The organism is Mammaliicoccus sciuri (genome assembly GCF_025561425.1).
GTDB lineage: Bacteria > Bacillota > Bacilli > Staphylococcales > Staphylococcaceae > Mammaliicoccus > Mammaliicoccus sciuri_A.
Window position 1 is genome coordinate 2,418,218 of sequence record NZ_CP094824.1, and the last position, 230,686, is coordinate 2,648,903.

248 protein-coding genes, 6 tRNA genes, 3 rRNA genes and 7 pseudogenes (2 of these 264 cut by a window edge) are annotated in these 230,686 nt (G+C 32.5%); 72 read left to right on the plus strand and 192 right to left on the minus strand.

Going from position 1 to position 230,686, the window contains the following annotated elements:
- Positions 1-259, minus strand: the 5' portion of a protein-coding gene (locus tag MUA60_RS12665; protein ID WP_262648482.1) for a hypothetical protein. 257 nt of this gene lie to the left of the window's left edge; only the first 259 of its 516 coding nucleotides appear in the window; it begins with the start codon at positions 257-259; the stop codon falls past the left edge of the window.
- A gap of 80 nt (positions 260-339) precedes the next feature.
- Between MUA60_RS12665 and MUA60_RS12670 the strand changes: the two genes are divergently transcribed.
- The gene (locus MUA60_RS12670) at positions 340-990 is read left to right on the plus strand and encodes a YigZ family protein (RefSeq protein WP_262648483.1); all 651 of its coding nucleotides are present in this window, start codon (positions 340-342) and stop codon (positions 988-990) included.
- 6 nt (positions 991-996) lie between these two features.
- Here MUA60_RS12670 and MUA60_RS12675 read toward each other — a convergent pair whose 3' ends face one another.
- Positions 997-2,052: a glycosyltransferase family 4 protein gene (locus MUA60_RS12675; RefSeq protein WP_243559679.1), complete on the minus strand. Its 1,056-nt coding sequence runs from the start codon at positions 2,050-2,052 to the stop codon at positions 997-999.
- 256 nt (positions 2,053-2,308) lie between these two features.
- Between MUA60_RS12675 and gdpS the strand changes: the two genes are divergently transcribed.
- From gdpS to pepT, 4 genes are all read left to right on the plus strand, one after another.
- Positions 2,309-3,379 (plus strand): GGDEF domain-containing protein GdpS, encoded by a 1,071-nt coding sequence (gene gdpS, locus MUA60_RS12680; RefSeq protein WP_262648484.1) that lies wholly within the window; start codon positions 2,309-2,311, stop codon positions 3,377-3,379.
- Positions 3,380-3,477: 98 nt separating this feature from the next.
- Complete coding sequence (locus MUA60_RS12685; protein ID WP_037588735.1) at positions 3,478-4,245, plus strand: threonine/serine exporter family protein; 768 nt, start codon at positions 3,478-3,480, stop codon at positions 4,243-4,245.
- A gap of 13 nt (positions 4,246-4,258) precedes the next feature.
- Positions 4,259-4,723 carry a threonine/serine exporter family protein gene (locus MUA60_RS12690; RefSeq protein WP_025905428.1) on the plus strand — a complete coding sequence of 155 codons (465 nt, stop codon included), beginning with the start codon at positions 4,259-4,261 and terminating at the stop codon, positions 4,721-4,723.
- A gap of 36 nt (positions 4,724-4,759) precedes the next feature.
- Positions 4,760-5,986, plus strand: coding sequence for a peptidase T (gene pepT, locus MUA60_RS12695; protein WP_262648485.1), 1,227 nt, complete (start codon positions 4,760-4,762; stop codon positions 5,984-5,986).
- A gap of 49 nt (positions 5,987-6,035) precedes the next feature.
- Here the strand turns inward: pepT and MUA60_RS12700 are convergent, their stop codons facing one another.
- Both MUA60_RS12700 and ytxJ read right to left on the minus strand, forming a co-directional pair.
- The gene (locus tag MUA60_RS12700; RefSeq protein WP_262648486.1) at positions 6,036-7,157 is read right to left on the minus strand and encodes a glycerate kinase; all 1,122 of its coding nucleotides are present in this window, start codon (positions 7,155-7,157) and stop codon (positions 6,036-6,038) included.
- 100 nt (positions 7,158-7,257) lie between these two features.
- Entirely contained in the window at positions 7,258-7,578 is a 321-nt protein-coding gene (gene ytxJ / locus MUA60_RS12705) for a bacillithiol system redox-active protein YtxJ (protein ID WP_025905425.1), read from the minus strand.
- A gap of 176 nt (positions 7,579-7,754) precedes the next feature.
- Between ytxJ and MUA60_RS12710 the strand changes: the two genes are divergently transcribed.
- Positions 7,755-7,988: a hypothetical protein gene (locus MUA60_RS12710; RefSeq protein ID WP_262648488.1), complete on the plus strand. Its 234-nt coding sequence runs from the start codon at positions 7,755-7,757 to the stop codon at positions 7,986-7,988.
- 43 nt (positions 7,989-8,031) lie between these two features.
- On the opposite strand, the gene MUA60_RS12715 is transcribed toward MUA60_RS12710, so the two are convergent.
- On the minus strand, positions 8,032-8,919 hold the full coding sequence (locus MUA60_RS12715) for an EMYY motif lipoprotein (RefSeq protein ID WP_262648490.1): 888 nt from the start codon (positions 8,917-8,919) through the stop codon (positions 8,032-8,034).
- Between the two features lie 192 nt (positions 8,920-9,111).
- Positions 9,112-9,483: an IS30 family transposase gene (locus MUA60_RS12720; protein WP_262648491.1), complete on the minus strand. Its 372-nt coding sequence runs from the start codon at positions 9,481-9,483 to the stop codon at positions 9,112-9,114.
- An 88-nt stretch (positions 9,484-9,571) separates the two neighbouring features.
- Here MUA60_RS12720 and MUA60_RS12725 point away from each other — a divergent pair.
- Positions 9,572-10,324, plus strand: a pseudogene (locus MUA60_RS12725) (IS30 family transposase); the annotation flags it as partial.
- Between the two features lie 131 nt (positions 10,325-10,455).
- Here the strand turns inward: MUA60_RS12725 and MUA60_RS12730 are convergent.
- From MUA60_RS12730 to MUA60_RS12740, 3 genes are all read right to left on the minus strand, one after another.
- Positions 10,456-11,550 carry an IS30 family transposase gene (locus tag MUA60_RS12730; RefSeq protein WP_262647968.1) on the minus strand — a complete coding sequence of 365 codons (1,095 nt, stop codon included), beginning with the start codon at positions 11,548-11,550 and terminating at the stop codon, positions 10,456-10,458.
- 73 nt (positions 11,551-11,623) lie between these two features.
- A complete protein-coding gene (locus tag MUA60_RS12735; protein ID WP_262648494.1) occupies positions 11,624-12,625 on the minus strand; it encodes a helix-turn-helix domain-containing protein in 1,002 nt (333 codons plus the stop codon).
- Between the two features lie 104 nt (positions 12,626-12,729).
- Positions 12,730-12,933: a hypothetical protein gene (locus tag MUA60_RS12740; protein WP_262648495.1), complete on the minus strand. Its 204-nt coding sequence runs from the start codon at positions 12,931-12,933 to the stop codon at positions 12,730-12,732.
- Positions 12,934-13,420: 487 nt separating this feature from the next.
- Here MUA60_RS12740 and MUA60_RS12745 point away from each other — a divergent pair, with 487 nt between their 5' ends.
- A complete protein-coding gene (locus MUA60_RS12745; RefSeq protein WP_262648496.1) occupies positions 13,421-14,200 on the plus strand; it encodes a CHAP domain-containing protein in 780 nt (259 codons plus the stop codon).
- Positions 14,201-14,246: 46 nt separating this feature from the next.
- Here MUA60_RS12745 and nhaC read toward each other — a convergent pair whose 3' ends face one another.
- Entirely contained in the window at positions 14,247-15,647 is a 1,401-nt protein-coding gene (gene nhaC / locus MUA60_RS12750; RefSeq protein WP_262648497.1) for a Na+/H+ antiporter NhaC, read from the minus strand.
- 380 nt (positions 15,648-16,027) lie between these two features.
- Between nhaC and MUA60_RS12755 the strand changes: the two genes are divergently transcribed.
- From MUA60_RS12755 to MUA60_RS12765, 3 genes are all read left to right on the plus strand, one after another.
- Complete coding sequence (locus MUA60_RS12755) at positions 16,028-16,588, plus strand: CHAP domain-containing protein (protein ID WP_262648499.1); 561 nt, start codon at positions 16,028-16,030, stop codon at positions 16,586-16,588.
- A 379-nt stretch (positions 16,589-16,967) separates the two neighbouring features.
- Entirely contained in the window at positions 16,968-17,252 is a 285-nt protein-coding gene (locus MUA60_RS12760) for a DUF4870 domain-containing protein (protein WP_262648500.1), read from the plus strand.
- Between the two features lie 231 nt (positions 17,253-17,483).
- Positions 17,484-18,776, plus strand: a complete 1,293-nt coding sequence (locus MUA60_RS12765) for a cation:dicarboxylate symporter family transporter (protein WP_262650627.1) — start codon at positions 17,484-17,486, stop codon at positions 18,774-18,776.
- Between the two features lie 42 nt (positions 18,777-18,818).
- Here the strand turns inward: MUA60_RS12765 and gmpC are convergent, their stop codons facing one another.
- From gmpC to MUA60_RS12780, 3 genes are read right to left on the minus strand one after another with little or no spacing between them, the layout of a single operon-like run.
- Entirely contained in the window at positions 18,819-19,661 is an 843-nt protein-coding gene (gmpC, locus tag MUA60_RS12770) for a dipeptide ABC transporter glycylmethionine-binding lipoprotein (RefSeq protein ID WP_262648502.1), read from the minus strand.
- Positions 19,662-19,688: 27 nt separating this feature from the next.
- Positions 19,689-20,348: a methionine ABC transporter permease gene (locus MUA60_RS12775; RefSeq protein ID WP_025906863.1), complete on the minus strand. Its 660-nt coding sequence runs from the start codon at positions 20,346-20,348 to the stop codon at positions 19,689-19,691.
- Positions 20,348-21,367, minus strand: coding sequence for a methionine ABC transporter ATP-binding protein (locus MUA60_RS12780; RefSeq protein ID WP_262648503.1), 1,020 nt, complete (start codon positions 21,365-21,367; stop codon positions 20,348-20,350). The genes MUA60_RS12775 and MUA60_RS12780 overlap by 1 nt, the downstream gene beginning before the upstream one ends.
- A 261-nt stretch (positions 21,368-21,628) precedes the next feature.
- Here MUA60_RS12780 and MUA60_RS12785 point away from each other — a divergent pair, with 261 nt between their 5' ends.
- Together MUA60_RS12785 and MUA60_RS12790 are read left to right on the plus strand one after the other, a co-directional pair.
- Positions 21,629-21,940: a DUF485 domain-containing protein gene (locus MUA60_RS12785; protein ID WP_243560166.1), complete on the plus strand. Its 312-nt coding sequence runs from the start codon at positions 21,629-21,631 to the stop codon at positions 21,938-21,940.
- A pseudogene (locus MUA60_RS12790) lies at positions 21,937-23,484 on the plus strand (solute symporter family protein). The gene MUA60_RS12785 and the pseudogene MUA60_RS12790 overlap by 4 nt, the downstream one beginning before the upstream one ends.
- Positions 23,485-23,690: 206 nt before the next feature.
- Here MUA60_RS12790 and MUA60_RS12795 read toward each other — a convergent pair.
- From MUA60_RS12795 to fdhF, 4 genes are all read right to left on the minus strand, one after another.
- On the minus strand, positions 23,691-24,818 hold the full coding sequence (locus MUA60_RS12795; RefSeq protein ID WP_262648504.1) for an FAD-dependent monooxygenase: 1,128 nt from the start codon (positions 24,816-24,818) through the stop codon (positions 23,691-23,693).
- Between the two features lie 105 nt (positions 24,819-24,923).
- Entirely contained in the window at positions 24,924-25,709 is a 786-nt protein-coding gene (locus MUA60_RS12800) for an N-acetylglucosaminidase (protein ID WP_394812725.1), read from the minus strand.
- 105 nt (positions 25,710-25,814) lie between these two features.
- Entirely contained in the window at positions 25,815-26,285 is a 471-nt protein-coding gene (locus MUA60_RS12805) for a helical membrane plugin domain-containing protein (RefSeq protein WP_037589089.1), read from the minus strand.
- Entirely contained in the window at positions 26,285-29,224 is a 2,940-nt protein-coding gene (gene fdhF / locus MUA60_RS12810; protein WP_262648506.1) for a formate dehydrogenase subunit alpha, read from the minus strand. The genes MUA60_RS12805 and fdhF overlap by 1 nt, the downstream gene beginning before the upstream one ends.
- Positions 29,225-29,444: 220 nt before the next feature.
- Between fdhF and MUA60_RS12815 the strand changes: the two genes are divergently transcribed.
- From MUA60_RS12815 to MUA60_RS12835, 5 genes are all read left to right on the plus strand, one after another.
- Positions 29,445-30,890: a carbon starvation CstA family protein gene (locus MUA60_RS12815; RefSeq protein WP_262648508.1), complete on the plus strand. Its 1,446-nt coding sequence runs from the start codon at positions 29,445-29,447 to the stop codon at positions 30,888-30,890.
- A 333-nt stretch (positions 30,891-31,223) separates the two neighbouring features.
- The gene (locus MUA60_RS12820; protein ID WP_262648510.1) at positions 31,224-32,522 is read left to right on the plus strand and encodes a D-serine ammonia-lyase; all 1,299 of its coding nucleotides are present in this window, start codon (positions 31,224-31,226) and stop codon (positions 32,520-32,522) included.
- Complete coding sequence (locus MUA60_RS12825; protein ID WP_262648511.1) at positions 32,519-33,451, plus strand: DMT family transporter; 933 nt, start codon at positions 32,519-32,521, stop codon at positions 33,449-33,451. Before MUA60_RS12820 ends, MUA60_RS12825 begins: the two co-directional genes overlap by 4 nt.
- A 24-nt stretch (positions 33,452-33,475) precedes the next feature.
- Positions 33,476-33,937 (plus strand): NUDIX domain-containing protein, encoded by a 462-nt coding sequence (locus MUA60_RS12830; RefSeq protein ID WP_262648512.1) that lies wholly within the window; start codon positions 33,476-33,478, stop codon positions 33,935-33,937.
- 326 nt (positions 33,938-34,263) lie between these two features.
- Positions 34,264-35,736 (plus strand): catalase, encoded by a 1,473-nt coding sequence (locus tag MUA60_RS12835; protein WP_262648514.1) that lies wholly within the window; start codon positions 34,264-34,266, stop codon positions 35,734-35,736.
- 201 nt (positions 35,737-35,937) lie between these two features.
- Here MUA60_RS12835 and MUA60_RS12840 read toward each other — a convergent pair whose 3' ends face one another.
- Both MUA60_RS12840 and MUA60_RS12845 read right to left on the minus strand, forming a co-directional pair.
- Positions 35,938-37,134, minus strand: a complete 1,197-nt coding sequence (locus MUA60_RS12840) for an MFS transporter (protein ID WP_262648516.1) — start codon at positions 37,132-37,134, stop codon at positions 35,938-35,940.
- Positions 37,134-37,565, minus strand: coding sequence for a MarR family winged helix-turn-helix transcriptional regulator (locus tag MUA60_RS12845; protein ID WP_262648517.1), 432 nt, complete (start codon positions 37,563-37,565; stop codon positions 37,134-37,136). The genes MUA60_RS12840 and MUA60_RS12845 overlap by 1 nt, the downstream gene beginning before the upstream one ends.
- A 163-nt stretch (positions 37,566-37,728) precedes the next feature.
- Here MUA60_RS12845 and MUA60_RS12850 point away from each other — a divergent pair, with 163 nt between their 5' ends.
- The gene (locus MUA60_RS12850; RefSeq protein ID WP_262648519.1) at positions 37,729-38,919 is read left to right on the plus strand and encodes a M20 family metallopeptidase; all 1,191 of its coding nucleotides are present in this window, start codon (positions 37,729-37,731) and stop codon (positions 38,917-38,919) included.
- 117 nt (positions 38,920-39,036) lie between these two features.
- Entirely contained in the window at positions 39,037-40,272 is a 1,236-nt protein-coding gene (locus MUA60_RS12855; protein WP_262648520.1) for an ammonium transporter, read from the plus strand.
- 90 nt (positions 40,273-40,362) lie between these two features.
- Here MUA60_RS12855 and MUA60_RS12860 read toward each other — a convergent pair whose 3' ends face one another.
- The gene (locus MUA60_RS12860) at positions 40,363-41,670 is read right to left on the minus strand and encodes a Na+/H+ antiporter NhaC family protein (RefSeq protein ID WP_262648523.1); all 1,308 of its coding nucleotides are present in this window, start codon (positions 41,668-41,670) and stop codon (positions 40,363-40,365) included.
- A 159-nt stretch (positions 41,671-41,829) separates the two neighbouring features.
- Here MUA60_RS12860 and MUA60_RS12865 point away from each other — a divergent pair, with 159 nt between their 5' ends.
- On the plus strand, positions 41,830-42,465 hold the full coding sequence (locus MUA60_RS12865) for a hypothetical protein (RefSeq protein WP_262648524.1): 636 nt from the start codon (positions 41,830-41,832) through the stop codon (positions 42,463-42,465).
- A 55-nt stretch (positions 42,466-42,520) separates the two neighbouring features.
- Here the strand turns inward: MUA60_RS12865 and MUA60_RS12870 are convergent, their stop codons facing one another.
- Genes MUA60_RS12870 through MUA60_RS12880 form a run of 3 tightly spaced genes read right to left on the minus strand, consistent with a single transcriptional unit; the run spans position 42,521 to position 45,123 of the window.
- Positions 42,521-43,360, minus strand: a complete 840-nt coding sequence (locus tag MUA60_RS12870; protein ID WP_025906882.1) for a helix-turn-helix domain-containing protein — start codon at positions 43,358-43,360, stop codon at positions 42,521-42,523.
- Positions 43,361-43,382: 22 nt separating this feature from the next.
- On the minus strand, positions 43,383-43,523 hold the full coding sequence (locus MUA60_RS12875) for a hypothetical protein (RefSeq protein WP_158011175.1): 141 nt from the start codon (positions 43,521-43,523) through the stop codon (positions 43,383-43,385).
- A 52-nt stretch (positions 43,524-43,575) separates the two neighbouring features.
- Positions 43,576-45,123, minus strand: coding sequence for a M4 family metallopeptidase (locus MUA60_RS12880; protein WP_394812726.1), 1,548 nt, complete (start codon positions 45,121-45,123; stop codon positions 43,576-43,578).
- Between the two features lie 206 nt (positions 45,124-45,329).
- On the opposite strand from MUA60_RS12880, the gene iadA reads away from it, so the two are divergent.
- A complete protein-coding gene (gene iadA, locus MUA60_RS12885) occupies positions 45,330-46,475 on the plus strand; it encodes a beta-aspartyl-peptidase (RefSeq protein ID WP_262648526.1) in 1,146 nt (381 codons plus the stop codon).
- A 93-nt stretch (positions 46,476-46,568) separates the two neighbouring features.
- Here iadA and MUA60_RS12890 read toward each other — a convergent pair whose 3' ends face one another.
- Positions 46,569-46,940, minus strand: a complete 372-nt coding sequence (locus tag MUA60_RS12890; RefSeq protein WP_025906885.1) for a winged helix-turn-helix transcriptional regulator — start codon at positions 46,938-46,940, stop codon at positions 46,569-46,571.
- A 119-nt stretch (positions 46,941-47,059) separates the two neighbouring features.
- On the opposite strand from MUA60_RS12890, the gene MUA60_RS12895 reads away from it, so the two are divergent.
- Positions 47,060-48,238: an MFS transporter gene (locus tag MUA60_RS12895; protein ID WP_262648528.1), complete on the plus strand. Its 1,179-nt coding sequence runs from the start codon at positions 47,060-47,062 to the stop codon at positions 48,236-48,238.
- A gap of 71 nt (positions 48,239-48,309) precedes the next feature.
- Here MUA60_RS12895 and MUA60_RS12900 read toward each other — a convergent pair whose 3' ends face one another.
- Complete coding sequence (locus tag MUA60_RS12900) at positions 48,310-49,026, minus strand: tyrosine-protein phosphatase (protein ID WP_262648530.1); 717 nt, start codon at positions 49,024-49,026, stop codon at positions 48,310-48,312.
- Positions 49,027-49,216: 190 nt separating this feature from the next.
- Here MUA60_RS12900 and MUA60_RS12905 point away from each other — a divergent pair, with 190 nt between their 5' ends.
- Positions 49,217-49,819, plus strand: a complete 603-nt coding sequence (locus MUA60_RS12905) for a nitroreductase family protein (RefSeq protein WP_262648531.1) — start codon at positions 49,217-49,219, stop codon at positions 49,817-49,819.
- A gap of 457 nt (positions 49,820-50,276) precedes the next feature.
- On the opposite strand, the gene MUA60_RS12910 is transcribed toward MUA60_RS12905, so the two are convergent.
- The 9 genes from MUA60_RS12910 to MUA60_RS12950 form a co-directional block, all read right to left on the minus strand.
- Complete coding sequence (locus MUA60_RS12910) at positions 50,277-50,843, minus strand: GNAT family N-acetyltransferase (protein WP_262648533.1); 567 nt, start codon at positions 50,841-50,843, stop codon at positions 50,277-50,279.
- 13 nt (positions 50,844-50,856) lie between these two features.
- On the minus strand, positions 50,857-51,726 hold the full coding sequence (scrK, locus tag MUA60_RS12915; RefSeq protein WP_262648535.1) for a fructokinase ScrK: 870 nt from the start codon (positions 51,724-51,726) through the stop codon (positions 50,857-50,859).
- A gap of 70 nt (positions 51,727-51,796) precedes the next feature.
- Positions 51,797-52,741 carry a magnesium/cobalt transporter CorA gene (gene corA, locus MUA60_RS12920; RefSeq protein ID WP_262648536.1) on the minus strand — a complete coding sequence of 315 codons (945 nt, stop codon included), beginning with the start codon at positions 52,739-52,741 and terminating at the stop codon, positions 51,797-51,799.
- 87 nt (positions 52,742-52,828) lie between these two features.
- Positions 52,829-53,671: a formyltetrahydrofolate deformylase gene (gene purU, locus MUA60_RS12925; RefSeq protein ID WP_262648537.1), complete on the minus strand. Its 843-nt coding sequence runs from the start codon at positions 53,669-53,671 to the stop codon at positions 52,829-52,831.
- A gap of 118 nt (positions 53,672-53,789) precedes the next feature.
- Positions 53,790-54,443: an SDR family NAD(P)-dependent oxidoreductase gene (locus tag MUA60_RS12930; RefSeq protein WP_262648539.1), complete on the minus strand. Its 654-nt coding sequence runs from the start codon at positions 54,441-54,443 to the stop codon at positions 53,790-53,792.
- Positions 54,388-54,657 (minus strand): Rossmann-fold NAD(P)-binding domain-containing protein, encoded by a 270-nt coding sequence (locus MUA60_RS12935; protein WP_262648541.1) that lies wholly within the window; start codon positions 54,655-54,657, stop codon positions 54,388-54,390. The genes MUA60_RS12930 and MUA60_RS12935 overlap by 56 nt, the downstream gene beginning before the upstream one ends.
- A gap of 20 nt (positions 54,658-54,677) precedes the next feature.
- Positions 54,678-54,992, minus strand: a complete 315-nt coding sequence (locus MUA60_RS12940; RefSeq protein ID WP_262648542.1) for a PTS sugar transporter subunit IIA — start codon at positions 54,990-54,992, stop codon at positions 54,678-54,680.
- Positions 54,993-55,001: 9 nt separating this feature from the next.
- Positions 55,002-55,304, minus strand: a complete 303-nt coding sequence (locus tag MUA60_RS12945; protein WP_025904328.1) for a PTS sugar transporter subunit IIB — start codon at positions 55,302-55,304, stop codon at positions 55,002-55,004.
- 1 nt (position 55,305) lies between these two features.
- Positions 55,306-56,403 (minus strand): DUF871 domain-containing protein, encoded by a 1,098-nt coding sequence (locus MUA60_RS12950; protein WP_262648543.1) that lies wholly within the window; start codon positions 56,401-56,403, stop codon positions 55,306-55,308.
- A 151-nt stretch (positions 56,404-56,554) separates the two neighbouring features.
- Here MUA60_RS12950 and MUA60_RS12955 point away from each other — a divergent pair, with 151 nt between their 5' ends.
- The 5 genes and pseudogenes from MUA60_RS12955 to MUA60_RS12975 all read left to right on the plus strand — a co-directional run bounded on the left by MUA60_RS12955 (position 56,555) and on the right by MUA60_RS12975 (position 60,421).
- Entirely contained in the window at positions 56,555-57,106 is a 552-nt protein-coding gene (locus MUA60_RS12955) for a helix-turn-helix domain-containing protein (protein ID WP_025907016.1), read from the plus strand.
- Positions 57,070-57,933, plus strand: coding sequence for an IS3 family transposase (locus MUA60_RS12960; RefSeq protein ID WP_103361549.1), 864 nt, complete (start codon positions 57,070-57,072; stop codon positions 57,931-57,933). The genes MUA60_RS12955 and MUA60_RS12960 overlap by 37 nt, the downstream gene beginning before the upstream one ends.
- A 51-nt stretch (positions 57,934-57,984) precedes the next feature.
- Positions 57,985-58,956, plus strand: a pseudogene (locus MUA60_RS12965) (PTS sugar transporter subunit IIC); the annotation flags it as partial.
- 56 nt (positions 58,957-59,012) lie between these two features.
- A complete protein-coding gene (locus MUA60_RS12970) occupies positions 59,013-59,549 on the plus strand; it encodes a transposase (RefSeq protein ID WP_262648361.1) in 537 nt (178 codons plus the stop codon).
- An 8-nt stretch (positions 59,550-59,557) separates the two neighbouring features.
- The gene (locus MUA60_RS12975) at positions 59,558-60,421 is read left to right on the plus strand and encodes an IS3 family transposase (RefSeq protein WP_262650532.1); all 864 of its coding nucleotides are present in this window, start codon (positions 59,558-59,560) and stop codon (positions 60,419-60,421) included.
- A 135-nt stretch (positions 60,422-60,556) separates the two neighbouring features.
- On the opposite strand, the gene MUA60_RS12980 is transcribed toward MUA60_RS12975, so the two are convergent.
- The 3 genes from MUA60_RS12980 to MUA60_RS12990 form a co-directional block, all read right to left on the minus strand.
- Complete coding sequence (locus MUA60_RS12980) at positions 60,557-61,054, minus strand: cysteine hydrolase family protein (protein ID WP_262648544.1); 498 nt, start codon at positions 61,052-61,054, stop codon at positions 60,557-60,559.
- Positions 61,055-61,298: 244 nt separating this feature from the next.
- Positions 61,299-61,781, minus strand: coding sequence for a DUF456 domain-containing protein (locus MUA60_RS12985; RefSeq protein ID WP_159315487.1), 483 nt, complete (start codon positions 61,779-61,781; stop codon positions 61,299-61,301).
- An 11-nt stretch (positions 61,782-61,792) separates the two neighbouring features.
- Positions 61,793-63,004 carry a sugar efflux transporter gene (locus tag MUA60_RS12990; protein ID WP_262648546.1) on the minus strand — a complete coding sequence of 404 codons (1,212 nt, stop codon included), beginning with the start codon at positions 63,002-63,004 and terminating at the stop codon, positions 61,793-61,795.
- 134 nt (positions 63,005-63,138) lie between these two features.
- Between MUA60_RS12990 and MUA60_RS12995 the strand changes: the two genes are divergently transcribed.
- The 4 genes from MUA60_RS12995 (at position 63,139) to MUA60_RS15630 (ending at position 65,297) form a co-directional block, all read left to right on the plus strand.
- On the plus strand, positions 63,139-63,786 hold the full coding sequence (locus MUA60_RS12995) for an MOSC domain-containing protein (protein WP_262648547.1): 648 nt from the start codon (positions 63,139-63,141) through the stop codon (positions 63,784-63,786).
- 267 nt (positions 63,787-64,053) lie between these two features.
- Positions 64,054-64,515, plus strand: coding sequence for an IS110 family transposase (locus MUA60_RS15620; protein ID WP_458256606.1), 462 nt, complete (start codon positions 64,054-64,056; stop codon positions 64,513-64,515).
- A gap of 18 nt (positions 64,516-64,533) precedes the next feature.
- The gene (locus MUA60_RS15625; protein WP_458256607.1) at positions 64,534-64,743 is read left to right on the plus strand and encodes a hypothetical protein; all 210 of its coding nucleotides are present in this window, start codon (positions 64,534-64,536) and stop codon (positions 64,741-64,743) included.
- 8 nt (positions 64,744-64,751) lie between these two features.
- Complete coding sequence (locus tag MUA60_RS15630; RefSeq protein ID WP_458256608.1) at positions 64,752-65,297, plus strand: transposase; 546 nt, start codon at positions 64,752-64,754, stop codon at positions 65,295-65,297.
- A gap of 278 nt (positions 65,298-65,575) precedes the next feature.
- Here the strand turns inward: MUA60_RS15630 and MUA60_RS13005 are convergent, their stop codons facing one another.
- Positions 65,576-66,451, minus strand: a complete 876-nt coding sequence (locus MUA60_RS13005) for a LysR family transcriptional regulator (RefSeq protein ID WP_025907355.1) — start codon at positions 66,449-66,451, stop codon at positions 65,576-65,578.
- 162 nt (positions 66,452-66,613) lie between these two features.
- Here MUA60_RS13005 and MUA60_RS13010 point away from each other — a divergent pair, with 162 nt between their 5' ends.
- Complete coding sequence (locus MUA60_RS13010) at positions 66,614-67,435, plus strand: undecaprenyl-diphosphate phosphatase (RefSeq protein WP_262648548.1); 822 nt, start codon at positions 66,614-66,616, stop codon at positions 67,433-67,435.
- A 76-nt stretch (positions 67,436-67,511) separates the two neighbouring features.
- Here the strand turns inward: MUA60_RS13010 and MUA60_RS13015 are convergent, their stop codons facing one another.
- From MUA60_RS13015 to MUA60_RS13025, 3 genes are all read right to left on the minus strand, one after another.
- Positions 67,512-68,051, minus strand: coding sequence for a ribonuclease FAU-1 family protein (locus tag MUA60_RS13015; RefSeq protein WP_262648550.1), 540 nt, complete (start codon positions 68,049-68,051; stop codon positions 67,512-67,514).
- A 203-nt stretch (positions 68,052-68,254) separates the two neighbouring features.
- The gene (locus MUA60_RS13020) at positions 68,255-70,147 is read right to left on the minus strand and encodes a DHA2 family efflux MFS transporter permease subunit (protein WP_262648551.1); all 1,893 of its coding nucleotides are present in this window, start codon (positions 70,145-70,147) and stop codon (positions 68,255-68,257) included.
- Between the two features lie 12 nt (positions 70,148-70,159).
- Positions 70,160-70,807: an HlyD family secretion protein gene (locus MUA60_RS13025; RefSeq protein ID WP_262648553.1), complete on the minus strand. Its 648-nt coding sequence runs from the start codon at positions 70,805-70,807 to the stop codon at positions 70,160-70,162.
- A gap of 209 nt (positions 70,808-71,016) precedes the next feature.
- Here MUA60_RS13025 and MUA60_RS13030 point away from each other — a divergent pair, with 209 nt between their 5' ends.
- Entirely contained in the window at positions 71,017-71,568 is a 552-nt protein-coding gene (locus MUA60_RS13030; protein WP_262648555.1) for a TetR/AcrR family transcriptional regulator, read from the plus strand.
- A 107-nt stretch (positions 71,569-71,675) separates the two neighbouring features.
- Here the strand turns inward: MUA60_RS13030 and MUA60_RS13035 are convergent.
- A protein-coding gene (locus MUA60_RS13035) for an IS3 family transposase (protein WP_262648557.1) occupies positions 71,676-73,228 on the minus strand; the annotation gives its coding sequence in 2 pieces (ribosomal slippage) (positions 71,676-72,551 and positions 72,554-73,228; 1,551 coding nt in all).
- A 147-nt stretch (positions 73,229-73,375) separates the two neighbouring features.
- Positions 73,376-74,890, minus strand: a complete 1,515-nt coding sequence (locus MUA60_RS13040; protein ID WP_262648559.1) for a phospholipase D-like domain-containing protein — start codon at positions 74,888-74,890, stop codon at positions 73,376-73,378.
- A 127-nt stretch (positions 74,891-75,017) separates the two neighbouring features.
- On the opposite strand from MUA60_RS13040, the gene MUA60_RS13045 reads away from it, so the two are divergent.
- Positions 75,018-76,127, plus strand: a complete 1,110-nt coding sequence (locus MUA60_RS13045) for a 5-methyltetrahydropteroyltriglutamate--homocysteine S-methyltransferase (RefSeq protein ID WP_262648560.1) — start codon at positions 75,018-75,020, stop codon at positions 76,125-76,127.
- 58 nt (positions 76,128-76,185) lie between these two features.
- Here MUA60_RS13045 and MUA60_RS13050 read toward each other — a convergent pair whose 3' ends face one another.
- From MUA60_RS13050 to MUA60_RS13060, 3 genes are all read right to left on the minus strand, one after another.
- Positions 76,186-76,665, minus strand: coding sequence for a cupin domain-containing protein (locus MUA60_RS13050; RefSeq protein WP_025907371.1), 480 nt, complete (start codon positions 76,663-76,665; stop codon positions 76,186-76,188).
- Between the two features lie 12 nt (positions 76,666-76,677).
- Positions 76,678-77,391, minus strand: coding sequence for a YebC/PmpR family DNA-binding transcriptional regulator (locus MUA60_RS13055; protein WP_262648562.1), 714 nt, complete (start codon positions 77,389-77,391; stop codon positions 76,678-76,680).
- Between the two features lie 122 nt (positions 77,392-77,513).
- Positions 77,514-78,161, minus strand: a complete 648-nt coding sequence (locus MUA60_RS13060; protein ID WP_262648563.1) for a Bax inhibitor-1/YccA family protein — start codon at positions 78,159-78,161, stop codon at positions 77,514-77,516.
- A gap of 316 nt (positions 78,162-78,477) precedes the next feature.
- Here MUA60_RS13060 and MUA60_RS13065 point away from each other — a divergent pair, with 316 nt between their 5' ends.
- Positions 78,478-79,287 (plus strand): LysM peptidoglycan-binding domain-containing protein, encoded by an 810-nt coding sequence (locus MUA60_RS13065; protein ID WP_262648565.1) that lies wholly within the window; start codon positions 78,478-78,480, stop codon positions 79,285-79,287.
- A gap of 344 nt (positions 79,288-79,631) precedes the next feature.
- Here MUA60_RS13065 and MUA60_RS13070 read toward each other — a convergent pair whose 3' ends face one another.
- The 7 genes and pseudogenes from MUA60_RS13070 to MUA60_RS13100 all read right to left on the minus strand — a co-directional run bounded on the left by MUA60_RS13070 (position 79,632) and on the right by MUA60_RS13100 (position 86,889).
- Entirely contained in the window at positions 79,632-80,630 is a 999-nt protein-coding gene (locus MUA60_RS13070) for an inorganic phosphate transporter (protein WP_262648567.1), read from the minus strand.
- Positions 80,631-80,643: 13 nt separating this feature from the next.
- Entirely contained in the window at positions 80,644-81,261 is a 618-nt protein-coding gene (locus tag MUA60_RS13075) for a DUF47 domain-containing protein (RefSeq protein WP_037590003.1), read from the minus strand.
- Between the two features lie 209 nt (positions 81,262-81,470).
- Complete coding sequence (locus MUA60_RS13080; RefSeq protein WP_262648568.1) at positions 81,471-83,405, minus strand: ABC transporter permease; 1,935 nt, start codon at positions 83,403-83,405, stop codon at positions 81,471-81,473.
- Positions 83,395-84,157: pseudogene (locus MUA60_RS13085) on the minus strand (ABC transporter ATP-binding protein). The gene MUA60_RS13080 and the pseudogene MUA60_RS13085 overlap by 11 nt, the downstream one beginning before the upstream one ends.
- 49 nt (positions 84,158-84,206) lie before the next feature.
- Positions 84,207-85,268 (minus strand): sensor histidine kinase, encoded by a 1,062-nt coding sequence (locus MUA60_RS13090; RefSeq protein ID WP_262648571.1) that lies wholly within the window; start codon positions 85,266-85,268, stop codon positions 84,207-84,209.
- A gap of 1 nt (position 85,269) precedes the next feature.
- Positions 85,270-85,953 carry a response regulator transcription factor gene (locus MUA60_RS13095; RefSeq protein ID WP_262648572.1) on the minus strand — a complete coding sequence of 228 codons (684 nt, stop codon included), beginning with the start codon at positions 85,951-85,953 and terminating at the stop codon, positions 85,270-85,272.
- Positions 85,954-85,962: 9 nt separating this feature from the next.
- Positions 85,963-86,889, minus strand: coding sequence for an NAD-dependent epimerase/dehydratase family protein (locus tag MUA60_RS13100; protein WP_262648574.1), 927 nt, complete (start codon positions 86,887-86,889; stop codon positions 85,963-85,965).
- A 118-nt stretch (positions 86,890-87,007) separates the two neighbouring features.
- Here MUA60_RS13100 and MUA60_RS13105 point away from each other — a divergent pair, with 118 nt between their 5' ends.
- Positions 87,008-87,511 (plus strand): GNAT family N-acetyltransferase, encoded by a 504-nt coding sequence (locus MUA60_RS13105; protein WP_262648575.1) that lies wholly within the window; start codon positions 87,008-87,010, stop codon positions 87,509-87,511.
- Between the two features lie 45 nt (positions 87,512-87,556).
- On the opposite strand, the gene MUA60_RS13110 is transcribed toward MUA60_RS13105, so the two are convergent.
- The 5 genes from MUA60_RS13110 to MUA60_RS13130 form a co-directional block, all read right to left on the minus strand.
- The gene (locus MUA60_RS13110) at positions 87,557-88,591 is read right to left on the minus strand and encodes an alpha/beta hydrolase (protein WP_262648576.1); all 1,035 of its coding nucleotides are present in this window, start codon (positions 88,589-88,591) and stop codon (positions 87,557-87,559) included.
- Positions 88,592-88,638: 47 nt separating this feature from the next.
- Positions 88,639-89,703 (minus strand): YkvI family membrane protein, encoded by a 1,065-nt coding sequence (locus MUA60_RS13115; RefSeq protein ID WP_262648577.1) that lies wholly within the window; start codon positions 89,701-89,703, stop codon positions 88,639-88,641.
- 111 nt (positions 89,704-89,814) lie between these two features.
- The gene (locus MUA60_RS13120; protein WP_262648578.1) at positions 89,815-91,245 is read right to left on the minus strand and encodes an MDR family MFS transporter; all 1,431 of its coding nucleotides are present in this window, start codon (positions 91,243-91,245) and stop codon (positions 89,815-89,817) included.
- A 73-nt stretch (positions 91,246-91,318) separates the two neighbouring features.
- Positions 91,319-91,816 (minus strand): hypothetical protein, encoded by a 498-nt coding sequence (locus tag MUA60_RS13125; RefSeq protein ID WP_262648580.1) that lies wholly within the window; start codon positions 91,814-91,816, stop codon positions 91,319-91,321.
- 117 nt (positions 91,817-91,933) lie between these two features.
- The gene (locus MUA60_RS13130; protein ID WP_262648581.1) at positions 91,934-92,248 is read right to left on the minus strand and encodes a CHY zinc finger protein; all 315 of its coding nucleotides are present in this window, start codon (positions 92,246-92,248) and stop codon (positions 91,934-91,936) included.
- Between the two features lie 139 nt (positions 92,249-92,387).
- On the opposite strand from MUA60_RS13130, the gene MUA60_RS13135 reads away from it, so the two are divergent.
- The 3 genes from MUA60_RS13135 (at position 92,388) to MUA60_RS13145 (ending at position 95,397) form a co-directional block, all read left to right on the plus strand.
- Positions 92,388-92,687: an ArsR/SmtB family transcription factor gene (locus tag MUA60_RS13135; RefSeq protein WP_262648583.1), complete on the plus strand. Its 300-nt coding sequence runs from the start codon at positions 92,388-92,390 to the stop codon at positions 92,685-92,687.
- 19 nt (positions 92,688-92,706) lie between these two features.
- Positions 92,707-93,651: a cation diffusion facilitator family transporter gene (locus tag MUA60_RS13140; RefSeq protein ID WP_262648584.1), complete on the plus strand. Its 945-nt coding sequence runs from the start codon at positions 92,707-92,709 to the stop codon at positions 93,649-93,651.
- A 193-nt stretch (positions 93,652-93,844) separates the two neighbouring features.
- Positions 93,845-95,397 (plus strand): IS3 family transposase gene (locus tag MUA60_RS13145; protein ID WP_262648586.1). Its coding sequence is split into 2 segments (ribosomal slippage): positions 93,845-94,519 and positions 94,522-95,397, totalling 1,551 coding nucleotides; the frame shifts between segments, so codons are not numbered across the junction.
- A gap of 112 nt (positions 95,398-95,509) precedes the next feature.
- On the opposite strand, the gene MUA60_RS13150 is transcribed toward MUA60_RS13145, so the two are convergent.
- From MUA60_RS13150 to MUA60_RS13415, 54 genes are all read right to left on the minus strand, one after another.
- Positions 95,510-96,391 carry a nuclease-related domain-containing protein gene (locus tag MUA60_RS13150; protein WP_262648588.1) on the minus strand — a complete coding sequence of 294 codons (882 nt, stop codon included), beginning with the start codon at positions 96,389-96,391 and terminating at the stop codon, positions 95,510-95,512.
- A gap of 92 nt (positions 96,392-96,483) precedes the next feature.
- Positions 96,484-97,218, minus strand: coding sequence for a metallophosphoesterase family protein (locus MUA60_RS13155; RefSeq protein ID WP_262648590.1), 735 nt, complete (start codon positions 97,216-97,218; stop codon positions 96,484-96,486).
- A gap of 18 nt (positions 97,219-97,236) precedes the next feature.
- Positions 97,237-97,884 carry an SDR family oxidoreductase gene (locus MUA60_RS13160; RefSeq protein WP_262648592.1) on the minus strand — a complete coding sequence of 216 codons (648 nt, stop codon included), beginning with the start codon at positions 97,882-97,884 and terminating at the stop codon, positions 97,237-97,239.
- A 14-nt stretch (positions 97,885-97,898) separates the two neighbouring features.
- On the minus strand, positions 97,899-98,186 hold the full coding sequence (locus MUA60_RS13165; protein WP_262648593.1) for a CHAP domain-containing protein: 288 nt from the start codon (positions 98,184-98,186) through the stop codon (positions 97,899-97,901).
- Between the two features lie 93 nt (positions 98,187-98,279).
- Positions 98,280-99,317 (minus strand): IS30 family transposase, encoded by a 1,038-nt coding sequence (locus tag MUA60_RS13170; RefSeq protein WP_262648595.1) that lies wholly within the window; start codon positions 99,315-99,317, stop codon positions 98,280-98,282.
- 92 nt (positions 99,318-99,409) lie between these two features.
- Positions 99,410-99,694 (minus strand): hypothetical protein, encoded by a 285-nt coding sequence (locus MUA60_RS13175; protein WP_262648596.1) that lies wholly within the window; start codon positions 99,692-99,694, stop codon positions 99,410-99,412.
- A gap of 452 nt (positions 99,695-100,146) precedes the next feature.
- Complete coding sequence (locus tag MUA60_RS13180) at positions 100,147-100,518, minus strand: hypothetical protein (protein ID WP_262648427.1); 372 nt, start codon at positions 100,516-100,518, stop codon at positions 100,147-100,149.
- Position 100,519: 1 nt separating this feature from the next.
- On the minus strand, positions 100,520-100,924 hold the full coding sequence (locus MUA60_RS13185) for a DUF6941 family protein (protein ID WP_107610885.1): 405 nt from the start codon (positions 100,922-100,924) through the stop codon (positions 100,520-100,522).
- A gap of 484 nt (positions 100,925-101,408) precedes the next feature.
- Positions 101,409-101,933, minus strand: coding sequence for a hypothetical protein (locus MUA60_RS13190; RefSeq protein WP_262641672.1), 525 nt, complete (start codon positions 101,931-101,933; stop codon positions 101,409-101,411).
- 314 nt (positions 101,934-102,247) lie between these two features.
- Positions 102,248-103,627, minus strand: coding sequence for an SH3 domain-containing protein (locus MUA60_RS13195; protein WP_262648598.1), 1,380 nt, complete (start codon positions 103,625-103,627; stop codon positions 102,248-102,250).
- Positions 103,628-103,682: 55 nt separating this feature from the next.
- Positions 103,683-103,931 carry a phage holin gene (locus tag MUA60_RS13200; protein ID WP_262648599.1) on the minus strand — a complete coding sequence of 83 codons (249 nt, stop codon included), beginning with the start codon at positions 103,929-103,931 and terminating at the stop codon, positions 103,683-103,685.
- A gap of 88 nt (positions 103,932-104,019) precedes the next feature.
- The gene (locus MUA60_RS13205; protein WP_204167081.1) at positions 104,020-104,319 is read right to left on the minus strand and encodes a DUF2951 family protein; all 300 of its coding nucleotides are present in this window, start codon (positions 104,317-104,319) and stop codon (positions 104,020-104,022) included.
- 49 nt (positions 104,320-104,368) lie between these two features.
- Positions 104,369-104,710 (minus strand): hypothetical protein, encoded by a 342-nt coding sequence (locus tag MUA60_RS13210; RefSeq protein ID WP_262641676.1) that lies wholly within the window; start codon positions 104,708-104,710, stop codon positions 104,369-104,371.
- A gap of 38 nt (positions 104,711-104,748) precedes the next feature.
- A complete protein-coding gene (locus MUA60_RS13215) occupies positions 104,749-104,922 on the minus strand; it encodes a hypothetical protein (protein WP_262641677.1) in 174 nt (57 codons plus the stop codon).
- Complete coding sequence (locus tag MUA60_RS13220) at positions 104,919-108,728, minus strand: phage tail spike protein (RefSeq protein WP_262648431.1); 3,810 nt, start codon at positions 108,726-108,728, stop codon at positions 104,919-104,921. The genes MUA60_RS13215 and MUA60_RS13220 overlap by 4 nt, the downstream gene beginning before the upstream one ends.
- Positions 108,729-108,746: 18 nt before the next feature.
- Positions 108,747-110,267 carry a phage distal tail protein gene (locus MUA60_RS13225; RefSeq protein ID WP_316964827.1) on the minus strand — a complete coding sequence of 507 codons (1,521 nt, stop codon included), beginning with the start codon at positions 110,265-110,267 and terminating at the stop codon, positions 108,747-108,749.
- 26 nt (positions 110,268-110,293) lie between these two features.
- A complete protein-coding gene (locus MUA60_RS13230; RefSeq protein WP_262648600.1) occupies positions 110,294-115,738 on the minus strand; it encodes a peptidoglycan DD-metalloendopeptidase family protein in 5,445 nt (1,814 codons plus the stop codon).
- 37 nt (positions 115,739-115,775) lie between these two features.
- Entirely contained in the window at positions 115,776-115,925 is a 150-nt protein-coding gene (locus tag MUA60_RS13235; RefSeq protein ID WP_204167086.1) for a hypothetical protein, read from the minus strand.
- 95 nt (positions 115,926-116,020) lie between these two features.
- Positions 116,021-116,338 carry a phage tail assembly chaperone G gene (gene gpG, locus MUA60_RS13240; RefSeq protein WP_262648603.1) on the minus strand — a complete coding sequence of 106 codons (318 nt, stop codon included), beginning with the start codon at positions 116,336-116,338 and terminating at the stop codon, positions 116,021-116,023.
- A 75-nt stretch (positions 116,339-116,413) separates the two neighbouring features.
- Positions 116,414-117,109, minus strand: a complete 696-nt coding sequence (locus MUA60_RS13245; RefSeq protein WP_262648604.1) for a major tail protein — start codon at positions 117,107-117,109, stop codon at positions 116,414-116,416.
- Positions 117,110-117,163: 54 nt separating this feature from the next.
- Complete coding sequence (locus MUA60_RS13250; protein WP_262648605.1) at positions 117,164-117,562, minus strand: hypothetical protein; 399 nt, start codon at positions 117,560-117,562, stop codon at positions 117,164-117,166.
- 5 nt (positions 117,563-117,567) lie between these two features.
- Positions 117,568-117,966 (minus strand): hypothetical protein, encoded by a 399-nt coding sequence (locus tag MUA60_RS13255; protein WP_262648607.1) that lies wholly within the window; start codon positions 117,964-117,966, stop codon positions 117,568-117,570.
- Complete coding sequence (locus tag MUA60_RS13260) at positions 117,963-118,316, minus strand: head-tail adaptor protein (RefSeq protein WP_262648608.1); 354 nt, start codon at positions 118,314-118,316, stop codon at positions 117,963-117,965. Before MUA60_RS13260 ends, MUA60_RS13255 begins: the two co-directional genes overlap by 4 nt.
- Positions 118,303-118,587 carry a hypothetical protein gene (locus MUA60_RS13265; protein WP_262648609.1) on the minus strand — a complete coding sequence of 95 codons (285 nt, stop codon included), beginning with the start codon at positions 118,585-118,587 and terminating at the stop codon, positions 118,303-118,305. Before MUA60_RS13265 ends, MUA60_RS13260 begins: the two co-directional genes overlap by 14 nt.
- A 5-nt stretch (positions 118,588-118,592) precedes the next feature.
- Entirely contained in the window at positions 118,593-118,757 is a 165-nt protein-coding gene (locus tag MUA60_RS13270) for a hypothetical protein (RefSeq protein ID WP_262648611.1), read from the minus strand.
- A gap of 20 nt (positions 118,758-118,777) precedes the next feature.
- Entirely contained in the window at positions 118,778-119,992 is a 1,215-nt protein-coding gene (locus MUA60_RS13275) for a phage major capsid protein (RefSeq protein WP_262648612.1), read from the minus strand.
- A gap of 4 nt (positions 119,993-119,996) precedes the next feature.
- Complete coding sequence (locus tag MUA60_RS13280) at positions 119,997-120,794, minus strand: head maturation protease, ClpP-related (RefSeq protein ID WP_262648613.1); 798 nt, start codon at positions 120,792-120,794, stop codon at positions 119,997-119,999.
- Positions 120,772-121,950, minus strand: coding sequence for a phage portal protein (locus MUA60_RS13285; RefSeq protein ID WP_262648614.1), 1,179 nt, complete (start codon positions 121,948-121,950; stop codon positions 120,772-120,774). The genes MUA60_RS13280 and MUA60_RS13285 overlap by 23 nt, the downstream gene beginning before the upstream one ends.
- A gap of 15 nt (positions 121,951-121,965) precedes the next feature.
- Positions 121,966-123,618 carry a terminase TerL endonuclease subunit gene (locus MUA60_RS13290; protein WP_262648616.1) on the minus strand — a complete coding sequence of 551 codons (1,653 nt, stop codon included), beginning with the start codon at positions 123,616-123,618 and terminating at the stop codon, positions 121,966-121,968.
- Positions 123,619-123,637: 19 nt separating this feature from the next.
- Positions 123,638-123,937: a P27 family phage terminase small subunit gene (locus tag MUA60_RS13295; protein WP_204167098.1), complete on the minus strand. Its 300-nt coding sequence runs from the start codon at positions 123,935-123,937 to the stop codon at positions 123,638-123,640.
- A gap of 142 nt (positions 123,938-124,079) precedes the next feature.
- Positions 124,080-124,370 carry an HNH endonuclease gene (locus MUA60_RS13300; RefSeq protein ID WP_262650629.1) on the minus strand — a complete coding sequence of 97 codons (291 nt, stop codon included), beginning with the start codon at positions 124,368-124,370 and terminating at the stop codon, positions 124,080-124,082.
- 667 nt (positions 124,371-125,037) lie between these two features.
- A complete protein-coding gene (locus MUA60_RS13305; RefSeq protein WP_262648618.1) occupies positions 125,038-125,451 on the minus strand; it encodes a DUF722 domain-containing protein in 414 nt (137 codons plus the stop codon).
- 93 nt (positions 125,452-125,544) lie between these two features.
- Entirely contained in the window at positions 125,545-125,946 is a 402-nt protein-coding gene (locus MUA60_RS13310) for a YopX family protein (RefSeq protein WP_262648619.1), read from the minus strand.
- A gap of 54 nt (positions 125,947-126,000) precedes the next feature.
- Positions 126,001-126,507: a dUTP diphosphatase gene (locus MUA60_RS13315; RefSeq protein ID WP_262648621.1), complete on the minus strand. Its 507-nt coding sequence runs from the start codon at positions 126,505-126,507 to the stop codon at positions 126,001-126,003.
- Complete coding sequence (locus tag MUA60_RS13320; protein ID WP_204236759.1) at positions 126,507-126,668, minus strand: hypothetical protein; 162 nt, start codon at positions 126,666-126,668, stop codon at positions 126,507-126,509. The genes MUA60_RS13315 and MUA60_RS13320 overlap by 1 nt, the downstream gene beginning before the upstream one ends.
- A gap of 229 nt (positions 126,669-126,897) precedes the next feature.
- Positions 126,898-127,254, minus strand: coding sequence for a hypothetical protein (locus MUA60_RS13325; RefSeq protein ID WP_262648436.1), 357 nt, complete (start codon positions 127,252-127,254; stop codon positions 126,898-126,900).
- Between the two features lie 120 nt (positions 127,255-127,374).
- A complete protein-coding gene (locus MUA60_RS13330; RefSeq protein WP_262648623.1) occupies positions 127,375-127,866 on the minus strand; it encodes a hypothetical protein in 492 nt (163 codons plus the stop codon).
- Positions 127,867-128,697, minus strand: a complete 831-nt coding sequence (locus MUA60_RS13335) for a hypothetical protein (protein ID WP_262648624.1) — start codon at positions 128,695-128,697, stop codon at positions 127,867-127,869.
- A gap of 14 nt (positions 128,698-128,711) precedes the next feature.
- Positions 128,712-128,897, minus strand: a complete 186-nt coding sequence (locus tag MUA60_RS13340; protein WP_262648625.1) for a hypothetical protein — start codon at positions 128,895-128,897, stop codon at positions 128,712-128,714.
- Between the two features lie 169 nt (positions 128,898-129,066).
- On the minus strand, positions 129,067-129,861 hold the full coding sequence (locus MUA60_RS13345) for an ATP-binding protein (RefSeq protein WP_262648626.1): 795 nt from the start codon (positions 129,859-129,861) through the stop codon (positions 129,067-129,069).
- Positions 129,862-129,870: 9 nt separating this feature from the next.
- Positions 129,871-130,620: a DnaD domain protein gene (locus MUA60_RS13350; RefSeq protein WP_262648627.1), complete on the minus strand. Its 750-nt coding sequence runs from the start codon at positions 130,618-130,620 to the stop codon at positions 129,871-129,873.
- Positions 130,607-131,284, minus strand: a complete 678-nt coding sequence (locus MUA60_RS13355) for a putative HNHc nuclease (protein WP_262648628.1) — start codon at positions 131,282-131,284, stop codon at positions 130,607-130,609. Before MUA60_RS13355 ends, MUA60_RS13350 begins: the two co-directional genes overlap by 14 nt.
- Positions 131,285-131,303: 19 nt before the next feature.
- On the minus strand, positions 131,304-131,816 hold the full coding sequence (gene ssb, locus MUA60_RS13360; protein WP_262648629.1) for a single-stranded DNA-binding protein: 513 nt from the start codon (positions 131,814-131,816) through the stop codon (positions 131,304-131,306).
- Positions 131,813-132,472, minus strand: a complete 660-nt coding sequence (locus tag MUA60_RS13365) for an ERF family protein (protein ID WP_262648631.1) — start codon at positions 132,470-132,472, stop codon at positions 131,813-131,815. The genes ssb and MUA60_RS13365 overlap by 4 nt, the downstream gene beginning before the upstream one ends.
- The gene (locus tag MUA60_RS13370; RefSeq protein WP_107602488.1) at positions 132,473-132,958 is read right to left on the minus strand and encodes a siphovirus Gp157 family protein; all 486 of its coding nucleotides are present in this window, start codon (positions 132,956-132,958) and stop codon (positions 132,473-132,475) included. It lies immediately after the preceding gene.
- Positions 132,951-133,220: a hypothetical protein gene (locus tag MUA60_RS13375; protein WP_262648633.1), complete on the minus strand. Its 270-nt coding sequence runs from the start codon at positions 133,218-133,220 to the stop codon at positions 132,951-132,953. The genes MUA60_RS13370 and MUA60_RS13375 overlap by 8 nt, the downstream gene beginning before the upstream one ends.
- 2 nt (positions 133,221-133,222) lie before the next feature.
- Complete coding sequence (locus MUA60_RS13380) at positions 133,223-133,483, minus strand: hypothetical protein (RefSeq protein ID WP_262648634.1); 261 nt, start codon at positions 133,481-133,483, stop codon at positions 133,223-133,225.
- Positions 133,484-133,575: 92 nt separating this feature from the next.
- Positions 133,576-133,773, minus strand: coding sequence for a hypothetical protein (locus tag MUA60_RS13385; protein WP_262648636.1), 198 nt, complete (start codon positions 133,771-133,773; stop codon positions 133,576-133,578).
- A complete protein-coding gene (locus MUA60_RS13390) occupies positions 133,770-134,063 on the minus strand; it encodes a hypothetical protein (protein ID WP_262648637.1) in 294 nt (97 codons plus the stop codon). The genes MUA60_RS13385 and MUA60_RS13390 overlap by 4 nt, the downstream gene beginning before the upstream one ends.
- Positions 134,064-134,303: a hypothetical protein gene (locus MUA60_RS13395; RefSeq protein ID WP_262648638.1), complete on the minus strand. Its 240-nt coding sequence runs from the start codon at positions 134,301-134,303 to the stop codon at positions 134,064-134,066.
- Complete coding sequence (locus MUA60_RS13400; protein ID WP_262648639.1) at positions 134,304-134,480, minus strand: hypothetical protein; 177 nt, start codon at positions 134,478-134,480, stop codon at positions 134,304-134,306.
- On the minus strand, positions 134,481-134,693 hold the full coding sequence (locus MUA60_RS13405) for a hypothetical protein (protein WP_262648640.1): 213 nt from the start codon (positions 134,691-134,693) through the stop codon (positions 134,481-134,483).
- A 122-nt stretch (positions 134,694-134,815) separates the two neighbouring features.
- Positions 134,816-134,998: a hypothetical protein gene (locus MUA60_RS13410; RefSeq protein ID WP_262648641.1), complete on the minus strand. Its 183-nt coding sequence runs from the start codon at positions 134,996-134,998 to the stop codon at positions 134,816-134,818.
- A gap of 135 nt (positions 134,999-135,133) precedes the next feature.
- On the minus strand, positions 135,134-135,328 hold the full coding sequence (locus MUA60_RS13415; protein WP_262648643.1) for a hypothetical protein: 195 nt from the start codon (positions 135,326-135,328) through the stop codon (positions 135,134-135,136).
- 59 nt (positions 135,329-135,387) lie between these two features.
- On the opposite strand from MUA60_RS13415, the gene MUA60_RS13420 reads away from it, so the two are divergent.
- Complete coding sequence (locus MUA60_RS13420; protein WP_181302147.1) at positions 135,388-135,558, plus strand: hypothetical protein; 171 nt, start codon at positions 135,388-135,390, stop codon at positions 135,556-135,558.
- Here the strand turns inward: MUA60_RS13420 and MUA60_RS13425 are convergent.
- Complete coding sequence (locus MUA60_RS13425; RefSeq protein WP_218697270.1) at positions 135,555-135,860, minus strand: hypothetical protein; 306 nt, start codon at positions 135,858-135,860, stop codon at positions 135,555-135,557. The genes MUA60_RS13420 and MUA60_RS13425 overlap by 4 nt on opposite strands.
- Positions 135,861-135,906: 46 nt before the next feature.
- On the opposite strand from MUA60_RS13425, the pseudogene MUA60_RS13430 reads away from it, so the two are divergent.
- Positions 135,907-136,288 (plus strand): annotated as a pseudogene (locus MUA60_RS13430) (DUF2513 domain-containing protein).
- Here the strand turns inward: MUA60_RS13430 and MUA60_RS13435 are convergent.
- From MUA60_RS13435 to MUA60_RS13445, 3 genes are read right to left on the minus strand one after another with little or no spacing between them, the layout of a single operon-like run.
- Complete coding sequence (locus MUA60_RS13435; protein ID WP_218697268.1) at positions 136,275-136,469, minus strand: hypothetical protein; 195 nt, start codon at positions 136,467-136,469, stop codon at positions 136,275-136,277. The pseudogene MUA60_RS13430 and the gene MUA60_RS13435 sit on opposite strands and share 14 nt — an antisense overlap.
- A 20-nt stretch (positions 136,470-136,489) precedes the next feature.
- On the minus strand, positions 136,490-137,233 hold the full coding sequence (locus MUA60_RS13440) for a phage antirepressor KilAC domain-containing protein (RefSeq protein ID WP_262648644.1): 744 nt from the start codon (positions 137,231-137,233) through the stop codon (positions 136,490-136,492).
- A 35-nt stretch (positions 137,234-137,268) separates the two neighbouring features.
- Positions 137,269-137,463: a helix-turn-helix domain-containing protein gene (locus tag MUA60_RS13445; protein ID WP_262642774.1), complete on the minus strand. Its 195-nt coding sequence runs from the start codon at positions 137,461-137,463 to the stop codon at positions 137,269-137,271.
- A 194-nt stretch (positions 137,464-137,657) separates the two neighbouring features.
- Here MUA60_RS13445 and MUA60_RS13450 point away from each other — a divergent pair, with 194 nt between their 5' ends.
- From MUA60_RS13450 to MUA60_RS13460, 3 genes are read left to right on the plus strand one after another with little or no spacing between them, the layout of a single operon-like run.
- Entirely contained in the window at positions 137,658-138,272 is a 615-nt protein-coding gene (locus MUA60_RS13450) for a LexA family protein (protein WP_262648645.1), read from the plus strand.
- A 12-nt stretch (positions 138,273-138,284) separates the two neighbouring features.
- On the plus strand, positions 138,285-139,325 hold the full coding sequence (locus MUA60_RS13455; RefSeq protein WP_262648646.1) for an exonuclease domain-containing protein: 1,041 nt from the start codon (positions 138,285-138,287) through the stop codon (positions 139,323-139,325).
- A 52-nt stretch (positions 139,326-139,377) separates the two neighbouring features.
- On the plus strand, positions 139,378-139,599 hold the full coding sequence (locus MUA60_RS13460; RefSeq protein ID WP_262648647.1) for a hypothetical protein: 222 nt from the start codon (positions 139,378-139,380) through the stop codon (positions 139,597-139,599).
- A 19-nt stretch (positions 139,600-139,618) separates the two neighbouring features.
- Here the strand turns inward: MUA60_RS13460 and MUA60_RS13465 are convergent, their stop codons facing one another.
- On the minus strand, positions 139,619-139,810 hold the full coding sequence (locus tag MUA60_RS13465; protein WP_262648648.1) for a hypothetical protein: 192 nt from the start codon (positions 139,808-139,810) through the stop codon (positions 139,619-139,621).
- A gap of 139 nt (positions 139,811-139,949) precedes the next feature.
- On the opposite strand from MUA60_RS13465, the gene MUA60_RS13470 reads away from it, so the two are divergent.
- Together MUA60_RS13470 and MUA60_RS13475 are read left to right on the plus strand one after the other, a co-directional pair.
- Positions 139,950-140,999, plus strand: a complete 1,050-nt coding sequence (locus MUA60_RS13470) for a tyrosine-type recombinase/integrase (protein WP_262648649.1) — start codon at positions 139,950-139,952, stop codon at positions 140,997-140,999.
- A gap of 162 nt (positions 141,000-141,161) precedes the next feature.
- A complete protein-coding gene (locus MUA60_RS13475) occupies positions 141,162-142,013 on the plus strand; it encodes a hypothetical protein (protein ID WP_262648650.1) in 852 nt (283 codons plus the stop codon).
- A gap of 59 nt (positions 142,014-142,072) precedes the next feature.
- Here MUA60_RS13475 and MUA60_RS13480 read toward each other — a convergent pair whose 3' ends face one another.
- From MUA60_RS13480 to MUA60_RS13595, 24 genes are all read right to left on the minus strand, one after another.
- The gene (locus tag MUA60_RS13480; RefSeq protein ID WP_262648651.1) at positions 142,073-142,729 is read right to left on the minus strand and encodes a haloacid dehalogenase type II; all 657 of its coding nucleotides are present in this window, start codon (positions 142,727-142,729) and stop codon (positions 142,073-142,075) included.
- A 141-nt stretch (positions 142,730-142,870) separates the two neighbouring features.
- Complete coding sequence (locus tag MUA60_RS13485; RefSeq protein ID WP_262648652.1) at positions 142,871-143,725, minus strand: HAD family hydrolase; 855 nt, start codon at positions 143,723-143,725, stop codon at positions 142,871-142,873.
- Positions 143,726-143,801: 76 nt separating this feature from the next.
- Positions 143,802-144,581: an ABC transporter ATP-binding protein gene (locus MUA60_RS13490; RefSeq protein ID WP_262648654.1), complete on the minus strand. Its 780-nt coding sequence runs from the start codon at positions 144,579-144,581 to the stop codon at positions 143,802-143,804.
- A 104-nt stretch (positions 144,582-144,685) separates the two neighbouring features.
- Positions 144,686-145,471, minus strand: a complete 786-nt coding sequence (locus MUA60_RS13495; RefSeq protein WP_262648656.1) for a VOC family protein — start codon at positions 145,469-145,471, stop codon at positions 144,686-144,688.
- A gap of 133 nt (positions 145,472-145,604) precedes the next feature.
- Positions 145,605-146,054, minus strand: a complete 450-nt coding sequence (locus MUA60_RS13500) for a GNAT family N-acetyltransferase (protein ID WP_262648658.1) — start codon at positions 146,052-146,054, stop codon at positions 145,605-145,607.
- Positions 146,055-146,076: 22 nt separating this feature from the next.
- A complete protein-coding gene (locus MUA60_RS13505; RefSeq protein ID WP_262648660.1) occupies positions 146,077-146,685 on the minus strand; it encodes a DedA family protein in 609 nt (202 codons plus the stop codon).
- A 377-nt stretch (positions 146,686-147,062) separates the two neighbouring features.
- Positions 147,063-149,447 (minus strand): heavy metal translocating P-type ATPase, encoded by a 2,385-nt coding sequence (locus MUA60_RS13510; protein WP_262648662.1) that lies wholly within the window; start codon positions 149,445-149,447, stop codon positions 147,063-147,065.
- A gap of 13 nt (positions 149,448-149,460) precedes the next feature.
- Positions 149,461-149,763, minus strand: a complete 303-nt coding sequence (locus MUA60_RS13515; RefSeq protein WP_262648663.1) for a metal-sensing transcriptional repressor — start codon at positions 149,761-149,763, stop codon at positions 149,461-149,463.
- 442 nt (positions 149,764-150,205) lie between these two features.
- Entirely contained in the window at positions 150,206-152,008 is a 1,803-nt protein-coding gene (glmS, locus tag MUA60_RS13520; protein WP_262648664.1) for a glutamine--fructose-6-phosphate transaminase (isomerizing), read from the minus strand.
- 469 nt (positions 152,009-152,477) lie between these two features.
- Positions 152,478-153,830 carry a phosphoglucosamine mutase gene (gene glmM / locus MUA60_RS13525; protein WP_262648666.1) on the minus strand — a complete coding sequence of 451 codons (1,353 nt, stop codon included), beginning with the start codon at positions 153,828-153,830 and terminating at the stop codon, positions 152,478-152,480.
- Positions 153,831-153,851: 21 nt separating this feature from the next.
- Complete coding sequence (locus tag MUA60_RS13530) at positions 153,852-154,787, minus strand: CdaR family protein (RefSeq protein ID WP_262648667.1); 936 nt, start codon at positions 154,785-154,787, stop codon at positions 153,852-153,854.
- Positions 154,788-155,594, minus strand: coding sequence for a diadenylate cyclase CdaA (gene cdaA / locus MUA60_RS13535; protein ID WP_262648669.1), 807 nt, complete (start codon positions 155,592-155,594; stop codon positions 154,788-154,790). It abuts the gene before it with no gap.
- 142 nt (positions 155,595-155,736) lie between these two features.
- On the minus strand, positions 155,737-156,642 hold the full coding sequence (rocF, locus tag MUA60_RS13540) for an arginase (RefSeq protein WP_262648670.1): 906 nt from the start codon (positions 156,640-156,642) through the stop codon (positions 155,737-155,739).
- Between the two features lie 185 nt (positions 156,643-156,827).
- Positions 156,828-156,900 (minus strand) — tRNA-Lys (locus MUA60_RS13545).
- Between the two features lie 4 nt (positions 156,901-156,904).
- Positions 156,905-156,979 (minus strand) — tRNA-Gln (locus MUA60_RS13550).
- Positions 156,980-156,983: 4 nt separating this feature from the next.
- Positions 156,984-157,067 (minus strand) — tRNA-Tyr (locus MUA60_RS13555).
- A 16-nt stretch (positions 157,068-157,083) separates the two neighbouring features.
- Positions 157,084-157,159: transfer RNA gene (locus MUA60_RS13560), tRNA-Val, on the minus strand.
- Between the two features lie 8 nt (positions 157,160-157,167).
- Positions 157,168-157,239: transfer RNA gene (locus MUA60_RS13565), tRNA-Glu, on the minus strand.
- Between the two features lies 1 nt (position 157,240).
- Positions 157,241-157,315 (minus strand) — tRNA-Asn (locus tag MUA60_RS13570).
- Positions 157,316-157,334: 19 nt separating this feature from the next.
- Positions 157,335-157,449, minus strand: a 5S ribosomal RNA gene (gene rrf / locus MUA60_RS13575).
- 198 nt (positions 157,450-157,647) lie between these two features.
- Positions 157,648-160,575 (minus strand): 23S ribosomal RNA (locus tag MUA60_RS13580).
- Between the two features lie 274 nt (positions 160,576-160,849).
- A 16S ribosomal RNA gene (locus tag MUA60_RS13585) occupies positions 160,850-162,402 on the minus strand.
- Together the 16S, 23S and 5S rRNA genes with 6 tRNA genes alongside form the textbook arrangement of a ribosomal RNA operon.
- A 415-nt stretch (positions 162,403-162,817) precedes the next feature.
- Positions 162,818-163,468 carry a KinB-signaling pathway activation protein gene (locus MUA60_RS13590; protein WP_262648672.1) on the minus strand — a complete coding sequence of 217 codons (651 nt, stop codon included), beginning with the start codon at positions 163,466-163,468 and terminating at the stop codon, positions 162,818-162,820.
- 15 nt (positions 163,469-163,483) lie between these two features.
- A complete protein-coding gene (locus MUA60_RS13595) occupies positions 163,484-164,545 on the minus strand; it encodes an Mrp/NBP35 family ATP-binding protein (protein WP_262648673.1) in 1,062 nt (353 codons plus the stop codon).
- A gap of 343 nt (positions 164,546-164,888) precedes the next feature.
- Between MUA60_RS13595 and MUA60_RS13600 the strand changes: the two genes are divergently transcribed.
- Complete coding sequence (locus MUA60_RS13600; RefSeq protein WP_262648674.1) at positions 164,889-166,133, plus strand: IS110 family RNA-guided transposase; 1,245 nt, start codon at positions 164,889-164,891, stop codon at positions 166,131-166,133.
- Between the two features lie 150 nt (positions 166,134-166,283).
- On the opposite strand, the gene MUA60_RS13605 is transcribed toward MUA60_RS13600, so the two are convergent.
- The 8 genes from MUA60_RS13605 to MUA60_RS13640 all read right to left on the minus strand — a co-directional run bounded on the left by MUA60_RS13605 (position 166,284) and on the right by MUA60_RS13640 (position 174,052).
- Positions 166,284-167,753: an MDR family MFS transporter gene (locus MUA60_RS13605; protein ID WP_262648677.1), complete on the minus strand. Its 1,470-nt coding sequence runs from the start codon at positions 167,751-167,753 to the stop codon at positions 166,284-166,286.
- Between the two features lie 70 nt (positions 167,754-167,823).
- Entirely contained in the window at positions 167,824-168,291 is a 468-nt protein-coding gene (locus tag MUA60_RS13610; RefSeq protein WP_262648678.1) for a SepA family multidrug efflux transporter, read from the minus strand.
- 32 nt (positions 168,292-168,323) lie between these two features.
- Positions 168,324-169,664 carry a multidrug efflux MFS transporter SdrM gene (sdrM, locus tag MUA60_RS13615; RefSeq protein WP_262648680.1) on the minus strand — a complete coding sequence of 447 codons (1,341 nt, stop codon included), beginning with the start codon at positions 169,662-169,664 and terminating at the stop codon, positions 168,324-168,326.
- 3 nt (positions 169,665-169,667) lie between these two features.
- Positions 169,668-171,257, minus strand: coding sequence for an amidohydrolase (locus MUA60_RS13620; RefSeq protein WP_262648682.1), 1,590 nt, complete (start codon positions 171,255-171,257; stop codon positions 169,668-169,670).
- 110 nt (positions 171,258-171,367) lie between these two features.
- Entirely contained in the window at positions 171,368-171,769 is a 402-nt protein-coding gene (locus MUA60_RS13625) for a TipAS antibiotic-recognition domain-containing protein (RefSeq protein ID WP_262648684.1), read from the minus strand.
- Positions 171,770-171,899: 130 nt separating this feature from the next.
- Positions 171,900-172,142 carry a hypothetical protein gene (locus MUA60_RS13630; protein ID WP_262642533.1) on the minus strand — a complete coding sequence of 81 codons (243 nt, stop codon included), beginning with the start codon at positions 172,140-172,142 and terminating at the stop codon, positions 171,900-171,902.
- A gap of 9 nt (positions 172,143-172,151) precedes the next feature.
- A complete protein-coding gene (gene trhA / locus MUA60_RS13635) occupies positions 172,152-172,850 on the minus strand; it encodes a PAQR family membrane homeostasis protein TrhA (protein WP_191835694.1) in 699 nt (232 codons plus the stop codon).
- Between the two features lie 14 nt (positions 172,851-172,864).
- Positions 172,865-174,052, minus strand: coding sequence for a UTP--glucose-1-phosphate uridylyltransferase (locus MUA60_RS13640; RefSeq protein ID WP_262648685.1), 1,188 nt, complete (start codon positions 174,050-174,052; stop codon positions 172,865-172,867).
- Between the two features lie 186 nt (positions 174,053-174,238).
- Between MUA60_RS13640 and MUA60_RS13645 the strand changes: the two genes are divergently transcribed.
- Complete coding sequence (locus tag MUA60_RS13645; protein ID WP_262648687.1) at positions 174,239-174,391, plus strand: hypothetical protein; 153 nt, start codon at positions 174,239-174,241, stop codon at positions 174,389-174,391.
- A gap of 51 nt (positions 174,392-174,442) precedes the next feature.
- On the opposite strand, the gene MUA60_RS13650 is transcribed toward MUA60_RS13645, so the two are convergent.
- Together MUA60_RS13650 and MUA60_RS13655 are read right to left on the minus strand one after the other, a co-directional pair.
- Complete coding sequence (locus MUA60_RS13650; RefSeq protein WP_103361310.1) at positions 174,443-174,934, minus strand: metal-dependent hydrolase; 492 nt, start codon at positions 174,932-174,934, stop codon at positions 174,443-174,445.
- Between the two features lie 763 nt (positions 174,935-175,697).
- A complete protein-coding gene (locus MUA60_RS13655) occupies positions 175,698-175,946 on the minus strand; it encodes a hypothetical protein (protein ID WP_262648689.1) in 249 nt (82 codons plus the stop codon).
- A gap of 157 nt (positions 175,947-176,103) precedes the next feature.
- Here MUA60_RS13655 and hutG point away from each other — a divergent pair, with 157 nt between their 5' ends.
- Positions 176,104-177,093 (plus strand): formimidoylglutamase, encoded by a 990-nt coding sequence (hutG, locus tag MUA60_RS13660; protein ID WP_025904962.1) that lies wholly within the window; start codon positions 176,104-176,106, stop codon positions 177,091-177,093.
- Positions 177,094-177,096: 3 nt separating this feature from the next.
- On the plus strand, positions 177,097-178,008 hold the full coding sequence (rarD, locus tag MUA60_RS13665; RefSeq protein WP_262648692.1) for an EamA family transporter RarD: 912 nt from the start codon (positions 177,097-177,099) through the stop codon (positions 178,006-178,008).
- A 50-nt stretch (positions 178,009-178,058) separates the two neighbouring features.
- Here the strand turns inward: rarD and argF are convergent, their stop codons facing one another.
- Positions 178,059-179,060, minus strand: a complete 1,002-nt coding sequence (gene argF, locus MUA60_RS13670; RefSeq protein WP_262648695.1) for an ornithine carbamoyltransferase — start codon at positions 179,058-179,060, stop codon at positions 178,059-178,061.
- A 226-nt stretch (positions 179,061-179,286) separates the two neighbouring features.
- On the opposite strand from argF, the gene MUA60_RS13675 reads away from it, so the two are divergent.
- From MUA60_RS13675 to MUA60_RS13685, 3 genes are all read left to right on the plus strand, one after another.
- Complete coding sequence (locus MUA60_RS13675; protein WP_025904965.1) at positions 179,287-179,553, plus strand: SunI/YnzG family protein; 267 nt, start codon at positions 179,287-179,289, stop codon at positions 179,551-179,553.
- A 145-nt stretch (positions 179,554-179,698) separates the two neighbouring features.
- Positions 179,699-180,421, plus strand: a complete 723-nt coding sequence (locus tag MUA60_RS13680) for an SDR family NAD(P)-dependent oxidoreductase (RefSeq protein ID WP_262648697.1) — start codon at positions 179,699-179,701, stop codon at positions 180,419-180,421.
- A gap of 11 nt (positions 180,422-180,432) precedes the next feature.
- On the plus strand, positions 180,433-180,759 hold the full coding sequence (locus MUA60_RS13685) for a heme oxygenase (RefSeq protein WP_262648699.1): 327 nt from the start codon (positions 180,433-180,435) through the stop codon (positions 180,757-180,759).
- A gap of 181 nt (positions 180,760-180,940) precedes the next feature.
- On the opposite strand, the gene MUA60_RS13690 is transcribed toward MUA60_RS13685, so the two are convergent.
- From MUA60_RS13690 to MUA60_RS13700, 3 genes are all read right to left on the minus strand, one after another.
- Positions 180,941-181,816: an IS3 family transposase gene (locus MUA60_RS13690; protein ID WP_316964813.1), complete on the minus strand. Its 876-nt coding sequence runs from the start codon at positions 181,814-181,816 to the stop codon at positions 180,941-180,943.
- Positions 181,813-182,349, minus strand: a complete 537-nt coding sequence (locus MUA60_RS13695; RefSeq protein WP_262648361.1) for a transposase — start codon at positions 182,347-182,349, stop codon at positions 181,813-181,815. The genes MUA60_RS13690 and MUA60_RS13695 overlap by 4 nt, the downstream gene beginning before the upstream one ends.
- Before the next feature lie 297 nt (positions 182,350-182,646).
- Positions 182,647-183,813 (minus strand): IS256 family transposase, encoded by a 1,167-nt coding sequence (locus MUA60_RS13700; RefSeq protein ID WP_107611145.1) that lies wholly within the window; start codon positions 183,811-183,813, stop codon positions 182,647-182,649.
- 200 nt (positions 183,814-184,013) lie between these two features.
- On the opposite strand from MUA60_RS13700, the gene MUA60_RS13705 reads away from it, so the two are divergent.
- Together MUA60_RS13705 and MUA60_RS13710 are read left to right on the plus strand one after the other, a co-directional pair.
- Positions 184,014-184,553 carry a transposase gene (locus MUA60_RS13705; protein ID WP_262648703.1) on the plus strand — a complete coding sequence of 180 codons (540 nt, stop codon included), beginning with the start codon at positions 184,014-184,016 and terminating at the stop codon, positions 184,551-184,553.
- A gap of 40 nt (positions 184,554-184,593) precedes the next feature.
- Positions 184,594-185,457: pseudogene (locus MUA60_RS13710) on the plus strand (IS3 family transposase).
- 185 nt (positions 185,458-185,642) lie between these two features.
- Here MUA60_RS13710 and MUA60_RS13715 read toward each other — a convergent pair.
- Entirely contained in the window at positions 185,643-187,001 is a 1,359-nt protein-coding gene (locus MUA60_RS13715) for a YjiH family protein (protein WP_262648706.1), read from the minus strand.
- A gap of 359 nt (positions 187,002-187,360) precedes the next feature.
- On the opposite strand from MUA60_RS13715, the gene MUA60_RS13720 reads away from it, so the two are divergent.
- Complete coding sequence (locus tag MUA60_RS13720; RefSeq protein WP_262648707.1) at positions 187,361-188,518, plus strand: MFS transporter; 1,158 nt, start codon at positions 187,361-187,363, stop codon at positions 188,516-188,518.
- Positions 188,519-188,564: 46 nt separating this feature from the next.
- Here MUA60_RS13720 and MUA60_RS13725 read toward each other — a convergent pair whose 3' ends face one another.
- From MUA60_RS13725 to MUA60_RS13755, 7 genes are all read right to left on the minus strand, one after another.
- Positions 188,565-189,077, minus strand: coding sequence for an Asp23/Gls24 family envelope stress response protein (locus MUA60_RS13725; protein ID WP_204173708.1), 513 nt, complete (start codon positions 189,075-189,077; stop codon positions 188,565-188,567).
- Between the two features lie 61 nt (positions 189,078-189,138).
- The gene (locus MUA60_RS13730) at positions 189,139-189,366 is read right to left on the minus strand and encodes a DUF2273 domain-containing protein (protein WP_369919472.1); all 228 of its coding nucleotides are present in this window, start codon (positions 189,364-189,366) and stop codon (positions 189,139-189,141) included.
- 21 nt (positions 189,367-189,387) lie between these two features.
- On the minus strand, positions 189,388-189,927 hold the full coding sequence (gene amaP, locus MUA60_RS13735) for an alkaline shock response membrane anchor protein AmaP (protein WP_025906320.1): 540 nt from the start codon (positions 189,925-189,927) through the stop codon (positions 189,388-189,390).
- Between the two features lie 317 nt (positions 189,928-190,244).
- Entirely contained in the window at positions 190,245-191,261 is a 1,017-nt protein-coding gene (locus tag MUA60_RS13740; RefSeq protein ID WP_262648710.1) for a FecCD family ABC transporter permease, read from the minus strand.
- Positions 191,258-192,262: a FecCD family ABC transporter permease gene (locus tag MUA60_RS13745; protein WP_037590409.1), complete on the minus strand. Its 1,005-nt coding sequence runs from the start codon at positions 192,260-192,262 to the stop codon at positions 191,258-191,260. Before MUA60_RS13745 ends, MUA60_RS13740 begins: the two co-directional genes overlap by 4 nt.
- A 15-nt stretch (positions 192,263-192,277) precedes the next feature.
- Entirely contained in the window at positions 192,278-193,081 is an 804-nt protein-coding gene (locus tag MUA60_RS13750; protein ID WP_262648712.1) for an ABC transporter ATP-binding protein, read from the minus strand.
- 208 nt (positions 193,082-193,289) lie between these two features.
- On the minus strand, positions 193,290-194,126 hold the full coding sequence (locus MUA60_RS13755) for a YitT family protein (RefSeq protein ID WP_025906313.1): 837 nt from the start codon (positions 194,124-194,126) through the stop codon (positions 193,290-193,292).
- A 301-nt stretch (positions 194,127-194,427) separates the two neighbouring features.
- On the opposite strand from MUA60_RS13755, the gene MUA60_RS13760 reads away from it, so the two are divergent.
- Both MUA60_RS13760 and MUA60_RS13765 read left to right on the plus strand, forming a co-directional pair.
- Positions 194,428-194,964, plus strand: a complete 537-nt coding sequence (locus MUA60_RS13760; protein WP_262648714.1) for a transposase — start codon at positions 194,428-194,430, stop codon at positions 194,962-194,964.
- Positions 194,965-194,972: 8 nt separating this feature from the next.
- Positions 194,973-195,836 (plus strand): IS3 family transposase, encoded by an 864-nt coding sequence (locus MUA60_RS13765; RefSeq protein WP_262650630.1) that lies wholly within the window; start codon positions 194,973-194,975, stop codon positions 195,834-195,836.
- 222 nt (positions 195,837-196,058) lie between these two features.
- Here MUA60_RS13765 and MUA60_RS13775 read toward each other — a convergent pair.
- The 4 genes and pseudogenes from MUA60_RS13775 to MUA60_RS13790 all read right to left on the minus strand — a co-directional run bounded on the left by MUA60_RS13775 (position 196,059) and on the right by MUA60_RS13790 (position 202,227).
- Positions 196,059-197,224, minus strand: a pseudogene (locus MUA60_RS13775) (IS256 family transposase).
- A gap of 413 nt (positions 197,225-197,637) precedes the next feature.
- Positions 197,638-198,591 (minus strand): L-lactate dehydrogenase, encoded by a 954-nt coding sequence (locus MUA60_RS13780; RefSeq protein ID WP_262648717.1) that lies wholly within the window; start codon positions 198,589-198,591, stop codon positions 197,638-197,640.
- Positions 198,592-198,614: 23 nt separating this feature from the next.
- Positions 198,615-200,213, minus strand: a complete 1,599-nt coding sequence (locus tag MUA60_RS13785; protein ID WP_262648719.1) for an L-lactate permease — start codon at positions 200,211-200,213, stop codon at positions 198,615-198,617.
- Between the two features lie 292 nt (positions 200,214-200,505).
- Positions 200,506-202,227, minus strand: a complete 1,722-nt coding sequence (locus tag MUA60_RS13790; RefSeq protein ID WP_262648721.1) for an ABC transporter ATP-binding protein — start codon at positions 202,225-202,227, stop codon at positions 200,506-200,508.
- A 185-nt stretch (positions 202,228-202,412) separates the two neighbouring features.
- Here MUA60_RS13790 and pbp4 point away from each other — a divergent pair, with 185 nt between their 5' ends.
- From pbp4 to MUA60_RS13805, 3 genes are all read left to right on the plus strand, one after another.
- Positions 202,413-203,780, plus strand: a complete 1,368-nt coding sequence (pbp4, locus tag MUA60_RS13795; RefSeq protein WP_262648722.1) for a penicillin-binding protein PBP4 — start codon at positions 202,413-202,415, stop codon at positions 203,778-203,780.
- Positions 203,781-203,868: 88 nt separating this feature from the next.
- Positions 203,869-204,618, plus strand: coding sequence for a M50 family metallopeptidase (locus MUA60_RS13800; RefSeq protein ID WP_262648724.1), 750 nt, complete (start codon positions 203,869-203,871; stop codon positions 204,616-204,618).
- Positions 204,619-204,802: 184 nt separating this feature from the next.
- Positions 204,803-206,355, plus strand: a protein-coding gene (locus tag MUA60_RS13805) for an IS3 family transposase (protein WP_262648726.1) whose coding sequence is annotated in 2 segments (ribosomal slippage) — positions 204,803-205,477 and positions 205,480-206,355 — 1,551 coding nt in all. Because the reading frame shifts where the segments join, the coding sequence is not laid out codon by codon here.
- 119 nt (positions 206,356-206,474) lie between these two features.
- On the opposite strand, the gene MUA60_RS13810 is transcribed toward MUA60_RS13805, so the two are convergent.
- Complete coding sequence (locus MUA60_RS13810) at positions 206,475-207,125, minus strand: metal-dependent transcriptional regulator (RefSeq protein ID WP_025905995.1); 651 nt, start codon at positions 207,123-207,125, stop codon at positions 206,475-206,477.
- A 144-nt stretch (positions 207,126-207,269) separates the two neighbouring features.
- Here MUA60_RS13810 and MUA60_RS13815 point away from each other — a divergent pair, with 144 nt between their 5' ends.
- The 4 genes from MUA60_RS13815 to MUA60_RS13830 all read left to right on the plus strand — a co-directional run bounded on the left by MUA60_RS13815 (position 207,270) and on the right by MUA60_RS13830 (position 211,235).
- Positions 207,270-207,983 (plus strand): metal ABC transporter ATP-binding protein, encoded by a 714-nt coding sequence (locus tag MUA60_RS13815; RefSeq protein WP_262648729.1) that lies wholly within the window; start codon positions 207,270-207,272, stop codon positions 207,981-207,983.
- A complete protein-coding gene (locus MUA60_RS13820) occupies positions 207,980-208,804 on the plus strand; it encodes a metal ABC transporter permease (RefSeq protein WP_037589829.1) in 825 nt (274 codons plus the stop codon). Before MUA60_RS13815 ends, MUA60_RS13820 begins: the two co-directional genes overlap by 4 nt.
- A gap of 10 nt (positions 208,805-208,814) precedes the next feature.
- Positions 208,815-209,732, plus strand: coding sequence for a manganese ABC transporter substrate-binding lipoprotein MntC (gene mntC, locus MUA60_RS13825; protein ID WP_262648730.1), 918 nt, complete (start codon positions 208,815-208,817; stop codon positions 209,730-209,732).
- Between the two features lie 258 nt (positions 209,733-209,990).
- Positions 209,991-211,235 carry an IS110 family RNA-guided transposase gene (locus MUA60_RS13830; RefSeq protein WP_262648674.1) on the plus strand — a complete coding sequence of 415 codons (1,245 nt, stop codon included), beginning with the start codon at positions 209,991-209,993 and terminating at the stop codon, positions 211,233-211,235.
- A gap of 383 nt (positions 211,236-211,618) precedes the next feature.
- Here the strand turns inward: MUA60_RS13830 and MUA60_RS13835 are convergent, their stop codons facing one another.
- Genes MUA60_RS13835 through MUA60_RS13870 form a run of 8 tightly spaced genes read right to left on the minus strand, consistent with a single transcriptional unit; the run spans position 211,619 to position 217,966 of the window.
- Positions 211,619-211,996, minus strand: a complete 378-nt coding sequence (locus tag MUA60_RS13835; RefSeq protein ID WP_262648732.1) for a Na+/H+ antiporter subunit G — start codon at positions 211,994-211,996, stop codon at positions 211,619-211,621.
- Positions 211,974-212,267 carry a monovalent cation/H+ antiporter complex subunit F gene (locus MUA60_RS13840; protein ID WP_262648734.1) on the minus strand — a complete coding sequence of 98 codons (294 nt, stop codon included), beginning with the start codon at positions 212,265-212,267 and terminating at the stop codon, positions 211,974-211,976. The genes MUA60_RS13835 and MUA60_RS13840 overlap by 23 nt, the downstream gene beginning before the upstream one ends.
- The gene (locus MUA60_RS13845; protein WP_262648736.1) at positions 212,267-212,749 is read right to left on the minus strand and encodes a Na+/H+ antiporter subunit E; all 483 of its coding nucleotides are present in this window, start codon (positions 212,747-212,749) and stop codon (positions 212,267-212,269) included. The genes MUA60_RS13840 and MUA60_RS13845 overlap by 1 nt, the downstream gene beginning before the upstream one ends.
- Before the next feature lie 2 nt (positions 212,750-212,751).
- Complete coding sequence (locus MUA60_RS13850) at positions 212,752-214,248, minus strand: Na+/H+ antiporter subunit D (protein WP_262648737.1); 1,497 nt, start codon at positions 214,246-214,248, stop codon at positions 212,752-212,754.
- A complete protein-coding gene (locus MUA60_RS13855) occupies positions 214,241-214,588 on the minus strand; it encodes a Na(+)/H(+) antiporter subunit C (RefSeq protein ID WP_025906012.1) in 348 nt (115 codons plus the stop codon). The genes MUA60_RS13850 and MUA60_RS13855 overlap by 8 nt, the downstream gene beginning before the upstream one ends.
- Entirely contained in the window at positions 214,585-215,010 is a 426-nt protein-coding gene (locus tag MUA60_RS13860; RefSeq protein ID WP_262648739.1) for a monovalent cation/H+ antiporter subunit B, read from the minus strand. Before MUA60_RS13860 ends, MUA60_RS13855 begins: the two co-directional genes overlap by 4 nt.
- Positions 214,997-217,396: a DUF4040 family protein gene (locus MUA60_RS13865; RefSeq protein WP_262648740.1), complete on the minus strand. Its 2,400-nt coding sequence runs from the start codon at positions 217,394-217,396 to the stop codon at positions 214,997-214,999. The genes MUA60_RS13860 and MUA60_RS13865 overlap by 14 nt, the downstream gene beginning before the upstream one ends.
- Before the next feature lie 18 nt (positions 217,397-217,414).
- Positions 217,415-217,966: a tyrosine-type recombinase/integrase gene (locus tag MUA60_RS13870; RefSeq protein WP_262648742.1), complete on the minus strand. Its 552-nt coding sequence runs from the start codon at positions 217,964-217,966 to the stop codon at positions 217,415-217,417.
- A gap of 136 nt (positions 217,967-218,102) precedes the next feature.
- Here MUA60_RS13870 and MUA60_RS13875 point away from each other — a divergent pair, with 136 nt between their 5' ends.
- Positions 218,103-218,312 (plus strand): DUF1659 domain-containing protein, encoded by a 210-nt coding sequence (locus MUA60_RS13875; protein ID WP_025906021.1) that lies wholly within the window; start codon positions 218,103-218,105, stop codon positions 218,310-218,312.
- 32 nt (positions 218,313-218,344) lie between these two features.
- Positions 218,345-218,560 (plus strand): DUF2922 domain-containing protein, encoded by a 216-nt coding sequence (locus tag MUA60_RS13880; RefSeq protein ID WP_262648743.1) that lies wholly within the window; start codon positions 218,345-218,347, stop codon positions 218,558-218,560.
- A 186-nt stretch (positions 218,561-218,746) separates the two neighbouring features.
- Here the strand turns inward: MUA60_RS13880 and MUA60_RS13885 are convergent, their stop codons facing one another.
- On the minus strand, positions 218,747-219,022 hold the full coding sequence (locus MUA60_RS13885; RefSeq protein ID WP_262648745.1) for a MarR family transcriptional regulator: 276 nt from the start codon (positions 219,020-219,022) through the stop codon (positions 218,747-218,749).
- A 276-nt stretch (positions 219,023-219,298) separates the two neighbouring features.
- On the opposite strand from MUA60_RS13885, the gene MUA60_RS13890 reads away from it, so the two are divergent.
- Positions 219,299-220,384: a helix-turn-helix domain-containing protein gene (locus tag MUA60_RS13890; protein WP_262648746.1), complete on the plus strand. Its 1,086-nt coding sequence runs from the start codon at positions 219,299-219,301 to the stop codon at positions 220,382-220,384.
- Between the two features lie 141 nt (positions 220,385-220,525).
- On the opposite strand, the gene MUA60_RS13895 is transcribed toward MUA60_RS13890, so the two are convergent.
- From MUA60_RS13895 to MUA60_RS13965, 15 genes are all read right to left on the minus strand, one after another.
- The gene (locus tag MUA60_RS13895; protein WP_262648747.1) at positions 220,526-221,500 is read right to left on the minus strand and encodes a type II toxin-antitoxin system antitoxin SocA domain-containing protein; all 975 of its coding nucleotides are present in this window, start codon (positions 221,498-221,500) and stop codon (positions 220,526-220,528) included.
- 20 nt (positions 221,501-221,520) lie between these two features.
- Complete coding sequence (locus MUA60_RS13900) at positions 221,521-221,871, minus strand: type II toxin-antitoxin system MqsR family toxin (RefSeq protein ID WP_262648748.1); 351 nt, start codon at positions 221,869-221,871, stop codon at positions 221,521-221,523.
- Positions 221,872-222,217: 346 nt separating this feature from the next.
- The gene (locus tag MUA60_RS13905) at positions 222,218-222,826 is read right to left on the minus strand and encodes a hypothetical protein (protein WP_262648749.1); all 609 of its coding nucleotides are present in this window, start codon (positions 222,824-222,826) and stop codon (positions 222,218-222,220) included.
- A gap of 444 nt (positions 222,827-223,270) precedes the next feature.
- Positions 223,271-223,600: a sigma factor-like helix-turn-helix DNA-binding protein gene (locus MUA60_RS13910; protein ID WP_262648750.1), complete on the minus strand. Its 330-nt coding sequence runs from the start codon at positions 223,598-223,600 to the stop codon at positions 223,271-223,273.
- Between the two features lie 78 nt (positions 223,601-223,678).
- Complete coding sequence (locus tag MUA60_RS13915; RefSeq protein WP_262648752.1) at positions 223,679-224,065, minus strand: pathogenicity island protein; 387 nt, start codon at positions 224,063-224,065, stop codon at positions 223,679-223,681.
- A gap of 18 nt (positions 224,066-224,083) precedes the next feature.
- On the minus strand, positions 224,084-224,554 hold the full coding sequence (locus MUA60_RS13920; protein ID WP_152291750.1) for a terminase small subunit: 471 nt from the start codon (positions 224,552-224,554) through the stop codon (positions 224,084-224,086).
- A 56-nt stretch (positions 224,555-224,610) separates the two neighbouring features.
- Positions 224,611-225,237 (minus strand): hypothetical protein, encoded by a 627-nt coding sequence (locus MUA60_RS13925; RefSeq protein ID WP_204177046.1) that lies wholly within the window; start codon positions 225,235-225,237, stop codon positions 224,611-224,613.
- Positions 225,237-225,602, minus strand: a complete 366-nt coding sequence (locus MUA60_RS13930; RefSeq protein ID WP_204169229.1) for a pathogenicity island protein — start codon at positions 225,600-225,602, stop codon at positions 225,237-225,239. Before MUA60_RS13930 ends, MUA60_RS13925 begins: the two co-directional genes overlap by 1 nt.
- 85 nt (positions 225,603-225,687) lie before the next feature.
- Complete coding sequence (locus MUA60_RS13935) at positions 225,688-226,011, minus strand: hypothetical protein (RefSeq protein ID WP_262648760.1); 324 nt, start codon at positions 226,009-226,011, stop codon at positions 225,688-225,690.
- A 336-nt stretch (positions 226,012-226,347) separates the two neighbouring features.
- On the minus strand, positions 226,348-228,006 hold the full coding sequence (locus tag MUA60_RS13940) for a DUF927 domain-containing protein (RefSeq protein WP_262650631.1): 1,659 nt from the start codon (positions 228,004-228,006) through the stop codon (positions 226,348-226,350).
- Between the two features lie 2 nt (positions 228,007-228,008).
- Positions 228,009-228,869 (minus strand): primase alpha helix C-terminal domain-containing protein, encoded by an 861-nt coding sequence (locus MUA60_RS13945; protein ID WP_262648762.1) that lies wholly within the window; start codon positions 228,867-228,869, stop codon positions 228,009-228,011.
- 54 nt (positions 228,870-228,923) lie between these two features.
- Positions 228,924-229,121 (minus strand): hypothetical protein, encoded by a 198-nt coding sequence (locus MUA60_RS13950; RefSeq protein WP_262648764.1) that lies wholly within the window; start codon positions 229,119-229,121, stop codon positions 228,924-228,926.
- Complete coding sequence (locus MUA60_RS13955; RefSeq protein ID WP_262648766.1) at positions 229,114-229,410, minus strand: type II toxin-antitoxin system toxin TscT; 297 nt, start codon at positions 229,408-229,410, stop codon at positions 229,114-229,116. Before MUA60_RS13955 ends, MUA60_RS13950 begins: the two co-directional genes overlap by 8 nt.
- A 16-nt stretch (positions 229,411-229,426) precedes the next feature.
- On the minus strand, positions 229,427-229,699 hold the full coding sequence (locus tag MUA60_RS13960) for a helix-turn-helix domain-containing protein (RefSeq protein ID WP_153654271.1): 273 nt from the start codon (positions 229,697-229,699) through the stop codon (positions 229,427-229,429).
- Positions 229,665-229,865, minus strand: a complete 201-nt coding sequence (locus MUA60_RS13965; protein WP_196968580.1) for a helix-turn-helix domain-containing protein — start codon at positions 229,863-229,865, stop codon at positions 229,665-229,667. Before MUA60_RS13965 ends, MUA60_RS13960 begins: the two co-directional genes overlap by 35 nt.
- A 152-nt stretch (positions 229,866-230,017) precedes the next feature.
- Between MUA60_RS13965 and MUA60_RS13970 the strand changes: the two genes are divergently transcribed.
- A complete protein-coding gene (locus MUA60_RS13970) occupies positions 230,018-230,638 on the plus strand; it encodes a helix-turn-helix domain-containing protein (protein ID WP_196968581.1) in 621 nt (206 codons plus the stop codon).
- Between the two features lie 5 nt (positions 230,639-230,643).
- A protein-coding gene (locus MUA60_RS13975) for a tyrosine-type recombinase/integrase (protein ID WP_262648769.1) crosses the window boundary here: on the plus strand, positions 230,644-230,686 show its start. Its footprint extends 1,181 nt past the window's final position; 43 of the gene's 1,224 nt are visible here — the first part of the coding sequence; it begins with the start codon at positions 230,644-230,646; the stop codon falls past the right edge of the window.

Below are 230,686 nucleotides of genomic sequence, written 5' to 3' on the forward strand. Positions count from 1 at the left end.
AATCTGTGTCGATTGTTTTAATGTAAGCTTCTACATCACCATCATTTAAAGACTTTCTATTTTTTTCAATAGCTTCTTTGACTGCTTTTTCAGTATCTTTATTTACTTGAATCGTATCTTTCGGATTTCCTTTTTCATCTAATAGAACACCTTGACTATCATCTGCTTTGTCAGTCGTTTGCTTTTCTTCTTCTTTTGACCCACAAGCAGCTAACACGATAGACAACACTAAGCACAACATCAATAATTTATTCTTCAATTCATACAATCCTTTCCCGACTATTATCAATAGTATATAATAATCGTAACAGATTACGATGTAAAGGGAGAAGTATTAACATGGCAGAAGGACTAATTACAATCAAATCAGCACATGAAACTGAAATTGTCATTAATAAATCGAGATTTATCGCGAGTATTCATCCTGCAGAAACTGAAGATGAAGCGAAAGCATTCATACAACAAAAGAAAAAAGAACATCATGATGCAACACATAATTGCTCTAGCTATGTTATCGGTCCTACAATGCTTATTCAAAAAGCAAATGATGATGGTGAACCATCAGGAACAGCAGGCGTGCCTATGTTAGAAGTATTAAAAAAACAACAACTTCATAATGTTGTTGTTGTCGTTACAAGATATTTTGGTGGTATTAAATTAGGTGCAGGTGGATTAATACGTGCATATGGAAGTGCAGTCAGCCAAGTTATTAAAGAAGTTGGCAGAATTATTTTATTAGATGCAATACCGTTTGAAGTAACATTAGACTATGATCAAACAGGACGCTTCGAGCATGAGTTACAACAAACTGATTATCAACTAGTAGATACTGCATATACAGACAAAGTAACCTATACTATACATGTGATAGCATCAGAAGAAGAACCATTTATCGATTTCCTAAACGAAGTCAACCAAGGTAAGTACGAATTAAACAGACAAGATATCATCGCACTACCATTTCCATATAATAAAGAAGAAGAACGCTAATCGACATTAGCGTTCTTTTTTGTACTTTGTTCTTGTTAATAAGTTTAATATTGGTCTGTAATTTGCATTTACGAGTCCTGTAAATTCTACGATTAATTCTATTGTTATTAGTATCATTATAAACATCATTAATACGCCGTATGGTGGTGATAAATAAAGGATGACACTTGATATGCTGAATAATATGGCAATCATATAAATTAATATGACGGTTTGCCTATGTGTATAGCCTAAATCTAATAATCTATGGTGTAAATGCGATTTATCTGCTTGAACGATAGATTGACGATTATGTAGTCTACGTATTACTGCAAATAACATATCGATAAATGGTACTGCTAGTATAACCATTGGGAAGAATAGCGATATTAATGTAATGTTCTTAAATCCTAATAGTGATAACACACCGATTATATAACCTAATAGTAATGCCCCACTGTCACCTAAGAATATTTTAGCAGGATGTGAGTTAAATACTAAGAATCCTAATAATGATCCTATTAACACACTACATATCATCATGATAAATATGTTCTGCTGTAATATTGCGATAAATCCTATTGTTACTAAAGCGATACATGATATGCCTGAAGCTAAGCCATCTAAACCGTCTATTAAATTGATTGCATTCATTACTGCAACAACCCAGAATATTGTCATTGGAATACTAAAGATTCCAAATTCAATTACAACACCAAATGGTAATGTAATAAAATCTAATGTGACGTGGTTAAAAACGACGATTAAAGATACAGCAATTTGACCTGCTAATTTAACAAGTGGTTTCATATCATATAAATCATCCACTAAACCTATAAGATAGATGACAATCGCACCTAGTATAATAGGAATTGTTTCATGTTCTACTGGTTTCCCCCACCATAATCCGATGAGAAAAGATATTAAAATGACTGAGCCACCTAATACTGATACGGGTTTAGTATGAACTTTTCTAACGTTTGGCATATCAACAGCACCAATTTTAATAGAAAGAACGATAACTAAAGGTGTTAGTATTAAACTTACAATCATGGTTAGTAATATTAGTTGTAAAGTAAACATTGAGTCACCTTCATTTTGTAGTTGCACCGAATTTAATTAAAACATTACTTCTAGAATATCAAAATTTCATTCTACATGCTATAAAAACAATAGTATACCACATTTATGAAATCAAATATTTTTACGTATAAATTAGCTTTAATAGCAAACATGTGAAAAAAGAAACTTTTTTAACAAAATAACCTGTTATACCGTGACAAAAGCAATCTAATAGATTACAATATCATATGGCTTACTAAATGAAGGATGGTGTTAAATGATACAAGCAATTATATTCAATATATCTGTAACTATTGCAGCATTTTATCTATACCATCGAATACAATATAGCGAAACGAGAACTGTGACTTTTTCACAAAATTATATCACCCTCTTAATGACGGGTGTTTCAATATTATTAATATCTAATCCTATACAGTATCATGACTATGCATTCTCTTTAAGTTTTATACCTATTCTCTTCCTAGGAAGATTTACTAATTTATTTTATTCTGTTTTAAGTGCCGTAGTTATTGTACTATTTGACATATTTGTAATGGGTACACCTTTTTTAGAAGATATCCATTTACTAATTATTGCAATTGTTGTTGGGATGATAGGTCCTTTTCTTAAACAAAGTGATTTCGTGAGTATTCAATTATTGTATTTAATCAGCATTATGATTATTGCGATAACACTTATCTTTTTAAATCCTGATTCATGGCTCAATGAATGGTTGTTTCTTGTGCCAGTTTCCTTTATCCTAAGTATTATTAGTGCAAGTGTTTATAGAGACATTTGGATCTTGAAAAATTTAATTTCAAGATATGAAAATGAAGAATCCGTTGATTACTTAACAGGTTTAGGAAATGTTAAAGAGTTCGATCGTTATTTAAATAAGACGACTGAACAAATAACTGAACAAGACCAATCTATGGCATTATTATTGATTGATATTGATGGATTTAAAGACGTGAACGATGCGTATTCTCATAAGGCTGGAGACGCGGTCTTAAAACAAATGTCGCAATTGTTAATCAACTATTTACCTAAAGATGTTAAAGCTTTTCGTAACGGCGGAGAAGAATTTTCAATTATTCTTGTTGGCGAAACATTAGATAGTGCTATCAAATTAGCAGAAAGCATTAGAGATAGCGTTCAACAATCTACTTTCCACTTACCTAACAAAGAAACAATTAAACTATCTGTTTCAATTGGTGTAGGCTATTTAAGTGAGCAAGATAACAAATCTAAACGTCGCGTATTTAAAGATGCGGATGATATGTTACATGAAGCCAAATTACAAGGTCAGAACAAAGTAATGTTCAATCCAATTATTAAGTTATAAACTGAACATAGAATTGCCTCTAGCAATTCTATGTTTTTTGTTGAATTGTTTTTAATTTGATTATTTACATAAAATTCAATACGAAACTGGAGGTTACTATGGAAGAGATACAAGACTTCACGATTATAGATGAAAATAAAATCATTGATGTTGTCATGACTGCCGGTCGCATACTTTTAGAAAGTGGCGCAGAAACATATCGCGTTGAAGATACAATGGCAAGAATCGCTACAAGTTATGGTTTAGAAAATACACATAGCTTTGTAACATCTACTGCGATTATATTCTCGCTTAATGACAGAACAAATACACGTCTGATTAGAATAGATGAACGTACGACCGATTTAGAGAAAATTTCTTTAACGAATCAAATATCACGTAAGATAGCTAACAATGAACTCACGATTGATGAAGCTAAATCAGAGCTGATCCATTTACATCATGCTTCATTACAATTTCCATTTTGGTTAAAAGTATTAGCTGCAGCGATAGCATCAGCCTGTTTCTTACCTATGTTTGGTGGTAAACAAGCTGAAGTCATCCCTTCATTCATTGCGGGTGGTGTTGGATATTTAACGATGTCCCTCGTCCATAACACAATTAGAATTAAATTCTTCACAGAATTTATTAGTTCACTAATTATTGCTACAATCGCAACCATTAGTGTGAATTTCTTTATTGGCGTGAATTTAAGCTTAATTACAATCGCGTCTGTTATGCCACTTGTACCAGGTGTTTTGATTACAAATGCAATCAGAGACTTAATGGCAGGACAGTTGCTTGCAGGTATATCTAAAGGTGTAGAAGCGGCACTTACGGCATTTGCTATTGGTGCTGGTGTTGCAATCGTATTATTACTTAGTTAAGGAGGTGCTTTAAATGTTAGATTATATATATCAAATTTTGTTAAGTTTTACCGCAACGTTATTTTTCTCTGTCATTTTTAATGCACCTAAGAGACTATTAATAGCATGTGGTATTGTTGGTGCGATGGGCTGGATGATTTATACCATTTCGTTAGACTTTGGCATCGATAAAGTACAAGCATCATTCTATGGTAGCTTTGCCTTAGCGTTAATGAGTCATATTATGAGTCGTTATTACAAGCGTCCAATGATTATCTTTATAGTTGCCGGTATTATCCCTCTTGTTCCTGGAGGCTTAGCATATGATGCAACTAAAAACTTAGTTATCAACAATTATGATGTTGCCATTAATACAACACTACAAGCGACACTTATTTCTGGTGCGATCGCGTTTGGTATTTTATGTTCTGAAATCATTTTTCAAATCTATGTCAGAGCAAAGCATTCTTTTGCTTCTAAGAAACAAAAAAGCGTATAATAAATAACGTAAATAGATGTAAAGGGAGCGAGCAATTTGAAACAACGTCTAATTGATCGATTAACAAGATATGTAAAAGTAGATACACAAGCTGATGCAACAAGTGAAAGTACACCATCTACTGAAAAGCAATGGGATTTAATCCGTATGCTCGAAGCAGAAATTAAAGCATTAAATCTTGAAGTTGACGTAGACGATAAAGGGTATTTAATGGCCACTTTACCGTCAAATACAGAAAAGGATGTACCTACTATAGGGTTACTAGCGCATATTGATACGTCTCCAGATTACCATGCATCAAATGTTAATCCTGTTATTGTAGAGCAATATAACGGAGAAGATATTACACTTGGTAATACTGACAAAGTATTAAGCACGAAGACTTTCCCACAACTTGAAAAAGTGATTGGTCATACATTGATGACAACAGACGGTACAACTTTACTAGGCGCTGATGATAAAGCTGGTGTCGTTGAGATTATGGAAGCGATCATTTACTTATTAGAACATCCTGAAATTAAACACGGCAAGATTAGATTCAGCTTTACACCAGATGAAGAAATTGGTAGAGGTCCACATCATTTTGATGTTGAACGATTTAACGCTGATTTTGCTTATACTTTAGATGGTAGCTTAGAAGGCGAATTACAATACGAAAGCTTTAATGCCGCTTCTGCAGTCGTTGAAGTTAACGGTGTAAACGTACATCCAGGTTCTGCTAAAGATGTAATGGTTAACGCTAATACTTTAGCAATGGCATTTAATGATCAATTGCCAAGTGATGAAGTACCTGAACATACTGAAGGCTATGAGGGCTTCTATCACTTATCTGACATGTCAGGTACTGTCGAGAAAGCAACGCTACAATATATTATTCGCGATCATGATAAAGCACAGTTCGAACGTAGAAAAAATCATTTATTAGATATCGCAAAAGTATTAAATCATAAATATGATCAAGAATTGATTACTGTAACAATCAAAGATCAATATTACAATATGGGTGAAAAAATCAAGCCACAACCTGAACTTGTAAACATACCTGAGAAAGTTATTAAATCATTAGGTATGACACCTATTATTGAACCTATTAGAGGTGGTACAGACGGTTCACAACTCTCATTCATGGGATTACCAACACCTAATTTATTTACAGGTGGCGCAAACTTCCACGGTCCGTTTGAGTATGCTTCCATTGATGTTATGGAAAAAGCAGTCCATACGATAGTCGGTATCGTATCAGAATTTGAACAACAGTCTTAAAACAATATATAAGAGCCTGAGACAACTACAGTGTCTCAGGCTCTTATTTTTATATATTAGCTCTTAATAATCTTAGTGATTGTGTTGTTAAATGTCTTAAAGCTATACCTAATTCTAAATCACTCATTGAATATTGATCTTTATTAAATACTTTATACATTGCTGTTACATCTTGTTCTAAGTATTGATCAAACTTTTCATCTGTTGCGCATATCGCAATATTGACTTTTTGATATTTGTTACAAAGTTCAGCAATTCTAACAGACGTCGTCTCTAACAATTGTTGATTAGGTTTCAAACCTTCACCGAATACAATTAAGTCAGCTTGTTCAATCAGCTTATCTAAATAAGTAAGTTCATTCACAACATCTCCACCTGTAACAAGTTGTGCGTCCCATATACTATTAAACAAGGCAGCTAAGCCACTTCCTGCCCCACCGCGTTCTTCTTTACCTAATAAGATTTTATGTTGGCTCTTAAATAGTTCACTTATATACCATAAAGCATTATCGATTGAGACAGCATCTTCAATAGCAATTTGATTGATTGCTTGCTCTTTCATGATACGACTATTCTTACCATAATACTTCGATTCAAAGTCTGTTATCACTTTGATATTTTTATCTTTTAACCTTTTATCTAAATCATATAAATCAATTGTTCTTATATATTTAATCCACTTAGCACCTTTGCTAACATCTATAAAACTACCTTCAGGATCAAAGAATTTAGCACCTAATGCTTGTAACATACCAAGTCCACCGTCGTAGCTTGCAACATCACCGACTGAAATTAGCATCTCTTTGCTGTCTTCATTCAGCGCTTCTAAAATCACTTCTCCTAGTCCAAATGATGAAGTTTCAAGTGGTTTAATAATATCCTCACTTGACGTTAAGACTTTACCCGCTTCTATAACGATGATATCTTTCTCTGTTACAACATATGAAGACGACTTAGGTCTCATATATGCGTCATGATGATCCACTGAATATTTAGTGCCAGATTGCCATAATAATACTGAATCTATAACTTCTCTTTGACCATTAAATAATGGGACTTGTACTATATCTGCTTCATTAAATTGAGACTTTATTGCTTCTTCGACAAATCGATTTGCATGGTAACTAGATAAAATACTATCAAACTCATCCATCGCAACTAATACTCTCATAATTTTCACCTCATGCTTTTTATCTTAATTCATTATACTGTTTTTTACTTCAATTAACAAAAAACAAACAGTCCAATCAGACTGTTTGCATATGTTTCACTTACTCTTCTGCTTTCGATAAACTTGCGACTGTGATATTTTCATGATCTGCATCCCATTCAGCGTTACCATTAACAAAGTAAAATGCTTGTGGGGATTCATGTTTGATTCCAGTTTTATCAGCTATATAATCAGACAATTCTCTTTCTTCTTGAACAATTAAGTAATAACCATCCATATCTCTTTCATATAAGAATTTGTTAAATTGATCATATGCACTTGCTGAAATAGGACAAGTACTGCTATGTTTCATAACAAATACGTTTGGATTATCATTGAGTACTTTTTCAAATTGATCGATGGAAGTTAATTTCACGACCATTTTAATTCACCTCTATCATAATTTAACCAATACAATTGAACACTATATCATTTATCCATTTATATGGCAAATTCTATTTTTAATAATTATCTTTATTATCTTTACCCGTAATCTATAATATTAACCACAAGACAATTTTGGTATACTTGTTAATATATATTAAGGAGGTGCGAAATTTGTCCAAAAATACTTCACCCGTACTTATTAAAAGATGGGGTATGATTGATACGATCAATGCATGTTTACTTATTATTTCTGTCTTATTTTTATTTGATTTTAAAAACCAACCTGCATTATCGTATATTCTTGTAATAGCATTTTCTATATGGTTCATTTCACTTATAGGTAAAAATATATATTTATCAAAGCGCAACAAAGAAAAACCTAAAGATCCAATTGATAAGCAATAAAATAAAACACACCGATTACATAAAACAATGTATTTGGTGTGGTTTACTTATCTAATCTTTCTATCGCTTTGTTGTATTTTTCATCTTTACCTAAGTAACTAAATTGAGAACTTACGCCATTTTGGATTTGAACTTTTTGAAGTTTATCTTCAATAAGAATACCTTTTTTACGTTCTTTATAGTAATTAATTAAAGTATAGTACACTTCAATTTGAGCTTGTCTCATTTGATTAACACGTTTAGATGAAATATTCGTTTGATTTAGCGATTTAATGTTTTTAGAAAATAGTGGGATAATATCTTTCTCAATATAGTCCGCTCTATCTTGCACATTTTGAGTATCATTTAAATATTTAGCTTTCGTACTTAATTCTTCACTATTCTTATCAATAACAGAAACAAGTGCATCATAATCCTCTTTATCTTCAGGATTATTTTTAGCTAATTTAGCATTCTTCTCTGCATCTGATTTATTCTGTTCAAATACATCTGTATAATCTAATATTTTCTCATTAGATTGGATGGATTGTTTAAATAATGAAATGTACTCATTTAATTCTTCTAACGTTTTTTCTTTCTTTGCTATATTACTCATATAAATATTATGAGCATCTTGAACCTCATTTGTGCTTACATTTATATATTGAGCTTGTTTACTAAGATCTTTAACTTCAGGTATAATTTGCTTTTCGAGTTTATCTTGAAGTTCATTCAATTCTTTACGTTTTTCAACTGTTACTTCCGTACCAATAAGTTGATCTAACTGATTTAATCTTAATTTATCTATATCTTTAAGAATCGAATTCTCTTTTTTATAAATAGGTTTCATTTCCCTTTTATACTTTTGAAGATCTGAATGTAATTCGTTACCACAAGCTGCAATAATTAAAACAAGAACAAATATCATTAAATAAAACAATTTAATTTTCATCATTGCACCCCTGTTTCACTTGTATTATACATAATTTCATGGATAATGAAAATGTTATATAGCGAGGATTTCAAGTTTAAGTTAGCCACCTATAATGACTGAGGTGTACACAAGGGTTAACCGTATTCGAACCTGTTGAGGATTGATTGGTTTTAATCAATTAATACTCAACAGGTAACCAAAGCTAAGACTTTAGCTTTGGAAAGATTCATACAGATTGAGGTGCTTTAAACTTTCTGCCATATTATGATGAGCTGTGTTGTAATTTAAAGTCTTTCTAGGATAGTCATTCATATATTGTTGTATGGCTTTTATGAAGCGTTTTTGAACATTGGATAAATCATGTGCTTTTGGAATAAAACGACGAATCATTTTATGTTGGTTTTCACTTGTCCCACGTTCATATGATGAGAATGGATGTGTGAAGTATATTTCTATCATATGGCCAAATTCTTCATACAGCGATGCAAATTCTGAACCATTGTCAGATGTGATAGATTTGAAGATTTTTGGTGCTTTTTCGCCTAAGGAGTCAAATAAGTTTTTGGTGGATTTTATAATCAACTTAGCCACCTTTAGACAAAAAAACGCCACGTGAATTTCATGTTATTATTGAGGCTACCAGACCAAATCAATAAAGGAATGAATTCACATGACACATACTTATTCTAACATGACAAACCATAAAGGAACACACTTAAGTTATGAAGAACGTGTTCAAATAGAAACACTTAAAAATTTAGGTTTTTCAAATCGTGCAATCGCGCGTGAATTAGGACGTGCACCTCAAACAATCAATAACGAAATTCATCGAGGAACAACACGTCAAATTAAACGACAAAAACAGCAACATAAAGTCTATGAATATGAGACGCAAATTTATTTTTCTTCACTAGGTCAACAACGTTATCGACAAAACAGACAACAATGTGGTGCTCAGCCCTTATGGAAGAAGAACCCATTATTTATTCCATGGGCAGATCACCTCATGAAAAAGAAACGCTGGTCACCTGAAGCAGTCGTGGCATATGCTCACAAGGAACAATGTTTTGAAAGAGAAAAAATCCCTTCAACAACGACAGTATATGCTTGGATAGATCAACAAATCATGGAAACTAAGAATATTGATCTACTAGAAAAATTAAAAAGACGTCATTCTACTCAGAATAGCTACCATAATCATCCACACAGTCGAGTGCTCGGTCCAAGTATTGAGACACGTTCTAGTGAAATTGAATCACGTCAGTCTTTTGGTCACTGGGAAATAGATACCGTAATAGGAACTAAAGACAAGTCAAAGCCAGTTATCTTAACACTTGTTGAGAGACAAACGCGTTTTGAAATACTAGAAATAATAGAGAGTAAAAGTGCTGATGCAGTGTCTCACGCATTGAAAAACTTATTTGCGAGGATTTCAAGTTTAAGTTAGCCACCTATAATGACTGAGGTGTACACAAGGGTTAACCGTATTCGAACCTGTTGAGGATTGATTGGTTTTAATCAATTAATACTCAACAGGTAACCAAAGCTAAGACTTTAGCTTTGGAAAGATTCATACAGATTGAGGTGCTTTAAACTTTCTGCCATATTATGATGAGCTGTGTTGTAATTTAAAGTCTTTCTAGGATAGTCATTCATATATTGTTGTATGGCTTTTATGAAGCGTTTTTGAACATTGGATAAATCATGTGCTTTTGGAATAAAACGACGAATCATTTTATGTTGGTTTTCACTTGTCCCACGTTCATATGATGAGAATGGATGTGTGAAGTATATTTCTATCATATGGCCAAATTCTTCATACAGCGATGCAAATTCTGAACCATTGTCAGATGTGATAGATTTGAAGATTTTTGGTGCTTTTTCGCCTAAGGAGTCAAATAAGTTTTTCAATGCGTGAGACACTGCATCAGCACTTTTACTCTCTATTATTTCTAGTATTTCAAAACGCGTTTGTCTCTCAACAAGTGTTAAGATAACTGGCTTTGACTTGTCTTTAGTTCCTATTACGGTATCTATTTCCCAGTGACCAAAAGACTGACGTGATTCAATTTCACTAGAACGTGTCTCAATACTTGGACCGAGCACTCGACTGTGTGGATGATTATGGTAGCTATTCTGAGTAGAATGACGTCTTTTTAATTTTTCTAGTAGATCAATATTCTTAGTTTCCATGATTTGTTGATCTATCCAAGCATATACTGTCGTTGTTGAAGGGATTTTTTCTCTTTCAAAACATTGTTCCTTGTGAGCATATGCCACGACTGCTTCAGGTGACCAGCGTTTCTTTTTCATGAGGTGATCTGCCCATGGAATAAATAATGGGTTCTTCTTCCATAAGGGCTGAGCACCACATTGTTGTCTGTTTTGTCGATAACGTTGTTGACCTAGTGAAGAAAAATAAATTTGCGTCTCATATTCATAGACTTTATGTTGCTGTTTTTGTCGTTTAATTTGACGTGTTGTTCCTCGATGAATTTCGTTATTGATTGTTTGAGGTGCACGTCCTAATTCACGCGCGATTGCACGATTTGAAAAACCTAAATTTTTAAGTGTTTCTATTTGAACACGTTCTTCATAACTTAAGTGTGTTCCTTTATGGTTTGTCATGTTAGAATAAGTATGTGTCATGTGAATTCATTCCTTTATTGATTTGGTCTGGTAGCCTCAATAATAACATGAAATTCACGTGGCGTTTTTTTGTCTAAAGGTGGCTAAGTTGATTATAAAATCCACCAATATGATTATATTGATAATATGTCATATTTAAATAGAAATGAAACTGCCGTTGTCCATAATAGTATGTACAATCGATCAAATAATTTAATAGTCGCTTAAACTTATCTTCAAACACTTCTAAATTTTCATTTCTAGACAAATTTAATTCAAACGAAATCTCAAATTGATGCTCTAACGAGAAAGAAAACATTTGATGCATCAATCTATTACTTTCAAAATTCGAATCGTTTAAAAGTTCATTAATTAAGTGATGCGAAAACAATAAACCGTATTGCCCAATTTCTCTTCTCATCGTTAATAACTTTAATTGCTGAAAATTATTAGTTAGTGTTTCGATGTTTCTGATATATATTAATAAATTTGATGTTGGGAGCTTTGATGTTAATTGAGCATCTAAATGAATATCTAAACTAATATAATCTGCAACATTATTTGTTAAATCTTTAAGTCGATGAGCTATCTTATTTAAATTTCCAATAAGGTTCGTCCTTTTATTATTAAATGGGTAAAACTGATCATTTGTAAGTTGCTTTCGATATTTTGCAGGCGTTATATGATACTTATCTCTAAAACTCGCTATAAAATTTGATTCATACGCAAAACCATTATCCCCTGCAATTTGTGTAATAGATTTCTTTGAATAGATCAAGTCAAATATCGCATATGATAAACGAATACTTTTTCTAAGTTCTCTATATTTCATATCCGTTATTTCTTCTAGATTTTCTGAAAACCATCTCACTGATAAAATACAATTCGTCGCAACTTCAGCTATATATAATTTCTCTTTATAATGGTCATGCATATAATTGATTGCTTTATGTATATCGTTGTTTAAATAATAATCATGATCTTCATCTACAATTCTATATAATCGTAATGTCATCATTAATTGCTTGATTGTATTAAACACATTTGTATTCATGTCATTTTTATATTTAATGTAATTGGCGAGTACCTTATTCATATAATACTTAAGAACACTGGTATCAAGTTTATCTACATCAATATAGTACTTTTTCTCAAATTGAAAGAAATAATCAAGTTCACATCTAGATAAATACAAGCAGGCTATAACAGTATCTTCATTGGAATAAATACGATAATGTTCCAAATCATTAATGATAACAATATCATTTGTTTGATAAATTTCTTTTTTCCATTGATATAAATCTTACTACTTCCTTCTATTACAAATAGTAGTAATAACCCCATATTAAAATCAGATTGAATATTTAAAGGTTGATAAATTTTTAAATTACTATCATATAACATGTCAAACAGCTCAATTCCTTATGAAACATCTTTATTTACTTTTCATGATAATTATAATTCAACAAATATTACTAAAAATACTTTATTCTTGACTTTTTATTATGAAATTTTGTACTTATTTTAATCCTTCAGATGCAATATTCTTTTGTTTATTCGATATAATTTTTCGTATTATTATCCAAAGTCAATTATTTTATTATGTCTTAAATATTACAAACGTGTAACAAAGAATCGTGTTCAATACCTAAAAATGCTTAAAAACATTGATATTATAACGTTCTTTATTCAGTGTAAAATGTTCGGAATTATTACATGAAATCTTTAGATATTTAAATTAAATTACAAAGCTTTAACATTCAACACAAACTAAACTATTTCTGATAAAGTAGGTTTTGTTGATTAACAGCGAAGAAAAAACTTATTAGAAAAAAAACATAAAACATATACGAAAAATTATTTTTAAATTATCTAGGAGGATTTATTTATTATGAAGAAAATCGCAACAGCAGCAATCGCAACAGCAGGAATCGCAACATTTATGGCACATGACGCAGATGCAGCAGAAAATACACAAGGATATAATCCAAACGATCCATATTCTTATTCTTACAGTTACACAATTGACCAACAAGGTAACTACCACTACACTTGGGAAGGTAACTGGAATCCATCATCTCATTACGGTTACCAAGCTCAACAACAAGTAGCAACTAACACTGCTTCTTCAAATAACGAAGCAGCTTCAAATACAAATTATTCACAACCAGCATTCAATGCTGCACCAAATGGTGGTGGTTTAGGAGATTCTCATAACACATCTTCAAACCAAAACAATGTTCGTGTAACAACTACACAAGCACCATCAACTAGCAACCATACAGCAACTACATCAAACTCAAGTTCAAATGTAAGCACTACAACTACATCAACTTCTCGCCCATCAACTGGCGGAGGAGCTAACTTATACACTGTAGGACAATGTACTTACTATGCATTCAGCAAACGTCCTGACTTAGGTAGCACTTGGGGAAATGCTAATAACTGGGCTAACGCAGCAGCACAATCTGGTTACACAGTAAATAACAACCCATCTGCAGGTTCAATATTACAAACTACAGCTGGTGGATACGGTCACGTAGCTTACGTTGATAAAGTAAACTCTGACGGTTCTATCCAAGTTTCTGAAATGAACTACCAAGGTGTTGGTATTGTTTCAACTCGTACAATCTCAGCTTCAGCAGCTAGTTCTTACAACTACATTCACTAAGGTGAATATAAATAAAAAAGAGCAATCGCTATGATTGCTCTTTTTTTTATGCATTTGTTTTTACTTTTTTGATACCGATTCCTGTTATACCATAAAATGCTGCAAAGAACACACATAGATAACATGGAACAGCCCACCAGAAGAAATCTCCTAATGAAACATGTAATAAATCACGATAGTATATACCAGATGTTCCCCAAGGGATAAATGGTAACACCATTGTTCCACAATCTTCTAGCGTTCTTGATAAGTTTACACGATCTAAATTACGTTCATTATACATGTCCATTAACAATACACCTATCATAATAATCACGACAGATGCAACACCAGCAGCAAACACAAGAATTAAACTTCCCGCTATCGTAACTAATATCAGATGTGAATCTTTAGAAACTTTACTAGATATTGTCGTTAAAATAACTTTTAAACTGCCAGATGCTTCTACAATACCCGCAAATGCATAACCACAAAAAATCGTTACAACAATTTGAGTCATACTCATAATGCCACCACGCTGTAACAGTTCTACCATTGAACTTGACACATCACTTTCAGATAACCCTGTCATATTAATATTGAAACCTTGCATTGTTACATTAAATGCATCTACTATTTCAAATCCATTATTGAACACACCTACAAATATTGCGACTAAACTGGATAATAACATCATCGGCACAGTTGGTTTTCCTATACTAATACCTAAGACGATAACAATGACTGGTACCCATACCCAAAAGTTTAAATTAAAAGCTGTTTCAATATTACTTAGCAGTTCATTTATTCTTTTGCTTTCTACATCTTTAGCATCAAATTGTAAGCCTGCTATAAACCATACAATAAGCCCAATAATTGATGCAGGTATTGTCGTCCACATCATATGTTGAATATGTTTAAAGATATTTACTTTCGTTACTAATGCAGCTAAATTTGTCGTATCAGAAAGTGGTGACATTTTATCTCCAAACACACCACCTGCTATTACAACACCTGCAACCATACCTATTGGAATATTCATCTCCTTCGCAATCGCCATTAACGCTATACCAGCAGTTCCTACTGATCCCCACGCAGTACCTGTTGCGACAGATGTAACGGCTGTTATGAAAAATGCAGTCACTAAAAAGTATGTCGGATTGATCGTTTCTAAACCATAATAAATTAAAGCAGGTACAGTGCCTGAATACATCCATGTACCAATTAAAATTCCGACTGCAAATATTATGTATATAGCTGGCATTGCAGTTGCTATCCTCTTTGTAATACCATCTTGTAAGTCTTCCCAAGTTAAGCCTACTCTAATGGCTATAAAGCTCGCATAAACCGCTGCAATAATTAATAAAGGCTGAATTGGATAATGTAAAATCCCAAAACCAATCAATACGACTAGCCCCATAAATAAAATCGTAGAAATTGCTTCAAATAAAGTTGGTAATCTCTTCATATAATGCCCCCTTCAATATACTTAGATAACTAACCATATTATTTGATATATGAAAAAAGTAGTCGCAAATAATTTGCTAACTACTCTTTTTCAGTGTTTTAATCCTTAACATAAATATTACAAACAAATGACATTAATTTTCTAAAAATTCACCGTAAAACCTTATATTATAGGTATATTTTCTATATTACTGTTTGTCATAATTGGTCAAAAATATTACTAAAATATTGTATCTGATTATGATTAAGTAACAACTGTATGAAAACACACACACACATAAAAACTTCTGTTAAAGTATTATTTGTCGTCGGAAAACGACACAAACAAAACTAAAATTTAAATTTAAAAACATATACGAAATTTACGGAGGATTATTTATAATGAAAAAATTAACAGCATTCGCAGTATTATCTACGGGATTAGCAACAACAATAATTGGAAATGGTGAAGCTTCAGCAGACACTTTCAATAACGCTCAAGCTCCAGTTCAAAACCAAACTCAAACTCAAAACTTTAACTATACTAATAACTATAGCCAAAATTACAACACTTCAAACATGAGTCAATCATTTACATCATCAGTAACACAAACTGCAACTCAAACTACAAGTTCATCAGCTAACTTATACACTGCTGGACAATGTACTTATTATGTATTTGATAAAAGACAAGCAGCTGGAGAACCAATTAGCTCAACTTGGGGAAATGCTAACCAATGGGCAGCAAACGCAGCAGCAGATGGTTACACTGTAAATAACACACCTAAAAAAGGTTCAATCTTACAATCAACAGCTGGTGCTTACGGTCACGTAGCATACGTTGAAAATGTAAACTCTGACGGTAGCGTTGAAGTTTCTGAAATGAACTACCAAGGTGTAGGTGTCGTATCAACTCGTACTATCTCAGCTTCAGAAGCTGGTTCTTACAACTACATTCACTAAGATTAATTGAATATCATGTATAAGGGAGCGGGACAGAAATCTAATTTGTATAAAAAGATTTCGTAGTCCCGCCCCGGCAAGGATGACTAGAGTTGAAAAAAGCTTGGTACAAGCGTATTTCGGGTTCAGTCATCTACTGCCAAGATACTATAAGAGGCTAAGACATTACATTATGTCGCGGCCTCTTTTTATTTATAAAATAATTAATTTATATTATTGATTGGCGGCATCGGTAAAAAAATGTATACTTGAATTAAGTTAGGAGGGATTATACATGAGTGAAAACGAACAAAATCCATTTCAATAAACTTCAACACATTCAACATATGAAGACGTATCACAACACATTGATACAACTGATGATGATAGATTATTCGGTATGCTTATATACTTAACAAGTTTCTTTGCTTCATTCTTTGCGCCACTTATCATTTGGTTAATTAAAAGAGAGAACTCTCCATTCGTTGATAGAATCGGTAAAGATTATTTAAACTTCTTTATTTCATATACGATTTGGGGATTCGTTGCTACCCTATTATGTTTAATATTAGTAGGCTTTATTTTATTAGCTATTTTAGCTTTTGTCTTTACGGTTATTGGTGCTATCAAAGCATACAATGGAGAAACTTATTTACCACCATTATCAATACGTATGATCAAATAACACTTTCAATTTTTGGAAGTGTTATTATTCTTTTTTATAGTAAAACTGATTAAATACTAAAATTAAATTTCGTGATAGAATGACGTATACTCTTATAATCTTAAGAGTGACGTATTTTATAAATCCCCTTTTTAAACGTTATTTGTGCAGTTCCATTTTTATGGAAAGGCATAATTTTTTTGTACTTTATCACTACAGTGCTTTAAAGGAGGAGTTTTTTTGGATCAAAAAATAAAAAAACCGAGAAGAAGATATATAAGCTTACCGACACAAATATTAATCGCTTTAGTATTAGGTGTTTTGGTAGGATACTTTTTACATGGACAAGACCATTTAATTAAATTCATTCGACCTATTGGAGATATCTTTTTAAACCTTATTAAAATGATTGTTATTCCAATTGTATTCTGTTCATTAGCATTATCAATCTCAAACCTAGGTGATATGCATACTGTTGGTAGATATGGTTGGAAAACAATTTTATACTTTGAAATCATCACGACAATTGCAATTGGGTTGGGCATTATATTCGGAAACTTATTCAAACCTGGATTAGGTATAGACGCAAACAAATTACCTAAAGGTGATATTTCTAAATATGAACAAACTGCTGATGCTGCAGAAAAATCTACTTATGGTAACCATATGATAGATACTATAGTTAGCATTATACCTACAAATATATTTGAAGCTTTAACAGCTGGAGAATTATTACCTAATATATTCTTTGCAGTATTCTTCGGATTAGCAATCGCTGCTGTAGGTGAAAAAGGTCAGCCAGTTAAAGATGTATTAAGCGGAACATTAGAAGCAGTATTCTGGATGATACATAGAATATTACGATTAGCGCCATACGGTGTATTTGCTTTTATCTGTGTAACGATTATGACATTTGGATTATCTGCTTTAATTCCATTAGTTAAGTTATTAGCTGTAGTTGTAGGAGCAATGGTATTCTTTATTATTGTTGTATTAGGGATTGTCGCAAAAATTTGTGGTATCAGTGTATTCTCTATTATTCGCATATTAAAAGACGACTTATTGTTAGCGTTCTCAACTTCAAGTTCAGAAACGGTTCTACCATCAGTAATGGAAAAAATGGAAAAGTTCGGTGCACCAAAAGATGTTGTTTCATTTGTTGTACCAACAGGATATACATTTAATCTTGATGGATCAGCTTTATACCAATCAATCGCAGCATTATTTGTTGCTCAGATGTATGGTGTTCATTTAACACTCGTTGAACAGTTAATATTAATGTTTACATTAATGATTACATCTAAAGGTATGGCAGCTGTACCTGGTACTTCTATAGTTGTTCTTATTACAACATTAGGGTCTAAGGGATTAAATCCAGAAGGACTTGCATTAATTATCGGTATAGACAGACTATTAGATATGACTAGAACATGTGTCAATGTTGTAGGTAACGCACTATCAACAGTTGTTATCTCTAAATGGGAAAACAAATATGACCATGAAAAAGGTCAAGAATATTTAAAAACATTGAAAAAAGCATCATAAAAAAGATTCGGCTAAGGGGAGCCGAATCTTTTTTATTTTAATTTATTTGAGTGAATCCACAATTTCTTTAATTTCATCTTGTTTTAAATCAACAACAATTTCTCCATCTTTCGTATCTTCTTTTAAAGCATCTTTAGCTTCTTCTGAATGATATAATTCCGCAATTTTCTTGTATGTTTTATTATCTTTGTCTTTCGTATTTGCTGCAATAAAGTTGATATAAGGTTTAGCTGCATTAGCATCTGGATTTTCTAAGAAAATAGGGTCTTTTTTAGGGTTTAATCCTGCTTTTGAAGCTACACCATTATTAATAACAGCAATATCCACTTCATCTAATGCTCTCGCTGTTTGTTGAGCATCTACAGCTTTGATATTTAAATTCTTTTTATTTTCAACTATGTCTTTAGGTCCACCACTTATACCGAAGTTCTTATCTAATTTAATGTAACCTGCTTTTTCTAATAATTTTAACGCTCTTGCTTGGTTTGAAACATCATTTGGAATTACGACTTTAGCACCATTTTTTAAATCTTTAACATCTTTTAATTCTTTAGAATATATACCTAATGGCGCAAAAACTGTCGTTCTAATTGGAGTAATCTCTGTTCCTTTATTTGCTTTCTTAAATTGATCTAAAAATGCAAAATGTTGGAAGGCATTTAAATCAATATCTCCATCTGATAAAGCTTTATTTGGAACATTGTAGTCTGAAAACTGTTTGATTTCAACTTCAATACCATCTTTTTTAGCTAATTCTTTAACTTTGTCCCAAACTGCTGTGTCATTTGATGCGATACCAATTGTTACTTTCTTGTCGTCTTTCTTATCTCCACATGCTGCGAGTAATAATACTAATGCTACTAATAATGTTAAGACTTTCTTCATTTAAATTGCTCCTTTATATTAAAATATTTAACTTCTACGTACTAATCTAGATAAGACATTACCTAGAGATTGAATAACTTGTACCATAATAACAAGTATAATAACGGTGATAACGATGACGATTGTATCAAATCTTTGATAGCCGTATGCAAGTGCTAAGTCACCTATTCCGCCGCCACCAACTGCACCGGCCATTGCAGTAGCACCAATTAAACCAATAATTGAAGTCGTTAATGCTAAGATTAATGATCCTAGTGCTTCTGGTAATAAGAAATATCTAATAATTTGAATGGGTGAAGCACCCATTGAATGTGCAGCTTCAATAACACCAGAATTAACTTCTAATAATGAGTTCTCTACTAATCTTGCTATGTAAGGTGCAACATAAACAGTCAATGGTACAATTGCTGCAGATGTACCTATTGAAGTACCTACAATTAATTTCGTAAAAGGTACAATCGCAATTAATAATATAATGAAAGGTAAAGATCTGAATATATTAATAATTGGGTTAAGTAAATAATAAATGATGACATTTTCCCATATACCGTTTTTTCTAGTAATCACTAACAAAATGCCTAATGGAATACCAATTAATGCACCTAATACAAGTGACACAGTTACCATGTATAAAGTTTGATATATAGAATCTAACAATAGTGAAGAATCTAATGATGATCCGAACATTATGCACCAACCTCCTCAAATTCTATATTTAATGAATCTAAATGGGCAAAGCTTCTTCTAATTGCACTGTCGTCACCATTCAAACGTAACGTTAAGTATCCTACTGGTGTGCCTTGAATATCTGACATTGAAGCAAACAAGACATTTATTTGAACTTGATATTTTGTAATTAAGTCATTAATGATGGATTGTGTCACTTTCTCTCCATCTATGTATAATTTAATGTCTGTTGCATGATGATCAGTTGGTATTAACTTTCTTAAATTATCTGATATATCTGTTGTAATAACTGTAGATACAAAATTCTTGGCTGTAGCTGTTTTAGGGTGACTAAAGACATCTAATACCGGTCCAATTTCGATTACTCTACCATTTTCCATCACTGCGACTTTGTTACAAATCTTCTGTATCACACTCATTTCATGTGTAATCAGTAAAATTGTGACTCCAAATTCTTCATTGACATTTTTTAATAATTTCAATATAGAATCTGTCGTTGCCGGGTCAAGTGCACTTGTTGCTTCGTCACATAATAATATTTTAGGATCTGTCACGAGTGCTCGTGCAATAGCCACTCTTTGTTTTTGTCCTCCAGATAGTTCATTAGGATATTGCTTCCCTTTATCCTCTAGACCAACAAACTTTAATAGTTCATCTACTTTGGCTTTAATTTTTTCTTTACTTGTACCTTGCAAAATAAGCGGCATCGCAACATTATTAAATACAGTCTTAGAATTTAATAAATTGAAATGTTGGAATATCATACCGATATTCTTCTTAACACTTTGTAATTCTTTCTTTGAATATTGATTGATGTCATGGCCATTAACAATGACCTCTCCCGTTGTTTTCTCTTCCAAAGCATTAACAAGTCTTATTAACGTACTTTTTCCTGCACCACTATATCCAATTACGCCAAAAATATCTTGCTCTTCTACTTTAAAACTGACATCTTTTAAAGCTTGGATTTCAGAATTCTTTTGCTGGAAAATTTTATTTACATTTTTAAATTCAATCATCGTATTTATCCTTTCCGAATTCTTATTAATATGATAAGAATTATACGGGTGTTTCCATTTATCGTCAATACTTATAATCAAATTTTTCTAAATATTCATTTATCTGGATTGTATTTTTCCTCTTTAATGATTGATTAACATTTTCTTAATGTATTTTTATTAATGTAAGCGCTACCAATAAATTATTGACAACTTTGTGAACATCAAATAAAATGAAAATTAAGATGTATTTTTACATCTATAAATAAGGGGGTTATGAGTATGGCAGAGCATGATTTCAAGCGTTTAGCAGCAGATCCAAAGTTTAAAGAACTTCTGAAAAAAAGAAATAGTTTTATATTTCCTATCTCTATATTCTTTATTTTTGCAACGCTCCTATTTCCAGTACTGACTGGTTATACAAATATCTTGAATAATATTGCATTTTGGAATATCTCATGGGCATGGATTTACGCTTTATTATTATTCATTATGGTTTGGACACTTGTCACTTTGTACATGCGAAAAGCAAAATCTTTTGATAAAGATGCTGAGGAACTATTAAAAGCATATAGAGAGGAGCAGAACTTATGAATGTCATCGTTGTTGTTATGTTTTTAATATTTGTCGGGATCACATTGTTTATTACATATTTTGCATCTAAAAGAACGCAATCAGCAAATGACTTCTACACTGCTGGTGGTGGCTTAACAGGTTGGCAAAATGGTTTAGCAATTGCAGGTGATTATTTATCTGCCGCTTCATTTTTAGGTATAGCAGGTGCCATCGCATTATGGGGGTTTGATGGTTTCTTCTATAGTATTGGTTATTTAACAGCTTATCTTATTGTGTTATACATCGTAGCTGAGCCGTTAAGAAATCTTGGTAAATATACTTTAGCAGATATGATTGCAGCACGATTTGAATTAAAAAAAGTAAGAGCTATGGCTGCAGTTTCTTCTATTACAATAGTTATTTTCTATATGCTTGCTCAGCTTGTAGGAGCAGGTGCACTTATTCAATTACTATTTGATATACCTTATACACTCGCTGTTGTTCTAGTTGGTATTATGATGACCATCTACGTATTATTTGGTGGTATGACAGCAACAAGTTAGGTACAAATGGTTAAAGCGGTATTACTTATGATTGGTACTGTGATTATTTCATTTTTAGTGTTATTACATTTTGACTTCAATCTTTCTACGATGTTTGGTGAAATGCATAACGTTAAGTCATCTGAATTCAAAGGTGAATTTATTAATCCGGGTTCACAAGGTAAACCACCGTTAGACAACATCTCATTAATTATTGCGTTACTCTTTGGTACAGCTGGGTTACCACACATATTGATGCGATTCTTTACAGTTAAAGATGCTAAAACAGCAAGATCTTCTGTAATGTGGGCAACATGGATTATCGGTATTTTTTACATTTTAACGATATTCCTTGGATTTGGTGCAGCAGCATTATTAACACGTGAAGAAATTATTGCGGCTAACCCTGCAGGTAATATGGCAGCTCCATTATTAGCAGCAAAATTAGGTGGAGATTTCTTAATGTCGTTCGTTTCTGCCGTAGCATTTGCTACGATTTTAGCAGTAGTTGCAGGCTTAGTATTAACAGGCGCGTCTGCATTCGCACATGATATTTACGGGCAAGTTATTAAAAAAGGTAAAATAAGCGAACGCGAACAGATGAAAGCAGCAAAATTAGCTTCATTAACCGTTTCAGTTGTATCTATTATATTAGCCTTATTTGCTCAAAATTTAAACGTAGAATTCTTAGTATCATTAGCATTTTGTGTCGCAGCAAGTGCTAACTTACCTGTCATTGTATTTACGATATTCTGGAAGAGATTTAATACACACGGTGCCATCACAGGAATAGCTGTCGGTTTAATCGTGTCACTTGTACTCGTTATACTAAGTCCAAATGTCATGAATCCAGCAGGAACAGCATTTATTACAATGTCTCCTATATTCCCGTTATCAAACCCTGCAATCATATCAGTACCAGCAGGCTTTATTGGTGCATTTTTAGGAACATTCCTAGGTAAATCAGAATCACATGATAAATTCCAAGAAGTTCAAGTTAAATCAGCAACCGGTATATCAACTTCAGATATTACACATTAAAAATTCGATAGTATTGTAGTAGTATTTAGGGACAGAATTCTGAGTAATGTCCCTAAGGAGTGCTGTTAGGGACACAATTCTGAGTAATGTCCGTAATGACACAATCCTAACTACCATTTCTCGGAATTCTGGTAATTAGATCAACCAACTAACGCATTAAATGTCAAAAACCGCTTAGACATCCATCGTGTCTAAGCGGTTTTTTCTTATTTTAATTTTGCTTTTTGTAAGAACTTCACTTTTTTGCTAAGTGATTTTGAAGATTTTTGTTTAAGCATTTTATTTCTTATTTTAATTTTTAAAGTACTTGATGATTGTGCTGCTTTACCGATTTTTCTTGATTTTAAGATGACTTTTTTGGTATGTTTCGTTCTTAATTTATCATATCGTTTTAAATCTGATTCTATATCTCGATCGTTAATTAAATTAACTAATGTTACGGCGTCTTCTATTGCTTGGCCAGCGCCTTGTCCCATGTTCGGTGTTGTTGCATGTGCTGCATCACCTAATAGAACAACTCTGTTTGAAACGAAAGATTTCAATGGTACGAGGTCATACATATCATGATGTAATATGCCTGTTTCTTCTTGTGCATCTAATACAGTTCTTACTTCATTTGGAAATTGATTGAAGTATGCTTGAAGATGTGGTTTCTCAAATGACTTAAATTGCAAATCATTTTCTTTAGCATTCATTGTACAGAACCAGTATAATTCGTTGTCTTTTAAAGGTACAATGCCAAATCTTCCTTTATGTCCCCAATATTCTAAAGTAACATCTTGTTCGATATTTAACTTCTCGTTTACAACGCCTCTGAAACAAGTGTATCCAGCATACTTAGGTGCTGATTTCGGATACAGTTGTGTTCTTACTTTTGAATGTATTCCATCTGCTGCAATTACTAAATCAAATTGTTCTTCTAAACCATTTGTAAAATAAAGTCTCACATCGTCAGCTGTTTGCTTAAATGTTTTAACTTCGTGATTTAAATAAATATTATCTGTTGGTACATGTGTTTTTAAAATTTCATGTAACACTTTTCTATGAATCGTAATATTTTTATGTTCATCTTGATTCATCATTAATGAATTTAAAAATTCATCTAAATCAGATCTAATCTCTATTTTTCTTAATGGCTGGCCTTCTTGCTCAATTGCATAAGCCATTTTATATTGTTTCAATGCTTTAAGGACATTACTTCCAATACCTAAACCGGCACCATCTTGGTCTAAATTGCCACGTTGTTCATATACATAAACTTCATGTCCCGTTTGAGTTAGTAATCCAGCAGTCGTTAACCCACCGATGCCTGCCCCAATTACAGCAATTTTCATTTTGTTCACTACTTTCTTTGAAATAAAAATTTGATTATAAGGTTTATTTTAACATGAATCCTTACATATCTTTACCCCCAGTTCATATTGAACTAGGGGTATATTTTATTTGTAATAGTCTTTATGGACTTTTGATTTTTTCAAATTATGGTCATCATAATAGCCTTCCATAATTTTACCGATACTTGTTGCCCAATTCACATCTGTTGCATATAGGTGTTGTCCAGGATTATAAGGATTCCATCTCATTTTATATAATGTGTCTTGCCCATTGTTAAGATAATCCTTTTTAATAAATTCAGCGCCTCCATTTATAGCTTTTTCTGGAGAAGTCCAACCTTTTTTACGCGCATAACTACTACCCGTTTCCACAGCATCTTGATCAAATGCCCCGATTCCATAAAAATTATAGAATGTTTTACCATTAGACATTTTGACACCACTAGCCAATTCAGAATTACCATTGCCAGTTTCGATAAAAGCATGGCTCATCAAGTATATGACATTAATATCATATTTTTCTTGAGCATCTATAAAAGCTTTTTCTTTACCTTTTAATATGCCTTTATCTTTTAAAATTTCTTTAACTTGTTTTTCTGATACATCTACTTTTTTAGATATATCTATGAATTGAAAGTCTGTCTGACTTTTGTCGATATCCATAAATTTATCGATTTCTTTTTTATCAGCATACACAAATTTATTGTCCTTTTGTGTAACGGCTGGTGCATCACTTTGCGTTTGAATTTCAAGCGCTTCTTCATAAGTATGTGTTTGATGATTTTTAAAAAAAGGAGACTCAAAAATAAATAATAAAACAATAAATATAATAATAATTGTGAGCCCTAAAATTAAAGAAAACCTTTCTCTCAAAAAGTTAATAATATTCACACCTCTTCTATTTGTATAAGCATTGTTACTGTTTTAACTTATCTTATATTTTCTTAAATTTCAACGAAATGTTTTCAAAAAATAAGAGCGAGACAGAAATCTGTCTCACTCTTCTCTACTCATACCTTTTAAAAAGTTCAATAATAGCGTTACACTTTGATTAATTTCTGGATCTTTAAGTGCGCCTAATAAATCTGTTACGGAAGTCTTCTTATAAGGATTAGCCCTATTCGCTACTTTCATACCGTTATTAATTCTTCTCACGAAAGTCGATGTTTCTTCTATATCCAATTCTCCTAATAGAAATAGAACTTGTCCCAGATTTCCTAAAATACCTTCATATTGTTCTTTATTCAGTTCATTGACGATATTTTTCGTAATGATTTTACGTTGCACAATGGCTGCGTGAAATGCATCCAACGCTTCCGCTTCTTCCAGTGCATCGAGTATATCAATTCCTTTTTCAATGGCAATTTTTCGATCTGATAATCGTGATTTAATGTCATTCATATTTTCTTCAATTATATATTCTCTACTTTTATGAATTTTCTTAATCACTTTAACTCTTTCACCCATTATAAATCGCCACCTTTACTAGGGAATGTATAACTTGATTTCGCCCACTTATCTTGTACTCTCACACTAATCTGAGGCTGTCTATTACCAAAACGCGAATTATGTTTAGGTATAGGCGATTGCCCTTTTTTAGTGACAACTTCTAACTTCGCATAATTATCTTTATATGCTGGTGTATTTGTATCTTTATCAACATCACTATCTGTTACAAAGTTAGGTGCGCCTTCATTCTGATCATTTAATGGAATATAAATATTATTACCTGATACTCTATCTGTAACTTGTACATTCACTTCTACTGTACCTACTTTAGAAGTTATTTTAACTCTCGCACCATTTTCGATACCGTGTTCTTCAGCGAGTTCTTTAGAAATTTCACAGAAGTTTCTAGGTAATTTATATTTTAAACCAGGTACTTGATAAGTCATATTACCTTCATGGAAATGTTCTAACACTCGACCATTGTTAACGTGTAATGACATTTCTTTAGTCTTTTTAGATTCAACATTAAATGACAATGGATAAAGTCTAGCTTTGCCATCAGGGAAATTAAATCTTTCTGTATATAATAATGGTGTATCAGTGCCATCATCATTCATCGGCCATTGTAAACTATCAAATCCTTCTAGACGATCATACGTAATACCTTTAACTAAAGGCATGAGTGATTGTGCTTCATACCATATTTCACTAGGATGTTGATAATCCCAATCTGCGCCTAGTGACTGTGCAATTAATTGAATGATTTCCCAGTCTGGTTTAGAATCTCCAAGCGTGTCTAATGCTTTATTGATTCTTTGAACGCGTCTTTCAGTGTTTGTAAATGTACCATCTTTTTCTAATGAAGGAGATGCTGGTAAGACTACATCCGCAAATTCGGCTGTTTTTGATAAGAATAAATCTTGAACGACTAAGAAATCAATTTTCTCAAATGCTGATCTGACATAATTGATATTAGCGTCTACAACACCTGTATCTTCACCTTTAATATAAAGTGAGTGTAATGTCCCTTCATGTATACTATCTATCATTTGATGGTTGTCCAAACCTCTTTCTGAATCGAGCGAAACTTGCCAAGCTTGTTCAAATTTATGTCTCACTTCATCATCAGACACATCTTGATATCCTGGGAATGTGTTAGGCATACTGCCCATATCACTACATCCTTGAACATTGTTGTGACCTCTTAAAGGATAAGCACCTGTGCCAGGTCTCATATAGTTCCCTGTTATTAATAATAAGTTTGAAATAGCTGTACTTGTATCACCACCGATACGATGTTGCGTTACACCCATTGCCCAACAGATGGATAGAGATTCAGTTTCTGCAACTTGTTTAGCAATATGTTTGAGTTCTGTTTGACTAATGCCTGTTAAACTTTCTGCATACTCTAACGTAAATGTATTAAGACTTTCATAATAACTATCAAAATCATTAACCCATTTATTAATAAAAGCTTCATCGTGCCAATTTTGGTCGATAATATATTTTGTAACAGCTGATAGCCAAACTAAATCTGTACCAGGATTTGGTTGATAAAATTTATCTGCACGTTCCGCCATCTCATGTTTTCTAATATCAAATACATATAATTTTTGTCCCAATAATTTATGTGATCGTTTAATTCTACTCGCGATAACTGGATGTGCTTCAGCTGTGTTTGTACCGATAGTAATGACCATTTTAGCTTTTTCTAAATCTTCAATTGAACCGGAATCACCACCATAACCCACTGTTCTAAACAATCCTTGAGTAGCGGGTGATTGACAATATCTAGAACAATTATCGACATTATGCGTTCCGATAACTTGTCTCGCTAATTTCTGCATTAAATATGATTCTTCATTTGTACATTTAGAAGATGAAATAAACGCTAATGCGTCTTTACCATATTGATTTTTAATTTGAGAAAATCTAGTACTAATCACTCTTAAAGCTTCATCCCATTCAACTTCTTGGAAATAGTCTTCTTTTCTAACTAAAGGTTTCGTTAATCTATCTTCAGAATTCACATAGTCCCAGGCGAATTTCCCTTTAACACACGTAGAAATATGATTCGCTGGAGAATCTTCATGTGGTAACACTCTTAATATTTCTCTATCTTTTGTCCAAACATCAAATGAGCAACCTACACCACAGTATGTACATACTGTCTTCGTCTTCTTAATGACATCTTCTCGCATCGCCGCTTCTGAGTCAGAAATCGCAAATAGTGGTCCATATCCAGTTTCAGCTTTTTTAGTGAGTTCAATCATCGAACGTAATAAGCCAGGTTCTTGATCAGTCATATAGCCTGCATTACCCAGCATGTTATTTTCCATCAAAGCATTACAAGGACATACTGTTACACATTGTCCACAGTTCACACAACTTGATTCATCAATCGCGCGATCATTGTCCCAAATAACTCTAGGTTGTTTTCTTTCCCAATCAATCGTCAATGTTTCATTCACTTGTACATCTTGACATACTTCTACACATCTACCACATAGAATACATTGATCTGGATCATATCTATAAAATGCCCCAAAATCTTTTTCATAACCTTTAGATTGAAATGGATTAGATTGATGTTCTAAACCAAATTCACCCATAGTATTATGAATTTCGCAATTTCCATTATTATAATCACAAACTGTACAATATAATTCATGATGTTCAAGCACTCTGTCCAATGCTTGTTTCTGAGCTGATTTCACGGATTCAAGTTGCGTATTCACAACCATGCCATTCTCAATCATCGTACTACATGCACGTTGAAGTTGCCCATTAACTTCGACGACACATGAGTCACACGTTTCAATCGGTCCTAAAGATTCGTTGTAGCATATAGACGGAACAAAGGATAACTTTTCAGCTTTAATAAAGTCTAATAGCCTCATGCCCTCTTCTACAAGAAAATCTTTACCATCAATTGTTATAACCTGATGTTCTTGCATATTGACTACCCCCTCTATGAAATAATGCCCAAAAAAGCCAAATATATTCATGATTAAATGAAACGGCTTACTTTTGATTATAATTTTGTAATTTTACAATTGCAAATAATTGTTACACTTACTATATTAATAAATTTTCAGAAATTTCAAAAATATTATTGATACACTGTAAAATTTTTGCTAATCTATGAATATTCTTAGTTTGAAAGAAGGTTTTACAATGGTTACATTTATTTCTAGTATTATTATTTTAATTTTGGGATATATCTTTTACGGTAAATACGTTGAACGCGTATTTGAAATACATCCAGATAAACAAACACCAGCGTATAGTAAACAAGATAATATGGATTTTGTACCTATGCCTGCTTGGAAAGGATGGATGATTCAGCTGCTTAACATAGCTGGATTGGGTCCGATATTTGGTGCAGTAGCTGGTGCTTTATATGGACCAGTAGCATTTATCTGGATTGTTGTAGGGTGTATCGTTGCTGGAGGTGTACATGATTACTTCTCAGGCATGCTAAGTTTGAGACATGGTGGTGCACAGTTCCCTATGCTTGTACAACATTATTTAGGTAAGATTATTAGAGTGTTCACAGACGTTGTGTCTGTCGTCTTGATGGTGCTTGTTGCAGCTGCATTTGTTGCTGGGCCAGCTCAATTATTATCGAGCAAGACACCTATTTCATTCTTCGTAGCCTTAGTTATCATTTTTACATACTTTATACTAGCAGCTATTCTTCCTATCAATAAAATAATTGGACGTATTTATCCAATATTCGGTGTTATCTTAATCGTTATGGCCGTTAGTGTAGCCGTTGCTTTAATATTCAGTGGTAAACATATTCCTGAAATTACAATTCATAATATGCATCCTAAAGAACTACCTGTTTGGCCATTACTTATGGTGACAATATCTTGTGGTGCCATTTCAGGTTTCCATTGTACGCAAAGTCCGATCATTTCAAGAACAGTTAAAAATGAATCAGAAGGTAGAAAAGTCTTTTATGGCGCAATGATTTCAGAAGGTATTATTGCATTAATTTGGGCAGCAGCTGGTATGACTTTCTTCGGTGGTACTGAAGGATTAGCAGCAAAATTACAATCAATCGGTCCAGCTGGTGTCGTTGACCAAATCTCAATGGAACTATTAGGACCATTCGGTAGTATCCTTGCACTACTTGGTGTCATCATCCTACCTATTACAACAGGTGATACTGCACTTAGAAGTTCAAGAATGATTATAGAAGATTTCATAAGAGATAAAGTAAAAATTAAACCAAAAGTATTAATGATCGCAGCAAGCTTTGCGGTAGGATTACCAGCTTTCTTACTATCAACAATTGATTATTCATTCTTATGGAGATATGTTGGATTCTCAAATCAAATCGTCGCAACCGTTATGTTGTGGGTAAGTGTAAGTTACTTATTAAGATATGGCAAGAAACATCTAGTAGCCGGAATACCAGCGTTATTCATGACAGGAGCAATTAGTGTATATGTGTTATACGCACCTGAAGGATTATCATTACCATATCAAACATCAGTAATTGGCGGTTCAATCGTATTTCTAATTGTCGCTTTATTATATGTACGTGCAATTATTAAACATGCAGATACAAGTAGAATCCCAACACCTACAAGAGATTTATATACATCTTAAAATGTAGAATATGGAGACTTCCGATAATACGTCGGAAGTCTTTTTTATGAGTATGTTGTGTGTGATGTGAAGATAGCGAGATTATTAGTTCCAATTCTGTAGGATTTTGTAATTATAGACGTCTGTAGTTACAATTCGACCGACTTTTGTAATTAACAGACCTAATACATACACCTCAATATCGAAATACTCAATACTTCTATACCTTCTAAACCTTCTATTATTGTTAAAGCTTACAAATATTCGTATATTTTTTATTCTCACAATCTATCTATAATATCCAAACAGTTGTACTATTGTATTAGATCATATTTTAAAAAGGAGAGATTATTCATGTCTATAGACATAAAATCATTAGAAGATAAGTATCCTATTATTTCTAATATTAAAAATGGAGAAGAAATATTCTGGAAAAATCCTGACTATTTAGCGACTACTGATTTACCATTTTCAATGGATGATGTATTAGATGCTGAACAACGATTAGCTCGTTTTGCACCGTATATTGAAGAAGTCTTTCCTGAAACGAAACAAAACAATGGAAAAATTGAATCTCAAATTTTTTCATTAAATCATTTAAAAAAAGCACGATTCAGTCATTTAAAGGGACATTTATTACTTAAAGGTGACCATGCTTTACCTATTTCAGGTTCTATTAAAGCACGTGGTGGCATTTATGAAGTGCTAAAGTTTGCTGAAGAAACGGCAATGAAAGAAACTGATTTTACGATTAATAGTGATTACCGCCTACTCGCTACTGAACAATATCAATCTATTTTCTCTAAATATAGAATTGCTGTTGGTTCTACTGGTAATTTAGGATTAAGCATCGGTATTATGAGTGCCAAATTAGGATTCAAAGTAACGGTTCATATGTCTCAAGATGCTAAAGCATGGAAAAAGGACCTTCTCCGTTCTAAAGGAGTCGAAGTCGTAGAACATGTCCAAGATTACGGTTATGCTGTAAAAGAAGGTCGTAAAGCTGCAGCAGATGATCCTTATTGTCACTTTGTTGATGATGAAGCATCTAAAGATTTATTTTTAGGATATGCAGTTAGCGCGCTAAGACTTAAACATCAATTGAAAGATTTAAATATTCATGTAGATAAAGCACATCCGTTATACGTCTATTTACCATGTGGCGTCGGTGGTGGTCCTGGTGGTGTCGCATTTGGATTAAAACTCATTTATGGCGATCATGTACATCCTATCTTTATCGAACCTACTGAAGCACCTTGTATGACTTTAGGCATGATTACACAGTTACATGATCAAATTTCAGTTCAAGATATAGGTTTATCCGGAAAAACAATTGCAGATGGTTTAGCAGTCAGTCGTCCATCGAAATTAGTCGGAAACATTATGACTTCATTATTATTTGGTTCGTGTACAGTAAATGACCATCAACTTTATCTTTATTTAAAATCATTAAAAGATCATGAAAATATCTTTATCGAACCTTCAGCTACTTCAGGTTTCCAAGGTTTGAAATATATTCATGACTTAAATTATGGTTCTGAAAATGCCACGCACCTCGTTTGGTCAACAGGCGGTAACATGGTGCCAGAAAATGAACAAAAGATTTATTATCAAGAAGCTGTAGATATAGAAAAAAGGGGGTATGAAGATTGATTTTATTAATTATTCTAGGCATTTTAGCAGGGTTATGTGTACCATTACAAACTTCTATTAACACGAAACTTGGTAGTTACACGAAATCACCGATACTTGCATCATTTTATTCATTCTTAATTGGAACAATTGTGTTAATCATTGTGAATACTATTATGAATCCACAAAAATTAACACCTTCATTTATCATGAATCAAGACTTTTCATACGTTTGGTTTACTGGTGGTCTATTAGGCGTCGTCTTTTTAACAGGAAATTTATTATTACTTCCAAGAATTGGTGCCGCATTAACAGTCGTGATGACTGTTTCCGGTCAAATTATAATGGGACTGATCATCGACCAATTCGGATTATTTGATGCTGACATTCATACAATCAATATCGGAAGAATTTCTGGCGTAATTTTGATGTTACTGGGTATATTATTAATGAATTATAAAAAGAAATCATCACGTGTCATTACAACACAATCTAACCATACAAACTATTGGATGATTCTCGGTATTATGACAGGTTGTCTTCCCCCTATTCAAACAGCTATTAATAGTGCTCTTAGATATGAAGTAGATTCATTTTATTTTTCAGCACTTATATCATTCGCTGTTGGGACAATCGCTTTATTTATGCTTTCACTTATTCTTGTTCGTAGAATTCGTTTTAGCTTCCATCAATCCGAACAAGGTACGATTAAACCGATTTACTTTATTGGTGGTGCATTAGGTGTTGTATTTGTTACGACAAACATACTACTTATGCCTGAACTCGGTGCAGCACTTACATTAATGGTCGTTATATTTGGACAAATGTTAATGGGGCTTTTAATTGATCACTTCGGTTTATTTAATACACCAAAATTTAAAATTACAACGAGACGATTAATTGATGCGATATTAGTCTTTGTCGGCATTGTCATTCTTAAATTATTCTAATTTAATAATAAGGAGGTCGTTGTGATGGATCTTTCACTTAAATCTGGCGATGGTATGTTGAACATTAGAGTTGGCGCAATCATCAAAGATAAGCATGGTTATTGTTTTCATTATGATAAAAAACATGATTTTTATGCATTAATTGGTGGCAGAGTTAAATATTTCGAAAGCTCAGACTCAGCTATTAAACGTGAAATCAAAGAAGAACTTAATATTGAATGTGATGATATTTACTTTTTAACAACAGTTCAAAATTTTTTTGAATATGAAAGTACGTCTTATCATGAAATCTTATTTATTTATCATGCTACAATTCATAAATCTATAGAAGACTTGACCATTCCCTTCAATCAAAAAATTAAATATGTATCTTTAAGAGTCTCAGAAATTCCTGAAATTAAACTACTACCTCAAAAAGCAAAAGAAATCATTTTGAAAAGAGTAGATGTCGAGCCACTATTTATAGACAGAGATTTACCTAAATAATATTTATTTCTATTAAGAACGCGAAAAAACGCGTTCTTTTTTTATTATTTATAGTTCTTATAATCAATTAATCTGTCCGATTCTCATTTTAAATAAAATGTTTTCTATTAACAATTTGTGTACAAACCGTAAAATTTAGTCAAAAAGCCCTATATAATGTTTAGTTTTTACACTTTTAGGTTATTATATCTAAATATATAACAAAGTAGCTCCGTAATTCTTTCTGTATTATTTATTCTTTTACTTGTCACTTTGCTTACTTTAAATTATAATTAGTATGAAATTAGAATTATTATAATTAAGAATTCTTGAGGAGGATGTATGATATGAGTAATAAATCAAAACTTACAGGACTTTTTGGTGCGCCAGTATCAGATCGTGAAAATTCATTAACTGCTGGTAAACGCGGACCACTTGCTATGCAAGATATTTATTTCTTAGAACAAATGGCACATTTCGACAGAGAAGTGATTCCAGAGCGTCGTATGCATGCTAAAGGTTCTGGTGCGTTCGGTACTTTTACTGTTACACATGATATAACACAATATACAAATGCTAAAATATTCTCTGAAATTGGTAAACAAACTGAAATGTTTGCACGTTTCTCTACAGTTGCTGGTGAACGTGGTGCTGCAGAAGCTGAACGTGACATTCGTGGTTTCGCACTTAAATTCTATACTGAAGAAGGTAACTGGGACTTAGTTGGTAACAACACACCTGTATTCTTCTTCCGTGATCCTAAATTATTTGCAAGTTTAAACCATGTTGTTAAACGTGACCCTAAAACAAACATGCATAACCCACAATCAAACTGGGACTTCTGGACATTATTACCTGAAGCTTTACACCAAGTTACAATTTTAATGACAGACAGAGGTATTCCAAAAGGATTCCGTAACATGCACGGTTTCGGTTCACACACATACTCAATGTACAACGATGCTGGTGAACGTGTATGGGTTAAATTCCACTTCAGAACACAACAAGGTATCGAAAATTACACAGCAGAAGAAGCTGAACAAGTAATTGCTAAAGACCGCGAATCAAGTCAAAGAGACTTATTCAACGCGATTGAAGAAGGCAATTTCCCTAAATGGAAAATGTACATTCAAGTTATGACTGAAGAACAAGCAAGAAATCATAAAGATAACCCATTCGACTTAACTAAAGTTTGGTTTAAAGACGAATACCCATTAATTCCAGTTGGTGAATTCGAATTAAACCGTAACCCAGAGAACTATTTCCAAGATGTTGAACAAGCTGCATTTGCACCAACAAACATCATCCCTGGTATAGACTTCTCTCCAGATAAAATGTTACAAGGTCGTTTATTCTCATACGGAGATGCACAACGTTACCGCTTAGGTGTTAACCACTGGCAAATCCCAGTAAACTCACCAAAAGCTGCAACAAACGTTTGCCCATTCTCAAGAGATGGACAAATGAGAGTAGATGGTAACCTTGGTAGCGGCATTAACTACTATCCAAATAGTTATGAAGCACATCAATCACAACCAGAATACAAAAAACCAGGTTTAGAACTTGAAGGTGAATTATACGAACACGACTTCCGTGAAGATGACGATAATTACTATGAACAACCAGGTAAATTATTCCGTCTACAATCACCAGAACAACAACAACGTATTTTCCAAAATACAGCAAACGAAATGCAAGGCACTACTGACGAAGTAAAACACCGTCACATCCGTAACTGTTACAAAGCAGATCCAGACTACGGTAAAGGTGTAGCAGACGCATTAGGCATTGATATCAACTCAGTTGATTTAGAAGGATAATATATAAATAGCGTATAGGACAACGAATGTCCTATATGCTTTTTTTATGCATGTCTGAGACATCTCAGTGTCTCAGACTACATTATTATGAAGTTTAGTAATTGAGTATCGCTAACTTCCATTATTTCGAATTGTGGTAATTAGAAAGTACTCATTTACGGACATTTCTCGGAATTCTGTCCCTAACGACACTCCCACTAATTATATTTGACTTACTTTTTTAGCTTTAATCATGTGTAAGAAATAGAATGCGACTAATCCTAATAAGGCTACGATAGACATTGCTAAATATAATCCTAAATATCCGATTGAATGTGTGAAGTTACCTAATACATATGGTCCAAATCCTAATCCGAAGTCTAAGCCGATGAAATATGTTGATGTTGCTAATCCCATTGCTTCTACTGGCGATACTTTAACAACTAATGCTTGGAATATAGATTGTAAGTTACCAAATCCTAATCCTATAAATGCACCTGCGATTAATAAAATCGCACCATTGCTTGCAATACTAATTAGGAATAAACCAAGAATTAAACATATAAATGCTGGTATTGTAACGATATTCTCACCGCGTTGGTCCATAATTCTTCCTGTAAATGGTCTTGTAATTAAGACTGCTACTGCATATACAACAAAGAAGAAACTTGCTGCATCTACTAAGTGATTTTCTTGTGCGAAGAATTGAATAAATGACAATACTGATGAGTATGCAATACTAACAATTACAACTACGATTGCAATTGGTAAGGCATGTACTGAGAAGAAATCAGTAAGTTTAAATCCTTTTTTCTCTTCTGTTTTAACGCTAGCTATAACAGGTGTTTCAACTTTCATGAATAGTGACATAACAAATGCTACAACAATAAGTATCGTACAAATTGTAAATAGTCCAGACATTGGAATGTGTTGATATAGTAATAAGCCTATAAATGGTCCGATTGCTGTACCGAGTACCATACTTAAACTATACATACTGATACCTTCACTACGACGTTGTGCTGGTGTGATAAATGCTGCAATTGTTCCTGTAGCTGTACTTGCTACCCCACTTGCAATACCATTTAGAATACGTGCGATTAATAACAATGCGAATGATGATGCAGTCACGAGATATAAACCGTTTGTGATAACTAGTAGAATCCCACCGATGACTAATACTTTCTTACTACCTAATAAATTGATATATTTACCTGTTAAAAATCTACCTACTAATGATCCAACTATGAATAAACCTGATGCTAGACCAGCCATACTGTCTGAAACACCGAACGTTTCTTTACTATAACCACCTACTGTTACTAATAGTAAATACATTGATAAAAATATAAAAAAGCTAATAACAAAATTAAATATAAAATCTTTTGTCCAAATCGGTTTCTTAATTTGGTCATTCATTACTCTGTTTCCTCCTCTATTAAATAACTTCTCAAATTCTCTAAAATCTCTTGTGACTTATTAAGTTCTGCTTCATCGACACCAATTGCTTGCAGACATTTTTCTTGAAATACACCAATTCTATGAAGAATTTCATCGAATTGATTTTGACCTTGCTCAGTTAATGTAAGGAATTTTTCTCTTTTATCTTCTTTACTATTAACTGCTTGAATCAATTCCCGTTCGATTAATTTTTTTATAATTTTACGAGCTGTAGGTTTCTCAATAAAAGAACGCTTAGAAACTTGAACAAGTGTAGTTGGTTGATTATATGCGATATCATGTAACACTTTGTACTGCGCAGCATATAAATCAAAAGGTTCCAATATTTCATTAATATGATGAATATATGGTCGGTACAAATTTGTATAGGAATATAAAAAGTTCTTCATTGTTTTCACCTTTTCTCATAAAATATAGTTAGCTTTGCTAACTAATACTCAATCATTCTACGCCCATCGTCATGTTATGTCAACACCTTATTACACTTCTAACAACAATTTTTCAAAAATTTCTATTATAATAATATTAAACAAATATAAGGAGGAACATGATATGTTAAATGATTTCTATGAAAGATTATCTAAGAAAGAAAATAAAATGATTGAAATCAGAAGATACTTACATGAGCATCCTGAGTTATCTTTTGAAGAAAAAGAGACAGCCCAGTATATTGCTGACTTTTATAAAGATAAGGATGTCACATTACAAACACATATCGGAGGAGAAGGCATTTACGGTATTAAAGTAACCATTGATTCTGGTAAACCAGGTAAGACGTTAGCGTTACGCGCTGATTTCGATGCATTACCAATAAAAGAAGATACTGGCCTACCTTTCAGTTCTAAAAATGAAGGTGTCATGCATGCTTGTGGTCATGACGCGCATACTGCATATATGATGGTGCTTGCTGAAACTTTAATTGAAGTGAAAGATCAACTTAAAGGTAAGATTGTCATCATTCACCAACCTGCAGAAGAAAAGCCACCTGGTGGTTCACAATACTTAATTAAAGATGGCATTCTTGATGGTGTTGATAATGTTATCGGTGTCCATGTTATGAGCGCACTTGAAAGTGATCACGTTTATTATAGAGAAGGCAATGCTCAATCAGGTCGAAATATATTTAAATTAAAAATAACAGGACGTGGTGGTCATGGTTCTTCACCACATTTAACAAATGACCCAATTGTTGCAGCAAGTAGCTTTGTTATGTCTGTACAAACAATCGTTTCAAGAAGATTGAATCCATTTGATATGGGCGTTATTTCTATCGGTTCATTTGATGGTAAAGGACAGTTTAATATCATTAAAAATGAAGTCACTCTTGAAGGTGATGTTAGAGGCATGAACGAAGAAACACTGCAACTAATTGAATCAGAAGTTAAACGACTTTCTAAAGGTTTAGAATCTATGTATGGTGTTCAATGTGAACTTGAATATACGAGAGATTATCCAGTTCTATATAATGATCCTGAATTAACGAAACAAGTTGCTAAAGCAATTGAAGCGGCTAATATTCCTGAAGTTAAAAGTGTTGAACGTTGCGAACCACAACCTCCATCAGAAGATTTCGCTTACTATGCAAAAGAATTACCTTGTACCTTCTTCTATGTAGGCGCAAGTCCTAAAGATAAAGAAACATTCCCTCATCATCATCCTAAATTTGATATTGATGAAGGTTCTCTACTTATTGCAGCTAAATCAGTCGCTGCTGTTACGTTCGATTATTTAGGTGTTCAATAATCCAATTACTTAACAGATGTTAAGTATTATCACACCAAGTGTAAATTTATCTGACTCATATTTCTTTTTTCTTATTTTATATTTTATACTTTTAAAAAAATAAGGAGTTGAGGGAAGATGAGTCAGACAGATACACTTTTATTATTCGGATGTACGTTGTTAGTTTGGTTAATGACACCTGGGTTAGCATTATTTTACGGAGGATTAGTTCAATCTAAAAATGTTTTAAATACTTCGATGCACAGTATTTCAGCAATTGTTGTTGTAACATTCACATGGGTATTAATAGGATTTTCTATTAGTTTTGGTGGTAACAATTTATGGATAGGTGATTTCTCACACGCATTATTAAACGGTGTTGGATTCACACCTAATGGTAATTTTAGTGAAACCATTCCATTCGCATTATTTATGCTTTTCCAATTAACATTTTGTACCATTGCTGTTTCAATTCTTACTGGTTCAGTAGCTGAAAGAATGAAATTCGGACCATTTTTAATCTTTATGAGTTTATGGGTCATTCTAGTTTATAGCCCAGTAGCACATTGGGTATGGGGTGGCGGCTGGATTCACAAACTTGGTGCAATTGATTTTGCTGGTGGTACAGTAGTCCATATTTCATCTGGTGTTTCTGGACTTGTACTTGCCCTACTACTCGGTTCTAGAAAACCTAGCAATAAGAAACCACCACATAATTTAGTCATTACTTTAATCGGTGGTATTCTCGTATGGTTTGGTTGGTTTGGCTTTAATACAGGATCAGCTCTTACTTTCGATTCAGTTGCCATGCTTGCATTTGTTAATACAATACTAGCATCATGTGCAGGTATTGCCGGTTGGTCTATCTTTGAATATATTCAAAAGAAAAAAGTTACGTTAATCGGAACATTATCAGGAATGTTAGCAGGACTTGTAACGATTACACCAGCAGCAGGTTTTGTCGGTTACGGAAGTGCAATGATTCTAGGAATATTAGGTGGATTCGTTTGTTACTATGTTATCACGCACCTTAAAGTATTACTTAACTATGACGATGCATTAGATGCATTCGGTTTACACGGATTTGGAGGCGTCGTTGGTGCAATAGGAACAGGTCTTTTCCAAAATTCTAGCGTTAACTCAACAATAGCAGACGGTGTATTCTTTGGTGGTGGCATCATGCCAATAGTCGTACAAATCGTTGCCGTTGTCGTAACAATCGCATTTAGTGGCATCATGACTTACATCATCGCTAAAATCATCAGTATCTTTACAATATTAAGAACAGACGAAAAAGCAGAACTAGAAGGCTTAGATGCCGTCTTCCACGGCGAAACTGCATATGGATACGAACTCAAACAAGAAAAATCATAAAAATATATAGCACTAAAAAACAAGCATATCACTTAACTGAACCATTCAGTCATAACGTGATATGCTTGTTTTTGTTTAATATATTAATATTTAAGCTTTCTCCGCTTCTTTCTTCTTACGTGGATAGCCTATTATAATAGACACGATACCGCATATGCCTAATAAATATGGATAAAATGAATATGGTAATAGTGATACTGTTGATATTCCTGCGACGCTTGTTGCTGCTAATACTTGTGCGCCATATGGAATAATCCCTTGTATTGTACTTGCAAATATATCTAATATACTTGCTGATTTTCTGCGATCAATTTGATAATCATCTGCTATTTCTTTTGCGAGTGGTCCTGCTGTAATGATTGAAATTGTGTTGTTAGCTGTTGCTAAATTTGTCACGCTTACTAAACTGGCAATTCCAAATTCAGCGCCGCGTTTAGATTTCAAGCGTTTCGTTACGGTATTCAGCAACCATTTTATTCCGCCATGGTATTCTATGAGACCAATTATACCGCCGATTAATAATGCAATCATAGAAATATCTTGCATGCCGATAAGTCCATCTGAGATTGCTTTTAAATTTTCTGCTAGTGTAAATGAGCCGTCTAATAATCCTATTAAGCTTGCTACGATGACACCAAGCACTAATACCATCAATACGTTCATTCCACATAACGCACTAATTAATACAAATACGTATGGAATGACTTTAATGATACTATAGCCACCTTGACTGGCATCTGTCATACCTGCATCTTTTGTAACAAACCATAGTATAAGCACTGTTAAAATAGCACCTGGTAATACAATTAAGAAATTCATCTTAAATTTATCGCTCATTTTTGTTTGTTGCGTTCTAACTGCCGCAATTGTTGTATCTGAAATCATTGATAAATTATCACCGAACATTGCACCACCTACGACAGTTGCTGTTGTTAAAGCAAGTGAGATATCTGTTGCTTCTGAAATACCTACGCCTACTGGTACTAATGCTGCTACTGTTCCCATTGATGTACCCATAGCTACTGAAATAAATGCACCAACTATGAATAATCCTGGTAATAAAAACTGTCCGGGAATTAAAGATAATCCTAAATTAACAGTTGAACTTACAGCCCCCATACTTTTAGCTGTTTGACTAAATGCACCTGCCATTAAAAAGACAAACACCATTAATAAAATGTTAGGATGAGCTGCGCCTTTCGTAAATATATCTAATTTTTTAGCTAAAGGCGTCTTTGGATACATAGCACATACAAAGACTGCTGCAATCAGAATCGCTATATTTAAAGGTAAGTAATTAAAATCTTTCATGATTAATCCAGTACCTATAAACAGCGTTACAAATACGATTAACGGTAATAAAGCGATAAATGATCCTTTATGATTAATTTGATTCATTATTTTCTCCTCTTATATATCTTGAATACTTTAAAAGGGTACAGGACATATTGTTTCTCGTCAAATATTAATTTTTAATTTTACCATTTGATGATTAAATCATCAAAATCAGGTAATATAACTATCATAAGATTAAAGCAAATGTTAAGGGGTTCAATTATGATTATTAGTAATACAATCAATGATTTTTTTAATAACTTTCATTTAAATGAACAATCGAGACTTTCCTATTTTACAAAGTATCATGCAGAGTTTCAGCATGCAGGTTATGATGAACATTTACTATGTCAAAGTATCCATCCAAATCTTCTAAAATTAGAACAAGACCTTCCCTTAATTTTAAAAATAAACACGAAATTGGTTCATATTATCTTTGAAGTAAGGCTGAAATTTCTAAAGCAATATCAAACATATTTAAGGCCAGATATTTATTTTCTTGTTGGGATATATAAAGAAGATGCTTCAATTCAATTAGAAGATAACGCACATTTATATTTATTTATAGAATCTATATGTCATAAATATGATTTATTATACGATGTGATAGCCTACTATTTTGCGAAGTTATACATATATGAAATCATTAAAGATTACTACCCTGAAAAGGTTACGACGACTATTTTGAACAATAAACATGTCGTATTAGAAGAAGCGATTGTCTTACATATATTAAAGACGCTCAATTATACATATCCTTATAAAGATAGACATGACTTTAAAGCCATTCAACAATCAGCCTCTAAACTTGAATCTGAATTAACGACAGAGACCATACTTCAAATTATTCAAAAATAAAAAATACTTTCATATCCTATTCATTTAAAAGAATTGGTTATGAAAGTATTTTTGTTTATAAAGTCTTCATTAAATCTCTAATCAATATTGTGATGTTGTGTTTTTTAGACTGTTCACTTAAGAAAAGTGCAATTTCTAATTGTTTCTTATCTGTATCATTTAGAATGCCCATCTCTAATCGTGATTGCACAATATTATAAACTAATTCGCTATATAACATATATCTATTCGATTTAATCGTAATATCTAATGCAGATTGAGCATAAGCTAAACATCTGTCATAAGCTTTTTCATTCGAGTAAATATTAGATAATGTATATAACAATTTGATTTGATAATTATCGTCTACATTATAACGTTTAGCAATTTCTAAACCTTGTTCTAGTGATGACTTTGCTTTTTCATTTTCATTCTGTCTATAGTAGTAAATTGCGCGCGTATTACAGATAGAAACTTGTAATTTCTCATACATATTATGATCCATTAAACGATACGCTTCTTCTATTAGTTGTAGAGATTGTTCAACATCATCATGCTTATAAAAAGTAATAATCGATCTTACCCACTTCGAAGCAGCAATTTCATCTGTTGAACTATTTGATAAATAATTGCCATCTATAATAGGTATGAGTGCATCATAATCACGCTCTTCTAACAATCTTTCTATTACTTTTAACTTCTGTTCTAATTGAGTATCTAACTCATCGCCAATATATAAATAGTCCATACTACAATTTAATCTTCTTGAAATGTTAAAAAGTAGTTGAGATCCCGGTTGTAATTCATTCTTTTCTATTTTTGAAATTTGACTTTGAGTCGCAATACCTTGCGCTAAATTCTGTTGAGAAAGCTTTAAATCTATTCTCCTTTGTTTGACACGTTCTCCTAATTTCATATATAACGCTCCCCGTATTCAGTTATCGAATTAACATGTTTGAATAACCCACGCTATGCATATCATCTGGTATCGGTGTTGCTGTGCATATTTGTCCCGTCAAATATACACGACCTCGATTCATAAGCATTTTACGATGTATCATATGTTTCGGATTCTGCATGTTAATCTCCTCCTCTTTATTTTAAGTCTCAATGTGTGAAAATACAATTATTTTATCCAGTTACGCCTACTGAATTCCAAGCATTGACCACTTGTTGAACTTCTGTTGAGTTTGCACCATATAAATCAGATGCTGCTTGTTTTAATGCATATTTAGCATCTAAGAATGAAGAGTTTGAACTTAAGTATTGTGTTAAAGCTCTATAATAGATATCTTCTGATTTTTCTTTTCCAATTTTAGTAATCGTTAAATAAGCAGCTTTATTTGGTATACCACTATTAATATGCACACCACCACAGTCACCTTGGTCAGTATTTGGCAAGTTCTGATAGTTATTCATATGTGCAGGTTGATTATATTGTTCTGGATTTGAAAGACTTCTTAATCCATCACCTGGTTTACCTGGCGTGTATACATCTTCTCCCATTAACCAGTCTTCTGGATCAACGAAGTAACCAAACACATCTGACATCGATTCATTTAAAGCACCTGGTTGATTCTCATATACAAGGTTTGCACTATGTTCTGTCACAGCATGTGTTAATTCATGTGCAACAACATCATCTGCAGCTGATAATGATGTAAATGTTGTACCATCTCCATCTCCATACACCATGTATTGACCATTCCAAAAGGCATTATTATAATTTCTATCAAAATGAACAATAGAATTAATTTCTGCACCGTTTCCATCATAACTATCTCTATTGTGTGTGTTTAAATAGTAGTCATATGTTTTAGCAGCATTATAATGCGCATCTACTCCTGCAGCTTGATTTTTACTATTAAAGTTTGTATCCGTATCTGTCATAAGTGAAAAGCTAGACGTACCATTCTTTGCATCATAAGTATGGATTGTTCCAGAATGTGTTTCATCTTGTAAACCATAACCATTGCTTATTTTTGTTAAATTGAGTGGATTTTTAGTGTCCCCATTAACACCTACACCACTTCCTGAAATATGTTCAATTTTATTTTTCTTACTTACAACTTCACCAGTTTCAGCATCAATTTTAATTTCCCAACGTGCTGGTTTAGGATCTAAATAAATAATTTCAACATTATAGACTAATTTTTTCTTTTCAGCATTGATCACTAGTTCATCTTTATTAACGACTTTTTGTCCTTTAATATTTTTCACTTCATTTTGGCTCACGCCAATACTTTCAAAAGCTTTATTAACCGCTTCATCTTTAGATAAGCTTTGTTTATTTGTATATGTAACTTTTTCTGTATTGACATCCCCATTGACGAGCTCTAATTCTTGATTATCATTGGTATGTATCTTGACTTCTTTATCTTCGACAACGTAGTTATCTACTTTAGGTTTTAAAGTATAATGCGTAAATCCTAAGTTATCTTTAAATTCATTTGCTACTTCAAATTGTTTGTAACTTTTCTTAATATTTGGATTGCCTGGTAATTGACTCAAAATCTCTTGCGCTTCAGCTTTTGTGTTTATTTCTTGTTTAGGAATTGATTTTAATTCCTTTTGATCTAAAGGACTACTTTCTTTCGCACTAGCCACATTTGATAATCCTAAAGTCAAAGCCATAACTGAAGTAAAACCTACTGATAAAATTTTTTTCGATCGATACATTTAATCCACCCCTATATATTTTTAGAATAAGTACAATTTAATTATATATAATTTGGAGTATAAAGTCACTATAAAAAGTGTAATTTTATATTACCTTTATATTACATATAGAATATCGACATATATTAATTTGATTTGCTACATTTTGATTTAACGACATACTTACTCTAAAATATATATAAAGAAAGCTTTAAAGGAGGATGCTGATGTTTACAATTATTAAAAATGGTGATGTATATTCACCGAACTATAAGGGTCAGCAATCGATACTTATTCAAGGGCGATCTATTATTAAAATCGGAGATATAGATAATGAATTAATAAAGCAACTGGATCCAAACTTAAAGATCATCGATGCTACAGGATATACGGTTATGCCGGGGATTATAGACCCACATATTCATTTGCTTGGAGGTGGCGGAGAAGCGAGTTATGTGACACGAACACCAGAAGTCCAATTAACGCATTTAATATCAAATGGTATTACAAGCGTAGTTGGCTTAATAGGTACAGATGGTATTTCTCGAACACTAACAAGTTTATATGCAAAGGCTCAAGCATTAGAAGCTGAAGGTGTTTCTACATATATGTACACAGGTAATTATCACTTACCCGTTACTACAATTACAAACTCCATCAAAGAAGATTTGTTTTTAATTGATAAAGTGATTGGCACTGGTGAGATAGCAATAAATGATTTCAGATCATCTATACCAACAACTGAAGAACTCGCAAGAATTGTGGCTGATACAACAGTTGGCGGTATGCTAAGTGGGAAAGCTGGTGTAACACATTTTCATATAGGTACAGGTAAACATAAACTGAAACAAATTCATGACCTAATCGATCATTATGATGTTAAACCGAACAAACTATATGTGACACATTTTGATAAAGGGATAGATTTGTTAGAAGAAGGGATTTCATTAAGTCATAAAGGTGTGTATGTTGACTTAACAGCAAGTTCAAATACTGTAGAATACGTCAATTATTACCGAGCACATGGAGGAGACATCTCAAAATTAACCGTTTCTTCAGACGGACATGGCAGTTTACCTAAATTCGATAAACATAATCAACTTGTAGGTTATGACGTTGCAAAATGCAGCACGCTAACAGACCAATTATTTAATTTATTGGTACAAGACTCGAACTGGGAAGAAGTAATTGCTTTATTTACCTCTAATGTCGCTAACGTATTAACACTACATCATAAAGGACATATCGAAGAACACTATGATGCAGATATATTAATAGTTGATCCAAAAAAGAAACAAATAAAAGATGTATTTGCAAAAGGACAACATATGCTTTCAGATTATCAAATGATTAGAAAAGGTATGTTTGAATAAGATACAAAACAAGCAGGGACATAAATTTGTCCCTGCTTGTTTACACTTCTTCCGACTTTTGTTACTATGGCCCTTCTTAGTTACATTTTCTACTTAAATTCCATCTATAAATTCTACGGAATCAAGCTCTATTTGCTCGCCGTCTTCTTTACGTTTTTTAATATGGAATTCTCCCCATTTACATAAGTGCTCTAGTAATTCATTTAATGTACTACCATATTCTGATATCTCGTATTCAACTTTTGGTGGTACTTGTTGATATACAATTCGATTAATAATACCATCTTTTTCTAATTCTCTTAATTGTTGCGTTAACATTTTTTGTGTAATATGCGGAATAGCTTTTTTAAGTTCAGATGTTCGCATTGTTCCATGCTTTAAATGACACAGTATCACTGGCTTCCATTTACCGCCAATGACATCTATTGTTGCTTCTACACCAATATTATATTCCGTAACTTCCATCATGATTCCTCCCTAAGGCACTTTTTAGTACCTATATGACTTTAAAGTGCGTACTTCCTATTTGTCTTATTACATTTTAAAATATCACATATCTTATAACAAAGGAAGGAATTTAAAAATTGAAAAACAAATTTTCGAATCAACTCGCACTTATATCACTTGCTATCTCAGCTTTTGCTATTGGTTCTACGGAATTTATTAGCGTAGGGTTACTCCCATTAATTAAAGATGCCTTTGATGTGACAATCCCATTAGCAGGACTTACTGTATCTTTATATGCTATTGGAGTTACAGTTGGCGCACCTATCTTAACGCCTTTAACAAACAATATGAAAAGAAAGACTGTTTTGATACTCATTATGGTTGTGTTTATTATTGCTAATGTATTTGCAGGACTTGCAACATCATTTAGTTTATTACTTGCTATGAGAGTGCTTAGTGCTTTCTCACATGGTGTATTCATGTCTATTGCAGCTGACTTAGTTCCTGCGCATAAACGTTCAAGTGCCATCGCCATGATGTTTACAGGTTTAACAGTTCCAACGATTACAGGTGTCCCATTTGGAACTTGGGTCGGTCAAAACTTCGGCTACGAAATGTCATTCTATACGATTGCTTTAATAGGACTCATTAGTTTAATCGCAAATATATCATTCGTTCCAAAAAATTTAACAGAAAATGAGCAAGCACCTATTATTAAACAACTTGCTGTCTTTAAAAACAAACCGCTTATATCTATTTATTTAATTACAGCACTTGGCTATGGTGGTACATTTGTTGTTTACACTTATATGACTGAAATTTTAACGAATATATTAGGTTATGACTCAAATAGTATTGTCATTATTTTAATATTGTATGGTGTGATGGTTGCGATTGGTAATACATTAGGTGGAAAATTAACGAACCATGCGCCAACGAAATCATTAACGATTATTTTTCTATTACAAGCATTAACGTTATTACTTGTTGGATTTACGATACATTTTCATGTCGTTGGTTTAATCAGTATTTTATTAATGGGACTATTCGCATTTATGAATGTTCCCGGGTTACAACTCATTGTCGTACTTTTTGCTGAACGTAATAGTAAAGAAACTGTCAATTTCGCTTCAAGTTTAAACATCTCTGCATTTAACATAGGTATTACACTTGGATCTGTTATCGGCGGATTTATATTAAATCATTTAACACTATCTAGTACACCTTATTTCGCATTTATCATGGTGCTAGTAGCAAGTATTTTAATGTTTGTCGTTAACAAGCATGAAACAGCTGAGCCTTTACAAACAACTTAATAATAATAAAAAAGCGAGAAATGTATGAGATATCAACTGGTACCTCATGCGTTTCTCGCTTTTTAAATACTTCATATTTCTTCATTTTTTAATATTTTTCGAGCATTTTCTTTAAATCGTGTGACAGTCTCAATACCTTTCGTCCGTTCTAAAAATTCATAAGCTTCTTTAATATGAAAGTTTCTATTTGATGTATTATGAGCATCACTTCCAACAATATGAATCGCATCTTGCTCTAATAAATAATCAGCTACTCTTTTAGCATCTTCACCATATTTATTCACTAAAGAGCCCGCTGTAACTTGACATAATGCGCCTCTATCAATTAAATCAAATAAAATTTGTGGATCATCTTGAATAGGAATGATACGTTCGGGATGTGCTAATATTGGTCGATATCCAGCATTAAATAACTTTTCAAATGTTTGTTCAGCAAATTCTGGTATCGAGAAAAATGGAAACTCAATTAACACATATCTTGACCCTTCAGTAATAGGTAACAATTCACCTGACTCTATACCTTCAAGTTCTTCGCCAAACATATGAATTTCTTGGCTAGGATAAACTTTAATATCAATATGATGATCATTTAATAGAGATTGTACTTCTTCAGTTCTACTTTTTACGATATCGGCATTATTTCTAAATCGATGTTTTATATAATGAGGTGTTGCAACTATATCTGTTATACCAATTTTCTCAGCTTCCCTTGCAAGTTCAAGCATACTTTCCTCATCTAATGGACCATCATCTAATCCATATAATAAATGATTATGAATATCTATCATGTGCACCTCTCCTTTTATCACGCAACTAAAATCATACAACTTTATTCCCTTATTACTTATATTGTAACAAATAACTGTTTATAACCAGTATTAAAATGACTGATTTTTGTAAATAAGCAGAAAAGTTGTTTTTAAGACTATTTTATATGAACATAAAAATATCGATATATATATAAGGAGTGGGAAAAACATGGAATTAGCAAAAGCATTAGAAAGAAGACGCTCTGTTAAATCTTATGAGCCATACGATTTAGATAGAGAAACAATTTATAATTTATTAGATCAAGCTGCATTATCGCCTTCAGCTTGGAACTTACAACAATGGAAAGTAATCGTTGTTGATACAGATGAAGCAAAAGAAAAATTATATAACGCAGCTAATAAACAAATTAAAATAAAAGAATCTAGCGCGACATTTATCATTTTAGGTGACTTAAATGCGCATGAAACAATTGGTGATATCGCAGATGACTGGATAGACCATAAACATATACCAGCTGATAAGAAATCAGGATTAATACAAAGTGTCCATCAATTCTTTGAAAGTGATACAAACAGAAGAGACGAAGCAATACGTGGTGCTTCATTATTTGCGATGAGTTTAATGTTAGTCAGTGAAGACGCAGGACTCGCAACTTGCCCAATGATAGGCTTTGACAAACAAGCAGTAATTGATGCATTTAATATTGAAGATAACTTAGTACCAGTAATGCTTATCTCAATTGGTAAAGGTGAAATGAATAATGATAGAGCTTCACGCATACCAGCATCAGCATTTGCGAAATTCGAATAACGAATGTTCTAAATTTGTAAAAAACTCACCTCATTGATGCATAAAAAAGTATTATAATGGAAGTAACAAAGTGAGGTGTTTAAGATGAACAAACGTTATCAAAAGGTTCTAGTACTTTACTTTATTTCAACGTTCGTGCCATATGCATTATTCAGTAGAAAAAATGATAGCACATTAACTAAAACTTGGTTACCAAGTTCATTAGTAGGATACGGTATCTTTGCATATGGACTCAAAGTTTTAACAAAAATGAAAAAAAGCAGCTTAACCATAAGCTGCTTTCCGATTATGGGCAATATGAGCAAACTGAACTCCTGTAAGTTCAGTTTGTTTTTTGTTTGGGGGTGGATGGTGGGAAAGTCTTGGCTTTATTCAGTACTTAAGCCAAGACTTTCACGATCTCTTGGCTTTATTCATCACTTAAGCCAAGACTCAATACTCAAACCTACACCACACCCTACTTCTCACTTTTTACCATTTCTGCATATTCTGTATCCGTTATGGCATAAATGACATCGTCTACTACTTTTTCTTTATGAATTCTATTTTTAGGCATAACACCTATTTTCTTCATGCCAAGTCTTTTCATCACTTCGCCTGATTTCGGATTAATTGTACTGTGCATTGCTTTTACTTGATTAAGTCCTAATGTTTCAAATGATAGGGATAGCAATGCTAATCCCGCTTCTGTCATATAGCCATTACCTGTATATTTTAAATTAAGGGCATAACCGAGTTCTCCTCGTTTATGTTCTTGTTCAACTCCTAAATCAATTGTACCTATTAATTTATCTTCGGATTTTAATTCGATACCGTACTTTCCTAATGGCGCTCTCATATAATATCCCGCAATTGTACTTTTAGTGTCTTCTTTAGACAAGTGTGTTGGAAATACATGTGTTGTATTTTCAACATCAGATGCATATTCGAATAATGATTCAACATCATTTAAATTAATAGGTCTTAATATAAGTCTTTCTGTTTCTAATATTTGATTTTCAGCTAATTCGACTAATACATCCATACTTAACACCTACTTATGATTGATATTCATTCAACGCTAATGCTAGACAACCGATTATACCTTGGTCATCATTTAAACTTGGTGTAACAATATATTCTTCAACTGGTGGAACTGCTATATAGTTGTTATTTAATCGTTCAAATTGCTCATGCACTTTTTTTAATAAATGTGTTTGATGCATCACACCACCGCCAAAAATGATTTTTTCAGGCGACAACATTAATGCTGTATTAAGTGCTGCTTGTGCAATATAATAAGCAACGATATCCCAGTCTTGAGCATTTTCATGAATTTTTTTGGCAGAAATACCTGCTCTTCTTTCGATTGCTGGTCCTGAAGCTAAACCTTCTAAGCAATTACCGTGGTACGGACAATTACCTTCAAAGTCTTGATCATCTTTATGAATTTTAATATACATGTGCCCCATTTCAGGATGACTTAACCCTTGTACAATTTTCCCATTAACGATTGCACCACCGCCGATACCAGTACCTACTGTATAGTAAACCGCTGAGTCTATATTTTTTGCTATTCCTTTTTTATACTCACCGTATAAAGAGGCATTTACATCTGTCGTAAATGCTACAGGTACATCGAAATGTTCTTGAACTGCTCCTATAAAATCAAAATTTTGCCACGCAATTTTTGGTGTCGAAGTGATATATCCATATGTATCAGAATCTTTATCGATATCTATCGGTCCAAATGACCCTATACCTATACTACTAATTTGATATTGTTTAAAAAATTCTATAACTTTAGGTAATGTTTCTGACGGCTCAGTTGTAGGTATTGAGATGCGTTCTATTACATTTAAATCTTCATCTCCAACTGCACACACAAATTTCGTTCCACCCGCTTCAATCGCTCCTAAAAGTTTCACTTATATCACACTCTTTCCCGTTTTATTTATTTTTCATTAGTCATATTCTGAATCATAACGCATACGTTCATTAGAACCATCTCTTCTTCTTGAAGACGATTAACATAATAATTGCTATAACGGCCATAATAACGAGAACAATATAATAACCATCATGCCATTCAAGTTCTGGCATATTTGTAAAGTTCATCCCATAAATACCTGCAATTAAAGTTAATGGCATAAACACAACAGAATAAATGGTTAATATTTTCATTATATTGTTCATCTTGAATGAGTTCAAAGAAATATAATTATCTCTTATATCACTCGTCATTTCTCGTGATGAATCTACCATTTCCATTTGTTTCATAAGATGGTCATTAATATGCGTAATAAACAGAAATTGTTGTTCATTAAGATGCAACACTTTACCCTCACGCATTCTATATACTAAATCCTTCATCGGTTGAACAGTTCTTTTAATAATCAGCAATTCTTCTCTTAAATCAAATGTATCATCGATTAAAGTCTTTGTTGTAATATCTAAATTATGACGATCTTCGAAATTAAACACCTTATCTTCAATGTCGTATATAAACGGAAAATAGTTATCTACTATATCATCTAGAATATGTAATAGTATATCTTTAGGTTCATTTATTTCGATCGTTTCATTAAATAACTTTCTTTTGATCGTATCGATTTCTTCATAACGTTCTCTATGGAATGTCACGATAAAATCATCACCAATAAAGATATCCACTTCTTCAGATTCTAAAGTCTTTAAATCCAGTGCATGGAATACAATAAATTGATAATCATCATATTGTTTAAACTTCGGTCTTTGTTGAACTTGCGTTGCGTCTTCTACTGATAAAGGATGAAAATCAAAATAATCAACTAATATTTCGGATTCTTCTTTAGTTGGTTCATTTAAATCCACCCATATCCATTTTTTCTCTTCTGAAATATCTTTAGGTGAATTAGTTTCTTTTATTTCATCTTTTAAATTGACATAATAAGTTTTAATCATCTTTTTCACACCATTTTTCGCTTTACTTTATTTCATATTATACAACTAAAAAAGCAGTGAGCAAATATACTCACTACTAAAAATAAATTATGAAAATACTACTGTCTTATTACCATTTACGATGACTTTATGTTCACAATACCATTGCACCGCTCTCGCTAATACTTGAGATTCAACATGCCTACCTGTATGTTTCATATCTTGTGCAGTATATCTATGATTTACTCTTACAACATCCTGCTCAATAATTGGTACTGCATCTAAATCTTCAGTCACATAATGACTCGTCGCCCCTATTAATTTAACACCTCTTGTATAAGCTTGTTTATAAGGGTTCGCACCAATAAATGACGGCAAGAATGAATGGTGAATGTTAATAATTTTCAAGTGATGTCTATCAACAAATGTCGGTGATAATATTTGCATGTATTTCGCAAGTACTAGTAAATCAACATTGTAGCTTTCACAAATGCTTGTAATTTCATCTTCACTTTCACGCTTTGTTTCTTTTGTCACGCTGACATGATGAAAAGGAATGCCCATATCCTCCACAAATTTGCGATTATTCTCGTGATTACTGATGACACAACTGATTTCAATCGGAAATTCTTGTCGATTCGCTCGTAACATAATTTCACTTAACGCATGGTCTTCTTTAGACACAAGTAATGCTGTTTTCACTTTTTCTTCAGCATCAAAGATTTGAAAATTAATCTTTCTATTTGTCAGTTCACTCTCTAAAAGCGATTTAACTTCATCGTTTTTATCAAATTCTATACGTAAATATAAATGATTTTCTTCTTCTTGAATGTCTGTATAGTGATCTAAATGAAATATATTTGAATTTGTATCTTTTATAATAGTGGATATTAATGATGTAATGCCAATTTCATCTTTACAATCAGCCAATAAAATATAATGCTTGCTCATGTGCCTCATCCTTTGATTAATTTTGGAAATATTCTTACAATATCAACTATTATAAAATTTAATTTAAAAGAAAACAATAAATTACATCATCAGTTTCAAATGTAAACGTATTCATTTATTATTTTTCCCAATACATAAATTGGTCTAGTTGTAATGATGCTAACGTTTCACGTATTAATCTTTTGCGGTCATAGTAATTAAGACCATGTGATTTGAGTTTTGTAATCTTTCCTTCTTGAACATATTTACCTTTATACAAATTATTATCTTTTGATACTTTAATGGTCGATTTAGCACCTTCTTTAGGAGAAATAAATAAAGGATCAAATATTTTATAAACTAAGTTACCAAATGTTTGATTATATTTTGTTTTTCCTAAATTAGTTGAAACAGCACCGGGATGTACTGCCGTAACATGTAAGCCATCTTTTGAAAATTTCTCATGTAATTCTTGCATAAAATATAAAGTCGCAAGCTTAGATTTTCCATAAGACTTAATCGGATTAAATCTTAAAGGATACTTAAAGTTTCGTCTTCCAAGATGTGCAAATAAATATGCACCAGATGATACGATAATAATTTGTTTGTCATGGCTATTCATAATTGAACCGAATAATATATGCGTTAACATAAAGTGTCCTAAATAGTTCGTACCAAACATTAATTCGTAACCATCTACAGTTTTTTGTCTTGTTAATGACATAACGCCTGCATTATTAATAAGACAGTCGACATAAGGATATCGTTCTAAAACAAGTGTCGCAGCTTTCATAACATTTGCTAAATCTTAAATCTGATAAATTACACTTAATCACGTCTACTGTTATATGTTGATGTTCCGCTTCTAAAAGCTTTTTTAAGTCATTGCCTTTTTCAACATTTCTACATAATAAAATAATAATGTCATAATCGTGTGCTAATTCAATAACTGTTGATTTCCCTATTCCTGAAGTTGGTCCAGTGATTGCTAGAATTCTATTCGACATTGTTTATCTCCTTATTTTTATTACTTTTTTACATAATTTTGATGTACATAAATCAGTTCTTTAGCCATTTCTTTAATGACTTCAGTAGAAATAAGTTGATCTTCAGCATGGGACAATAACAAATTTAAAGGAACCGGCTCACCTGAAGCTTCTGCTTGGATCAGATCCTTATGCACTTTATGTCCTTCAACTAAAAATTGATTGCCTTCAGAAACTAAGTTCTCAGCTGTTTCAAAATTACCTTCTTTTGCTTCTTGAATTGCTTGCATATAATTACTTTTTGCCATTCCTACATTTGTAATAATTTGAAAGGCAATCTGTTCATATTTTTCCATTTTCTCACCTTATTTCATTAAGCTTTCGGCATGTTTCAATACACCTTCTCCATCCATCATGCCATATTGTTGCATATCAATAACGTCTACTGGTACTTTTCCATTTGCTACTTTTTCTACTTGTGCTTTTTGAAATCTTACTTGTGGTCCTAGTAGAATAACATCTACTTCATCAACTTTTGTTTCAGCTTCTGATAAGGCTAACGCCTCAACTTCGTATTCTTTACCTTCTTTATTTGCTGTATCTTGCATTTTTTTAACTAACATACTTGTAGACATACCCGCTGAGCAAACTAATAATATTTTTTTCATGTTAATCTTTCTCCTTTATATTAAATTTAAAATGTGCCCAAGGTTTTAAATAGTTGAGCAGTGGTAAATCATGTGGCTCAATTCTGCCAATCACATTGACTTTTCCAGTATTGAGCATTGGCTTTAATGCAATTTGTAATTCACCTTTATATTGACCATATTCTTCATTGTCTATTAATATATCACCACGTTTAATGGCAACTGTATGATGTGCTGGAAATGATTCATTTTTATACTTCACACGACTTTGTGTTGAACGAATCATATACTCACTGACATCACCTCTATAAAAATGTGGCTCTTCGATTACAATTTTCTTCTCTAAATCAGAAATTTCATCAAATAATTTTGCATCAAATGTAATAGGTTCATTTATCAAATGACTCAAAATCTCTAATTCTGCTTCTGAAGGGTAACAATTGCTGATGATGACATCATCTATCAACCCAGTAGCCCATAAATGTTGTGCTTGAGTCGTAACCGGTAAACCTCTATGATCTTCTAAAGTTGGCAACCCTTCTGTAACTGGCCATGGTCCAAAGTCAGCTACTTTACTTGAAACAAATGCTGCCGTTCTTAAACCATATTTTTTGAATTTTTTACTACCTTCTAAAAAGAATGCTTCTGATATCCCTGCATATCGATGCGGATAAAAATTATGGCATCCTACTAAACAAGCGCGATTTGGCTCAAAATCCATCACATTATCAATATAGTGATTCATCACACTCATATTCAGTTCAATCTTTATGCCATAAGGATTGTAAGTCATATCACTCGTTTCTTTCGCACCTACCCCTTCATCAAGTCTAATACCGTCTACACCTAAATCATTGAAAAAAGATAAACCATTTGGTTCAATGCCTAGTACTTTAAATGTGCGAGGTGCCACATCTATAAAAATTTCAAAGTTTAAATTTTTAGCATAACGAATTGTTTTTTCAATGACTGGTAACAATGTCGCTTTATTTTCATCGGTAAGTTGCAATAAATTTGTAAATATTCTCGTAAAACCGTATTGATGTGCTTTTTCAATATATTGAATATCTTCATTTTCATTTGATTTTCCTGGATATAAAGAAATTCCTAACCGTTTCATCTAACTTCACTTCCATTCGCAATATATTTCTTTTTTTATAATTTTGAATATTTTATCTATTTAGTTTATACTATAACAAAATTGAAGCGCTTACAAGGTACTGCACCCCTAAAGTTAGAGTAAAAAAACTAACTTTAGGGGGTGTTTTAATATGACAAAATATAGTGATGAATTTAAGTTGAAAGTTGTAAGAGATTATCTAGATGGCCATTATGGTTATCGAAAATTAGCTAAAAAATATAATATACCTGATAAAATTATTATACGAACATGGGTAAAAGCCTTTCAATCATTCGGTGTAGATGGCATTAAAAAGAAACAGAAAAAGACAGTTTATTCTGTTACATTCAAAATAAATGTATTAAACTATATGAAAAGAACAGGCGATTCCTTCCAAGATACAGCGATTAAATTTGGCCTAAATACCCCATCTATTATTGTGCGATGGAAAAAGATATATGACAAAGAAGGTGTGGAAGGACTCGAAAAGCCGAAAGGACGACCTCCCATGAAAAAGAAGAAACAGAAGAAATCTAATCAAAACCTATCACGAGAAAAAGAGTTAGAGCTAGAAAATGAAAATCTTCGATTAGAGAATGCTTATTTAAAAAAGTTGAACGCTTTTCGAGAGAATCCGAGTGCCTTTCTAGAAAAGCACAAGCAGCAGTGGCATTCGAACTCAAAGAAGAAGGATTCAAATTAAAAGATATCTTAGTAAAGGTTGGTATACCAGAAGCAACCTATCATTACCATGCCAAACAATTACAAAAGGAAGATTTAGATAAAGGTTGGAAGAAAAAGATCATTGAACTTTTTCAAAAACACAACGGTAAATACGGCTATCGTCGTATATATTTAGCTTTGAGAAATCAAGGTTATCTCATTAACCATAAGAAAGTACAACGAATTATGCGAGAACTAGGATTAAAATGTCAAAAATTCACACGTAAATCACGCTATCAATCATACAAAGGTACAGTTGGTAAAGTGGCTGAAAATCGCTTGAATCGTAGATTCCATACATCTATTCGACTTCAAAAATTAGTGACAGATATCACTGAATTTAAATGTGCTGAAGAACAAAAATTATATCTCAGCCCTATTATGGATTTATACAATGGGGAAATCATTTCTTATGGTATATCCAGAAGACCAACATTAGACTTAGTACTTCAATCATTGGATAAAGCAGTTACAATCATTAAGCATGAAGCACCATATCGTACGACGATACATTCTGATCAAGGTTGGCATTATCAGCATAATGCATGGATTAGAAGATTATCGGAACAAAGGATTTATCAAAGTATGTCACGTAAAGCGACGTGTGCGGATAATGCTTCTATGGAGAATTTCTTTGGCATCATGAAGCAGGAAATGTATCATGGAGAAGAACTTGTTAACTATGAAACATTAAAAAGAAGAATTGAGGATTACATCTATTGGTATAACAATGAACGTTTGAAATTAAAATTGGCTGGACGAAGTCCAGTACAATACCGAACTCAATCCAGCCAATTAATAGCATAATGGAAACTCTAACTTTGGGGGGTCACTACCCAAACGAAGGGAGATTTTTTTATGAATAACTTTGCGACATGGATAGAAGGCAAACTTTCAGGTCCAATGACCAAGCTTTCTAACCAGCGTCATTTACTCGCCATTCGTGACGGGGTTATTTCAGCACTTCCATTTATTATATTCGGCTCATTCTTCCTAATATTTGCGACACCACCGTTACCAGAGTCGTGGGCAATTACTCAGTGGGCAACAGAACATGCTGAGCAAATTTTAATTCCATATAGAATGACGATGTTTATCATGAGTTTATATATAGTGTTTGGTATAGGTTACAATCTCGCCAAATCCTATGACTTAGATCCATTGTCAGCAGCACAACTTTCCACTGCTGCATTCTTATTAACAATCGCACCAACTATGGATAAAAAATTAGGTTTCGTATTACCAATGACCAATATAGGTGGTCATGGACTATTTGTTGCAATGTTTGTTGCGATATTCTCAGTAGAAATATATCGATTATGTAAAAATAAAAATATTACGATCAAGATGCCACCTCAAGTACCGCCATCAGTAAGTCGCTCATTTGAATCTTTAATCCCAGTAGTTTTTGTACTCGGTGCAATGAGTATCATTACAGTAGTATTCCAACTTGATTTACATACACTCGTTGATAAAATCGTAGGTCCACTTGTCTTTGCAGGTGATACATTACCTGGTGTACTAGTACCTGTATTCTTAACAATGTTCTTCTGGGCATTTGGTATTCATGGTATGTCGATTGTCGGTACAATCGAGCGTCCTCTATGGGAAGTATATTTAGCTAAAAATGCAGAAGCACATGCTGCCGGTGAACCTTTACCACATATAGCACCAGAAACATTTTTCCAATGGTTTGTTTGGATAGGTGGCGCAGGTGCTACATTAGGACTTGTCATTTGTATATTATTATTTGCAAAATCTCAGTTCTTAAAGAAATTCGGTAAAGCTGTATCAATACCATCATTATTTAATATTAATGAACCCGTAATATTGATGTGAACCCAAATATTTGAACTAAACAAATCAAAATATTGGGGTGCATTCTAATGAGGAAAAAATATGAATTTAAATTCAAACTAAAACTTGTAAAAGAATATTTAGAAGGACATCAAAGTTATAGAACAATTGCTTTAAAATATGGTATTTCAAGTTGGTCTGTCCTTCGGATTTGGGTCAATCAATATAAAGAGTTTGGAGAAGAAGGTTTAGAAATAAAAAGTAGAAATACTGTTTATACTAGCGAATTTAAATTATCTGTTTTAAAATTTAGACAAGAAAATATGTTGTCTTATCAAGATACTGCGAATCACTTTAGAATTATTAATCCTATTATCATTGCCAATTGGCAACATCAATTTGATGAAAAGTGTCGTCTTGATATAGATAATAAACAAAAGGGACGATCTCACACTATGACTAAAAAACGATCTAAATCAGATAATAAAAATTTACCTTTAAATGAAAATGAACGTGAAGAACTTGAAAGACTTAGAAATGAAAATGAGACGTTAAAGGCAGGTATAGCTTATCAAAAAAAGTTACAAGCCTTGACCGACATTTACGGAAGCAAAAATCAGAAATAGTAAAGGTCATTAAGGAACTAAATGAAACATATAATATACGATTAAGTATCTTATTTAAAGTCGCTCAAATAGCTAAATCTGTATACTATTATTGGATAAATAAATTTAGTAAAGCTGATAAAGATGAAACATTGATTCAAGTAATAAAAGAAATATGTGAAGAATCAAACCATACCTATGGTTATCGTCGTGTTACACAAGCACTAAGAAATAGAGGTCTTATCGTAAATCATAAAAAAGTACTAAGAATTATGAAAGAACATAATCTAACTTGTACAAAGTTCACACATAGAGGTCGTAAGTATCGTTCCTTTAAAGGTAAAGTTGGTAAAGTAGCTCAAAATATATTAAATCGTAGATTTAAAACAAGTCTCCCATTTCAAAAAGTCGTAACAGATATTACAGAGTTCAAATTAATGAATGGTCAGAAATTATATTTATCACCTTTTATGGACTTATATAGTTCAGAGATTATCAGCTTTAAAATCTCAAGTCGTCCTACATTAGATATAGTCATCAATCCATTAAAAGAAATGATAAAGCGTCGTCCAAACCTAGATCATCGTTTAACGATTCATTCAGATCAAGGCTGGCATTATCAACATTCACAATACACTAGATTATTAAAAGACCATAAAATATTTCAGAGTATGTCTAGAAAAGGTAATTGTCTAGATAATTCAGTTATGGAAAACTTTTTTGGGTTACTTAAACAAGAAATGTATTATGGCCAAGAATTTAAAGATTTTCAGGACCTTGAACAAGCTATTCATCGATATATCGATTTTTATAATAACGAAAGAATCAAATCAAAATTAAAAGGCTTATCTCCCAAAAATTACAGGAGACAAACCTTTGAAATAATATACTAATTAAGGTTTAGATTTTTGGGTTCAGTACAGACTTGGGACATTTCTTGGCTTTATTCAGTAGTTAAGCTATGACTTAGGCTATCTCTGTTAGCATTCCTAATATTCATTCAATACAATGTTATGTATTATACTAGTTTAAGAATTTTTATGATAAATCAAATATTCATCAAGATAAGGCACTTCAATAACTTTCGACCAATTTAATATGGAGCCAATAAAATCATTAATGTCTAATCCAGGCATATCATATGTATTTTCATCATTTACTGTGCCACATGCATCTTCAACTACATGAACTTTAAACCCAAATTCAAAAGCTGAAATTGCTGTAAAAAGGACACAATATTCAATATTAAATCCGACTATAACTAATTCAGTTACTTTATATTCATCTAATAAGACTTTTAAAGGAGTATTAAAAAATGCACTAGGTGTATCTTTTTTAATAAGAATATCACTTAAATTATTTATATCATTATCTAATTCTCCACAATCATCATGTTTTATTATGAAAATAGGTAAATTTTCATTTTTGAATAGTTCACCTAAAGCTAATATTTTATTTTTAGTATCACATCCATTCTCACCTTTTAAAAACTTTTTATGTACATCTATTATCAATAAGCCTTTCATATATTCCACCTCAACAGATTCAAAAATAATTTATTTTATCTATTTAGCTATTTTTAACTTATATTATCATTCGAGGAAAATAATTACAATTTAGTTCTGTACATCATTAAAGATGTGAGTTTACTACCTCTTTAACTCACATCTTTTCCCCCCCATTCTCAACAAACTTCCTCTCCCCATATTCCTCATTCCAATTAAAAAACCTGGTACAGCTTATGTTCTGTACCAGGCATTCCCTACCATATTAAATAATAATATCAATAAAGAACCATATGATCATGACTACCATAATCAATGCTTTTGCTATTGAGCTTGTTAAGAAACCAAGTAATGATCCTACGCTTGCATTTGTTGCAGCTGCGATATCACCTTTTTGAATGATTTCTGTTACAAATACTAATACAAATGGAACGATTATAATTCCAAATGGAGGAAATACGAAACAACCGATAATGACACCGACTGCAGCCATTGTCTCTCCTAATTTAGAACCTCCAAATTTCTTAACGAAATAACTATTCATAATGATATCTGACAAGATCATAAATATTGTAAATACAATCATTACTACCCAAAATACCCAAGACAATTTGCTTGAATCAATTGCAAAGTGATAAATGAAATACCCTATCCATATAAATAATACGGATGGAATAATAGGTTTCACTAATCCTATAAATGCAATTACAAACATTAAGATAATTAATATCCAACTTATTGCTGTCATTATTATATCTCCTATCTTACTTTAGTTTCGTTATGTGTCGTATGTTCTACTGTGAAAATAAGTAATACAAATGCTACTGCTATTGATAAACTTGAAACAAAGAATACATTGCCTAGTCCAACTATATCACTCATAATACCACCTAATAAATTTCCACCTAACTGACCGATTACCATTGCATTGGCAAACAATGTTGATGCGTAACCTGGAAATTCTGGTAAAATATCTTGGAAATAACTAATACCTAAACCGAGTAAAATAGCTAAGAAGAATGCTAATGCTAGTTGTCCTATCAACATTGCTACGAAACTATCAAACACCCCGATGCTAAAGTAATAACCGAATCCAAAAATAGAACCAACCATTAATAATGTTTTTGTTTTGAACTTACTTGCAATACTACCAAGTATAATCATAAACGGAACTTCTAATCCCGCACATAAACTTGCTAAATAGCCGACATGTGATTCATTGTCTTTAAGATATTCTGTTACATATAATGGCATATTCAGTGTGTACATCCACTGACCGACATGTAACAAAATGAATGCTAAGAACGGTATTAATAACGTCGGTTCTTTCATTAAGTTTGGTGCTTTCTTTTCAGTAAAATTACCGATAGCATTTTTAATAACTTTCTTCGGCTCTTTATAAAATATAATTAATAATACTAAAACTGTTAAAAATAGTGCTACCGTTCCACCAAACAATCCATCATATCCAAAGGCACTTAACAATACTGTCCCAATTAAAGGACCAAATAAAAATCCTAATGAAAATGTAGAACGTAGAACTGTATTAGCAAATATACTTCTATCCTTATAAGCTGATTCATTAATTGATTCACGTGCTGAGGCATACATTTGAGGCATTGCTGGTGCAGCTAAACCTTGGAACATTGCGTAAAGTGCGATAAACACCCAAATTGTATGTATGTAGAAATAAATGGAGAAACATAATGCACCCATAATAAGTGCGGTAATGATAAGATATTTACGATTAATTTTGCCACTATCTGAAAATCTAGCAACAATAGAGTTTACTGTAAATGATGCCCCTGCTGCAAGCGCCATTAACAAACCATATTGCCCTTTCGACATGCCTAAATGTTGCGTCGCATACAACACTAGAAATGGAACAGTAATCGCAATTGCCATACCGAGTAAACCCATATTTGCGGTAAAGAGTTTGTAATTTTTTATTTGAAATAATTTCAAAAACATGAATTCACAACTTCCTATCTTTTATTATATGCTTGTACTTTAAAGCTTATCCTCTGCTACGTCAATGCTTTATTGCTATAATTCACATTAACCGGTAAAATCATTATTAAATAGTGTAAAAAGGAGTCACTCTCGTGGATTACAAAGTAGATTATATATCAGTCGGAAAAATTGCTAATATCACATTTAGCGATCAAAAATCTAAAAAGACTGCCATTTTCAAAAAACCTTTTAAAGATAAGGTGTACTTAACACATACAGGCTTTGTTGAAGACGAACAGCAATACAAAGGACACGGTGGCCCTGAAAAAGCCCTCTGTTTTTACAGCAAAGATAATTATGCATATTGGGATGACATTATTGATTTGTTACCGAAGTATGCAATTTTCGGAGAGAATATAACCGTTTCAGGTTTAACAGAAGAAGATTTAAACATTGGTGACACTTACGAACTTGGTGAAGCGATCATTCAAGTTTCATGTCCAAGACAACCTTGCGCTACAATCGCACAACGATATGGCATTAAAGACTTAGTTAAACGCATGGCTGATAGTTATCGAACAGGCTGTTACTTCAGAGTATTAAAAGAAGGATACGTAGCACAGAATGACAATATGAGATTAATTGAGCAAACTGAGCCTAAACTATCGATTTATGCATTGAATGAAACACGATTTAAAGATAGTAAAAATCTACAACGTATCGACAATATTTTAAATCACGAAGCGATTAATGATGAAACCCGCGATATATTTACGAAGTTAAGAGAACGTCTGTCATAAGAATCAATATAACGAAACATACTAAGATTAGTAGCGAAGTAATCTACGACGGTAGATGAACTTCGCTACTTTTCTCATATTCTTTTTCATACCGTTGGTACTTATTTTAAGAATATGAAATAGTAGAAGAGAGAAGTACTCCGATCGGTCTCTAGGGTCATAGAACCCGTAGCAAAAACTGGAGAACTTCACTCTCCTTATGAATTCGATTTTAGTATGTTGGGTCCCTTGAGATCGTGTACAGGAAAATGAACTAAGTAAGGCTAAGTGAAGTTAAAGCTTCTTAAATTTAATAACTTAGGAGTGATTTTTATCGAATATTTTGGTATAGATGTTGGAAAAGGAAAGAGTTTTATTGCACATTATTCAAACAATGAATTTGTTAAAGAATTTGAAATTACCCACGATAATAATGGTTTTGAGTCACTAAACAAATATATAAAGGATTTCGCAGGAGTATATTTTTTATTTGAAGCTACTGGTATATATTCAAAAGTGTTAGAGAAATTCTGTACAGTTAACAACATTTCATTTTGTGTAATTAACCCTCTTGAGGCAAAATTACTAACTAATTCTTTAAGAAATTGGAAAACAGATAAATCTGATGCACATAAACTTGCCGTTTTAGCTAAAAATATAAATAAAAAACCTTCTAGAAATTTAATGGAAGAAAAATACGTAAAACTGAGAGAACTGACAAGATACTATGAAGAAATTAACAATCAATAAAATTACTAAAAAAACCAATTGATTCAGTTACTAGATATGACTTTTCCAGAATTACAAAACCTATTTAAGGATAGATATTCAAAATTGGCTTTACAAGTAGCTAGTAAGTTCCCACATCCTGACTTTGTTGATTCTAATGAAATTGAAGAACTAAAAAATACAATTAATAGTTGTACAGAAAAAATCTATCATAGAAAAAGAAAGCACAATATGCAAAAAAACTCGTAGAGTTCTCTATGGTCAGTTATCCTTCTGTTTCTAAAGATTCATTTTTAACAGATAAATTAATTTATGTGATTGAAGATTTATTAAATCTAATGAAACGGCATGCTTCTATAAAACAAAGGTTATTAGTGTTAGCTGAGGAATTCGAAGAATTTAAAATAATTAAATCTATTCCTGGCATTGGTGATTTAACAGCCATAATGATTATTGGCGAATTAGGTGACATCAAATCCTTTGATTCTCATAAACAATTGAATGCATATGTAGGCATTGATATAAAAAGATATCAGTCTGGTAAAACGCATTTTAAAGATAAAATTAACAAACGTGGAAACAAACATGCTAGATCATTATTTTACTTAATCATTAAAAATTTCCTGTTGGGTCAAAGGTTATTTAAAAATCATATTATCGACTATTATTACAAATTAAAAAAGCAGCCTAATGGCAAAGGCCACAAGACTGCTTCAATAGCTTGCGTTAACAAGCTACTTAAAACCATTCATTATCTAGTTATAAATAATAAAGAATATGATTATCACTTGTCTCCACACTGATAATCTATTCAAATAAATCATAACATATTGAAAAAATTATTAAATAATAAAGGCTTATTTAGTGATGCCAATTTTAAATACATTTTACTACGTAGTAGTTGACAAATCGTAGGAAAGAGACTGAGACATAATGTAATGTTTCAGTCTCTTTTTACAACTTGGCAGTAGATGTCTGAACCCGAAATGCGCTTGTACCAAGCTTTTTTCAACTCTAGTCATCCTTGCCGGGGCGGGACTACGAAATCTTTTTATATAAATTAGATTTCTGTCCCGCTCCCTTATTTTTTACCTATTTCAAGCTGATTAATATAGTTCTTTAAGACTTCTATGAATGATTTCACTTGTGGTAATTGTAATACGTTATGTTCATAACAAATATATGTAGATCTTGTCAGTGGTTTACGCATGACGTTTAATTTCTTGATTTCAAATTTATCTGTATCGATATCACCTATAACGAGTTCAGGTAAGACTGTTACACCTACACCATTTAATAATAATGCTTTACATGTAGCAATTTGATCGACTTTAATCAGTGCATGGTATTCTTGTTGTAAATAATCTGAATACCACTCTTCTATTTGTTTTAAGTAGATAGGTTCTGCTTGAAACTCGATCATTGGTAAAAGGTGTAGATCTTGTTTTCTATTTTTAGGATATATAAAGTAATGCTGTTCATTAAGTAGGAGATCATTTTGAACATTCATGACTTCATTTCCTCTTACGACCATGATGTGAAAGTCATTCTGATATTGTTTAATATGTTCACTTGAACCGATTTGTAATTGTATATCCACATTAGGATATAAGTGCGTGTATTCTCCTAATACTTGTGGGAGAATAGTCTGTCCGATTAATGAAGATACACCTATTGAAATGCTACCATTTACTTCACCTATTTTAGAACTGATTTTATCTAATAATAAACGTTCTTCTTTTAACATTTTTCGAGCGTGCTCAATTACAAGTGAACCTTCATTTGTTGTTATCAATTGCTTCTTTGTTCTTATAAAAATATCTATGCCGAAAAAGTTTTCAATTGTTTTTAACCTTTGACTCACTGCCGGCTGAGATATATAGAGAATGTCTGCTGCTTTCCTTAATGTCTTTACGTCTTCTAATGTTACGAGTAACTTATAATCGTCTACTTTCAATTGACACACACTCCTTACTTTCATTATATTATAACACGATTTATCTACACGACCACGCCTACAACTTTAGACCGAAATATAATTTTTTTTATTTCATAAATTGAAAGTTGATTCATAATTCGTTATAGTTGAGCATGTATATTAAATAGGAAGGATCATATCATGCTTATTATCGAAATTATTAAATATGTTTTTCTTGGGCTACTTCAAGGTATAACTGAACCGATTCCGGTTTCTTCAAGCGGACATCTCGTTATGGCACAAGAATTTTTAGGATTACATACGGACGGTTTAACATTTGAAATTGTTGTGAATACCGCTTCATTAATTGCCGTGCTTATCTTATTTAGAAAAGATATTATCACGCTTATTGTTGATGCACTTAAATATATTAAAGGTGACCGTACCGAATCTATTAAGAAAAATTTCCAACTTGTGATGTACTTAGTCATTGCAACGATTCCTGCAGGTGTTCTAGGTATTATCTTCAAAGATATTATTGGGGATACTAAAAGTGTGATTATGGTAGGTATCATGCTTATCGTCACTGGTATCGCATTGTGGTTTATTAAGAATAAACGTGGACAAAAGCTTGAAAAAGATTTGTCACTGAAAGACGCTATTATCGTAGGTCTATTTCAAGCAATTGCGTTAATACCTGGAATAAGTAGAAGTGGTGCAACGATTGTTGGTGCATTAGGTGTAGGTATGAACCAAAAAACAGCATTTAAATTCTCATTCTTACTATATATTCCAGTAAGTCTAGGTACAACTTTACTTGGTATTAAAGATATTGTTGAAACACCACCCGATACATCATTGATGATTTCATATGTATTTGCATTTATTGCATCTCTTGTAGCAAGTTATTTCTCTCTAAAATGGTTACAAGGCATTATGGAACGTGGACAATTAGGTATCTTTAGTAAATATTGTTTCATCGTAGGTCCATTAACAATCATACTTGCGCTAATCTTCCTATAATAAAAAAACGGGGAATTCCTACTTTAAAGGGATTCCTCGTTTTTATATAGAAATATGCCATAACATTGTGGTTCAATCACTTCGCATTCATAATTTCGTGAAAACAATATCTGATTTTCTTTTCAATTCCTTTGAAATCCGCCTCTAATTTAAACATAATTTCATGAGCTGTAACATATGCCTTATGGAATTGGGCTTTAGATATTTTCTTCTCTTTGAGCATTCTTTCTAAATCATCTTCATCAACAAGTTCATATTCACCCGACTTCGGTATCACTAATACATCAAGACATAAATCTAATGTTCTAGCATTGCCAAGTTGTGTGATATTCCTCAAATTCACATCAAAATAGTATTGTACTGGTTTATTTTGTTTATCGTACATTACAGTGATACTATATGGCTTCTTTTCAGGTAAGATTTGCATCCACTTATATCCATTATCCGCAACTGTAATTTCCCTGCCTACCACATTTACTTGTAAAGGCTCTTTTACTTGTACCATTGTTACTAATCCAACTAGCCCTTTAAAATGATTGGTGTCCAATACAACTTCTTTATATTCGCGATTAAGGAGACGTCGCCAATGACGTTTGTCAATATACTTAACTTTCATAAGTTACCAACTCCTTTTTTACATTATATAAAAAACCATGTCTAATTCAAAGCATTCAATATAGAATTTCATAAATTAAATTACTATTCTAAAAAAACACTACAAGAAACTTCACTGTTTCTTGTAGTGTTTAAACAATTAAACATTAATATATAATTTAAAAATACAAAATGAATTTATATTTTTATATCTAGGAGTTCTTACTATTCTTTTGATAAATAATGAGATTTACCTTTTAAGAATAAACTTAAAATTAAAGCAATCACACTGAATAATGTTGCAATCCAGAATGCATCGTTAATACCTTGTACTGTTGCAAGTTTATTGAAGTAAGTAAATAGTGCAGTTGTACCTGCTTCTTGACCGCCAACAGATTCTGATAAAGCTTTAATTTGTTCTTGGATCATAGGATTTGTTGAATCCATATTATCTGACATATTTGCTAAATGTGATGTCGTATTTTGAGTCATTACTGTAACAAGAATGGCAGTACCGATTGACCCTGCTAATTGTCTTACTGTATTACTAATTGCATTACCATGCGGAATTAATCGTTGTGGTAATGAATTCATACCTGCTGTCATAATTGGCATCATGATGAAACTCATACCAAATGAACGGACAATATAAATAACAAGTATTGTTGTATATGGTGTATCCATATTCAACTGAGTCAATTCCCAAGTAGCAAATGTCATAATTGTTAAACCAATTAAAGCGAGTGGTTTGATACCAAATGAGTCTAACATTTTACCAGCTATAGGACCCATGAAGCCCATTATAAGTGAACCTGGTAATAGTAATAACCCTGAATCTAGTGGTGTGAAACCACGTAAGTTCTGTAAGTAGATTGGTAATAAGATCATACCACCGAATAAACTCATTGTTACGATAACGTTAATGATCGTAGTCAATGTAAAGCCTGAATATTTTAATGCTGACATATCAAGCATTGGATTTTTCATTCTCACTTCACGAATAACGAATAATGCTGTGAAGATAACACCGATAATCAATGATAATGAAACTGTTAATGAAGTCCATCCATCGTTACCCGCTTCACTAAATCCGTAAAGTAATAAGCCGAATCCTAAAGTACTAAAGATAATACCTTGAACGTCTGGTTTTGGATTAGTAGTTTTTTGATAAATTCTAAACCAGAAGAAACTAATAAATATTGAGACTAAACCAATTGCAAACATACCATAGAACATGACATTCCAATGATAGTTTTGTACAATCCAACCTGATAATGTTGGTCCGATTGCTGGTGCTAAAATAAATGCAATACCTAAAGTACCCATTGCCGCACCACGTTTTTCTGGTGGGAATATTGTCATAAATACGTTTGAACCTAATGGCATTAACACACCTGCACCAACTGCTTGGATAACACGACCTGTCATCATCATTGGGAAGTTAAATGATAAAGCACATATAATTGATCCAACTGTAAACAACGTCATTGCAATAAGAAATAGTCTTCTGTATGAATATTTACTTATTAGAAATGCACTGATTGGTATTAAGATACCATTCACTAACATAAATCCTGTCATTAACCATTGTCCTGTAGACGCTGAAATACTGAACTCATTGTTAATAACCGGTAAAGCAACATTTAATAATGTTTGGTTTAAAATAGCTATAAACATACCAAACATCATCGCAACTAAAATTTTATTTCTTGAAATACCTTTGCCATATACGAAATTGACATGATTTTTCTTAATTTGTTCATTAATTGGTTCGTCTTCGTTTAATTCCATACCACGATCAGATAATTCAGTATGTTCATGTGATTCACCTGATTCTTTATCATGATCATCAGAAGACATGTTATTAGAAGTTGTTTCGTTCATCTCTGAGTTAGATGACTTATGTTCAGCTTCCATTTTTTCAATATTTGAACGTTCTGGTTGATGATTGATATTATCATCTTTTGATTTCAATTGTGTTTCTTTGTTTTCTGTTGTTTCATCAGTTACTTGCTTAGAAACTGATTTACTTTTTTTGCGTTTTAAAACAAATGCATTAATTCCAATCCATAATAGGATTGCTACAATTATATAAGCCACCGTAAAGGTTGATGTCATAATACACCCTCCTTAATTCTTGTGGATTCGAACTTCAACATTCATTCCTGGAACAACATTTGTTGATGGCTTAGAATCAAATGTGATTTTCACTGGAACAACTTGTGTCACCTTTGTATAGTTTCCATTACTATTTGATGAAGGCATCAATGAGAAACTTGATGCAGTTGCTAATCCAACTTGAGACACTTTACCTTTAACACTAGCTTCTTGTCCGTCGATATACACGTCAACAGTTTGTCCTTTTTCAATATCTTCTACATCTGTATCGTCAATGTTTGCTGTTACATATAAATCATCAAAGTTATATGCATATGCGATTGGTGATCCAGCTTGAACTAAACTGTTTTCTGTTGCAGAAGTTTTTACAATTGTACTTTTAGATGGTGCTTTAATGTCCATTTCTTGAGACTGTCCATCTTCACCTTTACCAGCTACTTCTCCGATTTTGTCGCCTTTGTCATAAGTTTTACCTTCTTTAGCGTCGAAGCTTGTTAAGTTACCTGATACTGGGCTAGCAATTTTGATTTGCTCACCGTCAACTTTTGCATTTTCTGTTTTTACATAATCTGTTGCTTCACTATAATAATGGAATCCTACTAAACCGATAGCCACTAAAATTACTATAGTGATAACATTTACAAGCACTATTTTTTTCATTACTTTATTTCCTCCAAATTTCAATGATTTATTCATTATAAGACTCTGAAATCATGATTTAAACCAACAAATTAAATAAGTTTGTCGGGTTAAGATGGCGGAAAAATCAGATAATTATTCATAATATCTACATATTTAAATGGTATATGAATGTATCTTTGAACGGCTTTTTGTTAAAATATTAGGTATGTATTTATTCGAGGTGACCTATGAAAAAACATGCGAGACAACTAATCATAAGTAATATGGTTTACTTATTAGAACATTATCATTTTGATGAAATCACAATAAAAATGTTATGTGCAGAATGTGGCATCAATCGTTCAACATTTTACGCACATTTTAAAGATAAATATGAAACGTATGAAGAAATCAAACAGTTTCATATGACGAACTATGAAACATTAATGGATAATATAGAACATTCTATTCTTGAAAACCCTGATAAAAGAAGAAAGTATGTTAAACAGTACTTTACAAATGTCTTTTATTACATAGCAAGACATCAGCGATTTTTCACAAGCGTCTTTGTCGTCCATCCAGAAAAAGAACTCATCATCAGCTTTATCAAACTCATTAAACTAAGATTTGAAAAATTGATTACACAAATAGGTACACTTCAAGACGTCAATTTCTTCCTAGACTATACAGTCGGTGGACAAATCGCTACCATTTATAGTTGGCTAAAAAATGGATGTGTAGAAAAACCAGAAAAAATGGCAGATATTATGTATCGGAATATTATTAAAATTAATAGATAAGGGCACGATATCTCTCAGTCTTCGTGCGTTACACCCTTATTTTGTACTCTAGCGCACGATATCTCTCAGTGAACATAACCCTGTCAAGTAGACACTAAAAAAAGTAATCAATATGTTGGCTGTGCTTTTATAAGCGCAGCCATTTTTAATGAAATTCTTTTAGAATTATAAAATTTTATATATTCATTTATTTGCTTTGTGGCGTGTTTTATATCATTGAATGTTTGAGATTTGTCTTTGAATACCTCTGATTTGAGTAACCCCCAAAAGCCTTCCATAGGACCATTATCAATACATCTACCTACACGAGACATGCTTTGCTTCATAGAAGCATTTTTAATCATCTCTCTAAATAGAACACTCGTATATTGGAATCCTCTGTCGCTATGAAATATAATGCCTTCGGTATTTCTTTTAATTATGGCTTTGTTAAAGGTATCGTATACAAGCTTATTATTGTTTTGAGATGAGACTACATGGCTGATGACTTTCTTAGCACCTAAATCATAAATAGCGCTTAAATACACTTTAAATCCATTTTTCAATTTAAATTCTGTCACATCTGTTAACCAGACCTTATTAACTTTACTTGTTGTAAATTTTCTGTTTAGGATATTTTGAGAAGTGATTTCTGGCTTACTAAGTTTATATTGCCTTCTCTTTTTTCTAATGACAGCTTTTAATCCATACTTCTTCATAATTCTATATACGCGTTTATGATTAACCTGGAATTTAGTATATAATCTCAGATAAATATAAATTCTTCGATATCCATATATGCCATCATGTTCATGATAAATCCTGAAAATCTCATCTTTTAATTCGTTATTGAATCTTTCAGATTCTGAAACCTCTCTGTTTTTCCATTTATAATAACTTGCTCTCGATATTTCAAGTGCGGCGCATATCCATTTGATTGGATACTTATCTTTTAATGCTTCGATTGTCTTGTATGCTGCTATTTGCTTGATTTTCGATTCATCAACTGCCTCTCTATTTCTTCCTGCTTTTTTAATACCTCATTCTCCATTTGGAGAAATTTATTTCTTTGTTCAAGTGCTTTTATTTTTAATTCAAGTTCTTCTTCTCTAGTTAAAGCTTCAACTGGTTTTCCTTTACCTCTACCATCTACTAAACCAATATCACCATGTTTTTCATACTTTTTTACCCAATTATAGACTTGTGAATAGTTAACTTGGTACTTTTCAGCTGTCTTATTAAAGTCTCTATTATTTTCAATACAATATTTAGCTATTTCAATTCTCTCTTCAAATGTTGTTTTTCTAGTATTCATAGTGTCTACCTCCAGATATGGAAAATAAGATTTATTTTCCTTTCCTTCAGTATACTTTTCCACCCAATTTTTTAAAGTAGCATGATGTGAAATATTGTAATAGGCTGCTAGATCTGAATACGTCTTATTAGTCTCTAGATATTCTTTAACAACTTTTTCTTTAAATTCGCGTGTATAGATTTTATTTCGTTTCTTATTTATAAGTGCTGTTATACCATGTTGCTTATACACTTTATATTTAAATCGAATCACACTATCACTAATATCTAAATTTAACTTATCAATTACATTTTGAAAGGAATAACCCTTTTCATGCAAATCGAAGATTTCCTGATACAGTTTAACAGGTAGTCTAGTTTTATACATAAAAATACCCCCTATAGAGTTTTAGTTTTTTTAATGTCTACTCTATAGGGAATAATACACTCCGTGTCTTCGTGCGTTATATCCTGCTCTTCCATCTTATCCAAAAAAGACATTCACCTTTACGATGAATGTCTTTTTTATATACTGTTAAAAGCTTGATAAACCTGTACTTTCTTGAATTCTATATAATACTTTTTTCCATAGTGCTTCGTCTTTGAATTCATCATATTGTGCAGTCATATCGTGTTCGCTATTATTCCAAGATTGTTTAAAGTTATTGGATAATTTTTTAAAGGCTGCATCATTTTGTTTACCTTTAATGATAATATCTGATTCTAAATTATAGTCTCCAATGTTTCTTCTTGTTAAATTCGATGAACCTAATATCATCGTGGCACGATTGTTTTCATTTTGCTCAAACAACATATATTTAGAATGATATTGTTCGGCATTTGAACGAGCCCATCTTACTTTAATGCTTCCTTTTGAGCGATTGATTAATTCACTCGCAACTGGTTTATTCGGTACGCCTGGCTTTTCTTTACCAAATGCTTCTTTATTAATATCAAGTATTAGTTTGATATCCACATTTCTTTTAGAAGCTTTAATCAATTCATCAATCACATCTCTGTCTGAAAGATAAAACATACCTATTGAAATATGGTCTTTGGATTGTGCTTTTTTAATATTTTGAATGACTTTATCTTTAATTTTACCTTCAGTCGCTAATTGCACACTATACTTGGCGTTATCATTCCAGCTATTGTTTTTAATTTTGAAATCACTTGGTGAGTATCGACCGCCACTCATATTCGCAACTGCAATTTCTGATTTAATAATTGCATTTTGGATTGGACCTGATACTCTAACACCCACATTTTGATGATAGCCACTTGGATCATGTGGATTACTAGATAAAATCATGCCATGTTTTTCTGTAACTAAAGTCTTTCTATGATTTGCTTTCATATTTAAAATATTTAAATAGCCTCTAACCGTAACGTCTGGTGCTTCAGGGCTTAATGGATTACTTAACTTACCATTTTCACTATTACCAAACCATTGGAAAAATGTTCGATAAATGCCTGAATAAATCGGATTAGAATCTCTTAATTCATTAAGATTTGTATAGTAAACATCTATATTATTGGCTTTTAGATCCTTAATGTTATCTGGCGTGTATGAACCGTAGAATGAATTAATTGGATCTGTAATCACAATAATTCTCATATCTGGGTTTTCTTTTTTCTTATCAATTAATGATTGTGTAAGACGTTGAGATATTTTTGGATAAGTCTTGTCTCCCGTTTGATAATGATTAAATAAGAACATATCCATAATAATAAAATCATCCGCTTCTTTAATCGTTTCATTTACTTTATCAAATATTTCTTGATTGTACTTCATCTTATTTCCGTTTTTATATGTGACATCAGTTAATAGTTCCACATGGTCTGTCATCGTTTCTGAACTCACTTTTGAAACGCCATGTGGTAAAGGTTTAAACACATGATAAATACTCATAGCTATCACAATTCCAATAATCAATAAAAGGAATCCATAAATATATTTCTTTTTATTTTTACGCTTTGATTTATCATTATTCTTTTTTCTTTTTACAGACTGACTTTTCTTTTTGATATTTTTCTTTTTATTAGCCAAGTGTTTAATCCCCTCCTTTTTATTTATTATATCAAAACTAAATTGACATCGATGTATTAGTTTGGTATTTTTAATTAATATTAAATTTTTCAGAATTTTTAGAGTATATAAACAGGAGTGAAGTAAATTGACAGAACAATTAAGACCTTTCCGTGCCGACCATGTAGGTAGCTTACTAAGAACTGAGCCTTTAAAGAAAGCTCGTCAACAATTTTCAGAAGGTACGATTACTCAAGAAGATTTAAAGAAAGTTGAAGATCAAGAAATCGATAAGATTATTGAAAAGCAATTAGAAGTCGGATTGAAGAGTATTACAGACGGTGAATTCAGACGTTCTTATTGGCACTTTGATTTCTTAGAAAACTTAACAGGCGTAGAAGATTATGAACCAGAAATTGGTTTAACATTTAACGGCGTAGAAACTAAAAAACATGACGTAAGAGTTGTAGGAAAAGTCCAATACAACCCAGACCATCCTCACTTCGCTCATTTTGATTATTTACATAAGCAAGTAAACGGAAGAGCTGTAAGTAAAGTATCTATTCCGAGTCCAAACCAGTTATTCCATCCAAACATATTAAACCATGAAATCTATCCAGATATTTATGAATATGCGAAAGATGTTTCAGAAGCTTATCGTCAATCTATTCTTAAATTCTATGAATTAGGTTGCCGCTATTTACAAATTGACGATGTATATTGGGCTGGATTAGCAGCAACAAAACAATTAATTAAAAATAGAGAGCGTTCTGAAGAAGAAAAAGCAGAAGCTATCAAACTAGCAGCAAAAGTTGTCAATGATGCATTAGCTGATTTACCAGAAGATTTATTGATTACAACTCATATTTGTCGTGGTAACTATCAATCATCATGGGCAATTACAGGTGGTTATGAACCAATTGCGAAAGAACTATTCACTGAAAAGCTACAAGGCTTCTTCTTAGAATATGATGACAATCGTTCAGGAGACTTTGAACCATTAAGACACTTTGATAGAAACGATGCATATATTGTATTAGGTTTATTTACATCAAAAACTGGTGAACTTGAAGACAAACAAAATATTCTTGAACGTTTAGACGAAGCAACAAAATACGTTTCGAAAGATCAATTATGCTTAAGCCCTCAATGTGGTTTCGCTTCAACAGAAGAAGGTAACATCTTATCTGAAGATGAGCAATGGCGTAAATTATCTTATGTCATCGAAACTGCTAAAGAAGTATACGGAGAACTATAATTCCGCAAAAAAATTCCCAATCCGACTCATTCGGATTGGGATTTCTTTATATTAAACTTTAAATTGTTTCGAAAGCATATTTTTCAATTACTTCTTGATGTTGTGGATACTGTTCAATTAATTGAGCCTGTGTAAACAGTTCAAATTTTTCAAACTGGAATCCTGGTGCACACATACATCCTACAAGTGCATAGTCATTGTCACCTTCAACAGTTGAAGCAAATATCACGCCTTTTGGTACAAGCGCTTGTAATACATCTCCCTCTTCAACATTTGGACCAACTTTAACTTTTTCATAATGACCATCCGGATAAATCATATGCACAGTCAATGTTTGTCCTGCATGATAATACCATACCTCATCAGATTCTATTCTATGAAAATGCGAAATATTATTTTTTTCTAATAGAAAATAAATACTTGTATATAACGCGTTGCCATCATTTAAAGCATGTTCTGATTTAATCGTTTCATGATAGAAACCACCTTCTGGATGCGGTATTAAATTGAGTGCGCTTATCCATTTCTCTTTATTCATCTAAACACTCCATTACAAGTCAACATTGTGGAATACTTGTTGCACGTCTTCTAAATCCTCAATTGCATCGACTAATTTTTCAAACGTTTGTAAATCTTCTTCTGATAATATTACTTCTGATTGAGCTAACATTGAAAGTTCAGCAACGTCAAAATCTTCTACGCCATTTGCTTTAAGCACATTTTGAACTTGTGCAAATTGATCTGGTTCTGCGTATACAATTGTTAAATCTTCTTCTTCGATAACATCTCTCACATCTAAATCTTCTTCTAATAATAGTTCGAAAACTTCATCAGCAGATTTACCTTTAAATGCGAATACAGCTGTATGGTTGAACATGTAAGCAACTGAGCCTGATACACCCATATTACCGCCATTTTTACCGAATGCTGCACGTACATCACTTGCTGTACGGTTTACGTTATTTGTTAATGCATCAACAATTAGCATTGAACCACTTGGACCGAATCCTTCATATCTTAATTCATCAAAGTTTTCTTCTGATCCGCCTTTAGCTTTTTCAATTGCTCTATCTATAATATGTTTAGGAACAGAATAAGTTTTAGCTTTTTCTAATACAAATTTAAGATTTTGGTTTGATTCTGGATCAGGTTCACCTGATTTAGCAGCTACATATATTTCTCTACCAAATTTAGCATAGATTCTACTTGTATTTTTGTCTTTTTGGGCTTTTTTATCCTTAATATTATTCCATTTACGTCCCATATTTCCATCTCTCTTTCAAGTGAGTTATTTAACATACTTATTATACAATAATGATTACATCTGGCAAAGTTTACAAATCAAAAAATGTCTGAGACACGATGATTGCCTCAGACTTGTAATGTTTAATCTTTTAAAATACTTGCCAGTCTTAAAATGTGCATAATGATGTTGAGTAAATTAATAAACAAATTAAAGCCCATCTCTCTAGGAGAGAAGTTCCCTAGTTTCATACGGTTAAAATCATACACAGTATACAATAGAAACAGTCCAATACCTATTACAGATAACACTGTATGGAAAATAGGATTATGGATGAATATACCTAATAAACTTGCGAAGATTAACGCGATTAATGTTACAAATAAATATTTTCCTAAACCTGAGGCATCATCAATCATAAAGTAGCCGAGTATACCAAAAGCAGCAAATGCACCAATTGCTAAGGCAATATTGCCATAAAACGCTTCTGTACCTAATGTGCCTAAATAATACATAAAGGCCGTATATGAAATCACACCGATAAAGAATGCATATATATTTGAAATTAAACCGCCAAATTTTCTAGACGATTTTACAAATAGCGAAATCATAATGAGTACAAATAATCCAATTGTAATTGGTAAATGTAATGCAGGTGGTACGAATTGACCTACATATGTCCCAACTCCAAAGATTACCCAATAATATAAGAAGTATAGCCATGTTTTTCTAATGGCTGAACCATGAGTATCTGTATGTTGATAAGATGCATATTGGTTATCATAATTCATCTTTAATCATTCCTTTTTATAACGTAATACCAACATTTTACATGCTATTTCTCTATATATCAAACGTCATGTCTTCGATAATTTGTAACATTCATCATACATAAATAAATTACCATATTCCATATAGATACGCTCATAACGGTTTTAGTGCACTTCAATCAATGTAAAAAAGTAAAAAGTAATTATTGTGTTTTTATTACAAAGTGATTACATCAGGTACATACAATATTATTTTTGTTACCATTACGTGTATAGAAGAAAGTTCATTTTAGTATTCTGTTTTTATATATTATATATACCTAAGGAGGATAAGCCTTTGAAAAAATTTGCATTCGCAGTAACAGCTGTTTCTGGTGTTGCAGCTATAGCAGCTCATAACGACGCCGAAGCTTCAACTCAACATACTGTAAAAAATGGTGAATCTTTATGGATGATTGCAGACCAATATGGTGTATCTGTTAATCAACTGAAATCAAGTAACAATATTTCAGGAAATATGATTTTCCCAGGGCAAGTCATTACTGTAAACGGAAGTAGTTCAACAGGAGGAAGCGGTTCTCAAGAAACAGCAACTTCAGGCTCTACATACACAGTTAAAAGCGGTGACTCATTATCAGTAATCGCACAACAAAACGGTGTTACAGTTGACCAACTAATGAAATCAAATAATTTACAAGGTTATATTATCTATCCTGGTCAAACTTTAAAAATTGCTGGTGGAAGCGGTAGTGATACTTCAACTGCTCCTTCAAATAACACACAACCTACTCAAACAGGTGGCAATCAATCATTCAATGACCAAAACTTATATGACTGGGGTCAATGTACATATTACGTATTTGATCGCAGAGCACAAGCTGGTAGTTCAATCAGCACATACTGGGGAGATGCTAAATATTGGGCAGGCGCAGCACAAGCTGACGGTTTCCGAGTAGACGGTACTCCTGAAGTAGGTTCAATTATGCAATCTACAGCTGGACAATATGGACACGTATCATATGTAGAATCTATTAACGCAGACGGAAGTTTATTAGTTTCAGAAATGAACTATAATACGCCTCCAGGTGTTAAAGATTACAGAACAGTCCCAGCATCTCAAGTATATAACTATTCATATATTCATTAATAAAAAAACCAGTTCAGAAGACGAACTGGTTTTTTCTATGCAGAAAATTAGAATATGGTAGTTTTAATTATCTAGGCGCTAACTTCCATTATTCCGAATTGTGGTAATTAGAATGCTGTAATTTCCATTATTCTGAATTCTGGTAATTAGGTAGGCGCTCGCTTAGAGACATTTCTCAGAATTCTGTCCCTAACACTACCTCTTACGGACATTTCTCGGAATTCTGTCCCTAACTCAGAACAACTCCACAAAAAAATCACTTATCAAAAAATCCCTCCTAATTTCTTCAATTTTTCCATACAAAAAACATCCAACCTTAAATGAGTTGGATGTTTTTATATCGATTATACGAATAATGCATAAATATGATAAACGATGAAAGAAAGGATAATTGATACTGGTAAAGTTATAATCCAAGTAATAATCATTCTTTGTGCTGTTGTCCATTTAACACCTTTAACACGTTGTGATGAACCTACACCTAAAATAGATGAAGATACTACGTGTGTTGTTGATACTGGTAAGTGAATGAATGTAGCTCCGAAAATAACGAATGCTGATGATAAGTCAGCTGCTACACCGTTAGCTGGACGGATTTTCATAATGTTTCCACCAACTGTTTTGATGATTTTCCATCCACCGACTGCAGTTCCAAGACCCATTGCAGTAGCACAACTTATTTTAACCCATAATTCAATATCTGTTGTAGATTGCATATTAGCTGAAATAAGTGCCATTGTAATGATACCCATTGCTTTTTGAGCATCATTTGTACCATGTGAGAATGCTTGTAAAGCTGCTGTACCAATTTGGATAAATCTAAAGTTTCTATTTGTTCTTGTTAAATTATTATTTTTAAATACGACTTTGAAAATAGAATATACAATAAAACCAACGATAAACGCTAAAATCGGAGATGCAATTAAAGCTAATATAATTTTTGAAAATCCTTGGTAATGTAATATTCCAAATCCTGCAGAAGCAATAGCTGCACCTGCAATTGACCCTATTAATGCATGTGAAGATGAACTTGGAATCCCGAAATACCAAGTAATAAGGTTCCACGCTATAGCAGAAATCAATGCTGCTAAAATAACAACTGAACCATTTTCTAATTTAAACGGATCGACAATATCTTTAGCAATTGTTTGTGCTACACCTGTTGCCATTAATGCCCCAACAAAGTTCATAACCGCTGCTAAAATAATTGCATGTCGTGGTTTAAGTGCTTTTGTAGATACTGCTGTAGCGATTGCATTGGCTGTATCATGGAAACCATTAATAAAGTCAAAAAGTAACGCACACATCACAATAGCTACGGTAATAATGAGTAAACTATCCATTTTTTAAAACTCCTTAGCTATTTTTCATAATAATTTGTTCTAATTTGTTTGCTACTAATTGACATTTATCTGCTACATCTTCAAGAGATTCATAAATATCTTTAATTTTTATTAATGTTACTGGATCTGTTTCACTGTTGAAAATATATTTAATTGATTGTCTTAAAATACCATCACAATTCGTTTCATATTCTTTAATGTTGATAGAATGTACACGAATGTGTGAGAATTTCTTCTCAGCTACTAACGTTACAGCGATTTCAATTTCTTTAATTGCTGCTTGTATATTTTTCACGAATTCTGCCATGTATTCATCTGAATAACTGATAGAGTACATTTCAAACATTGCTGAAGTTTCTTCCATTTCATCTAATACATCATCTAATGCATCACATAATTCTAAAATGTCTTCTCTTTCAATTGGTGTAATGAAAGTTTGGTTTAAATCAGTAATCATTTGGTGCATAAGATCATCACCATTAGACTCATAGGCTTTAATTTTATCTGAATAAGCTTTTAAGTCGAAATCTGAATCAAAATCCATTTCTCCAAATTCAACTGATGCGCGACTTAAATTCTCAGCTATAGCTTCTAACTGAATACCAAACTTATCCTTCTTCTTATTAAACATTAGTAATCCTCCCAAAATTTACATCATAATTTATGTAATTACTCTTTCATTGTACTCTTTCAAAATGAATTCGACCACAGTTTATTAATTTATTTTTAAAAATTTAACTTGTCTGTAAACTTTAAGTAAACACAAAGTTCACATTGGTATTTTATAACACAAAAAAAGGCTAATGACAAGCACTAGCCTTTATTTTAAATATTTAATTTTTAAAGTACTCTTTGAATCACACGTTTAGAGTGGATGTATGCTAAGAAAGCAAACAGAATATAGATTAATGAATAAAGTGACATCACGATCAACACTGGAGTATAGAATGATTGTTCCATAAAGAACCACGCTGATTTAGCCGCGAAATATCCGTGACATAATCCAATGATTAATGGTAACGCAAAGTTAAACCCAATTTTTAGAGCGATACCTTTAGACATATCTTTAGATGTATAACCTAACTTTCTTAAGATGATGTAGTTTGATGTTTCATCTTCAGTTTCATCAATTTGTTTAATGTAAATAATACATCCTGTAGATAGTAAGAATGCGATACCTAAGAATCCAAGAATAAATAGCATAACACCGAGGCTACTTTTAGAGTCATTATAAATTTCATGATAAGACATAGATGACTCTGTTTTACTCTGTAACTTACTAAAGATTTGTTCTGCTTTCTTAACATCTTTATCATTTGTTAAGTTCACACCATATTGCTGATTCAAGTCCTCATTTTTAGCTTCATGCTTTTTCATTTGGTCGAATGTGTGATCTGACACAACATAAATAGGTGCATTATAAGAAACAAGTGAAGATAAATATGATTCTTTACTAATAGATTTCACTTTAAGATGATGAGTTTGATTTCCCATTTTGTAAGACATTTTTTCTTCATCATTTACAGTAATGACTTTATCAAGAAGGTCATTGAATCCTACAATTGCTACTTCATCGTCTTTCAATTTTATGTCTTTAAATTCAGATGCTTTGGCAACTGTTGATGGTAAATTGGGTTCTGCTCCCCTAGTTTCAGTAGAACCTTCAAGCACTTTTCTATCATCAATAATATAACGTGTCACGTCGTAATTACGTTCTTTATATTGAATATGCTCAGCATCTAATGCTTTTTTAAATTGTTGATTTGCATCTTTATTTACAAAAATGTAATCATCTGGTGACGTGCTTCTTGCTGTTTCTTCAGCGTTGTAATATTGAACGTAACTCAATGCTAATAGACCGACTGACATAGCTGACACTATTGCGATAATTGTCAGTGATAAAGCATTAGTTTTCATTTTGTGCATAATAGACGAAGTTGAAACAACGTCTGTTACGCTCAGCATGCCTTTTTTATATTTACGAATGGTATTAAAAATCAATGAGATTGAACATCTAAAGAGCAAGTATGCACCCACTATTGTTAAGAATAAAATGGTAATCATTCTTATATATAATGTTGTCATTCCAGCATTACTAAGATTTTCGAACATGACACTTGATAAATAATATCCACTTATAATCATGACGATGCCAATTGCACCAAAAATCAATTCATATAGTTTAATTTTCTTAATTTTAGTATCTGTCGCATTGTATTCATGCATAAGCGCTAAAATTGTCTTTCTTTTTACAAATATTGCATTTTGAAAAGCGATAATGATATAAATCGCAATCATAAGTACAATCGTTTGAACGAAAGCTTCAATGCTAAAATTCAAATGTGCTTCTTGTTGGACGCCGATAATTTTATATAAAATCATCAATAATATTTTAGAAGAGAAAAATCCTAAAATAGATCCAATCACAGCTGTTAATGTGAATAATACAAAGTTTTCTAAAGCAAATATTTTAAAGACTTCACGCTTTGTCACACCAATTAATTGGTATAATCCCATTTCTCTCGATCTTCTTTTAATAAAGAGTTTGTTAGCATAAAGTAGAAATATAACGATGATAATCGTCAATATTGTTACGCCTACTTTAATAGCTGCGCCAACCCTAATACCTGATTGAACACTATTTAAATCTTCAGAGAACCTTAACGTGACAAATCCGAAAAAGAGCATGACACTCATCGTTATTGAAAAGACATACATACTATAATGTCGAATGTTTCGTCTTAAATTCTTAATAACAATTTGATTAAAGCTCATTTACAACACCACCTAACACACTTTGTGTTTTGATGATTTCTTTGTAAAATGTCTCTCTATCATCGTCTCCTTTATAAAGTTCAGAGTAAATCTTTCCATCTTTTCAAGAAGATGACTCTGTTTGAATAACTTGCTGCTGATGAATCGTGTGTAACCATAACAATTGTTGATTGTGTCATTTGATTCATTTGATTTAATTTATTCAGTAAATCTGAAGCAGATTTAGAATCTAATGCACCTGTTGGCTCATCAGCAAATATAATGGATGGTTGTGCTATAAATGCTCTTGCAGCTGATGTTCTTTGCTTTTGACCACCAGAGATTTCACTAGGATATTTATTTTGTATATCTAAAATACCTAACGCCTTACTAATTTCTTCAAATCTTACTTGCGCTTCTTTTTTAGAAATTTTTTGAATGGTTAAAGGTAACATGATATTTTCTTGTACGGTAAGCGTATTAAGCAAATTATACTCTTGGAATATAAAGCCTAGCTCTTTTTTTCTGAAATTAGACATTTGTCTATTGTTCATGTTCTGTAGTTGATGCCCATTGATTTCAATTTGCCCTGTTGTCGCATAATCAATGGAACTTAATACATTTAACAGTGTCGTCTTTCCTGACCCAGATGGCCCCATAATACTAATGAATTCACCTTTTTCAACAGTCATATCTATTTGTTTCAACACTTCTTGTTGATTTTTTTTAGAACCATAAACTTTAACGAGTTGTTCAGTTTTTAATATACTCATATTCAAAACTCCTTTGTAATTTGTTTATGATTCCATCTTATAGCCTTTTTTACGATTCTTCCTTTGATTCATCGTACATTTTTAAGTTTGAAGTGACATTTTTGTCACTTGATTGTTGTACCGTTGTTAAATCATTAGGTTGTGGAAAAACAAGCAATACTGTCGTTCCTTCACCATAAGTAGATTTAACGGTGACTTTAATACTTAATCCTTCAGTAATCTCTTTAACTAAATAAAGCCCCATTCCTGTGGCTGTTGACTCACGTCTATTTGTCGTTGAAGTAAAGCCTCTTTCAAAAATACGTGGTAAGTCTCGCGCTTTAATTCCTCGCCCAAAATCTTGAATTTTCAAGTATGTTTGATCATGCTCTTCATAAGTTGAAATGATAATATCTTTATTCTCCGTATATTTCAGAGCATTACTTATAAGTTGTCTAATGACAGTTCGACACCATTTTTCATCTGTATAAACTTTTTCATCTTCAATTTGAATATTATACCCTATGCCTTTTGCCATGCTTATATTACGTGCATGTTGAATTTCTTTTATAACCATCTCTTTTAACGCATAATGTCCAAAATAAAAATCATTACTTTTAGAACTTAAACGTCTAATATAAAGTTGCTGATCCAGTAAGTAGTCGATTCTGCTCCACTCATATAATAAATTCTTTTTTAAATCTTGTTCTTCGATTTGGTCTAATAATAACTTCATTGCTGTGATGGGTGTTTTGACTTCATGTATCCAATCTAACAAATCATTTTTAGTCGCTTGTATTTCTTTATTTTGGTTATGAATGGTACGTCTCGTACGCTCATCATAAAGTTGAATATAATCAAAAACGATCTTTTCATATGTTGATTGATTCAATTCTTTATGTTCAATTTCTTTAATCGGCATATCATTTTTTAATGCGCTATAAAATCTTGTTTCTCGCGTGTAAATCAACCATATAAACACGATAAAAATAATCAAATTTATACCGACTAAGTACAAAGCGCTTTTAAAAGAAAAGGCTACATCTAACCAGCTCGTCAGCAGAATAGTAGCTTGCATGACTATAAATAGTAATATCCAAATCCATCTTTCTTTCAGAAACGACTTGATCATTTTATCCCTCCGGCTCGTGTGCAATATAGCCTTTACCTACTTTCGTTTCAATTAAATCATTGAAGCCAATTTCAGTAAGTTTCTTTCTTAAGCGATTGACGTTAACGGTTAATGTATTGTCACTTACAAATTGTTCATCATCCCATAAAGCAGTGATAATCGTATCTCTACTCACGATTTCATTTTTATGATTCAGTAAAATCTCTAAAATAAACATTTCATTTTTAGTTAATGAAATTTCAATATCATTCTTTTCAATAATATGTTTACCATAATCCACTCGTGCTTTATGCCATAATTTAATTCTCGGCTCATCTTTATTATATTGATAAACCCTTCTATAAATTGCTTGAAGTTTGGCAACTAGAACTTCTGTGTGAAATGGTTTCTGTATAAAGTCATCCGCACCTAGTTCCATACTCATGACTTGGTCCATTGGGTGGTCCCTTGAAGATAAGAATACAATCGGTATATTAGACTGTTTTCTAATCGCACGACACCAATAGAGTCCATCATATTGAGGTAACTGTATATCTATAATAACCATATCTGGTTGCAATGCTTTATATTCTTCAAACACCGCTCCAAAATCATTTATACCATGTACTGACCAATCCCATTTCTCTAGTTGTTGCTTCATAGCATTAAATAAAGTTTCATCGTCTTCAATTATTAGTAATTCCATACTATCCCTCTACTTTGTATATTTTTTAACTTCTCCTGCTATACTGCGTAGTTGAAAATCTTTAATTCTACAATCAACTTCGAACCCCTTCATCGTTACATTATGAATAGGTGCTTGTGATAAATAATATATACTCCAAGGTAATCTCGGTACGTAATTAAATAAATGAACCATAAATTCATTTGTTAATCTTAACTTTCTAAATTCTAACATGCCATTATCTTCATATAAATCTACAGCAAGTGAGCCACCAATAACTTTGAACTGTATAATATCTTCGTCAATATTCGGATGCACTCTTTTTAATTTTAATAATGGTTTACTGCGATGTTGAAAATAAACATAATAAATATCTCCAATTAATTCCGTTCTTACTAACGTACCACTTGTTTCTTGTAACCATTGGAAATAGTATTTCACAACACCTTCTAAATCCCATTTATAAGGAATGGGCATTCTATCAACACTTCTAACGTCATCTATTTTAGACTTCTGTAATTCTATCGATACAGCTGGTCGCTTAATAGCTTGTTCTGTCACTTGAACTTCAATTCCCGTTGAACTTAATATTTCCATCGTTTCTATATCAAAAGGAGAACCTTTAATGTATATAATTTTTTTAACATTATTGACTTTACATGCTATTGCCATATTATGACTCGCAATAATATTTAAATTACGTGCAGTACTTTGAGTTAACTTCGCAGATTTCTTGTTTGGATCTAAATAATAAATTGCAATATCTATATCTTTTAATGCTTCAATCATATCTTTAAGTACATAAATATCGCATTTTCTCCATGTAACTTCATTATCTAGCATCATATCTGATTCATACTTTGTAATCGTATATAGATTGCCGACATCTTTTAACGTACTGATTAAATGCTTGCCTATATACCCCGATCCACCTGAGATGAGTACATTCGCTTTCATTTTAAGCACTCCTTTATATTCGGACTTCACATATGTGTTATACTATTTATAACTTATTGTTTAATTACCATAAATATACCACTGATTATAATTTATAAATAGAAATAGGAGACATTTTATGAAAGAAATCATACGCGAAATTCGAATAAATGATGTTGAAAACTTTAATAAATTGTTAGATAGTGTGATTAATCAATCCGAATATTTACTCTTTAATCCTGGAGAACATCAAATATCTATACAAAACCAAACTTTATTTCTAGAAGAAATGATCACGACAAGTAACTCTACAATCATAGTTGCAGAATTAAATGATATATTAATTGGATATGTAACGATCCAAGGTGGCAAAACAAATCGAAATCGTCATGCCGCTAAAATTGCTATGGGTCTACTTCCGACATTTAGAAATAAAGGAATTGGATTTAAACTACTTCAAGAAACTGAAGCTTGGGCAGTGAGAAGACAACTGCATAGACTAGAGTTAACAGTCGTTACGGAGAATGAACCGGCATACCGATTATACGAGAAATTTGGTTTTAAAGTAGAAGGAAAGAAAGAACAAACATTGTATTTTAATGATAAATATTACGATGAATTTATGATGGCAAAATTATTATAAAAAAAGGCAAACTCATCACGTATTTCGCGTAGTTTGCCTTTTTTATTATTTATCTTTTTTAATCACTGATTCAGAATCTTGATTCGCATTGTTTTCATAAGGTGACTGTTTCGTATTAGCCCCTAGAAACATCATGACGTTATTGTAATTCTTCTTAGATTCTTTCAAGTTCATATGGAACTGGTATTGATGACGCAAACCGTGCGTACCATCAAAGAATGTTGTAGTCGTTTGAACACCTTGCTTTTTAAGGACTTCATCAAACTCTCTATTTTGTGGATCAAATGGGTCAGCATCTCCCACTGTTAAAAATGTAGGTGGATACTCTTTTGTCACTTGATCAACAGTAGATAGTTGATTAATTCTTGCAAAGTTCTTTTCCCATTCTTTAGTACCCGTATAACTTGTCATAAATAAATCGATTCTAGGAAATTCTGTAGATCTCACCGTTTGCATATTATATAATCCACCAAAAAGAATGGCAGCTTTTAAATAATCTTTTTTAATACTTGGCTTCATACGCATTTGCTGTTGCAATTTATCATTTGTTTGTAAAGCCACATATTGACTGGCAATTTGTGCACCTGCAGAGTCTCCGCCATATATAATTTGTTTATAGTCGATATTAAATTTATTTCTATGTTTTAATGTATATTTAGTTACTTGATCTAATTGCTGTATTGGTGTCGGGTATTGGTAATCAGGTGCTAAAGCATAATTTACATTTACGATGATATATCCTTTTTCAGCAATTTGTGCTAAGTATGGATTCTTATGTCTCTTGTCTCCCGCTATAAAACCACCACCATGCGTCCAAAATATGACTGGCAGTTTCTCACCTTTTTTCATTCTTGAAGGCATAATAATATCCATTTGACTATTTGGTGCACTATGACCGTAAGATACATCACGTATCAATTTTACTTTCTTGTTGTTTAGTAATAATTGATTGGCTCTTTGAGCTTGTAATTGCGCTTCCCTTTCTTTATGTTCCTGATATTTGTTATAACCGTAAAACCCACTTACAACAACGATGATCGCTACAATCAATATAAACAATCGTCGTTTTTTTCTTTTCATATGTTCACTTCCTCATGTAAGAAGATAGTTTAACATATTCAATTATTTTATGCGATATGTTTTTTGTTATCTCTTTTACGACTAATATATTTAACAACAATTGCAGCACAAATCACTAAACCTATAACACCCATAGCTGGATATAATTTATCAATAAGTGATGAGAAACCTACAAAGCTTAAGCCATAAGCGATTAACATTGATATCGTCAATAACACAACGTATTTTTTAGAAAACGGTACAGTAAACCTTGCTGTAAATGAGTACATAAGTCCTAAAATCGTGTTGTACATAACCACAAGCATAATTACTGATAATGCAAATCCAATAATAGGTGAAATTGTTCTAGCAAGTGCTAACGTTGGTATCTCGATATCTTTAATATTAGGATATTCAACTAATAATCCAGCATTGATAAGTGCTAATAAAATTAAATAAATCACACCACCAATAATGCCACCTAATCCTGAAATACGTCGTTTATCAGCATCGCCACCAATGGCAATTAATGTACTAAATCCTACTGAGAACGCTAAACCACCATAAATGAACCCTTGAGCAATTCCCCAGAAAAGACTTGGTGATTCAACTGTATCATTAATTTCAGAAATACCTACTTGACCATTCACAAAAAAGTAACCTGCAATTATTAAAATCACAATGATTAAAAACGGTGTGACGACACCTAGTGCTTTTACTATTTTATCGAAGTCTAATAAAAGCGTGATATAAATAAAAATACACATAATTAAAGCGCCTAACCAAGTTGGCACCCCAAAACTTTCATTAAATGCTGATCCAGCGCCAGCTATCATCGTTACTGATATACCAAATAAGAAAAATATTAATACATAATCTATCACGATACCTGCTTTACCGAATAAATAATTAATCGTTGAGCTATGGTCATCAGCATCGAGTGCTGTACCAATCTTAGCTACTTGTCTACCAAAAAACGCCAACATTATACCAGATATAATAACCCCTATATACCCGTATAAACCATAGTGGGTAAAGAATTTCATTACCTCTTGCCCTGTCGAGAACCCTGCACCTACAACGACCCCGACATAAGCAAATCCTATTTTTGTTGCTTCTTTCAAATTTGACACAAACTTTCCTCCTCATAATTTTGTTCAACATAATAATGTATACCCACTATTCACGAAAATATTCTAAAAAAAGAGCAAGACTATAAAAGCCCTGCTCTTTTTCATATATATTTATGAATTATCTTTAATTGATTGACTATAATTCGCTCTTGTAACTGTCAATCCGACAATGATTACTAAAGCGAGTAACACAATACCAAACCAGTATGACTGATGAATACCTTGCGTCATAGCATGATTGATTTGATCAACTGTAGGGTTTTTAATACCTTCTAATGCTGCTCTTTGTCCACCGTTCATGATACTTACAAAAATCGCAATACCTAATGCGCCACCTATTGGCTGTAACATATTGGATACAGCTGTACCGTGTGGATACATTTCTTTTGGTAAAGCGTTCAATGCATTTGTATTTGCCGGCATCAATACTGCAGAAATACTAATCATTAAAATAATATATACAATAACAAATATCCAAACTGAAATACCTGGATGAATCGTTGAATAAAATATTGAGACACATAACAACACAATTAATCCTGGTACAACTAGCTTTCTTGGACCAACTTTATCAAATATGGCACCCATAAATGGTGATAAGAAACCATTTAATAAAGCACCTGGTAATAAGATCAATCCAGCAACTCTAGCACTGAATCCCATTGGACCTTGCAAGTACATAGGCATCACAATTTCAGAAGCAAACATTGTCATAATCACAACAACGAAAATAATAACGCCCTTTGTATAGTTACGATATTTAAACACTTTCAAATCTAATAATGGTTCTTCTAATTTAAGTTGTCTAAAGACAAATAGTATCATCGCAATAATACCAATAATGAGTGGGATGTAAATTGAAGGACTTGAAAAGCCACCTTCAGTAGTACTCACCGATGAAACACTATATATAATTGTCGCAATACCAATCGTTGATAAAATGATTGAGAAGACATCGATTTTCGGTCTCGTAATTTCACCAACATTTTGTAAATATCTATATGCGAATATAAACGTAAATAGCATGAATGGGATAACGATTAAAAATAACCATCTCCATCCTAAATAATCAACAATAACACCTGATAACGTTGGACCTAATGCAGGTGCAAACATAATGACTAATCCGAATTGCCCCATAATTTTCCCGCGTTCATTCTCATTGTATAGCATGAGCATTGCATTCATGACAGTTGGAATCATAAGCCCCGTTCCAGCTGCTTGAATCATTCTACCTACTAATAGAATTGGAAAGTTAACGGCTAACCCGGCTGTTAAAGTCCCGATAGAAAATATTGTTACTAACCCTAAAAATAACCGTCTCGTTGTAAACCATTGATTTACGACTGCAGACAATGGCGTTAGTACACCCATTACTAACATGAAACCAGTTGCCATCCATTGGACAGTTGGTGCATCTACATCAAATACTGACATTAATTCTTTTAATGCAATATTTAAGAGCGTTTCATTTAAAATCATGAAAAATGTACCAACTAAAAAGACAATCATAATTATTTTTCTTTTAAACTGATTCTCCATTTTTTTCTCCTAAATTTTATTTTGTAACTTGTCTATAATCCCATAAAAAATAAACCTAGTCAAAAGACTAGGTCTATGCATTTTGAGATTTGGATAGTTGTGAAAAATCTACCACTACTTGGTCCATTCTCTTCGCTGTTTCTTTCATTATATTTCTAGCAACTTTATTTTCTGGATCTATCTTAAGTATTTGCTTACTTATATCAAAAGCTTGTTTGTCAGAAAGTAAAGGTTCTGGTATAGCATGTAATAGAAGCATTTGTAATAAACTCTTAACTTCTTTATAATCTGTTAAAATCATCGATCTTTCAGCATGATAATAAGCTGAATGAAATGCGCCATCATGTTCACTATATGGATAAACGTGTAACAAGAACGCTAAGTCGTGAAGTTCACTTGTTTCTTCCTTCTTAATACAGTCTAATATAAATGTATAAAACATCGTACTTTCTTCTTCGTGAGCTGCTGAAATAAAGTGTTCTTCAAATTCTAAGAAATCCACTTCGGACATCAATCTATATGCAGTATCAAATTCGCCACTTAATATATGACCTTTAATCAAATCCTTCATTCAATGTCCTCCTTTTCTCTCTATGCAACATTCACATTCATTTCAATGTTAAATTTTTAAAGTCAAAAATATTATAACATGTTTTATAATAAATTACCTTTAAAATAGAAAACCAACTTAAATTTTAAAATATAAATGATGGTGATACTTACATCGGTGATTAAAGCGAGCATCACAATTTGGGCATACCTCTTTCAACATATAATCATTGATAGAAATCGTTTCTTTACAAACGCCACATAGTATCGCATGTTCATCAAATTCAGATTGTTCCCATCTCTTAATGTCATGCTTTTCACATTCATTATGGCACTTGTAACAAGGATAGAATTTATCACAACATTTAAATTTAATCGCGATGATATCAAGCGGCGTTTGATAATGTTCACATCTAGATTCATTATCTACAGTTAAGCCATGTATTTTCACCATAGTATCCTCCAAAAAAAATTTACTTTAAGTGAACATCTCACAATTATAGCTATTTTGTCAATTTATAATGATTTGACAGATACTATAAATTTTAATAAGATTAACATATGAACATATATCCATATGTTAGGAGAATAATATGACTACAAATACTATTTTAGATGATGAAACACTATTACTTGTATCACAAACTTTTAAAGCATTAAGCGATCCGACTCGCGTAAAGATATTACATTTATTATGTACAGGAAGATATTCTGTAGGTTGTATAGCTGAAACACTTTCACTCAGTCAATCTTCCGTGTCACACCAATTAAGATTTTTAAAGAATCTTAGGCTTGTTAAATTTGAACGTGAAGGTAAAAGTATTTATTACTCAATCGATGATGATCACGTTATCTTATTATTAAAACAAGCCATCGAGCATGCCAAACATTAACAATTTAGGAGGTGTTTTCATGGGACATGAACATCATGGACATGACCACAACCATGTTCATACAAACAATAAAAAGATACTGCTCATTTCATTTATAATCATTGCCGTATTTATGATAGTTGAAGTGATTGGTGGATATATTACAAATAGTTTAGCTTTACTATCAGATGCTGGACATATGCTAAGCGACGCCATTTCACTCTTTATTGCATTAATGGCCTTTAAATTCGGTGAACGTGTTGCCAATAAGAATAAGACATATGGCTACAAGAGATTTGAAATTTTAGCAGCATTAATCAATGGTGTCTTGTTAATTGGTATTAGTATATATATCTTTTATGAAGCCATTTCCAGATTTATTGATCCGCCAGAAGTCGCTTTAACTGGCATGTTAATCATAAGTACAATCGGTTTACTTGTAAATATTTTCATTGCTTGGTTAATGTTCAAAGGATCTGATACGAAAGACAACTTAAATATGCGTGGTGCATTCATCCATGTACTCGGAGATTTATTAGGTTCAGTTGGCGCAATTGTAGCAGCACTCATTATGATTGCATTCGGTTGGAAATTAGCAGACCCGATAGCAAGTGTTATTGTGGCACTATTAATTATTAGAAGCGGATATGGTGTTACGAAATCTGCATTAAATGTACTGATGGAAGGCACACCATCAAATATCGATGTTCATGAAATATCAGAAACGATTAAGTCGCACCCAGATATAATTGAAGTACATGATTTGCATATATGGTCCATTACAAGTGACTTAACAGCATTAAGTTGCCATGCAGTCGTAGATAAAGATAAGACTGTAGAGGAATGCGATAATATAATAGAAGAAATCAATCATAAACTTATTCATAAATCTATACATCACGCAACAATCCAATTAGAAACACCAGATCATCAGCATGACAGTTCCCTACTCTGTTGCATGGAACAAACAGAACATGTACATTAAAAAAACTAGAACATTTAGGTAGATATACCTAATTTGTTCTAGTTTTTTTACTTTATATAATTTGGTATAGGAATCTCTCTCAGTCTTCGTGCGATACACTCTGATTTTCTACCCTAGCGCACGATATCTCGCAGTGTATTATTCCCTATAGAGTAGACATTAAAAAAACTAAAACTCTATAGGGGGTATTTTTATGTATAAAACTAGACTACCTGTTAAACTGTATCAGGAAATCTTCGATTTGCATGAAAAGGGTTATTCCTTTCAAAATATAATTGATAAGTTAAATTTAGATATTAGTGATAGTGTGATTCGATTTAAATATAAAGTGTATAAGCAACATGGTATAACAGCACTTATAAATAAGAATCGAAATAAAATCTATACACGCGAATTTAAAGAAAAAGTTGTTAAAGAATATCTAGAGACTAATAAGACGTATTCAGATCTAGCAGCCTATTACAATATTTCACATCATGCTACTTTAAAAAATTGGGTGGTAAAGTATACTGAAGGAAAGGAAAATAAATCTTATTTTCCATATCTGGAGGTAGACACTATGAATACTAGAAAAACAACATTTGAAGAGAGAATTGAAATAGCTAAATATTGTATTGAAAATAATAGAGACTTTAATAAGACAGCTGAAAAGTACCAAGTTAACTATTCACAAGTCTATAATTGGGTAAAAAAGTATGAAAAACATGGTGATATTGGTTTAGTAGATGGTAGAGGTAAAGGAAAACCAGTTGAAGCTTTAACTAGAGAAGAAGAACTTGAATTAAAAATAAAAGCACTTGAACAAAGAAATAAATTTCTCCAAATGGAGAATGAGGTATTAAAAAAGCAGGAAGAAATAGAGAGGCAGTTGATGAATCGAAAATCAAGCAAATAGCAGCATACAAGACAATCGAAGCATTAAAAGATAAGTATCCAATCAAATGGATATGCGCCGCACTTGAAATATCGAGAGCAAGTTATTATAAATGGAAAAACAGAGAGGTTTCAGAATCTGAAAGATTCAATAACGAATTAAAAGATGAGATTTTCAGGATTTATCATGAACATGATGGCATATATGGATATCGAAGAATTTATATTTATCTGAGATTATATACTAAATTCCAGGTTAATCATAAACGCGTATATAGAATTATGAAGAAGTATGGATTAAAAGCTGTCATTAGAAAAAAGAGAAGGCAATATAAACTTAGTAAGCCAGAAATCACTTCTCAAAATATCCTAAACAGAAAATTTACAACAAGTAAAGTTAATAAGGTCTGGTTAACAGATGTGACAGAATTTAAATTGAAAAATGGATTTAAAGTGTATTTAAGCGCTATTTATGATTTAGGTGCTAAGAAAGTCATCAGCCATGTAGTCTCATCTCAAAACAATAATAAGCTTGTATACGATACCTTTAACAAAGCCATAATTAAAAGAAATACCGAAGGCATTATATTTCATAGCGACAGAGGATTCCAATATACGAGTGTTCTATTTAGAGAGATGATTAAAAATGCTTCTATGAAGCAAAGCATGTCTCGTGTAGGTAGATGTATTGATAATGGTCCTATGGAAGGCTTTTGGGGGTTACTCAAATCAGAGGTATTCAAAGACAAATCTCAAACATTCAATGATATAAAACACGCCACAAAGCAAATAAATGAATATATAAAATTTTATAATTCTAAAAGAATTTCATTAAAAATGGCTGCGCTTATAAAAGCACAGCCAACATATTGATTACTTTTTTTAGTGTCTACTTGACAGGGTTATGTTCACAGTCTTCGTGCGACATACCTTGATTCAGTCCCCCATCACACTATCCAACCTCAAATTTATGATATGCCTTAACTTACTTATAATATACTTTAGTATTTCCTTGGGTAATCATTTTAAAATGTCCTTTCATAATATATGAAAGTGTATTTCTATGTACACCATTACACCACTTCCTTGCTTCTTTCATACCGAATGGTGCTCCTTTCAAATACATTAATTCGTCTAAAGTATTTAAAATAAGTTCTTTTCTAGGTATCTCATTAAAACAGTTAGAACAAGTGATTATTTTCTTTTTATTTTTCAGTGGTGTATCTATAATATTGTTACATTGTGTACATCTTATACCAGGTTTTAATTTGTTAAATTCATAATTCGGATATTGATGATAATCATCTTCAAAAGGTGTATGGAGATTTTGTAATGTGGTTTTTATTATAGAATTATTTGGAGAGGTATTGTTTTTAAGGAGATGTCTTACTTTATTTAACTGGTTTGGTAAAATAATTGTTTCTTCATCTATTTTGCCTTTTATACTAAAATTTCCGTTAATAAATATTATATAGCTTTTTATTGTTCTTTCTATATTTAATTTATCAAGTACTTTATTTAGGATATAGTCATTTCTATCTAATTGAGCTAACGGATATTTAATTACAAAGCTGTTATCACAAATCATATTACCATTATTAAATTCATATTTACCAAAATAATTTTTGATTTCAAATTGATAGATAATCTTATCAGTGATAACTAAAAAATCAAATTGATAATTTTGAGTACTTTGTAGTTGTAAATCATATATAAACTCTAATTGATCAATAGATTTTAATATTTCTAAAAACTTCCTTTCACCTTCTTTTCCTTTTTTATATGTTTCATATTTTTGAATATCTTGAGGACTTATGTATGTTCTACCTATAAGAGATCCAATCACTGAATAATAGTTCTTTTTCAATGGTTCACCTTCTTTATAAGTTTATTCATTTCCATTTTAATCCATATCAGTAAAAAAATCAGCCACAACGTCAATGTTGTGGCTGTTTTCTTCTATATGAATGACTTAAATATTAATTGTTTGCCTGGTACTTTTTTATCATCGAATCCTTCTAAGAATGGTTGATTATCATAAGGTACTTTGACTCTTTCTATGTTTATGGCACCATCTTTAACTTCTACTATGCCATACACAGCGTATGCACCGTTATTTAACCCTACTGATCCTGGATTAAAATATATTGTTTCTATATCATCAAAGTGATGTAACACGTGATTATGTCCAAATGTAACAAAATCTGCATCTAATCCGTTAAATAATCCGTGTACATGTTCTAACGAAGGATCTACAATTGGTTCAAATGGATCTTCACTAATATGCTTATCCATATTTTCTTCGAGTATTCGATAATGTGTGAAATAAAATTTTAACCCGCCTATTTCTTTTGTAACTTCACGTTTAAGTTCATTTAAAAAGGTATAATATTTACTGTCTAAATGTTTTACTATCCATTGATGATGTTCATAGAACTTACTTTTCAAACTTTCTGGATATGGCTCGTTGTTAACGACTGACATAATCGCTTCGTCGTGATTACCTGCAATGTATGTCATATCTTTTCTGCTTGTAACTGCTTCAAGAACTTCGTTTGTACAATGACCAACACCAATATTATCACCTAAGTTATAAATGTGATCTATATCCGTTCGATTATCGATATCTGAAAGTACCGCGTTTAATGCATCGATATTTCCATGTATATCTGTCAAAATTGCGAATTTAACCATCATAAGACTCCTTTATGATTATTGATTAAATTGATCAACCGCTTCTTTAATTTCAACATTTCCTGAAACGACTTGGAATTCTTGACCAATTTTCTCATCATTGTTTAATACTTCAACCAAGACAGTCGCTACATCTTTACGAGGTATTTTACCACGTTCTACTTCTTCAGCTAATGTAACTGTTCCTATAGCGTCATCATTTGTTAATGCACCAGGGTGAACGATTGTATATGGTATATTAGCATTTCTTAAATGTTCATCTGCATAGTGCTTAGCTATTGTGTAAGGTTTTAAATCGCCTTCAAAAGCTGATCTTCTCGTATCAAATGAAGACACGAGTACAAAATGTTTCGTACCTGCTATTTTACTTGCTTCAATAGATTTAACTGCGCCGTCTAAGTCAATAATAATTGTTTGGTCTGCACCAGTATGTCCACCTGAACCTGCTGTAAACACAACTTTATCTGCATCTTTTATTTTTTCAGAAATGTCATTGATATCGTCATATTCAAGATCTAGTGGTGCTGTTGTTGCTCCTAATTCTTCAAAGAAACTTGCTTGACTGTTTTTTCTAATACCTGCAACAACTTCATTGCCTTCTTCTACTAAATCTTTAACTAAATGTCTTCCTATTTGTCCATTAGCACCTATTACGAAAATCTTCATTATAAAACACTCCTTTAAATTTTTTCATGTATAAAACGATAGTTGTGTAATCTATCTGGCGTGATTAACCTTGAAGTCACTTCATATGGCTTTTTATAGTTCATATCAGAAACAACAATTGAACCATCATTTTTTACTTCTTCAACTATTGCGACGTGTCCTAGTTCACCATAATCAGTTTGTAAGATTGAGCCTTCACTAGGTTGTCCGTTCACTTTATAGCCTTCTTCTTTTGCACGGTCATCCCAATGTTTAGCGTCACCCCATGATGAACTAATTTTTTTATCAATCGAGGATTTCAAGTTTAAGTTAGCCACCTATAATGACTGAGGTGTACACAAGGGTTAACCGTATTCGAACCTGTTGAGGATTGATTGGTTTTAATCAATTAATACTCAACAGGTAACCAAAGCTAAGACTTTAGCTTTGGAAAGATTCATATATTGTTGTATGGCTTTTATGAAGCGTTTTTGAACATTGGATAAATCATGTGCTTTTGGAATAAAACGACGAATCATTTTATGTTGGTTTTCACTTGTCCCACGTTCATATGATGAGAATGGATGTGTGAAGTATATTTCTATCATATGGCCAAATTCTTCATACAGCGATGCAAATTCTGAACCATTGTCAGATGTGATAGATTTGAAGATTTTTGGTGCTTTTTCGCCTAAGGAGTCAAATAAGTTTTTCAATGCGTGAGACACCGCATCAGCACTTTTACTCTCTATTATTTCTAGTATTTCAAAACGCGTTTGTCTCTCAACAAGTGTTAAGATAACTGGCTTTGACTTGTCTTTAGTTCCTATTACGGTATCTATTTCCCAGTGACCAAAAGACTGACGTGATTCAATTTCACTAGGACGTGTCTCAATACTTGGACCGAGCACTCGACTGTGTGGATGATTATGGTAGCTATTCTGAGTAGAGTGACGTCTTTTTAATTTTTCTAGTAGATCAATATTCTTAGTTTCCATGATTTGTTGATCTATCCAAGCATATACTGTCGTTGTTGAAGGGATTTTTTCTCTTTCAAAACATTGTTCCTTGTGAGCATATGCCACGACTGCTTCAGGTGACCAGCGTTTCTTTTTCATGAGGTGATCTGCCCATGGAATAAATAATGGGTTCTTCTTCCATAAGGGCTGAGCACCACATTGTTGTCTGTTTTGTCGATAACGTTGTTGACCTAGTGAAGAAAAATAAATTTGCGTCTCATATTCATAGACTTTATGTTGTTGTTTTTGTCGTTTAATTTGACGTGTTGTTCTTCGATGAATTTCGTTATTGATTGTTTGAGGTGCACGTCCTAATTCACGCGCGATTGCACGATTTGAAAAACCTAAATTTTTAAGTGTTTCTATTTGAACACGTTCTTCATAACTTAAGTGTGTTCCTTTATGGTTTGTCATGTTAGAATAAGTATGCGTCATGTGAATTCATTCCTTTATTGATTTGGTCTGGTAGCCTCAATAATAACATGAAATTCACGTGGCGTTTTTTTGTCTAAAGGTGGCTAAGTTGATTATAAAATCCACCTTTTTTTATCAATTTTCAATCTTTCTTCAAATACATAAAATGTACATTGACCTTCTTGATAGTAATTACCAAGTGAACGGTCATCTGTTTTATCATTCTTTTTAATTTGTTCCGTACGAATCGCTACTTCTTTTTCTTTCATCTGCTTCTTTACGTCTTCAACATAATGATTTAATAAATCGAATCCACCTTGGCTTTTAAAAAGCATAACCATGGTAATAATAACAACCCACGTTGCAAGGTAAACGATGAAGCGGAATAACTTTTTCATAGCTCACTCCTATAACTAATGTACCTCAAATATATGAGTTAAAACGTAGGATATCAAATAAAGTGCTTATAACTTTTTTGGAAAATTCACAAATGCAAGAAAGTTTTTGACAATTAAATGACATTTACATAGTTTTTTATGGTACCCTAATGATACAAAAAGACAAGAGGTGAATCATATGTTCAAGTTCCAATTGGATTACTTTAGAAATGGACAGGGATTCTGTTTATAGATTATGTAAATAGTAGTAAAACGTTGTAATTATAAGGTTTATAGACGTTTAACTTTATAACTATATATCATTATTTATAACTAAATTGACACGTATTTGACACTTGCACAAATAAAAAAGAGGCAACCGTCGCAACAGTTAACCTCATATCTATATAACCTCTTCCGCCTAATTAAATTATATCATAAAAAAAGCCCACCAATTAAGGTGGGTTTAGTTGTTAATATAAACCAAATACTTTGCCAGCCACGCCTAAAATAGCAATCAATGTTCCGATAAACCACTTCATTTGCGTATTCTTCATTTCAGAAATTTGGAATTTTATTTTGTCTTCTATTCTTTCAGGTAGTTCATCTAATTTATTGTTTAAATTATCAAATTTGTCATCAATTCTTTTTTCAAATTGTTCAAATTCTTTTCGACTAATAAATTCACTCACATCAATCACCTCGTTTGAACTTATATTACCTATACTATGTTTTTGGAAATCTAATCCACTAGCTTTTGGTAATTTATCCAAATTTTTTGTAATTCTTTCATCCCTATTTTCAAGTTTAAATTTTTCAGGTCTACTAACTTTTTCATTCGTCATACTAATGTTTCCCTTTCATGACATTAAAGTATGCTTTAGACGTGTTGTTTTCGATAGTTAACTTAATTGAATGAATTCCTTCTTTTTCAAACCTTAAATTATTGAAACGTGCATTAGTTTCGAAGACATTTAAAAATTCTTTATCTCCATTTTCTTCATCCATCTTAACTCTATCAATATTCACATTTGTATTGAACATTATTTTATCATCTGGATCAATTAATTCAAATTGTAAGGTGTATATTTTTAATTCTTCTATACCTATTATCCCAAAAGACACATCAAAAGAATAGTTATTTGGTAAAACTTCTAAATTTAAATATGACATAGGACTATCAATTACTAAATTACCATTTGGATTATTAAACACTTCTAAAGATGGAACTACCCATGCTACTTTTGCCATTTAAATACCCCTTTTTTAGTCTAATTAAATATATATTACACTAAAATTTAATTGGACTAAAGATAGAACATATAAGCGAACATAAAAACAACCCCATCACACAAAGTGACAGGGTAAGTTAATGGTTATTTATATATGAAAATCCAGCACAATGTAAGTGCTTGAATATGATAATATTACACTTTTAGGATTAAATCAAATAATAACACCCCACTTATTAGTGAGGTGCAAAAAGGTTTTACCAAATATGAGTTTAAAACTAAAACGGAGGTAATAGGTTTAAACTGTTTTTAGTATATCATTTTGTGGAACCAATTCAAAATAATAACCTACTCAATTATATGAGTAGGCTCGCCGTCATATTGTGTTTAATATGTCTGTTTAAATGGTACCATATATGTTGGCATAAGTAAAAAAAAACCTACCTAGTTTCCGCTAGATAGGGTTTAATTCTGAAATAACCCACCAATTAAGGTGGGTTTAGTTATTTGACTATAAAGTATCTAGAAGAAGCTATTTGTAATACTTCTTTATCATCATAATCTTCAATTAAATTACATTTACTAATAAATATCTTATTTTTATCATTTGAATATATATTATACCCCATCAAAACTAATAACAGATTATAGTGTAGCATATCACTTTTTGTATGAAATATACCTATGATAATAAAAATAAGGAAATTTATAAAAATACTGTAAATATTTGAAAAATCCAAAGACAACAATGGTATTAAGTAAGTAACAAAATAATTTAATATATCTGTATTAATAATTTTTAGTTCCCCCGGATTCTCATCTGAAGCTTGTGCATTTTTGATCCATTTACATATAAGAAATATAACGCTAACCAAACTAACTAAAAATAATATAATCCAATAGATTTTAAATTCAAAAATTACATAAGTAATACTTTTTTGATTATCCTCAGCTTTTCTAATTTCATTTAAAAAAATTAATAAAAATAAAGGTATATAGTTACAAATATAAATAAAGATATTCAGCATATCTCACACCTACCTATTCGGATCTTCTCCTATGTCATCTCCAATTATTGTTTTATAGTAAGAATCCTGCATTAAATTCACTAAAACATTTAGTCAGATTTAACATTAATTTACAAATTTAAACCCTAGCCTTTTTCCACAAGCTAGGGTGTAGTAATAGAACAATTTATTATGGGATATTTAGAATATCCACTTTTATTATATCCAATAAATGTAAAAAAGCAACCCTAGCTAGTTTCCGCTAGATAGGGTTTAATAATGTACGACGGTTCAGTCGTAACCAAGTAATAGCTAATTAAATTATATCATATTTACTACTTAAATGTACCCCAAGCACTACCAACTCGTTGTCCTTTACCGTTCGACTTACCAATTGGCATATAAACAGTTGCACCACTGTATACTTCCCAACTAATCCAGATATAACCTTCATAGTCTTGTATTTCATTGTAGTTAACAGATTGATTAAATTCTAATCCACCAGCAATTGGATTATGAATACTAGGACCTTTATATCTTGTAACTATTCCATCTTTAGCTTTACAAGTGAACGTACCTTTTTCTTTTTTCCACAAGATACCGTATTTATTTTTCTTCCAACCATTTCCTACATTTTTAGAAACAACTGTATTTGTTTTAGCTTGATTTGGTTTAACAGTTGATGGTTTTGTAGCTTTCACAACTGCATCAGTTGATGGACTACCTGCAGGTAATGATGGATCGTTGTAATACTTTGTAATTTCTTTAATGAAATAATCTTTTAACTGATTAACAATATTAGATGGTGCAGCACCTTTTGTAACTGGATTCCAACCTGTATGAATTGTCATACTTCTATGTGGACATGCAGTTGGTACAAATTCACAATGTAATCTAACTGTAGAACGATTAACAGGTAAACCATAATATAGTAAATCAGCAGCTGCTTTTTTAAATGTTGCTTGTTCGTTTGCTAAGAAATTTTTATCACTAGCATTTAATGACTCATTCACTTCATAGCCGATATAACTATTGTTACCATCTTGATTAGCAGTATGCCATGCAACACTGAACGTATCAATCGCACGCCAAACTGTATTTCTATCAATATAGTAATGAGCGATACCAGCTTCATAACGAGCAACAGATGTGCTTTGAAGATTATTATAATCTTGTTTAGCAGTAGCACTACCTGCTGTATTATGAATAACTACACCCTTTAAATTGCCTGCACGATTAGCCATTTTATAGTTTATCGTGTGGTTAATCGTTTCTATTTTAGTCGCTTTCTTAACTGCACCTTTTTCAGCATCTTCATATGGTGGTCGGATTACACCTAAGAAATTGGTATATTCATGATCTTCTACAAATGCTGCTGGACTACCTTTTGTTAAGCTTTCGTTATACCAGTTCTGGTCAATACTATTAAAATACTTAGCGTTTGCTTCAGTGACAATACCTGTATGACCATACTCTCCACCGAACACAAAAATATCTCCTGGTTGCGGTATTTGGTTTTTACCTTTAATAACTTGGAAACCTTTTGGCCATTTATAATTGATAAAGTCTTTTGCGTTACCTTTAGGATGTACATCCCAATATTTTTTAGTAAACTCAATTATAAAAGTTGCACATTGTGCGCCATATGGTTGACCATCTGTAAGCCTATTACCTATATTACTTACTGCCCATTTAACACCGTCACGTTTTTTCATTATTTATTACACTCCTTTTAATATATTAAAAAAGCCGACTGATTATTTGGCCGACTTATTTTGGTTCGTTATATTGTTGTGCTTGTTCACTATCTTTGATACCACGCGTTGTTGGGTCTTGCACCACACCTAGTAACACCAACACGCCTAACACACTGTTAACGATATTCGTTATTTGGTCTGTATACACTGTGATGTCATAATCGAATGCGCCCGACACTTGTTGCACAAATAAAAGGATAGCCGATAATATGGCTACCCAAAATGATTTTTGTTTAATACGTACTTTCCAATTAATTTTCATGTTATTTCCTCCTTATTATTTACATTTCCCAAACCAAAAGCACTCCCAAAAACTTACGCCCAATAATTTAAGCATCTGTTTCACCTCCTTATATACCAAATAACATTTTGATTGATGTAATGATGAGTGAGCCTGCTATTGTACCTACTAAGCCTAGAACCCACAATTTGATGTCTCTTATATTTTTATTATTTTCTTTTTTATTCTCTTTCTCTATTTCACGCTCTCTATTTAAGGCATCTAATGTGAAATCTAATTTTTGATTCACAAGTTCTTGCGCGTGTTGCCCCTTTTTGATTTCATCTAAAGAAGAAAATATTTTTTCATCATTGTCCTCGAGCCGTTTAATTCTTCTGTCATAATCAGCTCTTTGGAACTCATTACTCATGGGATCACTCACTTTCTGTTAATTTATCTGTAATAAAAAGGCATTGAACCTAATCAATACCTTGGTTTTGTGCACTTAATTCTGAATTACTTTCTTGAATATCTTCTTCTGTACTTGTGGATGGTTCAACATAGTCTGTTCCATCAGGATTATGTTTAGAACGCTCAATTTGTTCAGCTACATAATACGTTTTAATGTTAGTGCCAAATAACTCAGCTAACATATTTTGTGCTTTACATGCAGTTTTGGCATCTTCTTCTGACTTAAACTTATGCGCTGATTGAGGTGTAGCACCACGATTAAATCCACTACCATAATTTTTCACTAAACATGTTTCCTTACCTGTTTCATCTCTTTCTACTAAAAAATACTGTGTAATTGTCATTTCCATTTAAAACACTCCTTTAAATTTTTTATATAAAAAACACCTTACTCGTTTTGAGTAGGTGCTTTATTATCAGCTTGTTGTTGTTCATTTTGTTGTTCATTTTGTTCTTGCAATATTGCTTTTAAAATTGCATTCTCATGCGTAAGTCTTGAATTTTCCTGCACTAGATTGCTTATAACAATTTGTGGGTTTGCTTGTATGCTTTGTTCATTCATAATTTTGCCTCCAATTCCGTTTCTAATGCACGGACTTTTTTAGTTAATTCTTGTATAGCTTTAAGACACCATGCCGTCATTTCATAAGAATCGACACCGTCTCCGTTTTTCCATTCGTCTGGCGTTTCTCTTTCTAAGACAACACCATGCCTAACTCGTTGACTGTCTTCTTCCATTTCTGAATATAGCTTATAACTATATAATTGCACTCGATCAACCAAATGTTCTAATACATCTATATCCCAATTCTCAATATCATATTTATAACGTTCAGAGGACGTCCACGTTGCACTTGCTGCTCTAATAGGTATATATGAATTAGTGGAATTCCGCTTTGTAATACGGACTTCGTTATTCGCTCTTAAATATAAATTAGAGGCGTTTGTATTCGGATTGATTTCCAAGAAATTTGCATATAGTCCATTGGCAGCTAAGTCGCGCCAAATAATATCCCCACCATTATATAGAGAACGTCCAGTGATTCTAACGCCATTATCACTTCCGATATAAAAGCGAGCGTTTGAATCTCGATGAGATACTGATGCTAGCCAACCCGTACCACCTCTTATATCAACATAGCTATCTGTCGTACCTCTAACAGTAAACCTCACCTCTGAGCCTCTGTCAGGTCGAATATAAATATTTTGGCCCGCTGTGACATAGTTTGAATCTAAATAATTACCATAAAAACCTAATGCTCTAACATCTCTATAAATCGTATCTGTACCATTATATCCACCACGAGATGTCACACGTACTTCTGCATCACTGCCCAAGTAAAGATTAGTACCTCCATTAGTCATAACCTTATTACCTATAAAACTATCTGCTCTAATGGGTACATAGCGATAACTATCCCATGCACCGTCACTTGGTATTTGTGTAATGTCAACTGCTCGAACTTCAAAGCCTTGTTGAGCTGCTAAATACACATTGGAATTAGATGTTCCTAATGCTGCACTTGTAACCAATAATCTATCCATACTAAAACGTTTAGACCCATCGGGGTTTAACATCTCAATACCATTGATACCCATATCAAGTTTATGACCATCTGCTCTAGTCATAGTTATAGTGCCATTTTCAATATTTACTGACGCTTTATTGTCTTTCGCCTCAATACGTTTTGCGGTAATATCAACACTGTTTAAATAATTGATAGTCGCTTGTTTAGAGAATAGTTTATCTATATAAGCGTCCTTAATTGTTGTGACACCATCTTTAACAATGACATCTCCATCATTAATTTCAAATACATTGGCATTAATTTTAACGCCACCTGGTCCAACATTTAAATCATTCACATTCCCATTGTCATCATAAGATAATGTAACACCGGTAGTAGTATTGATTAATACTTCTGATAAAGTCTTTGATAAAGTTTGTTTAGTTTTATTAAATTCTTCTTCACTAGCTTTTAATTTAATGTCTATACCATTTTGTTCTATGCTCGTTTCCATTGTTTCAAGACGTTCTTCTTGTTCTTTTGGTGCCTGTGAATAATCGCCAATCTTATTCCCTTCAACTAGCATTGCGTCTGTAACTTTAATTTCAGTTGTGTCATTCTCTGGTGTTGAACTAACCGCTGAATAAATCAATAAAAGTGTACTTGGAACATTTGCTACAAAAGTAAGTTTATTATGGGTGCTATTATCAATTGTTATATATATTGATCCATTACTCGGTTCATATGGCAATACAGTTGTTTTCCCAAAATTATCTCCACTTGTAACTTCCATATCGAATGTTAATGTATACTCTTGCCCAACTTTTAAAGGCTCTGTTAAATGGTAAACAATTCTTCTATGCCTGGAACTTCCAAATAAATCCGAACGTTCTTTACTATTCAATAATAAGTTACGTGTACCTATTTTCATCTTGTTGTATTTGGTCAAAGTCACACGGTCTTTTATCAATTTATCTAATTGTTCTCTTGCGCTATCTGCACTATTTAAACGTTCAACAATACCTTTCTTATCTGTTTCATAATCAACACTTTTCACTACTTGTTTAAATTGTTCTTCGGTATCTTCTCGTAATGCTTGAATAGCACCGCTGATTAAAGAACCCTCTCCAACAAGAAAACCATCTTCTGTATATTCAAACCCAAATTTATCAGCTACATTTTGCATGGCTTCATTGAATTTTTCTTCTGTGTATTGTGATTGTAAGTATTTCAAACGTTCTTGAATAGCTTTCTCTGCTTCGATTAGCGCCACGATTAGATAATAAAAGTCATTTCTCAAGTCTACTAATGCGCTTTGCCATTCCATTAGTCTACCAATAGTGGCAGTTTCTTCAGTCATGCTATCCATGTAATTTTTAACGATTTGTAATTTCGCCAGCATATCACTTAAAGCTTTTTGCAATTTACCTTTAACATCTAAATCAACGAGATACTCTGAGCTTAATGCAACATTAGTTCTTTCCATCTGATTAGCTATTTCAGCACTCATTGAATGTGTAGCTTCTAATAATTGTCTATAAATAATGACTTCTCTGCTTAAACCACCGATTTGCTCCACATCATGTGCCGAAGCATGTTTCCATTCGCCATTTACAAACTCTCTTAAAACAGCTACATTTGGATTTGATGTGTCAAACCAAAAATCACCTTCTTCAGGATTATCAGGTGGTGTTGGCCCACGATGTAGTTTCCTTTGTAGACGTTCAACTTCTTCATCAATACGATCTGTAATGATTGAGCTAACATTGTTTATATCGTCATTAAATTTCTTCTCTATATCTTTTAGACGACTTCTAAAATATTTAAGTAAATCATCTTCTTCATACTCAACGATATTGCCAAACGTCCAAGTTAACTCCCCTGATATCAATTCATGTGTGAAGCCAATCACTTCACTTTCAGCATATAAACTAGGTGTGAAATCAGTATTCTTAATTCTGATAATATCTCCAAACCTTATAATTTCATGTGGATAGTCTTCTTCTAAATCAAACGCTTCTATTTCATAACTTAAAGCTGCACTGTTACGTTTATTTAGTTCTGTTTTTGTAAGTGTCGTCAATCTTTCAATTGTCATATCTTGGTCATCTGATTCAGGTTCATAGATACCCCATAAATAACGCTTTGGTAAATTGAATTGTTGTTGTGCTTCATCATCTACTACAACTGTACTGATACGTGTTCCGTCATCTTTTTCAGGCCCAAAAGCAAATAAGGCAGTTTTAACCTCTGTCATATCAACCGTACGTTTCATAGAAATTAAATCTTTACCATATACGATCTCCTTACCTTTAAATAATGGCTTTGGTTCAAGCATATTTACTTTTCTTTTAACAACTTCATTACCATCAATCTCTATTTCATAATCTGGCTCTAATTTATAAGTTGTGGTTAATTGGCTTATCATTTCATATGGTGTTCTTACTGACGTCCATGACATCGATTTAATTCCGCCATATTCACAAAGACCAACTTCCCAACCTGAATCTTTTAACGTTTCTGAAAGGGCCTCGTTTACAGTCATTTTCGTAAACTTACCAGCGGGTATTGGCTTAGCTTTTCCGATATCTTCTACATAAGAAGGGTCACATTCAACTTCTAATATATCGCCACTTTCTTCAATTCTGTTGATAATGAACTCTCGATACGCATTGGTTTTATCTTGTATGATGACACGATTACGCTTTTTAAAGTGTTCAGCTCTCTCACTTAAGATTTCTATATTTAAAAGTTCACTTTTGTCTTGTTTGTTTCTCGTGTATTCAGCTCTAGTCACAGCAATATCATCACTGCTAATAAAATCAATTATTTTACTATTAAAATCTAATACATGGATCAAGTGGCTTTACCTCCTTTCTTAGTAATAACTATCACGCCATATCGCTTTTGTATCAAAAGTACCTTCAGGTTCTATTACTAATTCCGACATCCCACTATCTAACATGAAGTAATTTGAGCCAAAATCTTTCATCTCAAGTGCATTCTCATCATTTAAAGTCACAATATTTTGCCCCGTATCTACAACAATAAAGTCACCTTTCCTTATTACGATAGGTGTGACATCAGATTGCTTCGGCAGCAACTCTTGTACAGAGAACCCTAATAAATTTACATACATTCTTTTTTCATATTTAGCTGATTTACCAACATACATTTGAGCAATCCTTGCTTTACGCTGATAAAAATTGCCGCTATCTTTAAAAATCTTAGAATCTTTATCAAGTGGTTTTCTTCTTCCTTTATCTTTACCATAATCATATTTACAAGTTTCAATGTATATCTCATTGCCTTTACGTTCTAATGTCATAAAGACATGCATGTTAGCTATTTTCAAATATTTAAATGGTGTTTCTCTTGTATAAATACGTTGTGCCTCGCCATGTTCATTGTAGGCATATGCGATAATTTGACCGAAGTTACGACTAGTTGATGTATTGACATAACCGATACTGAATAACGTTCTATTATTCTCATCAACTATATAGGTAAAACCTTTACCAGGACCTGTATCTGCATGATGTCTCACAAGTACTTTGAACTTCACTCTAAAATCACCTAAACTTTTACCTAATGATTTATAAATTGCTGCACCATGCCAATTGGTTGATACAGTAGTACCGTAATTATTAGGATAGATACTATCCTTTAATTCAGATACACCAAATCGACCCCCATTTGCATCTCCACCGTCTAATAAGTTACCAAACGTTGTGTTAGCCCCTACATACGCCCAGTTGCCAATTCCTGTGTGAAATTCATCATTGAATAAAAAAGGTTCTTCATCTTTATTAAATTTGTTAGCATCTTCTGATTTACCAATCATAAAATAGTCTTTAGCTACACCATCTTTACCTTTAGCAACCATGAAACTCGTTGCATCTTTCAGGGCTCTTGCTTCAATGATGACAGGTGTATCTGCAGTTCCATTGTTAACAACACCTATTTGGTCAGAAACAGCAGTATTAAATAGTTCATTTACTGAATACCTACGAGGGTCTAATATTGTTAATTTCAAATTAAATTTTGTTATTTGACCTTCAGTATTTAAAGGTATTTCGAAAGGACCATCTATGTGTACTTTCCAAAACCAATTTTGATTACTAAATCTAAAAGTAACAGGTTCATCATAATTCACAAACTTTACTAACTCATTAGTAATTTTATCATGATTTTTTGTACCCCCTTCTGATAGGTAATCGTTATGAACTATCATGGGAATTTCAATTTCATATCCATCAATTTGTCTTGCTCTCTTAACACTTCCAGGTCTACCCTTTATTTTTTCAACTTCAGTAACAAAATTAAAAGAGGGTATATTAAACCCTCTTTCAACAATTAGCCATGAAAGTCTTTCATTATTAATTATAATAGTCTCTATTTTGAATACCTCCTCTCATATGCTTATTAAAATTTACTTTTACGCTTTTTAGTTCTTTCATACTTATCTATTCCATTAAAAACTTGTCGCTCGTGTTCATATTTATCAATTACAGGCTTAAAGTCTTTAGCAGCAATTTGAGCTAAGAATTCAACAGAGTCTTTCAACGCATTGATTGTTTCATCTTGCTTTTCAATCATTTTAAGTAATAATGAAGTTTCTGAATTACCGTCATTTGAGTTCTTTGGCTTAGGTAATTGCTTAGGTCTTTTATTTTTACCTTTTTGTATATCTTGACCAGCTAAAGCTAATAATTTCATAGCATCTGTACGACGTTTAGGGTCTGTTGGTATTACCCATTCAGGAAAACCACCGTCTGCTAGATTATATAGACCGTTACTACCAATTAACCCACCTGTGGCAAATCGTCTACTACCTGTTGGACCCCAACCTGTTTGACCACGTGACATTCTAGCTTTCCAAGACGCTAAATCTCTACGCCAATTGCTATTATTAAAGAATGTTTTCAACTGATGATATCCATTTAAGATATTTCCAGCACCTTTTACTCTATAACCTCTCCATGTGCCAGGCGTATATTGTAACAATCCTCTTGCTTCATTGCCTCCAGTATTCACATCTGTATATCCACTCTGAGTAACACCAGCTCGTCCACCAGATTCAGTGTGAATAAGTGAAATGATATCTTTAATATTACCTGGTGATAAATTAACCTTCATAGAACTTGCAGCTCTTAGAATATCACCACGCCATTTTGATGCTGCTTTACTTGTTCCTCCTGCACCAGACAAGAACTTCTCAGGATCCATAGTATTTTTATTAGTTAGTGCAGCGCTTGCGGGACTCTCAACTTGATAGTGCAAGTGTGGTCCTGTTGTCCAAGCACCACTGTTTCCTGTTTTAGCAAACTTTTCACCTTGCTTAACCCGACCAGTTTTTAAAATGTCTGATAAGTGAAGGAAGTATTGTGCAACTTTACCACTCAACAATCTAGCAACTGTACCTCCACCATGGTTGGATTGTGCTTTTACCACACCACTTGTTGGCGCAGTTAAAACCGTTCCGCTTGGAGTACCATAGTCAATACCATAGTGTCGTCCGCCATTAAATGATGTTGGATATCCAGGGACAGGTTTATTAGGTGAGTATGGTGTAGTGATACCGAATTTTTGGAAGGAAGAACCATCTCCTCCGCCACCACCTACTGAATCAAACCAACTTTTAACGAGATCAACCATGCCAGATTTAAGTTCTTTAGCACCCCACTTCATAAAGCCACCCATCGCTGCAGGTATGCCAGAAAAGTCAATGCCCAATCCACCTAAAACTTTATTGATTAACTTACTTGGTTTACTAGCATAGTCCCAAACATCGCCTATGCCTTTCATAACAGATTTAATACCTTTACCTGTCACTGTTGCTACATCCTTACCGAAATCTTTAGTAGCATTCCAACCTTTACCTAAATTATCGCCAAGTTTTTCTCTCCAACCTTTTTTATCTGATTTTTTCTTCTTATCTTTTGATTTTTTAGTAGGAGATCCTTGACCGAATAATTTATCCATTACAGTTCCTGTTGAAAAGTGAGGTAATAGTGATTTAGACTGTGCGCCATTTATAACGCCCTCACCACGTTTTAGATGTACTTGTTTGTTTCTACCGATAGGTTTCTCAATTTTTCCATCTCTGCGATAAATTAATTCTTGATGACCATTTGGTCCACTTCCATTACCTGGTCCTTTATCATTAACTATAGCTTTAGTACTACGAGTTAATAATCCATTTTGATCAGTTTGAACTTGAGGATTAACTTCAGTTCCAGTAGATAAACGAGGTATCTTCTTTTTAATAAGTTTCTTACTCATTATTTTTTTAGAAAGACTATTAATACCTGATATCATACCGTTCAAACCATCAACAGCACTATTAGCAATCCCTTTTCCTACTTTACTAGCAATTTTCTTAAAGCCTCTTATAGAATCAGATAAGAAATTTTTTAATTTATTTATCCAGGACTTACCTTTGTCGTACATCGCTTTAAAGCCATTTACGACACCCTTTTTAGCACCAGTAACTAATTTAACAACAGTAGATTTTATTCGTCCCCATATATGCTTAGCAAAGTTAAATGTCTTAGTGAATATGTTTTTAACATTACTCCATAGTTTACTGAATGCGTTCTTAACTTGTCCTCCTAAACTTTTGGCTAGTGAGATAACCTTTGTTTTCAACGAATTCCAAGTTTTCTGTATCCAATTCTTCAAAGTTGTAAATATAGATTTAGTTGATTTCCATAAACCGCTAAATCTAGACTTAACACCACTCCATAATCTTTGTACCTGATTAACTACTGACTTTTTAATAGATGTCCATGTAGTAGAAAGCCATTTCTTTATAGAAGTGACAATTGCCTTTATGGATTTATAAAGACCTGAAAACTTCTGTTTAACCGAATTCCAAATAGATTGGGCAGTTTTACCTATGAAGTTTTTTATAAACTTCCAACCTTTTGTGAATACACCTTTTAATAAGGACATTCCAAGTTTGGCTACTTTAACAATTTTCCCAACAAACCAAAGTTGTACTAAATTCAAAATTAATTGAACTACACCTTTTAGAACTTGAACTAATCCATTCAAAGCGCCTTTCCAATTTCCAGTTAACAAACTGCTGAATATCTTGATTGTTCCTAGTATGATATTTAAAGCGCCTTGAATCACACCTTTTATGTTATTCCAAACACTAACAATTAATGCCTTTATACCTGGCCAAATAAATTTCATTAGGTTCCAAATCAAAGTCATTATCGGTTTAATCACAAAATTCCAAATTGTACTAAATACAGTCCCTATTACCTGTCCAATATTTTTAACAGCTTGTGTAATTTCAGTACCATTCTTAGCCCAAAAAGCACTAATCTGTGAACCTATCTGAATAGCAAAACCTTTTATTGCATTAAATACAATAAAGAATGTATTTTTAACAGTATTTGCAAAATTAGTTAATCCTACAACAACATTAGGAGGTAATATTTTTGATAATGTTATTACTCCATCTTGTCCATTTCCTTTAAACAGTTGGAAAAAGCCCTTAATAATATTTCCTACGTTAATAAACGTTTGCTTAACTCCGTTTATGGCGTTATTCACAATATTTCTAAATGTTTCAGATTTCTTATAGGCTATTACAAATCCTGTAACTAATGCTGCAATTAAAATCCCCCATGGACCCAATAGTAATTTAAAGGCACCTCGTAACACACCTAATGCCTTACTCATAAATCCTACTTTCTTTCCATTTGCTACAGCAGCACCTCCAAGTCCTCCAAAGGCTGTACGTGCTAAAGCTATAGGAGGTACTAAGGTCATTAACCCACCAACTAAAGCAGCTAAAATCCCAATAAACGCTCCTACTGCGGGACTTGAATTTACAATCTTAGAAATAAATCCAGTAATAGCAGTTGTTATTTTTAGCATGACAGCACCTACTGGAGCCATACCTCTTACCAATCCTACTAACGTAGACCCTATATTTTTAAGTAATTGCCATACAATGGGTCCATTTGTATTTAGATAGTCAATAAATGATTTAAACTTATCTGAACTTGATAAGCTTTGTCCCCAATCTTTAAATGTTTTGGTTACATTCTGCATACCTATTAAAACTGTATGTGAATGATCACCAAATGCTTTAAATAGACCTACAATACCACCGAAAATATTGCCAAATATTGCACCAACAATCGGAAGATTTGTTTTAGTGTATCTAATAAACTCAGCAGTACTAGAATCTGTACTGGCGCTATTTGCCCATTTATTAAATTTTGTAGCTAAGCTTTCTATTCCGTCTCCTGCCCATGTGAACAGTGGCGAGAATTGAATGAACATATGTGCTAAGGCATCAGTTACTTTCATTACAGCATTTACAAGATTTTGGAATATTGGTGGACCTGTTGAATTGATTACTTTGAATACTTGATTAGCATTTTTGCTATTCTTAACCCATTCAAACATTTTAAGTGAAGCTTTACTGATTATTCCTGAAATACTATCAATCGCAGGTGTTAGTTTTTGTAAAGCTAACAAAGCAATATTTATACCATTAGTCATTGTATTGAATATATTTGCTCGGTTTTTATCAGCAATACCATTCCAAGTGTTTTTTAAAGCAGCTAAAGCGCCTTGATATTTTGTTACTTCTCCAGTAACTTTAAGTGTTCCCTCTTCAAGCCTCTTTAATGAAGTTGCTGCCATACCAGCAAACACAGAAATTCCACCAAGCGCAGTTCCATATACGCCCATCATTCCTATTGCGCCACCACTTGCTGCAACTGCTGCACCACCTATACCTGCTACTGCACTTGTAGCAGCACCAGCAACTGGAATGATTGTTGAGATATTTTGTACAATCATACCTTTAACAACACCACTTGCTACATATCCAACATTTCGAAAACTATCACCAATCTTATTGATTTTTGCATTAACCTCTTGCCAACGCTTATCAAAACCTTTTATACCTACTGTCATTTTGCCTAATAACGTTTGATTTCTAAGCAGTTTACTGTATTCATCATTAACATCATCTATTTGACTTTCTAATGTGTTAAATGCCAATGATTGTTGGTAGACATCAACTGTTGCTTTGTCTATTTTAGCTGGTAATTTCCCAACTTCATTTTCTAATTTAGAATATGCTTTCTCTGCTTCTTGTGCATTTTTCTTTGCACTATTCATTGCTGTTTTCGAACTAGCCATTGCTTTTTTATTAGCATTACTAAATTTCTCTAACTCATCTTTAGCTTCAGATGTTGCAATTTTAGACTCGTTCCATTTACGCTTTGATTTATCCAGTTCATTAGATAACTGTTTATAATGATTTTCAGCTTTTTCTAGTTCAACACGTAACGCTGATAATTCTTTCTCAGAAGCATTACCGCTTTTTGAAAGTTCCTCAAACTCTTTAGACAACTGATCAACGGAAGCTTTTGCATTTTTGGTTGAAGCACTTAATTTATCAACTTGGTTTTTAGCACTTTTTTGAGATTGAGTTGCATCAGCTAACTGCTTTTGATATTTTTCTAACTTCGAATTCATATCATCAAATTCTTTGGCTAGTTTTTCATATTTCTCATTAGCCCTATCAGCTTCAAGTCCTGCTTTTTTTAGCGCTTTAGCTGATTCTTTTTCCGCTTCATTCAATTGCGCTAATTTCTTTTTTGATTTCTCTACAATACGACCTTGTTGTTCTAGCTTATTATTTAATCCACCTAATTCAGTTTCTAACTTATCTATAGATTTTTCAGCCTTATCAAATGTTGATAAATTAGCTTTCATCTGAGTATCAGCTACTTTAAGTTTACGTTGTAGATTAGCCATGCCTTTATCTATATCAACAGTATTTAAACCTAACGCAATAGTAAAACCTCTAATTCTTTCTTCTCCTGCCATACTGTCCCTCCTTTCTTTTTAAACATAAAAAAAGAGCCTAACCCGCTTTCCTGGGGTCAGTACCCGTAATAGCTCCGATTAGGCTCTCATTTGCTTTAACTGTCTTCACTTCTTTATCTTGAGTTGTAGAATCTAAATTCATAATTCGTAATAACTCATATATATCTGTTTCATCTATTTCAGGCATTTTCCACCCTGCATCTAATAAGTGTTTATAGATGAGATCAATATATTCCGCTTGCTTCTCATAAGTGAAATCTTCATCAGTTAATGAGTCGTCATTTATAAACCCTTTCCCGCATCTTCATCAGAACCTGTTAATTGAAGCATGAGGAACTCTAAATAGTTATTACCGTCAATACCATCTAAAAACTCGTCCATTGTAAATTGATTACCATATAAATCTTTAACAATAAATTCTTCAGCTTGATCTAAATAATCTTCAACTTTTTCAATATCTTCAGGTCTAGTACTTTGAGATAATGCTGAAATTCTTAAAGATAAACGCACACCTTTTTTAGCTTGACGACCTTTAATATTATTTCTGTGATAACGTTTTTGTTCTCCATTTTGATTAGTTAATGTAATTGATTTTGACATAATTTATTTACCTCTTTCGATTTATATTTTTTATTTATACGTATGAATAAAAAAGAGGGCAATAGCCCTCATTAATTAAGCCTCTAAAACTGACCCTTCTTCACCTTCATTTGCTTGTCCTGCCGAATCTTCTGATTTACCATCAGATGGTTGTTCCTTAGAAACATTCCCATCAATAAGCCCAGGATAAACTTGACCAAATATAGATTGGAATACTGTGTCACGACCGTCTGTTTCTCCTGCTTCGTCATAAGTCATGATTACAGATTCTTTTTCTTCAAATCCGTCAATAAAGCGTTCCATAAATTGACCTTCGATTTCATCTTGACCAAATTCAACGCTGCCTTCTTTTGTTTGACCCTCTTTGTTTGGCTTAGTAAATACACCTTTAGCAAAGCCAAACCATTCTTTTGAACCATCTTCCATAGTTCTTGCGAAAGCAACTGCAACATAAACAATTTTCTTAGTTCCTGTAGCACCAAACACTTTAGTATTTGTTTTATGTTTCGTAAGTCCTAAAATCTTTTCTTGTACTGACATAGGTAATTTGTGGAATGTTAAATTTAAAGTAGGTTCCCCTCCAGATTTAGCAACCTCTGCTGTTTTGTTAGAACCGTATCCTCTCGTTAACTCTTCGCCAATTTCAAATGACATTTCTTTTAAATAATCAATCATATCAATTGGACTTAATTTTACTTTAGCGTTTGATTCCTCTTCTAAAACTGCATACCATACTTCACTCAATCCGGTATTTGCATTATATTTTCCCATTTGGATTCCTCCTAATTTTTTGTATAAAAATAGCCTTACGTTTATCACGTAAAGCTAAAGTATTTTTTCTAAATGTTTTAAATCATCTGTGACATAAACAACACCTTCATATCGTCGCGCGTCTAAGAAGCGTTTAACTGTTTTGTCATATTGGTCAGAACCTCCAGGCGTTTGACCAAACCCTAATTTCTCCATCGTTATTCTTATTTCTTCGGATATTTGTTTCGCTATAGGCTCACTCTCAGAACGTACGTCGATTTGATAATGGTATTCCATAGCCATCGTTTTATTACTACCGTACTCTATTGGTACAGGTGGCATTAGAGGACTAATTAGAATATTTGGAACCCCTATATCAGATGATTCAGGGAGATCATATGCTCTAATACGATTTGTACAATAGTATGCGATTGTCTCATTTTTTAATAGATGAGACTTTATTATTTTTATCATATCCATCATCTTAAACCACCCTCTAAATCATTTTTTACTATCTGTCTATAAGGTTCTTTAGTAATTCTCATTGTCCTTGCAATAGCACCTTTACCTCGTGGATTAGGATTTATGACGCTTCCCCATTCATTTATATGGATAATATTACGTCTATGTTGTAGTCCTTCCCAATACACTTTAATCATTCGAATATTTCCATGAATAAAATATGGATCTGTGATAGAAACTTCTTCTATTGAAGCACCTGTATCTCTAAAGAGTTCGAATTCTAGTTTTAACACGCTCATAAAGTATTTAGCACCCTTTTTTAAAGCCTTATCTTGAAGACGGATTAATGTTTCGTCATCATAAGCTCTTTGTAATTTCTGTATAAGTGCTTTCATACCTTCAATTTCAACACTCATGACCTGTTCTCTCCAATAATTTTTATATTACGATGATACTCAGTGTCATCTTCAACAGAAATAACATTAAAAAACTTACCTTTATATCTTGGCAAGTTTATTTCAAAATACATATCATCTGTAATATCTTTCCCTATAGGGAGATAAGTTACCATTGTAATTTTGGCATTTCTGTTTGTCATGTCTAAATCTTTTTGTGAAGGTGGATAAACATTTGCGAAACACTGATAATATTTATCTGTTTTAGGAGATTCTCCAGGCATAAATCCATCATCAGGTTTTGCTTCATAGAAAGTAACAGGCGTCCTCATCTGTCCACCTGTTACAAAACTTCTTTTATTTTGTTTCATCTTCGACCACTTCCATATTCATCAGTTGAAATTGTATAATATTCGACAAAAAGTTATTGTGAAATGCTTCAAGCATATCATTTAGTACGTATCGTGTGCGTTCATAAACAAGTTCACGACCTATTGCACTATCCTTCATAGAAAACTCTCCGCATTTCGCTTTAATATCTTCATATGAATATTCTAAATCGCTTTTTATACGCTCATCTTCCATATCGTAAAATATACGATTACGTGCTTTAAATTCCTGAACATGTGCTTGATCTACCATTTATATCACTTCTTTTCTTGAATACGCTCTAAGAATGGCCCATCATGTTCTTTCAATTTAGCATTCACTTCTTCACTGCGTTTTACAGTCATTTCTACTTTTTCACCAGGATTAAGAACTTTGTTCAGTTCTTTATCTTTATACTTTTTTAAGACTTTAAATTTAGCCATGTTTTAAGCCCTCCTCATTTTTATCCTTCTGGTAATTCTGATTCGCTATCTTTCGGAGCCCCATGAGATGAAAAGTCTACATCATAAACAAATGATGTTTTATTATCATCTGGTTCAGCATATAAGAATTGTTTTGCAGTAAATAAATCCATATCTTCTAAAGCAAGTGTTTGATCAAACTCACGTACAATCACATCACTGCCTGCATAGAAATGATAACGAGATTTATCATATGCAACTGCTTTACCTTTTGGAACGAATTCACTTTGTGCAAACGTCACATTAAACGGAATTGGACTTACAAAAGCCCCATTGTGTACTTGCATAAAGGCAACACCTGTATAAATGTAATCAACTGGATTTAGGGCAATTACAACATTATTTAAAACATTGGCACCTTTTGTACGTTTAACATCACCATCTTTATCATAATATTCTTTAATTGATAAATTACTAATGATTTTGCCGATTTCTTTAATAGAAATATCAGGTGTTTCTAAAGTTAAAGTACCAGCGCTTTGCTTATCTGATACTGCACCATTTTTACGATTGATTTCCTTCAATAAGCCAACTGGTTGGTCTTTAGCTTTACCTTCACCTTGAATTGCAGTTTTTTCAATTGCTACTGCAAAAGCTTCTTTGATTTGTGCACGTACAAAGCGGTCTACCCATTGCACGCCCGCATCTTTTAAATCTTTAGGTACTACTACGAAAGCAGTCGCTTTACCTAGAGAAATGTCTTGTTCATAGAATGAAGCCTCTAATTGACCACGAATTTCTCCAAATATTTTACCCCAAACAACCTGTCCTTCAGTAATTGAACGAATAACACGTGTTTTTAAACCTGTACGTTCAATATTGATATGTTTTAATAACGGATGGTCTGTTTCAATATCTTCAAAAATACGGTCTACTACTGTCTCAGGTAATAACTCTCCATCTTTCCAATTCGTATCTGTATTAACATGACCCTCAGACACTAATGCGTTATAGAATTTCTTTTCCTCATTTGTTAAGCGATTTACTTTACGAGCGTTCAATACTGCATTATCTCCTGTTTCATTCTTAATATCTTTTCGAATAGCATTAGCTAATTCCTCGCTATATGCATTCATATATTCAGTATATTTTGCTTTAACTTCTTCGTCTGTTGCTTCTGGATTCATATTTGAAAATTCTTGTAATAGCTTTTGAGAATTCTCGAACCCTTGTTTATTTTCAAAATTAATTGGCATAATTTTATTCTCCTTTATTTGTATTCATATTAAATAGTCTTACGAAACTATTTTGAGGTGTTCCTGTTTTGTCAGGATCCTTGCTTTCCTTTGTACCTTGACCACTATTAACTTTTTTAACTTCTTGTAATATTTCTTCAAGTTTATCCATTACATCTTCTACAGTGATTTCTCCACCTTGTTCTTTAGGGTCTTTCGTCTGTTGTGTTGGGTCTTCATTCCGATACTTACTCATAAATTTGTCACCTCCTAACATTGCTGTTGTTGCAGCAGCTGCCACTTTGGTACTATTCGTAACATTGTCAACTAGACCTAAATTCTTTGCTTCTTTAGCTGTAAACCATGTTTCTTCATCCATATATTGTTTAAGAAGCGCATGATCTATATCTTGGTTTTTAGCAACATAACTATTGAAAACAACTGAGTTTATCTTTTCTAATGAGTTAGCTTGTTTTTTAAATTCGTTTGAATCTCCTGTTACATTTGTCCATGCGTTATGAATCATCAATACAGCATTGTTAGGCATATTTATAGTATCTCCAGCCATTGCAATCACTGATGCAATACTTGCAGCTATACCATCAATATTCACAGTAATATGTGCTTTGTGACGTTTGAGCATATTGTAAATCGCTACTCCACTGAACACATCTCCACCATTTGAATTTATATTTACAATGATTTCTTCTTCATTGCTCATTTCTTTCAATTGGTCATTAATTGTTTGAGGACTAATCGTCATACCTTCTACCGTCACATTGTCGATAAAACCGTAAATATCAATCTGATTGTTCTTGCTCATCCTTATCACCTCCTTTAATATCTGGCTCTTCTTCAACAGTTTGATAATTCTTAGTGATTACAAATTTCTGCATTTCTTCACTACCTATAGGCTCATAACCTGTAAGTTCACGAATCTCATCTCTATTAAAAGAACCACTAGCAATGAGTTTGTCTACAGCTTCACTCACTTCTAATGGTCCTTTTTGATCTATTGAAATTGCTTTGATTCGCTTACCTTCTTTATAACCTCGTTCGCTATATATTTTTGCATTTAACTCATCAGTGATTTTTTCGATAATAGGCTTAACACAGAATTTCATATAGTTATTTGTCATAGCTTCTATATCTGCAGTCTCACCGTTAATTAAGCCAACAGGTATCCCTAAATTACGTGCAACATAACTTAATAGCTGATTGGGTGCTTTAGCTAAATCATCTAACTGTGATGAACCTTTACTGTTATTGTTGCCAGATGTATGTTCTTCATATTTATAACCTTTTTGAACAGGCACAATCGCAATATCATTTGTTTCAAAAGCTTTATAGGCTTTATTTATAAATTTTTGCATTTCTTCATTTTTTGCCTCTTTTATTGGCACATTGGCATCCATACTAAGTGAGGCACGAATTTGGTTATTCATTAAATTAGATTTAATCATACGCCCAAATATATCTCCATAATCATTAAACAATCCAAATAGCATTTCTGTTATGGCTTCATTATTATATTCAAGGTAAATGACGTCACTCATTTTAAAATTACGTTCAAATTCAAATTCACCTTTAATAACGTGCGTAAATATATCATCGTACAGTGCATATTCTTCTCGTGTGAAATCATCAGCTATGATTAAATCTTTTGAATCCGTAACTATAATTAATACCTCATTATCATAAATCAATTTACGAATAACCTTTTGCCAAAATGTCGCAGCACTTTCATCAGTATTTGGTCGAACATTCAATTTATAATGTGTTGTTGAATTCAAATTTTTCCTTCCGTTTTCAATCACTTCAAATTTCGTTTGGCTTATTGTTCGAGCGATATGGTTAATACAGGTATCTAATGCCCAACGTTTAATATAAGCTTTATGTGAAGTTTCTCTTAATAACTCAAAGTCATAACTAAACTCAATTGCTTCATTCCTGCCAAGTATTTTGTCGAATATACTCAATTTTCCACCTCCTAACTAAAAGTCGATATCAGCCATAATAAAACTTTGATCATAATCTAATATTTCGTCTGCACGATATAAGGCATGCAGCATTGCATGAAATCCATCTGTCTTACGATACACTTGGTCTTTCTTAATATATTCTTTTGAACCATCAGGTTTCATAGTTACCGCTACATTATTTGTAAACCACCTCATTAAAGGGTTTTCACCAAATACAATTTGCTTTTTAGCAAACATCGTATCAATACGAGGTGCTAACAATCCGTGTATAGCTTTAGGATTCTTTAAGATTTCTAATTCTATACCAGCGTTTTCAAAAGCACGTCTCACAATATCTGTTCTGAAATTATCTGCAATAACTTTTGTAATATTGTATTTTTCACCCATTTCTAAGAACCAATTAACGATATATTCAATCTCTATTACTTCAGTATCAACTATCGTTAATAACCCATCTTCCGCCCATTGTTCAATCGGCGGGTCCAATTTGGTTTCATCGAGAAATCCCTTCCTAATGAAAGAGTGAGTTTTCCAAATATAGTCATCACCATCTCTAAATAAAAGTCCTACACTTGCAAAGTCTTTGACGTAAGCATAATCTAAACCACCTATACACGCTTTACCTTCTAAGTTAGGCATTTCTCTTGCAGTTGCTTGTACTTCTTCATAAGGTGCTACAATACTTGACGGGTCTTGTTCTGGCAAGTTCATACGTTTAGTAACAAATTCAGGACGATTAGATCTGTTGAATGGTAAGTCTAAATATTCTTCTCGAATCGTACTCAACAATATTTTTGCATAATCTGATAAAGGCTTATGTAACATGGGATTTGCTTTTTCCCACATTGTTTCATCATCTATTTCTTTAACATCATCCAACTTGCAATAAAAAGGAAACATACGGCTATTTTTGACTTCTCCAGCTAAGACACTTTTTATCTTATCCTTCATCGAGTCCATATAACCTTCTCTCAAATGTCCATCTGTACTGATATAGAATGTACGTCTGTTTGGTTTCTTTCCTAATCCCCCACGTTTTACATTCACCATTTCCGGTCCATAAAAATAATGGATCTCATCAAAAATAACACACCCCTCACGTCCACCATCTTTGGTTTTCGTATTGGATGTGTTAAATTTTAATTTTGCATATGTTTCTCTATTCATTATTTCAGTCTTACTAGTAAGAAAAGGCGCATTCGGTGTTTTACCTGTTTTATTTCGTTTACTTTGATTAATCGTTTTAAATACTTCATTGAAAGATGTTTGCGCTTGTTCTTCACTATTTGCAACGATTGAAATGTCATACTCTTTTACACCATGCAAAGGTGTTAATAGAAAATCACTTAAAGCACTTATGAGACCGTTTTTCCCTCCGCCTCGTCCCATAAATATGGCAATCTCAGTAAAGAACGCTTGATTAATCTCTTTATCCATTAAAAATACGAAAGCAATGATAAATCTCTGAAAAGGTTCTGTCGGAAAATACCACTTTTCAATATACTTAACACAACTTTCGATAGTCTCTTCATCAAAGTACACATCATCTCTCGTTAAAATATTATTTTCTAGGTAATGAATTAGATCAATACGTTCCTTATTCAATAAGATTTTGCCATTGCGCCATAAATCAATATATTCTGTTACATACTTTTGCTTAATCATTGTTCATCATCTGCATTCATCAATACGCGTCGGAGGGTTCATCTGAGTGAGCTTCAATTTTTCCAAATCCAAATGATTTTTCTATAGCAAGTAGTGAAGCATTAATTTTATTTTTTTCTGCTACTGCAGGATTAGGTTTCAGAAATGATTGTGATGCATTTTTAGTTTCAACCATAGTGCCATGCGTTTTTATATCCTTGTCAAGTTTATAGAATATGTTCAACAAATTCATGTATCGTTCAACTTTTTCTATTTGGACTGGATTATCTTGTTCAATTTTTTCTAGCAAATATTTTTTTATTTTAGTTTGGTTCCTCATTTATATCCCCCTAACATATAATTTTTATAAAAATCTTGCGATCTGTAAACCTCATCGCCGTTTACCTGGAGTGGACAAAATAACCGTTTTGTTTTTATGGGGGGTACATTATTTTTGATGTATTTTTCTTGTGTACATCTACTCAATCCCAACGTTCATCTCCCCATTTATCAGGTTTCCGTATATAGCCTTGGTATCTATTATGTTTCTTATTATGGCAAGAGATACAAAGTGTAACGAGATTGTCTAAATCATGTGCAAGTTCTGGATGTGTTTCAAGTTCTAATATATGGTCGACATCAAGTGATTTATGTTTTTCGGGATTAATAGTTGTTACCTTTCCTTGTTTCTTACATTCTTGGCATTCATAGTTATCACGTCGAAGAACAATCTCTCTTGTCTCACGCCATGCTCTCGACTTATAGAATCTCATAGCTTCTTTACTCACAACTCTATCACTTGCTGGACCTTTGTTATGTTTGATATACCATTCTCTTATAACTTGTTCGATGTGTTCTTTATCTTCTCTGTTTGATTCAGCTAATCGTTTCAAGCATGTACTTATATCTGTTCCAATCTTTACATGTTCTGCTTGTATCTCTAATAGCTTAACTCTATTCAATATAGTATTAGATAAGAACGTTGTAATGATATACATGGTGCCTTCATTATTCCACTTGGCATAATCCATCATACTGTTACGCATCGTTAATAGAAGATCATGTGCATTGTCGTTATACACTTGATAGTCGCTACAAGTAATAGCTGCAGTCAATGCATCATAGTCATACACAATATCGGATTGAGTTAATCGCTCATTCACATATGTTGTCTTACCACTCATTGGTGGTCCATATACAATTACTAACTTCATAAGCTACTCCTTTATATAAATTAAAAGGACCATACTCTATTGAGTACAGTCCACGGAACAACTACTAATGTATCTTCGCTACAAGTCGCTTACAGGTAATCGAATGATTATAGAAATGAAATTAGTTGTCTATCGTAAAGGATGTGATTAATTGTTATCTATAATCTTTCTACACTATCATAATAACACCTTGACACACCTCAAAAGTCTCATAATACTCTCATCCTTAATGTTCAATACCTAATTCATCTGCTAACTTAATGATGATACCTTTCTTGATTCTATAAAAATGACTACGACTTATGTACAATTTATCTACAATTCCATCTACTGTTAATAGTCTAGGTTTCTTAAAGTAATATAAGTTCATCAGTTGTTGTTCTAATTGGTTACCTTCATCAAACACTTTCTCTATTGCTATTGTCACACGTTCAAGGTGTTCGATACGTTTGTCATTAACCAATCTTGTAGCTGTTAGTTCTGTAGTACTTACATTGTTGTTACTTCTACCTCCACCGATGTTCTCATCTTGTGGTTGCCATGGTGTTCTTATCTCTTCTCTTAATTCTTTCATACGTTTACGTGTATGATCATAGTTGCATAACTCTTCTTCTAAGTATTTAATCGTACTATTTCTCATTAAACCATAACCCCTTCCATTTCAATCTCTTTCATTCGTGCATCTATTGCTTTAAGTAAAGCATCCTGTCCTTTTTCTTTACCTTGTAATACTTCATATACTCTTTGGTCTCCTGATTAACCCACGATGTTCGAATTTATTACCAACTACTTCTACTTCATGATTACCGTATGCTAATGCTTTACCACCTCTATAATTATCCATACGCCATTCTCCACTTCTAGCTTGAATAATTTCTAAGTAAGCATTACTTATAAATGGATTAGGTACAGGGACATGTTTGACTATATCCCCCTCAAATATTTCCTTACCGTTCTTGTCGAATAGTCCAGTTGATTGGAGTAGTTCGATGTCTGAAAAATAAATAAATCCTCCATCACTTTCATCATCAATCATTTCTTTAGTCCATACACCCTCTGCATCATAATTAATTCCATGAACATTTAACATTTCTTTATCAAATTTATCCCACTCTCTAAATCTTAGTCTATTCATCTTCCCAACACTTCCTTTACCTTATCTAAAATATCAGGCTGACTTTCGCCACCCTTAATATCCACTTGATCCAAAACCGTTTGTTCCTCTTTCGCTTTCACTTTCAAACTCCTCTACAACATTTACTTCTGGTGTTACGATTGGTACGATAACCAACTGCGCTATTTTGTCTCCTTTGTTGATAACGTATTTTGCATTAACAGGTTCACCAACATAACCACAATCAAGATTATTTTTAATATCAAAATAAGCATATTCTTTTATATCGAGTATCTGTTTGTCATTCTTAATATTCACTCTCACATGTCCGTTATATCCTGCGTCAATCTTACCTGTTTCAACAACTAAATGTGTCTTGCTACTTACACCACTTCTGCTAGTCAATAACCCTACATAACCCTCTGGAATGTTTACTGCAATATCTGTTGCAAGTAAAATCTTTTCTTGTGGTTCGATTTCAACTTCTTCTGCTGCGTATATATCAAGTCCAGCACTCACACCATATGCCCTAGTTGGAATTGTTGCGTTGTCTGATAGTAATTTGATGTTTAGGTTGTTCATTACTCTACCTCCGTTATTGATAAATCATATTCATCACATTCGCTTGGTACTTCCATTGTTGCTATATCCTGTGCTTCAAATTCTGCTTCTTCCATACTTTCAGCTGTGATAGTTTCGTTAATTACACCTTTATATATAATTTCAATATTGTATTGTTTCATGTTATTTGTCCTCCTTAATTTGTTTAACGTTTTCATACAGTCCGATAACTTCCCCAACTAATCTAATTGTCGTACCTAATAAAATAACTTTTTCGTGTAGTTTCATGTTAATTACCCTCCGAATCTCCTACTATCTCCCAACATTCATCTAATTTCCCTATATTACGTGTAGAAATATTCCAATCTCCATTGGCATAATTAACTAGTTCTTGTTGGTAATCTTCGGCATTTAATCAGCCTCCAAATCAAACAACTTTTGATTATTTTCTTCTAAACTTTTAAACAACATTTCCATATGCTCTTTTGGATAATTCCCATCATTTCTGAGACGCATTTTATATTCAGCTTTCATATTATTAATCGCTTGTTTCATATGCCACCTTGTTAGCTGTTTAACATCATTTGCAAATTCATCTGACATTGCCATAATATCTCCACTATCTTTTGTGTCGTATATAACAGGTCTAACTTCTAATGGTCTATTGAATGTCTTGTTGTAATCTGTAATTGCCCATTTGAGTTTTCTTTGTAAGTCGAAGAATGATAACTGTTGTATTTCTTCAATAGTTAGATTAAATAATGCCATGTCATTCACGCTCCTTTAACAAATTCTTGAGTAAGCGTATCTCTTTATTTTTTTGGTGTAATAACAAATTCGCGAAAAATACATGCAATAATAATAGTGTTGATAATATTGTTACAGTCATTACTTCTCACGCTCCATATCATTTATATATCCGACTAAACTTTTATATCTCCACTCGCTAGGGTTGTTTTCTTCTTTGAGTCTGATGAAATGCGTAAGTCTCTTATATTTCTCACTCAACTTTTCATACATTGGTTTGTATGTTTTAATCGCATCAAGATGCATTTCTATTGCTGCCTTTTCTTCCCTCAACTTCTCCACATCTTTAATAAGTGAGTCACGTTCACGCTTATACTTAATACTTTCTTCGACTGCTTCTTTTAATCCAGCTGTTAATTTGTCATGTGCCATTTTGTACTGATCGAGTTCGTTGTTAAGATTGGCATTTTCTTCTTTTAAATTATCGATGAGTTTATCACGAGTTTTTTGGTTCTTTTTTAATAGAGCTATATCTTCTCGTAACAAATTACCTTGGTGTTTTAACTGATCGAGTTCTTTTTTTACCTCTTCATACATCATCAGCAACTCTACTTGGTCCTTACTACCTTCCATCTACTCCACCAGCCCTTTCTCTTTAGTCCATATCAATTGATCTATCCTATCGTTTTTCATTAAATATATTTCTAGATATACAAATCGAGAATTATTAGGTTGTAGACTTAATACTTGGTTTATACTGACGTTACCTTTTCGACAAACATGAGTACTTTCTCTGTCATAAGGAGATATTTGTTTTCTTACAATCACTACCGCATCTAATACCGTATCCTCTGTGATTTCTTGTTCAATCTCTACTATGAAAGTATCTTCTTTGCTAAAGGCATATCCAATTACTGTTTTTCCGTCGAATGAAAAGTTAACTGAAAGTCCATTCTTAGAATTATAAACAGCGTTTTTTATATCATTTTTAAACCCCCACTCAATCAACTGTGGTAATGTCATTTCTTTCTTTGTTTTTATTGTTGGCATAGTGCATCCCTCTTTCATGTTTTTAGCAATGTTTAGATTATTACCTTTAGGTTTATCATTTTTATAAACTCTTTCTTTAAAATTAAGCGCCACTGTTTTTTTATAAGCAGTTCTTTCCATACCAACAAAGTGTTTGTTAGGTGGATGAGATAACGCAATTTCTCTTGGATAACCTCTACTAATTCTCAAATGAAACATCTTTTTGGTTACACCGTTCTTTTTCATAATGTTTAATTCTTCGGTTGTAAATAACTGACGTTTATGTGTTGGTGTATTGATTGCCTGTGATACAGACCAACCTCTATTTATTCTTCCTAAAAATGCACTGTATGATACGCCATTAGCTTTTGCCTCTGCTATATCTTCTTTCGTATATTTAGATATTCTTTCGATTTTTGGTGTGTATTTAACCATAACTATATCCCTCCTTAATCAACCCATAATATCTCTGTTTCAAGTTCTTTTATTTTTCCGTCTATTAAGTCAGGTGACTTTTGTTCTGCTAAATTTTTAATATAATCTACTGCCTCTTCTTTCGTTCTACCTGGTGCATATGTTTCGACTTTTAGTTCTGCAGTGACTTTCACTACAACTAATCTTTGTGGTTCTTCCATATGATCACTTCCTAACAGTTTTCAATAATTGCTGGTGTGTTTTTCAATTTGTATTCTTGAAAAGCTATTTCGTCATATATCTTTTCGTAATCATTGCCATACCATTTGAAAAACAATTTTGCTCTTTCTTCGCTACAATTTAACCTTCTCTGTATTTCTTTAATTGTTATCATGTTAATTGTCTAAATCCTTTCATTCGATAGTCATCGCCTTCTAGTGTTAACGCAGTTGTATTAGACATTAAGCGACTGAACAGTCTTTGTTGGTCTTTTGTAGCAGTAAGTTCTTTTATCGTTAAATTAGTTGTGATGATGTTATGTTTACCTTTTCTACTTTCAGCAATTTGAAATAGTTTTGACATGCCATAATCAGTAACGTTCATGCCATAATCATCAAACACCATTAAATCAACTTGACTTATTGCTCTTTCTAAATCTGATTCTGAATACTCACTATTTTTATCGAATGTAGACCTAAACTTTGATATCAATTCTGATAAGTTAATGAATAATACAGAATAGTTCTTGTCCTTTACTTCTTTTAAAATCGACATTGCTAAATGTGATTTGCCTAATCCAAAAGAACCTTGTAATAACAGTGATTGTTTATTTTCTAGAGTGAATGATTCTGCATATCGCTTGCATAGTGCCTTTGCTTTCTCTTGGCTTTCATTTTCAGGAATAAAACCTTCGAATGTTGCGCTCTTTGTTTCCTCGTTTTCACTTGAAAATTTAAGTATTCGATTAACTTCTTTTTGTTTTTGTTGGTATTTGAAGTTTCTTGACATTTCTTTACCATGTTCAATCATTTCGCAGTCACAACCTAACTTAAATGAATAACCACTTTTGAATTGATATTCTTCATATTCTCGACCACATTTTTCACATCTAGCTTTTTTAATTAATTTAGGCTGTGTTTTATGTTCTAATTTATTTGCTAATTTAGGATTAAATAAGTCGTTCATCTAATCACCTCAATTATTCATATATTTAAGATATGGATTATCTTCATCAGATATCTTTTCTTGCTTACTTCGTTTATTACTTCTTGCTGAAATATCGTCCAATGTTTTAATGCCATCGTTATGCCATGATTTAAGTATTGAGTTAACATAGTTCCAAGTTATTACGTTATTGTTTACTGCTTCTTTCATAGCTGCTATAACTATTTCATTTCCGTATTCTTTGAAGTCATCTATCCAAGCACTAATTTGATCTGTAATATATGGCTTAAGTACGCCAAAACCATTAGCTTGGTAAAAGTCAAACGGCGACTGCTTACTACTACTGTCATTCTTAGTATTGTTATTATTAGTTAAATCATTATTAGTACTATTATTATTAGTAGTGTTCGATTCTCCTACGTAGGTTTTTCCTACGTTGGATTTTCCTACGTTGGATTTTCCTACGTTGGATAATCGCATGTGGGTTGGATGTTCAAAAACTGAATACTCATATTCTTTTAAACGCCCCTTATCGTCACGTTTCCTCGTTCTTCGTATATAACCAATTTCTTCAAGCTCTTTAATGCCGCTTTTTAAACTACTCAGCCCATCACTAGTATGTTTTACTAATTCAGTTTCATATACTTGCCAGTCATCTGGACGGCTAAGTAAATACAATAATATTCCTTTGGCTTTCCAACTGATTGTATCGTCGTGTATAAATTCTTTATGAACAGTTACAAAATTACCTGACTCTTTATAAACTCTAAATGTCGCCATTATTTTCACCTCTTAACATTCTGTTTAATCTTTCATCTACTTGAACCCAACTATCCTCTAAATGGTATTTTTTATTGAAGCTATCCATACCTATCGTGTGCTGTTCAGTATGGTGTTCTCTACAAAGTGCTAACACTTTATTATCTGTATGATCAATCTTGTTTCTATTTCGTCCTCTACCTACTGCATTAAAATGTGCTAAATCGCTATTAGACTTGCCACAAATGGCACATGTCCGATTGATGGTACTTACATATAGAAAACTCTTATCGTCCTTTAACAGGTCGCTAGTGCGATAATTTAAAGGTATGTCATGTATGAAAACCCAATTGATAATAATATCTATTAATTCTTTTGCTATTTCCCTACTACAATTTGATAAGCTAAACGATTCATAACCATTCATGAACACAATGTAATCTTTAAACATCTGTCTCATATACTCTCTTGGTTGCCCTGTGTGTGCTTCTATGTCATTACATAAGGCGAATATCTTACGACGTTGTTTATCGGTTATCGTATCGATATCTAGTACATCTAACTTCACGTTGACAGGCACATTGTTATCAAGTAGTAACGTTGTTTTATTGTCTAGTTCAGCATCATCTATGACGATAGTATGGCTACCGTCATAGTTTTGCTGATACGCTATAATTTGAGTCATTTGTTCACTTCCTGTTCATTTAGAAAGGTAAATCATCATCCTTTATATCAATTGGTCCATTCGCATTGGCAAATGGATTGTGCTGTTGTTGTGCTTGGTATTGATTGTTTTGTGGTTGTTGGTAATTGTTAGGTTGTTGATAACTTTGTTGTTGGTATCCTTGTTGTTGATTATATTGAGGGGCTTGATTGTTACTCTGCTGTTGGTTATTACTTTTCGGTTCTAGGAATTGTACACTGTCACATACAACTTCTGTGACATATACACGCTTACCTTCATTATTTTCATAATTTCTAGTTTGAATTCTACCTTCAACACCTGCTAGACTACCTTTTTGTAAATAATTATTAACTGCTTCAGCAGTGTTCTTAAATGATACACAGTTGATAAAGTCTGCTTGTCTTTCACCATTCTGATTTGTAAATGACCTATTAATCGCTATAGTAAATGTTGTTACCGCAATACCATTTGGTGTAGTTCTATATTCTGGATTTTTAGTTAATCTCCCTACTAATACTGCTCTATTAATCATTTCTGTTGTCCTCCTTGATTTTGTTTAATAATATCTTGCTTCCAGGCGTTCAATATTTGAATAGCTTGCATAGTTTCAGCAATACTTAATTTTTCATAGTTAATAATTTTCAATTGCGCTTTGACTGATTCAGTATCTGCTTTTACTAATTGCGCAAATCCTTCTATATGTTTTTGCAATAGTTTGATATCACTATCATCAGCTTTTGTATATTTCTCTTTCTTTTGTTTTGCATCTGCATCATCTTCATCAGTTGGTATATTGAAGAACTTGAGTAAGAAATAACGTTCGGCATATGTTAAAGCTGTACCATATGCTTTACTGGCATCATCTTGATGACCTATCGCATAGAACGGTACTTCTAATCTTTCTTTAGGGTTGTCAGTGTTAATAAATGTATACGTCATATTCATTTCTACTAAGATATTTGGTTTCATATTGCCTTTCACTAAAACTTGAATGTCTTTGTAATCTGCTTGATGAACACTCGGATATAGCAATAAATGATTTTCTTCCATTGCTTTTCTTATTTTGTGTAATATTTGAGAACCTTCAACATAGTTGTATTTGTATCCCTCAGCATCCTTTGTAAAGCCTTCTATATTGGATTTAACATCTAAGATACGTTGGTATAAATTTGTTTCTTGTTCACACATTTACTTAACCCCCAATGATTGTGTTTGTTTAAGCTCTACGCCATCAAACTCACCATTAGCTTTAACATGAGCTAATAACCCGCGTTTATCGAGTTTCGGTGTTTGTTCTTTATAAAAATCTTTCGGTATTTTAGTTTCATCTTTAATGTCTAAAGAAGGTGCATTATTTCGTATTGAATAATTGTGTAGTTTAGTTTTAAATTTTGTTTTACCTGTATAGGTCATTGCTTCTAATAAAGTAGTTTTTAAACGCTCAATACCGTTATTATTCTTTTTCTTACGTTCTTGTAATCTTTTTACTTCACGATCAATCGCTTCATTCTCTGACTCTAACGTTTTAACAACTGCATAATAGCCATCTGCTTTATCTTCTAAGGCATCGTTAATAGAATCTAATGTGTCTTTTAATGCTTTGTCATCCTCACTGTCTTGAATGATTTCCAACACTTCTCTATATTGACTTGATAGTTCAAATATATTAGCCATGAATATACTCCTCCTTTATTGCTGCTAATCGTTGGTCCTCTTGTAAACATCTGTATACTTCTTTGCAGACATATTCCATTTCATGTGGATGAATTAAATCTAATGTTGTATGGTAACTGCCTGCATATTTAAAGTGAATAACTAATTCACAAATATGTTTGTCGTCTTGTTCTACTTTATACTTAAGTTTTCTCGGCTTTAAGTAACAGTTTTCTAATAATTGAAGCCTATATTGATTACGTTTTAAATGTGGTGTGTACATATTTACAACCCTTTCTTAATCAAAGCCTTTCCTCTCATAACTTCGACCATATGGTTTTTAAGTCTTTCAAACGATTCTGGATGGTTCTCATAAATAGCAATCCATTTGTTATTGCTGTCGTATGAGTCGTGCCAATGCGTAAAATTAATCGCTATTCCATGTTTGTTACGATCTATTTCTAACCAGCAACGCTGGTCACTTACTTTAAACTCTTCAAATAATCTAGCAAATAAGCTATATAGTTTCTTCTGATTGCTCGTCACCTTTGACGACCTCCTTGATTAGTTATATAATTTAATTTTATAATATTTCTAATTTCATTGACTCCTTCTGTCTGCAAACAGTTGGAGTCTTTTTATTTTTTCAGACTTTCTTTTAAAAACATAAGATCTTTCTTAACCTCTGTTAAAACTTCTATTCTTTCTTGCGATGAAATGAGTCGTTCTTCTGTTCTTTTTATTAACGATTTATGTTCTTCAATAATTTCATGATTATCCTTTATTCTCTTCTCGATTTCTCTTATTTGATGTTCGTAGTAATCTGATTTTTTCATTTTAAGTTCACTCCTGTGTTATTAATAAAGTTGTCTACTTTCTCTCTGAATCTATATTTTATTTCACTGTTAATCGCATCTGAAATATCTCCTGATAAAATGCTAAACCTAAGTTCTGACTTATTAAAACCATTAAAACTATTTGAAATTTGTGGCGATAACCTTTCAGGTTCAAAATTTCTTAACTCACCTAACGTCTCACATTCTCTTAAAGCTTTTTTGAATTGAAATTCGACTTCTCGATTAATCTCTATTTCTAATTGGTCTCTTAAATTAATAATATTTTCCATCTACTTGTCCTCCTTATCCATGATGATTTTTGTTTTAGGCTTAAAGCTGTTAATTTCCTTTACTTCGCTATCTAGTCTTGTAGTTAGACTTTGTAGTTTGTTTTTGTGTTCCTTATAAAAGTTCAATTCATTTTCAAGTTGATACATTAATGACTGTGCTTCAGATACAAGTTGTTTCATATCATCCATGTTTGTTATTTCTATTGTTACTCGTCCACTTTTCTTTTTACGTTTAAACATCTACTCTTCAACTCCTTTATATATTTGATCAGCCATTTCAAATCCTGCTACCGTCACTATCCAAAATAGAAACGAATGCTCAATAGGTGTTGTACTAAATGACGATATAATAAAGAACTCAACAACAATTGCTAGTGTTAAAGCTGGGTACTTCATGATGTTCCATGCCACGGTCATTTAGTTTACCTCCGTTTCTTTTTTCATAAGGTTTTCAGCTATATAGTCAATAGCTGGTGCTACTTTGATGTAACGCTTGTTTCCATTTCCAAATCGATACATACATTTTTCTTGAAAGCCTTTGTTAGCGAAAACTTTTCTTTCTAGATCATTTTCTGATATTCCACTAATTCTTTTAAATTCTTTTACGTCTGCAAAGCCGATGAATTCCATGTTATTGCCTCCTTTCGTGCATAATTTAGTTATCAAATAATAAGGTGATGATAAAATATGAATAAATCTGATAAAGAATTAGCAGTTGAGCTAACTGTTGCTACTATCGATATGGTTACTAATCATAAAATTATTAAAGCTATTCCAATAATCAATAAAATTAATGATAATTCTATGAATACTAAGACTAAAAACAAATTCAATATTAGATTGAAAGTCCTGTTCATATCCCCTAACAAGCGATATAAATCTTTCCAAACTATCTTGAGTAAATCTTCTTGAGATAGTTTTTTGTTTTCGATCATTTCGTTTCCTCCTTTAAGTTGGTTGTTCGATTGTGGGATTTGTTCATAAATTTTCTGCTATACTCCTGTTAAGGAGGTGAGTTATTATGAATTTCTATTTATCTCTTTATGAGCTAAACAAAAAGTATTCTCAATCTATCGCTTACAATACCGCGATGCTGCTTCTACAAGACGACGAGCAGAATCATTAGCCGATTTTGAGCATTTAGGTATAACAAATTTTTCATTTGATAACTCTGAAAGATTCTTAGGTCGATTAAGCAATTGTTCTATCACTGTTGCAGCAGCGTATAGGATGATTGCTTTTTTAATTGTTTGTAATGCTTGCATTTGTTATTCATCCTTTCTGATATAATTTAGTTATCCCTATATGAAGGGAGGTGTTTTTTATGGCTAAGAACCCACCTAAAGACGGACGTCGCAAAGGTGCAGTTAAAAGTCGTTCTCAAGTTAAAAACCCTAAAACTAAACGTTACGTAAAACGTAATTCTGAAACTGGTAGATTTATGGATATGAAATCAGATTCAAAACCGTTTAAAGGTGTTCGCAAAGAACATTAACTTGATGGAAGCTGCTCTATTTGATTTAGAGTGGCTTTTATTTCGTTTTGAGATACAACTTGATTAATTACTACTGAAAGATTTTTAACCAATTCTTCATCATGGTCTTCATAACCTGCTTCGTACATTATTGCGTGAAATAACTCATGCACTAATACTTGCTTCTTACGTTCAGTTGATAAGCCTCGTTTAATTTGTATTAGGCTTTCTCTATATATACAAATACCTAAACAACTCGGATCATTATCAACTTCTTCAGCTTGCATTACGTAGTACTTCACTCCACAAACGTTGATATTCATTTACTCTTCTCCTTTCTGCTATACTCCTATTAAGGAGGTGATTAATATGAAACTAAATCAGGACTGCGTAAGACATTTATTATTAGAAGTTGAATCAAATAAAAAAACTTGGCGAGCCACTTACTGAATATAATTTCAAAGACAATATAATTTTTGGTAAATATGATTTTGAAACGGTAATGTACTCGCTTTTAAAATTAAAAGAAGCTGGATATATCGATGCTCAGTTTAGTTGGTCATCTGGAAAAATTATTGCTTGGATAATCAATGACATCACCTGGTCAGGTCATGAATTTTTAGACAATATTAGAGATGACAAGACATGGAAAGAAGTTAAAAAAGTTGCTAGTAAAACATCAAGTATGTCTTTAACATTGCTGAATAAATTAGCTTTCCAATACCTTTCTCAAAAATTCAATCTAACTTAAATTCAACTCCATCAACTAATGCATAAAAGTTGCTTTTTAGTTCAGGTCTTCTCGCTAATGTTCCGTCAATAAAATAATTTTGAGTCATTAAATCATAACCATCATTTATTTGAACATCTAATGGTCGTCTATTACCTTCTTCGTCATAGTAGTAATAGATGACCTTTTTTGATTCATTCACTGTGTTTCCTCCTTTATCTACTACGGCTGTTCACATAAGAACTTATTGATAAAATATTGTTGGCCTTTACCAGTTACTTTTGGTGTCTTACTAATCGATACATGACCATCTGAATGTGTAATGGACGTCTCTTTGATTTCAAATAGTTCTCTTTCCATTGAGTACTGTGTCGGCATGTTGTAATCAACGCCCTTACGTTTAATGAGGAATCCATTTTGACGTAACCATTCGAATAATCTACGTTGACCAATATCTACACCATTTTGTTTGATAATCTTCGCTAACTCACCAACCAGAATTGATGTCTTTGTTGTTGCTACTGCATCAGCAAATAATACTTTTGGCTTATCTTTTTCAATCTGTGTTTCTAATTGATAGATTGTGCTATTTGCTATCTTAAGTGCTCGTTGCATGATCATTTCTGGACTGTTCCATGCTTTTTCTACTTGGATGAAATATTCTCTAAAATCAAAACCTCTTTCTGTACCTGACATCATCGCTATATGCTTTGCTACATCAAGCGTTAAAGCGTAATCTTCTAGTTGTCTAACAGCACCATTATTAACAACCGTACTTGTAAGTACACTTGTAAAATCTTGATTTTCTTTAAAATGCTTTAAATTAATATCTGCCCATGCGCTAAAACGTTTTTTGACACCTAATGCTTTGTATAACTCTCTTGCGCTTATAGCGATTTCTCCATTTTCTTTTTCTTGGATATTGAACATTTCCGATATTTTCGGCTTAGTTTGTAAATCTTGCATTGGTTAGTCCTCCTTTAAGTTGTTACTTGTTCTTTTTATCGCGAAAACAAATATTCAATCTCATACTCTGGAAAGAAAGTATTTTTAATAAGTAACGCTTCTCCAAATTTGAAATCTGAAATACCATTAATCTTATCTGATACTGTTTGATATCGAACTTCTAATAAATCTGCGATATCCACCAAAGAGACTTTTTTCTGTTTTCTGACTTCCTCTAAATTAGTCAGCATAGTACCTCCTCCTTAATACGAATTTTCGTACTTTTTATTTTAAAAATAAGCACTCCGCTAGTGCTTACCTAAAATATATACGAATTTTCGTGCCTAGTCAATGCTAATCTTCATATTTTTCATAAATTTTTATATTGATATACGATTTTTCGTATGTTATTATATAAGTAGAAATTAAAAACGAGGTAAACAAAATGACTAAAGAAAAAGATTTAAAGCGTCTTATGGAACTAAAATCTGGTAGTGTGAAAGCTTTCTCAGAAGAAATTGGTTTAGCTTACACAACCGTTAGATCTATTTTAGAACGAGGAGTATTCAATGCTAAGGTAGAAAATGTCATCAAAATTTGTAAAGGATTAAATATAAAACCTGAGGATATAATGGAGATTGAACAACCAAAAATAGAAACCCTCCCAGTCAAAAAAATACCTGTCGTTTCAAAAATATCTGCTGGTCTGCCTATATACTCAGAAGAAAATTTAATCGACTACATTTATTTTGCTACAGATAAAACGAATTCTAATAAAGAAAAATTTGCTTTAAAAGTATCTGGTGATAGTATGGATAAAATTTTCCAAGATGGTGATATTGTTGTGGTCGAAAAAGATTCCGTTGTAGAGAATGGACAATTAGGTGTCGTAATGGTGAATGGATACAATGCGACTGTCAAAAGAATTAGATATGACGGCGATCAAGTCATGCTAATACCTGAATCTAATAATCCTATCCATTTTCCACAAGTATATAATTTTAACGACGAAATAAAAGTTGTAGGTAAAGTAGTAGCAAGTCAAAGAATTTTTAAATAAAAGGTGATAAAAATGAAAGCGAAAAGAAAGGACAAAATGTTATTTCAAGAAAAGTTTCCAAATTCTGATATCTTACTGGAAACAGATGCATCAACAGATGTTGAAAATGTATATTCAACAGGATCAATTTTTGTAACGATTAATGAATTTATATTTATTTACTCTAAAAAGAATTTTATTTATAAAATCCCTTGGAAAGATGTACTATCTTTAGATAAAAAAATTGGCTTCATATCTAATAAATGCATTTTAATGTATGAAAAAGATAAAAAAATAACTCTATCTTTTACATCAAGTGATGCTGTATACTCAATCGATATTTTATATAAATCAATATGTTTAAATGTCCAGAACAAAAAAGAATTGATTGAAAATATAATAAGTTTGAGGGAAGAAAATGAGAAGTTGCTACGTGAAAATACAGAATTAAGAAAAATTAATAACAAGTACAAATCGTTATATAAGACGCCTTTAAAAGAATTATACGAATCTTCAAAAGATGAAAAACATACTTTAGATTTAACATATACAAAAGCAAGAAAACTAACTGATACATTTGTCGTTATTGATTTTGAAACTACAGGCTTAAAATACAACGAACATGAAATTATACAATACGGGATTATTGAATACAAAAACGGTAAAATTATCAATGAATATAGTGAATACTTCAAACCCAATAAACAAGTTAGTAAAAGAATTGAACAAAAAACTGGAATTACTAATGAATTTCTCCAAGATAAGCCTGCATTAGGTAAACGACACTTAGAAGAATTACATAGTCTAATAAAAGGAAAAACTTTAGTTGCACATAATGCGCCTTTTGATATGAAATTTTTACTAAACCAATTTTACTTACATGATATACAACATGAGAAGTTTAGAGTTATTGATACCCTTACTTATTCACGAAGGTTAATTAAAGAAACTCCAAACCATAAATTACAAACTTTAAAAGAATATTTCAATTTAGATGATGGTTCTTCTCATAATGCAATCAATGATTGTAGAGCAACTGGAAATTTACTTTTACTTTTATTAACTAGAGAATAACCAAAACACCCTTATGAAGTTTCTATTTAAAACATTTTAAGGAGGAAATAAGATGGATTACAAAACATTTAAAGAACACATGGATGATAACCTCGAATCCCTTGACTCTTTTTATAATAAAGTTACAGAATTCCAATTAGATAAGAATAAAAGCCGTGCTAAAAAATCAAGATGGAATGATGCTAAAGTACAGCGTGCTATAGATAATCAGTTTCCCATTCCAATCCAGGAGAGGTTTCGAAGGCAGATTGTCAAATTATATTATCCTGTATAAAAGTTCTAATAGACGAACACTACTCAAAATAAAGTATACCTTTTCTTTCTTTTACAGAAGATTCATTTACCTTATCGAATGCGCTTATAAACGCATTAGTGTACTTCTCTTTAGACAAATCATTATAAGGATTAGAGTATACATCTGTTGTACATTCCAAATGGTAAAGCGCGTCGTATATAATTGCTATTTCATCTTGTGAAAAATTCACTATAATCACCTACTTTCTATAATTATAACATATGTTATATAGTTATTGTTTGATTAATTTTCAATAAATAAACCCTATAGTTCTAGGGTACCTCCCACGTACCCTTATTATTTTTTACTTTTTTTAAGGAGGAATACGCATGGCATCATTTACAGTTACGAAACGAAAGAATAAAACATCAGTTTCTTGGCAATATGATGTGAAAGACAAATCTTTTAAATCGGGTAAAAAGCGCAAATCTGGTTTTAAAACTAAAGCAGAGGCGACATACGCAGCTCAACAATTAATTAGAGACTTAGAAGACGGCAATAAGATTGAAGATAATAAAACATTTGAAAATTATTATACTGACTGGCTTGTGATTAAAAATAAAAAGAAAGTTGCCCCAAAACAGTATTATTGGTATGAGCGATCAATTGAATTGTTCATTGAGTATTTTGGAAAGCATATGCTAATTAAAAATGTCACACGTTCAGAATATCAGAAGTTCTTGAATGAATATGGTGACGGTCGGACATCGGAAACAGTTAGAAAAGTGAATGGCTGTCTTGCCCCCTGTTTTAGAGATGCCATATATGATGGATATTTAAAAAAGGACCCTACCTATAAGGTTGTTATTAAAGGGACCAAGAAAGCCAAAAGTGAAGAAACAAAGTTTATGACTATAAGTGAATACGAATCAATGTTGAAGTACTTTAAAACACAAGATGAGCAAATCTATATATTTTTATATCTCCTTGCTATAACTGGTGCTAGGTATAGTGATGTCATTAATATGACTTACGATGACCTAAATAAAGAACCAGGCATAATACATCTACCAGGCACTAAGACATCTAACTCGAAGCGTGATGTAGAAGTTAATCAAAAAGATGTGATACTTATCAATAGTAAATTATCTAACCTGCCAAGACGAATTGACGGTAAAATATTTAAATTATCACATGCAGCTGTTAGAAAAGCGTTTGACCATACTAAAAAAGAATTAGGTATCAAAGATGTTAAAATAACGCCTTACGCTTTACGTCATACACACACATCATATTTATTAAGTAAAGGTATCCCAGTTGAATATATAAGCAAACGTTTAGGACATTCCAACATATCTATTACATTAGATATTTATTCACACCTTTTAGATGAACATAAAAAAGAGCAAGGTCAGAAAGTGAGAGAATTATTCTCTTGACACTTTTTTGACACTTTCTCACCTAAATTAACTCACCAATTCCAATGAAATCCCTTTATATCAATACTTAGAATAATTGGTCATTAAGGTTAAAATGGACAGGGATTCCATTTAAAAACTATTCTATTTTCTATTTTAACATCAATCGTTATGGTTCTCATAATGTTAATACCGGGTGTATTATTCTTAATCGGTGGTATCTCACTCGCTTCATCACAAGACTTTTCAGGTGAACCTTCTGGCGGAGGACTAGCGATATTCTTTGTCACTATGGTACTCGGCTTTTTATTAACACTTGGTTTATATATCTTTGTTTTAATTCCTTTAGCTTATGGCATGATTAAATACTATAAAGATACAGACTTAGGTATTGGGCCAAACTTTAGTGATTTATTTATGTTCTTACGAAAAGGAAACTACGTTAAAACATTAAAACTTACAGTTATTATAGGTGTGATCAGTGTTGCAATGTATATAGCAATTTATATTGTCGTATTAGTTGTTGAACTAATCTTCTTTGCAATATTTGGAACATCTATGGCTATTATGCAACCAAGCGGTTCAAGTGAAGCTTTCGGCGCAATGTCTATATCATTTGTAATTATCATGTTATTTATGATATTAGTTCTATTCGCAGTGTTTATTCCATTATATTATGTAGTGATATTTATTATGAACACAGTACTTGTTCATATTGATCAAAGATCGTTACCAACTTTCACTAAATTCTCAATTGGTTGGAATATTACAAGTAAAGGTCCTAATAATGCTTGGAAATTATTATTCAGCAACTTACTTTATGTTGTTGTTGCATATATTGTTTTAGCTATTATTGGTATCGTAATTGCAGTTGTTGTTTCATTTATGCCAGCAGTATTACAAGTTATATTCGCGGTAATTGGATATATTGTGTACTTTATCTTTATGTTTATTGTTTCATACTTCATTTACGGAAGTGTAATGAACTTCTATCATAAAAATAAAAATGCACTTTACCCTCCAAATAACCAGTAATCCTATTTGATAACATATAAAGCGCTCAATCTAGATTCAATAGATTGAGCGCTTTATTTTTATAATAAATCTTTAATACTATATAAGGATTGTAATTCAAAGTCGGGTTTAACCTCTATATATTCAAAATCACTAAAGTTACGATTAACCCATGCCGTTTGAAATCCAAACTTTTGTGCACCAACAATATCCCATTTGTTTGACGATACAAATAGTACTTCATCTTTATTATATGGAATATTTTCTTCTAGCAAAGCATATCCATTAGAATCTGGTTTATACACCCCAAACTCTTCAAGAGACAAGATAAACTTAAAGTAACTCTTGATATTTGAATAATCTAATACTCGTTCTATCATGTCTTTATTACCATTACTAAATATGATTTGGCCAACTTCTGATAATTCTTTTAATGTGTGTGTGACTTCTGGAAATGGTGTTAATTGATTATATGCTGCCAGACATTCGTTAATTTCTTTCAATGAATAATCAAAATCATTTCTGCTGAGTATGTACTCTAGTGAATCACGAATCACTTTACTAAATGGTTTATATTCATCCACTAATTGTCTCACATGTGTATACTCAATTAGTTTATATCGCCATGCTTTAGCAATTCTATCCCCATTTCCCGGGAATAACTTTTCACATTTTTCTCTCACACTATCTATATCAAAAAGCGTGCCATATAAGTCATATACTACTGTTTTAATCATTTCATCACCCCTAAAAACATCATTCATTATATTATATCCAAATGTATATAAACCAATCGCACAAAATATATTGCTAACAACCTTATTGTTCATAAAATAAAACCATGTCACCGTATATCGGACATGGTTTCATATATTGATTTAATTAATTAAAAACTTTTGGCTTAAAAAGTCAGCGACACCATTTTCTACATTTGTACGTCTCGTAACTTCACTACCTAACGCTTTAATATGATCGGGTGCATTTTTCATAACAATTGGATTGTCTACAATTTCGAGCATTTGTCTATCGTTATCACTATCACCAATCGCAAATGTTTCAGTATCATCCGCAATTCCTAAATAGTCTAAAGTCGCTTGAATAGCTGTTGCTTTGTTAACACCTGTTGGCATTGTTTCTAAATTACACGCTGTTGAATGAGAGATTGAAATATCTAATTCTTCTTTCATAGGTACGATAAGTTCTTCCCATTTTTTAATTTCTGACTCGTATTTTTTGAAGAAATAAAATTTAGAATAAGCATCTTCAGGTATTTCATCAACCCAATTGATTTTTTCACTTAAAGCTTCTTGTCGAGATTTCCATTCGTTACGTTCTACATCTCCCAATTCATCTGATTGGATTTCAGAAAGTAATAACGTTTTATCACGTTTTAATGCGATACGATTTTTATAATATGGAAATAACTCGTAATAAATTTGATGTTGTTCTGCTAAATCTACAAGTTTACGCACTGTTTCCATAGGCAGTTGGTGTTTAAATATTTCTTCTCCATTAATATATCCTACTGCACCATTTGAAGATAAAATACCATCAACTTGAAAATTCTCAGGTACTAAATATGGAATTTCATCATATGCTCTTCCTGTCGCAATAAATACTTTAATGCCTTTTTGTCTAACTTCTTGTATAACATCATTTGTATGATTCGTTACTCTGTTGTCTTCATTTAAAATTGTCCCGTCCATATCTAAAAAAACTGCTTGAGTCGTCATGTTGAATCCTCCATATCATTTATCAATATCTATTATTTCATGCTCACAACATAAAGGCAATTTTTTAAAATGCATATTACTTTTTAGATAAAATTGGTCTATTATTTTTAAATGTAACATCCACATCAATTCCAAATAATTTACTCATATTATCACTGTTTAATAGCGAATGAATATCACCTGATTGGAATACTTCTCCATTTTTCAATAAAAGTATGTTTTTAAAGATTGGTAAGACTTCTTCTAAATGATGTGTCACATAAATAATCGTTGGTCCTTCACTATCTTGACCGATATACTCAATTCTTTCTAACAGATCTTCTCGCGCTACAAAGTCTAATCCATTAGTTGGTTCATCAAGAATAAGCAACCTCGGTTCTGACATTAACGCTCTACCTATCAATACGCGCGTTTGTTCTCCTTGAGATAGTGTTTCAAATCTTCTATTTATATAATGTGTAATACCTAGCGTTTCACAAATATGTTTCGCTTTTTCTTTAATTTCTTCAGTAGGTTCTTCATAAACACCAATTGACGCATAAGCACCACTAATAACAGTTGTATAGGCATTGTCCTGTTGTCTCATTTTCTTAAATAAAGATGATGAAACATAACCAATTTGCCTTCTAATAGCATCAGCAGAATAACCTGGTCTTCCTTGTTTCATGTCTAGTATTTCAAATTCACCAGATGATGGAGCTGTATATGCGTTAATAATATCAAGAATGGTAGATTTACCAGCACCATTTAATCCATACAAGACCCAATGTTCCCCATCTACTATTTCCCAAGAAATATCTTTTAATATGTATTTGCCCTCTCTAATCCAATTAATATGTTTCAAATCAAGAAGCATAGTTACATCCCCTTTAATATAAGAATTTAGAATATTCACTTATTGTACATGAAACAACTTTTATATTAAAGATGATAGGATAGGAAGGCTTAATTTTATGATGATTATTCTGGATTAATATCGAATCTTAATCCATCTGGTGAAATCAATACTTCAGATGCTCTGTTCGGTATTTGCATATCGATATTAGCAAGTCCGTAACTATGATCTAAATCTTCACGTTTTTTATTAGATTGCCAAGTATTAATCGCAATATGATGATGATAATCTTTCGTTGACATGAATAATGCATTAGGGAAATTACCTACAACAATTTTTAATCCTAATGTATCAATATAAAAATCTTTGCTTTCATTGATGTTGCTTGTTTTTAAATGTAAATGACCAATCTTAGCACCTTCAGGCATACCGTTCCAACCTTCAGTTGATGCATGTTGGACTAAAGCTTCTGCGTCTACTTCAAGCGTATCCATATTGACATTGCCATCATTCCATACCCAAGTTTCTGGATCTCTATCTCTATAAATTTCTAGACCATTTCCTTCTGGATCATTTAAATACAATGCTTCTGACACGATATGATCCCCAGCACCTAATCTTACATTTAATCTTGAAGCATGTATTAAAAAGTCAGCTAAATCAGCAGTAGTTGGTAATAATATCGCTAGATGGAATAATCCAGCTTCTCTCATACTTGGTTCTCTACCATCTACTAATAAATTTAATGTAATAGTATGACCTGAGTTACCAATCTCAAATACTGTTTGTTTGTCATCTTTACTTTTTATATTTAATCCTAGAATACTATCATAAAATACTGTCATTTTTTCTAAATCTTTAACATTTAATGTAATGCCTTTAACTAAATTTGCATCTTTACCATGAAACATAACTTGCACCTCTTCTTATTTATTAATTAACTATAGTATACTTTACATACTATAAAAAGTATACTACCTTGTTTCAAAAAGTAAAAAAACCTATACGATACAATTTAAAATTGAATCCGTATAGGCCATTTTATTACAATTCCATCTCTAATCTCACCATATCTTTGCATTGTATACCATTCTCAAAGATAGGTTCTTCGTAATACTTTACAAAATAATCAATATCTATTGATTTCATTCTAAATCCAGCTTGTTGATAAAGTTTCAATTGCCCAATACCTGAGTTACCTGTTCCTACAGTTATTGTATGACAATGTAATTTTCTCGCTTCATTAATCATATGGTCAATCAATAATTTCCCTATACCTAGATTTTGAAATTGCGGATCAACCGCTAAATTAACTAGCTCATATGTATTGGGTCTCGTTAATAACCCAACTGCAATTCCGATATCTTGATGATCTTGTTGATAAACATATACTTGACCTCTAGAAGCATAATCACTAACTGCATGTTGATTGTCATCTACTAAAGCTAATAATTCAAAGTGTCTATCATTTAACTGCTCACATAAAGTTATCATTGTATCACCTTCATTGTTTAAGTTATGAAACTTTCTTCTTCCTAATAAACCAAATGACAAATACAATTATACCAATTGCAATAACTGCGTACATAAAGTGAGAATAAACATCCATATAATTGACGATTTGATGCCAATTATCTCCTACTTTAGCACCTACCAGTACTAATACTAAATTCCATATCAATGTACCGATTGTCGTTAACACTAAAAATAACCATTGATTCATACCGCTCATACCGGCTGGAACGGATATTAAACTTCGAATAAGTGGAATAAATCTACAGAAGAATACCGTCCATGGTCCATATTTATCGAACCAAGCATCCGCTTTTCTTACATCTTCTTTCGTTAACCTAAGATATTTACCCCATTTCTCGATAATTCTTTCGATTCTTTCAACATTTAGAATACGACCAATCCAATATAATATGACAGCACCACCTACAGAACCTATTGTAGATGCAGCGACTACACCTAAGACTGTTAGATCTGACTTCGTTGTCATGAAACCTCCAAATGTTAAGATAACCTCTGATGGTATGGGTGGGAAAACATTTTCCAATAATATCAATAAGGCAATACCAAAGTAGCCAAATTGTTCCATTACACTTGTAATCCAACTCTCCATTAATTTACTCCTTTTAGTTGATATCTTTCTCATTTTATTGATTTGTAAATGTAAACTTCTAATAATAAATAAAACATAATGATGAAACTCAATTATATAATATATATCGCTGTATAAGTGTAAGACTTAAGTATGAACATGACAATTTTTATTTATATGAATTGTCATTACTTTTTATTTTACAATAAAATGATTCATAAAAAAATCAGGCTGGGACATAAAGTAATGTCTCAGCCTGTTTTAGTATATTGGCAGTAGATGACTGAATTGAAATGCGCTTGTAGCAAGCTTTTTTCAACTCTAGTCATCCTTGCCGGGGCGGGACTACGAAATCTTTTTATACAAATTAGATTTCTGTCCCGCTCCCAATGAAGTATTTATAATTTAACTTTTTTTAATCTTAAAGCATTTGTTACGACACTTACAGAGCTTAATGCCATTGCAGCACCTGCAACCCAAGGCGCTAAGATACCTATTGCAGCAATTGGTATGCCTGCCGTATTATAGCCGAATGCCCAGAATAAGTTTTGTTTAATATTTTTAATTGTTGCATGACTTATTTTAATTGCTTTAGGGATAAGTAATAATTCTCCACCAAGAATGGTTACATCTGCCGCTTCAATCGCAACTTCAGTACCAGTGCCAATTGCGATACCAATATCTGATATTGCCAATGCTGGTGCATCATTAACTCCATCACCGACCATCGCAACCTTTTTACCAGTACTTTGAATTTCTTTAATTTTATCAGCTTTTTCATTTGGTAATACTTCAGAAATGACTTTTTGAATACCTACTTGATTTGCGATAGCTTGAGCTGTTCGTTCATTGTCACCTGTAAGCATCACGACTTCTAATCCTTCATCTTGAAGCAGTTTAATCGCTTCTGGTGCACTTTCTTTAATCGTATCCGCAACTGCGACAATACCTTTAAATGAGCGATCAACAGCAACTAACATAGCTGTTTTACCTTCTTGTTCTAAATTAGACATGTCTTGTTCAAATGATGTCGTTTCGATACCATGTCTTGCCATTAATTTTCGATTACCCACTAATATTTCTTTATTCTGTATCGTAGCTTGAATACCATATCCAGGTATTGCATCAAAATCGTCTACATCATTTAGTACGACTTCTTGTTCTGTAGCGTATGCAACAATCGCTTCAGCTAGTGGGTGTTCTGAACCTTTTTCTGCACTTGCTAATAGACTGAGTGTTTCTAAGTCGCCAGTGTAATCCGTAACTTCAGGTTTACCTTTTGTAATTGTACCAGTCTTGTCTAGCACGATGGTATCTAATTGGTGTGTACGTTCTAAATGTTCACTACCTTTAAATAATATGCCATTCTCGGCAGCTTTACCCGTACCAACCATAATGGATGTTGGTGTAGCTAATCCAAGTGCACATGGACAAGCAATGACAATCACAGCAATTGCTGCTACTAATGCACGTTCAAACTGACCTGGATTTACTAATGTTAGCCATACTATAAATGTTAAGATTGATAACCCAACAACAATCGGAACGAAATAACCAGAAATAACATCAGCCAATCTTTGTATAGGTGCTTTAGATCCTTGCGCTTCTTCTACAGTTTTAACAATAGAAGCCAGTGCCGTATCTTTACCTACTTTTGTTGCTTTTACATGTATTAAACCATTCTTATTAATCGTTGAACCAATGACTTCTTCATTTATTGTTTTTTCAACAGGAATAGATTCACCAGTAATCATAGATTCATCTATTGATGTACGTCCTTTTTCAATAATACCATCCACCGGTATCTTTTCACCTGGTTTGATGTTCAATATATCACCGACAACGACATCATCAATAGGTATCATGATCTCTTTATTATCACGAATAACTCTCGCTTCTTTAGCTTGTAAATTTAATAAAGATGATAAAGAATTCGTTGTTTGACTTTTAGCACGTTTTTCTAAATATTTACCAAACAAGATTAACGTAATTAACGCTGCACTTGTTTCAAAATATAAATGCGGCATATACGATGGATTACCAATTGTTTTGATAGCTTCATATAAACTATAAAAATATGCTGCACTTGTTCCTAATGCCACTAATACATCCATATTCGCGCCACCATTTTTCAAGTTCTTATAAGCACCAACATAGAACTGCCAGCCAATGATAAATTGAACAGGTGTTGCTAGTATAAATTGAAACCAAGGATTCATTAATATATGTGGCATAGGCATATTAAATAAATGCACAAACATTGTTAATAAAAGTGGTAACGATAAAATAGCAGAAATAATAAGTTTAGTTTTCATTTTCTGTACTTCTTGTTTTTTATGCGTTGTTTGATTTTGAACATCACTTTTAGTAGCAGCGTCATAGCCTAAATTTTTAATTTTATTAATAATACTTTTAACATCTATAATTTCAGGATTGTATTCGACATTAGCTTGTTCAGTCGTTAAATTAACTGTTGCTTGTGTAATGCCTTCTTGTCGATTGAGTACTTTCTCTATACGATTAGAACATGCTGCACATGTCATACCATAGACATCTAATTCAGCCTTTTCTGTTAAGACACCGTATCCGAGATTTTCAATTTTATTTGTAACATCTGATAAATTTGTAGTGTCATTATTGAAAGTGATGGATGCTTTTTCAGTCGATAAATTCACTTGAGCATCAACGCCATCCATTCTGTTTAACACTTTTTCAATACGATTGGAACATGCTGCACATGTCATACCTGTTACACCAACAGTAACATGTTTAGATTCACTCATTTGGTTTACCTCCTTACTTAGAAAATTGTTTAAGTACACTCATTAATTCATCAATCGTTTCTTCACCTTCACCATTTTGAATATCGTCCGTCACACAATGCTTAATATGTCTTTCCGTTACCGCAAGTCCAACATTTTTTAAAGCAGACTGTATCGCACTAATTTGAACTAATATATCCACACAATATCTATCTTCCTCAACCATACTTTGAATACCACGCACTTGACCATCAATACGTTTAAGTCTATTGATTACTTTATCTTTTTCCTCTTTCGTTCTAGGTGTTACAGTATGTTCATGTAAATATTCACTCATACAATCACGTCCTCTCTTCAATTAATACTATACCCCCCTATAGTATATTCTTCAATATAAAAGCTCAGAAAAAATTATAATGAGTTGTTGAATAGAGAAAGTTTGTTACTATGGGGTGCGTTAGTTACAATTCTCCGGACTTTTGTTACTATAGACCCCCTTAGTTACAATTCTTCGGACTTTTGTTACTATGGAACGCCTTAGTTACAATTCTTCGGACTTTTGTTACTATAGACCTCCTTAGTTACAATTCCCCGGACTTTTGTTACTATGGGCTGCCTTAATTACAATTCCTTGGACTTTTGTTACTATGGAGCGCCTTAGTTACAATTCTTCGGACTTTTGTTACTACAGCCATCATTCATACTTATCCATTTATAATATATTCAAAATTCACATAAAAAAAACACCTGAGCGAGTAGCTCAGGTGTTCAATATCATTCTATTCAACTGTAACTGATTTAGCTAAGTTACGTGGTTTATCTACGTCACAACCTCTGTGTAATGCAGCGTAGTAAGAGATTAATTGTAATGTGATTACTGATACAAGTGGTGATAACATTTCATGAACGTGTGGTATTACATACGTATCATGATCGTGTTCTAAACCTTCCATAGAAATAATACATGGATTAGCACCACGTGCTACAACTTCTTTAACGTTACCACGAATTGATAAGTTAACTTTTTCTTGTGTAGCTAATGCAATGATTGGTGTACCTTCTTCAATTAATGCAATTGTACCGTGTTTTAATTCTCCTCCAGCAAATCCTTCTGCTTGGATATATGAAATTTCTTTAAGTTTCAATGCACCTTCAAGTCCTACGTAGTAATCCATTGTACGTCCAATAAAGAATGCATTACGTGTTGTTTCTAAGAAATCTTTAGCGATTTGTTCCATTTTAGGCGCATCGTCAACAATTGCAGTGATTGCAGTTGTTACTTTCGCTAATTCAGGAATAATATCTACGCCAGTATTTTTGTTATGTGCATTCGCAACTACTTGAGAAAGAATTGCTAATACTGCGATTTGTGCTGTGTATGCTTTAGTTGATGCAACAGCGATTTCAGGTCCAGCGTGTAAAATTAATGTATGATCCGCTTCACGAGATAAAGTTGATCCTGGTACATTTGTAATTGTTAATGCTTTGTGACCTAAACGTTTAGCTTCTACTAATACTGCACGGCTATCTGCTGTTTCACCTGATTGTGAAATAAAGATGAATAATGGTTTTTCAGATAATAAAGGCATGTTGTAAACGAACTCTGAAGCTACATGTACTTCAGTAGGAACGCCTGCCCATTTTTCAATATATTCTTTACCTACTAAACCAGCATGGTAACTTGTACCACATGCAACGATATAAATTCTATCTGCTTGTGCAACATCTTCAATAATTTCTTTATCGATTTTAAGGTTACCCTCTTCATCTTGGTAGTTTTGAATAATGTTACGCATAACACCTGGTTGTTCGTGAATTTCTTTTAACATGTAGTGATCGTAAGTACCTTTTTCAACGTCTGAAGCATCGATTTCAGCTTTATAGCTATCTCTTTCGATTACGTTTCCTTCTTGGTCTTTGATGATTACTTCATCGCGTTTTACGATAACAATTTCATTGTCGACTAATTCTTTATAAGTATCTGTTACAGCTAACATAGCAATTGCATCTGAAGCAATTACGTTAAATCCATCACCGATACCCACTAATAATGGTGATTTGTTTTTAGCTACATAAATTGTGTCAGCATCTTGTTCATCTAATAAACCTAATGCATATGAACCGTGTAATAATGATAATACTTTATTGAAAGCATCTTCTGTAGTTAAACCTTCGTTTGAGAAGTGTTCAATTAATTCAACAATAACTTCAGTATCAGTATCTGATTTAAAAGTGATACCTGATAAAAATTCATTTTTAAGTTGTTCATAGTTTTCAATAACACCGTTGTGTACTAATGTGAAACGACCTGATGTTGATTGATGAGGGTGAGAGTTCTCATAGTTTGGCACACCGTGAGTTGCCCAACGTGTATGTCCGATACCAATATTCCCATCAAAGTCATCAGAAGCTGCTTTACGTAATTCAGAAATTCTTCCTTTTTCTTTAAATACTTTAATTTCTTCTTCATTTCTTACAGCAATACCAGCAGAATCATAACCTCTATATTCTAATTTTTCTAATCCTCTAAGTAATAATTCTTTCGCATTTGCTGTACCTATATATCCTACTATTCCACACATAATCAAAATTCCTCCAATTTTAAATAAGCGGTCAGACTTTTAAAATTTGAGTCTAGTCGCTTTCAATACTCTGTTCAATTTATGGCTATTTCAATGTCTTTGGACATACAGTCACCTATATGCTTTAAACATTGAACTTCGAATGGGCCACATCCGGGATAGCATCCGCCGATAATTCGATAACTATCCTCCTCGTCAACAAAGGTCATAACACTCATTCAGCATGTATCTGATTATACGTGCCTCTTCAATCGTGTATGTTCTTTGTTCAGGCGCTATAAGTTTCCTTATTTCGATAAACCTCACAATCCTCCTTAAGCAAGCTCTCTTCATTCTACAATGAAATTGTATGTTGTGCAATTATAATACTATATTTAGTGCAATTTTCTCATAAACATATAATAATAACAGTTGTAATAAATAAAAAATCTGAGACACACTTAGTAGTTGTCTCAGATTTATAATATATTTATTCAATTCCCATTTCTTGTTCTACTACTTCTGCAATGCTGTTAACAAATCTTTCAGCATCTTCTTCTGTTTTAGCTTCAACCATTACACGAACAAGTGGTTCAGTACCTGATGGTCTTACTAATATACGACCTTCGCCATTCATTTCAACTTCAACTTTAGTCATAATTTCAGAAACTTTAGCATTTTCTTCAACACCATATTTGTCAGAAACTCTTACGTTTACTAATTTTTGTGGATATTTTTTCATATTGCTTGTTAAATCACTTAAACTTTTACCTGATCTTTTAACGATACTTGCAAGATGCGCACCAGTCAGTAAACCATCACCAGTCGTATTATAATCCATCATAACGATATGACCTGATTGTTCTCCACCAAGACTGTAAGAACCACGACGCATTTCTTCTACAACATATCTATCTCCAACTTTAGTTTTGTTAGATTTAATACCTTTTTCTTCTAGTGCTTTATAGAAACCTAAATTACTCATTACTGTTGAAACGACCATATTATCTTTTAATTCGCCATTTTGTGCCATATCTTCAGCTAACACATACATGATTTGGTCACCGTCAACGATTTGTCCTTTATCATCTACAGCAATGATTCTATCCCCATCACCATCAAAAGCTAAACCAAGATCTGCACCATGTTCAATAACAGCTTTTGCTAATTCTTCTGGGTGTGTAGACCCAACATTTAAGTTAATATTATAACCATCTGGCTTACAACCGATTGTTTCGCTCGTTGCTTCTAAATCACCGAATAAATATGGCGCAAGAGAATAAGTAGCACCATGTGCACCATCTAGGACAATTTTCAATCCATCTAAATCTCCGTCAACAGTTGATTTAATATAGCTTATATATTTTTGAGCACCTTCAAAGTAATCCGAAATATGATTTAATTGGTTACCTGTTGGTCTTGGTAAATTGTCTTCTGTAGAATCTAATAACTTTTCAATTTCTAATTCTTCATCATCCGTTAATTTGAAACCATCTGGACCAAAGAATTTAATACCATTATCTGCTACTGGATTGTGTGACGCACTAATCATAACACCTAAATCTGCATCCACTTTTCTCGTTAAATAAGCTACACCTGGTGTTGAAATAACACCTAATCTCATGACTTCTGCACCAATTGATGAAAGACCTGCGATTAGAGCTGCTTCTAACATTTCCCCAGAAACACGCGTATCTCTACCTACTAATACTTTAGGGTTTTCACTACCATGTTTCTTCGATAATACATAGCCGCCAAATCTACCTAATCTAAATGCGATTTCTGGTGTTAATTCAGAATTTGCTACACCTCTAACACCATCTGTACCAAAATATTTGCCCATTATAATTCTCCTTTAATTCCGTTAGTTTTTAGAAGTTTCTATTTTTGCTTCAACATCTTTGAATTCTGCTTCGTCCACACCATCAGGCAAGCTAATACTTACTTTTTTAGTTGTATCACCGTCAATATTTGAAATATCGACAGGTACATCTATTGATTCTATACCATCAAGAACGTTTCTCGAACCATATATTTTAACTTCGGCTTTATCTAAAGTAATATCATCAATATTTATACTTTTAGATGCACTACCTTTTGTAACAGGATTTAATGTCACAGTTTTACTAGATCTTGCAACTTTAATATTTACGTTAACAGTATCTGGTCTAATCTGTACGTCAAGTTTATTTAAATTACTATCAAGTACACTAATACCCGCTTTTTCAGTCGTATCATCAGTTAATTGCTTTGTTTCATCTAAAGTAGCTTTAACATAAGCAATTTTATTAAGTTCTTCTTGTCCACCTGTAATCGTTACTTGTGATGGATTAACAGTTTCTCCTACTAGCTCATATCCAGAAGCAATTCTGTTTTGGTTTATCTCAGCTTCAATTGGATATTTTTTAGAAACTTTGTCTTGTAACGTTACATTTGCGCTTTTAGGCACAACTGTCGCTTTAAGTTCATCACTAAGTCCTTTAATTTTAAAGTTTTCTTTATATTGTCCTACTGATTTGTTTTTCAAATCCAATTCTACTTTAAAATTCAATAATTTTTCAGCTTGTAATATTGTAGATTGTGGACCAGAAACTTTTACATCTACTGTTTTAGGTGCTCCTGATAAATATAATTCTTTCGTATTATAGATTGTATCTACTGGAACATCTTCTATTACATGATCTGAATTTTTTAAAGCATTTTCTGAAAACAAACTACCGAACACATTATTCACAGATAAGAACATGAGTAGCGCTAAAATTAAAGCTACAAATCGTAAACCCCATTTAGATTCTAGCATCTACTTCACATCCTTTCTGTTTTGAACAGAACCAAACCAAAGCTCAACTAGTAACTCTCTAAAGGTTTCACTAGAAATTTCTTTTCTTAATCGACCATCAATTGTTACAGATATTGAACCTGTTTCTTCTGATACTACAACTGTAAATGCATCTGATACTTCTGAAATCCCCACAGCTGCTCTATGACGCGTTCCTAAACTTTTAGAAATTTTTTGACTGTCAGATAACGGCAAATAACTTGCTGCTGTAGCAATTTTTTGTTCACGTATGATCATCGCACCATCATGTAATGGTGTATTTGGAATAAAAATATTTGTGAGTAATTCTTGAGAAATATCAGCATTAATAGGTATACCTGTTTCTATGTAGTCTTGAAGTCCTGTTTCTTTCTCGAATACTATTAATGCACCGATTCTTCTTTTAGCCATATACTGAACAGCTTTATCAACACTATCAGTTAACCTTTCTTGTTCTGCTGATGTCGCCACATTTACTCGTTTAAATAGACTTCCTCGCCCTAATTGTTCCAACGCTCTTCTAAACTCTGGTTGGAATATTACAATGATTGCTAAAAATCCCCATTGCAATACAAAATCAAATAAAAGCGTAGTAGTCGTCAAATTCAAAAAATTACTTACTGTTCTACCAATTATGATGAAAAATATACCTTTTAATAGTTGTATCGCTTTTGTACCTTTAACGACCGTTATGATTAAGTACAATACATACCATACAATAATTAAATCAAGTATACCTGTTATAACTTTTAAGGCACTTAATTCACCAAAAATGTCAGGTAACTGCATAGTATCTCCTCCGTATTTCATTTACCTAGTGCTTATTATAACAATTTTTGAGATATATTGTTAATTTAATTATATATAAAACAAAAAAAGCCTCTATAAAAGAGACTTCTTTATTAAAGTATATTTTATCCATGATTGTCAATTATAATAATTTCTCTCCAAAGAATGAGCCCATTAACCCAATTGCTTGGTGAGCCGTTTTATTATATTCATCGATTAGAGGATTTACTTCGACTAAATCAGCAGATACGATTAAATTTGACTCATGGAGTAACTCCATAGCTAAATGGCTTTCTCTATATGTTGCGCCTCCTGGTACAGTTGTACCCGTACCAGGTGTTTCGACTGGATCTAATGCATCAACATCCAATGAAAGATGTACACCGTCTGTTTTATCCTTTAAGTAATCTATCGTTTCAGATATAACTTGATTCATGCCAAGTTTATCTATATCTGCCATTGTATATGTACGTATACCTGACTTTTTAATATATTCCTTTTCACCATCATCTAAATCTCTCATTCCAATTAGAACGATATTTTCAGGTTTTACTTTATTCTTATATCCACCGATATTCATTAATTCTTCATTACCTTCACCTAATAAAACTCTTAATGGCATTCCATGAATATTCCCACTTGGTGAAGAATCTAATGTATTTAAATCTCCATGTGCATCATACCAAATAACACCGAGATTATTATAATGTTTACTGATACCAGCGATTGATCCAATTGATAATGAATGATCTCCACCTAAAATTAAAGGAAAGTTACCATTATTCATCGTTTCATTTACGGATTCATATAGGTTATTTGAAAATGAAATCACTTCATCTAAATTTCTTAAACCTTCTTGTTCGCTTTTATATTTTTTCATATCTATCTTAGGTGATTCTACATTACCCTTATCTATGACATGATGACCTATATTTTCTATTCTCTCAATCAAACCAGCATATCTCAAAGCATCTGGTCCGAAATTAACGCCTAATTTTCTTTGACCAAAAGCAGTTGGTGCACCGATTATTCCAATGCTCTTTTTCATAATTTCAAATCCCCCTTAATTTGCATTACTATTATATTCTAGTATATGTAAGCACTTACATCAAGCTATATAAGGGTTTGTGGATAATATTAATATATTCCAAATATTTATACGTATATACATCAATTTATGCATATTTTCATCAACAAAAAAGAGACATTAGATTAACTAATGTCTCTTACTTATGAGCCATAGAGGATTCGAACCTCTGACCCTCTGATTAAAAGTCAGATGCTCTACCAACTGAGCTAATGGCTCTTAATGGCTGGGCTAGCTGGATTCGAACCAGCGAGTGACGGAGTCAAAGTCCGTTGCCTTACCGCTTGGCTATAGCCCAAAAATGGTGGAGGGGGGCAGATTCGAACTGCCGAACCCGAAGGAGCGGATTTACAGTCCGCCGCGTTTAGCCACTTCGCTACCCCTCCAGCTTATTAAATTAAATGGTGGAGAATGACGGGTTCGAACCGCCGACCCTCTGCTTGTAAGGCAGATGCTCTCCCAGCTGAGCTAATTCTCCATAAATAATGACCCCTACGGGATTCGAACCCGTGTTACCGCCGTGAAAGGGCGGTGTCTTAACCGCTTGACCAAGGGGCCATGGCTCCACAGGTAGGACTCGAACCTACGACCGATCGGTTAACAGCCGATAGCTCTACCACTGAGCTACTGTGGAATAATAAAATTAAACATTTGCCCGGCAACGTCCTACTCTCGCGGAACGTAAGCCCAACTACCATCGGCGCTAAAGAGCTTAACTTCTGTGTTCGGCATGGGAACAGGTGTGACCTCTTTGCTATCGTCACCAGACAAATTATTGCTTGAGTCAATCGTTTACATACTTCCTCATCACCGCTGTCTTCCTCATTCATTTACGAAAGTAAACTCATTTGTCAGCCATTGTGATTCGTTGTCTATAAGCGTTTTCTCTACGCAATACAAATTGAAATGTATTACACATTCAAAACTAGATAGTAAGTAGATTTTACGGCTAAAACCGATTTAAATTTGATTAAGTCTTCGATCGATTAGTATTCGTCAGCTACACACATTACTGCGCTTACACCCCGAACCTATTAACCTCATCATCTTTGAGGGATCTTATAACCGAAGTTGGGAAATCTCATCTTGAGGGGGGCTTCATGCTTAGATGCTTTCAGCACTTATCCCGTCCATACATAGCTACCCAGCTATGCCGCTGGCGCGACAACTGGTACACCAGAGGTATGTCCATCCCGGTCCTCTCGTACTAAGGACAGCTCCTCTCAAATTTCCTATGCCCACGACGGATAGGGACCGAACTGTCTCACGACGTTCTGAACCCAGCTCGCGTACCGCTTTAATGGGCGAACAGCCCAACCCTTGGGACCGACTACAGCCCCAGGATGCGATGAGCCGACATCGAGGTGCCAAACCTCCCCGTCGATGTGAACTCTTGGGGGAGATAAGCCTGTTATCCCCGGGGTAGCTTTTATCCGTTGAGCGATGGCCCTTCCATGCGGAACCACCGGATCACTAAGTCCGTCTTTCGACCCTGCTCGACTTGTAGGTCTCGCAGTCAAGCTCCCTTGTGCCTTTACACTCTGCGAATGATTTCCAACCATTCTGAGGGAACCTTTGAGCGCCTCCGTTACTCTTTAGGAGGCGACCGCCCCAGTCAAACTGCCCGCCTGACACTGTCTCCCACCATGATCAAATGGTGCGGGTTAGAAAGTCAACACAGCCAGGGTAGTATCCCACCAGCGCCTCCACGTAAGCTAGCGCTCACGTTTCAAAGGCTCCTACCTATCCTGTACAAGCTGTGCCAAATTTCAATATCAGGCTACAGTAAAGCTCCACGGGGTCTTTCCGTCCTGTCGCGGGTAACCTGCATCTTCACAGGTACTATGATTTCACCGAGTCTCTCGTTGAGACAGTGCCCAAATCGTTACGCCTTTCGTGCGGGTCGGAACTTACCCGACAAGGAATTTCGCTACCTTAGGACCGTTATAGTTACGGCCGCCGTTTACTGGGGCTTCGATTCGTAGCTTCGCAGAAGCTAACCACTCCTCTTAACCTTCCAGCACCGGGCAGGCGTCAGCCCCTATACATCACCTTACGGTTTAGCAGAGACCTGTGTTTTTGATAAACAGTCGCTTGGGCCTATTCACTGCGGCTCTTCAAGGCTTGCACCCTAAAAAGCACCCCTTCTCCCGAAGTTACGGGGTCATTTTGCCGAGTTCCTTAACGAGAGTTCGCTCGCTCACCTTAGAATTCTCATCTTGACTACCTGTGTCGGTTTGCGGTACGGGCACCTATTTTCTAACTAGAGGCTTTTCTTGGCAGTGTGAAATCAACGACTCGTCGGATACATGATCCAACTCCCCATCACAACTCAACCTTACGAGTGCCGGATTTGCCTAACACTCAGTCTTATTGCTTGGACGTGCACTCCAACAGCACGCTTCGCCTATCCTACTGCGTCCCCCCCATCGTTCAAACAATCATAGGTGGTACAGGAATATCTACCTGTTATCCATCGCCTACGCCTATCGGCCTCGGCTTAGGTCCCGACTAACCCAGAGCGGACGAGCCTTCCTCTGGAAACCTTAGTCAATCGGTGGATGGGATTCTCACCCATCTTTCGCTACTCACACCGGCATTCTCACTTCTAAACATTCCACATGTCCTTACAATCATGCTTCGACACGTTTAGAACGCTCTCCTACCATTATCCTTACGGATAATCCACAGCTTCGGTAATATGTTTAGCCCCGGTATATTTTCGGCGCAGTGTCACTCGACTAGTGAGCTATTACGCACTCTTTAAATGATGGCTGCTTCTAAGCCAACATCCTAGTTGTCTGGGCAACGCCACATCCTTTTCCACTTAACATATATTTTGGGACCTTAGCTGGTGGTCTGGGCTGTTTCCCTTTCGACTACGGACCTTATCACCCATAGTCTGACTCCCAAGTTAAATTATTTGGCATTCGGAGTTTGTCTGAATTCGGTAACCCGAGAGGGGCCCCTCGTCCAAACAGTGCTCTACCTCCAATAATCATCACTTGAGGCTAGCCCTAAAGCTATTTCGGAGAGAACCAGCTATCTCCAAGTTCGATTGGAATTTCTCCGCTACCCACACCTCATCCGCTCACTTTTCAACGTAAGTCGGTTCGGTCCTCCATTCAGTGTTACCTGAACTTCAACCTGGACATGGGTAGATCACTTGGTTTCGGGTCTACGACCAGATACTCATTCGCCCTATTCAGACTCGCTTTCGCTACGGCTTCACATTTACTGCTTAACCTTGCATCAAATCGTAACTCGCCGGTTCATTCTACAAAAGGCACGCCATCACCCATTAACGGGCTCTGACTATTTGTAAGCACACGGTTTCAGGTTCTATTTCACTCCCCTTCCGGGGTGCTTTTCACCTTTCCCTCACGGTACTGGTTCACTATCGGTCACTAGAGAGTATTTAGCCTTGGGAGATGGTCCTCCCAGATTCCGACGGAATTTCACGTGTTCCGCCGTACTCAGGATCCACTCAGGAGAGAAATGACTTTCGACTACAGGACCTTTACCTTCTATGGTTGGCTTTTCCAAAACCATTCGTCTAATCATTTCCTTTGTAACTCCGTATTGAGTGTCCTACAACCCCAATAGGCAAGCCTATTGGTTTGGGCTCTTCCCGTTTCGCTCGCCGCTACTCAGGGAATCGAGTTTTCTTTCTCTTCCTCCGGGTACTAAGATGTTTCAGTTCTCCGGGTGTACCTTCTCACATACTATGTATTCATATGCGGATAACATGACATAACTCATGCTGGGTTTCCCCATTCGGAAATCTCTGGATCAAAGCGTACTTACAGCTCCCCAAAGCATATCGTCGTTAGTAACGTCCTTCTTCGGCTTCTAGTGCCAAGGCATTCACCGTGCGCCCTTAATAACTTAATCGTGTAAAAGCTTGGTCAAACGAATGTATCAATAATGATACTTGTTTACCAGTTTTACGAGTTATTAATCTGTGATGTCGTCTATAAAGACGACGCGCGATTATTAAGCTTGTTGAATTTCGTTAAAAATTCACTCGTTTTTTTGCTTGGTAAAATCTATTTTACTTACTTATCTAGTTTTCAATGTGCAATGTTGAATGTTATAAACATTCAAAACTGAATACAATATGTCTTCATTATTCCATGACCTAATGGTCATTCCGTAATATCCTTAGAAAGGAGGTGATCCAGCCACACCTTCCGATACGGCTACCTTGTTACGACTTCACCCCAATCATTTGTCCCACCTTCGACGGCTAGCTCCTAAAAGGTTACTCCACCGGCTTCGGGTGTTACAAACTCTCGTGGTGTGACGGGCGGTGTGTACAAGACCCGGGAACGTATTCACCGTAGCATGCTGATCTACGATTACTAGCGATTCCAGCTTCATGTAGTCGAGTTGCAGACTACAATCCGAACTGAGAATAATTTTATGGGATTTGCTTGGCCTCGCGGATTCGCTGCCCTTTGTATTATCCATTGTAGCACGTGTGTAGCCCAAATCATAAGGGGCATGATGATTTGACGTCATCCCCACCTTCCTCCGGTTTGTCACCGGCAGTCAACCTAGAGTGCCCAACTTAATGATGGCAACTAAGCTTAAGGGTTGCGCTCGTTGCGGGACTTAACCCAACATCTCACGACACGAGCTGACGACAACCATGCACCACCTGTCACTTTGTCCCCCGAAGGGGAAGACTCTATCTCTAGAGCGGTCAAAGGATGTCAAGATTTGGTAAGGTTCTTCGCGTTGCTTCGAATTAAACCACATGCTCCACCGCTTGTGCGGGTCCCCGTCAATTCCTTTGAGTTTCAACCTTGCGGTCGTACTCCCCAGGCGGAGTGCTTAATGCGTTAGCTGCAGCACTAAGGGGCGGAAACCCCCTAACACTTAGCACTCATCGTTTACGGCGTGGACTACCAGGGTATCTAATCCTGTTTGATCCCCACGCTTTCGCACATCAGCGTCAGTTACAGACCAGAGAGCCGCCTTCGCCACTGGTGTTCCTCCATATCTCTGCGCATTTCACCGCTACACATGGAATTCCACTCTCCTCTTCTGCACTCAAGTTTCCCAGTTTCCAATGACCCTCCACGGTTGAGCCGTGGGCTTTCACATCAGACTTAAGAAACCGCCTACGCGCGCTTTACGCCCAATAATTCCGGATAACGCTTGCCACCTACGTATTACCGCGGCTGCTGGCACGTAGTTAGCCGTGGCTTTCTGGTTAGGTACCGTCAAGACTTGTTCAGTTACTAACAAATTTGTTCTTCCCTAACAACAGAGTTTTACGATCCGAAGACCTTCATCACTCACGCGGCGTTGCTCCGTCAGGCTTTCGCCCATTGCGGAAGATTCCCTACTGCTGCCTCCCGTAGGAGTCTGGACCGTGTCTCAGTTCCAGTGTGGCCGATCACCCTCTCAGGTCGGCTACGTATCGTCGCCTTGGTAAGCCGTTACCTTACCAACTAGCTAATACGGCGCGGGTCCATCTATAAGTGACAGCCGAAACCGTCTTTCACTATTGAACCATGCGGTTCAAAATATTATCCGGTATTAGCCCCGGTTTCCCGGAGTTATCCCAGTCTTATAGGTAGGTTACCCACGTGTTACTCACCCGTCCGCCGCTAACATCAGAGAAGCAAGCTTCTCATCTGTTCGCTCGACTTGCATGTATTAGGCACGCCGCCAGCGTTCATCCTGAGCCAGGATCAAACTCTCCATAAAAGAAGTAAGCTTGATAAGCTCATTTTTGATTGGTTAAGCCAATCACTCTGAAGTACTTTTAGTACTCAATTATTGGAATTAACGTTGACATATTGTCATTCAGTTTTCAATGTTCATCTAATTTGCGCCTAAACAATATTGTACTAAAAACAATGTTTGTTTTCAACTAATTTCGTTAACTTATTTTTAACACGTTTATAAATATATAACATTTATTTCATATTAACAAGAGTCAATTTTACACTTTCAAGAAAAAGTTTTGATAACATTTTTCGTTGTTGTGCTGTCGTTTTCAGCGACTTTTATATAATATCAAGTGAGGTTTTAAAAGTCAACACTATTTATCATCTTTTTTAACAAAAAATTAAAAAGCACAAGATTAAGGTGTAAATAGAATTTAATCTTGTGCTTTGTATCATTTCTTCAATGATTTACTGTCTTTATTCAACTTTGATTTCTTGGCTTTTCTCTCTTCAAGAGACAACGCATTATATTTAGGTAATGTAATTAATTGATAAGCATTACATAATAATAATCCAAAGATTGTTAGATAAATCCAACTCGTATCTTCCACTTTTAAAAATGGTATAAGTTCTACTGTCGTCATTACAACCATGAAAAACATAGATGGAATCCATAAATTCTTTTTAGATTGTTTGTTTTTTATATTACTTGTAATGATCGCAAAAATAACGACAACTATCGGTAACCAAATAAATGATAAGATTTGATCTGTTCCACCAAATCTTAAAAATCTAAAATACACTAAATCAAATATAGCAAATACTGTTACAATGATTTGTACATGTGGCCATATCTTACCAAAGATACCTATGCCTAATTGATTAATGAATAAATAGATGAAATATGCAAGCTGACTAATGGTTGCTACAAGTAGTCCTACAACTAAGAACCATATTGAAGCTGCTACAAACTCACCTATTTCTCCAGCAAATAAATATTTCGTTACTTTATCATATCCAAAGATAAGTGACGCAATGTATGTCACAACTACACCTATCAACAGTGTATTTCTGTAAAATTGAATTAAATATTTTAAAGTCACTTGCTTACCTCCGCACTAATCTTCATCTGTTATATTAATGATATTCTTAGCAATTTGACTATAAACTTTACCTAAATCTTCATGTTCTTTATAGATAGAAGGTGAAAAGTTATTTTCATCCCACTCAGGTTGACTTAATGGAAGCTCACCTAATAACGTCGTTTGAAGTTCCTGTGCTAATTTAGCACCGCCGCCTTTACCGAATACATATTCTTTATTTCCTGTTTCTTTACTTTGGAAATAAGACATATTTTCGATTACACCTAAAATAGAATGTTCAGTATGTTTAGCCATTGCACCCGCTCTTGCTGCAACAAATGCTGCAGTAGGATGAGGTGTCGTTACAATAATTTCTTTACTTGAAGGTAACATAGTATGTACATCTAAAGCTACATCACCAGTACCTGGTGGTAAATCAAGTATTAAGTAATCTAATTCCCCCCATTTAACTTCAGTAAAGAAACTTGTGATCATTTTTCCTAACATTGGACCTCTCCAAATGACAGGTGCATTTTCTTCAACGAAAAATGCCATAGAAATAACTTTAACGCCTTCACGCTCAACAGGAATAATTTGTTCGCCTTCAACTTGTGGCTTCTCTTGTATGCCCATCATATCCGGAGCACTAAATCCATAAATATCAGCATCAACAAGTCCAACTTTCTTACCTTCTCTAGCAAGAGATACTGCTAAGTTAACCGCTACTGTTGATTTACCAACACCGCCTTTACCTGAGGCAACCGCAATAAATTCAACTGGATTATCTTTAGATAATAGTCCTTCTATCGTTTGTTCTTCCATAACACCTTTGAATTTTTCTAATGCTTCATCTGATAATTCATCAAATCTTATCCCTACAGTTTTCGCACCATTTTCTTTTAATAGATCTACAATTTCCATTTGTAAATCAAGTTGTGGTTGTCCGCCAAGCTTAGCTATCGCAACTTTGACACTCACATGTTCTTTTTCTTCTTTGATGCTAACTTCAACTATGCCGCCTGTTTCTTTAAGTGGTACATCTACAATCGGATCATGTAACGCTCCCACAAGTTCTTTAACCTGTTCTACTGATAACAAAATCTACGACTCCCCTTCTAAAATAATTATCTACTTATCATTATATTCAGTGTAACAAAAAATTTAAACATACAGGTAGTTTATTGTTCAAAAACATACTAAGATTAGTAGCGAAGTAATCTACGACGGTAGATGAGCTTCGCTACTTTTTTATATTCTTTATCTTACCGTTGATAGTTATTTTAAGAATATGAAATAGTAGAAGAGAGAAGTACTCCGAATAGATTTTAGGGTCAAAGAATCCGTAATAAAAACTGGAGAACTTCACTCTCCTTATGAATTCGATTTTAGTATGTTGGGTCCCTTGAGATCGTGTACAGGAAAATGAACTAAGTAAGGCTAAGTGAAGTTAAAGCTTCTTAAATTTAATAACTTAGGAGTGATTTTTATCGAATATTTTGGTATAGATGTTGGAAAAGGAAAGAGTTTTATTGCACATTATTCAAACAATGAATTTGTTAAAGAATTTGAAATTACCCACGATAATAATGGTTTTGAGTCACTAAACAAATATATAAAGGATTTCGCAGGAGTATATTTTTTATTTGAAGCTACTGGTATATATTCAAAAGTGTTAGAGAAATTCTGTACAGTTAACAACATTTCATTTTGTGTAATTAATCCTCTTGAGGCAAAATTACTAACTAATTCTTTAAGAAATTGGAAAACAGATAAATCTGATGCACATAAACTTGCCGTTTTAGCTAAAAATATAAATAAAAAACCTTCTAGAAATTTAATGGAAGAAAAATACGTAAAACTGAGAGAACTGACAAGATACTATGAAGAAATTAACAATCAACAAAATTACTTAAAAAACCAATTGATTCAGTTACTAGATATGACTTTTCCAGAATTACAAAACCTATTTAAGGATAGATATTCAAAATTGGCTTTACAAGTAGCTAGTAAGTTCCCACATCCTGACTTTGTTGATTCTAATGAAATTGAAGAACTAAAAAATACAATTAATAGTTGTACAGAAAAAAATCTATCAGAGAAAAAGAAAGCACAATATGCAAAAAAACTCGTAGAGTTCTCTATGGTCAGTTATCCTTCTGTTTCTAAAGATTCATTTTTAACAGATAAATTAATTTATGTGATTGAAGATTTATTAAATCTAATGAAACGGCATGCTTCTATAAAACAAAGGTTATTAGTGTTAGCTGAGGAATTCGAAGAATTTAAAATAATTAAATCTATTCCTGGCATTGGTGATTTAACAGCCATAATGATTATTGGCGAATTAGGTGACATCAAATCCTTTGATTCTCATAAACAATTGAATGCATATGTAGGCATTGATATAAAAAGATATCAGTCTGGTAAAACGCATTTTAAAGATAAAATTAACAAACGTGGAAACAAACATGCTAGATCATTATTTTACTTAATCATTAAAAATTTCCTGTTGGGTCAAAGGTTATTTAAAAATCATATTATCGACTATTATTACAAATTAAAAAAGCAGCCTAATGGCAAAGGCCACAAGACTGCTTCAATAGCTTGCGTTAACAAGCTACTTAAAACCATTCATTATCTAGTTATAAATAATAAAGAATATGATTATCACTTGTCTCCACACTGATAATCTATTCAAATAAATCATAACATATTGAAAAAATTATTAAATAATAAAGGCTTATTTAGTGATGCCAATTTTAAATACATTTTACTACGTAGTAGTTGACAAATCGTAGGAAAAGGCTGAGATCATTATCTCAGCCTTTAAATCTTCTTATTTTGAATGATTAGGTATTCTTGTGTTGCGGTGTTTATTTTCAGTTTTAATAAATATCGATAATACAACTCCAAAAAATACAATAACAGTTAATACTAAGAAAGCAATATTAATACCGTGAATCATTGCTTCAGATTGTAATATCTTCGCAGTATTACCTGCATTGGCATGTTCTAATTGTGTCTTTGAAGGTTCAAAGTTCTTAGCACCAATCGACATAATTGTTACTAATATACCAGTACCAATTGAACCAGCAATTGTTCTTAATGTATTCATCATCGCTGTACCATGAGATAATACTTCGTTTGGAATCGCATTTAATCCTGCTGTATTAACAGGCATCATAATCATAGAGACACCAAACATTCTAATGGAATAAACAACAATTAAATACAATAGTGATGTACTATCATTTAAGAATGCAAGCATGAATGTTGTGATTGTAATGATTGTAAATCCGATGATTGCCAACCATTTTGCACCATATTTGTCGAACAAACGACCTGTTACAAGTGACATAACACCTGTAATGATTGCACCTGGTAATAATAGTAAACCAGAGATTAATGCTGAATATCCTCTTGCATCTTGCATATACATTGGCATTAATAAAGATGGACCGATTAAAGATACCATTGAGAAAATACCTATGATTGTTGTTAAAGTAAATGTTTTATATTTGAATACTCTAATATTCAATAATGGGGTTTCTAATTTTAACTGTCTTAATACGAAGATTACTAACGTTACGATACCTACAATTAATGCAACGATAACAATTGGTGATGTGAATCCTAGTGATCCTGCACTACTGAATCCATATAATAAAGATCCAAAGCCTACTGTAGATAGAATAATAGATGGTACATCTAAGTGAACATCTTTTGGTTTAGAAATATTCGTTAAGTATTTCGCACCAAAAGCTAATGCTACAACCGCGAATGGAATGATTGTGTAGAATGGACTTCTCCAACTAAAGTTATCAACGAGATAACCAGATAATGTTGGACCTAATGCTGGGGCGAATGAGATAACGAGACCCGCCATACCCATTGCAAAACCACGTTTTTCTTTAGGGAATAAATTAAAGAGTACAAATTGCATAAGGGGCATCATAACACCTGCCCCCATTGCTTGAAGTACTCTTGCTACCATTAATATTCCGAAGTTTGGCGATAAAGCGGCAACTAACGTACCGATTGTAAATGATAACATCGCCATTAAATAAAGTGGTCTTGTATTAAATTTATCCATTAAAAATGCTGTAGCCGGTATCATAACACCGTTGACTAACATAAATCCTGTCATTAACCATTGACCTTGGTTGGCATCGATTTTTAAATGTACCATGATTTCAGGTATTGCTGTATTTAATAAAGTTTGGTTTAAAATCGCCACAAAGGCACTTACTAACATTACAGCTACTACTAAATTTCTTTGACCTTTTGAAATGTCCTGAACATTCATGGTTTCAACTCCTTCCAAATATACCTTTGCTATTATGCACTATTTTATTTCGGAAATCAAAATAAATGTTTCATCGGTTTAAATTTTTGCCATCTGGATAGAAAATTTCTGTACATATATATAGAACAGTGATAATTACTAATATGACCCAAAAGTCAATTTTGATTTGTGAATAATATATATGTACTGTGAAATAAAACATAATCGTGCTAACAGTTATCGTTAATAAATGAAAAGTCATACCCTTGAAATACGGATTATCATTCAGTCTATTTTTAAATCTATCTAATAAAAATTCTATAGCGACAAGTGTAAAGTAGCCAAACAATATATAACTACCATAATAGAACAAGTTATCTATCATACTTTTATTGTAATTGAATTCTGCTAAGCCATAATAAATTAAAATTCTGCTTAATCCAAACATACCAAAAGAAAGTAGTACAATAAAAATTGCACCAGACAATGTGAAAATACTTATAATAATCAATATGGACAATAAATGAAAAATATCAAAACGCTTATTTTTTCTTTTCATACATTGTGACTCCCTCTAAATATGTTTTACATTTAAAAACTTATTCTACTCTTTTCTTTAAATACAATAGACCATACAATCGTCAAAGTAACAACTACTAACATAATATACAACATAATATTTTGAACGCCGTAACTTAAAAACGAAATGTTTAATACATATATTGAAGAAACAATTAACGATCCAGTTGTACTACCTATCGTCTTAAATAATGTATAAATCGACATCATGGAACCTAATTGGTGATGAGGCGCTTCTTCTTGAACAACGACAACATCTTTCGTATATACCGTACCAAATGATACGCCCATTACAAAAACAGCAAATGGAATGATTACAATCCATTCGACGCCTGTTAATATAGCAAAGCTACCAACAAACATTGCCAAGAAAGCTAACATATAAATGAATTTCAATTTAAGTTGATCTAATCTACCAAGTACAAACGTGATAAACAACCAACCTACCGACATTGGAAAAATGATTAAACCACTTTGTAACGGTGTAAAGCCTTGTTCATTTTGTAAATAGATTGGCATAAAAATAGTGTAGCCCATCAACATTGTTGAATAAATCATATCTGTAAATAACACGAGGATGATCTTTCTATTAAATGCTTCAACGGGTACAAATGGATTTCGCATACGTGTCTCAACTCTATAGAGTAATACGACAAATCCAACTAATAATATGAAGCAAATTATACGTACAATAAATGGTATATGTTCTGCAACAATTAGTAAAAAGCTTGCGACTACGCCATAAAATATGAATAGGCCTTTATAATCTAATTTAGTTTTTTCTATTTTTTCTTGTTCAAAATTAAAATACTTAATAACCAACCACATAGATACTAAAGCTATAGGTACATTGATATAAAATAGAAAGCTCCAGTTTAAAGATTCTAATATTGCGCCACCTAACAGTGGTCCTACAATACTAGATATACCCCAAACACTACCAACAATACCCATCACTTTATATCTTCTTGGAATTGGAAAAGCAAGTTTAGGTACAACTTGACCTAATGTCATCATGACACCTGCACCTAAACCTTGAACGAATCTAGAAATAACAAGCAATGGGAAACTATGTGTCATTTCACTTAACCCACAAAATACACTACCTATAATAAATACAGATATACCAAATAACACCACTAACTTAATATTAATTCTCTTTACAAGTTCACCAACGATTGGTGTCATAAACACAACCGCTATTAAATATACTGTAAAGATTAATGCAACTTCCGTATCAATATTAAAGTCTTTTTGCATTGTTGGTGTTGCTAAAGAAACGATTGATGTTTCAATAGCACTCATAAACATAATAAGTACTAAAGCCAACACAATTCCTTTGTTCTTAGTCATAATTCACGCTCTTTCGTATACAATATTTCCGTTAACAATTGTTAATTTAGCTTGAATTTGTGCTAAATCTTGACGGTTAACCTTAAATGGATCTTGATCTAACACAGTGAAATCCGCTTCATATCCTACTTTAATTCTTCCAGTACGGTCAGTCGTTTGACCAATCTCACTCGCAAGTGTTGTATATAAACGTAACGCATCAAATACAGATAGTGCTTCTTCAAAGAAATACGCACCTTCTTCACCATACGTTTGTCTATTAACTGCCGCATGAATACCTAGCATAGGATTCGGTGTTTCAATCGGTGCATCTGAACCGCCACCTATTATAATACCTAAGTCTAACATTGACTTGAATGGATATAAATATCTTGCTCTTTCTTTCCCTACTTTATCTTGAACCCACGGAAAATCACTTGTAATAAATTGAGGTTGAACGTCACAAATCACAGGTAAATTTGCAACACGTTGTAACAGTTCTTCATTTAATGTACTAATGTGAATCAATCTATCTCTTAGTCCATTTGGTACAGGATATTTTTCAATTGCATCTAATACCATTTCACAAGCTTTGTCACCAATCATATGAACAGCTATCGCACCATTATATTTTCTGGCGATTTTCACCTTTTCTTCGAGTTCTTCTTGTGTATATATCGCAAGTCCATAATTCGTTCCAGTAGGATCATTAGAATAAGGTTCTTTCAACAATGCCGTACTACCACCAAAAGCACCATCTGCATAAAATTTCATAGCATCAGGCTCTATCCATTTATCAACAAAAGTCGCCTGTTCTTCCATCATTTGTTCATAAACACTAAAATGACGTAACAATCGTACTCTAAATGGCTTTTGATCTTCGCCTGGCCCTACAACTGTTTTATAAGCATTTAAGACATCTTTATAATCTTCGTAGTAACCTAAATCTTCTGTATGCGATCCCGTTATACCATACTGATATAAATATGTAATCGCGTTATTTAAGTGTTTAGTAAGGGACTGTTCATCTTCATTTGAAGCTAATTCTTCAAATGGTTCCATAGCTGTATCATAAAGCCAACCAGTCAGTTCACCTTCTTGTTTTTCATATGAACCACCGTCAGGATTTTCGACATCATTTGTCATACCTAAAATCTCTAACGCTTTCGAATTGACGATTGCTGCATGTCTACATACTCTTTTAACAATAACCGGATTATCTTTGCATAATTCATCTAAATCAAATTTATTAAGTCTAATGCCATTTAATAAATTTTCGTCATACCCTTCAGCAACTAACCATTCACCTGGTTGTAAGGTTTGGGCTTTTTGGCTAATTTTTTGTTTTACATTTTCAATATTTGTTTCACCATTTAAAATAACTGATGATAACCAAACGCCAGTCCCCATAACATGAATATGTGTTTCAACAAATCCTGGAAACATCGTCCCACCTTTTAAATCGATTGTTTCAAAATCCGTTGTTTGAAGTTGCTTTAAATCTTCTTGTGATAAAACAGCTTCTATCATACCATTGTCTACAATTACCCCTGCATATGTATCATCTGGTCTTACCATCGTATATATAGTTCCATTCTGATATAATTTCTTCATCCGATTCAGCTCCCTTATACATTCAAGTTTATTCTAATTCTACATATTTAATAGTAAAAAAGACACCGATAAAATCGATGTCTCCCATTTTAATTTTATAAACTTCATTTTTATTGTATGACATGCTTAATGGCAGTAATTAATGCTTCGGTTCTTTCTTCACCAAAATAAGCTTTATATCTATCATCCGCTTCATACATATTAATGATTTCTAAATGTTTATCTTCTGTATAATTTGGCCAACTGAATGTTAACCATTCTCTGTGCAACTTAGTCACTTCTTCTTGTCTTTCGAATGTTGCCCCTTGTTCTACAATATTATCCAGTTTTTCTACGAGTTTCTTTTCAATTTGATTTTTACCTTTAACTTCATCTTTGGTCATATCAAGAAACTGATCATCAGACTGGTCAATCTTATGTCCGCTTCTATCTTCTACTGTTTCTCCCTGAATCTCTTCATTAACATTTAGTTTGTCACGATCGAATGTTTCAAAATCTCTTTTTTCTGACATTATGATTCCCCCCTATTCATATCGTATAACATTTAATATTATCTATTTACCCGTTTTGCAAAAAAATAACAAAATGAGCGGGATAGAAACCTCAATATTCTAAAGAGATTACATATCCCGCTCACTATCTTTATTTCAATCGTCTTTGTTCACCTTTTTTAAGATGTTCATTAAACGTTTGTTTATTATTTCTGCGTTGGTGTTTAACTAACAATATTAATGCATAAACTAATATTAGACCGAATATAAGTGAAACAATACCCATAAACTGCAAACCATTTTGTTTGCCGTCACTAAATACAAAGTAATAAAAGAAATAGCCTTGAATTAAAATAATAATTGTAAGAACCGTATAATACAAACGATAGTTCATCTTATCCTCCTACATAAAGTACATAATTGCTAGAAAATGAAAAATTGAAGCAATCAAAATGAAAAAGTGCCAAATCATATGGAAGTACTTTTTATCTTTTTGAGCATAGAACCATGCCCCTACTGTATAACTAAGACCTCCAAATAAAATAAACAACATAAATATTAACGATGTCTTATTGATAACTGTTGGTAACATGAGAACACCCATCCAACCCATGATTAAATACATCGCTAAACTTAATTTATGGTTAACGTTCTTAGCAGTTGATTTATATATAATGCCCCAAATTGTAATACCCCATTGGACTGCCATAATTAGCCAACCTAACCAGCCGCCCACTAACGATAATGCAATCGGCGTATATGTTCCACAGATTGCGATATAAATCATACTATGATCAATAATTCTCATAATGTATTTCTGAGGTGATGAAGATGACATTGAGTGATAAATAGCAGATGATAAAAACATCAGCATAATACTTATAATATAAATAGAGACACTTGTCGATTTAAGAGCGCCATCACTAATATAACTTTCTACTGCTGCGTATGGTAAGAAGAATAATAGAAAGAAAGCAGGGACACCATGTGATACTGCATTTCCAACTTCCTCACCGAAGGAAAGTGGCATAATATCTTTAAATGCTTCTTTAACTTTCCCATTTTTTCTATGATGAGACTTTGTATGATTGATTTGTTCCATTCATATACCTCTTTTTATAATAGTTGATTGTTCTCCAAATCTCTTTGAGCTGTTTCAATACTGTCTTGTCCTTCTTTATTCTTTAAAGGACTAAATTCTTTCGTTCTATCCACTTGTAGTGTAGCAAATGATTTTGCATATTGGAAAATATCAAAATAAAACAATTCGAATTTCAATGACTCTTCTTCTACAACACTGAAGTCTTCATCTAATTGTTTTAACTTCTTAACTGCTAAATGATACGGCAATGGTTTAGAAGCCGCTTCTATAAGGAAATCTAATTTAAATACATGAATACCAATGTTAGCATTCTCTAGTTTATCAACATCATCTTCAGATAGCTCAGAATACTCTAATACACGTTTTTTACCATCAATTGATACAAGACGACCAACTTTTTCTCCACTATGCGCTTTAATAGATTTAGTTGTCACATCACTATTATGTTCTACTGTAAATCCAACAAATTCAGGATCCAGAACTTTTACGAGCGCATTATCAATGTTGTTTAAGAATAAGTATTCCACGTCATTTTCTTTCATTTCAGCAAGTAACTTTGTCTTCTCTAGAGATTTGAATACGTCACCATTACCATTAGGTGTACGCATCACTCTTCTATTTGTATCTAAAATTAATTGACCGTCTGTCGTTAAAGATACAATGTGATCTTGCTTGAAGAAATGAATATAATTTTCATCGTAATCAAAGTATTTATTTTCTAAGAAAAATGACAGAGTATCTTTATGATTCACATCACTTGTCATGATATACCAATGAATTGGCGTACCCACTTCTTCTGTTAATTGCTTTAATTGCTCTGCTTGTCTTTCGAATAAACTTTTGTTATTGAATGAGAATGTACCCTTTGGTCCTTTATGACCTAATCTTGTACCTTGTCCACCAGCCATTAATAATACCGCGAATTTACCATCTTTTATCGCTTGTACACCAAGTGAACGGTAAGGTTTCAGTTGTTCTTCTGAAAGCTGATCTTTAACTTCAAATTCAACTTGTTCTATATTATCTGCAACATCTATTGTCTTTCTATTTACGTATACATCTTGATATAGTTTATCTATTTCATCTAAATCTAATTGATTAATATCAGATTCTAATTGTTCTTTCTCGCTTTGGCTCATCACTTTAATATATTCTAAAATGTGATTTTGACCATGTTCTTTCAGGTTTGTTTCATCTAACATTATAATACCTCCGAAAATTTGACTCATTCTTATTATACGACTTTAGAACGATTTGTCTAAAAATATCATAAAAAAATTATAATTAAAATGATTATTTTAAAATTAAATGGGTATATATATATATATTAGTGTGTTGCTTTAAACACAAAATATTCCTATATATAATAGGCCAAGGAGGATTTTATTATGAGTTTAGGAGATAAGTTTAACGATGCAAAAGACAAAGCAGTAGAAAAAGGTAAGGATCATTTAGAAGAGAATAAAGACGAATATACTGAAAAAGGTAAAGACTTTGCTAAAGAAAAAGGCGAAGAATTAAAAGGTAAATTCGGAAAATAGCATAATGTTTAATGGAAGCTAAGACACTACCTTTTGTCTTAGCTTCTTTTTTTATATAAACAATCGATAAATATCTTTCCACCATAAAATGACTGTGATAATGGTAAATGCAGATGATAAGCTTAAATCCATAACACCGCCCGTTCTAAATACAATAGGTAATTTAACTGAGACATTTAAAGGATAAAATAGTTTGACCCCTCTTGGTGTTAACATATCTAAAATGATATGCGATAACATGCCCAATATAATCGAAACTAAATATGGTTCTGGTGCGGATATTGTTCTCAAACCCCAAAATATTAAAAATAGAAATAATAATGAATGGGTAAACGTTCGGTGTCCAAAAATTAACCTAATAATAAAACTGATAGGAAATATTTTCTTACCTAGATTACTTTTGAAATGACAAATATCTGGGACCAAACTCGCTACGCCACATAAACTTACAATCGTAAATGAAGTAAAAATATCTTCTCCATAATAAATACTTAATGATGACCCGATGAATATACCGCATGAGAGATGTGTTTTTCCTGTCATATTAATGTTTCCTCTTTTCAATTACTTTATTTTATTTTACCACAAAATACCGAACAAGTATACGAACACTTTGTGACTTTATAGTGATATACATCACATAATTGCAATTCAAATGACAAAATTGTGAAAAGAATCACATATGTATTGATTTGTTATTAATCCCTGTTAAACTATAGTTGTAAGTCATATTAAACATAACCCTATACCATTGTTGAAATAACCCCCTTATTTCACAATTAAAAAACGTTCATCTAATTCGATGAACGTTTTTTTATTTAGCTTGCTTTATTTAATTGCGTTTCTTGTTGATGATCACTTTGAGTAGATTCATTGTTGCTTGATTGTTGAGATCGATTTTGACTTTGCCCTTCTCTATTTGTATTCTCATCTTGTTGATTCGTGTTTCGAGATGGATCAGCTTGATTATCATCCTCTTCGTACGGTTCATTACTTTGTTCATTTGATCCTTGGTTTGAATCTTGGTTAGAATCTTCATTTGTATTTGAGTGATGTTAATCTTGATGACTTTGATTATTCTCATCATTTTCTTTAGGTAATGTACAGCCATTATCATTACACAAATAGCCATCACGAGATAAATTTTGCCAAGCTCTCGTAAATTCGATTGTATTTTCTGCTTTATCACATTCTGCTTGAGAGTTACCTTGATTTAATAAACAATTTCTTGCTACTGTATAAGCTTCTGTATCAAAGTTTTCAGTTTCATTCTGATTGTTCGGTTTAACACCATTTACATTTTCTTCTACTGGAATTTCATCTGTAGATTGTTGATTGTTATTGTCATTTTGATCATTCTCATTATTGTTATTTGGTTTTGATTTTTCTTCTTTAGTTTTAACATCTTCACCTGTCGATTCTGAAGTTGTTTTTTCTCAGTAGTCGTTTCAGATGATTTTTCATTATCATTATGTTCATTATTCTTAGAAGTTTGGTTGTCACATGCTACTAGAAATAATAAGCAAACTGTTAAGAGACCATAAATCCATTTCATAGAATCACTCCTCGGCCTTTTTGCTTTTTCTTTCTTATTATTCATTAAAGACACTTCTTTCTTATAAAATAATTAAGCATTTAATAAAACATAAGAATATCATACATGATAAACTAACAATAGTAAAAACTATTGTAACATGTAGGAGGTATTAAATATGTATAGAAATGTTAAAAAGGATGAGTGGACAGGTAGAACAGATAGCACAACATTGCGTTCTGCTTTTAGATTTCATCAAATCGTTGACTCAATTCATATTGAGAAAGAAGACATTACACCAAAGAAAGAATTCGAACATCAAGTTAATATGGCACTTATAGGTTTTGAATGCGATGAAGGTGTTTCTAGAAATAATGGTCGACCAGGTGCTGTAGATGGTCCTAAACATTTTAGAAAAGCTTTAAGTCCTTTACCAATACATAATGAGTATTTACATTTAACTGACTACGGAGATGTCATTTGCCACAAAAATAAAATGGAAGAAGCGCAATCAGAACTTGGAGATAAAATCTCTAACATATTATTACATAATGACTTCACAGTTATTATCGGTGGTGGTCATGAAGTATTATATGGCCATTATTTAGGCGTAAGAAAAGCCAACAAAGACAAAAAAATTGGCATCATCAATATAGACGCACATTTTGATATGAGAGACTACGACGAGAAACCATCTTCTGGCACAATGTTTAAACAGATTTTAGATCAAGATGATCAAGTTGGTTATTTCGTTCTAGGTATTCAGAAAAATGGTAATACAAAAGCACTCTTCGAAAGAGCTGATGAATATGGTGTCCAATACATTCGTGAAGATGAACTTCGTAGCCATTTATCGATAGAGACGATTACTTCTATTAATTCATTTATTGAAGGATATGATGAAATCCTCATTACATTATGTACAGATTCTATAGATGTAAGTTATGCACCTGCAGTAAGTGCACCTTGTATTATGGGATTACAACCTCAAATCGTTCAAACAATTTTACAATTAGTTACAAACTCAAACAAAAGTTCAAGCATTAGTATTGCTGAGCTATCACCAAGATTCGATATAGATAATCGAACTGCAAGATTACTTGCGAATATCGCATCGAATATTTATCACGATCAAGCAGAAGTCATTCAATCACAGTGGGAGTCCTAAAACATGTCAGAATTTAAAAAAGGTATTATATATGCAATATTGGCATATGTTATTTGGGGTGTCCTACCAATTTATTGGAACCTCGTAAGTGAAATTGGACCATTCGAAATTTTAGCACATCGTATTATATGGTCAGCAGTATTCATGTTATTACTGCTATTATTTACAAAACAATTTCCAATGTTCAAAGCAGCAACAATTAAGTTATTTAAACAAAAGAAAATGCTATTCGCTATTATCATCGCTGGTTATATAATTACAGTGAACTGGGGTACATTTATTTGGGCGGTTAATAACCACCATGTACTACAAGCAAGTCTTGGTTATTACATCAATCCTTTAATGAGTATATTCCTAGCCTTTATTTTCTTAGGCGAACGATTCTCAAAAGCTCAATGGGTAGCTATTCTATTAGCATTTGTTGGCGTTATTTATATGACTTTTCAAGTCGGAGTATTTCCGTTCGTATCAATATTACTTGCAACATCATTTGCGCTTTATGGGTTGATCAAGAAAGTTGTAGATATCGATGCATTTAGTAGTATTACGATAGAATGTATCGTGACATTACCAGCAGCACTTATTTATATATTCTACTTATCACAACATAATGCTGTCACTTTTGGTATGAACAGTTCAAGCGGATGGTTATTACTTTCTGGTGCTGTTACAGCTGTTCCACTTATTTTATTTAGTGCTGGCGCAAGAAGAATACCACTATCATTAACAGGCTTTATTCAATATATTGGTCCAACTATCATGTTCTTTATCGGTATATTCTTATTGAACGAACATTTCGATGTTGATCAATTTATTACATTCATATTTATCTGGGCAGGTATTATCATTTATAGTTACAGTAAATATGTAGAACTTAATCGCAATAGAAAAAAATTAACAAAAGAAGCTCGTTAACAATAAGCAATAAAGGCTGAGACATTCATGGATGTCTCAGCCTTTAATTATTAATATATATCGCCACAAGTTGTAGCTAATAATGCTTTAATTGTATGCATTCTATTTTCTGCTTGTTGGAACACTTTTGAATAATCTGATCTAAATACGTCATCTGTCACTTCCATACATGTTACGCCAAACTTTTCGAAGCATAGCGCACCCATTTCAGTATTCAAATCATGAATAGCTGGTAAGCAATGTAAAAATAAAGTGTCATTTTTACCAGTTAAATTAATTAAGTTTTGATTTACTTGGTAATCTTTGAGTAATTCAAAGCGTTCTTCTAATTGTTGTTCCTCCCCCATTGAACACCAAACATCTGTATATATGATATCACTGCCGTAAATACCTTCTTGGATATTATCTGTAATTAATATCTCACTTCCAGATTCTTTACTAAATGACAATGCCATATTTTGAACTTCTTCATTTGGTTGAAGTGATGATGGTGCAACAATATGAATATTCACACCTAAAATTGCACTCGTAACGAGCAATGAGTTCGCAACATTATTGCGTCCATCTCCTATAAATGTCAAAGTCTTTCCTTCGTATGTACCAAAGTATTCTTTAATTGTCATAAAGTCCGCTAACATTTGTGTAGGATGCAACTCATTTGTTAAGCCATTCCATACGGGTACGTTGGAATATTGAGCTAAGTCTTCTACTGTCTTTTGTTCAAATCCTCTAAAAGCAATACCATCAAACATGGATCCAAGTACGACTGCTGTATCTTCTACAGATTCTTTCTTACCTAGTTGTAAATCTTCTTTACCTAAATAAGACACACTTGCACCCATTTTAGTTGCAGCTACTGTGAAAGCTGAACGTGTTCTTGTTGATTGCTTTTCAAATAATAAAGCGATATGTTTCCCGTTTAAATAACGATGTGGGATCTGATGCTTTTCTTTGAATTTTAATTCCATTGCCAAATCAATAAGTGATTCTAATTCTGCTTTAGAAAAATCTACTTCTTTTAAAAAACTTGTCTTGTTTAATTCTTTTAACATAGATAACTTCGTCCCAATGAAACCAGCTCCTTATTAATTTATAAAGATAATATTACAACATACGATTCTATTTGTAAATAGTTATTCAATATATTGCATAAAAATACTTTCATTAATTAGTATGACATAATAAATAAAAAATATAACACAATTTCATGTTTTTCTATTGAAAACGGATACATAATACGTTATGATGTAGTCATCAAACAAAAGGATGTGTTTAGATATGGCAATGAGAGTATCAAAGGACAATAATCAAGTTCATATTCAATGGAGAGTAGCGGACATTACAATTCCAAATAATGAAATTAAGAACATTAAAGAGGATCAAGATATTCACGCTTTGTCTAATGAAGCCCAAGATCATATCGTAAGAATCGGCTCAACTTTTGGCAAAACAAATCGTGTGATTATCGAAACAAATGATAAAGAATACATTATTTATACACATGCTGATAAAAAGGTTTACAACGAGCTCACTAAAGAAGCTTAAGTTCAACCTTTCAAGCATTTAAAATAAACACCGCGAAGTCATATAACCCTGACTTCGTGGTGTTATTTATATGGCATTTTCAAATTGAATTATTATGATACATTTTTAAAGCATGCTAACATAAAAGAAAGGAGTGATGTTCAATATGTTAAGAGACTTAAAAGGGCTTAATGCAGTCATTACAGGTGGCTCTAAAGGTATCGGTAAATCAATCGCGATTGCATTATCTCAAGAAGGCGTTAATGTCGCTATTGCAAGTAGAAATATTGATACTTTAAAAACAACAGCCGATGAACTTAAACAATATGACGTCAAAGTATTTTATAAAGAAACCAATATTGCGCACCAAAAAGATGTGCAACGTTTCATAGAAGATTCATATCATGCATTAGGTTCTATAGATATCGTGATTAATAATGCAGGTATTATGAAGAATAATTCATTTTTAGAAGTAAGTGAATCTGAATTCGATCAATTATTTGAAACAAATGTTAAAGGTATATACTACGTCTTACAAGAAGCATTACCACATCTCGTAAGACAAAAAAGCGGAGATGTTATCAATATCGCCTCAATGTCTGGATTAAAAGCCAGTGCAACAAGCAGTATCTATTCTGCTACTAAATATGCAGTAATTGGTATGACTGAAGGTATTATGCAAGAAATGAGAAAACATAACATTCGAGTGTCATATTTAACCCCTTCTACCGTATTAACTGATTTAATAGGAGAAACACAATTACAAGAAGATACGATGACGCATCCAGAAGATATAGCAGATGTAGTCGTATCACAACTGAAACTACAACCAAGAACATTTATGAAGACAGCACAAATCTGGGCTACTAACCCAACACCAAAAGAATAGGAGAGATCACTATGTATGTTGTAACAAATAGAATTAAAATGAAAAAAGGTTATGCAGAAAAATTAGCACCGATGTTTACTAAAGGTGGCGCATTACAAGAAATGAAAGGTTTCATTAAAGTTGAAACTTGGAACATGCAAGATATTGAAGACAATGACGAATTACATGTGAATATGTGGTGGGAAGAACTAGAAGACTTCGAAGCATGGAAAACGAGCGATGCATTTAAACAAGCACATAGTCGCGGCGGAGACAGTAATAAAGATAAAGGCGAATCCCCAATGTTAGGATCTGAAATCGCAATCGCTAAAGTCGAAACAACAATCGATTCAAAATAATCGAAATATGGACAAACTGAACTTATCTAGTTCAGTTTGTTTTTTTGTTATGGGGGGGAATGAGGAAGATTTGAGTTTATTTGGTGCTTAAGCTATGACTTGGACGATCTCTTGGCTTTATTCTGGACTTAAGCCATGACTTGGACGATCTCTGTACTGAACCCAAAAATCTAAACCTTAATTAGTATATTATTTCAAAGGTTTGTCTCCTGTAATTTTTGGGAGATAAGCCTTTTAATTTTGATTTGATTCTTTCGTTATTATAAAAATCGATATATCGATGAATAGCTTGTTCAAGGTCCTGAAAATCTTTAAATTCTTGGCCATAATACATTTCTTGTTTAAGTAACCCAAAAAAGTTTTCCATAACTGAATTATCTAGACAATTACCTTTTCTAGACATACTCTGAAATATTTTATGGTCTTTTAATAATCTAGTGTATTGTGAATGTTGATAATGCCAGCCTTGATCTGAATGAATCGTTAAACGATGATCTAGGTTTGGACGACGCTTTATCATTTCTTTTAATGGATTGATGACTATATCTAATGTAGGACGACTTGAGATTTTAAAGCTGATAATCTCTGAACTATATAAGTCCATAAAAGGTGATAAATATAATTTCTGACCATTCATTAATTTGAACTCTGTAATATCTGTTACGACTTTTTGAAATGGGAGACTTGTTTTAAATCTACGATTTAATATATTTTGAGCTACTTTACCAACTTTACCTTTAAAGGAACGATACTTACGACCTCTATGTGTGAACTTTGTACAAGTTAGATTATGTTCTTTCATAATTCTTAGTACTTTTTTATGATTTACGATAAGACCTCTATTTCTTAGTGCTTGTGTAACACGACGATAACCATAGGTATGGTTTGATTCTTCACATATTTCTTTTATTACTTGAATCAATGTTTCATCTTTATCAGCTTTACTAAATTTATTTATCCAATAATAGTATACAGATTTAGCTATTTGAGCGACTTTAAATAAGATACTTAATCGTATATTATATGTTTCATTTAGTTCCTTAATGACCTTTACTATTTCTGATTTTTGCTTCCGTAAATGTCGGTCAAGGCTTGTAACTTTTTTTGATAAGCTATACCTGCCTTTAACGTCTCATTTTCATTTCTAAGTCTTTCAAGTTCTTCACGTTCATTTTCATTTAAAGGTAAATTTTTATTATCTGATTTAGATCGTTTTTTAGTCATAGTGTGAGATCGTCCCTTTTGTTTATTATCTATATCAAGACGACACTTTTCATCAAATTGATGTTGCCAATTGGCAATGATAATAGGATTAATAATTCTAAAGTGATTCGCAGTATCTTGATAAGACAACATATTTTCTTGTCTAAATTTTAAAACAGATAATTTAAATTCGCTAGTATAAACAGTATTTCTACTTTTTATTTCTAAACCTTCTTCTCCAAACTCTTTATATTGATTGACCCAAATCCGAAGGACAGACCAACTTGAAATACCATATTTTAAAGCAATTGTTCTATAACTTTGATGTCCTTCTAAATATTCTTTTACAAGTTTTAGTTTGAATTTAAATTCATATTTTTTCCTCATTAGAATGCACCCCAATATTTTGATTTGTTTAGTTCAAATATTTGGGTTCACATCACTCTTGGCTTTATTTAGCACTTAAGCCACGACTTGAGCTATCTCTTGGCTTTACTCGGACATTAAGCCATGACTTGAACGATCTCTTGGCTTTGTTCAGTCAAGTCCATATGTTTGTGTAATATCTTTAGAATGTAATCAACCTTTGGTTTTTTAATGAATCGAACAACTATATTTGTTTTGAAGTTTAAACAGATATAGTTGTTTGATCACTACTTATTTTTTAAAAAATAAGTAGCTTAATTAAGCGATAAATGGTCTGTTAGACTTATCAAATCTTTCTTGAATATCCATAAGTACTGCGCCAATTAATCTAAAAGCTGAATCTAGATTAGGGAATGTTTTAACTATTTTTTCTCGTTTTCTGAGTTGCATATTAATATTTTCAACTGAATTAGTAGTTCTTAGATTTTTATGATGTTGAGCAGGAAATCTATAGAATTGTGAGGCATCTTCGAAGCCTTCATCCAATATTTTAATAGCTTCCACATACTTAGGATTACTTTCATATTGTGCAATGAATTCATCTTTGAGCTGAACAGCGTGACGATATGTTGGTGCTTGGAATATTGATTTAAGTAACATTCTAGCTTCTTTAGAGTTCTTTTTAGGAAATCTCTCTACAATATTTTTAAGAAAATGGAATGTACAACGTTGCCAAGATGAATCAATAAACTGTGACTTAATAGATTTAATAAGTCCAGAATGCGCATCAGAGATAATAAGTTCAGGTGTTGTTAAACCACGCATTCTTAAGTCTTCAAAAAACTCTGACCAAGCTAATTCTGACTCTTGATTAGAAATTTTAAAGCCAATAATGTCGCGTTTTCTATTTTCGTTGATACCCATAGCGATATAAACACCTTTAGAAACAATTTTATTATTCTCTCTTACCTTAATGTGCATAGCATCAACAAATACATACTTATACTGATGACTAACAATAGGTCTACCAGCCCATTCTTTAATTTCAGGATCTAGGTTTTTTATTACGCCTGAAACAGTTGATTTAGACACAGATTTTCCCGTTAGGGATTCCACAATTTTATTAACATTTCTAGTTGAAACACCATTAATGTATGCTTCTGTCATCGCTAAAATAAGCGATTGGTCAGAACGCGAATATTGATTAAATACTTCAGTTGTAAATTCACCGTCACGTGTTCTTGGAACTTTTAATGTCAGATTGCCAATAGGCATCAGGAAATCACGCTCATAATAGCCATTACGTTGTGCGTTTCTTCCTGAATTCTTTTGTTTATATCCAGCATTAACATACTTGTCTCTTTCCATTTCCATGTATGCATTTATGACAGTCATAGCTATTGTTTTCATAGACGCATTCATATCACTTCCAAAAATAGCACTTGCCAATTCTTCATAATCTAAGTTAACATTTAATTGAGTCATATATAGTCACCTCTACAATTTTTTCTTAGTCGATTACATTGTACCAAAGTGAGCTATATGTGGCTCTTTTTTTATTACACAATTATATGGACATATTCTATCTCTTGGCTTTACTCGTTACTTAAGCCATGACTTCAGCTATCTCTGATGTGAACCCAAATATTTGAACTAAACAAATCAAAATATTGGGGTGCATTCTAATGAGGAAAAAATATGAATTTAAATTCAAACTAAAACTTGTAAAAGAATATTTAGAAGGACATCAAAGTTATAGAACAATTGCTTTAAAATATGGTATTTCAAGTTGGTCTGTCCTTCGGATTTGGGTCAATCAATATAAAGAGTTTGGAGAAGAAGGTTTAGAAATAAAAAGTAGAAATACTGTTTATACTAGCGAATTTAAATTATCTGTTTTAAAATTTAGACAAGAAAATATGTTGTCTTATCAAGATACTGCGAATCACTTTAGAATTATTAATCCTATTATCATTGCCAATTGGCAACATCAATTTGATGAAAAGTGTCGTCTTGATATAGATAATAAACAAAAGGGACGATCTCACACTATGACTAAAAAACGATCTAAATCAGATAATAAAAATTTACCTTTAAATGAAAATGAACGTGAAGAACTTGAAAGACTTAGAAATGAAAATGAACGTGAAGAACTTGAAAGACTTAGAAATGAAAATGAGACGTTAAAGGCAGGTATAGCTTATCAAAAAAGTTACAAGCCTTGACCGACATTTACGGAAGCAAAAATCAGAAATAGTAAAGGTCATTAAGGAACTAAATGAAACATATAATATACGATTAAGTATCTTATTTAAAGTCGCTCAAATAGCTAAATCTGTATACTATTATTGGATAAATAAATTTAGTAAAGCTGATAAAGATGAAACATTGATTCAAGTAATAAAAGAAATATGTGAAGAATCAAACCATACCTATGGTTATCGTCGTGTTACACAAGCACTAAGAAATAGAGGTCTTATCGTAAATCATAAAAAAGTACTAAGAATTATGAAAGAACATAATCTAACTTGTACAAAGTTCACACATAGAGGTCGTAAGTATCGTTCCTTTAAAGGTAAAGTTGGTAAAGTAGCTCAAAATATATTAAATCGTAGATTTAAAACAAGTCTCCCATTTCAAAAAGTCGTAACAGATATTACAGAGTTCAAATTAATGAATGGTCAGAAATTATATTTATCACCTTTTATGGACTTATATAGTTCAGAGATTATCAGCTTTAAAATCTCAAGTCGTCCTACATTAGATATAGTCATCAATCCATTAAAAGAAATGATAAAGCGTCGTCCAAACCTAGATCATCGTTTAACGATTCATTCAGATCAAGGCTGGCATTATCAACATTCACAATACACTAGATTATTAAAAGACCATAAAATATTTCAGAGTATGTCTAGAAAAGGTAATTGTCTAGATAATTCAGTTATGGAAAACTTTTTTAGGTTACTTAAACAAGAAATGTATTATGGCCAAGAATTTAAAGATTTTCAGGACCTTTAACAAGCTATTCATCGATATATCGATTTTTATAATAACGAAAGAATCAAATCAAAATTAAAAGGCTTATCTCCCAAAAATTACAGGAGACAAACCTTTGAAATAATATACTAATTAAGGTTTAGATTTTTGGGTTCAGTAAACTCTTGGCTTTATTCAGCACTTAAGCTAAGACTTGAACGATCTCTTGGCTTTATTCAGCACTTAAGCTAAGACTCAAAACCGCCTCATCCCCCACAACCATTCCCAAACATACAAAAACGACAGGGGCACATCATGCCTCTGTCGCTTTTTTTAGTTTAGAAGAATATATGAGCTAATATAACAATTATTGGTAGCGCTATGATTGTACGTATAATATAAATCATAAATAGTTTCCCTAGGCTAACTGGTATTTTCGAACCGAGTATAACGCCCCCTACTTCTGATAAATATATTAATTGTGAAATACTTAAAGCACCTACGATAAATCTTGTCATATCACTTGGTACATTACTAATCAGTAATGATGGTAAGAACATATCTGCAAAACCGATTAATAATGTTTCAGACATTTCTTTTGCATATGGTATTTGCATTAATTCTAATAATGGTACAAATGGTGCGCCTAATATACTAAATGTTGGTGTATATTCTGCAACAATAGTTGCTAATGTCCCGATTGTCATAACAACTGGTAATACTGCTAACCACATATCCAATACGGTCTTCACACCGTTAATAAAGAATTGTTTAAGGTCAGGTGATTTTACAGCTTTTTGAGTTGCTTGTTCAAATCCCCATGATATTGGATTATGTGTTTTAGGAATTGTTTCATTTAATTGCTCAGTGCTTCCGTTTGAATACTTATCTGGAATTTGTTTAAGTGGCCAAATTCTAGGCATGATAAACGCTGCTACAACACACGCTAAAATAACTGATAAATAAAATTTAAAGAAATAATCCATTAAACCGATTGTTTGAGCAATGACAATTGCAAATGTGATAGATACAACAGAGAATGTTGTTGCAATGACAGTTGCCTCTCGACGTGTATAAAATCCTTGTTCATATTGTTGACTTGTAATCATAACGCCTACAGTTCCATCACCAATAAATGATGCTAGATTATCAACAGTTGATCTACCAGGTAATTTAAATGCTGGTCTCATAATTGGTGCAAACATTGGTCCTAAAAATTCTAATAAACCAAAGTCCATTAATAATGGTAAAAATAAACCTGCAAAGAAAAATACGGCAAGTAATGTTGGTAATAAATCATTGTAAACCATTAATCCGGTATTTTTATTTACAACTACACCTGGTCCGAAATCGAAATATATAAATATTGCAAATATCGCACCTATTATTCTAATTACGACCCAAATCCAATTGACGTTAAATAATTCGTTCGTTATAGATCTCTTATTAGAAGAACTGAATATCGTAGAATAGATTAATGTCATTACTGCAGAAAAACTAATTAAAAGCATAATAATTAGTCCTACATAGTCACCTAACCAATCTAAAGCTGTATTTGCAAGGTATGCAACAGGTAAACTTGTTTCCTTTTCCCCTTTATCGTCAGTTACCGTTACAGGCACTAAAAATAAATATATTCCTAACAATGATAATATAATAAACTTTAACCTTCCTACTAAAACGCTCGTCTCTTTCATATTTTCTCTCCTTTTCGCAAGACTAACTATACACAATAATTAATAAATATTCAATACTATTCATCTCTAATTTTATTATATATTTTTATGTAAGCGCTGTCATTATTTTTAGTAAAAATAAAAGAATTATTAATCATAATATACTAATGTATTTATTATATTTTTCCTTTGAATATTTTTAATTTTCAAATAACTATTTATTATCCGTATAATATATAGATCAATTCCATTTAATTCTTTCAATTTATACCTTAAAAACACCTTATATTTCTGATTGTTCGGGTATTAAATTTTATCTGTATTTTTACAAATCACACTGTTATAATCATGATTATATGTCAAAGAGAAGGAGTTATATGATGTCGAAACCTCGATTAATTACATTTATGTTAAGCGTATTTGTTGTGGGAATGGTTGAATTAATGATTGCAGGTATACTTACTTTAATGAGTAAAGATTTGAATGTATCAGAAGCAATTGTAGGACAACTTGTAACAGTTTATGCATTAACATTCGCAATTAGCGGACCCATACTTGTTAAACTGACTAAGAATGTCTCACCAAAGACTGTATTATTAGTAAGTATGATTATATTTATTTTAGGAAACGGGATTATTGCGATTTCACCTAACTTTACAATACTTGTAATAGGACGAATATTATCTTCAGCCGCTGCAGCAATTATTGTCGTGAAGATCTTATCTTTAACTGTTGTGTATTCAAAACCAAGCGAACGCGGGAAAATGATTGGTCTTGTTTATACTGGTTTCAGTGCAGCGAACGTGCTTGGTGTTCCTCTAGGTACAAAAATAGGAGACTTAGTAGGTTGGAGAATGTCGTTTGTATTTATATCTACAGTTGGTATTATTGCGCTTATACTTATCATTTTTAATGTCGCAAGCAATAAAATTGATACGCTAGAATCTTCTAGTCAAAGTCAAGATTACAAAGTCGTTCATCCTTTAGAAATTGTAAAATATTTAAGCATTACTTTCCTTATATTAGCGGCAAATTATGTTGTCGTAACGTATATTAGTCCATTATTATCTGTGTATGGATATGATTTAAATATTGTATCACTCGTACTACTTGTTGCTGGTATCGGTGCAATTATCGGTACGTCATTAGGTGGATATATTACAGATGCATTAGGTAGTAAAAAGTGGCTATTAATTTCATTAAGTACTTATACAGTACTCATGCTTGTATTTGAACAATTCTTACCGATACTTGTTATTACATTAATTGGTGTATTTGCTTGGAATATTGTCCAATGGGGATCAAATCCACCTATCCAAATCGGTATTATCTATCAAATTGAAGGAGATACAAGTGCAGCGATGAGTTGGAACATGTCTAGTTTAAATGCAGGAATAGGTGCTGGTTCATTATTAGGTGGGATATTCGTATCATACTTTAATGTCGTATCTAGTTTATATGTAGCAGGTGCATTAAGCTTTATTGCATTCTTGATTTGTTTAACAATTAAAAAACAACCAAAGGCGGAGAAAGCATAAAAAAAAGCGAGTGAGATTAAATAATCTCACTCGTCTTTTTTATAGATTATTGTAATTCTTTATTACCTTTTGATTGGCCTTCATCATCTGATGATGAATTTTTTTGTTCGTATTCTTTTCTGCTCATTACATCATCAACGTGCATATTTACTTCAACAACTTCAAGTCCAGTCATATGTTTAACTTGTTCTTTAACTAAGTCTGCAACTTTTTTGAAGATTTTAGGAGCTGATTCGCCATATTCTAAAATTACTTTTAAATCTACAGCTGCTTGTTTTTCTCCTACTTCAACAGAAACCCCTTGTGTTACGTTATTTCCAGATGTGAAACGGTCAGTTAAGCTAGAAGCAAAGCCGCCTTTCATATCTAAAATACCTCTAACTTCTCTTGCAGCAATACCAGCAATTTTTTCTACTACTTCATCTGAAAATGATAATGTATTTGAAAATTGTTGCTCTTGAGCTTGAGCTTGTTGTTGTTGAGCTTCGCGCTCTTGTTCGTTTACCCCTGTTTGTTCATTGTAACTACTTTTTGCTTTGTTGTTGTCTACGTTTGCCATAATAGCTTCTCTCCCTTTAATTTATAATTTGTTTGTTTTCTTTATTTATATTGTAAGCAGTCTAACTTATTCTATTTAGGAAATTTAAGAACTGCTGTGTACAATCTTTAATATACCCCAATCCTACACCTATTAAACATAGGACTAGGATTAAAACTGTTTTCCAAAAACCAATAGTTAAAAATAGTACTGCTAATATTAACATTGCGATAAAACCAATAATTCTCCATTTATACTCTTTAATAAAATTAATGAATTGATTTGGATCTTGATTTTCATTTGGCATAATCGGAACCTCCTATCCTTAGTCTTATAAAACTCTTGTGTCACTCGATTTTTGATCTCTGACATTAATCTCAATATTTTTTACAGGTATTTCTGAGAAATGCTCAACATTTTGTTTGATATCAGATTTAATTCGATCTGTTAATGTTTGAATTTGACCTGTATCTGAAACAACAAAGAAATCAGCTTTGATTGTTGCATAAGATTTATTTTTCTTATTATACAGTTTCGCAATAACATTTGGTTGACGTACTTCATCGTATTTTTGTATTGTACGATAAATACATTTTTCAACTGAATTTCTCGTAATATAAATGTGACCATCCTCATAGTCACGATGTAAGCCTGGCTTTTTATGTGTTGGTTTAAATGTTGCAAAGAACATCAATATACCAAAGAATATTAATACGCCTGCACAAGCAATCAACGTTGGTTCAAACCAATTATATTTTAATAATTCTTGTTGATAGCTCTTAATTTGGCTAATATCCAAGTACATAAAAAGAAGCGTGCCTACAACTACTATTATGAATAAGCCTAGGAAAAAATTTTTTAATCTTCTCACTGGCAACTGCACCTCCTATGTAAAGTTCTATTACTACTCCTTGTTATACCCCTAAAATGATTTTTAAAACAAAATTTTATAATTTATGTATACTTTTTCGAAAAATTTTAATAAATCTTAGAATGTGTCGTGATTATAAGCACGAAAAGGGAGCGGGACAGAAATCTAATTTGTATAAAAAGATTTCGTAGTCCCGCCCCGGCAAGGATGACTAGAGTTGAAAAAAGCTTGCTACAAGCGCATTTCAATTCAGTCATCTACTGCCAATATACTAAAACAGGCTGAGACATTACTTTATGTCCCAGCCTGGGTTATGATTATATATGCGTTGATTTTTGCATTAAGTATAAGAAATACGGCGCACCAACTATTGCAACGATAATACCTGCTGGAAGTCCGTTAGGTTCTAATACAATTTTACCGATTGTATCTGCTACAACAAGTAAAATCGCACCATTTAACACTGCAATTGGTAAGTATAATTGATGTCTTGGACCAACAATACTTCTTGCGATATGTGGTCCCATTAAGCCAACGAAACCAATTCCGCCTGCTACTGAAACTGCAGCTGAAGATAATACTACAGCTAAGAATACGAGTAGAATTCTTTCTCTATTATTATTAATACCGAAAGAAACGGAAATTTGTTCATTCGTACTTAATACATTTAATACATTTGCTTTATAGAACAATAATGGCATAACAATTGCTAACCATGGGATAAATGCGAACACGAATGGCCATTCATCTCCCCATATGTTACCTGCGAACCATCTTGCGATAAATTCCATTTGATCTTGATCAAATGTAGACATAATTGTTATAGATGCTCCACTCAGAGCAGTAGATAAACCTACACCTATTAAGACCATTCTTACAGGGTTTATGCCTTCTCCACGTTTATGACTGAATATGAAAATAACCATTGCAGTTGCTAAACCACCGAGCATACTTACAAGTGGTAATACATATACAAAATCTCCTGCTTTTATCGTACCAACAACAAGAAATAGCGTAATCATAAATCCGCTTCCTGCATTAATACCAAGAATACCTGGTTCTGCTAAAGGATTTTTCGTAATACTTTGTAGAATTGCACCACTCAATGCTAAACTTGCGCCGGCAAGTATTGTAATAAGCATTCTAGGCATTCTAAATTCAAATAACACCATTGTATCTAACTCATTACCTTGTCCAAATATCGTCTTGAAAAATTGTGTAAAGGACATATTAAATTCACCAGTCGTCATGGCAAATCCCATTGAAGCAATAAGCGCAATCACTAATATAACAAATGTAATGCGTTGTTTTTTAATAACTTTAGGATGTATCATAGTATTTTACCGTCCCTTCTAACAAGATAAAGGAAGAACGGCACACCGATAATTGAGATTACAGCTCCAATAGGTGCTTCTCCTAACATTCTTGCAATCATATCTGCAAATAACAGAATAAAGCCTCCAAGTACTGCTGATAAAGGTATCACACGTTTATAATCTGTTCCAATCATAAATCGAACAATATGTGGCACCATTAAACCGACAAATGCGATTTGTCCAACGATTGAAACTGCAATACCTGCTAAGAACATTGTAGCAATTAAGCTTGTGTATCTTACAAATGTACTATTTTGGCCTAATCCTTTGGAAAGTGTATCACCTAAACTAAGTATAGTAAGTTGTCTACTCATAAAAATAAGAACAACTAAAATAACAATCACAACTGGTGTAGAAATCATAAGTTGTTTCCAAGTTGTACCACTTACACCACCAACACTCCAGAAAGTTAATGTTTGATTTAATCTAAATATTAAAGCAATTCCTTCACTTGCAGCTGTTAAAAGCGCAGATACTGCAGCACCCGCAAGTACTAACCTCATCGGGCTGAATCCACCTCTTTTAGATGAGCCTACACTCATAACGAGTATCCCACCTATAGCTGCACCTACAAATCCTGCAAGCATTAATGTGAAATAGCCTGCATTAGGTATAACGGCTAAAGTTAACGCAAGCATCATACTTGCACCAGCATTAAGACCTAATAAACCAGGGTCAGCTAAGCCATTACGTGTAACGCCTTGCATGACAGCACCGGATACAGCAAGTGCCATACCAACAATAACAGCACCTATTTCTCTCGGAATTCTGATTTCTCTTAATATATTATGTTCTTCTATTTTAGGATTATAATGAAAAATCGCATCATAAACCATTTGTATTGAAGTCGTCTTTGCACCAAATAAAAACGACAGAAGTAAAACAGCTACAAGCAAAATGATTGTAACTGTTAATATAATTGGATAGCGATTAGCTTTTAATGTTTTAGTCTGAGTCATTAGGTTGCCATCCTTTTATAACTTCGTATAGTGCTTACATAATAAATTATATGTTACAAGCATTGGTTTTCCAGTACGTGGATCTGTAGAAAGTTCTGCATCAATATTGAAGACTTCTTCTAATATTTCATTTGTAAGAACTTCTTCAGTTTGACCTTGTGCAACAATTTTACCAGACTTCATAGCAATTAAATGATCTGAGAAACGGATAGCTTGGTTAATATCATGTAAGACCATAATAATCGTACAACCTTGTTCTCTGTTTAATTCTTGTACAAGTTCTAAAATTTCTAATTGGTGTGAAATATCTAAATAAGTAGTTGGTTCGTCTAAGAAAATGATGTCTGTTTTTTGAGCGAGCGCCATCGCAATCCAAACACGTTGTCTTTGACCACCACTTAAATCGTTAATCGATCTATATTTAAATTCATGTGTACCTGTTACATTTAATGCCCATTCAATTTCCTCTTTATCTTGTTTAGATAATCTACCGAAACCTTTTTGATGAGGAAATCTACCATAAGATACGAGTTCTCCAACTGTTAATCCATCTGAAACATCAGGAGATTGAGGCAAAATAGCAATCTTTTTGGCTATTTCTTTAGTTGAAGTTGAATGCAAATTCTTACCGTCTAACAACACTTGACCTGTTTGTACATTTAAAATACGGCTTAAAGCTTTTAATAAAGTAGACTTACCGCAACCATTTGGTCCGATGATAGAAGTCACTTTGCCATCTGGTACTTCAAGATTCAATTCATTAACTATTAATTTGTCTCCATAACCTATTGAAATAGCTTCTCCCGTTAAACGATTCATAAAGAACCCTCTTTCCATTAAAATAAACTCTATTTATATGATAATTTCATTAATTGTATATTTTTGTAAATGATAATCATTATCATCATTCATATTCATGTATTATAGCATTTAATAGTAACTTTTTCTATCATTTTCTGTATATTTTCGTATTCCGTTCACAAAAAGAGGTTGGCACAATTAAAGTGTACCAACCTCTTTAACATTATTATTCATCTACTAAAAAGCCATTTCCAAGAACGTCTCTTACGTCATGGACAACGACAAATGCATTTTCATCGAATTTTCTAATCATGCGTTTTGTTCTAGAAAGTTGTGTCTTTGCAATAACAACATATAAGACATCTGTGTCTTTCTTAGAATAATAACCTCTACCATTTAGAATCGTACAACCACGACCAATTTGTTCATCAATCATTTTAGCGATTTGATCGGGATTTTGAGAAATAATTGTAACGGCTTTTTTAGGATTGAGACCTTCAATTACAAAGTCCATCACTTTTGTTCCTACATATAATGAAATCACAGTAAGTAACGCTTTTTCTAAAGGCATTACAGTAAGTGAAAACATCACGACGATAAGGTCAAAGAATAGTAGAGCATATGATGTATTTACGTCTAAATATTTATGCGCTATTCGGGCAAGAATCGTCGTACCAGCAGTCGTACCACCAGACAATACAATGAGTCCTATACCTAGACCAACCATGAAACCACCAAAGATTGTGTTAATTAAAATTTCATTCGTATGCACAACCCAAGATTCAGTCAGACCTAGAAATACAGAAATAGCAATAACAGCTATTATCGTATATACAGTACTTCTCTTGCTTAAAAATTTATAACCTAACGCAATTAAAATAGCATTTAAAATAAACGTAGACCATGCTGGTGAAATATCGAATGCATAAAGTAAGATTAAAGAAACCCCAGTTACGCCACCTTCACCTAAATTAGCAGAAATGATAAAGGCATTAACACCCGTAGCAAAAATAAAAGATCCTGCCAAAATTAATATCATATCTCGTAAAATTCTATTTTTCATGACCTTACCTCCTCTATATTTTTTAACAGACATATAGATACTACCACAATCCTCAAATCCCCTCAACATGCCGATTTTAAATAGAAGAATAATCATATAATGGATGTGGAATGGTGATGTGAAGAAAGTGGTTTGAATTGAAGGAAGTGATGGAGGTGCGAGAAATAGATGATGTCATGGCTTAATTAGGACATTAAGCCACGACTTGGATAATCTCTTGGCTTTATTCGGACATTAAGCCACGACTGATGTGAACCCAAATATTTGAACTAAACAAATCAAAATATTGGGGTGCATTCTAATGAGGAAAAAATATGAATTTAAATTCAAACTAAAACTTGTAAAAGAATATTTAGAAAGACATCAAAGTTATAGAACAATTGCTTTAAAATATGGTATTTCAAGTTGGTCTGTCCTTCGGATTTGGGTCAATCAATATAAAGAGTTTGGAGAAGAAGGTTTAGAAATAAAAAGTAGAAATACTGTTTATACTAGCGAATTTAAATTATCTGTTTTAAAATTTAGACAAGAAAATATGTTGTCTTATCAAGATACTGCGAATCACTTTAGAATTATTAATCCTATTATCATTGCCAATTGGCAACATCAATTTGATGAAAAGTGTCGTCTTGATATAGATAATAAACAAAAGGGACGATCTCACACTATGACTAAAAAACGATCTAAATCAGATAATAAAAATTTACCTTTAAATGAAAATGAACGTGAAGAACTTGAAAGACTTAGAAATGAAAATGAGACGTTAAAGGCAGGTATAGCTTATCAAAAAAAGTTACAAGCCTTGACCGACATTTACGGAAGCAAAAATCAGAAATAGTAAAGGTCATTAAGGAACTAAATGAAACATATAATATACGATTAAGTATCTTATTTAAAGTCGCTCAAATAGCTAAATCTGTATACTATTATTGGATAAATAAATTTAGTAAAGCTGATAAAGATGAAACATTGATTCAAGTAATAAAAGAAATATGTGAAGAATCAAACCATACCTATGGTTATCGTCGTATTACACAAGCACTAAGAAATAGAGGTCTTATCGTAAATCATAAAAAAGTACTAAGAATTATGAAAGAACATAATCTAACTTGTACAAAGTTCACACATAGAGGTCGTAAGTATCGTTCCTTTAAAGGTAAAGTTGGTAAAGTAGCTCAAAATATATTAAATCGTAGATTTAAAACAAGTCTCCCATTTCAAAAAGTCGTAACAGATATTACAGAGTTCAAATTAATGAATGGTCAGAAATTATATTTATCACCTTTTATGGACTTATATAGTTCAGAGATTATCAGCTTTAAAATCTCAAGTCGTCCTACATTAGATATAGTCATCAATCCATTAAAAGAAATGATAAAGCGTCGTCCAAACCTAGATCATCGTTTAACGATTCATTCAGATCAAGGCTGGCATTATCAACATTCACAATACACTAGATTATTAAAAGACCATAAAATATTTCAGAGTATGTCTAGAAAAGGTAATTGTCTAGATAATTCAGTTATGGAAAACTTTTTTGGGTTACTTAAACAAGAAATGTATTATGGCCAAGAATTTAAAGATTTTCAGGACCTTGAACAAGCTATTCATCGATATATCGATTTTTATAATAACGAAAGAATCAAATCAAAATTAAAAGGCTTATCTCCCAAAAATTACAGGAGACAAACCTTTGAAATAATATACTAATTAAGGTTTAGATTTTTGGGTTCAGTACAGACTTGGATAATCTCTTGGCTTTATTAGGTCGTTAAGCCACGACTTGGAGTCAAGTCCATATGTTTGTGTAATATCTTTAGAATGTAATCAACCTTTGGTTTTTTAATGAATCGAACAACTATATTTGTTTTGAAGTTTAAACAGATATAGTTGTTTGATCACTACTTATTTTTTAAAAAATAAGTAGCTTAATTAAGCGATAAATGGTCTGTTAGACTTATCAAATCTTTCTTGAATATCCATAAGTACTGCGCCAATTAATCTAAAAGCTGAATCTAGATTAGGGAATGTTTTAACTATTTTTTCTCGTTTTCTGAGTTGCATATTAATATTTTCAACTGAATTAGTAGTTCTTAGATTTTTATGATGTTGAGCAGTAAATCTATAGAATTGTGAGGCATCTTCGAAGCCTTCATCCAATATTTTAATAGCTTCCACATACTTAGGATTACTTTCATATTGTGCAATGAATTCATCTTTGAGCTGAACAGCGTGACGATATGTTGGTGCTTGGAATATTGATTTAAGTAACATTCTAGCTTCTTTAGAGTTCTTTTAGGAAATCTCTCTACAATATTTTTAAGAAAATGGAATGTACAACGTTGCCAAGATGAATCAATAAACTGTGACTTAATAGATTTAATAAGTCCAGAATGCGCATCAGAGATAATAAGTTCAGGTGTTGTTAAACCACGCATTCTTAAGTCTTCAAAAAACTCTGACCAAGCTAATTCTGACTCTTGATTAGAAATTTTAAAGCCAATAATGTCGCGTTTTCTATTTTCGTTGATACCCATAGCGATATAAACACCTTTAGAAACAATTTTATTATTCTCTCTTACCTTAATGTGCATAGCATCAACAAATACATACTTATACTGATGACTAACAATAGGTCTACCAGCCCATTCTTTAATTTCAGGATCTAGGTTTTTTATTACGCCTGAAACAGTTGATTTAGACACAGATTTTCCCGTTAGGGATTCCACAATTTTATTAACATTTCTAGTTGAAACACCATTAATGTATGCTTCTGTCATCGCTAAAATAAGCGATTGGTCAGAACGCGAATATTGATTAAATACTTCAGTTGTAAATTCACCGTCACGTGTTCTTGGAACTTTTAATGTCAGATTGCCAATAGGCATCAGGAAATCACGCGCATAATAGCCATTAAGTTGTGCGTTTCTTCCTGAATTCTTTTGTTTATATCCAGCATTAACATACTTGTCTCTTTCCATTTCCATGTATGCATTTATGACAGTCATAGCTATTGTTTTCATAGACGCATTCATATCACTTCCAAAAATAGCACTTGCCAATTCTTCATAATCTAAGTTAACATTTAATTGAGTCATATATAGTCACCTCTACAATTTTTTCTTAGTCGATTACATTGTACCAAAGTGAGCTATATGTGGCTCTTTTTTTATTACACAATTATATGGACATATTCCGACTTGGATAATCTCTTGGCTTTATTAGGTCGTTAAGCCACGACTTGGATAATCTCTTGGCTTTATTCGGGCATTAAGCACTTAAGCCAAGACTTGGCTCATCTCATGGCTTTATTCGGACTTTAAGCCATGACTTATGGGTTTACTCCGCCTTTAACTCACATCTTCCATCATCTTCCGCATCCAATCTCGCTCATCTTCACATTCCTCCTTTAACTCTATCCATCACCACAAAAAATACCGACAAAATCATTTCTAGACTTTGTCGGTACTACTAAAATCTTCATATATTAAATCTCTGATATATCTTACTATTAAAATTCTTCTTCAAATGGTGCTTGTATATCTTTCAACACTTTAACAGAGTTATCGAATAATGATTTTTCTTCTTCATCTAATGGCATTTCGATAACTTCTCTAATGCCTGATCTGTTTATAAGTGCTGGTACGCCTATATACACGCCTTCATGTCCATATTCGCCTTCTAAATATGCTGATACTGTTAGCACCACATCTTGGTTGTTCAAAATGGCTTTTGTAATACGCATTAACCCCATTGCTACTCCGTAATAAGTTGCGCCTTTTGCTTCTATAATTTCATAGGCTGCATCTCGAGTTTGTACAAATATTTCTTCTACTCTATGTTTACGTGTTTCATCTTTTTCAATAATACTTCTTAATGGTTTACCTGCAATATTCGCGTGAGACCATACTGGTAATTCTGAATCACCATGTTCACCAATAATGTTTGCATGTACACTTTGTGGTGCGACATCGAATTCTTCACTTAATAAATATCTAAATCTTGCTGTATCTAGTATAGTACCTGATCCGATTACACGTTCTTTTGGTAAACCTGAGAATTTCATAGTTGCATATGTTAATACATCTACTGGGTTAGTTGCAATTAAGAATATACCATCAAATCCTGAGTCCATAATTTCAGTAACGATTGATTTGAAAATTTTCATATTTTTTGCTACTAAATCTAGTCTTGTTTCACCTGGTTTTTGTGCTGCACCTGCGCAAATAACTACTACGTCTGCATCATGACAATCTTTATAGTCACCTGATTTAACTTTAATTGGTGATGGTCCATATACTGTACCATGATTTAAATCCATGACATCCCCGATTACTTTCTTTTTATCTAAGTCTATGATCACAAATTCATCACAAATACCTTGGTTTATCATTGAAAATGCATAACTTGAACCTACTGCACCATTACCAACTAATACGACTTTTTTACCTTTGAATTGTTTCATTATAATCGCTCCTCAATTTATATTTATAAAATTATAGTTAAAATAAATGTCCATACACAGATGAATATTAAGAATCCGACACTATATTTCAAAGTCATTTTAAGCAATTCAGACTCTTTACCAACTTCTCTAACAGCAGCTGTTGCAATTGCGATAGATTGTGGTGAAATTAATTTAGCTGCTACACCACCAGCAGTATTTGCTGCAACTAACAATGGTCCACTTGTACCTATTTGACTTGCTACTGATGCTTGAATTGGTGCAAACAATGTGTTGTTATTAACGACTGAACCAGTCATAAATACACCTATCCACCCTAATACTGGAGATAGTATTGGGAAGATGTTACCAGCTTTTGCAATACCTTGACCCATTGCAGCTGTTAGTCCGCCATAAGTTGTGATTTTAGCAATAGCTAAAATAAAGCAGATTGTCAAAATTGGTAACCACAATTCTTTAATTGTTACGCCTAGTAAATTGAACGCATCACTAAACTTAAAGTGTTTCGAAATTAATATTGTTATCACAACTGAGATTAATATTGCAGTACCAGTTGCACTAAAGATGTCGATTTTTAATGTAATCAGTTTATTAGTAATTTCATTAAATGTACCTGGAATGCTTATATTCCATACTAATGAAGAAAGTAATCCACCTTCAGCAAATAAAGCTTTGAAAAATGGTGCACTCCATATCATGACGAAAATTGTTAAAATATAGAATGGACTCCATGCATACATAATGGATTTAACAGTATGTTTCTTTGTTTCCAATACTTCTTGATCTGAAATTCTGAAAATATTTTTTGGTTGATAATATTTTGAGAAAATTGCTAATGCAACCATAGATAATAATGGTGGAATAATATCAGCCAATTCTGGACCTTGGAAATACGTAATCAATATTTGTAAGCCAGTATATGTTGTACTTACAACAAGAATTATCGGTAAAATTTCTTTCACACCTTTAAATCCATCCAATATCATGACAAGTAAAAACGGAATAAAGAAATTCAAGATTGGAAGTGTAAGAGTTGAAATCTGTGATACTTCAAGTGCTGAAATATTACCGTGAATACCTAAACTATCTATAATACCAACTGGAATACCAATCGCACCAAAAGCGCCCGCTGCTCCGTTAGCAATTAAACAAAGCATTGCTGCCTGTAAAGGTTTAAAACCAATTTGAATTAACAATACACTACATATTGCGATTGGAACACCAAACCCAGCTGCACCTTCTAAAAATGCATTAAAACTAAAACCTATTAATAATAATTGGATACGTTGGTCTTGAGAAATACCTGAGATACTATCTTGAATGATACTAAATTGTCCTGTACCAATTGAAACTTTGTATAGCCATACTGCCATTACGACGATATAGCCTATTGGAAGAATACCTTGAAAGAACCCTTCTGTTATAGCACCAATCGCTATAGTATGTGGCAATTCGAAGATAAATGACGCAATGACTAAAGTTACAATAAGTGTTGTAATAGAAGCATAAATACCTTTCATTTTAAAAACTGTTAAACATAATAGAAATAATATAATCGGTATACTAGCAACAATTGCTGATAGTGTAACGTTGTCTAATGGATTTATATTATTTAGTAGCACAATGAACAACTTCTTTCTTATTTTTATTTTTCAAGATGCGCATCTTTAACGTTTGTGATGTTTTTCACAATTTAAATATAGCACCTCAATTCCCTGAGGTCAATAGGTTTCAAGCATATTTTGCGAAAAAAATTCACGAATTATTTTTGACTCGTTTTTTGATATTTATTGAATCCTTTGCCCCATCTAAATGGTTGCGTTTTCATTATTTCTCATAATTTTTAAATTTTTTTACAATAAAAAACAAGATCCTGAAATATTTTTCTAGGATCTTGTTCAATTCACTTCTATATTATTCAGTTAAACTTTGTGTATTTACAAAATGTCTATACTTTTCATGAGATGCTAATAATTCTTGGTGAGTACCTACGCCTGTGATTTCACCTTTATCTAAAAATACAATTTGATTTGCTTTTTTAATCGTAGCAAGTCTATGAGCAATCACAATAGTTGTACGATCTTTCATTAATTCATTCAACGCTTGTTGAATGAAGAACTCACTTTCACTATCTAAATTAGCTGTCGCTTCATCTAGTAGTAGAATATCTGGATTCTTAATGAAACTTCGTGCGATATCTATACGTTGTCTTTGCCCACCAGATAATTTGGTACCTCTTTCACCAATTTCTGTATCAAACCCTTGTGGAAATGCCATTATAAAATCATAACAACGTGCCATCTTCGTATAATGTACGAGTGTTTCTTCATCTACTTCTGAATAAACACCATATGTTAAATTATCTCGAATCGTCCCTGACATCATCGCATTAGATTGCATAACATATCCAATTTTCTGTCGCCAATATTTTAAAGATATATCATCTATTGGTTGGTTTCCATATAATATTTGGCCATGATCGATTGGATAAAGTCTTTCTATTAAACTAAACAGTGTGCTTTTTCCTGAACCTGAAGGCCCAACAAATGCCGTCACTTCTCCAGAACGGATGGATAAAGATAAATCTTTAATGACCGGATTATCTTCGTATCCAAATGAAACATTTTCAAATGTAATATCTTGATGATTCGTAATCGGTTGATTATGATCATCGCCTCTTTTTTCCGCTTCTTCTTGATAAATCTCATAAATACGTTCACTTGCGCCGACTGCTTTCTTATAATCCGTTAAAAACATAGAAAAATTCAAAATTGGCGCAGATAATTGTACAACATAGAATATCATTGCAACTAATGTCCCTGCAGTAATCGCACCACTCGAAACTCTAATACCACCAAACCCAAGTATGACAGCTACTGTTAACGTCATAATAACGCCTGAAAGTGGAGAAATGATTGCTCTAATTTTAGCTTCCTTTAATCCAAGATCATATATACCTAATAAAGTACCTTTTGTTTTTTCGAGTTCTTTTTCTTCTGACGTTGTCACTTTTACTAATTTCATTTCAGTCAATACTCTTCCTAATATACCGCTGAACCTAGAAATCTCAGTTTGTGTGTCTTTTGAGATTTTACCCATTTTTCGTCCTAAAGGTACCATTATCCCGATAAATATAGGTAAGATAAGGAATGTCATGAGCGTCATTTGCCAATCTAAAATAAATAACATCACAATCGAACCAATAAGTGTTAACAATGATGGCAATACATTTGGTGCTTTTTCAGAGATAAATAAATTAATCACATTTGTATCATCTGTAATTCTACTCATCAATTGTCCACTTTCGTTTTTATCAAAGAAACTCATTTTTAAATTGATTAAATGCTTCCATAGTTTTTCTCTAATTGAATAAATTGTTTTTTCACCAATCTTGCTTAGTAAATATGTCCCGATACCGCTCAAGACCGCATTTACTAAAAATACACCTATAAATAGCCAAACCATTCTTAAATCTAAACTTTCTGCATTAAATGTATCTACTAACTTTCCAGTAAATAATGGTACGAGCAAACCACTAAGACTACCTAAAATTGAAAGTGTCATAGCCGTAAACACTAATTTTTTAGGCCAGTCTACCTTTTTTAGTAAATAAAGCAGAGGATTTTGTTTTGTCATTTTAATAACCTCTTCACTAAAATTAATGATATAGTTATATTTTACAGCATTGAGATTATACATACCAAATTTAAAATATGTTCACAAAAAATTAACGTTCATTTGTTATCTTATTGTAGGGTAATTAATTAATATATGTTAGAATGATATAGTTAATTTTAAAAATAAATAAAGAGGTCTTATTCATGAAAAAAAGTCTATTATTATTTTTTGCATTACTTTTATTGAGCATACCAGTAACTCAATGTGCTTATGCAGCGGATAATCCGAAATCACCAATACAAGTAGCCAATGAAGATGGACACTCACTCGGTGAAATCTATGAACCTGAAGGCGCTATTAACTATAGTTCTGATACTGGTCAAATTTTGTATGAATATAAAATAGATGCTAAATGGTATCCAGCTAGTATGTCTAAATTAATGACATTATATTTAACTGAAAAAGCAATCAATAGTGGCAAACTTGATAAAAATGCTAAAGTTAAAATGACAAACGAAGAATATCGTTTATCTACATTACCAGAATTAAGTAATACAAAATTGTATCCAGGAGATGTTTATACAATTTCTGAACTCATGCAAATTACCGTTTCTAATTCTTCAAATGCAGGTGCGATGATTTTAGGAAGAGAAACGATGAAAGCTGAGAACTTAGCTTCTGCTAAAAAGATAGATAAAAAAGATAAAGACTCCAATAAAAATACAGCATCTAAACAACAAAAAAAGGATTTAGATTCTGACTTTGTTGACTACATGAATGAAACAGCTAAGAAATTGGGTATGGAACATACGAAATTCTACAATTCTAATGGTGCATCTAATAATTTATTACTAGAATATAAAGCTAAACGTTACCAATCAGATGAAGATAACTATACAACAGCTAGAGATTTTGCCATTTTAACGCAACATCTTGTAAAACAGTATCCTGACATTTTGGAATACACTAAAAAAGTTGCCCCTACTGTTCACTACGTTACATATTATACGTATAATCATTCACTTGAAGGTGCTGATATGTCACTTAAAGGTACTGATGGTCTAAAAACAGGTTCTAGTGACACTGCCGACTATAACCACAGTCTTTCTACTAAAAGAGATGGATTAAGAATTAACCAAGTTCTTTTAGGTGCAGGAGATTACAACAGTGTTGGTGGAGAGAAAGAACGTAATATGATGGGTAATAGCTTGATGGAAAAATCATTCAAAGAATATGAATGGAAAAAAGTATTATCTAAAGGTACTCAAAAAATTAATGGCAAAAAATACTACGTTACAGAGGACTTATATGATGTCGTTCGTAAAGGCGTAGATTATAAAGTCGTACTTAAAGATGGACGTGCAAGCATTGATTATAACCGTTCTTATATCAATGATAGCTATGGTCCACCGTCTGTAAAAGTAGAAACGCCAAGTAAACATAAATTTAACGAAACAAAGAAAAAAGTAACAAGTACTGATAATAGACCTATTATTATGACAGCGTCAATCTTACTTATTGCTGGAATCATTCTTTTATTAACTTGGTTAATCAAACGTAAGAAAAAATAATAACGGATATTAAGTCTTAAGTCCGACAACAAAAACGTCACTTTAGTGTAGAATAGTCTTAAACTATTCAATACGAGGTGACGTTTTTTTGATTCAATTTTTACCGAATTTTCTATCAGAACCAATTAATTTATCCTTAACAATGATAACGATCATCGCGCTTATATATGTATTTGTTCATCATAGAAGACAACAACCTGTTTTAAGTTTAATAGATATCATTTTAGGATATTTTCCAATACTCATCCATGAGATGGGTCATGTTATAGCAAATAAACTATCAGGTGGTAAACCTAAAGACCTCGTAGTTGTTTGGCGTCGTAAAGAGCGCATGGAAACCGGTAGACAAGGTTACGCCGTTACTGGTTCCAAATCACGATTAAATCAATTTATAACGACTTTATTCGGTTATATCATGCCGCCGATTATGTTGATTTTAGGTGTATGGCTTAAACATCACACATTTGGACCAATTTTCTTAATCATTCTTCTGATCATGTTTTTATTCTATGTCATATTAACATCTAAGAAATTTATCCCAAGTATCATTCTCGTCATTATTGCAGTCGCTTTATATGAAGTACTATCTGCACCGAATATACATGACTTCGGACAAATTATTACGTATATTTATCACATCAGTTTAGGAACATTATTAGGTGAAGTCGCACAATCGAGTATTACAATATTCCTATTAACATTCTCACGTTCAAGACAAGAATGGGATGGTAGTCAGTTAAGACAACTCACTAAAATTCCAACTATTTTCTTTAGTGTTATATGGATAGCGATTAATGTATATGCCGTTATGTATACTTTTAATATTTTATGGCCATAGATATTGGTACTTTTAATATGGAGTCTTCGTATAGTATAATTCGACTTTATACTTTACTGCGCGATATCTCGCAGTCTTCGTACGTTATACCCTGATTTTGTACCTTAGTGCACGATATCTCATAGTGTATTATTCCCTATAGAATAGACATTAAAAAAACTAAAACTCTATAGGGGGTATTTTTATGTATAAAACTAGACTACCTGTTAAACTGTATCAGGAAATCTTCGATTTGCATGAAAAGGGTTATTCCTTTCAAAATATAATTGATAAGTTAAATTTAGATATTAGTGATAGTGTGATTCGATTTAAATATAAAGTGTATAAGCAACATGGTATAACAGCACTTATAAATAAGAATCGAAATAAAATCTATACACGCGAATTTAAAGAAAAAGTTGTTAAAGAATATCTAGAGACTAATAAGACGTATTCAGATCTAGCAGCCTATTACAATATTTCACATCATGCTACTTTAAAAAATTGGGTGGTAAAGTATACTGAAGGAAAGGAAAATAAATCTTATTTTCCATATCTGGAGGTAGACACTATGAATACTAGAAAAACAACATTTGAAGAGAGAATTGAAATAGCTAAATATTGTATTGAAAATAATAGAGACTTTAATAAGACAGCTGAAAAGTACCAAGTTAACTATTCACAAGTCTATAATTGGGTAAAAAAGTATGAAAAACATGGTGATATTGGTTTAGTAGATGGTAGAGGTAAAGGAAAACCAGTTGAAGCTTTAACTAGAGAAGAAGAACTTGAATTAAAAATAAAAGCACTTGAACAAAGAAATAAATTTCTCCAAATGGAGAATGAGGTATTAAAAAAGCAGGAAGAAATAGAGAGGCAGTTGATGAATCGAAAATCAAGCAAATAGCAGCATACAAGACAATCGAAGCATTAAAAGATAAGTATCCAATCAAATGGATATGCGCCGCACTTGAAATATCGAGAGCAAGTTATTATAAATGGAAAAACAGAGAGGTTTCAGAATCTGAAAGATTCAATAACGAATTAAAAGATGAGATTTTCAGGATTTATCATGAACATGATGGCATATATGGATATCGAAGAATTTATATTTATCTGAGATTATATACTAAATTCCAGGTTAATCATAAACGCGTATATAGAATTATGAAGAAGTATGGATTAAAAGCTGTCATTAGAAAAAAGAGAAGGCAATATAAACTTAGTAAGCCAGAAATCACTTCTCAAAATATCCTAAACAGAAAATTTACAACAAGTAAAGTTAATAAGGTCTGGTTAACAGATGTGACAGAATTTAAATTGAAAAATGGATCTAAAGTGTATTTAAGCGCTATTTATGATTTAGGTGCTAAGAAAGTCATCAGCCATGTAGTCTCATCTCAAAACAATAATAAGCTTGTATACGATACCTTTAACAAAGCCATAATTAAAAGAAATACCGAAGGCATTATATTTCATAGCGACAGAGGATTCCAATATACGAGTGTTCTATTTAGAGAGATGATTAAAAATGCTTCTATGAAGCAAAGCATGTCTCGTGTAGGTAGATGTATTGATAATGGTCCTATGGAAGGCTTTTGGGGGTTACTCAAATCAGAGGTATTCAAAGACAAATCTCAAACATTCAATGATATAAAACACGCCACAAAGCAAATAAATGAATATATAAAATTTTATAATTCTAAAAGAATTTCATTAAAAATGGCTGCGCTTATAAAAGCACAGCCAACATATTGATTACTTTTTTTAGTGTCTACTTGACAGGGTTATGTTCACAGTCTTCGTGCGTTATTTTAATCCATTAACAAAAAACCAGCAGAAATTCAAGCGAATGAATTTCTGCTGGTTTTTATTTATTAAGCTGTTTTTATACCAAACAAATATGATGCATTTGTTTCACTAATCATAATTGTTTTATCTTTTAGTTTAAGTTCTATGAGTTGGTTTAAGCTATCTTTATTGCTAATTGTTACTACATCGCCAATATGCAATTCTTGATTACTTAAATAATCTAGGAGATTCACATAATCCATGACACGTTTAATTTCAACGTCATCTCCAATTTCAAACTCATTTAATGATGTGTTATAAATTTCCTCTATTTGATTCTCTCTTGGAATAATACCACCATGCGGACAAGTTGTTGGGTATCCCATTAACTTATCTATCTTATCTATAAAACGGTCAGATACACGATGTTCTAGTATTTCTGCCTCTTCGTGAACTTCATCCCAAGTATATTCAAGTTCTTCTATTAAGAATCGCTCTATGAGTCTATGTCTTTTAATAATATTAGTTGTATGATCTAAACCCTTCTGAGTTAATTTCACACCTTTATACGGACGAATATCTACGTAGTCATCCTTTTTCAAACGTAACATCATTTCACTAACTGATGAAGGTTTAATATTTAAATCTTGCGCTAAATTCTTGTTGGATACGTAATCTGTTGTGCCATTTAATCCAAAAATCGCTTTTAAGTAGTCTTCTTGTTCTTCAGTCAACATCTACTCTGACCTCACTTTTATTATCATATATTTATTGTACCACGATTTATTTTTACAGGCTATCTCTTGACTTTAGTTAATTTTCTAATATAATCGAATTATAGTTTAGTTTAGCCTAAACTTATTTTTAGAAAAGGTGATAACATGTTGCAGGTAAAAAATTTAAATTTATATTTAGGACAACAGCAAATATTGCATGATATTAATTTAACCATTGAATCTACAGGTGAATTAATTGGCATTATGGGACCAAATGGTGCAGGAAAATCTTCATTTATTAAATCGATTTTGGGTGAATTTAAGGCATCAGGAGAAGTTTATTGGCATGATAAACCGATAAACCAACAGTTGAAACAATTAACGTATATTCCTCAAAGAAATCAATTAGATTTAGATTTCCCTATCACTGTTCAAGATAGTTTATTAACAGGCTATTATGCTACATCAGGTTGGTTTAGACCTTTAAAAAAAGAAGCTTATCAAAAAAGGGATCAATTAATGTCAGAGTTACAACTAACTGAATTAAAAGATAAGACATTAAATCAATTAAGTGGTGGTCAATTACAACGTGTTCTTTTAGCAAAATCTTTAATGAAAGACAGTGATTTATTATGTCTAGATGAACCATTTGTCGGTATTGATTTTAAGAGTGAAGAAATCATGATAAACATGCTTAGAAGATTAAAATCAGAAGGAAAACTCATCATAATTGTTCATCATGATATTCAAAAAGCCAAATTATATTTTGATAGGATCATCCTCCTCAATCGAACTATTAAATTTTTTGGCATGGCATCTGAAGCTTTAACAGAAGACAATATTAAAGAAGTATTTCTAAAGGAAGGCGTTACACCATGATTAATGAATTTATCTCATCCCTTATACAATATAATTTCTTAAGTCGAGCGCTGATTACAGCTATTGTAGTTGGTGTTGTCTGTGGCATTGTAGGTAGCCTCATCATATTAAGAGGTTTATCTTTAATGGGTGATGCTATGAGCCACGCTGTACTGCCTGGTGTTGCGATAAGTTATGTATTGAACATCCCGATGTTTATAGGTGCACTCATTACCGGTATGTTAACGAGCTTTCTGATTGGTTACATTGCCCAACACTCTAAAACTAAAAATGACGCAGCTATCGGTATTATCTTTACTGCATTCTTTTCCCTTGGAATTATTATCATAAGTCAAATTAACTCCTCTACTGATTTATATCATATTTTATTTGGGAATATACTAGCAGTAACTTCAAGTGCATTTTATACAACGAGTATAGTCAGTCTAATTGTTATCGCTTGTGTCATATTATTTTACAAACCCTTGCATTTATCAACGTTTGACCCTATTGCAGCTAGAATGAGCGGTTTAAATGTAAAAGTCATTCATTATTTTGTCATGATGCTATTAGCGCTCGTAACAGTTGCTAGTTTACAAACAGTGGGCATTATACTTGTCGTTGCACTACTTATTACACCGAGTTCAGCTGCATTTTTAATCACAAAATCATTAAAATCAATGATGATTGTCGCAAGTGTTATCAGTGCAATATGTGCGGCCTGTGGCATGTATATCAGTTACCTTTATAACTTACCAAGTGGCGCGTGTATCGTATTAGTCTGCTGCTTAGTGTACATGATTACATTCACCATACATAAAATGAAATTAAAATTTGCTTAGGAGGTTAAACATGAAGAAATTATTTATGCCATTACTCGCTATCATTATTTTATTAAGTGCTTGTAATGCATCATCTTCTAATGAAGACAAACATATAAAAATTGTAACAACAAATTCAATATTAGCGGATATGACTAATGAAGTGACAAAGTCTGACGCAAAAGTTACAAGCATCGTCCCTATTGGACAAGATCCTCACGAATATGAAATTAAACCTAAAGACATCAAAGCATTAACAGATGCAGATGTTATTATATATAATGGTTTTAACCTTGAAAGTGGAAATGGTTGGTTTGAAAAAGCATTAGAACAAGCAGGTAAAAAAATCACAGACAAAAATGTTATTCAAGCAACTGAAGACGTTACACCTATTTATTTAAAAGGTGGAGAAGGCGATAAAAATAAAATCGATCCACACGCTTGGTTAAGCATTGAAAATGGTATAAAATATGTCAATACAATTGAAAAGCACTTAAGTGATATAGATAAAGAACACAGTAAACAATTTAAAAATAATGCTAAAGAATACACGAATAAATTAGATAAACTACATCATAAAATGATAACAGCATTCAATGATATTCCCGAAGACAAACGTGCTTTTATAACAAGTGAAGGTGCATTTAAATACTTTGCGAAAAGCTATCATATAACACCAGGATATATTTGGGAGATTAATACAGAAAAACAAGGTACACCAGATCAAATGAAGCAAGCCATTAAATTTGTGAAAGACCATAAACTAAAGTCATTAGTTGTCGAAACAAGTGTTGATAAGAAAAGTATGCAAACATTAGCAGAAGAAACAAACCTTAACATTAAAGATGAAGTATTCACAGATTCAATCGGTAAAAAAGATTCTAAAGGCAACTCATATTACAATATGATGGAACACAATGCAGAAGCGATTCATAATAGTATGAAATAATGAAAAAACATACTAAGATTAGTAGCGAAGTAATCTACGACGGTAGATGAACTTCGCTACTTTTTTCATATTCTTTTTCATACCGTTGGTACTTATTTTAAGAATATGAAATAGTAGAAGAGAGAAGTACTCCGATCGGTCTCTAGGGTCATAGAACCCGTAGCAAAAACTGGAGAACTTCACTCTCCTTATGAATTCGATTTTAGTATGTTGGGTCCCTTGAGATCGTGTACAGGAAAATGAACTAAGTAAGGCTAAGTGAAGTTAAAGCTTCTTAAATTTAATAACTTAGGAGTGATTTTTATCGAATATTTTGGTATAGATGTTGGAAAAGGAAAGAGTTTTATTGCACATTATTCAAACAATGAATTTGTTAAAGAATTTGAAATTACCCACGATAATAATGGTTTTGAGTCACTAAACAAATATATAAAGGATTTCGCAGGAGTATATTTTTTATTTGAAGCTACTGGTATATATTCAAAAGTGTTAGAGAAATTCTGTACAGTTAACAACATTTCATTTTGTGTAATTAATCCTCTTGAGGCAAAATTACTAACTAATTCTTTAAGAAATTGGAAAACAGATAAATCTGATGCACATAAACTTGCCGTTTTAGCTAAAAATATAAATAAAAAACCTTCTAGAAATTTAATGGAAGAAAAATACGTAAAACTGAGAGAACTGACAAGATACTATGAAGAAATTAACAATCAACAAAATTACTTAAAAAACCAATTGATTCAGTTACTAGATATGACTTTTCCAGAATTACAAAACCTATTTAAGGATAGATATTCAAAATTGGCTTTACAAGTAGCTAGTAAGTTCCCACATCCTGACTTTGTTGATTCTAATGAAATTGAAGAACTAAAAAATACAATTAATAGTTGTACAGAAAAAAATCTATCAGAGAAAAAGAAAGCACAATATGCAAAAAAACTCGTAGAGTTCTCTATGGTCAGTTATCCTTCTGTTTCTAAAGATTCATTTTTAACAGATAAATTAATTTATGTGATTGAAGATTTATTAAATCTAATGAAACGGCATGCTTCTATAAAACAAAGGTTATTAGTGTTAGCTGAGGAATTCGAAGAATTTAAAATAATTAAATCTATTCCTGGCATTGGTGATTTAACAGCCATAATGATTATTGGCGAATTAGGTGACATCAAATCCTTTGATTCTCATAAACAATTGAATGCATATGTAGGCATTGATATAAAAAGATATCAGTCTGGTAAAACGCATTTTAAAGATAAAATTAACAAACGTGGAAACAAACATGCTAGATCATTATTTTACTTAATCATTAAAAATTTCCTGTTGGGTCAAAGGTTATTTAAAAATCATATTATCGACTATTATTACAAATTAAAAAAGCAGCCTAATGGCAAAGGCCACAAGACTGCTTCAATAGCTTGCGTTAACAAGCTACTTAAAACCATTCATTATCTAGTTATAAATAATAAAGAATATGATTATCACTTGTCTCCACACTGATAATCTATTCAAATAAATCATAACATATTGAAAAAATTATTAAATAATAAAGGCTTATTTAGTGATGCCAATTTTAAATACATTTTACTACGTAGTAGTTGACAAATCGTAGGAAAGAGGCCGAGATTTAATCATCTCGGGCCTCTTCTTTGTGTATATAACTTCCATTATTCCGAATTCTGGTAATTAGACGGGCGCTCGATTAGAGACATTTCTCAGAATTCTGTCCCTAACAACGCCTCTTACGGACACTTCTCAAATAATGTCTATTATTTTAATGTTGGATCATCTTTTTTCATGATTTGTTTATATTTACTAAATGTTTCTTTATCATTTTTAGAAAATGCTTCGTTCATCATTTGTCTTTTTTCGGCTCTTCTTCTTCAGTCTTTCTTTGTTTCTTTACGATCATACCTGAAGTTTAATGAAGTACCTTTTTTAGTAAATTCTTTCATATACATATATGATCCTGAATTATAAGCTGCTCTAATAATCATATGTCCTGCTACGGGAGATGTTAAATATAAGAACAGTATTGTTAATAATGTTCGGACACTAAAGTATTCTTGTGTCACTAAGAAATATATAAACACACCTGTCAAAGTAAGCAACACAGATAATGTAGAACTTTTAGTAGCGGCATGACTTCGAAGAAATGTATCTCTAAAGCGTACAATTCCTATCGCACTGATGAGCGCTGCTATTGAACCTAACAATATTGATAAAGCGGCAATTAAACTAACGATTTCGCTTAGATTCAAAGACACGACCCCCTTCTATGAAACGTGAAATACCTACTGTACTCAAGAAAGAAAGTATTGTGATAATCAAACTCGCTTCTAAATAACTGAATATATCATAAATAATGCTTAATACCCCTACTACGGAAACTAAAATCGCACCGATTGCATCAAAAGCAATGACTCTATCCGCAGTAGTTGGACCTATGATCGTTCTGAGAAGTACGACAACAATGGAAATACCATATATAACAAGCGCTGTTTTGATAATTGCTAAAATGATAAATGACATTATTTAAGCACCTCCCAGATTAGTTTTTCATATTTCTTAATTTGCTTCGTTAAAATTTCTTTTTCTTTATCTGAAATATCAATTGCATGTATAAAGAATCTTCTACCATCAGGTGAAAGTCTAAGCACGACGGAACCTGGTGTAAGCATAATAAGCAATGTTAACAATGTAATCGCCCAATCTTGTTTTAACGTTGTTTCATATGTTACAAGACCTGGATTAACTTTGTTTGTTTTAAATAAAATATAATTGATTGTTGTCATGCTTGAAGTCACAAGCTGATAGTTATAAACACATATAAACTTGAAGATTACCCAAACCTTTTTCAAGTAGAAGACATGTCCAAAGAATCTATGCATTAAATAAACAATAAAGATACCAATGAGATATCCACTTACAAAGGTTGATAAATGAAATTTATCTTCATCTTGGAATAGCGTCCATAAGAAGGCGATTAAAATATTTAATAACAACTGTGCCATTATTACTTCGCCTCCACTTCTACGTTTGGAATAATTTCTTTAATATATGACTGTTCATGTATGTTAAATTGTGCTGCTAATTCTGAAATGTTCAATATATATTGCGATGCTATACCTAATACGATAGTAGCTACTGTTAATATGATCATCGCGTATAACTTATGTTTAGAAAGTGGAACCCTTTCAACTTTAGGTATATCGTTTCTACCGAAGTACATCACTAAGAATATTCTTAGTAAACTGTACATGGCGATGACACTTGTAATCACCATCACGATGACACCAATTGTATAACCATTATCTAAAGCACCATTAATAATTAATAATTTCCCAGGAAATCCACTAAATGGTGGTACACCACCGATTGATAATATCGTGATAAAGAATATAATCCCTAGACTAGGATAATATTTAATTAATCCACCAAATTGATCATAATATCTCGTGCCTGATAATAATACGAAAGTACCTATGATTAAGAATAATAGTGTTTTGATAATCATATCGTGACTGACATAGAATATTGCCCCTGTAATACCATCACTATTATTCGCACTTAAACCGAGGACAGCAAATCCTATTGATAAAATAACTTGGTAAGCTGCAATCTTTTTAATATCTTTAAATCCTAATACACCGATACTACCGATGATCATTGTGATGATAGCCATTATATATAAGAGGAAATGTGTAACTTCCGGCTTTTCATCGAACATCAACACCATAACTCTTATCAATGCATAGACACCGACTTTAGTCATAAGGCTGGCAAACAAAGCTGCTAATTCAGTGTTTAAAGCTGCATATGCTTTCGGCAACCACATGAACATGACTAAGGCTGCTTTACCACCAAAGACGAAAATCATAATAACTGCTACTAAAGTAACGGTCGATGGTTGATTACTTTCAGTTATACGCATTGCAATGTGTCCAAAGTTCAAAGTGCCTAACGTTCCATATAAGTATGCTACGCCCATTAAGAAGAACCAAGAACTGACAACGTTAATAACAACATAGATAACACTCGCTCTTAGTTGTTCGATAGATTGTCCAAGTGTTAATAATACAAATGATGCTAATAACATAATTTCAAACATAACGTATAAATTAAAGATATCTGCTGTTAAGAAACTTCCGTTAACACCTGTTAATAAAAATAGTATAAAAGATGGTAAGAAATATCTATTTGCTACTCTTTCTCGTTTACCAAAACCAAAATATATAATAACTGTTACAACAAAACAAGAAACAGTCGTAAATAGAAGTGCTAATTCATCTCCGACAAACTGTATACCATATGGTGGTTGCCAATCACCAAAGTTAATAACAAGTACTTTATTTAAACTAACTTCTATAAGTAGCCATACCGAGATGATTGTTGTGATTGATAAACTCGTTACCGCGATACGTCTTGTTAAAGCTAAACGTTCTTTAAAGAAGAACAATATTAATCCAGTAATTAAAGGTACGAGTAATGGTACTAATATTAAATTATTCATCTACATCTTCATCCTCACCGCGTAACGCCTCTATTCTATTTACTTTCGTCAACTTAAATGTTCTATATATAAGTACGAGTAAAAATGCTGTAACAGCAAAACCAATTACGATAGCTGTTAAGATCAATGCTTGAGGTAAAGGATCGACATAATCTTTTCCTTCTCCATTAATAAGTGGAACATTCTTTCCACCAAACTCGCTCATGGATAAAATCATTAAGTTTGCTACGTGTGTATAAATTGCTGTACCAATAACAATTCGAATTAAGTTCTTAGACAAAATCATATATGTTCCTACAAATGTGAGTACGCCTATTATAATAACTAGTATTAAATTCAACTGTTATCACCACTTATCGCAAGCATAATTGTTACAACTGACCCTACTACAGTAAGTAGTATGCCGAGCTCAAAAAGTGTAACGCTTGATAAATGAATCTCACCTAACAAAGGCCACGTCATATAGCCATCTTCCTGTGTTAACATCGGATGTCCAAAGAACATTGGAATAATACCTGTCCCAATTGAAATGAGACATCCAATAATTGTAACTGCTCTAAAGTCTAATGGCATTGATTGAACGACTGTTTCTACATCAAAAGCTAAAAACATTAAGATAAAGGCTGAGCTAAAGACGAGTCCACCAATAAACCCACCACCTGGGTTATCGTGACCAGCAAGAAAAATATAAAATCCGAACGTCAAAATTATGAATATAGCAATTTTGGATATCGTTTCTAATACAACATCATTTTCTTTCATTTGGCTCATCCTTTCTTATCTTAAATTTAACTAATGTGAATATACCTAATCCTGCAATTAATATAACGATTCCTTCAAGCATTGTATCTAACGCTCTAAAGTCTCCGAGAATACCGTTAACGATATTTTTAACACCTGCTAATTCGTAAGCATTATCATAGTAGAATGAAATTTTGTCGAACAGGCTATCTTGTTGCATCATAATGACAAAGACCACAACAGATACTGCCATTAATAAAGCAATTGTTAATTTCACAATTTCACTGATAACGTTTGATGTATCTTTCTGAACGTTTGGTAAATGATAGAACACTAATAAGAATAATACTGTCGTAATCGTTTCTATAACAAGTTGCGTTAAAGCTAAGTCAGGTGCTTTCATAAATATGAATACGACCGCGATCGAATATCCGATGACACCATTTAAAATCGTCATTGTCATTCTCTCACGTATAAACATTAACGCTGTTGCGGTAATCACAATATTAATTAATATAATGATTTCAAATGTTGTCGCTTCAGTAATATGGTAATAAGCAATATCATATATACCGACTTGATAAATACCATATCCCATAATGACAAAGAAAATTACATAAATAATGTGTAAATATTGATTCAATTTATTGTTCATAATACCTTGAATTGAAAACGTACTGATACGATCTAATGTATCCATACCTTTTGTATATAGCGTATTGATTTCTAAGTTTTTAGAAAACTTACTATAAATAACATCCCATTTTGGCACGAGTATAAGAAGTGTCCCAATAATGTAAATGCCAAGTGTTAAGAATAATTCTACAGTAAATCCGTGCCATGCTTTAATATGTGGTAAATGAGCCATAATCTCGTTATCGTTGAAGATATCTCTTAATGCTGGTCCAATTAGGTATTCTCCTAGTACATTCGGTACAAAGAAAATAATTGGAACAAATAATACGATAATCATTGGTGAGATTAATAACCCACCTCCATCATGACGTGGTACTTTTGGTAATTGTTCTTTTTTAAGCTTACCGAAAAATGGTTCTTTAATGAGTTTAATACAATATACAAATGTAAATATACTGCCGACAAACCCAGCTAATATCATCACGTTAGACATCGTTTGATTAAAGATATCTGTGTGACCAGTTTCTACTAAACTCGTAAAGAATTTCTCTTTACTTAAGAAACCATTAAATAACGGAATACCTGCCATAGATAGTGCACTGATTGTCATGACAACTGCTGTTATTGGCATGATTGTTCTTAATCCACCAAGCTTTTTAACATCTCTTGTTCCTGTTTCATGGTCGATAATACCGACACCCATAAATAGAACACTTTTGAAAATCGCATGGTTAATTAAATGGAATAATGCTGCAAATAAACTCGCTAAAAAGATTTCATTATCTGCTTTAAAATTACTATTTAATGCTAATAGCCCTAAACCGATCATCGTCATAATCATACCGAGTTGACTGATTGTTGAATAGGCAAGCATGGCTTTTAAATCTTTCTTGTTAACTGCAAAGAATGAACCGACTAATAACGTCACTAAACCGATAGTAACAACTGTATAAACGACCCATGTACTTTGACCGATAATTGGTGTGAATCTTAATAATAAATATAATCCTGCTTTAACCATTGTTGCTGAATGTAAATAAGCGCTGACAGGCGTTGGTGCTTCCATTGCATCTGGCAACCAAATATGAAATGGAAATTGTGCAGATTTGGTAAATGCTCCGAGTAAGATTAAAATGACTGCAAGTACAAACCATGGTGATTCATAAATTTTATCAATCATACCGACTTGTTCAGTAATTGTATTCGTACCCGTAATGCTGTATAGCAAAATCAATCCAACTAACATTGCCATACCGCCAAACACTGTAATTAAAAATGATTTCAAAGCACCGTCTTGACTCTTTCTACGTTGATACCAATATGAAATGAGCAAGAATGAAGAAATACTTGTTAACTCCCAAAATGTATATAACAATATCGTATTATTTGAAAGTACGACACCTAACATTGCTAACATAAACATTAACAAATACGTATAAAATCTTGGAAGATTCTCTTTTTCATGGGAAAGATAATAAATGGCATATAAGAAGACACCTGCACCAATTAATGAAATAAGTAGTGCAAAAATTAAAGATAGACCATCCAAACGTAAATCTAAATTAACATCTACAAGTGGAATCCACTCTTGGAAATAAGTAATACTTTGGCCAGCATATATCGTCTTAATTTGACTTAAGAAATATATGGAACTTAGAACTGGCGCAATTAAACTTAGCCATCCAGCAAATCGGCTAAACTTTGTATTCATCGTCATGAGCACGATTGACATCACAACGATAATCATTAAAAACAGCCATATTAAAGCCATACATTAACCCCTTTCTCTCTATATATTAAGTTCAATTGTCGTTTCTTTTTTTATTGTCGTGACATCAATAAATTTTAAAGTTTCTATTAAAGATTGATGTCCGAGGTATTTTTGAATAATCGAAACTGATACCCCTGATTTGAAGGCATGATATGCAAAGGTCTTTCTTAACGAGTACAACCCGATATTCTTCAACCCTACTTCTTCAGCAGCAACATGTATAATTCGATAAGCTTGTTGCCTTGATAATTGTTTTTTTGTTTTGATGGACATAAACACAAAGTCATCTCTTTTTAATCCTTCTTCATAAATAAAAGTAGATAAACTCGATCTCAAATGTAACGGTATAACGACTTTAATTAAATCTTGTTCATCATTTATCCAATCTTGTTTAATATCATTATCCTCATCATATAAATCTTGGACTGTTAAATTAAGTAACTGGTTTACTTTCATACCTGTATGAATAGCTAAGCTAAACAATAAATAGTCTCGTTCACTATGTGATTTCAATACTTCATACATTGCTCTAATGTCATCTTTATTCTTAATTGGAGATACTTGTTGCATAAATTTGGTCCATCCTTCCTAATTAAGATACATATTTATAATAATATATATTTGAGTAACATGAAAGAAATTTATACATTTTTTTGTCGTTTTTACATACTAATTTCGATATATAAAGTGAAAGGAGGTTTTAATTATGGAAACAGTTAAAGACATTAACATTATTTTATTACATCAGTATTTAGATGAAGCTTCTAAAGTAAAAACTGTTCAACGTAAATTTAATGCAATTAATTTAAACGTTACACCAGAACAAGTTAAAACTTTTAAAGGCATTATCGAAACATTAAGTGACGAGAAATTTAAAGATGCGTATATCGTCAAAACAATACAGATAGAAAATTAATGCTATCTAAAAAATATTTAGGAGGTGAAAACATGAAAAGAGTATTGGAGTTAACATTCAAAACATCATTAGATAAGACATTTACTTTACAAATTGAAAATCCAAAAGCAGACTTATCAAGCGATATTGTTGAAGATGCGATGAATAAAATTATGAAGCTTAACTTATTTAACTTAAACAAAGGTGAGCTTGTATCAATCCATTCAGCACAATATATCGAGCGCAGCACACGTCAATTGATTAAATAAGTATTCTATAACAATAGAAGGGAGCGGGACAGAAATCTAATTTGTATAAAGAGATTTCGTAGTCCCGCCCCGGCAAGGATGACTAGAGTTGAAAAAAGCTTGCTACAAGCGCATTTCGGGTTCAGTCATCTACTGCCAATATACTAAAACAGGCTGAGACATTACTTTATGTCCCAGCCTGTTTTCTTATATATCTTTAACGAGCGTTTCGTATTTTTCTTTATGTGTTGCATCCATGAAATAGTAAACTTTTCTTTCATCTAGATTACTTCTATATTTATCGATTAAACCTTTTCTATATAATTTTGCTAAGTTTGTACCTATATTAGAAGGTCTTGTTTTTAATTCTAAAAGCTTCCCACTTAGAATTTCTTTAATTGTAATTTCTTTTGCAGTATATATTTCTTCTAAAATAATGAAATCAACGAGTGATAATTTCTTTTCATTCTTTAAAGTTGTCACTTTATTCTCTTAGTCGATCATTTGTTGAATGGTTTTGTTAAATGTTTCTATCAAGTAAAGCCCTCCCAATTTAAATTTTCCCGATTTTTAATAGTTCACAACACACAAATTTCATTAATTATTATTTTAACGTGTTTTAAATTCATATTTTGATTAAATCGATTAACATATTTGATTTATTATGAAGTATCTTCTCCATTTTATTTAATTAGGTAACATTTACATACGATTTTTGATATCATATTGTTAAATAAATAACTATATTGACAGAATTTGATGTTTTATTCCATAATTTGTCTTTATTTAGAGGTGATTATTTGTACAATTATAAGATTTCACTACATAAGGGAAAGTATCATTAACCCAAAATTACTCGGATATGGCGCTTTATGTTTCGTTTTAGAAGGTCATACAGAACTTACTTTAAATCATACGACTTATGAGTATAATGTTGGTGATTTATTTTATCTTCAAGATAACGATAATTATTTACCCATTATTAATAATGGATTGGTCGCTATACTTCATATTAGTTATGCGATGATGGAAAATTTAAGTGGAGAAGAAGCATTTGTCTTTAGAATCCCCCGTACTTCGAAGACTAATGAATTAGATAGATACAAACATGAAATTAAAGATTTATATATTAGAGCTATTCTTGCAAACTTAACAAACGTTAAAATTAGATGCAGTAATTACGTTGTTGAGATTTATAAGATTATGTTTGAACGTTTTCAAGTGGATACTAAAAATTATGGTCATATTGAAATTGAACTTAGCAGCCTTATTTATAAAGTAAAACAATATATTGATCAAGATTATCACTTAATAGTGTCGCAAGTCAAGTTTTATATCTCTCCTGAACATCTATCAAGAGAATTTTCTAAACAAATGGGGACAATATTTATTCAATATTTAAAGGAAACAAGACTTTTTCAAGCGACATATGCATTATTGTTCACGCAGTTTAAAACAGAACAAATCGCAAATAGTCATGGTTTTTCTAGTTATCATAACTTTAATAGACAATTTAAAGAGCAATTTCATGTAACGCCTAATCAATACCGTCTTCAATACCGTCTTCAATATAGACGTCATAAAAAAGATAAAGAAAATGAAGTAATTTCTAAAGAGGAAAAAGCTTCATTGATTTCAAAATTACAAAAATTGATGCATAATAAATCGTTTGTTCATGAATATAAAAGAATGGCATTTAGTGATGTACCATTTCAGACACTCTCAGCAAATCATAAGACATATTTACATATCGGTGATGTTTATGATTTTTATACACCTTTTCTAGGAGAAATTTTAGAAAATGTAGAGAAAATGACGGATACACCCATTATTGTTATTCTTTGAAACACACTATATTTAGACATACTCATACATATTCAAAAGACTTTAATATCAACGTTTATAAGAGGTAAGTCTAAAAATTATTAGATATGAATACTCATGTTAGTTCGCAACTTTGCGAAATATTTGCGAATTAATCTCTTATTACTTATAGATTAAATCCGAAGAATAAGAGTAAGGAATTCGAGATTTCATCTCAGTATTTTTCCACCCAATCTCTTCGTGAGACTTTTCACTAATCTCATTAGCATTATCATCTTTAAACAATTCAACAACTCTTCTCAGCACTTCTTCTTCTTTTTTATCAAAAATATATTCTTCATTAACATTAGACTTTATATACTCTCCTGTATAACTGTTCATATATCCAAAAGGTTCCCATTCTATAGAACCTTCTTCAACTAAGAGTCCATATAGTAAATCAGCTTTTTGAGGTACTGGGCCATAATGATTTTTAATATATGTTAGTCCTATCATTGACTTAGTGTATCTACTAAAATAAATGAAATCAGTATAAAACAGCAATTTATTCAATTTAGTTTTAGAGATATAATCTAACTTAGAAGCAAAATAATCGATAACTACTTCTAATTTTCTTAAATTCATTTTTTTAAAACCGTTGTTTATATCTACGTTGTCATCACAAAGTATTATTTCTATGGATTTTAATTCTTTATTTTCATTTAGGTCTTTTAATTCTTCGATTCTTTTTAAAAATTTGATCTGTAAACTCTCTTCTAAGTTATTTTTATTCATATTAAAAAGTTCTACTATTTTGTTAGTACTTTTTTTTAAATCTATATATAAACTATTATTTACCTTTGAAGGCAATGCTCCCTTTTCATAACGTGATATGCTAGCTTTACCTATGCCTGTAATCTTTGAAAAATCTCTTTGCGAAAGATTAAATGTTTCTCTAATTCTTTTAAATTCATCTTTTCCCAAAATATTATGTTTTGTTCTATATTTATCAAATGCTTTATTTATAGCTATGTTGTCTAATTCTTCATCAAATATTTTTTCGTGAGTATCAGAATCAAATCTAAAGTTAGAAACTACTTCAATATCCTCGTCTCTCACTTTAAAAACTTCAATATCGTTTTTAATATATGTGTTCATATAAATCACCTCTTTATAATTTATTTTTTGTATGGTAGAGTAAATGGCCCATTAGAAGGTTTAAAAGATAATACTTTGCATAAATTGTTGTTTGATAACTTGATTTTTATATATACTTGAACATCTTCAATCTCTTTTCCGAACTCCCAAACTTCTGTTCCATCACCATTATGATCAGGACTTGGTCCTCTATCATAATCTAAATAAGTTAACTCCATCAACTCTTCTACAGCTAAATCTATGTCTAAACCTAGTACCGTTATTCCATCATATGTTCTAGGAATAAATTCCACACCTTTACTTATTTGTGTTTTAAACTCTACTAAAAATCTATTAATATGATTTATTGATGTTGTTTGATTTTTACACATTGTCACGGCACCTATCTTAGTGGTATCTTTTGATACCATTTTAACACGTTTATTTTCCATACACAAATTTTTTAAGCTGTTATTTTAGCCAAATTAGTTTTTTGTCTACAAGTCTATTTATAACTACAGTTGTATTATTTAACCAATACTATTACTCATTTTTGAGTAACAGACTTTTTTGTCCGTAACCTATTTTATTGAACTTGCTCAAAATTGTGCGTGTTCCCTATTACTCAAAGCGATTTTTAGGCAAGTTAGCCTATATAACTCCCCACATAAAAGTATTAACTGTTGTCTGAATTATAATAATTAATGGCCATAATACACCTTTTTATCAATTAAAACTTTAGTACTCTTTATCTTCTTCATCATATTTTGAACGGTAAGCACTCATACAAATACTTCTTGCTTGTGATCTTTCTCTAGTATTCAACTCGCACTCTCTTAATTCACTCTCTTGAACGATTTGCTCATTATCTTTTATGATATATCCTTCTTTATTATAAACATTTACATCGTGATATAAAGTATCATCGATAGTTATACTCTCATTGCTAGATATAGAATATTTAAAACGTTCACTTTCATATGTTATAAATGGATTACTAGATTTAATAATTGTGTAGTTTTTAGTCTTTATATCTATTAAGTACTCTTTTTTGTTTTTTTCAACAATTTTCTTTATATCACTTAATTTATTATATAATTCAAGAGGACTATGTAATTCACCAGGATTTTTTAAATCAAATTTGTTTTTTAGTTTTACTTCAACCTTATTATTATATGCTTGATACCTAACATATAAAATCTCATTTTTATACTTTTTATTTATTTGTTTTAAAGTCTTATCTTCATAGTTACTTATTATTCTTTCAGCCTTACTATTTTCTATTTGCTCTTTTATTTCCATAACACTCTTCGGTATAAGTACAATACTTATTACACCTAATAACACTAATAATAAAATCCTCTTTTTTGTAAACATTCTCTTATTCGTCCATTCCTAAATATTTCTATAAAAACACTTTAAACTACTTAAGCATTATTCAATTAATATTTAAAACTTTAATACATTACGTTATATTACATATTTAGCAATTTTATTATATCCTATTAGTTATAATTGTAGTACTTTTTATTTTTAACCCTACTCTTTTTATATGCCAATTTATTTAAAACAATCATTCGCCTATAACTGTTGGTATATTTGAGTTATACGGCTATTTTCCAGTTATTAAATCCCTTTAAAAATTAGCATAAATTGACTTTAAATATTATGCTATACCTATCCTAAAACTATCCCTTAATAATACCCTGCTACACTCAAGCAATACATATCATTAATCATATATTCAATGTAGTAATTTAGTGTTTTTAAACATAACAAAAGAGATCACCATTAAGGCAATCTCTCAATCATTTCGTTATATAGTTGTCTCACACGTTCTCCACTTAAATTAAAATACTTACCTACTTCTCTATATGTCTTGCCTTCACTTAACAATAAGAATATAAAATACTCCTTATCACTGGCTACCTTCTCAATGATTGATTCTATTTCATTAAAGCGTATATGCGCATCTATATCATGATCGTGCATAATTTCAGCATCATCATTCAGATTAAAGAATGTGTCTAAATCTTCATCTTGATAGTTAATAGGCTTAGCTAACTTGTGGAAATTAGAGATAAACTCTTTCATTTCCTGCTTATCATCTATACAGTACATGCTTTATCCTCCACTTTAAATGTTGCTACCTCGTTAATAGGCTTTATTTGCTCTATATCGCTTGTTTTTCGACACGCTTTATACAAATCGACTTGTAAACCTATCAATCACATCAAAGTCTTTTACACGCCCATTAGTAGCCATGTAACGCATGATATCTCGTTGCTCTTGTAATGTATAAGAACTGATTACTCGCTTTAATATCTTTAATCTTTCATCAGACTTACGCTTGTAGTAGCTTAGCTTATTTTTTTCTTCAACGATATATATAACCAGCTTGTCTAGTGGATAAGAAGTGGATACCAATCGACCATTTTCATCAGTGATAACATGCGACATATTTAAGTGATACATACTCTCTATTTGCATATTCATAGCTTTAATCTTACTATTAATAATTTTCGGGTTAAACTTCATCAATAACTCATACTCTGTGAACTTATTTTTTTCAAAGTCTGGTAGCATTTAACCACTCCTTATACATTAATCAATATCATCAACAAACGTAACTTCTCCCACACTTAAATTATGGTTTTCAGTCCATATACTATGGTATTTGCCTAATAGATCTCTTGCTTTATTTCTATCGCTTGCTTTAATAGGTACTTCAATCAATTCAACATGTTCATTATAGATAACGTTTAAACGCTTAGTAACAGGGTTTTCTACATACTCGCCACGCTTAACCACAATCTCTTTAGTTTCAGTTTCTTCGCCTGTTGCTGCTCTTGATAATAGATATAATAATTCTTGTGCTTCAAGTACACCTTTTTCCATGAGTTCTTTCTTTTGACTATCAATGTAATTTTTAACTTTATCATTCTTTAGCAGTCTACTACCTGCTACATGAGCGCTTGTTTTACTATATCCAGCGTTTATAGCTGACTGAGTAATGTTTAATGATTTAAGGTATTCATCAGCAAAGCGTTGTTGTTTAGTGCTTAGTTCATTCATATAATCACTCCTTATATATTAATAAAACCAAACCAATTAAGGCTTGGCTCTGTGTATTACTTAATTTCTGAATCTACTAATTCTGTTACGGATGTTATTGATACTTGCCCTTCATCATTTTTAAGTACAGAAACACCCGTGTGATTCATTCCACTGTTCTCTAACACTAAATAATCTTGTTCTTTTTGTTTATAATCCTCGTCATATTTGAAAGGATTTAAAGCTTTATCTTTAATTTCTGTAAATCTTTCATTAATTTTGGCTTTGTCGCTATCTGTCATTTTTTCATCTATCATATTTTGATATATACCAACTTCAAAAACTGAAATATCTTCAAGATTAGCATTGTTAATTTCATTAATTAGATCATGACTATCTAATAGCGATAATCTCGCTTGTAAATCTTGTCGTCTGATTAACTCTAATTGTGGGTTATCATGATTTTTATATGTGTATTGTTGTTCTATGCCTTCCAATTCAGCTTGTAGCTTTGACATTCTATTCTGTGCATACTCTTTCAACTCATTTTGTAGAGCAATCGCTTTTGGTCGTTGCTCTTTCGCAATAAAATCTGATTTAAACTGGCGTTTAACCATTAATCTTGTTTCTTTAATCAAATCATCAATTTTACTTGTGATATTATTGTATTGTTCATCATTGAAAAGTGTGTTCCATACAGTCATTATTGATTACCTCTTTCATCTTTAATTTCAATCGATTTTAATGCTTCTAAACGTTTGATATTACCCTTTATAATGCTTTCGATAGTGTTTATTGCTTCGTCTTTATCTTGCTTACTTGTGATGATATAGTAGCCTCTTTTGTCCCTCGTACGACAACTACCAATCGGATATTTAAACCTTAAAACGAGATCGTTGATAATACTTGCTAACCATCGATAATTTGCTTGATTGATTTCAAGACGTAATTGTCTCAAAACTTTATCTCTAGTAATATACTTGTTAGGTGCATTTGTTATCACATCAACTACTTGGCGGTGGTCTGTGGGTAATTCTTGCACCCTTTGTTTTTCTAATACTTTTACCATTTACATTCCTTCTTTCTGTTTTTTAGATTTTTATTACTTATCAAGTTCAACTTGAATCTTGATAACTACTCATATAAAGCCCTCCTTATGCTATGAACGTATAATTAGCAACTTTATTAATTTGTTCAATCTCTTTAATAACATTCTTTTTATTATCATTAATCACTGTTGGTGCAATTACCTGCAATGCTTTGATTACATCTTCTATCTCATTTATTGTTAAATCTCTTGAGTTTAAGTAAATGTATTTCTTTAGATTTAATCTACTTGGTGCACATTCATCATTAATTGGTATCCTCTGCAGACAAGCCAATTCTGATTTTATTTCTCCATCTTTAGTCTTTGTCATTTTTCGATATACTTGTAGCTTGTTTAATAATTCCAGCGTCTTATTTAATGGTTTAGTCATTTTCATTTCTCCTTTTTGTATTTGTCCCAAAGTACCCCATAAGTACCCCACAAGGCTCCCAATGGCTTGGGTACGATTAAAACTACATAAACATTGATATATCAACGTTTATTATTAAAGTTCCCGAAGTTCCCATTATTTTGTGTTCAACCTATATACTATGTGGACAAGAGTAGTAAGTTCATTTACTCGTTACTACTATATATACCTTAGTATTATTGGGAACTTTGGGAACTAAAGGTAATATACTCGCTTTAAGCATTGATATAAAAGCTTTTTAAGAGTTCCCATTACTAATTATAAAAAGGTAACTGCATGGGAACATTGGGTACTCAGCTATAATTTTTCATTTCTAAACTCAAAGCCCAATTCTCTAATCACTGATTGGCTAATAGCATAACCTCTATATTTTTTGCCATTTGTTTTTACTGATTTCTGCACCCTATCAGCATCAGTTACTAGATACCCTCGTTCTTCCCATTCCTTAATGATTGTCCTTAACTCATGTCCTAAATAGTTCTTCATCGGTTTAGATAACACACATAAGTAATCTTTATGGAATATCGCCTTTAATTCGGTATTGTATACTTCGCTATATCCAGCACCAGTTATACTATTTCTACTCGCATCTAATTCTTCTAGTAACCCCTCTAACAATTCTCTAGGTTTATCTAGTGTCTTATTGGTGTCTAACATTCTATGAAATGCAGTATCAACATTTTTATAGTGATCGTGTTCAAAGCCTGCAATGTCATTTAGTATTTCGCCTGCTACCATAAGCACTGCAAAATATCTTGCTACACGTTGCATAACTTCGTTTTCTCCTGCTTTATCAATATAGATACCTTCATACGCTTTAAAGCTATCTTTGTAGGACGCTTTTTGCTTACTATATTGTTCTATAAACACTAGTCCTAAATGCCCGTAATTGCTCTCTATTCCTGCGTATAACGCTCTTATATTCACATCATCATTGAATGGTTTATCTTGTAATGTTATTACTCTGGCACTCACACCAGCTTTCTCATTACCATATTCAACTATTGAAGTTTCTCCTGTGCTTAGTAAAATATTGTTCCACGTTTTTACTACATCGACACTCTGAACGTTCCCTCGACCTTTACTCTTGCCACCACTGAATTGATATACGACATCACTTAATAGATATGGTTTAGCTTTACGTGTGTCGTCATACATACTTGGAAAACTATTTAAGATACTCGCTTTACGTTCTAAATCAATAGGTGTCGTGTTCCACTCGTTTATAAGTCTTTCAGTACCCCAAATGCTAGCAGCAACTCTTAAAGCTGTTGTCTTACCCGTACTCGTTTTACTCGCCATATCTACTACAAATGGATCTACATTAAAATCATGTAATAAGATTGAACCTAGTGAAGCATATACGAATGTCATAACCATTGGACTCTGTTTGATTGGCTTAAATACCTTTTCTGCATAATCTTCGAGATTACCCTTTGTTTTAAAAGCATTAGCAAGTTGTCTATAGCCATCTTCATGTATTACAAGCCTTATTTCATCATCAATTAAAGGGTGGATAAAATGACCTTTTACATGTCCTAATCTTGTAGCTATGTTTTCATCTGGTATATTATTCAATCGCTTAAACATTGATATGAAATGCACCAATTCAGTACGATTGATAGTATCTACATCAAGTCCTTTGTTAGCTAAATTTATAATGTTCTTACTATCAGCTATTTCTGTTGCTTGTACTGGTATCGTTGTAATTTCTCCAGCTCTTTTAAATTTCATTTCATAGCTGATTATCAAACTCTCAATATCTTTTAATCGTTTTGTTATAAATGGTGGTGTTGATGTTATTGTTACAGTTACGATTTCTTTATCATCTCCACGACCCTTTTCAACCATTTTATATAACCAGCCGTTTTGTTGAATTTGATAACTTTCTGGAATGATGTCATTTTCTAATATTTCTTTTTTCTCATTAATTAGTTCATCTATTTCATTAGGCATTTTCAATTATCATCACTCCTTATGTTTATCTTGTAGTGTTTTTTATAGATACTAGCGAATATTTTATTGAGTTCCTTTTCTGCTAATGGTGGTGTACATAACGTTTGATTATATGAGTAGGCAAGCCAATAAGCTAATTTATCTCCTACATTCTTAGCAAGCAATAAACCCACTAAAGACGTCAAAGTTTGGTTTCTACTACCATTTACTACACCGTCTGCTACATCGTCCCAGAAAGCTTGTGTACGCTTGCCAGCACTATTGTTTTTTGGTTTGTGTTGCTTTATAGCTTTCATAAGAAAGTCATAATCTAGAATAGGTTTATCGTTATACTTGAATACAAATTCTGAATCCTTATTTTGCTTAACACTGTACGTCATAGCTTGGCTTGGTACTTCACTCGATTCATCGTATTTCTCATTTATTACCTCGCCAATCATTTGAATTGCTTTCCTGTACAATGTAGCTTTAATTGGTTTACTTATTGGTATCAATAATCTATAGCGATTGCCCTTATATGTGTGATTGAATGTTGAGTAAATCGTGTAAGCAGCATTTCCTAATTTGTTGTTTACTGTCTTTATAAAATCCAACTTATTATCTAGATCATCATAATCAAGAATGAGCATGTTCCTATCAATCATATTGGCATCGTTTCTAATTTTTTTATCATCGCTATTAGTCCCAGCTAGGAATACGCCACGTTCGTATTTATCCTCACTAATTGCTGGTATTGATAACTTTTTAACTAAATCAGAGTATTTTATATGATGCTCTTTCTTAAAGCTATCTGCATACACATTTTTATATTCGAGAATAGTTAAATTCACATCATTTTCTATCTTTATCGGTTTATAACTCATGTTTATACCCTCCAAATAATTCATGGTTTGTGGTATGATGAATACATATTCGGTTTATTTATTATTTTTATGACCTTTAGTAGTTGGAGCTACTTGAGGTCTTTTTATTTCTGATAATAGAATTAGTCCCCAGCATGTAATACTGCTTAATAAACAGGCAAAATAAATAGCTTGTATAGTTGTTAATCCTATAAGCATGAGGGTTATACCTAAAATGCTCATCAATGCTATAAGGCATAAGTATTTAGCCATTTTCAGCACCTTCTTCATTCAATTTATTCAATTCTGAATCAAGGTTTTTCAAAAGCGCCTGCATCTCTTTCTTGTAAAGTAACAATAGTTCTTGCGATTGATTTGTTTTAATTCTTATCTCTCGATAACTTAACGCAAAGTTTTCAACTTCTTTTCTATTTTCAAGTTGTCTCTGTTCAAAATAATCTTCAATCAAGTAGTAATTGGTCTCTACCAAATCACTTATTTTATCTTTCAAAATTTCTAGATCACTTTTTATACCCAAAATTCCCAATATTTTTTTATTCATTTTTAAAGTCCTCCATTTATAAATGTTTTTTATTTCTAGCTTTCAGATACTTACGAAATGCATCAATATCAACTACAGTTAGTGTTGCAGAAAGCGAAAAATAGAGATCTTCTACACCTTCATTATTTAGATCATACTGATTGAGTATGCGACTTACTGTACTTCTACTAATTCCGAATAGTTCTCCTATTTGTTTAGGTGTTGCGTAAAGTGGCTTTGTAATTACTTTTACATCATCAGTAATTACATTTTCCCTAGTCGGTAATTGTTGTAGTTTTGTTCTTGGCATTGTCTGAATCCTCCTTATGCTTAATTGATAAAAGTAATTCTTCACGCTCTACAAGTATTTTTCCTTTGATTTTTATATGAGGAATGACGTTTTGTTGAATCAATTTGTAAACTTGTCTTTCGCTCATTCTTAATAGTTCTGCAGTCTCTTTCACAGTTAAAAACATAGAATCCCCCTCCTATTCTTTTAGGAATATTAAGAATTATTTATATTCCCTATAATTCCTTGAGATAAATATAAACTGAAACTTTAGGAAAGTCAAGGAATTTCTTGTATTATTTTTATTCCTAATATATTATTGTAGTTGAGGTGATTAAAGTGAACGAAACTGAACAAAATAACATTAAATTGGAAATTGGGAGATTTTTAAAAAGTATTAGAGTATCTAAAAATAAAACTGCCAAACAACTTGGTGACAAAACAGGATATTCTCAAAGTCATATAAGTGGTATTGAAAACGGAAAGAAAACTATGCCTAGCAAACAGTTTATAGAAAGTTATTTGATGTATCTAAAGGATAATTACGAGGAATTTAACTATTATGCCGATAAGATAAACAGTATTTCTAAAGGTCAGATACAATTAAATAAAATTGTAGAATTTGATTCGAAGAAATTTTTTGATTCGTTAAATGCAATGGCCATACCTTATCAATTTAATTTTTATGATCATAATGATGAAAAACAGGTTTCTATTTTTCAAGTTCCAATTAATGATATACACTTCCATTTATCTGACATAAATAACTTGAAATTTTACAAAACAATTAAAGTGACTGAAAAAGATAAAAAGAATATTGAAGAATTAATTGATTTATACTTTAAAAATAAAGCAAATATAATCAGAGAAATTAGAAATGAATTTGTACACAAAGATACAAGTATAAATGAATTAGAAAAGACCTTTTCTGAAATAGAAAATAAATTAAACAAGGAGTGATATAAATGTGGGTGCGTGAATCAAAGGACAAAGACGGTAATACCAATT

Coding starts and splice junctions, on each gene's coding strand:
- MUA60_RS13445 (WP_262642774.1), bottom strand. CDS start 137,463: ATGCTGACTAATTTAGAGGAAGTCAGAAAACAGAAAAAAGTCTCTTTG.
- MUA60_RS12675 (WP_243559679.1), bottom strand. CDS start 2,052: ATGTTTACTTTACAACTAATATTACTAACCATGATTGTAAGTTTAATA.
- pbp4 (WP_262648722.1), top strand. CDS start 202,413: ATGAAAAAAAGTCTATTATTATTTTTTGCATTACTTTTATTGAGCATA.
- MUA60_RS13490 (WP_262648654.1), bottom strand. CDS start 144,581: ATGCTTCTTGATTTGAAACATATTAATTGGATTAGAGAGGGCAAATAC.
- MUA60_RS13090 (WP_262648571.1), bottom strand. CDS start 85,268: ATGATCAAGTCGTTTCTGAAAGAAAGATGGATTTGGATATTACTATTT.
- MUA60_RS13495 (WP_262648656.1), bottom strand. CDS start 145,471: ATGTTTCATGGTAAAGATGCAAATTTAGTTAAAGGCATTACATTAAAT.
- glmS (WP_262648664.1), bottom strand. CDS start 152,008: ATGTGTGGAATAGTAGGATATATAGGTACAGCAAATGCGAAAGAATTA.
- MUA60_RS13425 (WP_218697270.1), bottom strand. CDS start 135,860: ATGAATATCAACGTTTGTGGAGTGAAGTACTACGTAATGCAAGCTGAA.
- MUA60_RS12730 (WP_262647968.1), bottom strand. CDS start 11,550: ATGACACATACTTATTCTAACATGACAAACCATAAAGGAACACACTTA.
- MUA60_RS12880 (WP_394812726.1), bottom strand. CDS start 45,123: ATGTATCGATCGAAAAAAATTTTATCAGTAGGTTTTACTTCAGTTATG.
- MUA60_RS13470 (WP_262648649.1), top strand. CDS start 139,950: ATGGCATCATTTACAGTTACGAAACGAAAGAATAAAACATCAGTTTCT.
- MUA60_RS13745 (WP_037590409.1), bottom strand. CDS start 192,262: ATGACTCAGACTAAAACATTAAAAGCTAATCGCTATCCAATTATATTA.
- MUA60_RS12740 (WP_262648495.1), bottom strand. CDS start 12,933: ATGTTATATGATAGTAATTTAAAAATTTATCAACCTTTAAATATTCAA.
- MUA60_RS12905 (WP_262648531.1), top strand. CDS start 49,217: ATGGAATTAGCAAAAGCATTAGAAAGAAGACGCTCTGTTAAATCTTAT.
- MUA60_RS13610 (WP_262648678.1), bottom strand. CDS start 168,291: ATGAAAAGAAAAAATAAGCGTTTTGATATTTTTCATTTATTGTCCATA.
- MUA60_RS13605 (WP_262648677.1), bottom strand. CDS start 167,753: ATGAATGTTCAGGACATTTCAAAAGGTCAAAGAAATTTAGTAGTAGCT.
- MUA60_RS13010 (WP_262648548.1), top strand. CDS start 66,614: ATGCTTATTATCGAAATTATTAAATATGTTTTTCTTGGGCTACTTCAA.
- MUA60_RS12945 (WP_025904328.1), bottom strand. CDS start 55,304: ATGAAAAAAATATTATTAGTTTGCTCAGCGGGTATGTCTACAAGTATG.
- MUA60_RS13965 (WP_196968580.1), bottom strand. CDS start 229,865: ATGTTTTTAACTGTGAAAGAGACTGCAGAACTATTAAGAATGAGCGAA.
- MUA60_RS12890 (WP_025906885.1), bottom strand. CDS start 46,940: ATGGAAGTTACGGAATATAATATTGGTGTAGAAGCAACAATAGATGTC.
- MUA60_RS12855 (WP_262648520.1), top strand. CDS start 39,037: ATGAGTCAGACAGATACACTTTTATTATTCGGATGTACGTTGTTAGTT.
- MUA60_RS13245 (WP_262648604.1), bottom strand. CDS start 117,109: ATGGGAAAATATAATGCAAATACCGGATTGAGTGAAGTATGGTATGCA.
- MUA60_RS13840 (WP_262648734.1), bottom strand. CDS start 212,267: ATGTCATTTATCATTTTAGCAATTATCAAAACAGCGCTTGTTATATAT.
- corA (WP_262648536.1), bottom strand. CDS start 52,741: ATGATTAAAACTTATTATGTCAATTTAAAAGATGAAATAAAAGAAACT.
- rarD (WP_262648692.1), top strand. CDS start 177,097: ATGTCAGAATTTAAAAAAGGTATTATATATGCAATATTGGCATATGTT.
- sdrM (WP_262648680.1), bottom strand. CDS start 169,664: ATGACTAAGAACAAAGGAATTGTGTTGGCTTTAGTACTTATTATGTTT.
- MUA60_RS12950 (WP_262648543.1), bottom strand. CDS start 56,403: ATGAAACGGTTAGGAATTTCTTTATATCCAGGAAAATCAAATGAAAAT.
- MUA60_RS13485 (WP_262648652.1), bottom strand. CDS start 143,725: ATGACGACTCAAGCAGTTTTTTTAGATATGGACGGGACAATTTTAAAT.
- MUA60_RS12860 (WP_262648523.1), bottom strand. CDS start 41,670: ATGAATCAAATTAATCATAAAGGATCATTTATCGCTTTATTACCGTTA.
- MUA60_RS13675 (WP_025904965.1), top strand. CDS start 179,287: ATGGCAATGAGAGTATCAAAGGACAATAATCAAGTTCATATTCAATGG.
- MUA60_RS13170 (WP_262648595.1), bottom strand. CDS start 99,317: ATGACGCATACTTATTCTAACATGACAAACCATAAAGGAACACACTTA.
- MUA60_RS13315 (WP_262648621.1), bottom strand. CDS start 126,507: ATGAACAACCTAAACATCAAATTACTATCAGACAACGCAACAATTCCA.
- MUA60_RS13870 (WP_262648742.1), bottom strand. CDS start 217,966: ATGCAACAAGTATCTCCAATTAAGAATAAAGATGACATTAGAGCAATG.
- gpG (WP_262648603.1), bottom strand. CDS start 116,338: ATGTCAAAATCAATTACATTAACTAATCAAAATGGAGAACAAAAACGT.
- rocF (WP_262648670.1), bottom strand. CDS start 156,642: ATGAAAAAGAGCATTGGAATAATCGGTGCACCAACTGCTTTTGGTCAA.
- MUA60_RS13955 (WP_262648766.1), bottom strand. CDS start 229,410: ATGAATAAAAAAATATTGGGAATTTTGGGTATAAAAAGTGATCTAGAA.
- MUA60_RS13515 (WP_262648663.1), bottom strand. CDS start 149,763: ATGAGTGAATATTTACATGAACATACTGTAACACCTAGAACGAAAGAG.
- MUA60_RS13385 (WP_262648636.1), bottom strand. CDS start 133,773: ATGAAAAAATCAGATTACTACGAACATCAAATAAGAGAAATCGAGAAG.
- MUA60_RS13305 (WP_262648618.1), bottom strand. CDS start 125,451: ATGAGAAATAGTACGATTAAATACTTAGAAGAAGAGTTATGCAACTAT.
- MUA60_RS13105 (WP_262648575.1), top strand. CDS start 87,008: ATGAAAGAAATCATACGCGAAATTCGAATAAATGATGTTGAAAACTTT.
- MUA60_RS13365 (WP_262648631.1), bottom strand. CDS start 132,472: ATGTGTGAACAAGAAACAAATTTATACCAACGTATCTTAGATGTTAAA.
- MUA60_RS13200 (WP_262648599.1), bottom strand. CDS start 103,931: ATGAAAATTAATTGGAAAGTACGTATTAAACAAAAATCATTTTGGGTA.
- MUA60_RS13925 (WP_204177046.1), bottom strand. CDS start 225,237: ATGACTGTATGGAACACACTTTTCAATGATGAACAATACAATAATATC.
- MUA60_RS13695 (WP_262648361.1), bottom strand. CDS start 182,349: ATGAGGAAAAAATATGAATTTAAATTCAAACTAAAACTTGTAAAAGAA.
- MUA60_RS12805 (WP_037589089.1), bottom strand. CDS start 26,285: ATGGGTGAAAGAGTTAAAGTGATTAAGAAAATTCATAAAAGTAGAGAA.
- MUA60_RS13405 (WP_262648640.1), bottom strand. CDS start 134,693: ATGGAATTCATCGGCTTTGCAGACGTAAAAGAATTTAAAAGAATTAGT.
- MUA60_RS13480 (WP_262648651.1), bottom strand. CDS start 142,729: ATGATTAAAACAGTAGTATATGACTTATATGGCACGCTTTTTGATATA.
- MUA60_RS13250 (WP_262648605.1), bottom strand. CDS start 117,562: ATGATAAAAATAATAAAGTCTCATCTATTAAAAAATGAGACAATCGCA.
- MUA60_RS12875 (WP_158011175.1), bottom strand. CDS start 43,523: ATGCAGAATCCGAAACATATGATACATCGTAAAATGCTTATGAATCGA.
- MUA60_RS13280 (WP_262648613.1), bottom strand. CDS start 120,794: ATGAGCAAGAACAATCAGATTGATATTTACGGTTTTATCGACAATGTG.
- MUA60_RS13850 (WP_262648737.1), bottom strand. CDS start 214,248: ATGAATAATTTAATATTAGTACCATTACTCGTACCTTTAATTACTGGA.
- MUA60_RS13760 (WP_262648714.1), top strand. CDS start 194,428: ATGAGGAAAAAATATGAATTTAAATTCAAACTAAAACTTGTAAAAGAA.
- MUA60_RS12775 (WP_025906863.1), bottom strand. CDS start 20,348: ATGTTCGGATCATCATTAGATTCTTCACTATTGTTAGATTCTATATAT.
- MUA60_RS13120 (WP_262648578.1), bottom strand. CDS start 91,245: ATGGAGAATCAGTTTAAAAGAAAAATAATTATGATTGTCTTTTTAGTT.
- MUA60_RS13400 (WP_262648639.1), bottom strand. CDS start 134,480: ATGACCGTGGCATGGAACATCATGAAGTACCCAGCTTTAACACTAGCA.
- MUA60_RS13915 (WP_262648752.1), bottom strand. CDS start 224,065: ATGCTACCAGACTTTGAAAAAAATAAGTTCACAGAGTATGAGTTATTG.
- MUA60_RS13895 (WP_262648747.1), bottom strand. CDS start 221,500: ATGAACACATATATTAAAAACGATATTGAAGTTTTTAAAGTGAGAGAC.
- MUA60_RS13335 (WP_262648624.1), bottom strand. CDS start 128,697: ATGGTTAAATACACACCAAAAATCGAAAGAATATCTAAATATACGAAA.
- MUA60_RS13260 (WP_262648608.1), bottom strand. CDS start 118,316: ATGAAACAAAATAAAAGAAGTTTTGTAACAGGTGGACAGATGAGGACG.
- MUA60_RS13320 (WP_204236759.1), bottom strand. CDS start 126,668: ATGAAACAATACAATATTGAAATTATATATAAAGGTGTAATTAACGAA.
- MUA60_RS13790 (WP_262648721.1), bottom strand. CDS start 202,227: ATGACAAAACAAAATCCTCTGCTTTATTTACTAAAAAAGGTAGACTGG.
- MUA60_RS13135 (WP_262648583.1), top strand. CDS start 92,388: ATGACTACAAATACTATTTTAGATGATGAAACACTATTACTTGTATCA.
- MUA60_RS12900 (WP_262648530.1), bottom strand. CDS start 49,026: ATGATAGATATTCATAATCATTTATTATATGGATTAGATGATGGTCCA.
- mntC (WP_262648730.1), top strand. CDS start 208,815: ATGAAGAAATTATTTATGCCATTACTCGCTATCATTATTTTATTAAGT.
- MUA60_RS12715 (WP_262648490.1), bottom strand. CDS start 8,919: ATGAAAATTAAATTGTTTTATTTAATGATATTTGTTCTTGTTTTAATT.
- MUA60_RS13350 (WP_262648627.1), bottom strand. CDS start 130,620: ATGGCGACATTTAGAGTTTATAAAGAGTCAGGTAATTTTGTAACTGTT.
- MUA60_RS13755 (WP_025906313.1), bottom strand. CDS start 194,126: ATGAAAAATAGAATTTTACGAGATATGATATTAATTTTGGCAGGATCT.
- MUA60_RS13015 (WP_262648550.1), bottom strand. CDS start 68,051: ATGAAAGTTAAGTATATTGACAAACGTCATTGGCGACGTCTCCTTAAT.
- MUA60_RS12795 (WP_262648504.1), bottom strand. CDS start 24,818: ATGAAAATTGCTGTAATTGGGGCAGGCATCGGTGGGTTAACGACTGCT.
- ssb (WP_262648629.1), bottom strand. CDS start 131,816: ATGATTAATAGAGCAGTATTAGTAGGGAGATTAACTAAAAATCCAGAA.
- gdpS (WP_262648484.1), top strand. CDS start 2,309: ATGATACAAGCAATTATATTCAATATATCTGTAACTATTGCAGCATTT.
- MUA60_RS13375 (WP_262648633.1), bottom strand. CDS start 133,220: ATGTACACACCACATTTAAAACGTAATCAATATAGGCTTCAATTATTA.
- ytxJ (WP_025905425.1), bottom strand. CDS start 7,578: ATGGTCGTGAAATTAACTTCCATCGATCAATTTGAAAAAGTACTCAAT.
- MUA60_RS12820 (WP_262648510.1), top strand. CDS start 31,224: ATGTCTATAGACATAAAATCATTAGAAGATAAGTATCCTATTATTTCT.
- MUA60_RS13370 (WP_107602488.1), bottom strand. CDS start 132,958: ATGGCTAATATATTTGAACTATCAAGTCAATATAGAGAAGTGTTGGAA.
- MUA60_RS13815 (WP_262648729.1), top strand. CDS start 207,270: ATGTTGCAGGTAAAAAATTTAAATTTATATTTAGGACAACAGCAAATA.
- MUA60_RS13920 (WP_152291750.1), bottom strand. CDS start 224,554: ATGAATGAACTAAGCACTAAACAACAACGCTTTGCTGATGAATACCTT.
- MUA60_RS13270 (WP_262648611.1), bottom strand. CDS start 118,757: ATGGCTAAATTTAAAGTCTTAAAAAAGTATAAAGATAAAGAACTGAAC.
- MUA60_RS13860 (WP_262648739.1), bottom strand. CDS start 215,010: ATGAAAGAAAATGATGTTGTATTAGAAACGATATCCAAAATTGCTATA.
- MUA60_RS13295 (WP_204167098.1), bottom strand. CDS start 123,937: ATGAGGAACCAAACTAAAATAAAAAAATATTTGCTAGAAAAAATTGAA.
- MUA60_RS13310 (WP_262648619.1), bottom strand. CDS start 125,946: ATGAATAGACTAAGATTTAGAGAGTGGGATAAATTTGATAAAGAAATG.
- MUA60_RS13475 (WP_262648650.1), top strand. CDS start 141,162: ATGTTAATACCGGGTGTATTATTCTTAATCGGTGGTATCTCACTCGCT.
- MUA60_RS13680 (WP_262648697.1), top strand. CDS start 179,699: ATGTTAAGAGACTTAAAAGGGCTTAATGCAGTCATTACAGGTGGCTCT.
- MUA60_RS13390 (WP_262648637.1), bottom strand. CDS start 134,063: ATGGAAAATATTATTAATTTAAGAGACCAATTAGAAATAGAGATTAAT.
- MUA60_RS13810 (WP_025905995.1), bottom strand. CDS start 207,125: ATGTTGACTGAAGAACAAGAAGACTACTTAAAAGCGATTTTTGGATTA.
- MUA60_RS13190 (WP_262641672.1), bottom strand. CDS start 101,933: ATGCTGAATATCTTTATTTATATTTGTAACTATATACCTTTATTTTTA.
- MUA60_RS13355 (WP_262648628.1), bottom strand. CDS start 131,284: ATGACTCAAATTATAGCGTATCAGCAAAACTATGACGGTAGCCATACT.
- MUA60_RS13075 (WP_037590003.1), bottom strand. CDS start 81,261: ATGTTTAATAAGAAGAAGGATAAGTTTGGTATTCAGTTAGAAGCTATA.
- MUA60_RS12785 (WP_243560166.1), top strand. CDS start 21,629: ATGGCAGAGCATGATTTCAAGCGTTTAGCAGCAGATCCAAAGTTTAAA.
- MUA60_RS12690 (WP_025905428.1), top strand. CDS start 4,259: ATGTTAGATTATATATATCAAATTTTGTTAAGTTTTACCGCAACGTTA.
- MUA60_RS13025 (WP_262648553.1), bottom strand. CDS start 70,807: ATGAAAAAAATAGTGCTTGTAAATGTTATCACTATAGTAATTTTAGTG.
- MUA60_RS13395 (WP_262648638.1), bottom strand. CDS start 134,303: ATGTTTAAACGTAAAAAGAAAAGTGGACGAGTAACAATAGAAATAACA.
- MUA60_RS13510 (WP_262648662.1), bottom strand. CDS start 149,447: ATGAGTGAATCTAAACATGTTACTGTTGGTGTAACAGGTATGACATGT.
- MUA60_RS13945 (WP_262648762.1), bottom strand. CDS start 228,869: ATGAGTTATAAACCGATAAAGATAGAAAATGATGTGAATTTAACTATT.
- MUA60_RS13205 (WP_204167081.1), bottom strand. CDS start 104,319: ATGAGTAATGAGTTCCAAAGAGCTGATTATGACAGAAGAATTAAACGG.
- MUA60_RS13640 (WP_262648685.1), bottom strand. CDS start 174,052: ATGTTAGATGAAACAAACCTGAAAGAACATGGTCAAAATCACATTTTA.
- MUA60_RS13625 (WP_262648684.1), bottom strand. CDS start 171,769: ATGTCAGAAAAAAGAGATTTTGAAACATTCGATCGTGACAAACTAAAT.
- MUA60_RS12735 (WP_262648494.1), bottom strand. CDS start 12,625: ATGAATAAGGTACTCGCCAATTACATTAAATATAAAAATGACATGAAT.
- MUA60_RS13440 (WP_262648644.1), bottom strand. CDS start 137,233: ATGCAAGATTTACAAACTAAGCCGAAAATATCGGAAATGTTCAATATC.
- fdhF (WP_262648506.1), bottom strand. CDS start 29,224: ATGCAAGAACATCAGGTTATAACAATTGATGGTAAAGATTTTCTTGTA.
- MUA60_RS12835 (WP_262648514.1), top strand. CDS start 34,264: ATGAGTAATAAATCAAAACTTACAGGACTTTTTGGTGCGCCAGTATCA.
- MUA60_RS13910 (WP_262648750.1), bottom strand. CDS start 223,600: ATGTACTGTATAGATGATAAGCAGGAAATGAAAGAGTTTATCTCTAAT.
- cdaA (WP_262648669.1), bottom strand. CDS start 155,594: ATGCAGTTACCTGACATTTTTGGTGAATTAAGTGCCTTAAAAGTTATA.
- MUA60_RS13940 (WP_262650631.1), bottom strand. CDS start 228,006: ATGCCTAATGAAATAGATGAACTAATTAATGAGAAAAAAGAAATATTA.
- MUA60_RS13180 (WP_262648427.1), bottom strand. CDS start 100,518: ATGACGAATGAAAAAGTTAGTAGACCTGAAAAATTTAAACTTGAAAAT.
- MUA60_RS13155 (WP_262648590.1), bottom strand. CDS start 97,218: ATGGTTAAATTCGCAATTTTGACAGATATACATGGAAATATCGATGCA.
- MUA60_RS13455 (WP_262648646.1), top strand. CDS start 138,285: ATGAAAGCGAAAAGAAAGGACAAAATGTTATTTCAAGAAAAGTTTCCA.
- MUA60_RS13340 (WP_262648625.1), bottom strand. CDS start 128,897: ATGGAAGAACCACAAAGATTAGTTGTAGTGAAAGTCACTGCAGAACTA.
- MUA60_RS12830 (WP_262648512.1), top strand. CDS start 33,476: ATGGATCTTTCACTTAAATCTGGCGATGGTATGTTGAACATTAGAGTT.
- MUA60_RS13290 (WP_262648616.1), bottom strand. CDS start 123,618: ATGATTAAGCAAAAGTATGTAACAGAATATATTGATTTATGGCGCAAT.
- MUA60_RS13685 (WP_262648699.1), top strand. CDS start 180,433: ATGTATGTTGTAACAAATAGAATTAAAATGAAAAAAGGTTATGCAGAA.
- MUA60_RS13175 (WP_262648596.1), bottom strand. CDS start 99,694: ATGAAAAAGTTATTCCGCTTCATCGTTTACCTTGCAACGTGGGTTGTT.
- MUA60_RS13750 (WP_262648712.1), bottom strand. CDS start 193,081: ATGAATCGTTTAACGGGAGAAGCTATTTCAATAGGTTATGGAGACAAA.
- MUA60_RS13325 (WP_262648436.1), bottom strand. CDS start 127,254: ATGGCATTATTTAATCTAACTATTGAAGAAATACAACAGTTATCATTC.
- MUA60_RS13100 (WP_262648574.1), bottom strand. CDS start 86,889: ATGAAAGCGAATGTACTCATCTCAGGTGGATCGGGGTATATAGGCAAG.
- MUA60_RS13500 (WP_262648658.1), bottom strand. CDS start 146,054: ATGATAACTTTATGTGAGCAGTTAAATGATAGACACTTTGAATTATTA.
- MUA60_RS13185 (WP_107610885.1), bottom strand. CDS start 100,924: ATGGCAAAAGTAGCATGGGTAGTTCCATCTTTAGAAGTGTTTAATAAT.
- MUA60_RS12755 (WP_262648499.1), top strand. CDS start 16,028: ATGAAAAAATTAACAGCATTCGCAGTATTATCTACGGGATTAGCAACA.
- MUA60_RS12940 (WP_262648542.1), bottom strand. CDS start 54,992: ATGGAAAAATATGAACAGATTGCCTTTCAAATTATTACAAATGTAGGA.
- MUA60_RS13110 (WP_262648576.1), bottom strand. CDS start 88,591: ATGAAAAGAAAAAAACGACGATTGTTTATATTGATTGTAGCGATCATC.
- MUA60_RS12745 (WP_262648496.1), top strand. CDS start 13,421: ATGAAGAAAATCGCAACAGCAGCAATCGCAACAGCAGGAATCGCAACA.
- MUA60_RS13740 (WP_262648710.1), bottom strand. CDS start 191,261: ATGATACATCCTAAAGTTATTAAAAAACAACGCATTACATTTGTTATA.
- MUA60_RS12970 (WP_262648361.1), top strand. CDS start 59,013: ATGAGGAAAAAATATGAATTTAAATTCAAACTAAAACTTGTAAAAGAA.
- hutG (WP_025904962.1), top strand. CDS start 176,104: ATGTATAGAAATGTTAAAAAGGATGAGTGGACAGGTAGAACAGATAGC.
- MUA60_RS12760 (WP_262648500.1), top strand. CDS start 16,968: ATGCTTATATACTTAACAAGTTTCTTTGCTTCATTCTTTGCGCCACTT.
- MUA60_RS13950 (WP_262648764.1), bottom strand. CDS start 229,121: ATGGCTAAATACTTATGCCTTATAGCATTGATGAGCATTTTAGGTATA.
- MUA60_RS12910 (WP_262648533.1), bottom strand. CDS start 50,843: ATGGATGTATTAGTCGAATTAGCTGAAAATCAAATATTAGAAACAGAA.
- MUA60_RS12840 (WP_262648516.1), bottom strand. CDS start 37,134: ATGAATGACCAAATTAAGAAACCGATTTGGACAAAAGATTTTATATTT.
- MUA60_RS13655 (WP_262648689.1), bottom strand. CDS start 175,946: ATGAAATGGATTTATGGTCTCTTAACAGTTTGCTTATTATTTCTAGTA.
- MUA60_RS13960 (WP_153654271.1), bottom strand. CDS start 229,699: ATGCCAAGAACAAAACTACAACAATTACCGACTAGGGAAAATGTAATT.
- MUA60_RS13890 (WP_262648746.1), top strand. CDS start 219,299: ATGTTTTATTCCATAATTTGTCTTTATTTAGAGGTGATTATTTGTACA.
- MUA60_RS13330 (WP_262648623.1), bottom strand. CDS start 127,866: ATGGAAGGTAGTAAGGACCAAGTAGAGTTGCTGATGATGTATGAAGAG.
- MUA60_RS13705 (WP_262648703.1), top strand. CDS start 184,014: ATGAGGAAAAAATATGAATTTAAATTCAAACTAAAACTTGTAAAAGAA.
- MUA60_RS13620 (WP_262648682.1), bottom strand. CDS start 171,257: ATGAAGAAATTATATCAGAATGGAACTATATATACGATGGTAAGACCA.
- MUA60_RS13265 (WP_262648609.1), bottom strand. CDS start 118,587: ATGGTAGATCAAGCACATGTTCAGGAATTTAAAGCACGTAATCGTATA.
- MUA60_RS13140 (WP_262648584.1), top strand. CDS start 92,707: ATGGGACATGAACATCATGGACATGACCACAACCATGTTCATACAAAC.
- MUA60_RS12700 (WP_262648486.1), bottom strand. CDS start 7,157: ATGAGAGTATTAGTTGCGATGGATGAGTTTGATAGTATTTTATCTAGT.
- trhA (WP_191835694.1), bottom strand. CDS start 172,850: ATGGAACAAATCAATCATACAAAGTCTCATCATAGAAAAAATGGGAAA.
- MUA60_RS13160 (WP_262648592.1), bottom strand. CDS start 97,884: ATGAAGATTTTCGTAATAGGTGCTAATGGACAAATAGGAAGACATTTA.
- MUA60_RS13780 (WP_262648717.1), bottom strand. CDS start 198,591: ATGAAACAATTCAAAGGTAAAAAAGTCGTATTAGTTGGTAATGGTGCA.
- MUA60_RS12930 (WP_262648539.1), bottom strand. CDS start 54,443: ATGAAAGCTGCGACACTTGTTTTAGAACGATATCCTTATGTCGACTGT.
- MUA60_RS13530 (WP_262648667.1), bottom strand. CDS start 154,787: ATGCTAGAATCTAAATGGGGTTTACGATTTGTAGCTTTAATTTTAGCG.
- MUA60_RS13060 (WP_262648563.1), bottom strand. CDS start 78,161: ATGAATTATGATAACCAATATGCATCTTATCAACATACAGATACTCAT.
- MUA60_RS13820 (WP_037589829.1), top strand. CDS start 207,980: ATGATTAATGAATTTATCTCATCCCTTATACAATATAATTTCTTAAGT.
- MUA60_RS13875 (WP_025906021.1), top strand. CDS start 218,103: ATGGAAACAGTTAAAGACATTAACATTATTTTATTACATCAGTATTTA.
- MUA60_RS13055 (WP_262648562.1), bottom strand. CDS start 77,391: ATGGGACGTAAATGGAATAATATTAAGGATAAAAAAGCCCAAAAAGAC.
- MUA60_RS13880 (WP_262648743.1), top strand. CDS start 218,345: ATGAAAAGAGTATTGGAGTTAACATTCAAAACATCATTAGATAAGACA.
- iadA (WP_262648526.1), top strand. CDS start 45,330: ATGTTTACAATTATTAAAAATGGTGATGTATATTCACCGAACTATAAG.
- MUA60_RS12780 (WP_262648503.1), bottom strand. CDS start 21,367: ATGATTGAATTTAAAAATGTAAATAAAATTTTCCAGCAAAAGAATTCT.
- MUA60_RS12815 (WP_262648508.1), top strand. CDS start 29,445: ATGGTTACATTTATTTCTAGTATTATTATTTTAATTTTGGGATATATC.
- MUA60_RS12850 (WP_262648519.1), top strand. CDS start 37,729: ATGTTAAATGATTTCTATGAAAGATTATCTAAGAAAGAAAATAAAATG.
- MUA60_RS13715 (WP_262648706.1), bottom strand. CDS start 187,001: ATGAAAGAGACGAGCGTTTTAGTAGGAAGGTTAAAGTTTATTATATTA.
- MUA60_RS13450 (WP_262648645.1), top strand. CDS start 137,658: ATGACTAAAGAAAAAGATTTAAAGCGTCTTATGGAACTAAAATCTGGT.
- MUA60_RS13345 (WP_262648626.1), bottom strand. CDS start 129,861: ATGAACGACTTATTTAATCCTAAATTAGCAAATAAATTAGAACATAAA.
- MUA60_RS13195 (WP_262648598.1), bottom strand. CDS start 103,627: ATGAAAAAACGTGACGGTGTTAAATGGGCAGTAAGTAATATAGGTAAT.
- MUA60_RS13930 (WP_204169229.1), bottom strand. CDS start 225,602: ATGGTAAAAGTATTAGAAAAACAAAGGGTGCAAGAATTACCCACAGAC.
- MUA60_RS13125 (WP_262648580.1), bottom strand. CDS start 91,816: ATGAAGGATTTGATTAAAGGTCATATATTAAGTGGCGAATTTGATACT.
- MUA60_RS13645 (WP_262648687.1), top strand. CDS start 174,239: ATGAGTTTAGGAGATAAGTTTAACGATGCAAAAGACAAAGCAGTAGAA.
- MUA60_RS13095 (WP_262648572.1), bottom strand. CDS start 85,953: ATGGAATTACTAATAATTGAAGACGATGAAACTTTATTTAATGCTATG.
- MUA60_RS13080 (WP_262648568.1), bottom strand. CDS start 83,405: ATGAGCTTTAATCAAATTGTTATTAAGAATTTAAGACGAAACATTCGA.
- MUA60_RS13720 (WP_262648707.1), top strand. CDS start 187,361: ATGTCGAAACCTCGATTAATTACATTTATGTTAAGCGTATTTGTTGTG.
- MUA60_RS12980 (WP_262648544.1), bottom strand. CDS start 61,054: ATGAAAGGCTTATTGATAATAGATGTACATAAAAAGTTTTTAAAAGGT.
- MUA60_RS13275 (WP_262648612.1), bottom strand. CDS start 119,992: ATGCCAATTAATTTTGAAAATAAACAAGGGTTCGAGAATTCTCAAAAG.
- purU (WP_262648537.1), bottom strand. CDS start 53,671: ATGAGCAAGCATTATATTTTATTGGCTGATTGTAAAGATGAAATTGGC.
- MUA60_RS13630 (WP_262642533.1), bottom strand. CDS start 172,142: ATGAACTATCGTTTGTATTATACGGTTCTTACAATTATTATTTTAATT.
- MUA60_RS12865 (WP_262648524.1), top strand. CDS start 41,830: ATGATTATTAGTAATACAATCAATGATTTTTTTAATAACTTTCATTTA.
- MUA60_RS12670 (WP_262648483.1), top strand. CDS start 340: ATGGCAGAAGGACTAATTACAATCAAATCAGCACATGAAACTGAAATT.
- MUA60_RS13650 (WP_103361310.1), bottom strand. CDS start 174,934: ATGACAGGAAAAACACATCTCTCATGCGGTATATTCATCGGGTCATCA.
- MUA60_RS13900 (WP_262648748.1), bottom strand. CDS start 221,871: ATGTGTAAAAATCAAACAACATCAATAAATCATATTAATAGATTTTTA.
- MUA60_RS12845 (WP_262648517.1), bottom strand. CDS start 37,565: ATGAAGAACTTTTTATATTCCTATACAAATTTGTACCGACCATATATT.
- MUA60_RS13210 (WP_262641676.1), bottom strand. CDS start 104,710: ATGGAAATGACAATTACACAGTATTTTTTAGTAGAAAGAGATGAAACA.
- MUA60_RS13420 (WP_181302147.1), top strand. CDS start 135,388: ATGGCTAAGAACCCACCTAAAGACGGACGTCGCAAAGGTGCAGTTAAA.
- MUA60_RS13215 (WP_262641677.1), bottom strand. CDS start 104,922: ATGAATGAACAAAGCATACAAGCAAACCCACAAATTGTTATAAGCAAT.
- MUA60_RS13460 (WP_262648647.1), top strand. CDS start 139,378: ATGGATTACAAAACATTTAAAGAACACATGGATGATAACCTCGAATCC.
- MUA60_RS13505 (WP_262648660.1), bottom strand. CDS start 146,685: ATGGAGAGTTGGATTACAAGTGTAATGGAACAATTTGGCTACTTTGGT.
- glmM (WP_262648666.1), bottom strand. CDS start 153,830: ATGGGCAAATATTTTGGTACAGATGGTGTTAGAGGTGTAGCAAATTCT.
- MUA60_RS13020 (WP_262648551.1), bottom strand. CDS start 70,147: ATGACATCAACCTTTACGGTGGCTTATATAATTGTAGCAATCCTATTA.
- MUA60_RS12870 (WP_025906882.1), bottom strand. CDS start 43,360: ATGAAATTAGGAGAACGTGTCAAACAAAGGAGAATAGATTTAAAGCTT.
- MUA60_RS13865 (WP_262648740.1), bottom strand. CDS start 217,396: ATGGCTTTAATATGGCTGTTTTTAATGATTATCGTTGTGATGTCAATC.
- MUA60_RS13130 (WP_262648581.1), bottom strand. CDS start 92,248: ATGGTGAAAATACATGGCTTAACTGTAGATAATGAATCTAGATGTGAA.
- MUA60_RS13230 (WP_262648600.1), bottom strand. CDS start 115,738: ATGGCAGGAGAAGAAAGAATTAGAGGTTTTACTATTGCGTTAGGTTTA.
- nhaC (WP_262648497.1), bottom strand. CDS start 15,647: ATGAAGAGATTACCAACTTTATTTGAAGCAATTTCTACGATTTTATTT.
- MUA60_RS13415 (WP_262648643.1), bottom strand. CDS start 135,328: ATGCAAGCATTACAAACAATTAAAAAAGCAATCATCCTATACGCTGCT.
- MUA60_RS13070 (WP_262648567.1), bottom strand. CDS start 80,630: ATGGATAGTTTACTCATTATTACCGTAGCTATTGTGATGTGTGCGTTA.
- MUA60_RS12935 (WP_262648541.1), bottom strand. CDS start 54,657: ATGTCGAATAGAATTCTAGCAATCACTGGACCAACTTCAGGAATAGGG.
- MUA60_RS13300 (WP_262650629.1), bottom strand. CDS start 124,370: ATGAGATTCTATAAGTCGAGAGCATGGCGTGAGACAAGAGAGATTGTT.
- MUA60_RS13030 (WP_262648555.1), top strand. CDS start 71,017: ATGAAAAAACATGCGAGACAACTAATCATAAGTAATATGGTTTACTTA.
- MUA60_RS13410 (WP_262648641.1), bottom strand. CDS start 134,998: ATGATCGAAAACAAAAAACTATCTCAAGAAGATTTACTCAAGATAGTT.
- argF (WP_262648695.1), bottom strand. CDS start 179,060: ATGTTAAAAGAATTAAACAAGACAAGTTTTTTAAAAGAAGTAGATTTT.
- MUA60_RS13725 (WP_204173708.1), bottom strand. CDS start 189,077: ATGGCAAACGTAGACAACAACAAAGCAAAAAGTAGTTACAATGAACAA.
- MUA60_RS12990 (WP_262648546.1), bottom strand. CDS start 63,004: ATGTTTTTGAAATTATTTCAAATAAAAAATTACAAACTCTTTACCGCA.
- MUA60_RS12985 (WP_159315487.1), bottom strand. CDS start 61,781: ATGACAGCAATAAGTTGGATATTAATTATCTTAATGTTTGTAATTGCA.
- MUA60_RS13050 (WP_025907371.1), bottom strand. CDS start 76,665: ATGAATAAAGAGAAATGGATAAGCGCACTCAATTTAATACCGCATCCA.
- MUA60_RS12955 (WP_025907016.1), top strand. CDS start 56,555: ATGACAAAATATAGTGATGAATTTAAGTTGAAAGTTGTAAGAGATTAT.
- MUA60_RS13845 (WP_262648736.1), bottom strand. CDS start 212,749: ATGGCACAGTTGTTATTAAATATTTTAATCGCCTTCTTATGGACGCTA.
- MUA60_RS13255 (WP_262648607.1), bottom strand. CDS start 117,966: ATGAGTGTTGAAATTGAAGGTATGAAAGCACTTATACAGAAATTACAA.
- MUA60_RS15630 (WP_458256608.1), top strand. CDS start 64,752: ATGGTCAGTTATCCTTCTGTTTCTAAAGATTCATTTTTAACAGATAAA.
- gmpC (WP_262648502.1), bottom strand. CDS start 19,661: ATGAAGAAAGTCTTAACATTATTAGTAGCATTAGTATTATTACTCGCA.
- MUA60_RS13935 (WP_262648760.1), bottom strand. CDS start 226,011: ATGACTAAACCATTAAATAAGACGCTGGAATTATTAAACAAGCTACAA.
- MUA60_RS12685 (WP_037588735.1), top strand. CDS start 3,478: ATGGAAGAGATACAAGACTTCACGATTATAGATGAAAATAAAATCATT.
- MUA60_RS13700 (WP_107611145.1), bottom strand. CDS start 183,813: ATGACTCAATTAAATGTTAACTTAGATTATGAAGAATTGGCAAGTGCT.
- MUA60_RS13235 (WP_204167086.1), bottom strand. CDS start 115,925: ATGCCTGAAATAGATGAAACAGATATATATGAGTTATTACGAATTATG.